Origin of the sequence: Pseudomonas sp. SAR267 (assembly GCF_052077595.1) — a bacterium.
Lineage (GTDB): Bacteria > Pseudomonadota > Gammaproteobacteria > Pseudomonadales > Pseudomonadaceae > Aquipseudomonas > Aquipseudomonas vlassakiae.
In genome coordinates this window covers 109,795-328,999 of the sequence record NZ_JBQIHU010000001.1, presented here as the reverse complement: position 1 = coordinate 328,999, position 219,205 = coordinate 109,795, and the positions used below count along the sequence as shown (strand labels likewise).

The 219,205-nt window shown below is 60.8% G+C and carries 231 protein-coding genes, 13 pseudogenes and 3 riboswitches (2 of these 247 running past the window's edge); of the genes and pseudogenes, 131 read left to right on the top strand and 113 right to left on the bottom strand.

What is annotated here, in order from left to right; genetic code table 11:
* A protein-coding gene (locus ACTORR_RS01845) for a putative bifunctional diguanylate cyclase/phosphodiesterase (RefSeq protein ID WP_054886586.1) crosses the window boundary here: on the top strand, positions 1-938 show its end. 1,150 nt of this gene lie to the left of the window's left edge; 938 of the gene's 2,088 nt are visible here — the last part of the coding sequence; the start codon falls outside the window, past its left edge; it ends in the stop codon at positions 936-938.
* On the opposite strand, the gene ACTORR_RS01840 is transcribed toward ACTORR_RS01845, so the two are convergent.
* Both ACTORR_RS01840 and ACTORR_RS01835 read right to left on the bottom strand, forming a co-directional pair.
* A complete protein-coding gene (locus ACTORR_RS01840) occupies positions 935-1,195 on the bottom strand; it encodes a DUF1652 domain-containing protein (RefSeq protein WP_054886585.1) in 261 nt (86 codons plus the stop codon). The genes ACTORR_RS01845 and ACTORR_RS01840 overlap by 4 nt on opposite strands.
* Before the next feature lie 278 nt (positions 1,196-1,473).
* Positions 1,474-2,121 (bottom strand): DUF1345 domain-containing protein, encoded by a 648-nt coding sequence (locus ACTORR_RS01835; RefSeq protein WP_441343519.1) that lies wholly within the window; start codon positions 2,119-2,121, stop codon positions 1,474-1,476.
* A gap of 132 nt (positions 2,122-2,253) precedes the next feature.
* Here ACTORR_RS01835 and ACTORR_RS01830 point away from each other — a divergent pair, with 132 nt between their 5' ends.
* Positions 2,254-3,168 (top strand): site-specific integrase, encoded by a 915-nt coding sequence (locus ACTORR_RS01830; protein ID WP_313364576.1) that lies wholly within the window; start codon positions 2,254-2,256, stop codon positions 3,166-3,168.
* Positions 3,169-3,223: 55 nt separating this feature from the next.
* Here ACTORR_RS01830 and ACTORR_RS01825 read toward each other — a convergent pair whose 3' ends face one another.
* Both ACTORR_RS01825 and gspG read right to left on the bottom strand, forming a co-directional pair.
* A complete protein-coding gene (locus tag ACTORR_RS01825; RefSeq protein WP_262110196.1) occupies positions 3,224-4,414 on the bottom strand; it encodes a type II secretion system F family protein in 1,191 nt (396 codons plus the stop codon).
* Between the two features lie 11 nt (positions 4,415-4,425).
* Entirely contained in the window at positions 4,426-4,851 is a 426-nt protein-coding gene (gene gspG / locus ACTORR_RS01820) for a type II secretion system major pseudopilin GspG (RefSeq protein ID WP_054886602.1), read from the bottom strand.
* A 186-nt stretch (positions 4,852-5,037) separates the two neighbouring features.
* On the opposite strand from gspG, the gene ACTORR_RS01815 reads away from it, so the two are divergent.
* The 4 genes from ACTORR_RS01815 to ACTORR_RS01800 all read left to right on the top strand — a co-directional run bounded on the left by ACTORR_RS01815 (position 5,038) and on the right by ACTORR_RS01800 (position 10,393).
* The gene (locus ACTORR_RS01815) at positions 5,038-5,631 is read left to right on the top strand and encodes a lytic transglycosylase domain-containing protein (protein WP_054886581.1); all 594 of its coding nucleotides are present in this window, start codon (positions 5,038-5,040) and stop codon (positions 5,629-5,631) included.
* A 105-nt stretch (positions 5,632-5,736) separates the two neighbouring features.
* Positions 5,737-7,194 (top strand): sensor histidine kinase, encoded by a 1,458-nt coding sequence (locus ACTORR_RS01810; protein ID WP_313364577.1) that lies wholly within the window; start codon positions 5,737-5,739, stop codon positions 7,192-7,194.
* A gap of 303 nt (positions 7,195-7,497) precedes the next feature.
* Positions 7,498-8,991, top strand: coding sequence for a sensor histidine kinase (locus ACTORR_RS01805; RefSeq protein ID WP_313364578.1), 1,494 nt, complete (start codon positions 7,498-7,500; stop codon positions 8,989-8,991).
* Complete coding sequence (locus ACTORR_RS01800) at positions 8,966-10,393, top strand: sigma-54-dependent transcriptional regulator (protein WP_441343518.1); 1,428 nt, start codon at positions 8,966-8,968, stop codon at positions 10,391-10,393. The genes ACTORR_RS01805 and ACTORR_RS01800 overlap by 26 nt, the downstream gene beginning before the upstream one ends.
* 134 nt (positions 10,394-10,527) lie before the next feature.
* Here ACTORR_RS01800 and ACTORR_RS01795 read toward each other — a convergent pair whose 3' ends face one another.
* From ACTORR_RS01795 to ACTORR_RS01785, 3 genes are all read right to left on the bottom strand, one after another.
* The gene (locus ACTORR_RS01795; protein ID WP_054886577.1) at positions 10,528-10,830 is read right to left on the bottom strand and encodes a hypothetical protein; all 303 of its coding nucleotides are present in this window, start codon (positions 10,828-10,830) and stop codon (positions 10,528-10,530) included.
* An 83-nt stretch (positions 10,831-10,913) separates the two neighbouring features.
* A complete protein-coding gene (locus ACTORR_RS01790) occupies positions 10,914-12,266 on the bottom strand; it encodes a GntP family permease (protein WP_054886576.1) in 1,353 nt (450 codons plus the stop codon).
* A 94-nt stretch (positions 12,267-12,360) separates the two neighbouring features.
* The gene (locus tag ACTORR_RS01785) at positions 12,361-12,900 is read right to left on the bottom strand and encodes a gluconokinase (RefSeq protein WP_313364581.1); all 540 of its coding nucleotides are present in this window, start codon (positions 12,898-12,900) and stop codon (positions 12,361-12,363) included.
* A gap of 206 nt (positions 12,901-13,106) precedes the next feature.
* On the opposite strand from ACTORR_RS01785, the gene ACTORR_RS01780 reads away from it, so the two are divergent.
* From ACTORR_RS01780 to ACTORR_RS01770, 3 genes and pseudogenes are all read left to right on the top strand, one after another.
* Positions 13,107-14,126 (top strand): LacI family DNA-binding transcriptional regulator, encoded by a 1,020-nt coding sequence (locus ACTORR_RS01780; RefSeq protein WP_054886574.1) that lies wholly within the window; start codon positions 13,107-13,109, stop codon positions 14,124-14,126.
* Positions 14,127-14,240: 114 nt separating this feature from the next.
* A pseudogene (locus tag ACTORR_RS01775) lies at positions 14,241-15,023 on the top strand (PAS domain-containing protein); the annotation flags it as partial.
* 42 nt (positions 15,024-15,065) lie between these two features.
* Positions 15,066-15,560, top strand: coding sequence for a methyl-accepting chemotaxis protein (locus tag ACTORR_RS01770; protein ID WP_371263259.1), 495 nt, complete (start codon positions 15,066-15,068; stop codon positions 15,558-15,560).
* Here the strand turns inward: ACTORR_RS01770 and ACTORR_RS01765 are convergent.
* The 8 genes from ACTORR_RS01765 to ACTORR_RS01730 form a co-directional block, all read right to left on the bottom strand.
* On the bottom strand, positions 15,535-18,798 hold the full coding sequence (locus tag ACTORR_RS01765; RefSeq protein WP_262110198.1) for a transporter substrate-binding domain-containing protein: 3,264 nt from the start codon (positions 18,796-18,798) through the stop codon (positions 15,535-15,537). The two genes, ACTORR_RS01770 and ACTORR_RS01765, sit on opposite strands and share 26 nt — an antisense overlap.
* A gap of 13 nt (positions 18,799-18,811) precedes the next feature.
* Complete coding sequence (locus tag ACTORR_RS01760) at positions 18,812-19,426, bottom strand: response regulator transcription factor (RefSeq protein ID WP_054886571.1); 615 nt, start codon at positions 19,424-19,426, stop codon at positions 18,812-18,814.
* Between the two features lie 217 nt (positions 19,427-19,643).
* Entirely contained in the window at positions 19,644-19,886 is a 243-nt protein-coding gene (locus tag ACTORR_RS01755) for a DUF1272 domain-containing protein (RefSeq protein ID WP_054886570.1), read from the bottom strand.
* Between the two features lie 59 nt (positions 19,887-19,945).
* Positions 19,946-20,698: a precorrin-4 C(11)-methyltransferase gene (gene cobM, locus ACTORR_RS01750; protein ID WP_054886569.1), complete on the bottom strand. Its 753-nt coding sequence runs from the start codon at positions 20,696-20,698 to the stop codon at positions 19,946-19,948.
* 25 nt (positions 20,699-20,723) lie between these two features.
* Positions 20,724-21,116, bottom strand: coding sequence for a cobalamin biosynthesis protein (locus tag ACTORR_RS01745; RefSeq protein WP_313365587.1), 393 nt, complete (start codon positions 21,114-21,116; stop codon positions 20,724-20,726).
* Between the two features lie 14 nt (positions 21,117-21,130).
* A complete protein-coding gene (locus ACTORR_RS01740) occupies positions 21,131-21,823 on the bottom strand; it encodes a CbtA family protein (RefSeq protein ID WP_099813676.1) in 693 nt (230 codons plus the stop codon).
* 7 nt (positions 21,824-21,830) lie between these two features.
* A complete protein-coding gene (locus tag ACTORR_RS01735; RefSeq protein WP_054886566.1) occupies positions 21,831-22,016 on the bottom strand; it encodes a CbtB domain-containing protein in 186 nt (61 codons plus the stop codon).
* 97 nt (positions 22,017-22,113) lie between these two features.
* Positions 22,114-22,336: riboswitch (cobalamin riboswitch) on the bottom strand.
* Positions 22,337-22,357: 21 nt separating this feature from the next.
* Complete coding sequence (locus tag ACTORR_RS01730; protein WP_441343517.1) at positions 22,358-22,858, bottom strand: hypothetical protein; 501 nt, start codon at positions 22,856-22,858, stop codon at positions 22,358-22,360.
* 412 nt (positions 22,859-23,270) lie between these two features.
* A riboswitch (cobalamin riboswitch) is annotated at positions 23,271-23,475 on the top strand.
* A 100-nt stretch (positions 23,476-23,575) separates the two neighbouring features.
* Between ACTORR_RS01730 and cobW the strand changes: the two genes are divergently transcribed.
* The 4 genes from cobW to ACTORR_RS01710 are packed head-to-tail and all read left to right on the top strand — an operon-like array spanning position 23,576 to position 30,079.
* Positions 23,576-24,643, top strand: coding sequence for a cobalamin biosynthesis protein CobW (gene cobW / locus ACTORR_RS01725; RefSeq protein WP_054886517.1), 1,068 nt, complete (start codon positions 23,576-23,578; stop codon positions 24,641-24,643).
* Between the two features lie 3 nt (positions 24,644-24,646).
* Complete coding sequence (cobN, locus tag ACTORR_RS01720; RefSeq protein WP_441343516.1) at positions 24,647-28,408, top strand: cobaltochelatase subunit CobN; 3,762 nt, start codon at positions 24,647-24,649, stop codon at positions 28,406-28,408.
* 1 nt (position 28,409) lies between these two features.
* On the top strand, positions 28,410-29,411 hold the full coding sequence (locus ACTORR_RS01715) for an ATP-binding protein (protein WP_054886515.1): 1,002 nt from the start codon (positions 28,410-28,412) through the stop codon (positions 29,409-29,411).
* 35 nt (positions 29,412-29,446) lie between these two features.
* Entirely contained in the window at positions 29,447-30,079 is a 633-nt protein-coding gene (locus ACTORR_RS01710) for a vWA domain-containing protein (RefSeq protein ID WP_054886514.1), read from the top strand.
* A 115-nt stretch (positions 30,080-30,194) separates the two neighbouring features.
* Here the strand turns inward: ACTORR_RS01710 and ACTORR_RS01705 are convergent, their stop codons facing one another.
* Positions 30,195-30,461, bottom strand: coding sequence for a hypothetical protein (locus tag ACTORR_RS01705; protein ID WP_054886513.1), 267 nt, complete (start codon positions 30,459-30,461; stop codon positions 30,195-30,197).
* 343 nt (positions 30,462-30,804) lie between these two features.
* Here ACTORR_RS01705 and ACTORR_RS01700 point away from each other — a divergent pair, with 343 nt between their 5' ends.
* Positions 30,805-32,130, top strand: a complete 1,326-nt coding sequence (locus ACTORR_RS01700; protein WP_054886512.1) for a sigma-54 dependent transcriptional regulator — start codon at positions 30,805-30,807, stop codon at positions 32,128-32,130.
* Here the strand turns inward: ACTORR_RS01700 and ACTORR_RS01695 are convergent, their stop codons facing one another.
* The 11 genes and pseudogenes from ACTORR_RS01695 to ACTORR_RS01645 form a co-directional block, all read right to left on the bottom strand.
* Positions 32,131-34,332, bottom strand: a complete 2,202-nt coding sequence (locus ACTORR_RS01695; RefSeq protein ID WP_441343515.1) for an LTA synthase family protein — start codon at positions 34,330-34,332, stop codon at positions 32,131-32,133.
* Positions 34,333-34,454: 122 nt separating this feature from the next.
* Complete coding sequence (locus ACTORR_RS01690; protein WP_054886510.1) at positions 34,455-35,735, bottom strand: hypothetical protein; 1,281 nt, start codon at positions 35,733-35,735, stop codon at positions 34,455-34,457.
* Positions 35,736-35,782: 47 nt separating this feature from the next.
* Complete coding sequence (locus tag ACTORR_RS01685) at positions 35,783-36,529, bottom strand: hypothetical protein (protein WP_262108534.1); 747 nt, start codon at positions 36,527-36,529, stop codon at positions 35,783-35,785.
* A gap of 46 nt (positions 36,530-36,575) precedes the next feature.
* A complete protein-coding gene (locus tag ACTORR_RS01680) occupies positions 36,576-37,256 on the bottom strand; it encodes a C39 family peptidase (RefSeq protein ID WP_054886508.1) in 681 nt (226 codons plus the stop codon).
* A gap of 68 nt (positions 37,257-37,324) precedes the next feature.
* Complete coding sequence (locus ACTORR_RS01675) at positions 37,325-38,815, bottom strand: heme utilization protein (RefSeq protein ID WP_313365338.1); 1,491 nt, start codon at positions 38,813-38,815, stop codon at positions 37,325-37,327.
* A 48-nt stretch (positions 38,816-38,863) separates the two neighbouring features.
* Complete coding sequence (locus ACTORR_RS01670) at positions 38,864-39,442, bottom strand: hypothetical protein (protein WP_054886506.1); 579 nt, start codon at positions 39,440-39,442, stop codon at positions 38,864-38,866.
* A 1-nt stretch (position 39,443) separates the two neighbouring features.
* Positions 39,444-39,875, bottom strand: a complete 432-nt coding sequence (locus tag ACTORR_RS01665) for a hypothetical protein (RefSeq protein WP_054886505.1) — start codon at positions 39,873-39,875, stop codon at positions 39,444-39,446.
* Positions 39,876-40,172: 297 nt separating this feature from the next.
* Positions 40,173-40,724 (bottom strand): AAA family ATPase, encoded by a 552-nt coding sequence (locus ACTORR_RS01660; RefSeq protein WP_054886504.1) that lies wholly within the window; start codon positions 40,722-40,724, stop codon positions 40,173-40,175.
* Positions 40,721-41,287, bottom strand: a complete 567-nt coding sequence (pnuC, locus tag ACTORR_RS01655; protein WP_313365337.1) for a nicotinamide riboside transporter PnuC — start codon at positions 41,285-41,287, stop codon at positions 40,721-40,723. Before pnuC ends, ACTORR_RS01660 begins: the two co-directional genes overlap by 4 nt.
* A gap of 107 nt (positions 41,288-41,394) precedes the next feature.
* A complete protein-coding gene (locus ACTORR_RS01650) occupies positions 41,395-42,129 on the bottom strand; it encodes a methyl-accepting chemotaxis protein (protein WP_409521032.1) in 735 nt (244 codons plus the stop codon).
* A 138-nt stretch (positions 42,130-42,267) separates the two neighbouring features.
* Positions 42,268-42,939, bottom strand: a pseudogene (locus ACTORR_RS01645) (cache domain-containing protein); the annotation flags it as partial.
* A gap of 389 nt (positions 42,940-43,328) precedes the next feature.
* On the opposite strand from ACTORR_RS01645, the gene ACTORR_RS01640 reads away from it, so the two are divergent.
* Positions 43,329-44,159 (top strand): undecaprenyl-diphosphate phosphatase, encoded by an 831-nt coding sequence (locus ACTORR_RS01640; protein ID WP_054886520.1) that lies wholly within the window; start codon positions 43,329-43,331, stop codon positions 44,157-44,159.
* Between the two features lies 1 nt (position 44,160).
* Complete coding sequence (locus ACTORR_RS01635) at positions 44,161-44,589, top strand: DUF1294 domain-containing protein (protein WP_054886501.1); 429 nt, start codon at positions 44,161-44,163, stop codon at positions 44,587-44,589.
* On the opposite strand, the gene ACTORR_RS01630 is transcribed toward ACTORR_RS01635, so the two are convergent.
* Positions 44,590-44,949 carry an MmcQ/YjbR family DNA-binding protein gene (locus tag ACTORR_RS01630; protein WP_054886500.1) on the bottom strand — a complete coding sequence of 120 codons (360 nt, stop codon included), beginning with the start codon at positions 44,947-44,949 and terminating at the stop codon, positions 44,590-44,592.
* Positions 44,942-45,844, bottom strand: a complete 903-nt coding sequence (locus ACTORR_RS01625; RefSeq protein ID WP_054886499.1) for a LysR substrate-binding domain-containing protein — start codon at positions 45,842-45,844, stop codon at positions 44,942-44,944. The genes ACTORR_RS01630 and ACTORR_RS01625 overlap by 8 nt, the downstream gene beginning before the upstream one ends.
* A gap of 133 nt (positions 45,845-45,977) precedes the next feature.
* Between ACTORR_RS01625 and ACTORR_RS01620 the strand changes: the two genes are divergently transcribed.
* Complete coding sequence (locus ACTORR_RS01620; protein ID WP_441343514.1) at positions 45,978-46,589, top strand: FMN-dependent NADH-azoreductase; 612 nt, start codon at positions 45,978-45,980, stop codon at positions 46,587-46,589.
* Between the two features lie 132 nt (positions 46,590-46,721).
* On the top strand, positions 46,722-47,756 hold the full coding sequence (locus ACTORR_RS01615; protein WP_441343513.1) for an alpha/beta hydrolase family protein: 1,035 nt from the start codon (positions 46,722-46,724) through the stop codon (positions 47,754-47,756).
* On the opposite strand, the gene ACTORR_RS01610 is transcribed toward ACTORR_RS01615, so the two are convergent.
* The 9 genes from ACTORR_RS01610 to ACTORR_RS01570 form a co-directional block, all read right to left on the bottom strand.
* The gene (locus ACTORR_RS01610) at positions 47,727-48,920 is read right to left on the bottom strand and encodes an MFS transporter (protein ID WP_054886496.1); all 1,194 of its coding nucleotides are present in this window, start codon (positions 48,918-48,920) and stop codon (positions 47,727-47,729) included. The genes ACTORR_RS01615 and ACTORR_RS01610 overlap by 30 nt on opposite strands.
* 251 nt (positions 48,921-49,171) lie before the next feature.
* A complete protein-coding gene (locus ACTORR_RS01605; RefSeq protein WP_054886495.1) occupies positions 49,172-50,758 on the bottom strand; it encodes an ABC-F family ATPase in 1,587 nt (528 codons plus the stop codon).
* Positions 50,759-50,790: 32 nt separating this feature from the next.
* Positions 50,791-51,945, bottom strand: coding sequence for a tyrosine-type recombinase/integrase (locus ACTORR_RS01600; RefSeq protein WP_441344115.1), 1,155 nt, complete (start codon positions 51,943-51,945; stop codon positions 50,791-50,793).
* Positions 51,846-52,289, bottom strand: a complete 444-nt coding sequence (locus tag ACTORR_RS01595) for a hypothetical protein (RefSeq protein WP_441344138.1) — start codon at positions 52,287-52,289, stop codon at positions 51,846-51,848. The genes ACTORR_RS01600 and ACTORR_RS01595 overlap by 100 nt, the downstream gene beginning before the upstream one ends.
* Positions 52,258-52,485: a hypothetical protein gene (locus ACTORR_RS01590; RefSeq protein ID WP_441343512.1), complete on the bottom strand. Its 228-nt coding sequence runs from the start codon at positions 52,483-52,485 to the stop codon at positions 52,258-52,260. Before ACTORR_RS01590 ends, ACTORR_RS01595 begins: the two co-directional genes overlap by 32 nt.
* 50 nt (positions 52,486-52,535) lie before the next feature.
* Positions 52,536-52,895: a hypothetical protein gene (locus ACTORR_RS01585; protein ID WP_441343511.1), complete on the bottom strand. Its 360-nt coding sequence runs from the start codon at positions 52,893-52,895 to the stop codon at positions 52,536-52,538.
* Positions 52,896-52,941: 46 nt separating this feature from the next.
* Positions 52,942-53,325, bottom strand: coding sequence for a phage protein NinX family protein (locus ACTORR_RS01580; protein WP_441343510.1), 384 nt, complete (start codon positions 53,323-53,325; stop codon positions 52,942-52,944).
* A gap of 250 nt (positions 53,326-53,575) precedes the next feature.
* The gene (locus ACTORR_RS01575) at positions 53,576-53,845 is read right to left on the bottom strand and encodes a hypothetical protein (protein ID WP_441343509.1); all 270 of its coding nucleotides are present in this window, start codon (positions 53,843-53,845) and stop codon (positions 53,576-53,578) included.
* Positions 53,842-54,351 carry a hypothetical protein gene (locus ACTORR_RS01570; protein WP_371044421.1) on the bottom strand — a complete coding sequence of 170 codons (510 nt, stop codon included), beginning with the start codon at positions 54,349-54,351 and terminating at the stop codon, positions 53,842-53,844. The genes ACTORR_RS01575 and ACTORR_RS01570 overlap by 4 nt, the downstream gene beginning before the upstream one ends.
* Positions 54,352-54,479: 128 nt before the next feature.
* Here ACTORR_RS01570 and ACTORR_RS01565 point away from each other — a divergent pair, with 128 nt between their 5' ends.
* On the top strand, positions 54,480-54,677 hold the full coding sequence (locus ACTORR_RS01565; protein ID WP_441343508.1) for a hypothetical protein: 198 nt from the start codon (positions 54,480-54,482) through the stop codon (positions 54,675-54,677).
* A 112-nt stretch (positions 54,678-54,789) separates the two neighbouring features.
* Positions 54,790-55,089, top strand: a complete 300-nt coding sequence (locus tag ACTORR_RS01560; protein WP_441343507.1) for a hypothetical protein — start codon at positions 54,790-54,792, stop codon at positions 55,087-55,089.
* 48 nt (positions 55,090-55,137) lie between these two features.
* On the opposite strand, the gene ACTORR_RS01555 is transcribed toward ACTORR_RS01560, so the two are convergent.
* Together ACTORR_RS01555 and ACTORR_RS01550 are read right to left on the bottom strand one after the other, a co-directional pair.
* Complete coding sequence (locus ACTORR_RS01555; RefSeq protein WP_441343506.1) at positions 55,138-55,362, bottom strand: hypothetical protein; 225 nt, start codon at positions 55,360-55,362, stop codon at positions 55,138-55,140.
* Complete coding sequence (locus ACTORR_RS01550) at positions 55,359-56,057, bottom strand: hypothetical protein (RefSeq protein ID WP_441343505.1); 699 nt, start codon at positions 56,055-56,057, stop codon at positions 55,359-55,361. Before ACTORR_RS01550 ends, ACTORR_RS01555 begins: the two co-directional genes overlap by 4 nt.
* A gap of 125 nt (positions 56,058-56,182) precedes the next feature.
* Here ACTORR_RS01550 and ACTORR_RS01545 point away from each other — a divergent pair, with 125 nt between their 5' ends.
* Positions 56,183-56,806, top strand: a complete 624-nt coding sequence (locus ACTORR_RS01545; protein WP_441343504.1) for a hypothetical protein — start codon at positions 56,183-56,185, stop codon at positions 56,804-56,806.
* 46 nt (positions 56,807-56,852) lie between these two features.
* Here the strand turns inward: ACTORR_RS01545 and ACTORR_RS01540 are convergent, their stop codons facing one another.
* The 6 genes from ACTORR_RS01540 to ACTORR_RS01515 form a co-directional block, all read right to left on the bottom strand.
* Positions 56,853-57,101 (bottom strand): hypothetical protein, encoded by a 249-nt coding sequence (locus ACTORR_RS01540; RefSeq protein ID WP_441343503.1) that lies wholly within the window; start codon positions 57,099-57,101, stop codon positions 56,853-56,855.
* Between the two features lie 81 nt (positions 57,102-57,182).
* Positions 57,183-57,725 (bottom strand): hypothetical protein, encoded by a 543-nt coding sequence (locus tag ACTORR_RS01535; RefSeq protein ID WP_441343502.1) that lies wholly within the window; start codon positions 57,723-57,725, stop codon positions 57,183-57,185.
* Entirely contained in the window at positions 57,722-57,991 is a 270-nt protein-coding gene (locus ACTORR_RS01530; RefSeq protein WP_441343501.1) for a hypothetical protein, read from the bottom strand. Before ACTORR_RS01530 ends, ACTORR_RS01535 begins: the two co-directional genes overlap by 4 nt.
* Positions 57,992-58,010: 19 nt before the next feature.
* Positions 58,011-58,394, bottom strand: coding sequence for a response regulator transcription factor (locus ACTORR_RS01525; RefSeq protein ID WP_441343500.1), 384 nt, complete (start codon positions 58,392-58,394; stop codon positions 58,011-58,013).
* Positions 58,395-58,882: 488 nt separating this feature from the next.
* Positions 58,883-59,092 (bottom strand): hypothetical protein, encoded by a 210-nt coding sequence (locus ACTORR_RS01520; protein ID WP_441343499.1) that lies wholly within the window; start codon positions 59,090-59,092, stop codon positions 58,883-58,885.
* Positions 59,093-59,463: 371 nt separating this feature from the next.
* Positions 59,464-60,111: an XRE family transcriptional regulator gene (locus ACTORR_RS01515; RefSeq protein WP_313300202.1), complete on the bottom strand. Its 648-nt coding sequence runs from the start codon at positions 60,109-60,111 to the stop codon at positions 59,464-59,466.
* Positions 60,112-60,198: 87 nt separating this feature from the next.
* On the opposite strand from ACTORR_RS01515, the gene ACTORR_RS01510 reads away from it, so the two are divergent.
* The 38 genes from ACTORR_RS01510 to ACTORR_RS01325 all read left to right on the top strand — a co-directional run bounded on the left by ACTORR_RS01510 (position 60,199) and on the right by ACTORR_RS01325 (position 88,930).
* Positions 60,199-60,411: a transcriptional regulator gene (locus ACTORR_RS01510; RefSeq protein ID WP_313300199.1), complete on the top strand. Its 213-nt coding sequence runs from the start codon at positions 60,199-60,201 to the stop codon at positions 60,409-60,411.
* A 242-nt stretch (positions 60,412-60,653) separates the two neighbouring features.
* Complete coding sequence (locus tag ACTORR_RS01505) at positions 60,654-61,382, top strand: DnaT-like ssDNA-binding domain-containing protein (RefSeq protein ID WP_441343498.1); 729 nt, start codon at positions 60,654-60,656, stop codon at positions 61,380-61,382.
* Positions 61,379-62,062, top strand: a complete 684-nt coding sequence (locus ACTORR_RS01500) for a replication protein P (protein ID WP_441343497.1) — start codon at positions 61,379-61,381, stop codon at positions 62,060-62,062. The genes ACTORR_RS01505 and ACTORR_RS01500 overlap by 4 nt, the downstream gene beginning before the upstream one ends.
* 27 nt (positions 62,063-62,089) lie before the next feature.
* Complete coding sequence (locus tag ACTORR_RS01495; protein ID WP_197896379.1) at positions 62,090-62,386, top strand: DUF1364 domain-containing protein; 297 nt, start codon at positions 62,090-62,092, stop codon at positions 62,384-62,386.
* Positions 62,383-62,811, top strand: coding sequence for a VRR-NUC domain-containing protein (locus ACTORR_RS01490; protein ID WP_441343496.1), 429 nt, complete (start codon positions 62,383-62,385; stop codon positions 62,809-62,811). Before ACTORR_RS01495 ends, ACTORR_RS01490 begins: the two co-directional genes overlap by 4 nt.
* A complete protein-coding gene (locus tag ACTORR_RS01485) occupies positions 62,808-64,106 on the top strand; it encodes a tyrosine-type recombinase/integrase (RefSeq protein ID WP_441343495.1) in 1,299 nt (432 codons plus the stop codon). Before ACTORR_RS01490 ends, ACTORR_RS01485 begins: the two co-directional genes overlap by 4 nt.
* Complete coding sequence (locus tag ACTORR_RS01480) at positions 64,103-64,423, top strand: hypothetical protein (RefSeq protein WP_053870456.1); 321 nt, start codon at positions 64,103-64,105, stop codon at positions 64,421-64,423. The genes ACTORR_RS01485 and ACTORR_RS01480 overlap by 4 nt, the downstream gene beginning before the upstream one ends.
* Before the next feature lie 12 nt (positions 64,424-64,435).
* Positions 64,436-65,122 carry a hypothetical protein gene (locus tag ACTORR_RS01475; RefSeq protein WP_441343494.1) on the top strand — a complete coding sequence of 229 codons (687 nt, stop codon included), beginning with the start codon at positions 64,436-64,438 and terminating at the stop codon, positions 65,120-65,122.
* A 250-nt stretch (positions 65,123-65,372) separates the two neighbouring features.
* Complete coding sequence (locus tag ACTORR_RS01470; RefSeq protein WP_441343493.1) at positions 65,373-65,795, top strand: hypothetical protein; 423 nt, start codon at positions 65,373-65,375, stop codon at positions 65,793-65,795.
* A gap of 71 nt (positions 65,796-65,866) precedes the next feature.
* Complete coding sequence (locus ACTORR_RS01465; RefSeq protein WP_441343492.1) at positions 65,867-66,190, top strand: phage holin, lambda family; 324 nt, start codon at positions 65,867-65,869, stop codon at positions 66,188-66,190.
* 3 nt (positions 66,191-66,193) lie between these two features.
* Complete coding sequence (locus ACTORR_RS01460; RefSeq protein WP_441343491.1) at positions 66,194-66,514, top strand: HNH endonuclease signature motif containing protein; 321 nt, start codon at positions 66,194-66,196, stop codon at positions 66,512-66,514.
* Between the two features lie 254 nt (positions 66,515-66,768).
* Positions 66,769-67,116: a phage terminase small subunit P27 family gene (locus ACTORR_RS01455; protein WP_441343490.1), complete on the top strand. Its 348-nt coding sequence runs from the start codon at positions 66,769-66,771 to the stop codon at positions 67,114-67,116.
* A complete protein-coding gene (locus tag ACTORR_RS01450) occupies positions 67,076-68,884 on the top strand; it encodes a terminase large subunit (protein ID WP_441343489.1) in 1,809 nt (602 codons plus the stop codon). The genes ACTORR_RS01455 and ACTORR_RS01450 overlap by 41 nt, the downstream gene beginning before the upstream one ends.
* Complete coding sequence (locus tag ACTORR_RS01445; protein WP_441343488.1) at positions 68,881-69,069, top strand: hypothetical protein; 189 nt, start codon at positions 68,881-68,883, stop codon at positions 69,067-69,069. Before ACTORR_RS01450 ends, ACTORR_RS01445 begins: the two co-directional genes overlap by 4 nt.
* A gap of 2 nt (positions 69,070-69,071) precedes the next feature.
* Complete coding sequence (locus tag ACTORR_RS01440; protein WP_441343487.1) at positions 69,072-70,343, top strand: phage portal protein; 1,272 nt, start codon at positions 69,072-69,074, stop codon at positions 70,341-70,343.
* The gene (locus tag ACTORR_RS01435) at positions 70,340-71,311 is read left to right on the top strand and encodes a S49 family peptidase (RefSeq protein WP_441343486.1); all 972 of its coding nucleotides are present in this window, start codon (positions 70,340-70,342) and stop codon (positions 71,309-71,311) included. Before ACTORR_RS01440 ends, ACTORR_RS01435 begins: the two co-directional genes overlap by 4 nt.
* A 61-nt stretch (positions 71,312-71,372) precedes the next feature.
* Positions 71,373-72,686 carry a phage major capsid protein gene (locus ACTORR_RS01430; RefSeq protein WP_441343485.1) on the top strand — a complete coding sequence of 438 codons (1,314 nt, stop codon included), beginning with the start codon at positions 71,373-71,375 and terminating at the stop codon, positions 72,684-72,686.
* A 51-nt stretch (positions 72,687-72,737) separates the two neighbouring features.
* A complete protein-coding gene (locus ACTORR_RS01425) occupies positions 72,738-72,989 on the top strand; it encodes a hypothetical protein (protein WP_441343484.1) in 252 nt (83 codons plus the stop codon).
* 2 nt (positions 72,990-72,991) lie between these two features.
* Positions 72,992-73,543, top strand: a complete 552-nt coding sequence (locus ACTORR_RS01420) for a hypothetical protein (protein WP_441343483.1) — start codon at positions 72,992-72,994, stop codon at positions 73,541-73,543.
* Positions 73,544-73,545: 2 nt separating this feature from the next.
* Positions 73,546-73,935 (top strand): head-tail adaptor protein, encoded by a 390-nt coding sequence (locus ACTORR_RS01415; RefSeq protein ID WP_441343482.1) that lies wholly within the window; start codon positions 73,546-73,548, stop codon positions 73,933-73,935.
* Positions 73,913-74,347 carry a hypothetical protein gene (locus tag ACTORR_RS01410; RefSeq protein WP_441343481.1) on the top strand — a complete coding sequence of 145 codons (435 nt, stop codon included), beginning with the start codon at positions 73,913-73,915 and terminating at the stop codon, positions 74,345-74,347. The genes ACTORR_RS01415 and ACTORR_RS01410 overlap by 23 nt, the downstream gene beginning before the upstream one ends.
* 8 nt (positions 74,348-74,355) lie before the next feature.
* Positions 74,356-74,955, top strand: coding sequence for a phage tail terminator protein (locus ACTORR_RS01405; RefSeq protein ID WP_441343480.1), 600 nt, complete (start codon positions 74,356-74,358; stop codon positions 74,953-74,955).
* A complete protein-coding gene (locus ACTORR_RS01400) occupies positions 74,952-75,137 on the top strand; it encodes a DUF2635 domain-containing protein (protein WP_441343479.1) in 186 nt (61 codons plus the stop codon). Before ACTORR_RS01405 ends, ACTORR_RS01400 begins: the two co-directional genes overlap by 4 nt.
* Positions 75,134-76,630, top strand: coding sequence for a phage tail sheath subtilisin-like domain-containing protein (locus ACTORR_RS01395; protein WP_441343478.1), 1,497 nt, complete (start codon positions 75,134-75,136; stop codon positions 76,628-76,630). Before ACTORR_RS01400 ends, ACTORR_RS01395 begins: the two co-directional genes overlap by 4 nt.
* A 57-nt stretch (positions 76,631-76,687) precedes the next feature.
* The gene (locus ACTORR_RS01390; RefSeq protein WP_441343477.1) at positions 76,688-77,035 is read left to right on the top strand and encodes a phage tail tube protein; all 348 of its coding nucleotides are present in this window, start codon (positions 76,688-76,690) and stop codon (positions 77,033-77,035) included.
* Complete coding sequence (locus tag ACTORR_RS01385) at positions 77,035-77,334, top strand: phage tail assembly protein (RefSeq protein WP_441343476.1); 300 nt, start codon at positions 77,035-77,037, stop codon at positions 77,332-77,334. Before ACTORR_RS01390 ends, ACTORR_RS01385 begins: the two co-directional genes overlap by 1 nt.
* 129 nt (positions 77,335-77,463) lie before the next feature.
* A complete protein-coding gene (locus tag ACTORR_RS01380; protein WP_441343475.1) occupies positions 77,464-79,818 on the top strand; it encodes a phage tail tape measure protein in 2,355 nt (784 codons plus the stop codon).
* Positions 79,815-81,218 (top strand): DNA circularization protein, encoded by a 1,404-nt coding sequence (locus ACTORR_RS01375; RefSeq protein WP_441343474.1) that lies wholly within the window; start codon positions 79,815-79,817, stop codon positions 81,216-81,218. Before ACTORR_RS01380 ends, ACTORR_RS01375 begins: the two co-directional genes overlap by 4 nt.
* A gap of 4 nt (positions 81,219-81,222) precedes the next feature.
* Positions 81,223-82,335 carry a phage baseplate assembly protein gene (locus ACTORR_RS01370; RefSeq protein WP_441343473.1) on the top strand — a complete coding sequence of 371 codons (1,113 nt, stop codon included), beginning with the start codon at positions 81,223-81,225 and terminating at the stop codon, positions 82,333-82,335.
* A complete protein-coding gene (locus ACTORR_RS01365; protein WP_441343472.1) occupies positions 82,332-82,823 on the top strand; it encodes a phage baseplate assembly protein V in 492 nt (163 codons plus the stop codon). Before ACTORR_RS01370 ends, ACTORR_RS01365 begins: the two co-directional genes overlap by 4 nt.
* 1 nt (position 82,824) lies before the next feature.
* Entirely contained in the window at positions 82,825-83,226 is a 402-nt protein-coding gene (locus tag ACTORR_RS01360; protein WP_274084623.1) for a phage GP46 family protein, read from the top strand.
* Entirely contained in the window at positions 83,216-84,256 is a 1,041-nt protein-coding gene (locus ACTORR_RS01355; protein ID WP_274084622.1) for a baseplate J/gp47 family protein, read from the top strand. Before ACTORR_RS01360 ends, ACTORR_RS01355 begins: the two co-directional genes overlap by 11 nt.
* The gene (locus ACTORR_RS01350; protein ID WP_441344114.1) at positions 84,253-84,843 is read left to right on the top strand and encodes a YmfQ family protein; all 591 of its coding nucleotides are present in this window, start codon (positions 84,253-84,255) and stop codon (positions 84,841-84,843) included. Before ACTORR_RS01355 ends, ACTORR_RS01350 begins: the two co-directional genes overlap by 4 nt.
* A gap of 3 nt (positions 84,844-84,846) precedes the next feature.
* Positions 84,847-86,718, top strand: a complete 1,872-nt coding sequence (locus ACTORR_RS01345) for a phage tail protein (protein ID WP_441343470.1) — start codon at positions 84,847-84,849, stop codon at positions 86,716-86,718.
* A 13-nt stretch (positions 86,719-86,731) separates the two neighbouring features.
* A complete protein-coding gene (locus tag ACTORR_RS01340) occupies positions 86,732-87,328 on the top strand; it encodes a hypothetical protein (protein ID WP_441343469.1) in 597 nt (198 codons plus the stop codon).
* A gap of 57 nt (positions 87,329-87,385) precedes the next feature.
* The gene (locus ACTORR_RS01335) at positions 87,386-87,937 is read left to right on the top strand and encodes a glycoside hydrolase family 19 protein (protein WP_441343468.1); all 552 of its coding nucleotides are present in this window, start codon (positions 87,386-87,388) and stop codon (positions 87,935-87,937) included.
* Complete coding sequence (locus tag ACTORR_RS01330) at positions 87,934-88,509, top strand: lysis protein (protein ID WP_441343467.1); 576 nt, start codon at positions 87,934-87,936, stop codon at positions 88,507-88,509. Before ACTORR_RS01335 ends, ACTORR_RS01330 begins: the two co-directional genes overlap by 4 nt.
* Before the next feature lie 127 nt (positions 88,510-88,636).
* Positions 88,637-88,930: a hypothetical protein gene (locus ACTORR_RS01325; RefSeq protein WP_441343466.1), complete on the top strand. Its 294-nt coding sequence runs from the start codon at positions 88,637-88,639 to the stop codon at positions 88,928-88,930.
* A 230-nt stretch (positions 88,931-89,160) separates the two neighbouring features.
* On the opposite strand, the gene ACTORR_RS01320 is transcribed toward ACTORR_RS01325, so the two are convergent.
* Complete coding sequence (locus tag ACTORR_RS01320; protein WP_441343465.1) at positions 89,161-90,387, bottom strand: hypothetical protein; 1,227 nt, start codon at positions 90,385-90,387, stop codon at positions 89,161-89,163.
* Positions 90,388-90,808: 421 nt separating this feature from the next.
* Between ACTORR_RS01320 and ACTORR_RS01315 the strand changes: the two genes are divergently transcribed.
* The gene (locus ACTORR_RS01315; protein ID WP_441343464.1) at positions 90,809-91,474 is read left to right on the top strand and encodes a hypothetical protein; all 666 of its coding nucleotides are present in this window, start codon (positions 90,809-90,811) and stop codon (positions 91,472-91,474) included.
* A 226-nt stretch (positions 91,475-91,700) separates the two neighbouring features.
* Here the strand turns inward: ACTORR_RS01315 and ACTORR_RS01310 are convergent, their stop codons facing one another.
* Positions 91,701-91,907 (bottom strand): hypothetical protein, encoded by a 207-nt coding sequence (locus ACTORR_RS01310; protein ID WP_441343463.1) that lies wholly within the window; start codon positions 91,905-91,907, stop codon positions 91,701-91,703.
* 1,033 nt (positions 91,908-92,940) lie between these two features.
* Here ACTORR_RS01310 and ACTORR_RS01305 point away from each other — a divergent pair.
* Positions 92,941-93,147 (top strand): annotated as a pseudogene (locus ACTORR_RS01305) (DUF2514 family protein); the annotation flags it as partial.
* Between the two features lie 12 nt (positions 93,148-93,159).
* On the top strand, positions 93,160-93,384 hold the full coding sequence (locus tag ACTORR_RS01300; RefSeq protein ID WP_441343462.1) for a hypothetical protein: 225 nt from the start codon (positions 93,160-93,162) through the stop codon (positions 93,382-93,384).
* On the opposite strand, the gene ACTORR_RS01295 is transcribed toward ACTORR_RS01300, so the two are convergent.
* The gene (locus tag ACTORR_RS01295) at positions 93,378-94,043 is read right to left on the bottom strand and encodes an SOS response-associated peptidase (protein WP_441344113.1); all 666 of its coding nucleotides are present in this window, start codon (positions 94,041-94,043) and stop codon (positions 93,378-93,380) included. The two genes, ACTORR_RS01300 and ACTORR_RS01295, sit on opposite strands and share 7 nt — an antisense overlap.
* Positions 94,044-94,152: 109 nt before the next feature.
* Between ACTORR_RS01295 and ACTORR_RS01290 the strand changes: the two genes are divergently transcribed.
* Both ACTORR_RS01290 and ACTORR_RS01285 read left to right on the top strand, forming a co-directional pair.
* Positions 94,153-94,446: a hypothetical protein gene (locus tag ACTORR_RS01290; RefSeq protein ID WP_441343461.1), complete on the top strand. Its 294-nt coding sequence runs from the start codon at positions 94,153-94,155 to the stop codon at positions 94,444-94,446.
* Positions 94,443-94,742 (top strand): annotated as a pseudogene (locus tag ACTORR_RS01285) (hypothetical protein); the annotation flags it as partial. The gene ACTORR_RS01290 and the pseudogene ACTORR_RS01285, both read left to right, overlap by 4 nt.
* 245 nt (positions 94,743-94,987) lie before the next feature.
* On the opposite strand, the gene ACTORR_RS01280 reads toward ACTORR_RS01285, so the two are convergent.
* Both ACTORR_RS01280 and ACTORR_RS01275 read right to left on the bottom strand, forming a co-directional pair.
* Positions 94,988-95,998, bottom strand: coding sequence for a GTP pyrophosphokinase (locus ACTORR_RS01280; protein WP_441343460.1), 1,011 nt, complete (start codon positions 95,996-95,998; stop codon positions 94,988-94,990).
* Between the two features lie 586 nt (positions 95,999-96,584).
* Positions 96,585-96,817 (bottom strand): annotated as a pseudogene (locus tag ACTORR_RS01275) (site-specific integrase); the annotation flags it as partial.
* Between the two features lie 25 nt (positions 96,818-96,842).
* Here ACTORR_RS01275 and ACTORR_RS01270 point away from each other — a divergent pair.
* Positions 96,843-96,938: pseudogene (locus tag ACTORR_RS01270) on the top strand (hypothetical protein); the annotation flags it as partial.
* Positions 96,939-97,086: 148 nt separating this feature from the next.
* Here the strand turns inward: ACTORR_RS01270 and ACTORR_RS01265 are convergent.
* The 4 genes from ACTORR_RS01265 to ACTORR_RS01250 all read right to left on the bottom strand — a co-directional run bounded on the left by ACTORR_RS01265 (position 97,087) and on the right by ACTORR_RS01250 (position 99,403).
* Positions 97,087-97,698: a YitT family protein gene (locus tag ACTORR_RS01265; protein WP_054886494.1), complete on the bottom strand. Its 612-nt coding sequence runs from the start codon at positions 97,696-97,698 to the stop codon at positions 97,087-97,089.
* Positions 97,688-97,870, bottom strand: coding sequence for a type II toxin-antitoxin system Phd/YefM family antitoxin (locus ACTORR_RS01260; RefSeq protein ID WP_054886493.1), 183 nt, complete (start codon positions 97,868-97,870; stop codon positions 97,688-97,690). Before ACTORR_RS01260 ends, ACTORR_RS01265 begins: the two co-directional genes overlap by 11 nt.
* A gap of 464 nt (positions 97,871-98,334) precedes the next feature.
* Positions 98,335-98,655: a hypothetical protein gene (locus tag ACTORR_RS01255; RefSeq protein WP_054886492.1), complete on the bottom strand. Its 321-nt coding sequence runs from the start codon at positions 98,653-98,655 to the stop codon at positions 98,335-98,337.
* Between the two features lie 28 nt (positions 98,656-98,683).
* Complete coding sequence (locus ACTORR_RS01250; RefSeq protein ID WP_262108541.1) at positions 98,684-99,403, bottom strand: SOS response-associated peptidase; 720 nt, start codon at positions 99,401-99,403, stop codon at positions 98,684-98,686.
* A gap of 101 nt (positions 99,404-99,504) precedes the next feature.
* Between ACTORR_RS01250 and ACTORR_RS01245 the strand changes: the two genes are divergently transcribed.
* From ACTORR_RS01245 to ACTORR_RS01220, 6 genes and pseudogenes are all read left to right on the top strand, one after another.
* On the top strand, positions 99,505-99,933 hold the full coding sequence (locus ACTORR_RS01245; RefSeq protein WP_054886490.1) for a LexA family protein: 429 nt from the start codon (positions 99,505-99,507) through the stop codon (positions 99,931-99,933).
* Positions 99,923-100,039: pseudogene (locus tag ACTORR_RS01240) on the top strand (Y-family DNA polymerase); the annotation flags it as partial. The gene ACTORR_RS01245 and the pseudogene ACTORR_RS01240, both read left to right, overlap by 11 nt.
* A gap of 115 nt (positions 100,040-100,154) precedes the next feature.
* Entirely contained in the window at positions 100,155-101,312 is a 1,158-nt protein-coding gene (locus ACTORR_RS01235; RefSeq protein ID WP_441343459.1) for a tyrosine-type recombinase/integrase, read from the top strand.
* Positions 101,313-101,322: 10 nt separating this feature from the next.
* The gene (locus ACTORR_RS01230; protein WP_441343458.1) at positions 101,323-102,933 is read left to right on the top strand and encodes a hypothetical protein; all 1,611 of its coding nucleotides are present in this window, start codon (positions 101,323-101,325) and stop codon (positions 102,931-102,933) included.
* On the top strand, positions 102,930-104,774 hold the full coding sequence (locus ACTORR_RS01225; protein ID WP_441343457.1) for a site-specific integrase: 1,845 nt from the start codon (positions 102,930-102,932) through the stop codon (positions 104,772-104,774). The genes ACTORR_RS01230 and ACTORR_RS01225 overlap by 4 nt, the downstream gene beginning before the upstream one ends.
* A complete protein-coding gene (locus tag ACTORR_RS01220; RefSeq protein ID WP_441343456.1) occupies positions 104,764-105,165 on the top strand; it encodes a TetR family transcriptional regulator in 402 nt (133 codons plus the stop codon). Before ACTORR_RS01225 ends, ACTORR_RS01220 begins: the two co-directional genes overlap by 11 nt.
* A gap of 139 nt (positions 105,166-105,304) precedes the next feature.
* Here the strand turns inward: ACTORR_RS01220 and ACTORR_RS01215 are convergent, their stop codons facing one another.
* From ACTORR_RS01215 to umuC, 4 genes are all read right to left on the bottom strand, one after another.
* Positions 105,305-106,285, bottom strand: coding sequence for an IS5-like element ISPa41 family transposase (locus tag ACTORR_RS01215; protein ID WP_014003920.1), 981 nt, complete (start codon positions 106,283-106,285; stop codon positions 105,305-105,307).
* A gap of 273 nt (positions 106,286-106,558) precedes the next feature.
* Positions 106,559-107,362 carry an IS21-like element ISPst3 family helper ATPase IstB gene (gene istB, locus ACTORR_RS01210; RefSeq protein WP_160468540.1) on the bottom strand — a complete coding sequence of 268 codons (804 nt, stop codon included), beginning with the start codon at positions 107,360-107,362 and terminating at the stop codon, positions 106,559-106,561.
* Entirely contained in the window at positions 107,355-108,854 is a 1,500-nt protein-coding gene (gene istA / locus ACTORR_RS01205; RefSeq protein ID WP_153575526.1) for an IS21-like element ISPst3 family transposase, read from the bottom strand. Before istA (ACTORR_RS01205) ends, istB (ACTORR_RS01210) begins: the two co-directional genes overlap by 8 nt.
* 92 nt (positions 108,855-108,946) lie before the next feature.
* Positions 108,947-110,248, bottom strand: a complete 1,302-nt coding sequence (gene umuC, locus ACTORR_RS01200; RefSeq protein WP_441343455.1) for a translesion error-prone DNA polymerase V subunit UmuC — start codon at positions 110,246-110,248, stop codon at positions 108,947-108,949.
* Positions 110,249-110,747: 499 nt separating this feature from the next.
* Here umuC and ACTORR_RS01195 point away from each other — a divergent pair, with 499 nt between their 5' ends.
* From ACTORR_RS01195 to ACTORR_RS01170, 6 genes are all read left to right on the top strand, one after another.
* The gene (locus ACTORR_RS01195) at positions 110,748-110,897 is read left to right on the top strand and encodes an aminotransferase class III-fold pyridoxal phosphate-dependent enzyme (protein WP_441343454.1); all 150 of its coding nucleotides are present in this window, start codon (positions 110,748-110,750) and stop codon (positions 110,895-110,897) included.
* Between the two features lie 99 nt (positions 110,898-110,996).
* Positions 110,997-111,473, top strand: coding sequence for a hypothetical protein (locus ACTORR_RS01190; protein ID WP_441343453.1), 477 nt, complete (start codon positions 110,997-110,999; stop codon positions 111,471-111,473).
* Positions 111,457-111,714: a hypothetical protein gene (locus ACTORR_RS01185; protein ID WP_441343452.1), complete on the top strand. Its 258-nt coding sequence runs from the start codon at positions 111,457-111,459 to the stop codon at positions 111,712-111,714. Before ACTORR_RS01190 ends, ACTORR_RS01185 begins: the two co-directional genes overlap by 17 nt.
* An 84-nt stretch (positions 111,715-111,798) precedes the next feature.
* A complete protein-coding gene (locus tag ACTORR_RS01180; protein ID WP_441343451.1) occupies positions 111,799-111,987 on the top strand; it encodes a YodC family protein in 189 nt (62 codons plus the stop codon).
* A complete protein-coding gene (locus ACTORR_RS01175; RefSeq protein WP_441343450.1) occupies positions 111,984-112,256 on the top strand; it encodes a DUF6953 family protein in 273 nt (90 codons plus the stop codon). The genes ACTORR_RS01180 and ACTORR_RS01175 overlap by 4 nt, the downstream gene beginning before the upstream one ends.
* Before the next feature lie 144 nt (positions 112,257-112,400).
* Positions 112,401-113,354, top strand: a complete 954-nt coding sequence (locus ACTORR_RS01170) for a hypothetical protein (RefSeq protein WP_441343449.1) — start codon at positions 112,401-112,403, stop codon at positions 113,352-113,354.
* Positions 113,355-113,512: 158 nt separating this feature from the next.
* On the opposite strand, the gene ACTORR_RS01165 is transcribed toward ACTORR_RS01170, so the two are convergent.
* Complete coding sequence (locus ACTORR_RS01165) at positions 113,513-113,818, bottom strand: hypothetical protein (protein WP_441343448.1); 306 nt, start codon at positions 113,816-113,818, stop codon at positions 113,513-113,515.
* Positions 113,819-113,908: 90 nt separating this feature from the next.
* Positions 113,909-114,226, bottom strand: a pseudogene (locus tag ACTORR_RS01160) (MFS transporter); the annotation flags it as partial.
* A gap of 12 nt (positions 114,227-114,238) precedes the next feature.
* Here ACTORR_RS01160 and ACTORR_RS01155 point away from each other — a divergent pair.
* Positions 114,239-114,463 (top strand): hypothetical protein, encoded by a 225-nt coding sequence (locus tag ACTORR_RS01155; RefSeq protein WP_441343447.1) that lies wholly within the window; start codon positions 114,239-114,241, stop codon positions 114,461-114,463.
* Positions 114,464-114,578: 115 nt separating this feature from the next.
* On the opposite strand, the gene ACTORR_RS01150 is transcribed toward ACTORR_RS01155, so the two are convergent.
* Positions 114,579-115,007 carry a hypothetical protein gene (locus ACTORR_RS01150; protein WP_441343446.1) on the bottom strand — a complete coding sequence of 143 codons (429 nt, stop codon included), beginning with the start codon at positions 115,005-115,007 and terminating at the stop codon, positions 114,579-114,581.
* Positions 115,008-115,090: 83 nt separating this feature from the next.
* Between ACTORR_RS01150 and ACTORR_RS01145 the strand changes: the two genes are divergently transcribed.
* Positions 115,091-115,372 (top strand): helix-turn-helix domain-containing protein, encoded by a 282-nt coding sequence (locus tag ACTORR_RS01145; RefSeq protein WP_441343445.1) that lies wholly within the window; start codon positions 115,091-115,093, stop codon positions 115,370-115,372.
* A 69-nt stretch (positions 115,373-115,441) separates the two neighbouring features.
* On the opposite strand, the gene ACTORR_RS01140 is transcribed toward ACTORR_RS01145, so the two are convergent.
* A protein-coding gene (locus ACTORR_RS01140; protein ID WP_441343407.1) for an IS3 family transposase occupies positions 115,442-116,610 on the bottom strand; the annotation gives its coding sequence in 2 pieces (ribosomal slippage) (positions 115,442-116,349 and positions 116,349-116,610; 1,170 coding nt in all).
* A gap of 311 nt (positions 116,611-116,921) precedes the next feature.
* On the opposite strand from ACTORR_RS01140, the gene ACTORR_RS01135 reads away from it, so the two are divergent.
* Complete coding sequence (locus ACTORR_RS01135; protein ID WP_441343444.1) at positions 116,922-117,944, top strand: AAA family ATPase; 1,023 nt, start codon at positions 116,922-116,924, stop codon at positions 117,942-117,944.
* Positions 117,945-117,988: 44 nt separating this feature from the next.
* On the top strand, positions 117,989-120,484 hold the full coding sequence (locus ACTORR_RS01130) for a S8 family peptidase (RefSeq protein ID WP_441343443.1): 2,496 nt from the start codon (positions 117,989-117,991) through the stop codon (positions 120,482-120,484).
* Positions 120,485-120,777: 293 nt separating this feature from the next.
* Here the strand turns inward: ACTORR_RS01130 and ACTORR_RS01125 are convergent, their stop codons facing one another.
* The 4 genes from ACTORR_RS01125 to ACTORR_RS01110 all read right to left on the bottom strand — a co-directional run bounded on the left by ACTORR_RS01125 (position 120,778) and on the right by ACTORR_RS01110 (position 123,894).
* Positions 120,778-121,200 (bottom strand): hypothetical protein, encoded by a 423-nt coding sequence (locus ACTORR_RS01125; protein WP_441343442.1) that lies wholly within the window; start codon positions 121,198-121,200, stop codon positions 120,778-120,780.
* 32 nt (positions 121,201-121,232) lie between these two features.
* Positions 121,233-122,813 (bottom strand): IS66 family transposase, encoded by a 1,581-nt coding sequence (gene tnpC / locus ACTORR_RS01120; RefSeq protein WP_060767565.1) that lies wholly within the window; start codon positions 122,811-122,813, stop codon positions 121,233-121,235.
* 18 nt (positions 122,814-122,831) lie between these two features.
* Positions 122,832-123,191 carry an IS66 family insertion sequence element accessory protein TnpB gene (gene tnpB / locus ACTORR_RS01115; RefSeq protein ID WP_060767566.1) on the bottom strand — a complete coding sequence of 120 codons (360 nt, stop codon included), beginning with the start codon at positions 123,189-123,191 and terminating at the stop codon, positions 122,832-122,834.
* 70 nt (positions 123,192-123,261) lie between these two features.
* Positions 123,262-123,894 (bottom strand): hypothetical protein, encoded by a 633-nt coding sequence (locus tag ACTORR_RS01110; RefSeq protein WP_441343441.1) that lies wholly within the window; start codon positions 123,892-123,894, stop codon positions 123,262-123,264.
* Positions 123,895-124,456: 562 nt separating this feature from the next.
* Between ACTORR_RS01110 and ACTORR_RS01105 the strand changes: the two genes are divergently transcribed.
* Complete coding sequence (locus ACTORR_RS01105; RefSeq protein WP_441343440.1) at positions 124,457-124,735, top strand: type II toxin-antitoxin system Phd/YefM family antitoxin; 279 nt, start codon at positions 124,457-124,459, stop codon at positions 124,733-124,735.
* Positions 124,707-125,009: a Txe/YoeB family addiction module toxin gene (locus ACTORR_RS01100; protein WP_441343439.1), complete on the top strand. Its 303-nt coding sequence runs from the start codon at positions 124,707-124,709 to the stop codon at positions 125,007-125,009. The genes ACTORR_RS01105 and ACTORR_RS01100 overlap by 29 nt, the downstream gene beginning before the upstream one ends.
* 295 nt (positions 125,010-125,304) lie before the next feature.
* On the opposite strand, the gene ACTORR_RS01095 is transcribed toward ACTORR_RS01100, so the two are convergent.
* Positions 125,305-126,561 (bottom strand): hypothetical protein, encoded by a 1,257-nt coding sequence (locus tag ACTORR_RS01095; RefSeq protein ID WP_441343438.1) that lies wholly within the window; start codon positions 126,559-126,561, stop codon positions 125,305-125,307.
* 359 nt (positions 126,562-126,920) lie between these two features.
* On the opposite strand from ACTORR_RS01095, the gene istA (ACTORR_RS01090) reads away from it, so the two are divergent.
* Together istA (ACTORR_RS01090) and istB (ACTORR_RS01085) are read left to right on the top strand one after the other, a co-directional pair.
* Positions 126,921-128,420 (top strand): IS21-like element ISPst3 family transposase, encoded by a 1,500-nt coding sequence (gene istA / locus ACTORR_RS01090; protein WP_024012635.1) that lies wholly within the window; start codon positions 126,921-126,923, stop codon positions 128,418-128,420.
* A complete protein-coding gene (gene istB / locus ACTORR_RS01085) occupies positions 128,413-129,216 on the top strand; it encodes an IS21-like element ISPst3 family helper ATPase IstB (RefSeq protein ID WP_010454871.1) in 804 nt (267 codons plus the stop codon). The genes istA (ACTORR_RS01090) and istB (ACTORR_RS01085) overlap by 8 nt, the downstream gene beginning before the upstream one ends.
* 253 nt (positions 129,217-129,469) lie before the next feature.
* On the opposite strand, the pseudogene ACTORR_RS01080 reads toward istB (ACTORR_RS01085), so the two are convergent.
* From ACTORR_RS01080 to ACTORR_RS01060, 5 genes and pseudogenes are all read right to left on the bottom strand, one after another.
* Positions 129,470-129,561, bottom strand: a pseudogene (locus ACTORR_RS01080) (hypothetical protein); the annotation flags it as partial.
* Positions 129,562-130,107: 546 nt separating this feature from the next.
* The gene (locus ACTORR_RS01075; RefSeq protein WP_441343437.1) at positions 130,108-131,451 is read right to left on the bottom strand and encodes a hypothetical protein; all 1,344 of its coding nucleotides are present in this window, start codon (positions 131,449-131,451) and stop codon (positions 130,108-130,110) included.
* The gene (locus ACTORR_RS01070) at positions 131,448-132,605 is read right to left on the bottom strand and encodes an ATP-binding domain-containing protein (RefSeq protein ID WP_441343436.1); all 1,158 of its coding nucleotides are present in this window, start codon (positions 132,603-132,605) and stop codon (positions 131,448-131,450) included. The genes ACTORR_RS01075 and ACTORR_RS01070 overlap by 4 nt, the downstream gene beginning before the upstream one ends.
* Positions 132,606-132,607: 2 nt before the next feature.
* On the bottom strand, positions 132,608-133,972 hold the full coding sequence (locus tag ACTORR_RS01065; protein WP_441343435.1) for a protein kinase domain-containing protein: 1,365 nt from the start codon (positions 133,970-133,972) through the stop codon (positions 132,608-132,610).
* A gap of 18 nt (positions 133,973-133,990) precedes the next feature.
* A complete protein-coding gene (locus ACTORR_RS01060; RefSeq protein ID WP_441343434.1) occupies positions 133,991-134,470 on the bottom strand; it encodes a hypothetical protein in 480 nt (159 codons plus the stop codon).
* Between the two features lie 601 nt (positions 134,471-135,071).
* Between ACTORR_RS01060 and ACTORR_RS01055 the strand changes: the two are divergent.
* Positions 135,072-136,235 (top strand): annotated as a pseudogene (locus tag ACTORR_RS01055) (Y-family DNA polymerase); the annotation flags it as partial.
* 341 nt (positions 136,236-136,576) lie between these two features.
* Here the strand turns inward: ACTORR_RS01055 and ACTORR_RS01050 are convergent.
* The 4 genes from ACTORR_RS01050 to ACTORR_RS01035 all read right to left on the bottom strand — a co-directional run bounded on the left by ACTORR_RS01050 (position 136,577) and on the right by ACTORR_RS01035 (position 140,809).
* The gene (locus ACTORR_RS01050; protein ID WP_054886487.1) at positions 136,577-137,404 is read right to left on the bottom strand and encodes an aldo/keto reductase; all 828 of its coding nucleotides are present in this window, start codon (positions 137,402-137,404) and stop codon (positions 136,577-136,579) included.
* Positions 137,405-137,468: 64 nt separating this feature from the next.
* Positions 137,469-138,698 (bottom strand): MFS transporter, encoded by a 1,230-nt coding sequence (locus ACTORR_RS01045; protein WP_313365220.1) that lies wholly within the window; start codon positions 138,696-138,698, stop codon positions 137,469-137,471.
* Between the two features lie 95 nt (positions 138,699-138,793).
* On the bottom strand, positions 138,794-139,657 hold the full coding sequence (locus tag ACTORR_RS01040) for an SDR family NAD(P)-dependent oxidoreductase (protein ID WP_313365221.1): 864 nt from the start codon (positions 139,655-139,657) through the stop codon (positions 138,794-138,796).
* A gap of 21 nt (positions 139,658-139,678) precedes the next feature.
* A complete protein-coding gene (locus ACTORR_RS01035) occupies positions 139,679-140,809 on the bottom strand; it encodes a metallophosphoesterase (protein ID WP_054886484.1) in 1,131 nt (376 codons plus the stop codon).
* A gap of 135 nt (positions 140,810-140,944) precedes the next feature.
* On the opposite strand from ACTORR_RS01035, the gene ACTORR_RS01030 reads away from it, so the two are divergent.
* From ACTORR_RS01030 to ACTORR_RS01015, 4 genes are all read left to right on the top strand, one after another.
* Positions 140,945-141,868, top strand: a complete 924-nt coding sequence (locus tag ACTORR_RS01030; protein WP_054886483.1) for a LysR family transcriptional regulator — start codon at positions 140,945-140,947, stop codon at positions 141,866-141,868.
* A 735-nt stretch (positions 141,869-142,603) separates the two neighbouring features.
* Positions 142,604-142,903, top strand: a complete 300-nt coding sequence (locus ACTORR_RS01025; RefSeq protein ID WP_262108551.1) for a hypothetical protein — start codon at positions 142,604-142,606, stop codon at positions 142,901-142,903.
* 187 nt (positions 142,904-143,090) lie between these two features.
* Positions 143,091-143,330 carry a hypothetical protein gene (locus tag ACTORR_RS01020; protein ID WP_054884587.1) on the top strand — a complete coding sequence of 80 codons (240 nt, stop codon included), beginning with the start codon at positions 143,091-143,093 and terminating at the stop codon, positions 143,328-143,330.
* A 151-nt stretch (positions 143,331-143,481) separates the two neighbouring features.
* Complete coding sequence (locus tag ACTORR_RS01015) at positions 143,482-144,174, top strand: lipopolysaccharide kinase InaA family protein (protein WP_313365222.1); 693 nt, start codon at positions 143,482-143,484, stop codon at positions 144,172-144,174.
* 56 nt (positions 144,175-144,230) lie between these two features.
* Here ACTORR_RS01015 and ACTORR_RS01010 read toward each other — a convergent pair whose 3' ends face one another.
* The gene (locus ACTORR_RS01010) at positions 144,231-144,467 is read right to left on the bottom strand and encodes a hypothetical protein (protein WP_054884576.1); all 237 of its coding nucleotides are present in this window, start codon (positions 144,465-144,467) and stop codon (positions 144,231-144,233) included.
* Between the two features lie 66 nt (positions 144,468-144,533).
* Positions 144,534-144,848 (bottom strand): hypothetical protein, encoded by a 315-nt coding sequence (locus tag ACTORR_RS01005; RefSeq protein WP_054884575.1) that lies wholly within the window; start codon positions 144,846-144,848, stop codon positions 144,534-144,536.
* A 246-nt stretch (positions 144,849-145,094) separates the two neighbouring features.
* Here ACTORR_RS01005 and ACTORR_RS01000 point away from each other — a divergent pair, with 246 nt between their 5' ends.
* Complete coding sequence (locus tag ACTORR_RS01000) at positions 145,095-145,463, top strand: hypothetical protein (protein ID WP_313365858.1); 369 nt, start codon at positions 145,095-145,097, stop codon at positions 145,461-145,463.
* 101 nt (positions 145,464-145,564) lie between these two features.
* On the top strand, positions 145,565-145,894 hold the full coding sequence (locus ACTORR_RS00995) for a hypothetical protein (RefSeq protein WP_313365857.1): 330 nt from the start codon (positions 145,565-145,567) through the stop codon (positions 145,892-145,894).
* Between the two features lie 57 nt (positions 145,895-145,951).
* On the opposite strand, the gene ACTORR_RS00990 is transcribed toward ACTORR_RS00995, so the two are convergent.
* The gene (locus tag ACTORR_RS00990; protein ID WP_099814896.1) at positions 145,952-147,187 is read right to left on the bottom strand and encodes an NADH:flavin oxidoreductase/NADH oxidase family protein; all 1,236 of its coding nucleotides are present in this window, start codon (positions 147,185-147,187) and stop codon (positions 145,952-145,954) included.
* A 101-nt stretch (positions 147,188-147,288) separates the two neighbouring features.
* Between ACTORR_RS00990 and ACTORR_RS00985 the strand changes: the two genes are divergently transcribed.
* Entirely contained in the window at positions 147,289-147,717 is a 429-nt protein-coding gene (locus ACTORR_RS00985; RefSeq protein ID WP_099814897.1) for a MerR family transcriptional regulator, read from the top strand.
* A gap of 44 nt (positions 147,718-147,761) precedes the next feature.
* On the opposite strand, the gene ACTORR_RS00980 is transcribed toward ACTORR_RS00985, so the two are convergent.
* On the bottom strand, positions 147,762-147,968 hold the full coding sequence (locus ACTORR_RS00980) for a hypothetical protein (protein WP_313365856.1): 207 nt from the start codon (positions 147,966-147,968) through the stop codon (positions 147,762-147,764).
* A 107-nt stretch (positions 147,969-148,075) separates the two neighbouring features.
* Between ACTORR_RS00980 and ACTORR_RS00975 the strand changes: the two are divergent.
* Positions 148,076-148,348: pseudogene (locus ACTORR_RS00975) on the top strand (AMP-binding enzyme); the annotation flags it as partial.
* A gap of 144 nt (positions 148,349-148,492) precedes the next feature.
* Positions 148,493-148,993 (top strand): methylated-DNA--[protein]-cysteine S-methyltransferase, encoded by a 501-nt coding sequence (locus tag ACTORR_RS00970; RefSeq protein ID WP_313365855.1) that lies wholly within the window; start codon positions 148,493-148,495, stop codon positions 148,991-148,993.
* Between the two features lie 29 nt (positions 148,994-149,022).
* Here the strand turns inward: ACTORR_RS00970 and ACTORR_RS00965 are convergent, their stop codons facing one another.
* Complete coding sequence (locus tag ACTORR_RS00965) at positions 149,023-149,760, bottom strand: carbon-nitrogen hydrolase family protein (protein WP_441343433.1); 738 nt, start codon at positions 149,758-149,760, stop codon at positions 149,023-149,025.
* A 158-nt stretch (positions 149,761-149,918) separates the two neighbouring features.
* Positions 149,919-150,041, bottom strand: a pseudogene (locus ACTORR_RS00960) (DUF3016 domain-containing protein); the annotation flags it as partial.
* Positions 150,042-150,084: 43 nt separating this feature from the next.
* Here ACTORR_RS00960 and ACTORR_RS00955 point away from each other — a divergent pair.
* Positions 150,085-150,810 carry a metallophosphoesterase gene (locus ACTORR_RS00955; RefSeq protein ID WP_262108556.1) on the top strand — a complete coding sequence of 242 codons (726 nt, stop codon included), beginning with the start codon at positions 150,085-150,087 and terminating at the stop codon, positions 150,808-150,810.
* Here ACTORR_RS00955 and ACTORR_RS00950 read toward each other — a convergent pair.
* Both ACTORR_RS00950 and ACTORR_RS00945 read right to left on the bottom strand, forming a co-directional pair.
* Positions 150,758-151,372, bottom strand: a complete 615-nt coding sequence (locus ACTORR_RS00950; protein WP_313365333.1) for a LysE family translocator — start codon at positions 151,370-151,372, stop codon at positions 150,758-150,760. The genes ACTORR_RS00955 and ACTORR_RS00950 overlap by 53 nt on opposite strands.
* Before the next feature lie 61 nt (positions 151,373-151,433).
* Positions 151,434-152,252: an AraC family transcriptional regulator gene (locus ACTORR_RS00945; RefSeq protein WP_054884563.1), complete on the bottom strand. Its 819-nt coding sequence runs from the start codon at positions 152,250-152,252 to the stop codon at positions 151,434-151,436.
* Positions 152,253-152,382: 130 nt separating this feature from the next.
* Here ACTORR_RS00945 and ACTORR_RS00940 point away from each other — a divergent pair, with 130 nt between their 5' ends.
* The gene (locus ACTORR_RS00940) at positions 152,383-153,006 is read left to right on the top strand and encodes a LysE family translocator (RefSeq protein WP_313365332.1); all 624 of its coding nucleotides are present in this window, start codon (positions 152,383-152,385) and stop codon (positions 153,004-153,006) included.
* Here the strand turns inward: ACTORR_RS00940 and ACTORR_RS00935 are convergent.
* From ACTORR_RS00935 to ACTORR_RS00880, 12 genes are all read right to left on the bottom strand, one after another.
* Entirely contained in the window at positions 153,003-155,330 is a 2,328-nt protein-coding gene (locus tag ACTORR_RS00935; RefSeq protein ID WP_313365331.1) for an autotransporter family protein, read from the bottom strand. The two genes, ACTORR_RS00940 and ACTORR_RS00935, sit on opposite strands and share 4 nt — an antisense overlap.
* 133 nt (positions 155,331-155,463) lie before the next feature.
* Entirely contained in the window at positions 155,464-155,739 is a 276-nt protein-coding gene (locus tag ACTORR_RS00930; protein ID WP_008095636.1) for a peptidylprolyl isomerase, read from the bottom strand.
* A gap of 36 nt (positions 155,740-155,775) precedes the next feature.
* Entirely contained in the window at positions 155,776-157,734 is a 1,959-nt protein-coding gene (locus ACTORR_RS00925) for an acetoacetate--CoA ligase (RefSeq protein WP_313365330.1), read from the bottom strand.
* 57 nt (positions 157,735-157,791) lie between these two features.
* On the bottom strand, positions 157,792-158,271 hold the full coding sequence (eco, locus tag ACTORR_RS00920) for a serine protease inhibitor ecotin (RefSeq protein WP_054884559.1): 480 nt from the start codon (positions 158,269-158,271) through the stop codon (positions 157,792-157,794).
* A 55-nt stretch (positions 158,272-158,326) separates the two neighbouring features.
* Positions 158,327-159,097 carry a 3-hydroxybutyrate dehydrogenase gene (hbdH, locus tag ACTORR_RS00915; protein WP_313365329.1) on the bottom strand — a complete coding sequence of 257 codons (771 nt, stop codon included), beginning with the start codon at positions 159,095-159,097 and terminating at the stop codon, positions 158,327-158,329.
* An 11-nt stretch (positions 159,098-159,108) separates the two neighbouring features.
* Positions 159,109-160,500 carry a GntP family permease gene (locus tag ACTORR_RS00910; RefSeq protein WP_313365328.1) on the bottom strand — a complete coding sequence of 464 codons (1,392 nt, stop codon included), beginning with the start codon at positions 160,498-160,500 and terminating at the stop codon, positions 159,109-159,111.
* Positions 160,501-160,771: 271 nt separating this feature from the next.
* Complete coding sequence (locus ACTORR_RS00905; protein ID WP_313365327.1) at positions 160,772-162,154, bottom strand: sigma-54 interaction domain-containing protein; 1,383 nt, start codon at positions 162,152-162,154, stop codon at positions 160,772-160,774.
* Positions 162,155-162,285: 131 nt separating this feature from the next.
* Complete coding sequence (locus tag ACTORR_RS00900; protein WP_054884555.1) at positions 162,286-163,302, bottom strand: ABC transporter permease; 1,017 nt, start codon at positions 163,300-163,302, stop codon at positions 162,286-162,288.
* A complete protein-coding gene (locus tag ACTORR_RS00895) occupies positions 163,302-164,360 on the bottom strand; it encodes a microcin C ABC transporter permease YejB (RefSeq protein WP_313365722.1) in 1,059 nt (352 codons plus the stop codon). The genes ACTORR_RS00900 and ACTORR_RS00895 overlap by 1 nt, the downstream gene beginning before the upstream one ends.
* Positions 164,357-166,282 carry an extracellular solute-binding protein gene (locus tag ACTORR_RS00890; RefSeq protein WP_099814914.1) on the bottom strand — a complete coding sequence of 642 codons (1,926 nt, stop codon included), beginning with the start codon at positions 166,280-166,282 and terminating at the stop codon, positions 164,357-164,359. Before ACTORR_RS00890 ends, ACTORR_RS00895 begins: the two co-directional genes overlap by 4 nt.
* A gap of 13 nt (positions 166,283-166,295) precedes the next feature.
* Positions 166,296-166,577, bottom strand: coding sequence for a peptidylprolyl isomerase (locus ACTORR_RS00885; RefSeq protein WP_054884552.1), 282 nt, complete (start codon positions 166,575-166,577; stop codon positions 166,296-166,298).
* Positions 166,578-166,660: 83 nt separating this feature from the next.
* Positions 166,661-167,722: a 3-deoxy-7-phosphoheptulonate synthase gene (locus ACTORR_RS00880; protein WP_313365723.1), complete on the bottom strand. Its 1,062-nt coding sequence runs from the start codon at positions 167,720-167,722 to the stop codon at positions 166,661-166,663.
* 632 nt (positions 167,723-168,354) lie between these two features.
* Here ACTORR_RS00880 and benA point away from each other — a divergent pair.
* The 14 genes from benA to ACTORR_RS00810 all read left to right on the top strand — a co-directional run bounded on the left by benA (position 168,355) and on the right by ACTORR_RS00810 (position 182,825).
* Positions 168,355-169,725, top strand: a complete 1,371-nt coding sequence (gene benA / locus ACTORR_RS00875) for a benzoate 1,2-dioxygenase large subunit (RefSeq protein WP_099814916.1) — start codon at positions 168,355-168,357, stop codon at positions 169,723-169,725.
* Positions 169,722-170,207, top strand: coding sequence for a benzoate 1,2-dioxygenase small subunit (gene benB, locus ACTORR_RS00870; RefSeq protein ID WP_099814917.1), 486 nt, complete (start codon positions 169,722-169,724; stop codon positions 170,205-170,207). The genes benA and benB overlap by 4 nt, the downstream gene beginning before the upstream one ends.
* 70 nt (positions 170,208-170,277) lie before the next feature.
* Complete coding sequence (gene benC / locus ACTORR_RS00865) at positions 170,278-171,291, top strand: benzoate 1,2-dioxygenase electron transfer component BenC (protein WP_099814918.1); 1,014 nt, start codon at positions 170,278-170,280, stop codon at positions 171,289-171,291.
* A 196-nt stretch (positions 171,292-171,487) separates the two neighbouring features.
* Positions 171,488-172,249, top strand: a complete 762-nt coding sequence (locus tag ACTORR_RS00860) for a 1,6-dihydroxycyclohexa-2,4-diene-1-carboxylate dehydrogenase (protein ID WP_262108568.1) — start codon at positions 171,488-171,490, stop codon at positions 172,247-172,249.
* Between the two features lie 49 nt (positions 172,250-172,298).
* Entirely contained in the window at positions 172,299-173,621 is a 1,323-nt protein-coding gene (locus ACTORR_RS00855; protein ID WP_313365790.1) for an MFS transporter, read from the top strand.
* A gap of 29 nt (positions 173,622-173,650) precedes the next feature.
* Positions 173,651-174,772, top strand: coding sequence for a muconate cycloisomerase family protein (locus ACTORR_RS00850; protein WP_313365791.1), 1,122 nt, complete (start codon positions 173,651-173,653; stop codon positions 174,770-174,772).
* A 211-nt stretch (positions 174,773-174,983) separates the two neighbouring features.
* Entirely contained in the window at positions 174,984-175,274 is a 291-nt protein-coding gene (catC, locus tag ACTORR_RS00845) for a muconolactone Delta-isomerase (RefSeq protein WP_003256111.1), read from the top strand.
* 38 nt (positions 175,275-175,312) lie between these two features.
* Positions 175,313-176,227: a catechol 1,2-dioxygenase gene (gene catA / locus ACTORR_RS00840; RefSeq protein ID WP_099814920.1), complete on the top strand. Its 915-nt coding sequence runs from the start codon at positions 175,313-175,315 to the stop codon at positions 176,225-176,227.
* 180 nt (positions 176,228-176,407) lie between these two features.
* Positions 176,408-177,607 carry a benzoate/H(+) symporter BenE family transporter gene (locus ACTORR_RS00835; RefSeq protein WP_313366056.1) on the top strand — a complete coding sequence of 400 codons (1,200 nt, stop codon included), beginning with the start codon at positions 176,408-176,410 and terminating at the stop codon, positions 177,605-177,607.
* 54 nt (positions 177,608-177,661) lie between these two features.
* The gene (locus tag ACTORR_RS00830; RefSeq protein WP_441343431.1) at positions 177,662-178,918 is read left to right on the top strand and encodes an OprD family porin; all 1,257 of its coding nucleotides are present in this window, start codon (positions 177,662-177,664) and stop codon (positions 178,916-178,918) included.
* Positions 178,919-179,012: 94 nt separating this feature from the next.
* Positions 179,013-180,092, top strand: a complete 1,080-nt coding sequence (locus tag ACTORR_RS00825) for a metal-dependent hydrolase (RefSeq protein WP_441343430.1) — start codon at positions 179,013-179,015, stop codon at positions 180,090-180,092.
* Positions 180,093-180,095: 3 nt separating this feature from the next.
* Positions 180,096-180,803 (top strand): TraX family protein, encoded by a 708-nt coding sequence (locus tag ACTORR_RS00820; RefSeq protein ID WP_099814923.1) that lies wholly within the window; start codon positions 180,096-180,098, stop codon positions 180,801-180,803.
* Positions 180,804-180,833: 30 nt separating this feature from the next.
* A complete protein-coding gene (locus tag ACTORR_RS00815) occupies positions 180,834-181,745 on the top strand; it encodes a LysR family transcriptional regulator (RefSeq protein ID WP_313365879.1) in 912 nt (303 codons plus the stop codon).
* Between the two features lie 99 nt (positions 181,746-181,844).
* Complete coding sequence (locus ACTORR_RS00810; RefSeq protein WP_054884538.1) at positions 181,845-182,825, top strand: LLM class flavin-dependent oxidoreductase; 981 nt, start codon at positions 181,845-181,847, stop codon at positions 182,823-182,825.
* Between the two features lie 147 nt (positions 182,826-182,972).
* On the opposite strand, the gene ACTORR_RS00805 is transcribed toward ACTORR_RS00810, so the two are convergent.
* From ACTORR_RS00805 to ACTORR_RS00790, 4 genes are all read right to left on the bottom strand, one after another.
* Complete coding sequence (locus tag ACTORR_RS00805) at positions 182,973-184,070, bottom strand: alkene reductase (RefSeq protein ID WP_054884537.1); 1,098 nt, start codon at positions 184,068-184,070, stop codon at positions 182,973-182,975.
* Between the two features lie 216 nt (positions 184,071-184,286).
* On the bottom strand, positions 184,287-185,297 hold the full coding sequence (locus tag ACTORR_RS00800; RefSeq protein ID WP_099814925.1) for an aldo/keto reductase: 1,011 nt from the start codon (positions 185,295-185,297) through the stop codon (positions 184,287-184,289).
* 80 nt (positions 185,298-185,377) lie between these two features.
* The gene (locus ACTORR_RS00795) at positions 185,378-186,898 is read right to left on the bottom strand and encodes an FAD-dependent oxidoreductase (protein ID WP_313364919.1); all 1,521 of its coding nucleotides are present in this window, start codon (positions 186,896-186,898) and stop codon (positions 185,378-185,380) included.
* A gap of 669 nt (positions 186,899-187,567) precedes the next feature.
* The gene (locus ACTORR_RS00790) at positions 187,568-188,896 is read right to left on the bottom strand and encodes an MFS transporter (RefSeq protein WP_313364918.1); all 1,329 of its coding nucleotides are present in this window, start codon (positions 188,894-188,896) and stop codon (positions 187,568-187,570) included.
* 163 nt (positions 188,897-189,059) lie between these two features.
* Between ACTORR_RS00790 and ACTORR_RS00785 the strand changes: the two genes are divergently transcribed.
* Both ACTORR_RS00785 and ACTORR_RS00780 read left to right on the top strand, forming a co-directional pair.
* Entirely contained in the window at positions 189,060-190,157 is a 1,098-nt protein-coding gene (locus tag ACTORR_RS00785) for a sugar diacid recognition domain-containing protein (protein ID WP_441343429.1), read from the top strand.
* A gap of 112 nt (positions 190,158-190,269) precedes the next feature.
* Positions 190,270-191,409 carry a glycerate kinase gene (locus tag ACTORR_RS00780; RefSeq protein WP_054884533.1) on the top strand — a complete coding sequence of 380 codons (1,140 nt, stop codon included), beginning with the start codon at positions 190,270-190,272 and terminating at the stop codon, positions 191,407-191,409.
* 144 nt (positions 191,410-191,553) lie between these two features.
* Here ACTORR_RS00780 and ACTORR_RS00775 read toward each other — a convergent pair whose 3' ends face one another.
* The 3 genes from ACTORR_RS00775 to ACTORR_RS00765 form a co-directional block, all read right to left on the bottom strand.
* Positions 191,554-193,896: a putative bifunctional diguanylate cyclase/phosphodiesterase gene (locus tag ACTORR_RS00775; protein WP_054884532.1), complete on the bottom strand. Its 2,343-nt coding sequence runs from the start codon at positions 193,894-193,896 to the stop codon at positions 191,554-191,556.
* 80 nt (positions 193,897-193,976) lie between these two features.
* A complete protein-coding gene (locus tag ACTORR_RS00770) occupies positions 193,977-194,972 on the bottom strand; it encodes an SCO family protein (RefSeq protein ID WP_054884531.1) in 996 nt (331 codons plus the stop codon).
* A gap of 62 nt (positions 194,973-195,034) precedes the next feature.
* On the bottom strand, positions 195,035-198,427 hold the full coding sequence (locus tag ACTORR_RS00765) for an Ig-like domain-containing protein (RefSeq protein WP_313364916.1): 3,393 nt from the start codon (positions 198,425-198,427) through the stop codon (positions 195,035-195,037).
* 250 nt (positions 198,428-198,677) lie between these two features.
* A riboswitch (TPP riboswitch) is annotated at positions 198,678-198,792 on the top strand.
* Positions 198,793-198,822: 30 nt separating this feature from the next.
* Between ACTORR_RS00765 and ACTORR_RS00760 the strand changes: the two genes are divergently transcribed.
* From ACTORR_RS00760 to ACTORR_RS00745, 4 genes are all read left to right on the top strand, one after another.
* Positions 198,823-199,470 carry a TenA family protein gene (locus ACTORR_RS00760; RefSeq protein ID WP_054884586.1) on the top strand — a complete coding sequence of 216 codons (648 nt, stop codon included), beginning with the start codon at positions 198,823-198,825 and terminating at the stop codon, positions 199,468-199,470.
* Positions 199,467-200,132, top strand: coding sequence for a thiaminase II (gene tenA, locus ACTORR_RS00755; protein WP_313364915.1), 666 nt, complete (start codon positions 199,467-199,469; stop codon positions 200,130-200,132). The genes ACTORR_RS00760 and tenA overlap by 4 nt, the downstream gene beginning before the upstream one ends.
* 352 nt (positions 200,133-200,484) lie before the next feature.
* Positions 200,485-201,465: a DNA-binding protein gene (locus ACTORR_RS00750; RefSeq protein WP_099814933.1), complete on the top strand. Its 981-nt coding sequence runs from the start codon at positions 200,485-200,487 to the stop codon at positions 201,463-201,465.
* A gap of 57 nt (positions 201,466-201,522) precedes the next feature.
* Positions 201,523-201,693 (top strand): DUF6021 family protein, encoded by a 171-nt coding sequence (locus tag ACTORR_RS00745; protein ID WP_313364914.1) that lies wholly within the window; start codon positions 201,523-201,525, stop codon positions 201,691-201,693.
* A gap of 47 nt (positions 201,694-201,740) precedes the next feature.
* Here the strand turns inward: ACTORR_RS00745 and ACTORR_RS00740 are convergent, their stop codons facing one another.
* Positions 201,741-201,992: a hypothetical protein gene (locus tag ACTORR_RS00740; protein ID WP_054884528.1), complete on the bottom strand. Its 252-nt coding sequence runs from the start codon at positions 201,990-201,992 to the stop codon at positions 201,741-201,743.
* Between the two features lie 24 nt (positions 201,993-202,016).
* Positions 202,017-202,517 (bottom strand): DUF4142 domain-containing protein, encoded by a 501-nt coding sequence (locus tag ACTORR_RS00735; RefSeq protein WP_054884527.1) that lies wholly within the window; start codon positions 202,515-202,517, stop codon positions 202,017-202,019.
* Positions 202,518-202,679: 162 nt separating this feature from the next.
* Here ACTORR_RS00735 and ACTORR_RS00730 point away from each other — a divergent pair, with 162 nt between their 5' ends.
* Positions 202,680-204,245 carry a sensor domain-containing diguanylate cyclase gene (locus ACTORR_RS00730; RefSeq protein WP_099814934.1) on the top strand — a complete coding sequence of 522 codons (1,566 nt, stop codon included), beginning with the start codon at positions 202,680-202,682 and terminating at the stop codon, positions 204,243-204,245.
* A 4-nt stretch (positions 204,246-204,249) separates the two neighbouring features.
* On the opposite strand, the gene ACTORR_RS00725 is transcribed toward ACTORR_RS00730, so the two are convergent.
* The gene (locus tag ACTORR_RS00725; RefSeq protein ID WP_441343428.1) at positions 204,250-204,756 is read right to left on the bottom strand and encodes a GNAT family N-acetyltransferase; all 507 of its coding nucleotides are present in this window, start codon (positions 204,754-204,756) and stop codon (positions 204,250-204,252) included.
* A gap of 108 nt (positions 204,757-204,864) precedes the next feature.
* Here ACTORR_RS00725 and dksA point away from each other — a divergent pair, with 108 nt between their 5' ends.
* A complete protein-coding gene (dksA, locus tag ACTORR_RS00720) occupies positions 204,865-205,272 on the top strand; it encodes an RNA polymerase-binding protein DksA (RefSeq protein ID WP_099814936.1) in 408 nt (135 codons plus the stop codon).
* Here dksA and ACTORR_RS00715 read toward each other — a convergent pair.
* Positions 205,269-205,982 carry an MgtC/SapB family protein gene (locus ACTORR_RS00715; protein ID WP_054884524.1) on the bottom strand — a complete coding sequence of 238 codons (714 nt, stop codon included), beginning with the start codon at positions 205,980-205,982 and terminating at the stop codon, positions 205,269-205,271. The genes dksA and ACTORR_RS00715 overlap by 4 nt on opposite strands.
* 382 nt (positions 205,983-206,364) lie before the next feature.
* On the opposite strand from ACTORR_RS00715, the gene ACTORR_RS00710 reads away from it, so the two are divergent.
* Positions 206,365-206,838 (top strand): beta-carotene hydroxylase, encoded by a 474-nt coding sequence (locus tag ACTORR_RS00710; RefSeq protein ID WP_441343427.1) that lies wholly within the window; start codon positions 206,365-206,367, stop codon positions 206,836-206,838.
* On the opposite strand, the gene ACTORR_RS00705 is transcribed toward ACTORR_RS00710, so the two are convergent.
* Entirely contained in the window at positions 206,795-207,682 is an 888-nt protein-coding gene (locus tag ACTORR_RS00705; protein WP_441343426.1) for a bile acid:sodium symporter family protein, read from the bottom strand. The genes ACTORR_RS00710 and ACTORR_RS00705 overlap by 44 nt on opposite strands.
* A 194-nt stretch (positions 207,683-207,876) precedes the next feature.
* On the opposite strand from ACTORR_RS00705, the gene ACTORR_RS00700 reads away from it, so the two are divergent.
* The 11 genes and pseudogenes from ACTORR_RS00700 to ku all read left to right on the top strand — a co-directional run bounded on the left by ACTORR_RS00700 (position 207,877) and on the right by ku (position 216,777).
* Complete coding sequence (locus ACTORR_RS00700) at positions 207,877-208,758, top strand: Dyp-type peroxidase (protein ID WP_197894317.1); 882 nt, start codon at positions 207,877-207,879, stop codon at positions 208,756-208,758.
* A gap of 89 nt (positions 208,759-208,847) precedes the next feature.
* Positions 208,848-209,756 (top strand): aldo/keto reductase, encoded by a 909-nt coding sequence (locus ACTORR_RS00695; protein WP_441343425.1) that lies wholly within the window; start codon positions 208,848-208,850, stop codon positions 209,754-209,756.
* A gap of 4 nt (positions 209,757-209,760) precedes the next feature.
* Positions 209,761-211,065, top strand: coding sequence for an NTP/NDP exchange transporter (locus tag ACTORR_RS00690; protein ID WP_313364460.1), 1,305 nt, complete (start codon positions 209,761-209,763; stop codon positions 211,063-211,065).
* 157 nt (positions 211,066-211,222) lie between these two features.
* Positions 211,223-211,348 (top strand): annotated as a pseudogene (locus ACTORR_RS00685) (KGG domain-containing protein); the annotation flags it as partial.
* Between the two features lie 59 nt (positions 211,349-211,407).
* Positions 211,408-211,605 (top strand): hypothetical protein, encoded by a 198-nt coding sequence (locus tag ACTORR_RS00680; RefSeq protein WP_054884517.1) that lies wholly within the window; start codon positions 211,408-211,410, stop codon positions 211,603-211,605.
* Between the two features lie 18 nt (positions 211,606-211,623).
* Positions 211,624-212,952, top strand: a complete 1,329-nt coding sequence (locus ACTORR_RS00675; RefSeq protein ID WP_313364459.1) for an iron-containing redox enzyme family protein — start codon at positions 211,624-211,626, stop codon at positions 212,950-212,952.
* The gene (locus ACTORR_RS00670) at positions 212,952-213,905 is read left to right on the top strand and encodes a class I SAM-dependent methyltransferase (protein ID WP_313364458.1); all 954 of its coding nucleotides are present in this window, start codon (positions 212,952-212,954) and stop codon (positions 213,903-213,905) included. The genes ACTORR_RS00675 and ACTORR_RS00670 overlap by 1 nt, the downstream gene beginning before the upstream one ends.
* Before the next feature lie 4 nt (positions 213,906-213,909).
* Positions 213,910-215,046 (top strand): carboxylate-amine ligase, encoded by a 1,137-nt coding sequence (locus ACTORR_RS00665; protein ID WP_313364457.1) that lies wholly within the window; start codon positions 213,910-213,912, stop codon positions 215,044-215,046.
* A 73-nt stretch (positions 215,047-215,119) separates the two neighbouring features.
* Positions 215,120-215,710: a phosphorylase family protein gene (locus tag ACTORR_RS00660; protein WP_054884513.1), complete on the top strand. Its 591-nt coding sequence runs from the start codon at positions 215,120-215,122 to the stop codon at positions 215,708-215,710.
* Positions 215,711-215,790: 80 nt separating this feature from the next.
* Positions 215,791-215,919 carry a PSPA7_2676 family Cys-rich small protein gene (locus tag ACTORR_RS00655; protein ID WP_262108595.1) on the top strand — a complete coding sequence of 43 codons (129 nt, stop codon included), beginning with the start codon at positions 215,791-215,793 and terminating at the stop codon, positions 215,917-215,919.
* Positions 215,920-215,928: 9 nt separating this feature from the next.
* Complete coding sequence (ku, locus tag ACTORR_RS00650; protein WP_313364456.1) at positions 215,929-216,777, top strand: non-homologous end joining protein Ku; 849 nt, start codon at positions 215,929-215,931, stop codon at positions 216,775-216,777.
* A gap of 53 nt (positions 216,778-216,830) precedes the next feature.
* Here ku and ACTORR_RS00645 read toward each other — a convergent pair whose 3' ends face one another.
* The 4 genes in view from ACTORR_RS00645 to ACTORR_RS00630 are tightly spaced (at most 11 nt apart) and all read right to left on the bottom strand, a layout consistent with a single transcriptional unit that may run on beyond the window.
* On the bottom strand, positions 216,831-217,478 hold the full coding sequence (locus ACTORR_RS00645) for a glycosyltransferase (RefSeq protein WP_054884511.1): 648 nt from the start codon (positions 217,476-217,478) through the stop codon (positions 216,831-216,833).
* Positions 217,475-218,074 (bottom strand): class I SAM-dependent methyltransferase, encoded by a 600-nt coding sequence (locus ACTORR_RS00640; protein ID WP_313364455.1) that lies wholly within the window; start codon positions 218,072-218,074, stop codon positions 217,475-217,477. The genes ACTORR_RS00645 and ACTORR_RS00640 overlap by 4 nt, the downstream gene beginning before the upstream one ends.
* An 11-nt stretch (positions 218,075-218,085) precedes the next feature.
* Complete coding sequence (locus tag ACTORR_RS00635; RefSeq protein WP_313364454.1) at positions 218,086-218,841, bottom strand: PIG-L deacetylase family protein; 756 nt, start codon at positions 218,839-218,841, stop codon at positions 218,086-218,088.
* Positions 218,838-219,205 carry the 3' end of an acyl-CoA dehydrogenase gene (locus tag ACTORR_RS00630; protein WP_441343424.1) on the bottom strand. 676 nt of this gene lie beyond the right edge of the window, so only the last 368 of its 1,044 coding nucleotides appear in the window; its start codon lies off the right edge, out of view — the gene reads right to left on this strand; the stop codon is at positions 218,838-218,840. Before ACTORR_RS00630 ends, ACTORR_RS00635 begins: the two co-directional genes overlap by 4 nt.

The following is a 219,205-nucleotide window of genomic DNA, read 5'->3' as shown; positions in this document are numbered from 1 at the left end:
CCAGCCTGGGTATCGTGTTGTACCCCGGCAATGGCCAGGACCAGCTTGAGCTGCTGCGCAATGCCGACGCCGCCATGTACCACGCCAAGAGCGCCGGCAAGAACGGCTACAGCTTCTTCGATGCCTCGATGAACAGCAATGCGCGCCAGCAGTTGCAGCTGTTGCAGGACTTGCGCACGGCCCTGGAGCAGGGGCAGTTCCGCCTGCACTACCAGCCCAAGTTCGCCGCCCAGGCCTGCCTGCCGATCGGCGCCGAAGCCTTGCTGCGTTGGGAACACCCACAGCACGGCCTGATGCTCCCGGACCGTTTCATTGGCCTGGCGGAAAAAACCGGCCTGATCATTCCCATCGGCGAGTGGGTACTGGGTGAAGCCTGCCGACAGATGCGCCAGTGGCTCGAGCAAGGCCACAGCCAATGGCGCATGGCGGTCAACCTGTCGGCTATCCAGTTCTGCCATGCCGGCCTGGTCGACAGTGTCGCCCGCGCCCTCCAGGAAAACGGCCTGCCGGCCAACCGCCTGACCCTGGAGATCACCGAAACCACTGCCATGCACGACGCCGATGCCAGCCTGGCCGTGTTGCAACGGCTTTCCGACATGGGCGTGGACCTGTCCATCGACGACTTCGGCACGGGTTATTCGAGCCTGATGTACCTCAAGCGCTTGCCGGCCAACGAGCTGAAGATCGACCGTGGCTTCGTGCGTGACCTGGAGCAGGACAGCGATGACGCCGCGATTGTCTCGGCGATCGTCGCCCTGGGCCAGGCGCTGGGCTTGCGTATCGTGGCTGAAGGCGTGGAAACCGACCGCCAGCAGGACTTCCTGACCCGCCTGGGCTGTGATTCGCTGCAGGGCTACCTGTTGGGCCAGCCGGTGCCGGCGGAGCAGTTCATGGCAAGGTTGCAAACATTGCGCGAAGAAAGCGTCGCGGCTGTCTAGCCTGCGTCACGCAAGGCAAAGGCCGGTGCAAAAGCATCCATCTCGGCTTCCACGGCTTCGATGATGCGTTCGACATCCGCTGCGGCCATGATCGCCGTGCAGGGGATACCTGCAATGGCCAGCAGGGTCTCGCCCGTGGCCCGGTCGAACAGCCGGGCAACCATACTGCGTGGGGCATCCATGGTGGCTTCGAAGCCCAGCGGATGGAAGTGCCAGCGCATCACCTGGCAGGCGTTGGGGAACGTCATCTTGTTCATGCCAGCCTCCTTGTCCTTGCCTGGTCAGGGTGATGGGCAACCTTGCGTGGCTGCCGGGAAGGTAACCATAGCACCTGCCACAGCGCATGTTCCGTGTAAATCATGACAAATGTGCTAATGCATGACGGTGATCACAAGGTGAGCAATGGCGCCGGCGGCAAGCAGAGCGCCGTGGCTGACGCTCTCTGACGGAGGGTGGGCGAAATTGCACCGGTTTTCGAGGATCCCCGGCCGCTTTTGTTTCGGACGAATGGCCTTGGACGCAGGCTACCGTTCATTCAGCCCAGCAGGCCGGCAGCGATGTTGATGGTGAAGCCGAGAATCGCCGTGTTGAACACGAAGCCCACCAACGAATGCGCCAGCACCACCCGGCGCATGCCGCGCCCGCCGACGCCGACGTCGGAGGTTTGCACGGCAACGCTGATGGTGAACGAGAAGTAGTGGAAGTCCCAGTAATCCGGGTTGCACTCGCCGTCGGGGAAGCGCAGCGCCGGCGCATCGCGCTCGCCGGTGTAGAACAGGCGGGCGTAGTGCAGGCTGAAGATGCAACCGATCAACAGCCATGAACCGGCCACGGTCAGCCCGGTGTACAGGTAGTGCAGCGCCTGCGCGCTGCCTTGCAGGCCGCGGCTGGAAACCAGTTGCAGCGTCACGGCGGCCAGGCTGGCGATGGCGGCGATGCACACGGTGAACAGCACCAGGCCGGCGTTTTCGTCTTCGACCCGGGCGACTTTGCGCACCTTGTCGGGGGTGGCGCGGCAGGTCAGCCACAGCACCAGCAACAGATACAGCCAGACGCCAAGGTTCCAGCCCGCAAGGATGCGCTGGACGATATCGTCGGCCGGGATCAGCCAGGCGCCGAGCAGGCCGACCAGTGCGGCGATGCTCAGGCGCGGGTGAGTATGGGTCAGGCGGTGGAATACCATGGGGGCTCGCAGGTGGGGGCTTGGGCTGAACTCTAGACCACAGATCACTTGGCAAGGCGAGGGTTCGATCAAGCCGCCTGGTTTACGGTACCATTGCGCGCCGTTGCTTCGATTCGCTTCAGGATTCACGTTTTGTCCGACCTTTCACAAAATCCACTGCTGCAATACCTGGCCCGGCTGGCACCGTCCAGCCAACAGACCATGCGTTACATCCTGCAGGATGCGGCCGACCGGCTTGGTTTCGTTGACTGCAACCTGGTCGATGTGCCGTGGCACCGGCTTGAGCCTGGCCATGTGATTGCGCTGGTGGCGGCATTGCGCGCCGATGGGTACGCGCCAAACAGTTCCTCGCTGTATGTCAACGCGGTACGCGGGGTGATGAACGAAGCGTGGCGCCAAGGTCTGATCGACCATGAACAGCTGTTGCGTATCCGTGAAGTCAAGCCGGCGTCCGGCAGCCGCCTGCCACCCGGGCGCAACCTGCGGCGCAGCCTGATCCGCGAACTGATGGACTTGTGCGAGGCCGACCCGCGGCACCAGGGTGTGCGCGATGCGGCGATCATCGCCTTGCTCTACGGTACCGGCATGCGCAAGTCGGAATCCGTGGATATCGATCTCAGTCAGGTCGACTTCGAGGCGCGCAGCCTGCAGGTGACCGGCAAAGGTAACCGGCAGCTGATCAAGTATGCCCCGGCCTGGGCTTTCGAGAAGTTGCAGGCCTGGCTGGATCTGCGCCGGGACGCGTTGCCCGAAGGGGCGTCCGACGACCCGTTCCTGTTCAACCGCATCCGCCGGGGCAACCACATCACCCGTGCACGCATCACCAAGCATGCGATCTACTACATCGCCCGCCAGCGCGGTGCCCAGGTCGGGGTGAAAATCATGCCCCATGATTTTCGCCGCGCGTTCATCACCCGGGTGATCGAGGAGCATGACCTGTCGATCGCGCAGAAGCTTGCGCACCATGCCAACATTCAGACCACGGCCGCATATGACCGGCGCGATGACAACGAGCGGCGGCGTGCGGTGGATCGCTTCGACTATTGATTCGCCTGCACCGGCCCTTTCGAGGCGTCGAACCGCCGCGAAGAGGCCCTGCAGGCTAGTGAATACTTGAAGCCAGGTCGAAGATCGGCATGTACATCAGGATCACGATCCCGCCGATCAGCAGGCCGATGAAGGTCATCAGCAGCGGCTCGAACAGTTTCACGAACCACTCCACCCAGCGGCCTATTTCCTGATCATGGAAATCCGCGCAGCGTTCGAGCATCTCCCCCAGGTTCCCCGATTGTTCCCCGGCCCGCAGCAAGCGCAGTGACACCGGAGTGACCAACTGCCCGGCCTCCAGCGCGTCCGACAACGGCAACCCTTCACCGACGCGTCGGCTGGCCTGCTCAAGGCCCTGCGCCGAAGCGCTGCCGAGCAGCCCGTGGGCCATGCCCATGGCGGTAAGGATCGGGATGCCGCCCTGCAGCAGAATGCCCAGCGAGCGGTAGAAGCGCGCCAGTTCATACATCAGCAGGCGTTGATGCAAGGCTGGCAAGCGCCGCAGTTGTCGGGAGGCACAGCGCCGCACCAGGGGGTTGCGCCGCAATATCAGTAAGGCCCCGATACCGCCGGCAACCGCCAGTGCCAGTGGCATCTGCTGGGCATGCAGGAACAGGCCGACATCCATCAGCACCCGGGACAACCAGGGCAGGTCGCTGCCCATGCCCTCGAACACCAAACTGAAGCGCGGCACCACATAGCCGAGCAGGAACAGCACCACACCACCGCCCACCAGCAACAGCAGCAACGGGTAGACCGAAGCCCCCACCAGCTTCTGCCGAACCAGGTCCAGGCGCTGGCGATAGCCGATGTAGCGGGCCAGGGCATCGCCCAACGCGCCGGTACGCTCGCTGGACTGCACCAGCGCCACGTACAACGTCGGGAATACCCGCGGTTGCTTGGCCAACGACTGCGACAGCGAATGGCCTTCATAGAGCTGGCGTACCAGCTCGGTCAGGACCTTGCGCGTAGCGCCGACGGGGGACTTTTCCGCCAGGCTTTCCAGCGCATCGATCAGCGGCAGGCCAGCGTGCAGCAGGGTGGTCAGTTCCTGGCTGAACAGCACCAGGTCGAACGCCGCCGCACGGCGCCAGGCCAGGCCGCCCAGGGCTTTGCCCTGGCCGCGCACGCTGACCACTCGCAGCCCCTGGTTTTCGGCCTGGCGACGCGCGTGCTCGGCATCCTCGGCGTCGATCTGCAACTGCACAATGCCCTGCCTGCCGAGGGCCTTGAGGCTATAGCGCATGGCGGTTCTCCTCATTGCCAGCTGGTGATTTCGGCGTTTTCACCATCGCCGCCGGGCTGGCCGTCCTTGCCCATCGACAGCAGGTCGTATTCGCCGCCGTTTTCCCCGGGTTGGCGGTAGATGTAAGCGCGGCCCCAAGGGTCCTGCGGCACGGCCTTCTGCAAGTAGGGCCCCGACCAGTGCGCCTCGCCACTGGGGGCGGTGACCAGCGCCTGCAGGCCTTGCTCACTGCTGGGGTAATGGCCCACCTCCAGGCGATACAGGTCCAGGGCCTTGCCCAGGCCTTCGATCTGCGCCTTCGCCACCTTGGCTTCCGAGCGACCGAGCTGGCTGAAGTACTTGGGCGCGACGATACCGGCCAACAAACCGAGCACCACCAGGACCACCAGGAGTTCAAGCAGGGTGAAACCACGTTGGGGGTTGGATTTGCGCTGCATGGTGAAGCCCTCCGCTGCATGGGGACACAGGTTGCCCAGCTCCATGCAACAGCCGTGCACGTCTGTCACGGGTCCTTGCGCCATGCGTCACGGCTGGCGGCACGGTGCTTGCGTCGTAGCAGAAAAGCCCGGGTTTTCCGGGGCATTTCCCCCACATCGGGGGAGCACGGCGGGGAGGTAGCCGACATGCGTGTGGTGATCCTGGTAGTGACCTGGCTGGTGGCGGCAAGCGCCCAGGCCGACATGTACATTTCCATCGATGCCAACGGTGGTTATGTACTGAGCAACGTGCACCGGCCAGGACGCCATTACGAAAGGGTGATCAGTGAATCGCTTGCCCAGGCGGGCCCGGTCGACGCGCAGATGATCACCGGGCGACCCTATGCCGAACTGGTGGCGGCGGCGGCCCGTGATTTCGATGTGCCGCTGGCGCTGCTGCATGCCCTGATCAAGGCCGAGTCAGGCTACAACCCGACGGCCCGGTCGGCGGCCGGAGCGGTGGGGCTGATGCAACTGATGCCGGACACGGCCAGGGAGATGGGAGTGGAAAACCTTCTGGACCCCGAAGACAATGTGCAGGGCGGGGCACGCTACCTCAAGCGCATGCTGACCCTGTTCGACAACGACATTACCCTGGCCGTGGCCGCCTACAACGCCGGCCCCGATGCCGTGCGGCGGCGCGGCGCGGTCCCCCCGTACGCCGAGACCCGCCGTTACGTGCCAACCGTGTTGCGCGAATACCGCAAGCTGCAGGGGCTGGCTGATGACTCGCCACTCTGAATGGGGCCAGCGTCGCGAAAGTGGCGCAACTCGTCCTCAAGCAATGCCATGGTTACCCAACTCTGGGCTATAACCTTTGAAAGGTGCCCGGCAGTGGAGTCCGTCATGGTCATCGCCCCCCGTTCCGAAGTACTCGAGGCGCCCGCGGGCACCGAAGCCGCTGCTGCGCACCGGTCATTCAACCTGTTGCGCTGGTACGCCTGGGTGAGTTTGGCGGTCATCCTGTCTGTGGCCGCTGGCCTGGGTCTGATCTCCAGTCGCTTCATCATCGATGAAAGCATCGAGCGCGACGCCTTGCTCACCGCGCAGTTCATCACCTCGATCGCCGACGCCGAAGTGCGCCATGTGGCGATCCCCAATGTGCGCACCATGGGCGAACTGCTTGACCCACGCACCGACCGTGCGGCAATGCCCGATGTCGACCCCGAAGCGCGGCGCAAGGCTCGCGGTGAGTTCCTGGATCATATCGCCCACCTGCCGGACATGCTGCTGGCCAACATCTATGCCCCGGACCGGACGGTGATCTGGTCGACCAACCCGGCGCTGGTGGGCAAGCTGATCGAAGGCGATGGCGACCTGGACCGTGCCTTCGAATACAAGATGCGGGTCTCGGCCAGTTACCACAATTTCGAGCAGGCCCGTGCCGAGCAGAAGTTCGTGACCCCGCCGCAACAGCTGTTGATTGAAAACTACATCCCGTTGTTCGATGCCGACGGCGATACCGTCACGGCGATGGTGGAGATCTACAAGGAACCCCGAGACCTGATCGTGCGCATCGAGCACGGGCTGATTCTAATCTGGCTGGCCATCACCGTCGGTGCCGGGCTGGTCTATATCGGCCTGTACGGCATCATGCGCCGCGCCGCGCGGGTGATGGCGGTGCAGCAGAAACGCTTGATCAACAGCGAGACCTTCGTGGCCCTCGGCGAGGTGTCCTCGGCGGTGGCCCACAGCCTGCGCAACCCACTGGCCAGCATCCGTTCCAGCGCCGAGTTGGCCCAGGCCTTCGATGAAGGCCCGGCGCAACGCAACATCAATGACATCATCAGCCAGGTCGATCGCATGTCGCAGTGGATTCGTCAGTTGCTGCAATCCTTGCGGCCGCTCAATGACGAAGCGGTGCCGGTCGATTTACCCCAGGTCCTGCAAGAAAGTCTGCAGAGCTTCGCCGTGCCGCTGGCCCGCAGCGGGGTAACCCTGGACCTGCGGCCATTACCGCCAGTGCAGGTGCTTGGCCAGCCGGCGTTGCTCGCCCAGATCTTCAACAGCCTGATCGCCAATGCCCTCGAGGCGATGGAGAACGGTGGGCGGTTGCGCATCGAGGTGGTCAAACGTGACCGGCGCAGCCTGACCCTGCGCCTTGCCGACACCGGCAAAGGCATGAGCGAGCAGCAGCAGCGTTTGGCGTTCCGGCCGTTTTTCAGCACCAAGCAAGGTGGGCTGGGTGTGGGGCTGGTACTGGTCAAACGCATCATGGAGCGCTTTGGCGGCTCGGTCCGCCTGAGCAGCAGCCAAGGCCATGGCACGCGGGTCTCGCTCAGCTTCCGGTTGGCACACTTGTGAAGACAAATATCAAGAAATACGTGTAAGTGTTTGATCCATAAGTATTTAAAAACTTATGGGTATACGGCACCCAAATGTGGGGGGTGAACCGCCAACCTAAATCAGTAATGCGGCTTAAGCTGTTGATTTATAAAGATTTGACGATTGGTTATAGGGCATGGCGAAGTTCTTGCAGTGTCCCGCAGCAGGTAATGCGCGACATTGGCGGCAATAGCTACCCGGGTGGGATGGCGTCAATTTGCTACTATCGGTAGCAATGCGGTGACCACCTTCTGAACGGACTCCCTGTACGGGAACGACGCGATGCAGATGCTCGATGAAGATGTTCCCGTGAAGCCCGCTGGACTGCCTGGCAGCACCGGCTTGGCCGTACCGCTTCGCGAGTTCAACCTGCTGCGCTGGTTTTCGCTGATCAGCCTGTTGATCATCGCTTCGGTGGCTGGCGGGCTGGGCTACGTGTCGACCCGCTTCGTGGTGCGCGACAGCGTCGAGCGGGATGCCATGCTTACCGCCCAGTTCATCCAGTCCCTGGCGGTGGCCGAAGTGCGTCATTCGCAGCTCCCTCCGGGCACCACCATGGGCGAACTGCTCAACCCGCAACTGGACCAGCAGCATCTGCAGATCAGCCCGGGCCTTGTCGCGGCGACCCGGGCGGAGTTCCTCGACCACATCGAGCACTTGCCGGATACCTTGCTGGCCAATGCCTATGCCCGAGACCGCACCATCGTCTGGTCCACCAACCCCGAGCTGATCGGCAAGCGTATCGAAGACGATGGTGGCCTGAACCGCGCATTCAGCTCGCGCAAGGCGGTATCTGCCAGCTATCACAAGGTTCTAGGCGGCCGTGAAGAGCAGAAATTCCTCCGTGAACCCAAGTACCTGTTCATCGAAAACTACATCCCCTTGTTCGATAGCCAGGGCGACCAGGTCCTGGCCATGGTCGAGATCTACAAGGAGCCGCAGGACCTGGTACGGCGAATCCAGCGCGGTTACGTGCTGATCTGGGCTTCGACGCTGGTGGGTGGCGCGCTGATCTATTTCGGCCTGTTCTGGATCGTGCGCCGCGCTGCATTCATGCTGAATCAGCAGCAGAACCGGCTGGTGGCCAGCGAAACTTACGTAGCCCTGGGCGAGATGTCCAGCGCAGTGGCCCATAGCTTGCGCAACCCGCTGGCCAATATCCGCTCCAGCGCCGAGCTGGCCGAGGGAATAGCCAGCCCGCTGGCGCAGAAGAACATCAATGACATCATCTGCCAGGTCGACCGCATGTCGCGCTGGGTGCGCGAGTTGCTGGTGTCGCTGCGCCCGGCCAGCGATACCGCCGAGGCAGTGGACCTGGTGGCAGCCATTGAAGATACCCACCAGGCCTTCGCCCAGCAGATCGACCGCAACGGCGTGCACTTCAGCTTCGAAGGGCCGCACATGCTATGGGTGGCCAGCCAGCCCCTGCAATTGACGCAGATTCTCAACAGCCTGTTTTCCAATGCCCTGGAAGCCATGCCCAAGGGCGGCGTCCTGCATGCGCAGGTCAGCGTGCAGGAGGGGCAGCGTGCGCAACTGGTGCTCAGCGACACCGGCAAGGGCATGAGCCAGCAGCAGGAAAGAATGGTGTTCAAGCCATTCTTCACGACCAAGCAGGGCGGCCTGGGTGTTGGCCTGGCCCTGGTCAAGCGGATCATGGAACGGTTTGGCGGCTCGGTCAGCCTGAGCAGCCGTGAAGAGGAAGGAACCCGCGTCAGCCTCACTTTCAATATCGCAGCGGGAGAGGACCATGGAGCACAGCATCCTGGTAGTTGAGGATGACGAAATCCTCGGCGACAACATTCGCACCTACCTGAGCCTCAAGGGCTTTGAGGTGACGCTCTGCAACAGTGCGGAGCTGGCGCTGGAACAGATCAAACGGGCCCAGCCCGATGCGGTATTGACCGACAACTCATTGCCGGGCATGAGCGGGCACGACCTGCTACGCACCCTGGTGGAGCGGGCGTCGGACCTGAAGGTGATCATGATGACCGGGTACGGCAATGTCGAAGACGCCGTGCAGGCCATGAAAGAGGGCGCATTCCACTACCTGACCAAACCGGTGGTGCTGGCCGAACTCAAGTTGACCCTGGAAAAGGCCCTGGCGGCCGAGCGCATGGAGCGCACCTTGTCGTTCTACCAGGAGCGCGAGGCACAGAAGTCCGGGTTTCAGGCGCTGATCGGCGAATCGCCGGCGATGCTCACCCTCAAGCACACCTTGCATCAGGTGCTGGACGCCGAGCGGCGCATGGCCAGTGACGACCTGCCGCCAGTGTTGATCGAAGGCGAGACCGGGACCGGCAAGGAGCTGGTCGCCCGCGCGCTGCATTTCGACGGTTCGCGCAGCAAGGGGCCGTTCATCGAATTCAACTGCGCGTCGATCCCGGCCAATCTGCTCGAGGCCGAGCTGTTCGGCCATGAGAAGGGTGCGTTCACCGACGCCAAGGAGCGTCGTGTCGGCCTGGTGGAAGCGGCCGATGGCGGTACGCTGTTCCTCGACGAGATCGGCGAGATGGACCTGGTGCTGCAGGCCAAGCTGCTCAAGCTGCTGGAGGATCGCAGCATCCGCCGCATCGGTGCGGTCAAGGAGCGCAAGGTCGACCTACGGGTGATCAGTGCCACCAACTGCAACCTTGAACAGATGGTGCAGCAAGGCAAGTTCCGCCGTGACCTGTTCTTCCGCCTGCGCATCATCGCCCTGAAAGTGCCACGGCTATACGCCCGCGGCCAGGATGTGCTGCTGCTGGCCCGGCATTTCCTGGCGCACCACGGGCGCCGCTATGGCAAGCCGAACTTGCGCTTCAGTGCCGAGGCGGAAGCCTTGATGTTGAGCTACAGCTGGCCGGGCAACGTGCGTGAATTGCGCAACATGCTGGAGCAGACCGTGTTGCTGGCGCCCAATGAAGTGATACAGGCGCATCAGCTGAACCTGTGCCTGACCTTGGTCGACGAGCCGCTGGTGGCTCTACCCACGGCGACCGTGTACGAATTGCCGCGCCATGAACCGGAGCCTGGCACCAGCCTGCCGGACATGGAGCGTGACCTGGTATGCAAGACCCTGGATCGCACTGACTGGAACGTCACCAAGTCGGCGCGGATGCTGGGGCTGTCGCGGGACATGCTGCGTTATCGCATCGAGAAGCTGGGGCTTACCCGGCCTGACAAGCGTCAGTGGTGAGGCTGGGGCCGCTTTGCGGCCCTTCGCGGGCTTGCCCGCTACCACAGGAGCCGCGCATTTTCTGAGCTCAGTGGGAGCGGGCAAGCCCGCGAAGGGCTGCAAAGCAGCCCCGATGAAAATGACTGCGCGGGACTTTATTGCTGACTACCGCCTGAATTATTTCCACCTTGCCGCCCAGTACCCTCGGAGCCACTGCCATCCATCCCCGGCAGGTCGCGGTTTTCATTCTGCCTGGCGGGCGGGCTTTCCGGGTCATTGCCCTGGATGCGCGGGTCGGTATCCCGAGGCATGGGCTTCTCGATCGGATTGAGGGTGCTGTCGACTCCCGGCTGCGGCGCCGGGTTGTGCGGGTCATCGGGGTAGGTTGGCCCGGTGCCGACCGCCAGGGCCAGCGGTGAAGTGAGCAGGGCAACCAGCAGCAAGGTTGAACGGGGCATGGCAAGCTCCTTTGCGTTGGGTAGGGCGCATACTTGCGTTGGGCCCCACCGTGCTGCTCAGGTGCCATCCCCCCGATCAGCGGTCACACCACCGTCGACAAGGCCATGATGAAGATGATGCCGACGATGGACAGGATCGTCTCCATCATGCTCCAGGTCTTGAAGGTTTCCGCCACGGTCATGTTGAAGTACTGCTTCACCAGCCAGAACCCGGCATCGTTGACGTGGGACAGGATCAGCGAGCCAGCCCCGGTAGCGAGCACCAGCAATTCGCGGTTGACCCCCGGCACCAGGTCGATCACCGGGGCGACGATGCCGGCGCCGGTGATGGTAGCCACGGTCGCAGAACCTGTGGCGATACGGATTACCGCTGCCACCAGCCATGCCAGCAGGATCGGCGAGATCTGCGCCTGCACGGCCATCTGCCCGATGACGTTGCCCACGCCGGTATCCACCAGCATCTGCTTGAAGCCGCCACCGGCGCCAACGATCAGCACGATGGCCGCTGTCGGTGCCAGGCTCTGGTCGAGCATTTTCATGATCTGCTGGCGGTTGAAGCCACGGGCCGAGCCAAAGGTGTAGAAGGCCAGCAACAGGGCGGCGAGCAGGGCGGTGATCGGGTGGCCGATCAGGTCCATCCACTGGCGCACGATGTGCTCGGCCGGCAGCACCACGTCAGCCAAGGTCTTGAGCAGCATCAGCACTACCGGCAGCAGCACGGTGATCAAGGTGACACTGAAGCTTGGCAGGTTGTTCTGGTCCGATTCCTTGGCGATCTGGTCCATCAGCTCCTGTGAGGGGCTGCCGGGAATGTAGCGGGCAATGAAGTTGCCGAACAGCGGGCCGGCGATGATCGCCGTGGGCAGCGCAACCAGCAGGCCATAGAAGATGGTCTTGCCGATGTCGGCATGGAAGATGCCGATCGCCAGCAGCGGCCCCGGGTGTGGCGGGACCAGGCCATGGACCACCGAAAGGCCGGCCAACAGCGGGATGCCGATCTTGATCAGCGACACCCCCGAGCGCCGGGCGACGATGAACACCAGGGGAATCAGCAGCACGAAGCCGATCTCGAAGAACAGCGGGATGCCCACCAGGAAGGCGGCGAACATCATCGCCCAGTGCACGTTCTTCTTGCCAAAGGCGCGGATCAGGGTCTGGGCGATCTGGTCGGCGCCACCGGAGTCGGCCATCAGCTTGCCGAGCATCGTCCCCAGGGCGAGGACGATGCCGACGAAGCCGAGCACGCCACCGAAGCCGTCCTGGAACGATTTCATGACCTTGGCCACCGGCATGCCGGAGGTCAGGCCGAGGAAGCCGGCCGCCAGGGTCAGGGCGACGAAGGGGTGGACCTTGAAATGGGTGATCAGCAGGATCAGCCCGACGATGGTGACCAGCGCGTCGAGCAGCAAGTAGGTATCTGTAGCCAGTCCGAACATGGTTTTGATGCCTCGGTCTTATCGTTGTTTTGGGCGTAGCTTCAAGTGAATTTCAGAGACAGCGCTGTCTTTGGTGGGCTGGACAACCGCCGGGTCAGGCAGTGCGCGCCAGATTCCGCTCACCGCAGGGCTTTAGCCAGGCGTCGACCGTTTCGGCGAGTACCGCAATCGGCTGAGTGGCATCCAGCGCCAGGGTCAGGGGCTCGCCACGGGGTGACTCGAGAGCGGCGAACTGGCTGTCGATCAGGCTCGCCGGCATGAAGTGGCCTGGGCGGGCGAGCACACGTTTTTCTGCCTCGGCGGGAGTGAGTTCGAGGAACACGAACACCAGTTCGGGCATCGCCGCGCGCAAGGTGTCGCGGTAACGACGCTTGAGGGCGGAGCAGGTGAGGATCGGCCGTTCGCCAGCTTTCACCGTCGCTTGCAGTTCCTGGCCCAGGCGCACCAGCCAACCGGCACGGTCATCATCGTCCAGGGGGATGCCTGCGCTCATCTTGCGGATGTTTTCGGCAGGGTGGAAAGCGTCGCCTTCGATCAGGCGACCGCCGCTTCGCCTGGCAATGGCATCGCCGACGCAGCTTTTGCCGCAGCCGGCCACACCCATCACCACGATGGCGGACAGGGGAGAATTCATCAGTACCTCCTGCGGGGTGAGACAGCGCTGTCCCGTTGCAAACGAAACGCCATCTCCCCGGTGTTATTGATCTTGTCCTTACGCAGTATGGACGCCTGGCAGCGTGCTGCAGTGGCCACCACCAAAGATTACATTGCCTGTGTCCTGAGACAGCGCTACCTTAGTGGCCGTTCCCCATTCCTGCAAGTAGTAAAATTACAACATCCATGTCCCGCACCGGCTCTCGCACCACAGGTCGTCCCACACTGGCTGAAGTCGCCAGGCTCTCAGGGGTTTCCCCGATCACTGCTTCGCGCGCACTGCGCGGGGTCAGCACGGTTGCACCTGAACTGGTGGAAAAGGTCATGGCTGCCGCCACGTCCCTGGGCTATGTCGCCAACCCGGCGGCGCGGGCGCTGGCGTCGGCGCGCAGCCAGTCGGTGGTGGTGCTGATTCCGTCATTGTCCAACCAGTTGTTCATCGACACCCTGGAGGCCATCCATGAGGTGATGCGCCCGCGTGGGCTAGAGGTGCTGATTGGTAACTACCACTACGATCTCGACGAAGAAGAAAACCTGATCCGCAATTACCTGGCCTATCAGCCGTGCGGCATGCTGCTGACCGGCTTCGATCGCAGCGATGCCGCGCGGCAGATGCTGGCAGCCAGCGGCGTGCCCTGCGTGCACATGATGGAGCTGGGTGGCGAGGCTGGCGCGTTGTCGGTGGGCTTTTCCCAGCAGCAGGCCGGGCGGGCTGCGGCAACGCACCTGATCGAGCGCGGCCGACGGCGCCTGGCGTTCATTGCCGCGCAGCTCGACCCACGGGTGATGCAGCGCGCTGAAGGCTTTCGCCAGGCCCTGGCCGAAGCCGGCATGCAGGCCACCGAGCTGGAGATTCTGGCGCCGCAACCCTCATCCATCGCACTGGGCAGCGAACTGTTCAGCCAGTTGCTGGCACAGGCCCCGGATGTGGATGGGATCTTCTTCTGCAACGACGACCTTGCCCAGGGCGCGGTATTACAGGCATTGCGGCAAGGGATCGAGGTGCCACGGCAGGTGGCCATGGTCGGTTTCAACGATTTGCCGGCTTCGGCGCACATGGTGCCGCGCCTGACCTCCATTCGCACCCCGCGGGCAGCCGTTGGTCGGGGCGCCGCACAGGCACTCCTGGCGTTGCTCGATGGAAAGCGTGTAGCGACTGAACAGCAGGACCTGGGCTTTGAACTGATGGTGCGCGAGAGTTCATGAAATACCTGAGGAAACATCGCTAACTGGCTAATCAGAACGTGATATCAAGTTGCTTGCACGCCATCAAAGCCGATCTATGCTCAGAAAACACTGGGCATCAAGGATCATGGCGCCATGTTCGACTTCCACCGCAAATCTGATTTGATCGAGATTCAGCGCACCCGCAAGGCCCTGGCCGACGCCCAGGCCAAGCTCGCGGCAATAAGCCGCTGCATGGCGATGATCGAGTTCACCCCCGACGGATCCATTGTTGATGCCAATGCCCAGTTCTGCCAGGCCATGGGCTACAGCGTGGACGAATTGCGCGGTAAGCACCATCGCCTGTTCTGCGACCCAACCTACGCCAAAAGCGCTGAATACCAGCAATTGTGGAGTGAACTGGGGCAAGGCAAGGCTATCAGCGGTACCTTCGAGCGTGTCGACAAGGCGGGGCGCGAAGTATGGCTGGAGGCCAGCTACATGCCGGTGCTCGACGAGCAACAGCAGGTGACCAGTGTGATCAAGGTGGCGGCCGATATCAGCCAGCGGGTGAAGGACGAGCACGAGAGTGAAAGCCTGCTCAAGGCAATCGGACGCTCCATGGCGGTGGTCGAGTTCACCCCGCAAGGCCGGGTGATCAAGGCCAACCCGAACTTCCTGGCGACCATGGGCTATCGCCTGGAGGAAGTCGTGGGGCGTCATCATGGACTGTTCTGCCTGCCCCATGAGCGCGAATCAGGCGCATACCGTGACTTCTGGGCTTCGCTCAATCGTGGCGAATATCACTCGCACCGCTTCGAACGCATCAACAAGCAGGGCCAGACGGTTTACCTGGAAGCTTCGTATAACCCGATCTTCGACAACAAAGGCCGCTTGTACAAAGTGGTCAAGTTCGCCAGCGATATCACGGCGCAGGTCAGTACCCAGCAGAGTGCCGCCGATGCGGCCCATGCCAGTTCGGTGCAGACCGATGCCTGCGCGCGCAAAGGCACCGAGGTCGTCCAGCAGACCGTAGCGGTCATCGAGCAGATCTCCCAGGAACTCAATGACGCTGCCCGCAGCATCGATGCGGTAAGCAAGCAGTCGGATGTGATCGGGCAGATCGTGCTGACCATCCGCGGTATTGCCGACCAGACCAACCTGCTGGCCCTGAACGCTGCCATCGAGGCGGCCCGGGCCGGTGAGCACGGTCGCGGCTTTGCCGTGGTGGCCGACGAGGTGCGCAGCCTGGCGGCGCGCACCAGCAAGGCGACACTGGAGATTGTCGATGTGGTGCGGCAGAACCATGACCTGTCGTTGACCGCCGTGGCCAGCATGCAGTCGAGCCTGTCACGCACGGGGCGTGGCGTTGCCCTGGCCAACGAGGCGGGGACGGTGATCATGGAGATCCAGCAAGGCTCGCGGCATGTGGTCGATGCCATCAGCCAGATCAACTCGACGCTGCAATTGCACTGAGCGTGTCGCCCAGTTCACGCAGCAAGGCCTGCAGGCTAGCCTCGAGCTGCAGGTGCAGAGCGTCTGTTGGCAGCCCCTGGGCATGGGCCTGTTCGATGGCTTCGCAATCTTTCACCACCTCGCGTACCCGCAGCATCCTGGCCCCCCCTTTGATGCGGTGGGCAAGGGTACGCAATGCCTCGCGGTCACTGGATTGATCAAGGGCTTGCAAGGCGTTGAGGTCTTCGCGGGCGCTTTGCGTCAGTTGCTCAAGCAGCTGCCTGGTCAACTGTGGGTCATCCTGGGTCAGGTTGCGCAGTTCGTCCAGGTTGAATCCGCTCGAGAGCGGTGCCGTGGCGCGTACCTGCGACAGGTAAGCCTTCAGGGTTCGCAGCCCAATGGGCTTGAACAGGCAATCGTCCATGCCGCTTTCCCGGCAACGTTGGCGCTCTTCGGCCTGGGCATTGGCGGTCACCCCGAGAATGCAGCAGGCGGTCTGCCCGCGCTGGCGCTCCAACTGGCGAATCCTGCGGGTCAGTTCATGGCCGTCCATGACCGGCATGCTGCAGTCCGTGATCACCAGGTCGAAAGCATGCGTTTGCCACAAGGCCAGCGCTGCTTCGCCATGCTCGGCCAGCGTCACCAGGTGGCCGAGGTTGTCGAGTTGTTTTTCCAGCAACAGCAGGTTGGCCGGATAGTCATCGACCACTAGCACATTCAGTGTCCTGACGTCGGCTTCGTCGTCGGCAGCGTTGTGCATCTCGGGTATTGGGGGCTCACTTAGCGGCAGCGTCAACTCGACCCGCACGCGCGTGCCGACACTTTCAACGCTTTGCAGGTCGAGCCTGCCCCCCATCAGTTCGGCCATGGTCCGGCTTATCACCAGACCCAGCCCCGCCCCTTGACTCGCCCTCGGGCCTGAAACCTGGGTGAAGCTGTTGAAGAGCCGAGCCTGGTCCTGCGCGGCTATGCCGATGCCGGTGTCGCTCACAGCCAGTTCGACCACTGCGCTATCGCCTGCCGTCGAAGCTTTGAACTTGACTTGGGCCAAGACCTCGCCACGGTCGGTGAACTTGATTGCGTTACTCAACAGGTTGGAGAGGATCTGCTTGATCCGCAGTGGGTCAGCCAGGACCCAGAGTGGCCCTTCAGGCAGTTCGCCTCGCAGGTGCAGGCCCTTGATTCGGGCATTGCCCTCGAACACACGCAAGGTACTGCGGACCAGGTCCAGCAGGTCGGTTGCCACCGGCTGCAGCGTCATCTGCCCGGATTCGATGCGCGAAATGTCCAGAATGTCGCCGATCAGCCCGAGCAGGCCGACCGCTGAGTCGTGAGCGGTCTGCAAGGTCTGGGTGTCGCAGCGACCGGTACGGTTGTCTTCCAGTGCCAGCTCCAGCAGGCCGATTACCGCGTTCATGGGCGTGCGGATTTCGTGGCTCATGGTTGCCAGGAACGCGCTTTTGGTCTTGCTGGCCTGTTCGGCTTCATCCTTGGCCTGGCGCAGTTGCTCCAGCAGCCCCCGGCTGAATGCCAGTTGTGTCTGCAGCGCCCGTTGAGCTTCGGTGCGCTGCTGGATCAGCTTGCGCAAGTAGCTGTTCCAGAACACTACGCCCGCCAGCAGCAGGGCAGAGAGCACCAGCACCTGCAGGGCCAGCGTACGGTAGTCGCGCCATGGGCTGTCGCTGACCAGGGTGCTGGTGTGCCAGCGGTTCAACAGCTGGTCCAGCTCATCGGGGGGGATGCTTATCAGTGCCTTGTCGAGGATAGCTTGCAGTTGCGGCTGGTCAGGGGCCACGGCAAATGCGGCGACGGCCGGTTCGTCGTCCATGACGCTGGCGATACGCAACCGCCCCTTGAACACTTGATTGATGTAGTAGGAAGCATTGATATAACTGCTGTAGGCAGCGTCAGCATCGCCATTGGCCACGGCCTCCATCAGGCCAAGGGGATTGTTGACCATCACCAGTGTCGCCTGCGGAAAGCGCCGCAGTACCTCGGCACGCAGGTGCGAACCATGGAGGAGCGCGATGCGCTGGCCGTCGAGATTCTTGGCTTGCAATGACGAGGGCCCTTGGTTACGGGTCACCCACACCCTGGGGCTGACCAGATAGGGGCGGGTGTAGCGCAGCCGCGTCGCGCGCTCTGTGCCATAGCCCAGCGCGCCGATCATTTGTGCCTTGCCGTGGGTGACTTTTTCAACCATCTCCTGCACGGTGTCCTGCTCGATGAACTTGAATTGCAAGCCGGTGCGCAGGGTGATCTGCTTGAGCAGGTCGACGGTGATACCGTTGACATGCTGCTGGGCGTCGTTGAACGTCAGCGGGGCGAGGGCCGTGTCGACCAGTACGGTCACGGTCGGATGCTGGGCGATCCAGTTTTTTTCTTCCTCGGTCAGCGCTGACAGGTGTCGCTCCAGCAACAAACTGGTGTTGCTGCTGCTCCAGCGGCGCAGGATGTTCAGGCGCTCGCTTTCGCTGATCCTGGCCAGGGCGCTATCGACCAGGCGGCGCAGCCGCAGGTTGTCATTGGCAAAGGCAAAAGCAAAGGTGCCAGACGCCATCTGGGAAAAGTGGTCGATCTTCACTGTGCCCTGGTAGCTTTTGCCAATCTGGTAGTCGGTGCTGATGGCATCGCCCAGATAAGCGTCGGCCTCACCCAGGTCGACTGCTGCCAGGCCTGCCAGCGTGGAGCGATACAGACTCAGTTGCACCTCTGGATAGAGCACCCGGACTGCCTCGCCCGGCAGGTAGTGATCGACCATTGCCAGGCGCAAGCCGGCCAGCGTCTTGTCTTGCCTCAGCGCGGCATCCTTGCGTGTCGCGATAACAGGCAGGTCTTCGGCATAGGGTAGGCTGAGGCTGAGCTTGGCATCGGCGGCCTCAAAGCTGTTGGAACTGCCCAGCAGGTCGATCTTGCCAGCGCGTAGAGCGGCGATCGCCTCGTGGCGACTGGCGTAGCGCCTGACTTCGACCGGTACCCCCAGTTGTTCGGCAATCAGCCCGGCATAGTCGGCACTGAGGCCTTCGTAATCATCCAGGCTGACGTTGATTTCGAAAGGGGGGTAATCCGGCCGTGAAGTACCCAATAACAATGCGCCGCGTCGCTGCAGCCACTGGCGGTCGGCATCATTCAATTGCAGCGGCTGTGCGGCGCTGGTGGCGCGTGCCAGCAAATGCCGCGGCTCACCGTCGGCGAGCGACATGAGCGGGCAGCCGAGCAGGGCGACGAACAGGATCAGGCCAGCCAGGACAGGTTTCATACGCGCCGCGCGCTCAGTTGACGTGGTTGCGTTTGGCCAGATCGACCATCTCCACCAATGACTCGGTCTTGAGCTTCTCCATGATGCGGCCACGGTAAGTGCTGATGGTCTTGGCACTGAGGTTCATGCTTGCGCCGATGTTCTTGTTGTTTTCACCACGGCTCAGGCGCCGCAGTACTTCCATCTCACGGTTGGACAGGCTGCCCAGGCGGGCGGGCTCGCTCTCCAGGGTATTGCTGTTGACCGCCATCTGGGGGAAGGTCGAGTAGCCCTTGATCAGTGCCTTGAGGGCGAAGACCACAGCCTCAAGGTCTTCGCCCTTGGTGACGAAGGCACCGATACCGGCATCCAGGCAGCGGCGCACGTAAAGATCGGTGGCTTGCCCGGTCAGCACCATGATTTTCGGTGCCGGCTCCTGTTGTTGCAGGCGCTTGATGACTTCCATGCCATCCAGCCCGGGAAGCCCTATGTCCAGTACCACTACATCCGGGCGTAATTCGCGCACCTTCTGTGCCACTTCGCTGCCATTGTCCAGTTCGCCGACGATACGAAAGCGCTCGCGCTCGAACAGTATGCGCAGGGAAAAACGAACGATGGCGTGATCATCAACGATCAGCACGGTTGTCATGTCATCAACTCCTGTCGGAATGTGGTCGGCTTCCTGAAGTAATCAGGGGGTACGTCTGCAAGCTTTTTCGGCAGTGCAGCACGATACGACCATTCCGGATCCGTAGTAATGGCGAGTATAGATGTGTTGAACAAGCGAGCCGGTATTGTGGAAATTTCCTACAAGAATGTTGTTACAGGCCTCGTCGCAAGTGGCGAGGCCTGTGAACGGCAGAGGGTCAGGCGCAGGCGGGGTGAGGCTTGAGCACGCGCTGGGTCGAGGCGGGGTTGTTGTTCAAGGCCTGGCCCACCCGCGCCGGGCGGGCCAGCAACTGGCCGCCGCAATTCGGGCAGCGGCCCTGCAAGCGATCGTCAGCGCAGTTGCGGCAGAAGGTACATTCGAACGAGCAGATCATGGCGTCAGGGCTGTCGCCCGGCAGGTCGGCATCGCAGCATTCACAATTAGGGCGCAGCTCCAGCATGGATAGTCCTCCGGTGGTGGAAAGCGCAGTCTGCGCCGTCCTTCGCAGGCTTGGCAATGCTAGTCGCCGGGGCGGAACAAGTGCGCGTGGCCGGCGCGGTACAACGCTGACTCGGTGAACGGGGCATCGCCGAGTACATGGCCGACGAGGATCAGGGCGGTGCGTCTGAAACCCTTGCTGGCGACCTGTTCGACGATATCGGCCAAGGTGCCGCGCACTGAGTCCTGGTCTGGCCAGGTGGCACGATGTACTACCGCGACCGGGCAGTCGGGGCCGTAGTGGGGAAGCAATTCTTCGACGATGCGCGGCAGGTGCTTGACCCCCAGGTGAATGGCCAAGGTACTGCCGTGCCGGGCCAGGTCGCCGAGCTGTTCGCCTGCAGGCATCGGAGAGCTGTCGCCGTAGCGGGTGAGTATGACGGTCTGCGCGACCTGTGGCAGGGTCAGTTCGCAGCCGAGCAGCGCCGCGCTGGCGGCAGTGGCGGTGACCCCTGGGACGATCTGGTAATCGATGCCCAGTTCGCGCAGGTAGCGGATCTGCTCGCCGATGGCACCATACAGGCTGGGGTCGCCACTGTGCACCCGGGCCACGTCCTGGCCGTTGGCGTGTGCGGCGCGAATGGCGTCGATGATTTGTTCGAGGTGCAGTCCGGCACTGTTGATGACCTTCTCGGCCTGGTGGCCTTCGAGTACCGCTGCGGGTACCAGCGAGCCGGCATAGATGATCACAGGGCACTGGCGGATCAGGCGTTGGCCCTTGACCGTGATCAGTTCCGGATCGCCGGGGCCGGCGCCGATGAAGTAGACCGTCATGGCAAATCCTTGAAAAAAGAAGCAATTATCCGGCGCAGGCCAGAGCCAGGGTAGCGGGGCCACGCACCTGGCGGGCGACCTTGAGTGTGACGCTGGGGTGACTGAGGCTGGCCAGGGCCAAGGCGCTGCTCTCGGCGACACCCCAGCAACCGCTGTGCGCGAAGGCCACGGCGGAGCGGTGGCTGAGCTGGGGTTCGAACCGCTGCAGTTGCTCGGCCGCGAAAACCACCAAGGGCAAGGCGTGACGTGCGGCGAGTTGCTGCAAGCCTGGCTCGTCGGCCTTGCCAGCGATGCTGGCAAAGCCACGAAGTGCTGTGATGTTCAGGCCGTGATGTTCCAGCACTGCTTGCAGCAGGGCTTCGAGCACGTCCAGCGGACAGCCCCGGCGGCAACCGAAGCCGGCGTACAGCACCGGCATTGACGGGGCGGTCATCAGGCGTGGCTGGAGCGGCGATACAGCCAGGCGCTGAGCAAGCCCAAGGCCACCCAGAATGCCGCGTTGGTCAGCCACGAAGCGATCATGAACTGGGTTTCCAGGGCGTGCGGTGCCAGGCTTTCGTGGACCTGCGGCTGCGGCGCGCCGATTACGTGCGGTACCACCAGCAACACGGCACCCAGGGCCTTGAGCAGGCCATGACGTGCGAACACCAGCATGGTCAAGCCCAGTGCCGTCGCGGCGGCAGTGCCGACCCACCAGCTCTGGCGCTGACCGAGATCGGCGGCGGCAGTGCCGGGCAGTTCGGGTGGCAAGCCCAGGGTAGGCGCGAGGCAGAACACGGCAAAACCGGCCAGCCCCCACAGTGCGCCCGTGCTGGTGCGGGCTGGCTCCCGCAGGCTGTACAGGGCGGCGAGGATCAGGGCGAAGCCGACGGCAACCACCAGGTTGCCGCCGGTGGTCGAGAGGGTGCGCTGCCAGCCATCTTCGGGCGACCAGGCTTCTTCGCCATGGGTGTGGCCAGTGCCAGCTTCTTCGCCGTGGCTGTGGTGCGCAGCTGCCGGGCTGGCCGATTCGTAGGTTTCCGCCTCAAGGATCAGCGGTGCGACCCAAAAGCTTTGCAGCAGGGTCAGCAACAGGGCAGCGAGCAGGCCGCTGAACCCGGCTGTGCGGGCAATACGCTTGATCATGGCAGCCTCAGTGGCAGGGGAAGGCGGCGCTATGGCGTGTGTCGTGCGCGGCGTTGTGCACGGCTTCGATGTGCGAGAACCCGGCGAAGTAGACCAGGCACAGGCCGAGCAGGCTGGCACCGACGGCGATGACCACCCGCTGGCTGAGGGTGATGGGGGTGGCGATGCTGTGTTTGGCGCTGGTGATGGGCATGACGCGATCCTCTGCTTTTTTGTAGGGGCAACGGACAGGCGCGGCAGTCCCGGGGGCAAGGCGCCCGAGGAGATGCGACAGCGCCCGCCCACCGCGGGGTGTTCATGGACGACAGGCCGGTCTCCGGGCTTGCGAGGAGGAGCAGGGCTCCTTGAAAAACATCACCTTCCCATGCCTGACTGCGTGGCACAGTGGTCTGGACGCTTCGCTCGCTTACCGTTGCGGGGGCAGCACCGGATTTGCCCGGCCCTGGAGGGCCTGCGACGCACCGATTTCCCGTTTCACCCCCGCTTGGGGGCACCTGACGCAAGGCGTAAGGAGAGCACGGGGCGAGGGAGACGTCAAATGTCATACAGATGCAATGCTTGCTCTTGCTCTTGCTCTTGCTCTTGCTCTTGCTCTTGCTCTTGCTCTTGCTCTGCTCTTGCTTTGGCTTTGGCTTCTAAGCGCGCAATAGTCCAGGCGACGCTGAGTGCGACTTCAGGAGGCCGAACGCAGGCGTCTGGAGGGCCAGGGTGCGCAGCACCCCTTCGGCGCAGCCGAAGGCGCGAGATGTAGACTTGCGCAGCAAGTCGTAGGCCGCGCGGGCCCGGAAGGCGCCGGAGTGAGGGGACCCCGGAGCGCAGCGCAGGGGCCGGATGATGGGAGCGGGGGTTTTTGCCTACTTTTTGCCCAGTCAAAAAGTAGGTCGCCGTAAAGGCGAAAAGGTGATTCAGCGCCACCATGGCGAATGAATGTTGACTTGATTTGAAAGCCCACTCCCAAAAGCCAAAAGCCAAAAGCCAAAAGCCAAAAGCCAAAAGCTCGACTGCGGTGGTTTTGATTGAGGCGAAAGCATTCATTGGCAGCGGCGACGCACAGTCACCTTTCCGCCCTTACGGCGGGTCACTTTTTGTCAAACGCGACAAAAAGTAACCAAAAAACGCTGGCTCCCATCATCCGGCCCCTGCGCTGCGCTCCGGGGTCCCCTCACTCCGGCGCCCTCCGGGCCCGCGCGGCCTACGACTTGCTGCGCAAGTCTACATCTCGCGCCTTCGGCTACGCCGAAGGGGTGCTGCGCACCCTGGCCCTCCAGACGCCTGCGTTCGGCCTCCTGAAGTCGCATTCGGCGTTTGCTGAACTACCGCGCGCTTAGAAGCAAAAGCAGAGCAAGAGCAACAGCAACAGCAAGAGCAACAGCAAGAGCAACAGCAAAAGCTGAACCTTGGGCTTCGTGGACAGGATGGCAACAGTTGACCACCCGCCACCCCCCGCGTAGCCTTGCGACTTCGAGGTTCTTCGGCACTGCCGAAGCTAAGACGGGAACGCGGTACAAGCCGCGGCTGCCCCCGCAACTGTAGGCACCGACAATGGGTCGACACAGCCACTGCGCCACCGCGCGGGAAGGCGTCACCCCGCCAGCTGCTTGATGCTCTGGAACGGTGCAAGCCAGGAGACCTGCCTCGAGACGATTTCGACTTTCAACCGGGCGGGGTGATCCGGTGGCGAACGAGCCCGGCCGGCCTGGCCTGCGGCTTTCGTCCCGTGTGCCCGCACCAACCTGCCAAGGGCAACGCGACATGAAAACACTGGCCAAGCTCCCCGTCACCATCGTTACCGGCTTTCTCGGCTCGGGCAAAACCACCTTGCTCCGCCACATGCTCGACAACGCCCAAGGCCGCCGCATCGCGGTCATCGTCAACGAATTCGGCGAGCTTGGCATCGACGGCGAAATCCTCAAGCAATGCAGCATCGGCTGCACCGAGGAAGAAGCCAGCGGCCGCGTCTATGAACTCGCCAACGGCTGCCTGTGCTGCACCGTGCAGGAAGAATTCTTCCCGGTGATGCGCGAACTGGTCGCACGCCGCGGCGACCTCGATCACATCCTCATCGAAACCAGCGGCCTGGCACTGCCCAAGCCCCTGGTGCAAGCCTTCCAGTGGCCGGAAATCCGCAACGCCTGCACCGTCGATGCGGTCATCACCGTGGTCGACAGCCCGGCCGTGGCTGCTGGCACCTTCGCCGCCTACCCGGACCAGGTCGACGCGCAACGCAAGCTTGATCCCAACCTCGATCACGAATCGCCACTGCACGAACTGTTCGCCGACCAGCTGGCCAGTGCCGACCTGGTGGTGCTGAACAAGGCTGACCTGATCGACGCCGAAGGCCTGGCCAAGGTGCGTGCCGAAGTGGCCGAGGAGCTGCCGCCAGCCGTCAAGGTAGTCGAAGCCAGCAGCGGCCGGCTGCCGCTGGAAGTGCTGTTGGGCGTAGGCGCCGAGTCCGAGGCGCACATCGATGGCCGTCGCACCCACCACGATTCCCACCATGACGGCGATGACCATGACGATCACGACCATGATGCCTTTGACTCGATCTCCATCGACCTGCCCGAAGCTGACGAAAGCCTGCTGCTCGATGCCCTGACCCAGCTGGTGGTGGAGTTCGGCATCCTGCGTGCCAAAGGCTTCGCGGCCATCCCCGGCAAGCCGATGCGCCTGCTGGTACAGGGCGTGGGCACCCGTTTCGACAAGCACTTCGACCGCGCATGGCGCGCTGACGAACCCCGCATCACCCGCCTGGTGCTGATTGGCCAGGACCTCGATGCGGTACAGCTGGAGGCGCGCCTGCGCCAGGCCCTGGGCGCCTGACCCATGCACCTGCTGCGGACCCAGCCCGGCGGCTTCGTGCCAGACGACAGCATTGCCGACCTCGGCCAGACGCCCGCCGACCTGGTGATCCTCTGCAGCGGCGACTCGCACCTGGCACTGCTAGCCGAAACCGCCGAGCAACTGCCAGACGATTTCCCCAGCGTGCGCCTGGCCAACCCGATGCAGGTGCAGAACCATGCCTCGGTCGACTTGTATGTCGACGAGGTCCTGCGCCACGCCAAGGTAATCCTGGTATCGCTGCACGGTGGCGTCGGCTATTGGCGCTACGGCGTCGAGCAGCTGGTCGAACTGGCAACGCGGGGCGTGCAGCTGATCCTGGTCCCCGGCGATGATCGCCCGGACCCGGAGCTGACCGGCCTCGGCACGGTCACCGGCGAGCCGGCCGAGCGCCTCTGGCACTACTTGCGCCAGGGCGGCAAGCGCAATGCCATCAACCTGTTCAACTGCCTGGCCAACCAGTGGCTGGGGCGTGACTACCCTTGGGACGAACCGCAGCCTTTGCCGCGCACTTCGGTGTATCACCCGCGCCTCCCCGGCGCACGGCTCGAAGACTGGTACAGCCACTGGAACAGTGAGTATCCGGTGGCACCGCTACTGTTCTATCGTTCTCACCTGCAGGCTGCCAACACCACATTCATTGACGTGTTCTGCGAGCGCTTGCAGGCCGCCGGCCTCAACCCGCTGCCCATCGCGGTGGCGAGCCTCAAGGAAAGTGCCTGCCTGGAGCAGGTCGAAGCCTGGCTGGACGAAGTGGGGGCCGAGGTGTTGATCAACACCACCGGTTTTGCCCTTTCCAGCCCGGAACGGCCCAACCTGCGCCCGTTCCGTCGTGATATCCCGGTGTTGCAGGCCATCTGTGCGCAGGACAACCAGCCCGGCTGGGAGGCCAGCGAGCAGGGCCTGGGTGCCCGCGACCTGGCCATGCACATCGCCTTGCCCGAACTGGACGGGCGCATCATCACCCGACCGGTCAGTTTCAAGGACATGGCCTGGCGCAGCGAACGCAGCCAGTCCGATGTGGTCTGTTACCGTGCCCACCCCGAGCGTATGGACTTTGTCGCCGAGCTGGCACGGCGTTGGGTAGAACTGGCGCGCCTGCCCAATGGGCAAAAGCGCGTGGCCCTGGTGCTGGCCAACTACCCGACCCGCGATGGCCGCATCGGCAATGGCGTCGGCCTGGATACCCCGGCTGCTGCCCTCAACATCCTCAAGGCACTGCAGGCCGAAGGTTATCCGCTTGCAGAGCTGCCAGGCAGCGGCACGCAACTGATTCATCAGCTGCTGGGCGGGGTGACTAACGACCTTGAACACCTCGACCAACGCCCGTGCGCCCAGAGCCTGAGCCTGGCGGACTACCACGCGGCCTTCGCACGCCTGCCAGAGGCCAATCGCCAGGCCGTGCTGGAGCGCTGGGGGCCGCCCGAGCAAGACCCGATGTACCGCGCTGGCCGCCTGATGGTCGCCGGCCTGCGCTTTGGCCTGACCTTCGTCGGTATCCAGCCAGCGCGCGGCTACCAGGTCGACCCCAGCGCGGTGTACCACGACCCGGACCTGGTGCCACCGCATGGTTACCTGGCGTTTCACTTCTGGTTGCGTCATGCCTTTGCTGCCGATGCCGTGATCCACGTCGGCAAGCACGGCAACCTGGAGTGGCTGCCCGGCAAGGGCGTCGGCCTGTCCGCACACTGCTGGCCGGACGCGCTGCTCGGCCCGCTGCCGAATATCTACCCGTTCATCGTCAACGACCCGGGCGAAGGCGCCCAGGCCAAGCGCCGGACCCAGGCGGTGATCATCGATCACCTGATGCCGCCGCTGACCCGCGCCGAAACCTACGGCCCGCTGCGTCATCTGGAGCAGCTGGCGGACGAATTCTACGAAGCCCAGCTGCTCGACCCACGGCGTGCACGAGAGCTGCAGCGCGACATACTCGAGCTGGTCAAGGCCAACCATATCGACCGTGAGTTGCAGCTGGAGGGCCAGCTGGACGATGCCGCGGTGTGGTTGCCGCGCCTGGATACCTACCTGTGCGACCTGAAGGAATCGCAGATCCGCGATGGCCTGCATGTATTCGGTCAGTCGCCGCAGGCGCGCCTGCGCCTCGATACCTTGCTGGCTTTGCTGCGCGTGGAGCGGGGCGATGGTCGCGGTGGCAATGCCAGCTTGCTGCGGACCCTGGCCAAGGCACTGACGCCGGGCTTCGATCCCCTCGACTGCGACCTTGGCGAGGCCTGGTCAGGGCCACGCCCGGCGATGCTGCAGGCCGTGCAAGCGGGCGCTTGGCGCACTGCTGGCGATACCCGCGAGCGCCTTGAGTTGCTTGCCTTGCGCATCATCGAACAGGCCCTGGAAGGGCCGGCGCAGCTGCCCGAACAACCGCAATGGCAGCCAGTGCACGACGTGCTGGACGCCCTGCGCGAGCAGGTCGCCCCTGACCTGGATGCGTGCGGCGCTGCGGAGATCAATGGGCTGCTGGCCGCGCTGTGCGGGCGTTTCGTACCGGCCGGTCCCAGCGGTGCACCCAGCCGCGGCCGCCTGGATGTACTGCCCACCGGGCGCAACTTCTACACCGTCGATGTGCGCAACCTGCCCACCACCACCGCCTGGCGCCTGGGGTTCGCCTCGGCCAACCTGATCCTCGAACGGCACCTGCAGGACCATGGCGACCATCTGCGCCAGCTGGGCTTGTCGGTGTGGGGCACGGCGACCATGCGCACCGGTGGCGACGACATCGCCCAGGCCATGGCATTGATGGGGGTGCGCCCGGTGTGGGCTACCGGCAGCCAGCGCGTCGACGACTTCGAGATCCTGCCACTGAGCCTGCTCGACCGCCCACGGGTGGACGTGACGCTGCGCGTCTCGGGCTTCTTCCGCGATGCCTTCGGCAACCTGATCCGCCTGTTCGATGCGGCGGTGCAGGCAGTGGCGGCACTGGACGAGCCGGACGACCTGAACCCCCTGGCCGCACGGGTGCGCAACGAACGCGCCAGCCTGCAGGCGCAGGGCGTGGATGCCGAACAGGCGGCGCGCCAGGCGGGATGGCGGGTGTTCGGGGCCAAACCAGGCGCCTACGGTGCCGGCGTGCAGAACGCCATCGACGGCCGCCTGTGGCACAGCCGCGAAGACCTCGCCGAGGTATACCTCAATCATGGTGGCTATGCCTACGGTGGCCGCGATGAAGGCACCCCGGCGCGCGCTCAGTTCGCCCGGCGCCTGGGCCAGGTGCAGGCGGTGTTGCAGAACCAGGACAACCACGAGCACGACCTGCTTGATTCCAACGATTACTACCAGTTCCAGGGCGGCATGCTGGCCGCGTCGGAGACCTTGTCCGGTGGGGCAGTGGCCAGTTATCACGGCGATCACAGCCAGGTCGACCGGCCGCGGATCCGTACCTTGAAGGAAGAGCTGAACCGCGTGATCCGTGCCCGCGCCCTGAACCCGAAGTGGATCGACGGGGCGAAACGCCATGGCTACAAGGGTGCGTTCGAGCTGGCCGCGACCGTCGACAACCTATTCGCCTTTGACGCCACCACGCACCTGATCGATGACCATCATTACCAGTCGCTGGCCGATGCCTACGTGCTCGACCCGGCGACCCGCGACTTCATGCGCGAGCACAACCCCGAGGCGCTGCGCGACCTCACCGAACGCTTGCTGGAAGCCCAGCAGCGCGGGCTTTGGGAAGCCCCCGGTGACTATCGCGAGGCACTTGAGGAACAGTTGCTCGACGGCGAGGAACAGCCTTGAAATGAGTGAACCCGTGCAATTCCCACTGGCGGCCGTGGTCGGCGCCGAGGACCTCAAACTGGCCCTGTGCCTCACCGCCATCGACCCGAAGATCGGCGGCGTGCTCATCGAAGGCCCGCGCGGCATGGCCAAGAGTACCTTGGCGCGTGGCCTGGCCGACCTGCTGGGCGAGGGCCCGTTCGTGACCTTGCCGTTGGGCGCAAGTGAAGAGCGTTTGATAGGGACGCTGGACCTGGATGCTGCACTTGGCCAGGGCAAGGCGCAGTTTAGCCCCGGTGTGCTGGCCCATGCCGATGGTGGCGTGTTGTATGTCGATGAAGTCAACCTGCTGCCCGATACCCTGGTCGACCTGCTGCTGGATGTGGCTGCCAGTGGTACCAACCGCATCGAACGCGATGGTATTTCCCATCGGCACAGTGCCCGTTTCGTGCTGATCGGCACCATGAACCCCGAGGAAGGCGAGTTGCGTCCGCAATTGCTCGACCGCTTCGGCCTCAATGTGGCGCTCGATGGCCTGCCGGCTCCAGAGGCACGCCAGCAGATCATCCGTCGGCGGCTGGCGTTCGACAGCGACCCGCAGGCATTCTGCGAGCAGTGGGCCAGTGCCCAGGCGCTACTGCGCGAGCGCTGCCAGGCGGCGCGCCAGGGGCTGGCGGCGATTGCCCTGGACGATCAGGCCCTGGCCTGGATCACCGAGCGTTGTTTCGCCGCTGGCGTAGATGGCCTGCGTGCCGATCTGGTCTGGCTGCGAGCTGCCCGTGCGCATTGTGCCTGGCGCGGTGGGCAGGCGATCGAGGAGGGGGATGTCGACGCCGTGGCCGAATTCGCCTTGCGCCATCGCCGGCGCACGCCAGCCGAGGTGCCAGCCTCTGCGCCGCCCGGTGCAGCGGATGGCCGCGACAGGCAAGGCGAGGGTGGCCAGGGCGATTGGGGCGCACTGCCGGCGCAACCGGTGAGCAGCGGCGCACGGCGAGAGGTGCCGAACTGGGCAAAAAAGCCCTGAGCATCCGCCAACCAGATTTGCAGCTGGCGGATGCCATGCCTCGTGCCGGAAAACTGCCAGGTGCCAGCCGAGGCCGCAGCCGTGCAGCCTCCTCTGGCCGGGTGGCCTGGCTGCCGACCTTGCTCAAGGGCCGCCCGCGGTTGCGCCAGGACCTTTGCTGGCAGCAGCGCCAGGCGCAGGCCAATGAACTGTGGCTGGTGATCGTCGATGCATCGGCTTCCACCCGGCGCCACCAGGCGCTGGCGCAGTGCAAAGGCCTGCTCGCCGAGTTGTTCGACCAGGCCTATCGGCAACGCGCCCGCCTTGCGCTGCTCACGGTCAGCGGTGGCGCTCCACAGTGGCAGCGTCATGGCCTGAAGGCGTCGGCAAGCCTGCAGCCTTGGCTGCAGGCCCTCGGGGCTGGCGGCGGCACGCCTTTGATCGCAGCGCTCGATCAGGCCAGGCGCTGGTTGCAGGCCCGGCACAAAGCCCATCCCCACGAGTTGCAGCGCTGCCTGGTATTCACCGATGGTCGCCTGCAGCGTTGCAATGGCGTGCAGCCCATGCCTTGCGCAACGGTGCTGGTTGACATGGAATTGGCGCCAGTTCGCCTTGGCCGGGCGCACCAGTTGGCCACGCAATTACAAGCCGTCTATCAGCATCTTGAGCAATTCAAGGTAAAGCAGTGAATAAGGTGGGGCGGGATGGGCGCGACACTATGTCGCAATAAGAAAGTTGCCTGGCAGGCTATCGCTAAGTTGCTCAAGTGCGTGCCGGGCACGCACTTGCAAAGGCGCAACGCGATTATTTCGGCATTGACCAAGGTTGCAGATCGTAACCTTTCTGGGACAGTTCGGCGCGGACTTCCTCGATCAGGCTGGCCCACTGTGCAGGGTCCGAATAGATACGCGACGATACTTGTTTGCTGCCGATACGGGTGCTGGTCCGGTCGATCACCGCAAGGCTCAGTTCGCCTGTACCGTTGGGCGCATCCCAGGCAACGCACTGGAAGGGTTCGAATGCGTGGTCGGCAATCAGCAGTGCCTCGTTGACACGGAGCGGTGCATTCATGGTTCGGTCTCTCTATGGTCCCAAACAGCGAAGTGAGGTCCGCGTAACTGCTACGTCGCTTCAGGTGTTATCGCGATCCGCAGCGCGGGGTTACTCGTACTGATGCTCCAAGTTAGGGGTGGAGTCACACAGCGCATGTAAAATTTTTGCCGGTTACAGATTTTTTGTTTCCCGGCGCCGCTGTGACGCCAATGAATATGAAAAATTCCCGAGCCGGTTTGCTTCGTCAGAATCCGGCAGACAAACGGTCGTGGGCAGCGTCAAGTTCGTTGCTACTGTTAATTCGGCGCCGCAACTTACTGTTTTAACGAAAAAAACCAACAATTGGCGCCAAGGAACGGTCATGCACGAGACTGCCGCCCTGCGTCGCTTGCTCATCGTCGACCCCTGCGACGATTGTCACCGTCTGCTACCCGGCTTGGAGAGTGCCGGCTGGGAGGTTCACAGTTGTGGCCTGGACCAGGCCCTTGAGCACCGTTGTGATATCGGGGTGTTGCGCCTGCAGGCCTCGCACTTGCGGCATCCGGACGCGGTCAAGGACATGATCAAGCGCAGCAACACCGAGTGGATTGCCGTGCTCAACGCCGAGCAGTTGCGTATGCAGAACGTCGGTGACTTTGTCTGCGAATGGTTCTTCGATTTTCACACCTTGCCGTTCGATTACTCCCGCGTGCTGGTGACATTGGGGCGAGCATTCGGCATGGCCCGCCTGCGCGGCAAGGGCACGGTGAGGGTGGATGGGCTGGAGCATGAACTGCTCGGCGACAGCCGGCCGATCCTTGAGTTGCGCAAATTGCTCGGCAAGTTGGCGCCTACCGAATCGCCTGTGCTGATCCGCGGCGAGAGCGGCACCGGCAAGGAGCTGGTGGCGCGGACACTGCATCGGCAATCCCAGCGCAGCGAAATGCCGTTCATCGCCATCAACTGCGGGGCGATCCCTGAAAACCTCATCCAGTCCGAGTTGTTCGGTCACGAGAAAGGGGCCTTTACCGGTGCCCATCAACGCAAGGTCGGGCGGATCGAGGCAGCCCATGGTGGCACCTTGTTCCTCGATGAAATCGGCGACCTGCCCCTGGAGCTGCAGGCCAACTTGCTGCGTTTTCTGCAGGAAAAACACATCGAGCGGGTAGGTGGAAGCCAGCCGATACCGGTCGACGTGCGGGTACTGGCGGCAACCCACGTTGACCTTGAAAAGGCCATCGAACAAGGGCGCTTTCGTGAAGACCTCTACTACCGGCTCAACGTGTTGCAAGTGGTGACAGCGCCGCTGCGTGACCGGCATGGCGATCTGTCGATGCTGGCCAATCATTTTTCCCACTTCTACAGCCTGGAAACAGGCCGCAGGCCCCGCTCATTCAGCGACCATGCGCTGGCAGCGATGGGGCGCCACAACTGGCCGGGCAATGTCCGTGAACTGGCCAACCGGGTCAGGCGCGGGCTGGTGCTCGCCGAAGGGCGCCAGATCGAGGCCCAGGACCTTGGCCTGCAGGGCCTGGAGCAGGAAGAGCAGCCGCTGGGCACGCTGGAAGACTACAAGCACCGGGCCGAGCGCCAGGCGCTGTGCGATGTGCTGGACCGGCACAGCAATAACATGAGCATTGCGGCGAAGGTGCTTGGTGTATCACGGCCGACGTTCTACCGGCTGCTGCACAAGCACCAGATTCGTTGATCAGCTGGATTGGGCGATATGCCCGTCAGACAAGTCTTCCAGCGGCTCTTCCTCGCCAGGTAGCGCGGTGATCACGCTGAAGTCACTGATCTCGACCTCGCCGCCGCCGTAGCCGAGCAGGTGGAAGGAAAACGCCTTGCGCATCGTCGGATTATCGAACCCGAACTCGATTTCCAGGGGTTCGTCGGCCGTCACCCGGATCTCTTCGGGCAACCCCAGCGGCACATCCTGTTCCAACTCCTTGGCCTTGAGCTGAATGTAGGCCGCGTGCTGCCGGTCCAGCGAACGCACCTTGACCCGCACCCGGGTGTGCGAGCCTTCGGGCATTTCCAGGTACTGCGCGCCGATCAGGTTGTCAGCCCAGTCGTCGCGTATGCGCGCCTGCAACTGAATGGCGGACGGGCCGCCGAACTGATAACGCAGGTTGAGCGGCGTCTGCAAAAGCGACTGGTCGAGCACACCGGCCAGCGCGCCAATCTGTAGACCCAGGGTGCTGTCGCCAGGGCCGAGGTAGCGGGCCTTGTCAGCTATGAAGCCTGGACTGTCATAGCGGCGGCAACGCTGCTGGAAATCGCACTCGGTGAAAACGCCCTTGCCATCGTGGTAGCGCAGCATGCCGTTGGTGTAGGAAATCATCTCCCGGCCACTGTCGTAATCGCGGTACAGCGAGCGCCCGCCAAGGGCGACCGGGATCGGCAGGGCAAAGTAGTCGAGCAGCGACGTGGCCAGGTCGATGTGGCCGTAGGTACCGGTCTTGATGTGCGGCAGTTGCGCCTGCTCCGGTGCCAGGGTCAGGTTGAAGCCCCAGGACGAGGCCAGACGCACGCCATCGATACCGTGGGATTCGTCAGAGGTCACCACTACCAATGTGTCCTTGAGCACGCCCTGACGTTCGAGGTTGTCGAGGAAGGCACCGATAGCATCGTCGAGGTAGGCAACCGCCGCTTGCTTGGCGGTGTCGTAGCGCTGCAGGTAATCGTCGGGAGCGGAGTAGGGCTGGTGGGTACCCACGGTGAGCAAGGTGAGCATCCATGGGCGGTCTTGCTGGCGCAACTGGCCGACATAATCCAGGGCCCCTTCGAAGAAGGCCCGATCGTCCTTGCCCCACGGGAATTCCAGGTAGTTCTTGTTGCTGAACCACTCCAGCCCGTGCACCGAGTCGAAGCCGATATGCGGCATGATCCGGTCCTTGGCCATGAAGCGCAGGCCCGCGCCTTGCAGGTAGTGGGTGGTGAAGCCTGCCTGGCGCAGCTGTGCTGGCAGGCAGGCCTGGTTGCGCTGCTGCTGGGTGAGCAGTTCGACCCCCTTCGGTGTGCCGTTGGCCAGCTTGTCATAGTCGCCACACAGCATCGCGTACAAGCCGCGAATGGTCTGGTGCGTATGCAATACGTAGTCCGGGGTGTTCATGCCTCGTTCCGCCCAGTGGCTGAGCTTGGGCATCAGGTCTTCATCGAAGCGGCTGTGCAAGGCCTGGCGGTTGGGGCGCACATAAGCGCCGGGGATGCCTTCGAGGGTGATCACCAAGAGGTTTCGGGCACGACCTGGTGCGGCCAGCAGCTTTTGCCCGCTCAGGTCATGCTGGGTCAGGCCGGCACTTGGCAACGGCGTGACGGCGGGAGCCCGACCGGCCCAGTGCTGGGCGTGACGCTCCAGGTCGCCGATGGCCGCAGACAGCAGCTGATGAGCAAGCGTGTACTGGCGCCACTGGTCAGCGTCACTGGGCGCCAGGTGCTGGCTGCCCCAGTGTGCAGCGAACAACAGCGCCGGGATGGCCCAGGCCTTGCGCGTGAACTTCGCACCCGGCTGCCTGCGGCTGCGCCAGGCGCTCCCCAGCCAGACCAGCAGGCCGCCCGCAAGCAACAGGGGCAGCCAGGCATGGGCCAGACCGCCGCCGGTGGAGTTTTCCATGAATTGCGGGTCGAACAGATAGCTCAGGTCGGCACTGGTGGGCAGCCTGCCCACGGCGCTGACCAGCTCGGCCGAAGCCACCCACAGCGCGGCCCAGGCCAGCAGAACCGGCAGCGCCAGCCACCATGCGCGGCGCTGCAACAGCAGCACCAGCAGACTACCTAGCGCCAGGTCCGACAGATAGCCATACGGGCTGGACCAGCCCAGCAGGGCGCGCACGACCAGGGGAATCACCAATACCAGTGTTGCCAGGGCAAGCAGCCGGGTGCGTGGTGGGCCTTGCAGGTTCTTCACGAAAACTTTCCTTTTTGCCATGAAATCGTCACAAATATGTGCGCGATGATAACAGGCCGATCCCCCGGAAAGCCGTTGCCTACAAGGTTGGTAACCAATTGGGGCGCGATGCGCCCCGACGGTCAGAAGTAGTACGGGAATTTCAGGCTGAAGGAAAAGTCGGGTGCATCATCTGTCAGGCCAATCGACAAGTTCGGTACGATCGTCAGGTTGTTAGTGGCGGCAAAGGTCAGGCCGACGTTGAAGTTGGCCGCGTTATAGTCACTGTTGGTGATCGACTGCCAATCACCCCCGTCGGGCTTGATCTTGCTCTTGCTGGAAAACTGGTCGGTCACCGAGAACGACATGCTCATCTTTTCGTTCAGGGCGAACGCGATACCGCCGCCGATCTGCCAGGAATCGCCCAGCTTCACGTCACCTGGCACCTTGGTGTTGACCTGCGGGCTGATGTCGCTGAACGAGTCCTGCATGTTGTAGGTGTATTGCAGGCTGCCGAATAGCACGGCCGGGTCGAACGTCTTGACCAGCGAGATACCTGGCGAGATCGACCAGACACCATTGCCCGTAGGCAGATCTTCCGGCACCGCCAGGTTGTCGTTGCCAGGGCTCTGGATCAGCTTGATGCCATACGGATCCTTGCCAGTGGGTGCTTTTACCCGCAGCGTGGCCACGGCGTCGGGCCAGGTTTCGTCCTCGTCGAGGAATTTGTAGGCGATACCCACGTTGACGTCGCCGATGGTCGGGTCGCGGGTCACCGATTCATCGTTGGTGGTGCCAGCAGCACCGCCTGCACCACCCGACGAATAGGTGGACTGGCGATACACGATGGGGACGTTAATATCGAACTGCCAGCGTTGATCCACGTTGTAACGGGCCGTCAGGTCCAGGGTCCAGTTGTCGGCCTTGATGCGGTCGATGTTGATGTTGCCCAGAAAGATCGAGTCCAGCGCCAGGAAACCGTTGAGGGTCAGCGCACGGGTATCGTAGTGGGTGTAGGTCAGGCCGGTTTCGACACTGAACTTGCCGCCACCGAAGAAGCCGCTCGCTTCGTCGTACAGGTTTGACACGCTCTGCGCCGGCTCCGAGTTGTCCTGCAAGGACTGCCCGTAGGAGCTGCCGCTGCTACCCGGCGTGCCGGTGGCTACGGTCTGGCCACCTTTCACCCCCTCCGCAGGGGACTTGGTCAGGCGCTTCGGTGCTGGCTGAGCGGGGGCCTCTTCGACCTGCTTGAGCCGTTGTTCAAGCACCATCAGTGCGTTCTGTTGGGCTTCGTAGCGCTGTTTCAGCGCAATCAGTTCCTGTTTGAGTGCTTCGACCTGAGGGTCGGTTGCCGCTTGCAGCAGAGTGGCCGGGGCCAGTGTTGAAATACAAACGATAGCTCTGAACGTCGACAAACGGTGCATGGATTAGCCGTCCCTTCTGACTACATACGATGAGACATGAGCGTAGTTCAGTATCCGAGATTGCGAAGGCCTTTGAGCTGCTCAAGATTGGCCCCCATGGCCCCGGCCATCGGCGCGCTGTCACGCAACACCACATTGAGCGAGGTCAGGTTGCTGACCCGGTTGCTGGAGCCGAGCAGGGTGGTGTTCTGCATCAGCCCACCTTCGCCCAGGCGCTGCAGGCTGCTACCCTGGTTGCCGTTGGCAATGATGTTCATCTGCACGCCAGCGCTGCTGGACGACACGCTCATCGAGCCCGCGCCGTTGGACCCCACCAGGGTGGAGCCGGCCGCCAGGGCCTGGCCCTGTGGTTGGCTGGCAGGCGCTTCGTTGCCCTTGGTGACGTTGATGTCGACATTGTTGTGGGCCGTGTTGAAATCACCGGCCGCGCGTACCACCTGGGTTACCCCCTCGGTGGTGTTGAGGCCGCTGCCGCCAGTGACGGTACCGGTACCGGCGCTGCTGGTTCGGGCGCTGCCAGTCCCTTTTTCATCGATCATCGAGACATAGAACTGCGGTTTGATGGTCGATTGCTGGATTTGCATCGTCGAGGTCGCACCGATCACTTCGCCATTGGCGTTCTGCCAGGTACTGCTCATGACGACACCGAAGCTGACGATTCGCCCGGGCATCACGTAGCGCCCGCGCAGGTTCGCCAGTTCCTGATCCTTCAATTCGACCGGTTTCAATGTTTCTGCCTGGCTCGGCAGGCTGGCGGCAAGGCAAATGACTGCCAGCCACAGGGAAGTCTTCATGGGGTTCTCCCGGAGCGTCTTGCCCTACTTCATGAAAAGAAGGTGGTTAGAAGAAGTCGCTTTGAATGAAACCGAAGTCCATCAACTCTGCGTCCTGCACCGGCTGGAAGTTGCTGATGCGGTTCTTGGCGCTCAGCGGCAGCGGTGGGTCGAGCAGGATGTTGTTCTTGTCATAGCCCTTGCCGATGACGGCGAAGATGATGCCGTTCCAGCCTTTGACGAAATCATCGAGCTTGAAGCGTTTATGGCCGAGAACCGGATCGCCGATATACACCCAGCCCCTGTCGACTTTCTGCATGACCACGAAGTGCTTGTAGCCGCGGATGTCCATCAGCACGACCACGGGAATGCGGATGCTGTTGAGTGTGTCTGGGGCTACCTTATAGCCGCGTGCACGCATGCCCAGGCTTTCCACGTACTTCTTCATGTCGAGCATGGAGAACCCTTGTGTGCGCACCAGGTCCTGGTTGGCGTGGGCCAGCATGCCCTCGATTACCTGGTGTTCATCCACGTCCAGCCAGTAAGCCTGGCGCAGGATGGTCGCCAGCGACGCTGCTCCGCAGCTGAAATCGGTCTTCTGTTGCACCAGGTCGGCGAACTTGCGTTCGCGAACGCTCTGGATCGGTTTGTAGATGACTGCACCACCTGGCAGTACGGACAACGGCATCTGCGAGGCTTCGCCGACGCTGGCGATGCACAGCAGAAATGCCAAGGCGAAAATGCGCATGTTCGACGCCCCCTGCCTTCTTCTTGTTGGAAAGAGGCTCCCCGAAGGGAGCCTCCAGACCGCAGTGCTTACATCGAGGTGTTGGAGATGGCCAGCGAGTTGCTCTGCTGGTTGCCTACACCCGCTGCCACGTTCACGCCCAGGTTGCCGCTGCCACCGTTCACCGAACCACTCAGGGTGGCGGTGTTGGTCACAGGGTTGGCCCAGCCGGTCGGGGTCAGCACTTGGAACGACACGGTGTTGCTCAGCGCGTACTCGCTAGACTCGCTGAAGCTCTTCGAGATGCTGTCCGACGACTGCGATGCTTTTTCGCCGGCTTTCTCGTAAGCCGAGGCACTGGCTTTTTCCCATGCCGAGGCGTTGGCTTTCTCGTAGGAAGTATCGCGAGACTTGTCGTAGGACGAGTCATGGCTACGGTCATACGAAGAGTCATAGGCTCTGTCGAAAGACGAGCTGAGCGACTTGTCGAACGACGAGTTGCTGGACGAGTCATGCGACTTGTCGATCGATGCATCCAGCGATGCACTGAGCGATGCGTCGAAGTCCGAGCTGCGCGAGCGAGTGAAGTTACCGAAGGTTTGCGACGACGATGCGCTGCCATTGGCGCTGGCATCGAGCGATGCGCTAACCGTGGTGTTGGAGGACGAGCTGTGGTCGCGGCTGGACGAGCCGTTCGCAGCCCAGTTGTTGGAGCCACTGGCGCTCATGCTGTTGCTGCCGCTGGAGCTGCTGCTGTTAGAGCCGCTGGCGGTCATGCTGCTAGAGCCGCTGGAGCTGCTGCTTTTGCTGCCGCTGGCACTGGCGCTCTGGCTGCCAGATGCGCTGTAACTCGAGCTGGAGCTCTTGTCGACGCTGGCATCTAACGAACCGCTACGCGAGGCCGAACCACTCGAAGAAGTGGTGAAGCTCAGCGTGTCGATGGTGTAGGTGCGGTCGGCACGGTTGTTCACCTCCAGACCAGGGCCGTTCTGATCGGCCGAGGCGGTGGCGGTCGAGTTACCGATAGCCGCAGCGTTGTTGGCGATGGCCATGGTATTTTTCTGCTGGTTCAGGTCGCCGCCAGCGATGTTGATACCAATGTTGCCGCTGCTGCCGTCAGCCGAGCCGCTCATGACCGCAGAGCTCTGCGTCGACCAGTTGTTGACGGTGTTGTTGTTGCTGCGCTGGGTAACTTCAGCGGTAGCAGTAGAGGTGCCGAACACGAAGCTGTTGTCGATGTCGGCATTATCGGACGAAGTGTTGGCGATGGCCGCAGCGTTGTCCTGCTGGTTGCCGTTACCGGCGGCCACGTTGACACCTACGTTGCCGCTGGCGCCGGTACCGGAGCTGCTCATTTCAGCTTCGTTGATGGTGCCTTCGTTACGAATGGTGTTGCCGGTGCTTCTTTGGGAGTCGGTCGCTTCAGCGGTGGCGCTGGTGTAGACCGCCCTGTCCATTTGCCGGTGGTGGTTGTTATGGTTGTCGTGACCACGACGATTGTTCTGATCCGCTTGTGCAGCAACAGCCATGACCGCAGCAATTGCGAAAACCAGAGGCTTGATTGCCATCGAGGGTTTCATGGTGTTTCTCCGTCTTTTAGGTTAAGTGTTGTTCTTTACCTGTCTGGGTCAGTTCGCGACCCTAACGCTCAGGGTGTTTGCCGTCTGGTTACCCACCCCGGCGCTCTGATTCAGCTGAATGACCCCGCGGCTACCGGTGAATGCCTGATCACCGGTGGTGACCTGGCGATAGCCGGGTGAGGTATCAGCTGGATCGGAGCTGTTGATCAGCGCCACGTTCTGTTGCAGCAGGACGCTGTCATCGATGCTTTGCGGTTGTGTACTGATGCTGATGCGAAGGGCATTGGCCTGCTGGGTTGCCGCGCCGGCACTCTGGTTGACGCCCAAGGCGCCGTTGCCATGACTGAAGGCGTTGCCCTGAATGCTGGCGCTGGCGCCCATGTTCGGGTCGACGATGGACAGCTGGCGCTGACGAATTTGCGTGCTGGCAGCGGCCTCGTGCCCCGTAGCGAGTGCCCTGGCGTTGGCTTGTTGCTGTTGATCGCCAGCGGCCTGGTTAACGCTGAAATTGCCTTGGTACTGTGCGCCGGAACTGTCGATGTTGGCGTCGTTGATAACCGGAACCGGAGATTGTGCCAGCGCCGAGGCACTGCTCAGCAGGGCCAGGATAAACAGCGTCTGCCTCATCTCATTTGCCTCCGGTCAGGATCTGCAGTGGGGCAAGACCGCGCTGAACGCTCGAGTTGACCATGTTGGAAATGCCGTTGCCCGAGCCGGTGCCGCGGCCGGCAGCCTGGTTTGCCAGCTGCGTCTGATTGCCGATCTGGCCGCCAAGGTTGTTGGTCTGCTGAGTGACCAGCGAGGAAATCCCCGTGCCGCTGGTGATGCTGGCAAAGTCGCCATCGCTCAGTTCGTTGGTCTGTTTGAGAACGTATGCGGAGGGATTGGCATTGGCGGTGGTAGGGTTGGGGTCGGGCGCCAGGGGCGCTCGGATGGCCATGCGCGGTTGAACATCGCGGGTGATGACGATGATGCCGTTATCGGCCATCGCGGGCAGCACCGAGAACCCAGCACAACCGACCAGCAGCAGGCGAACAATGCCTTTATCCAGTTTCCCCATGACGGCTACTCCTTCTTTTGGCGCTGGTCTTGTGCAGCGTTGCGATGGAGAAGAGCGAAAGCCGTGCCGTTTTTGGATAATGCTTTAAAATCAGATGGTTGCGCGCATTGCCTGAACTGGTCGTGAATTTGTTGTATCAGCGCTGAGACAAATTTTCAGTGAATTGGCGTTTGGCCCAGCATTTGCGTTACTCGAAGGGGCTTTTCGACGATTGTTTCACAACCTTGACACTGCCCCCACAAATGGCTGGGAGCCCACAGAAACGGGAGCTTGGCCTCAGCCAGGTGTGTCATGGGGTTAACACTCGGTGGGGCAGATCGGGGGTTTTCCCTGCAGCAGGCGCTGAACTGCAAGCAGGGCCGTCGCACTGCGTTGCGGCCAGTCTCCCTCAATGATCTGCAGCGCTTGCCCGTGGCGCTCCAGCCAGCGACGGCTGTCGTCGAAAAACACCTGGCGGTCGGCAAGGGCTGGCTGGCTGCGCTGGCCATCGTCGACCCAGCCTACGCCTTGCGGGCTGAGCAGCAGATGCAGGTCGTAGCGGCGGGCAAGCAAAGCCTGCTCCAGCCAGGGCGGGCACGCGGCGAACAGGGCCTGGCTCCACAGCATGTTGCTCAGCAGGTGGGTATCGAGGATCAGCAGTTCAGGCGCCTGCTGGCGGGCCTGGTCTTCCCAGGCCAGCTGGCCGCGGGCGATGGTGGGGATATCGGCATAGCAGGTGTCGCGGCATTCCTGGTCGATGAAGTGGCGAACGTATTCGGCCACCACGATGCCGCCGAAATGCGCCTGGATTTCACCGCTGAGCCAGCTTTTGCCGCTGGATTCGGGGCCGCACAGTACCAAGACCTTCATGCGTGCACCACAGCCGGGTCTCGGCGCCATTCCAGCCAGCCGCGTACCGCGATCAGGGTCAGTACGGCAAAGAAACCCGCCGTGAAGTACAGCTGCTGGTGCAGGTACTGGCCGACATAGACCACATCCACCACGATCCACAGTGGCCAGCATTGCACGCGTTTTTGCGCCATCCACAGTTGCGCGACCAGGCTGAAGCCGGTCAGCGTGGCATCCAGCCAGGGCAGGGCGGCATCGGTCCAGCTTGCCATCGCCGCACCGAGCGCCACGCTCAGCAGCAACCCTGCCAGCAACCCGCCGAACAACGCCTGGGTTGGCAGGCGCGAGACCTGGCGAGCGTCCTCGACCCGGTCCGGGCGCTTCCATTGCCACCAGCCATACAACTGCAGCACGGCGTAGGCCAGCTGCAGCAGCATGCCCGAGTACAGCTTCACTTCGTAGAACAGCCAGCCATAGATCAGCACCATGACCAGGCCGATCGGCCAGCACCAGGCATTCTGTTTGACGGTGAGCCACACGGCGGTGACGCCGAGCACGGCGGCGAGGAGTTCGAGGCCGGACATCGGCGATCCCAGGTTGGCAAAGGGCGCCGATTGTAGCGTGTGCAGGGCAGCAGGTGTAGCGAGCAATCCGCAGCGGCCCGCCTGGCGGGCCGGTGATCACGCCCGGTTCAGACGCGGAATTGGCGCAGTAGTTGTTCAAGCTCCTCGCTCAACTGCCCAAGCGCCGTGCCGGCGTCGCTGGACTGGCGCGCGGCATCGGCGGTCTGCTGGGACAAACTGGCGGTGTCCAGCACATTGCGGTTGATCTCCTCGACCACGTGGGACTGCTGCAAGGTGGCACTGGCGATCGACGCATTGAGCGCAGTGAGGTTATGCAGCGCCTGGCTGATGGCAACGAGGCTGGTGCCGGCCTCGCGGGCCTGGTGCACGGTCTGGCGCGAGGCCTCGCTGCTGGTATCGATGGCTTTGACCGCAGCATCGGACTGGCCTTGCAGGTGCTCGATCATGGTGTGGATTTCGGCCGTCGACTGCGCGGTACGTTGGGCCAGCAGGCGGACCTCGTCGGCAACCACGGCAAAGCCGCGGCCCTGTTCGCCAGCGCGAGCGGCTTCGATGGCAGCGTTGAGGGCCAGCAGGTTGGTCTGTTCGGCGATGGCGCGGATCACTTCCAGCACCCCGCCGATCTTCGTGCTGTGCCCGGCCAGCTCACGGATCACCTGGACGGCCTGGTCGATGGTCGCCGAAAGCTGATCGATCTGTTGCAGGCTGCCGTGAATGGCCTGCTGGCCGTGTTCCACCTGCTGTTGCGCGGCGCGCATCTCAGCGGCGGCCTGTTCGGCGGTCTTGGCCACGTCCTGCACGGCATAGGTGACTTCGTTGACCGCCGTCGCCACCTGGTCCATCTGCAAGGACTGCTGGGCGCTGTGCTGCTGAGCAGCGCCAGCGTTGTCGCCAACATTCCCGGCCGACTGCGCCAGGGCATGGGCGGCACCCTGAAGCTGGCCGATTACCCCTTGCAGTTTGCCGTTGAACTGGTTGAAGTGCTGGCCCAGGTGGGTGATCTCGTCATGCCCGTGGGTGTCCAGGCGGCGGGTCAGGTCGCTTTCGCCGCTGGCGATGTTGCCCATCGCCTGCACCGCTTCCTGCAGGGGGCGGGCAATGCTGCGGGCAATCAGCATGACCACCAGGGCCATCAGCACGGCGATGGCCAGGGCGACCAATGAGGCATCACGCAACTGGCGGGCGAATTCGGCTTGCACATCGTCGACGTAGACGCCGGAGCCAATGATCCAGCCCCAAGGCTCGAACAGCTGGATATAGGAGGTCTTGGCCACCGGCTCGCTGGCGCCCGGCTTGGGCCAGCGATAGTCGACCGGGCCGGCACCCTGGCTGCGGGCGAGGGCCACCATCTCGTTGAACACGGCGAAGCCGTCCGGGTCGCGAATGGCGGAAAGGTCCTGGCCATCGAGCTTGGGGTTGGCAGGATGCATGATCATCTTCGGCCCCAGGTCGTTGATCCAGAAATAGTCGTTCTGGTCGTAGCGCAGCGCCCGCACCACTTGCAGGGCCTGCTGCTGGGCCGCCTCGCGGCTGAGCGTACCGGCGGCTTCCAGGCCTTGGTAATAGGCCAGTACGCCAGCGGCGGTCTGCACCACGTGGCGGGTTTTTTCCGCCTTGGCCTGGTACAGATCGCCATGGATCTGGCGCAGCATCAGCAGGCCGAGCATCACCAGCATGCCCACCGCAACCACCAGAATCAGCCATAACCGACGGCTGATCGACATCGACCGCAATGCCTTCATCGAAAACTCTCCTGCATTGTTCTTCTTATTCAGGTGCATCCAAGCATGCTTTGCAGACGGCAGGCACTCGACTAATGGCTAAGTGCTAGTTATTGGCTACTCTGCCACAGGCTGAGCGCGCCTTTGCCTCGCCGCTTTGATAGGATCTCGGCCGGGCAAGATGAAACCTTTAGCCAAGGTGAACTTTTCCACTGGCGTAGGTCCCAGAAGTCGCTGTAAAAAGGCCGCGCCGCGTGCGGCAACCACAAGCAAATCAAGAATAAGGGGCCTGCAAGCAGCAGTGCTTCCTCGGGGGAATGATGGATTTTTGGACTGCCTTCCAGGCAATCATCTTAGGTGTGGTCGAGGGGCTCACGGAGTTCCTGCCGATTTCCAGTACCGGTCACCAGATCATCGTCGCCGATCTCGTCGGGTTTGGTGGCGAACGGGCCATGGCGTTCAACATCATTATTCAGTTGGCGGCGATCCTGGCGGTCGTGTGGGAGTTCCGCAGCAAGATTCTCGAAGTGGTGTTCGGCCTGGCCAACCAGCCTAAGGCCCGGCGCTTTACCGGTAACCTGCTGCTGGCGTTCATGCCGGCAGTGGTGTTGGGTGTACTGTTCGCCGACCTGATTCACGAATACCTGTTCAATCCGATCACCGTGGCGACGGCGCTGGTGATCGGCGGCGTGATCATGCTCTGGGCTGAGCGTCGCCAGCACACCGTAGCGGTCGACCATGTTGACGACATGCGCTGGACCCACGCCTTGAAGATTGGCTTCGTGCAGTGCCTGGCGATGATCCCGGGTACCTCGCGCTCGGGTTCCACCATCATCGGCGGCCTGTTGTTTGGCCTGTCGCGCAAGGCAGCCACCGAGTTCTCCTTCTTCCTGGCAATGCCGACCATGGTCGGCGCAGCGGTGTATTCGGGCTACAAGTACCGCCACCTGTTCGAACCAAGCGACCTGCCGGTTTTCGCCATCGGTTTCGTGACCTCGTTCATCTTCGCCATGATTGCTGTGCGGGCGCTGCTGAAGTTCATCGCCAACCACAGCTATGCGGCCTTTGCCTGGTACCGCATCGTCTTTGGTTTGCTGATCCTGGCGACCTGGCAGTTCGGCTGGGTCGACTGGGCGACGGCACACAGCTGACATGGCGCGGGCACAGCACACGGCGCCACGCGGCGCTGGACACACGCAGAGCGTGCGCAATGCGCGCATCAAGTTGCTGCTGCTGGCCGTGCTGTGTCTGTTGCCAGGGCTTGGCGCGGCGAAGATGGGCTGGAACGGGCAGAACTGGGTACCCCTGGCGATGTACCCGCTAGTCAGCCTGATCAGCCTGCTGCTGTACTGGCAGGACAAGCGCCAGGCCCAGGGCGATGCCTGGCGCACACCAGAAAAGGTCCTGCATGCCAGCGAATTGCTGGGGGGCTGGCCCGGCGCCCTGGTCGCTCAGCAACTGTTCCGCCACAAGACGCGCAAATGGTCCTACCAGCTGGTGTGCTGGGGCATCGTGCTGCTGCACCAGGTGTTCTGGCTCGACTACCTGTTCCTGGGCAGCCGTTTCCTGCCTTTCAACTGATCAGCCCAGCAGGCCTGCCTGCAAACGTCTTGGCAGCCGCCGCACCACCAGTTGGTGCGAACGCTGGAGCAAGTCGCACAGTTCTTCACGGCCCATCGGGTAGGGTGGCGCCATGCTGATCCATTTCGCCCGTGCCAGATAGGGAGCGGGCCGCACACCCGGCCGGTCGCAATAGCCCAGGAACAACTCATCGGCCACCTTGAACGACAACCCGGCGCCAGCCAGGTCGAGCACCGCGAACATCTTGTTGCCGGCTACGGAGAACACCCGGACACCGCCCCATTTGTAGTCTTCCCGCGCACCCGGCAGGCTCAGGCAGAACGCCGCCACCTGGTCCTCGCTGATCGTCTGCCTAGACATAACGTTCCCCACACGCCTCGAACGACACCGCCAGGTGGTCTATCCATGCCCGCACGGCCGGTAACAAGCCACGCCGATGAGGATAGACCGCCTGCAGGTAGCCGCCTGGCAATGACCAGTCCGGCAGCAGCTTCACCAACTCGCCACGTTCCAGCTCCTCCTCGCAGAACATGCTGGGCAAAGCGGTAAAGCCCAGCCCGGCGCGCACGGCAGCGTTACGCACGACGAAATCGTCAATCGCCAGGCGTGGCTCCAGGGCGATTTCCTGTTGTTGGCCATTGGGCCCGAACAAGCGAAAGTGCACCAGCCGATCGGCTTCGGCGGCTCCCAGCACGGGCAATGTGGCCAATTCGGCGGGCTCGCGCAGGTGCTCGGCAAAGCCCGGCGCTGCCACCAGCTGCATTTGCGCCTGGCGCAGCCGGCGAGTGACCAGGGCCGGGTCCTCGTCGCCCAGGTCGCGCACGCGCAGGGCCACGTCGATGCCTTCGGAAATCAGGTCGACTCGGCGGTTGAGCAAGACCATGTCCAGTTGCACCTGTGGATACTGCTCGAGAAAGCGGCTGATGATGTCCGGGAGAAAGGCATGGGCCAAGGCCACCGGGCACGACACACGCAGCCGCCCGCGCGGCTCGCTGCTCATGCTTGCTACCACCTCGTCGGCAGCCTCGGCCTCCAGCAGCATGGCCTGGCAGTGGTGCAAGTAGCGTTCACCCACGGCAGTCAGTTTGAGCTGGCGCGTGGTGCGCTGCAGCAAACGGGTGCCGAGGCGTTCCTCGAGTTCGGCGATGCGCCGCGACAGCCGCGACTTGGGGATGCCCAGCTGGCGACCGGCTGCAGCAAAACCGCCGGCTTCGACCACCTGGGCAAAATAGAAGAGGTCATTGAGGTCTTGCATGGTACCGGCTCACTGTTCTACCTGTGGGACAAACTAACGCATTTTTAGCGACTTCTCAGCAATTCGTCGTCCCGGTAGGATTCTTTCTATCGCGATCGCCCACCGCTGCGGTCTTCACTCACAGGAGAGTCCCATGAAACTGTTGCATATCGATTCGAGCATCCTGGGCGACAATTCCGCCTCTCGCCAACTGAGCCGCGAAGTTGTCGAGGCCTGGAAAGCTGCAGACCCAAGCATCGAAGTGGTCTACCGTGACCTGGCCGCCGACGCCATCGCCCACTTCTCGTCCGCCACCCTGGTGGCGGCCGGTACTCCGGAAGAAGCACGTGACGCCGCGCAGGCCTTCGAGGCCCAACTGAGCGCCGAAACCCTGGAAGAATTCCTTGCCGCCGACGCCGTGGTGATTGGCGCACCGATGTACAACTTCAGTGTGCCGACCCAGCTCAAGGCCTGGATCGATCGTGTGGCCGTAGCGGGCAAGACTTTCCGTTACACCGAAGCCGGCCCGGAAGGCCTGTGCGGCAACAAGAAAGTGGTGCTGGTCTCTACCGCCGGTGGCCTGCACGCTGGCCAGCCGACCGGCGTCGGCCATGAAGATTTCCTGAAGGTGTTCCTCGGCTTCATCGGCATCACCGACCTGGAAGTCGTCCGCGCCCACGGCCTGGCCTATGGCCCGGAGCACCGTACCCAGGCCATCGACGCCGCCCAGGCGCAGATTGCCAACGAGCTGTTCGCCGCAGCCTGATCCTCTGGCGACAGACAAGCCGGCTGGCGCTCCATGCGCCAGTCGGCTTTTTTCATCCAGTTTTCATGTGCCGGTGGCCAAGCCGGTTCTATGCTGACGCTATCCTGGTGCCTGTTGCGCGATAGCCGACCGATGAACACTCCCCGCTGTTTGCTGGCATTGCTGCTCGGTGGCCTGTTGAGCCAAGCCGAAGGCTCCCCTTGGGTTGCCGGTTTGCACCACATGACCCTGGATGACCCGGTCGATGCCCGGCCGATGCAGGCCTTGGCGTTCTATCCATCCCAGGGTACGCCGCGTAACATCCGCATCGACGGTTACCCCATCGACGTCGCTGAAGAGGCCCCGGTCGCCCTTGGGCAGTTTCCGTTGCTGGTGCTGTCCCACGGCAACACTGGCAGCCCGCTGGCGCTGCATTACCTGGCCACGTCCCTGGCCCGTCAGGGCTTCGTCGTGGTGGCGGTCGTACACCCGGGCGACAATGCCCGCGACCACAGCCGCCTCGGCACGCTGAGCAATCTTTATGGCCGGCCCCTGCAGATCAGCGAGGCCATTACCTCGGCCCGTGAAGACGCGTTGCTTGGCCCTTACCTCAATGATGGCAAGGTCGGTGTGATCGGCTACTCGGCTGGCGGTGAAACAGCGCTGATCCTGGCTGGCGCCCAGCCCGACCTGGATCGCCTGCGCCGCTATTGCCTGGAGCGCCCCGGTGATGCCGATGCCTGCAAGACCCACGGCGTGCTGATTGCCGACCGCAGCGAGCTGGCGCCCAAGGCTGACCCCCGGGTAGGTGCGGTGATGCTGATGGCACCGCTGAGCCTGATGTTTGGCCGCCATGCCCTGGCTGCTGTGAAAGTGCCTGCGCTGATCTACAGCGGCGACAGCGACCAGTTGGTGGCGGTGGACCGCAATGCGGAAGAACTGGCACGCAAACTACCGATCACCCCTGATTACCGTTTGCTGGAGGGGGCCGGGCACTTTGTGTTCATGGCCCGCTGCGACGAGGAGCAGCATGCGCGCATGCCGGTGCTGTGCAAGGACGCCGAGGGTGTCGACCGGCGCCACATCCACCATTCACTGCAACGCGACACGGCCGCGTTCTTCACCCAGGCCCTGGGCGCACCGGAGCCGGCCGAGCGTTCAGCCGCGGCGGCTGCGCCGCGCCAGTAGCAGTGTCAGGCCGACACCGGCCAAGGCCAGCAGGGCTGCGACGCAGAAGATCGAGGCATACCCCAGGTGCACGGCTACCGCGCCCATCAACGGGCCGGCGATGGCCAATGCCATGTCGAAGAACACAGCATAGGCCCCCAGCCCGGCGCCCCGGCTGCTGCTGGGCACTTGCTTGATGGCTTCGACGCCGAGTGCCGGATACACCAGCGACAGGCCGAAGCCGGTCAGGCCGGCACCGACCATTGCCCAGGGCGGCGAGGGGGCCAGCCACAGCAGGCTCAGGCCGATCACTTCGGTGGCCATGCAGGCCATGGCCACGTTGTAGCCGCCGAAGCGGTTGACTGCATTGACGAACAACAGCCGAGAAATGATGAAGCACAGGCCGAAGGCGCTCAGGCACCAGGCGGCGCCAACCCAGCCGCGTTCCAGGTAATAAAGGGTAACGAAGGTGGTCAGTGTGCCATAGCCGATCGACGCCAGGGTCAGCCCCAGGCCGCAGGGCGCGACGCGGCCAAAGGCCGACCAGAAGGGCAACCGTTCACCGCGCGTCACCACCACGTCGGGGCGTTTGCGCAGGACCAGCAACGCCAGCAGCGCCAGTACCAGCAGGGCAGGGCCGAGCAGGCTGAAACCCATGCCAGCGACTGCCAGCACACCGACCGGCGCGCCGATGGCGATAGCCCCGTACGAGGCGATGCCATTCCACGATATCACCCGCGCCGTGTGTTCCGGGCCGACGTGGCTGATACCCCAGCTCAAGGTAGCAACGCCGATCAGCCCTTGGGCCAGCCCTAGCAGCACCCGGCCACCGAGCAGCAGGGCCAGGCTCAGTAGCGGCGCGCTCAACGACCAGGCCGAAAGCAGCGTCAGCACCCCGCAACCGGCGATGCCCAGCAAGCCATAGCCAATGGCCTTCTTACCCCCCAGGGTATCGGCCACGCGACCGGCAAAAGGGCGGCTGAGCAGGGTCGAGAGGTACTGTAGGCCGATGGTCACCCCGGCAACCACCGCGCCGAACCCCAGCTGGTCGTGGACATAGCCGGGCAGCACCGCGATTGGCAGGCCGATGCAGAGGAAGGCAATGAAGGTATAAAAGACGATCGACAGGATCTGCAGGGTAATGCTGAAGGTACTGTTGGCGGGGGCGGGTTGTTGCGCGGTCATGGGCACGTTCGCGGGCGGGCGGTTGGGCGTGCCCTAATCATGGCCGCTGCGCGAAGTAAATGAAAGCATGCTAACGATATATTCGTCGGGAAGTGTCACCCTGTGACATAGACGGCGGCTTCTTCGCTCGTAAACCCGCCCCCACGGGGCCTCCACAGGGCCTGAAGGCAACGAAATCTCCTGTGGGAGCGGGTTTACCCGCGAAGAGGCCGGCCCAGCCACCACAAGGTGATCAGGCCAGCTCAGCTATTTCAGACCACGACACCCTGGCTACGCAGGTAGTCGTCATAAGTCCCGCTGAAGTCCACTACACCATCAGGGCTCAGCTCGATGATACGAGTCGCCAGCGACGACACGAACTCGCGGTCATGGCTGACGAACAGCAGGGTACCCGGGTAATTTTCCAGCGCCAGGTTCAGCGCTTCGATCGATTCCATGTCGAGGTGGTTGGTCGGTTCGTCCATCACCAGCACGTTCGGCTTCTGCAGGATCAGCTTGCCGAACAGCATGCGGCCTTGCTCACCACCTGAAATCACTTTCACCGACTTGAGGATCTCGTCGTTGGAGAACAGCATGCGCCCCAGGGTGCCGCGGATCACCTGCTCGCCGCTGGTCCACTGGCCCATCCAGTCGAACAGGGTCATGTCCTCTTCGAAATCGTGGGCATGGTCTTGGGCGTAGTAGCCCACCTCGGCGCTGTCGGTCCACTTTACCGAACCTGCATCCGGGGTCATCTCGCCGACCAGGGTGCGCAGCAGGGTGGTCTTGCCGATACCGTTGGGGCCAATGATCGCCACGCGCTCGCCCGCTTCGACGGTGATGTCGAAGTTCTTGAACAGCACCTTGTCATCGAAGGCTTTGGCCATCTTCTCGACGACCACCGCCTGGCGGTGCAATTTCTTGTTCTGTTCGAAACGAATGAACGGGCTGACACGGCTCGAAGGCTTGACCTCGGCCAACTGGATCTTGTCGATCTGCTTGGCACGCGAAGTGGCCTGCTTGGCCTTGGAGGCGTTGGCCGAGAAGCGGCTCACGAAGGTCTGCAGTTCAGCGATCTGGGCTTTCTTCTTGGCGTTGTCCGCAAGCAACTGCTCGCGCGACTGGGTGGCGGCCGTCATGTACTCGTCGTAGTTGCCCGGGAACAGGCGCAGCTCACCGTAGTCCAGGTCGGCCATGTGCGTGCACACGCTGTTGAGGAAGTGCCGGTCGTGGGAAATGATGATCATGGTGCTGTTACGCGCCGTGAGAATGTTTTCCAGCCAGCGGATGGTGTTGATATCCAGGTGGTTGGTCGGTTCGTCGAGCAGCAGCACGTCCGGGTCCGAGAACAGTGCCTGGGCCAGCAGTACCCGCAGCTTCCAGCCCGGTGCCACTTCGCTCATCGGGCCAAAGTGCTGTTCCAGCGGAATACCCAGGCCGAGCAGCAGTTCACCGGCGCGGGATTCGGCGGTGTAGCCGTCCATTTCGGCGAATTCGGTTTCCAGCTCGGCGACGGCCATGCCGTCCTCTTCGGTCATTTCCGGCAGCGAGTAGATGCGGTCGCGTTCTGCCTTGACCTTCCACAGCTGGCCGTGGCCCATGATCACGGTGTCGATCACGGTGAATTCTTCGTAGGCGAACTGGTCCTGGCGCAGTTTACCCAGGCGGGTGTTCGGCTCGAGCATGACCTGACCACCGGACGGCTCCAGGTCGCCGCCGAGTATCTTCATGAAGGTCGACTTGCCGCAACCGTTGGCACCAATCAGGCCATAGCGGTTGCCGTTGTTGAATTTGACCGAAACGTTTTCGAACAGCGGCTTGGAGCCGAACTGCATGGTGATGTTGGCGGTAGAGATCAAGTGCTTGTCCTGCGGGGGTTCCAGAGGTGTATTTAGGCCCTCTCGTCAGTTTTGGGCCAATTTTGGGCCAATTCGACTCGGGGCGGCAGCTTCTCCAGCTCCCTCCAATCCGAGGAGGAGCTGATCCATTTCGCGTAGGTAGAAAGCAACATCTCGACGCTGTGGCCTAGCTGGTTCGCGATGAACGCAGGGTTCATCCCAGACATGAGGCACATGGTTGCGTAGGTGTGGCGGGTGTCGTACTGACGGCGTTCACGGATGTCCAGCGCCTTGAGCGCCGATTTGAAGTGGCGGATTGTAACACTTGGCTCGTTGATCCACAGCCCACCTTTGCTCGGTTGGAACACAAAAGGGCTCACTGGATGGGCCGATTTGGACGCCATGCGTCGAAGAGTCGCCATCCGCTGGGCCTGGGCGATGGCGTTTAGAGCGCGTTCGTTGAGCAGCACCACCCGGTGATGCTTAGTCTTCGTGCGCTCTTCGGGGGCTCGGTTGACGATGATCCGGCGAATCGTTGCCGATCGCTGATCCAGGTCGACATCCTCCCACTTCAGGCCCATGGCTTCGCCAGGCCTGACCCCAGTGAAGAAGCAGAACTCGAAGAACGCCGCGTAGATTTGGGAGTACTTGGGAAGCGTTGCATAGAGGTGCGAGATGATTGTCTCGGCCTCCGTCCTGGTATAGGGGTCGACGACCTTCTTCACCGGCCTCGGCTTGTCGAGCGAGGCGGTGGGATTCTTGGTAATCAATCCGTCGAACACAGCAGTCTTGAATACGCTCGACAGCTTGATGATCGCATTGCGCTTCACCCCGGCGGATGTCCATTGGATCTGGGAGATCACCCCGCGCAGCATGGTTGGGGTGATCATATCCAGCCTGCGCAAGCCGAGGTATGGCATCCAGTAGATGTTGAAGATGCTCTTGTAGTTGTTCCGGGTGCCCTGAACGATGTCCCGGCTGTCCAGCCACATCTGGGTGTAGGCGCCCAGGCTGGGCATAGCGTCTGCGGCTTGCCGCGCTGCCTCCGAGCCCGGGAAGAGCTCGGCGTACTTTTCATCATCGAGTAGGTTGTGCCGGATCAGGTTGACTACTTGATCACGTAAACGGCTGGCAGCTTTGATCCCCTGCGCTGTCGGGGGATGTGCGACGGTTTCCCCGCGACGCTCACCGTTCCAAGTGAAACGGATTCGGAGCGAGTCTCCTCGGATTTCAATTCCAGGGGGCAAACCCACAGGCTTTCGAGCCATTCCTCATATCTCCATCTGCTGTACATGATGTTGCGACCGTTCTTGTTCCAGACGCCCTCGGGAATTTTCCCGCGCTGGCGCCTGGTTTGAAGGGCGCGCAGCGTAATACCCAGCAGGTCGGCCATCTTCTCTTCCGTCACCTTGTCCAACTCCTGGGCAACGGCCTGTTCTTGCCCGGCGTGTTCATCGCCTGGCTTTTTCCTTTTTGAATGCATCAGGGTCTCCACGCCGCCGGTGGCGGCAGGTTGGTGGTCAGGCAGCGCCTTCGACGATCGAATGCTCAACCGACTGCTTGATGGGGTCGTGCGCGCCCATGTACACCCGGCGCATGGCGCTGTCCTGGCGGCAAACCACGTCATCGGTGGCTTCCTCGTCCTCGCTCAGGAACGGAAGTGCTTGATGCCGTATCTGCTCGATGGTCAGACCCTCTGGTACTTCATGGACGGTCTTCACGGTGGTGGTGATCGTTATGATGGGCATGCAGAATCCTCGCCCGCGCATGTCGGCGGGCTTGAGTAGATGGGGGAGGGTTAGCAGTTGAAGGCGAACTGGAAGTAGCGACCGTCAGGAAGGGGAAGAGCTACGGTGCCGGAGAAGTCATCCCCGGACATGCCGCACTCTTGATCGACGTACACGTCGCCCAGGGCAAAGCCGTTGTCCTGAGGTGCGCCTGCCGGCTCGTCGACGATCTCGTAGTCGTAGGTGTTCTCAGCCGCTTCAATCTCTTCCTCGACCTGGGCGAACACCTCATCACCAACCAGCGCCTTTACCATTTCCAGCACGGGAGCGTTGCGCGCCTGCTGATCCAGAAGGTACTGGGTCTGGGCCTCGTCGGCTGCCCGCATGATCTCGAAGCACTCTTCATCGGTGATTCCGAAGATGTTGTTCATCGCGGTCCCTTCCATACCAGGTAGGCCATGTACATCAGGGGCAGGATCATGGCATCAGCTCCTTGGGCACCTGGACGGTATCGCCGAGCTTGTAGTAGACGAAGCCGCGGCAGAACGCGACCAGTGCGGTTGGACCGTAGAGCCAGACCCCAGCGCCTGCCGGGCCGCCGCTGTAGCTGCAGCTGCTGTCGCCCAGGTGTGGATTGTGGTGGGCGCTCCCCAGATGCTTATCGAACAGCGGGCCTCCTTGGCTCCAGTCAGTGGAAGGCTCGTATTGGTTCGTCCAGCACCAGCCCTCCGGAAGTTCGTAGCTGCAGCTGAACCCGTTGCCCTTAGCCTTCATCTCCTGCGCGCCGGAGGCCATGGCCACGGCCCAGTCCAGCGGCGCGCCGATCATCCTGGCTGTCTTCACTTCGATCAGGTCGGTCATGACTTCTCCTTGCGGGCCTGCTGGGAGCGGTACATTTCAGCACTGCTTGAGCAGCCTCCGCCCTGGCAGCCATGCTCGTGGCAGGCGGTCGAGTTGCATACAGACCGGTAGCCGGTACCACCACACATGCTGCAACCGGCTCCGGCATGGGACGGGCAGGGATAAACCTCCCATGGCGATCCCCATTTCTGCCGGCTGGGTCGTAGCATCCCGGTGCCAGCGTCCGGTACTTGCTGATCCTGTCGAGCGCTCACAGCTGATACCTCTCATCAATCCAGCGCCCAGGCGCCAGAGCGGGTGTAGGTTCGGGTTGGGTTTCGTGCGGGGAGAGCTGGCGCTCGTTTCCGGCCACTTGCGGCAGCCAGACCTTCACGCAGCTGATTGCGTCATTGCCAAGCGACCTCATGACGTAGCAGACGACGCCTCGCGGTTTGTCTTCGAAGGTCGAAACGCCTGCCGGCAGTTCGGTGGCGCTGGCGCCGGCGGCCAGCAGCAGTAGGCAGAGGGCGAGGCGGGTCATTTGCGCAGGCCCTCGTCTGGGTCCAGCCCGTAACGCCTGCACAGCGCTTGGGCTACGCCTGAGCCGCAGACAAAGGCGTCCATCATTAGTACCCAGCGCGGGGTCTTTTGCCTGCTGGTTCCGCTGACGCACCGGACAGCAGTGCCGATGAGGTCATCTTCCGTGTATTCGCACCCCGCCAGGGTGATAGTCCGGCTCTGGCCCTTGAGCCGTTCAATTTCCGCCTGCAGCTCGGCAACTTGGCCGTGCTCGCATTCGTCGCTTTGGTCGTCGATCAGCTTTAGCCCGACCATTTCATCGTCACGCCAACCACCGTAGTCGTGGTCGTACCGTTCGCAGCAGAAGCCCTCGTCGCCATCGCGGGTCGGGATCGTGTAGCTGTCGAAAGGACCGCCATAGGTCGGCACCATCCCACCATCGGGGTGCTCGATCCACATGAAGAACTTGCGGCCGGTGATCGGGCATTCGTCCGGGCACCACCGTGCCGCCGTTTGTGCGCTGGGCATACGGATTCCTTGGCCGCCATATCGCGGCAGTGAATAGAGGGGAGAGGAGGTTTACTGACTTATGTCGTGCGAGTGGGGTCCACCAGGTAGGCATGCTCTCCGGCTTGCCTCACAGATTGGTGACGACGATGGATAAATTGAACAGGGAGAAGCAGTTTCGGGCTTATGAGCTACTTCGTAAGCTAGACATGCAAACCGCGGCCACCATGAGTCAGGTTGCATATGGGCATATCTCCGGTGCCGAGTGGGACTATGTATGCGGCCAGCATCGCAAAGCGTTCGAAGATTGGATGGCCTTCGCTGCAACCATCGATAAGCCGGATTGATCTCGCCCCCGATTGTCCGATTCAGTTCTCAACCTTTGCGAGTTCTGTTGATTACCTCTTTCCCTTCGCTATGGTTGGTTAAGGCATACAACCAAAGTCGTAGGAGGGCGGCATGAGGATTCGTGGTGATGTTTATTGGTCTTGGGCAGACCCCAATTTGCACCATCGGACTCATGATGAGACCCTGAGTGATGGCACTTTCATAGATGTCCAGGTGCGACTGTCGCGAACTGGCACGACCCAAATGTTCATCGGCATATACGCCTCCGATGGCATGGCCATCCATGAGGAGGCCTTTGATTCTCGGCCAGGCGAGACAATGACCCGAGCGCTCGCATGGGGTGTTGGTCGCGCTCGTCGGATCGCTGCTGATGGTGTGGCTGCTGCTGATCGTCGCTCTGCCTCGAAATAGACAGGAGAGGTTACAGCTGGGCGGAGTACAAATGTGCTCCGTGGTGGTCTAGCCTTGTGCGCGCATGAATGCAGCCATGTCGCCCATCTGCTTTATGATGAAGCGCTCTTCATCAGCTGCGGCAGCGATGATCCTTTCTCGGCGCTTCTTGCAGAGCCGGCAATCGACCATGGCCCAGTCGCCTGATAGCTCACTGGCCTCACCTAGCCAAGTGCCGCACGGCGCTTGCTCAAGGTCTTCCAGGTCGGTGAATGGTGCGAAGTGCGTCTTCACGACTCCACCTGCGCCGCTGCGCTGGAGATGGCGGTGCAGACCTTACCGCGGAGCTTGTCGATAGCGTCCCACCACTTCTCGCCGTACTTATGGGCAAGGCGGCCATGGCTGTCGTGGCCGGTCATGATGTACATGAACTCGTCGGCCTGTTTTAGCAGCCCGCGCTGCTCGGCCAGCTGAGTGCGAAGTCTTCCAGCCTCGGCGCCAATCTCGTCACGCTCATCGTTAAGGTCGCGGATGATCTGGGAAAGACGCTCAACCTCGCCAGGATCGGCGTGGGCGTAGAGCTCGGTCCCGACTTTCAGGTCATGCGACAGAAACTCAATTACTGCCGTGTCGTTTGCGCCGATAGCTACTATGGCGGCCGGCTCGCCCTGGTACTGCTCGGCAGATACTGCGCTTATCATCGGCCCCAGGCCAACCACCGGCAGGCCCATCGCCGCCGCATCCCGCTCTGCCTCTTCTTTGGTCCACCAGAAGGCAGTACCAACCATCCAGGCTATGGGCTCGTGGTGGGGCTGCGGGGTTGGCTGTGACAGTAGGGCGCGCATATGGCGGATGCAGCCAGCTACCTCCTCGTAGTTGGATGCGGTGGTGTATCCGGACATGTGGTCCGCTTCCTTGAGGAGCGCTTCAATATCTGAGCGCGGCACGCTGACCATCTGGGTGTTGCTGGATCGGTTTTCTGTGGGCATGGTTAACCTCGCCGGGGAGGCGTTATCGTTGAATAGGGGAAGGCGCTGGCGGGCTGCTCGAAGAATAAATTGCACATCTCATGGGCAGTGCTTATCGTGCGGCTTTCGTGACGGAGATTCAGTTGATGGAATTAGCGGAAACAAAGTTGGCTACATTGTTTTATCACGAGATGTTCTGGTTATCGCATTCGATAGTCAGAAAGTGTGAAGAGGTTTTTTCAAAATCTAATATTCCCGAGCAGGGGTATATGATCCAGGTTGATCCTGAGGTGCACTCGAAAATTGCTTCAGTACTGTCAGATGCGGCTAACATCAAGAAGCTAGTTCAGACTCAGGGTGTTAAGTTAAAAGGCGAGAATGCGGTTAGATTCAAACTAAGAAAAGATAGGGCTCGCGAGCTAGCTCAAGCGCTTGCCCCGCTTGAGCTAACCGAGATTTTCAATCACAAGGTGAGAAATACGCTTGAGCATTTTGATGAGTATCTAGATGAGGCGAACTACGATATATCTAAGAGGCCTGATCTTGGAACCATGGCGGCTTACAATATGGTTATATCTCATTGGGAGGTCACCGAGCCTAGAGTTTACCCAATTAGATTGTATGTTGCCTCAGAGAAGAAGTTTTACAATATGAAGTGGGCTGTTGATATAGGTTTAATTCATAAAGAGGCGAATCTGATAATTGATCGGCTGAAAAAAATACCGGCATTTTCTAATCAAGAGCCAGGAGGGCTAATGATTCGGGTCTGAGATATATCTTTTGACCCACGCCGATAAGCGGATTTCATAGGAGTGGTCACGCTAGCTCTATCAGTTTACTCAATTGATCATCGCTGAGACGGTCAGCTCCGTGGATGAGGCGGGAAATAAGGTCCTGCTCCTCCTCGATCCGGGCGCGAGCCATCGAGCGCTTAAGCGCTTTGTCCGTGTTGTGATAGAGGTCCGTGACAATGCGGCGTGACAGCAAGAGGGCTTCGCGCTCCTCTTTCGTCAGCTTGTCTCGCTCGCGCTGTTCCTTCTTGCGCTGGGTTGGCGACTTCGCCATTGCTGATACCTCCCAGGCCGCTGGGCGGCAGATTGATGTGCTGCTGGCGCCGGCCGTGCCGGGCGCGTGCGGTGGTGCGTTTCATGTCCTGCGTTTCGCTCGTTTCTCGGCGGTGGTCGGAAAGTCGATTTCGAACTCCCGAATGATTCGGCCGAGCTGTTTGTAGGAAATTTCGAGAGCCCGAACTACGTCTGCCCTGGTCATCCCCACATTGCGATAGGCAATGATCCGTTCAGCCTTTTCCCTGTCTTCGACTGGGTCGCTGAGCTTCTTGCCGTAGTTGCTCATGCCGTAGTTCGGGTCGCGCTTGAACTTGAAGTTTCCTCGCGATGCCGCCCTGACGAGAGCCGATTGGGAAAGTCCGGTGTGGGCCATAGCCTCCTTGTAGGTCATGGTTTTTGCCAGTTCGCGGATCTCGTCCAGGCGTTGCTGTCGAGCAGATATTTGCTTGACGGCCGCCTCGCTCACTTCGACGGTTGTCTTTTCGCGCCGCGGCCTTGGCGGCACATAACCGGCGCCTGGTAACACCTGGACGGCACCGCCGCTGCTGAAGAAGCTGTCGATGCTCGCATTGAGCTGGGCCAGTACCGCCTCGCGCTCGCCTAATTGCGTTGCACTGTTCACTGCAATACGCCTCCCTTGCTTGCCGCGCCTGCCTCCATCGCGTCAACGAACCGGAGCGCCGCCCGGTAGCTAAAGGCGAAGCCCTGCACCGCGCCCGTGGCGATCTCAACCACATCCCACGTGCCAGCCTTTCCTGAAGCTTGGTAGCGCGGGGCTGGCTGGCCGACCTTGGCGTGGGCCTCGGTCCTGGCTGACTTGCTGCGCTCGAGCAGGGCTGCGAGCACGGCAATCTTCTGCTCGAAAGCAGGGTGCATTGCTGTCTGCATGGGGTGATCCTCGATAGGGTCAGGCGTGGAGCTCGAAGGCCTCGGCCTTGCGAACGATTCGAACTTGGGCGGTGCGGCGCTCAGGGGCGCGGCGGTCACGGCGCATCGGGTCGCCGTCGCCGATCACCGCATGCATGGCGATGAGGCTGGCGAGCATGATGCAGAGCGGGCTGATGATCTGTTGGCGCATGGCCTTGGTGACCGCCTCGATGCGGCGCCCGGCTTCGAGCTTGAAAAGCGCGGCCTCGATACGGTTGGCCACAGTGCCCGGGCTTACCGCCATCTGGCGGGCGATCTCTTTGGTGGTGAGGCCTTGGGCCACCCACAGCAGAGCTTCGAGCTCGCGGGGAGCCAGCGCCTTGCCGAGCTGGCCAATCCATGAGCCGCAAGTGATCGTTTCCATGAAGTGTCCTCGGTGGGCTGCATTGGTGTGTGATCTGGCCGGCTCGGCGCCGGTGGTCATTCTTTCGACTCAGCTTTACCTGGCCGCCGCTGGTGCTACCCCGGCCTACGCCAGACGGGCTGACCACTTCCAGTTGTGCGCATGCTTGCGCTTCCAGATCACACGCCGATGCAGCCTGGTGATGGGGAACCAGGTAGATCGGGCAGTTTTCGTCAGGCTGACGTGGCGCTGGTTGTTTGGTGGCCAGCGGCCAGCTCACCACTGCGCAGGTGACGCGCTCAGTGGTAGGCTTGGAGTTCAACCAACAAGCACCACTGAGGGAAGATATGGGTCAGGAAAGATCTGGGATTATTAAGTCGGTAGATGTGGCTCGAGTGGCAGCTAACAAGCTCTCGATGCATGGCGACTCAAGGGACGTCAAGGAAGCAGCTGGAGCGATTTTCGCTTTGTGTAACGTGGTGACGGAGCTGCTTGAAAGGGTCGAAAAGTTAGAGGCTGAAAAGTAAGTTTTCCAGTTCAACGGGGCTTGCTTGGCGAGCCTCGGCGAACGCTTTAACAAAGAGGTCTCGTGCCGCTTTGCACTCATCCCCCGCCTCTCGGTATTCCCCCGCCTTCTTGTGCAACTGCACCGACGCTTCCTTCCAACTGTCGAACAAGTCTTCGACGCTCGCTTCTGTGCTGTTCTTCTCTTGGGCCATGGGCTGATTCCTCCGGGTTGATTTCCCGTCTGGCCCTGTCGCCAAGGCCAGCCAGTGAAATCGGTGTTGCTCAGCAAACCTGCGGGCCGACATGTCGAGCGAGGAAGCTTGCTGCGTTGCGTAACGTCCACCAGAACTCAATTGCCGGATTCACTCGGCGCCTGGTGGCTCATCTGCTGGTTTTTAAAGAGCGGTGGCTGCCGTGGCGGCCTCTGTGTCTGGCCGGTGTTGATCCGGCTATGAGGTGAGTATGAGTTTGCTCATATTGGCTGTCAATGGGGATTCTCATAAAAATATGATTGAACCCATATTTGGTTTTTGTGGGGACGAAAAAAAGCCCGCTCTCGGCGGGCTCGGATACTTGGCTAGAGCTAAAGTCTGCTCAGCACCTTGCTGGGTGCAAGGATGTTCCCGACATAGTGGATTTTCTCAATGTCAGCCCAGGCGATAACTCTCCGCTCGCCGTAGGCCGAATTGACTGAGGCCAGGTTTACCCCTTCTTCGTTTTCAAACAGAAGCTCCTTGACCATGCTCTGCCCGTCAGTGGTGGTAACCATGACATATTCGCCGGGCACCAAGCGGTGATTTGGCTCGCACACTGCGATCCAGCCGCTTCGTATAGCCGGAGCCATCGAGTCACCTTTCAGCCTGAGGGCGTACGCGTCTTCGTCACGCGACCAGGACTCAACCCAGCCTTCGGCGTTATCCAGTCCTAGCCAATAACCGTCATTTCCTAGCTGGGCTGTGCCCACGATCTCAATCCTTCGAGTGGGTGAGGTGATTGGCGGGCCGGGCAGGACATTGCCGTCTGTGTTCAACATGCCCCCGCTCCCGTCAGCGAGCCATAGAGCGCTTACGCCGCAAGCGCTGGCGATCTGAGCAATGAAGCTCGTCCCCTGGGACTTGCCGCGCTCAAGATTGGATATGGACGTTTGGTCCATGCCGACCTTGAGCGCGAGCTGACCCTGGGTGAGGTTGGCATGGGCTCTAGCTGCTTTGATTCGGTCTTTAAGTTCCATTGCGGAAGTATCAGGGGCGCTCCCATATCCTTGCAAATGAGTATTCCCATGGAATATCTTATGAGAATTCCCATAAGGAGAGGCGCCATGAGCCCTATCTACAAAGAACTCGTCGCCCACTTCGGGACGCAAGAGGTTACCGCCGAGAAACTCGGAGTTGACCAAAGCACTGTCTCCGGATGGGTGCGAGGAAAGCACGGCATGTCTCCAGTAGTCGCAAAGCGCGCCGAGAGGCTGACCCACGGCAAATTCAAGAAGGAAGATTTGTGTCCGGCGTTCCCTTGGGAAGACGTCGCCTGATTGCCTGAATTATCACCACGCTGGCGTTGCGCCAGTAGATGACCGAAACACCTGCGAATCCATCCAGTAGCGGAATTGCAGACGAAAAAAAACCGCCTGGCAGGGCGGCTTTCTCTACAACAAACATCGAGGTCGATTATGCACCGCACAGACGATGCAGGCAACACCGCGCATTCCGCGTCAGTTTTTGGCATTTCGTCAAATCTGACGCATCAGGCTGTCAGTCATGGAGGGCGTTCGTAATGGCTCGTATCCGCACCATCAAGCCTGAGTTCTGGACCAGCGAGCAGGTCATGGAATGTTCGGCGATGGCTCGACTCCTCTTCATCGGGATCTGGAACTTCTGCGATGACGCAGGCAACCACCCGATGTCACCGAAGACAATCAAAGCTCTCGTTTTCCCCGGTGACGACATCACTGCGCTGGCCGTGGAAGGCCTGCTCACAGAGCTGGTAACGAACCGGCTGATCACCATCTACGAGGCGGCATCGAGGCAGTACCTGCACGTCAACGGATGGCATCACCAGAAAATCGACAGACCAACCGTCAAGCACCCTGAATTCGTCGAGCTCTCGCCGAGTGCTCGTCGAGAAGATGTCGAAGGCTCGACTAGCGGTGGGCGAGACCTCACCCCCGGAAAGGAAGGGAAGGGAAGTAATACACACTCACCGCGTGAGCCGTTCGCGATGTTCCTCGATTGGGTTCCTGACCAGGCGCAGCTTGAGGCGTACGCCAAGCGATCAGGCGTCCCTATCGCAGAGTTCTCGGAAAAGGCCATTTCCGGATTCGTCGTACACCACGACGCGAAGGGGCTGGCTAAGACCGAGAGTCAGTGGATCGCTGATCTGGTCGGCTGGAAAAAGCGCGACCTTGCGCATGCTGCGAAGGTCGTTCCTCTGCGGGCTGGTCCGGGTGGCCAGCAGCTCGATGATCACGATACGTCTTGGATCGAGCACGGGAGTGCCCAATGAACCCAGTCGCAGTTGTCACTCATGGCCTATGGGCCAAGGTCCAGTCTGGTCAGCACGTCACTGCTGGATACGAACTGCCCGACGACGTGAAGGCCGAGCTCAACCGGAAGACGGCAGAGGTTATCAACGATCTGTTCCGCGACCTGCGTTCGATCTGCACCGCCTGGAAGCAGGCTTGGCCCGACCAGGCCACCTACAACGCGTCGAAACAGCAATGGCTCACAGCGTTTCTGGAGGCGGGCATTTGCAAGCCCGAGCAGCTGCAGTTTGGACTGATGCGCTGCCGCCAGTCGGGAGTGCCGTTCATCCCGCCGCCCGGTGAGTTCATCCAGTGGTGCCAGCCGTCACCAGAAATGCTCGGTTTGCCGGCCTTGTCGACCGCTTTTCGCGAAGCAACCCGTAATGCCCACCCTGCGATGGCTGGTCGGGGTAAATGGACTCACGACGCGGTGTGGCATGCGGCCAAGGAGTGCGGTTTCGAGAACCTGAACAAGCTGCCAGCCGATGCCAGCTCGAAGCTGTTCGAGCGCAATTACACCATCGCAGTTCGTCGGCTTATGGCCGGTGAGCCGCTGCAGAAAATGCCGCTGGCACTTCCTGCAGAGGTTGCCGTACGCCGCACTCCGCAAGTCGGAAATTCTGCCCTGGCAGCCATGCGCGCCCGCTTGGCGGGACGCTGAACAATCAACCTGCAAGGAGGCGACCCTATGCGCCAAACAAAACTGACCAAGGCCGCGCGCGGCCGGGAGTGCCAGGTGCGCATCCCGGGTGTGTGCAACGGCAATCCCGAGACTACCGTCCTTGCACATTACCGCCTCGCGGGCACGTGCGGCGTGGGCAAGAAGCCACACGACCTGCAAGGCGCCTGGTCCTGCAGCGCCTGCCACGACGCCTGCGACGGGCGTAGCCAGGCTGTAGACCGAGACACCGCGCGCCGGTATCACGCCGAGGGCGTCATGCGCACCCAGGCGCTGCTGCTGAACGAGGGGGTTTTGGTCGCATGACTGCTCCCGCCCTTCGCCCGTTCAAGGCCAAGCCGGCCCGCGCCAAGCCCGTCGACCGGGAAGGGCAGGAGCAGGCCGCGCTGATGCAGGAGCTGCAGCTGCGCTACCCGCAGGCCTACAAGTTGATCTATCACGTGCCGAACGGTGGGCACCGGGTCAAGGCCGTGGCCGCCAAGCTGAAGGGGCAGGGCGTCAAGGCCGGCGTGCCCGACCTGGTGCTGCCGATGGCGCGCGGTGGCTATTTCGGCCTGTACATCGAGTTCAAGGCCATGCCGCCGTTCGATGCGCCGGTTTCGCCCAGTCAGGACGCTTACCTGCAGGCGCTCGCCGATCAGGGCTATCTGGCCATCGTGTGCCGGGGCAACATCGACGCTGTCGAAGCGATCCGCGCCTACCTGCTGTTGCCAGCCACGGTGGCCGCATGAGCGCGACCCGTGAAGTGAAGCTGAGCGAGGCCGAGGTGCGCCGGCAGGCCGCCGACAAGTCAGTGCGCGACCTGCGCGACCCGCGTCACCCTGGCCTGTACCTGCGCTTCTGGAGCAACCGCGAGCGCGGCACCTGGCACCTGGTGCGCGGCAAGAACTGGGTGCCGGTCGCCCGCTGGCCAGAGCTGAGCGTGGCGGCGGTCATTGCCGAGCTGCCCGCGCTGCGTCAGCGCCTGCTGCGCGATCCGGCCACAGCGCCGGTGGTGTCGGGCATGGCCACCGTGGGGCAGCTGCTGGACTGGTATGGCGACCGGATGGCGCGTGATCGCTCACTGTCGGCGAAGCGCAAGGCCGGCGCCCGCTCCGCCATCGCCCAACACCTGAAGCCGCGCCTGGATGACTTGGCCGTGGCCTGCGTGAATGCTGATGCGCTGGACAAGCACCTGATGTGGCCGTGCCAGGCCGAGGTGTCGCTGTCCTACCTGCGGCAGATGTTCGCGCTGCTGCTGACCGCTTTCCGCCAGGCCCTGCAGCTGGGGTTGATCGACCGCAACCCAATGGCCGGGATGCGCTTCAACGACTTCACCAAGGCCAGGATCCTGCCAAAGGCAGCCCGCCTGCGTGACGTGCAACTTCCGGAGCTGATGCAGCAGCTGGCCAAGGCCTTCGCCGATGAGCCGGGCGACGCCATGCTGGCCCTGATGATGCTGGCCCACGGCACCCGGATCGGTGAGACCCGCATGGCGCGCTGGAGCGAGATCAGCCTCGCCGCTGCCGAGTGGTTCATTCCCGCTGCCAACACCAAGACCCGTACCGAACACCGTTTGCCGCTTACCGCCCAGGTGAAGGCGCTGCTGGTCCGGTACCGGGCGATTCAGCAGGTCCAGGGCTACGAGGGCGTTTACCTGTTCCCGAACCGGCGCGGGCTGCCGCTGAGCGAAACCCAGGCGAGCATGGTGTTCACCCGCCTGGGGCAGGGCGAGTGGACCAGCCACGACCTGCGCAAGGTGTCCCGCACCACCTGGACCGACCTCGGTATCGACGGCCACATCGGCGAGATGCTTCTGAACCACACGCTGGGCAAGATCGCCAGCACCTACATCCACACCCAGGCCATGCAGCAGCGCCGGGCAGCCCTGGAGAAGTGGCACGCCTGGTTAGACGGCATCGGCTTTGGTGCCATTCACGGCCTTACCACGGCCTTATCCGAAATTTCACAGAATTCGGGCGAGCCAGCGGAACACAAGGCTTCCAGCGACCTTGCCGAATTTGTAATTAGCGAGGATTCAAAGTGACAAGGAAGAGCCATGGCCCTGCCTTTAAGAAGGCTGCGATCAAGTTGGCTCAGTGCCCTTTGTGCCGTGGGAGAGCGGTCACTCAGGGCGTGTTTCACGAACTGCCGTGCGGCCACTGCCATGCCTCGGGCTTTGTGGCGGCTGCAACCGGCGAGGCCCTGGCCCTGGATGAACTGGTGACCCAGCTCAGCATGAGGCTACGGGCAGCGCTCCGGCAGATCGAGCAGTTGAAGAACCCTCAGGCATCCGGGCCTGAGGCGACATATCAGGGAAGCAACCAGCGCGGCGCTGGCGGCACCAACTACACCGGGGATTGAGGGGGAAGGACCATGGTTTACAGCAGCGTTTCGGGTGCAGTAGTTGCCGCTCTGGCGGCGGGCGAGAAGGGTTCGGCGAAGGCCCAGGCCTGGCAGAAGCTGTACAAGTCGGCAGAAGAGGAGGGTGGCTGCTTGGCCTCATTGGGCGGCCGATCGGGCAGCATCGATCGTACCCAAATCGATTACTGGCTGTCGGCGCGCCTGCACCACATGCTCAAGGGGCGGCACTGGGATGCTTTGGTCGCCAAGTACAGCACGAACAAGGCGAAGAAGGTGCAGGCTATTACGCTGGTAAGGCCGCTCATCGCGAGCCCAGCGCCGACACTCTTTATCTACAAGGCCGTCACTGCCTGGGCCATCCCGAAGCTCAAGGGCGCCCGCCGTAAGGCCCCGCAATCTGTTTCGGTGAACGTCCCACTGGATGCGTCCCCATGGCGCCGCGAGGCTACCGTGAACGCCGCTGTTGCCGCTGGCCAGGCTGCGAAGAAGCGTATCGAGGCGCTCGAGGAGGATTTGATCATCCTGGCGGACAGCTTCTACGACATGAACACCTGGGACTTGGATGCGACGCCGGAGCCGACCCGACGACGCTGGAGGCAGGGCATCAACGAGAAACTTGATGGGATGATCGACGACGCGCTGGCGGAGGTACGGGTGATCCTAGAGGCCGAAGGGTTGCTGATGAAAGAGGCTGCGTGATTGCCTGTTGACATCAGTGAGCGACTGAGCGAAATTATTCCCATCCTGTCATTCCTGCGCGTGTTGAGGATTGACGACAAAAAGCCCGACTGTCACGTCGGGCTTTCGCATTTCTGAGGTGTTGAAAAGCCTGATAGCATTCTGGTGGTGTTCAACTACATAGAGAGCAAAAGGAATGTTTGCGCGAGCGACTGCCATCGGGTTGATGCTTGTTCCGCTTATGGCAGGTGCTGCCCAAGAGGAATCCACCTTGGACCTGACACCCAAGTCATTCCAGGCGGGTATGGGAAAGCACTTAAAGGAAATTCCTCAGTGTGCCGCTGCCAAGCTGAGCAAGGGCGATCCGATCAAGGATGGGAGGGTGGTCTACCACACGCTCACAATGAACGGGGCGTCGGTTGAAGTCCTTCTTGATCTGGGCAAGGCGGGGAAGATCGCTAAAGCCAAGTTCACTGGCGCAGCAGGCGCCAATAATGACGCTCAGCTTCGAGCTATGATGTGCTCCACCTACGCCGTCATGCGTACTCTGCAGCCAGATTATGAAACGCCCGATCAAGCACAGAGCAACATGAGACACCTGTGGAAGTCGGCTGCTTCGAAGCCATTCACTAAAGCGTTCTATTTCAACACCATCAAAGCTCAGTACGTCCCATTTGAGATGAATGTGTACTGATCTTTCAGGTCATCACAACCCCGCTTCGGCGGGGTTTTTCATTTGTGCTCCCTGAAACGGGAGGAATCGAGATGGCGAACATGCCCGAGAAGGATCCTGGCCTGTGGGCCGCCGCGCTTGCTTGGTTGGTAGCACATCAGCCTCAGCTCTATACAGGTGGCATTGCCGCTGCGGTTGCTATGTGCCGAGTGATCTACGGCGGTGGTCGAGGTCGCAAAGTGATTCTTGAGGGCGCTATTTGCGGCCTGATCGCAATCAGTTTGCTGCCCGTCCTGGAGTATTTCGCGCTGCCGCCGAACCTGTCCGTCTTCGCTGGTTGCATGGTTGGCTTCATGGGCGTCGAGAAGCTGCGCGAGTATTCGGACCGTTTCATGAGCAAGAAAGCGGAGGGCTGACACATGGCCCTCGCCGATCAAGGCAAGACCCCGAGCCCATATGGCTATCGCTGGCAGCAGGCTCGCGAGGGGTGGCTAAGCAAGCATCCGCTCTGCGTCCGGTGCCAGCAGTCAGGCCTGAACAAGCCAGCCAGCGTCGTCGACCACATCCAGCCGCACCGCGGTGACATGACCCTGTTCTGGGATCGGACCAACTGGCAGTCGCTGTGCACTAACTGCCACAGCTCCTACAAGCAGCGCCTTGAGAAGTCAGGGCGCGAGGCAGGCTGCGACGTGAGCGGGAGGCCGCTAGACCCCCGGCACCATTGGAATCGGCGCTCCTGAAAGCCGGTGGACGCGCGGGGCCCCATCCCTGAGGGTAGGGGGGGGAGAAAGTTTTATGCGAGGCTTTCCCTGACCGATCGCCCTCCTTTGTGTGCAAAGCCGCGAAATGAAATGATTTTTTTTGGAAGGAAATTATGGCCGGGAGACGACCCACACCGACGGAGCTGAAGCTTGTCAGAGGGAACCCCGGTAAGCGTCCGATCAACAAGAACGAACCCCAGCCAGCCAAGCGCATCCCAAGCGCCCCGGACCATTTGAGTACCGAAGGCCAGGTGGCTTGGGGGCGCCTCACAGTTCTGCTTGACCGGATGGGTGTTCTGACAGAAGCCGATGGCTTTGCACTCGAACGACTCTGCGATTGCTATGCCGAAATTCTTGCTCTCCGCGAATTGGTCGGCACGCAGGGGCGCACATACGAAACCACCAGCACACAGGGTGAGTTGGTCCTCAAGGCAAACCCAGCTGTCGCCATGCTTGCCGACGTTGACCGCCGCTTCAAAAGCTACCTGGTCGAATTCGGTCTCACACCGGCCGCCCGATCCAAGGTTCAAGTAAAAGACGATGAGCCAAAAGAAGACCAGTTCGCGGAGTTCTTCGGTTGAAGACCCAGCGACTCAGTACGCCAGAGAAGTGCATTCTGGTGAACGGTTAGCCGGGCCAGACATTCGAAATGCATGCGCTCGCCACCTCCGAGATTTGAAGGAAGGGCCAAAGCGCGGCCTGACTTGGGATTTGGCAGCCGCTAACAAGGCTATCCGCTTTTATCGCACCGTGCTCAAGCTCAATGGTGGTGAGTTTGAAGGGCTGCCGTTCGAACTCTTGCCATGGCAGAAATTTATCGTCGGTAGCATCTTCGGGTGGAAAGCCAGTGATGGGTATCGCCGTTTCCGTGTTGTCTACGTTGAAAGTGGCAAGGGCTCGGGTAAGTCGCCCTTGGCTGCGGGGGTGGGACTGACTGGACTGATCGCGGATAACGAGGCGCGCGCTGAGATCTATGCTGCTGCGACTAAAAAAGACCAGGCCATGATCCTGTTCCGGGATGCCGTCGCGATGGTGCAGCAATCGCCAGAGCTGACGAAGCGCTTGGTCTGTAGCGGCACCGGCCAGAACATCTGGAACTTGGCCTATCTCAAGTCGGGGTCATTTTTTCGACCGATTAGCTCGGACGATGGCCAGTCCGGCCCTAGGCCACACATGGCACTGATCGACGAGGTACACGAGCACAAGACCAACATGGTCGTTGAGATGATGCGCGCCGGCACCAAGAGTCGTAAGCAGGCGCTCATTTTCATGATCACCAACAGCGGCTCCAACAAGCGTGGGCCTTGCTGGGAATATCACGAGTACGGCTCTCGGGTGGCATCGGGAGCGCTCATTGATGACGGCTTTTTTGCCTATATCTGCTCGCTGGATGAAGGTGATGATCCGATCCAGGACGAGAGCTGCTGGTTCAAGTCGAATCCATCTCTACAGGACGCCGATCTGCCGGGTATGAAGTATCTGCGTGAGCAGGTCACAGAGGCCCGAGGCATGCCGAGCAAAGAGGCGATGGTACGCCGGCTCAACTTCTGCGAATGGACCGGAGCTGAATCGCCGTGGATTTCCTGGGATGTCTGGAGCCAGGCCGAGGAGCGCGTCCCGATGTCGCTGCTGCGCAATCGGCCCTGCGTCGGGGGACTGGACCTGTCCAGCACCACGGACCTTACATCGTTCGTCCTGCTGTTCTATCCGACTTACGAGGATCCGCACTGGCGGCTGTTGCCGTACTTCTGGATTCCCGACCACGAACTGGACAAGCGCGAGGCCCGCGACAAGGTGCCTTACGCAGCCTGGATCAAGTCGGGAGATCTTGAAACGACGCCTGGGCGGGCTATCAGCAAGCTGCATGTGCTGCGCCGGATGCAAAGCATTTGCGACTACTTCCAGGTGGACAAGATTGCCTACGACCGTTGGCGTATCGAGGACATGCGGCAGTTGATGAGCGAGTACGGCATCACGCTGCCGGAGTTGGTGGAGTTTGGGCAAGGCTTCAAAGACATGGGGCCCGCGGTTGATGAGTTCGAGCGGCGCCTACTTGGCATGCTTGAGTTGCCTTCGGAGGAAGAGGGCGGTTCGGCAGAGTTCTTCGACGATGGCCCGCCAACCACCGTGGTGGAGTCGTTGCGACATGATGGTAACCCGGTAATGACCTGGTGCGCCGGTAACGCGGTGATCGTTTCCGACCCCGCGAACAACCGCAAGGCCGACAAGGCAAAAGCGACGGGCCGTATCGACGGAATCATTGCCTCAATCATGGCCACCGGTATCAGTGGTGCAGTGTCCTCTGGAAGCAGCGGCAGCTCCATTTACGACGAAGGAGTAGGGGTTTGAATATCATTGCAATCGCTGCGTGGGTTGCCGGTCTGGTTGGCTTTGCACTGCTGGTCGCCGGCATCGCCATGATCCATATACCCGCCGCATTCATGGCTGCTGGCTTCGGTTTGATTGGCTGGGCATGGCTGGCCGACAAGGCGGCCGCCCGTATGCAGCTTAAACGTAGCCCAGAGGGAGGCTGATCATGTTCTTCAGCAATCTGCTCGGCGCAAGTGAAGGGCTCGTTTCGGACGCTGGCAGTGGCTTCTGGCGCGGCTTGATTGGCTCCGGGCGTTCGGCCGCAGGCGTAACGGTGACGCCGGATACCGCATTGGCCATCACCGTTTTGCAGACGTGTGTCACGCTGCTGGCAGAGAGCGTGGGCCAGTTGCCGCTTGAACTGTACCGCCGATTAGGCGACGGCAAGCGCGAGTCGGCAACGGCGCATCCGCTCTACGATGTGCTGCGCTACCAGCCGAACCCCTGGCAGACACCCTACGAGTACCGGGAATCTGGCCAGCTTGCCTTGGGACTGCGAGGGAACTGCTACAGCTTCATCGAGCGCAACGACGACGGCTCGGTGAGGGCCCTTTATCCGCTGCGCAACGATAAGGTCGTGGTGCTGAAGGGGGGCGATCTACGTCCCGTGTACCGCATTGGCGGGCACGATCCGCTGCCCATGCGCCTGATTCATCATGTGCGCTGGCACACCAAGAATCACTACACCGGCCTTTCTCCCGTTGAGCTGCATGCCGATGCCGTCGGCCTTGCGCATGCGGTGAGGCAATACGCGGGCAAGTCGTTTGCCAACGGTACTGCCGTCAGTGGCGTCATCGAGCGCCCGCGGGAAGCCCCGCCGATCAAAGAGCAGGGCAGTATCGACCGCATCCTAGATCAGTGGGGTCATAAGTTCTCGGGCATCGATAACGCGAAGAAGGTCGCGATGCTGCAGGAAGGTATGACCTTCAAACCGGTGTCGATGAACAACGTCGACGCCGAGCTGCTGGGGATCCTCAAGGCCACTGGGCTGGATATCGCCCGGATCTACAAGATCCCTCCGCACATGATCAACGAGCTGGAGAAAGCCAGCTACAACAGCCTTGAACAGCTGTTGATCCAGTACGTGATCTTCGCCCTGATGCCCTGGGTGAAGCGCCACGAGCAGGCCATGATGCGCGATTTCCTGCTGCCGTCTGAGCGGCGGGACTACTTCATCGAGTTCAACCTGTCCGGCCTGCTGCGCGGAGACCAGAAAAGCCGCTATGACGCCTATGCAATCGGCAGGCAGTGGGGGTGGCTGTCGATCAACGACATCCGTCGCCTGGAAAACATGCCGCCCGTTGCCAATGGCGATAGCTACTTGCAGCCGCTGAACATGACGGATGTGGCGCATGGCTTGCCCGACATGAACAACCCCAACGTCCGCGCTCAGCTGGAGCAGCAGCGCGACGACATCCAGAGGATGCTTGCCGCATGAAACGACATCTGCGTGCAGCCAGCTTGCTGTTCAACCAGCCGCTGCTGACAACACCCGACATGCTGGACCTGGCAGTGCGCTGGGCGAACCAGACCATGAGCCTGAACATCGTAAATCTGAATATGAGCAGCGCCGCTGCTAACCCTTCGATGTTCTACGACGATGAGGACTACCAGGCCGAGCAGGACCGTCGAGAAGAACAGCGCCGTGCCGCCATCGCTCAGACGGGTGTGGAGGTGATCCCAGTCCATGGTGTTCTTGTAAGTCGCGGCAGCCACTTGAACGCTTGCGAGACCATGACCAGCTATGAAGGGCTCCGAGCAGCCCTGAATAAGGCCATCACTGACCCCATGGTCGAACACATCGTGCTCGACATTGACAGCCCAGGCGGCAGCGCAGTCGGCGCTTTCGAACTAGCGGCAGACATCCGGGCTGCGACCAAGGTCAAGCCAATCACCGGCCTGGTTAACTTCATGGCCTACTCCGGGGGTTACCTAATTGCGTCTGCTTGCACTGAAGTCGTGGTCAGTCTGACCTCCGGCGTAGGGTCCATCGGCGTAGTGGCTAGCCACATGGACCGCTCGAAGATGATCGAAGGCATGGGCGTGAAGGTCACGACGGTCTTTGCCGGCGCACACAAAAATGATCTAAGCCCGAACGAGCCAATTACCGAGCAATCTCTCCAGGTGCTCAACGAAGTCGTGCAGGAAAGCTATCAACTCTTCACGACTCATGTTGCTGATTACCGCGGCCGCGATGTGGCCGAGATCATCGCCACCGAAGCCGCCTGCTACCGCGGCACTTCCGCCATCGCCATCGGCCTGGCTGACCGCCTGGAATCGCCGCAACTTGCGGTTGACAACCTCTCGCGTGCAATTGCCCTCAGCCGTGCGCAGCGTCAAGGCTCGCAGACACAGCAGCGCATCAGCGTGCGGGCCTCGGCCTTCGCCATTCAGTCCCAACTCTGACCGCGTTCGCGGCAGTGACCACAACCGCCTGATGGCGGTTTTTTTATGCCCAGGAGGCAGCATGTCCCTCGTAACTCAATTGCGTAGCGAACGCGCCACTATCAACAGCTCGATCCAGGCGCTTGCTCAGATCGAAGCGGCTGGCACCGCACTCAGTGCCGAGCAACTGGCCCAGTTCGAGCAACTCAGCACTCAGTTCAATGTGCTGACCGACAAGCTCGCGCGTGCCGAGGCCGCTGAACGCATGGCGACCACCAGTGCCGTCCCGGTTAATGAAAGCGCCCAGGGCATCAATGGCCCACCCATCAATATCAGCGGCCCTTTCACCGCCAAGCCGGTGCCGGGGGCCAACATGGCGCAGATGGTGCGCGTGCTGGCCGCTTCCCGCGGCGATCAGCACGCGGCTGCGAAGATGGCTTCCGAATCGGGTTACAACCCCGAAATCGCCATGGCACTCAGCACCGTGACGCCAGGAGCTGGTGGGGTGCTGGTACCGCAAAGTTTCTCCAGCGAAGTCATCGAGCTGCTGCGTCCGAAGTCAGTGGTGCGCAGCCTCGGCGCCGTCTCGCTGCCGCTGCAAAATGGCAACCTCACCGTACCGCGCATCAAAGGCGGTGCTGTCGTCGGTTATATCGGCACCGAGGAAGACATGCCGTCCACTGACATGCAGTTCGACGACCTGAAGCTGTCGTCGAAAAAGCTCGCTGCCCTGGTGCCGATCAGCAACGACCTGCTGGCTTACTCCGGCACCAATCCGAGCGTTGACCGCCTGGTCGTGAACGATCTGGTCGCCTCGGTGGCGACAGCGGAAGACCTGTCATTCTTGCGCGGTGCTGGTACCGGAAATCTGCCCAAGGGGCTGCGCTTCTGGGCGCCGTCCTTCAACGTGTTTGCCGCCCCAGCAGCTGTAACGCTGGAAGCGGTGGAGTTCGCGCTGACCGCGCTGATTCTCCGGCTGGAGAACGCGAACTCCAACATGACCACGCCAGGCTTTGCCATGGCGCCGCGCACCAAGCGCTGGTTGGCAGCCCTGCGTGATGGCAATGGCAACAAGGCGTACCCCGAGCTGGATCACAACATGCTCAAGGGTTTCCCAGTCGGCTCGACCACCCAGATTCCGATTAACCTGGGTGCCGATGGCGATGCTTCGGAGATCCATTTCGCCGACTTCGCGGACTGCTTCATCGGTGAAGACGACGCCATGGTCATCGATTTCAGTAAGGAGGCCACCTACAAGGACGGCAGCGGCAATGTCATCAGTGCATTCCAGCGCGACCAGACCCTCGTGCGAGTGATCGCCAAACACGATTTCGGCCCGCGTCACGTCGAGTCGGTGGCGGTGATGACCGATGTCAAATGGGGCAGCTCCCTGTAAATCCTCGTGCCCGGTACGCCGGGCATTCCATTCCAGTTCTGGGGAAATCTCATGACCAAGGTCATCGTAACGTTTGAAAAAAACTGGCGCGGTTATGCCGCTGGCGAAACGGCGGGCTTCGATTCGGCAGTCGCTGAAAGTTTGATCGAGTCGGGCTATGCAGTCGAAGCTGGCAAGTCGCCTTCGAAGAAAGGCAAACCTGGTGGCGGTACCGCCGTCTCCGGCAAGAAGCCCGATAGTGATGCGGCGGCTGATGACGCTGGCAATCCGGGGGATCAGGCTGACGCTGACGGCAAGCCTTAATCATGGCGCGCCGCATCGCTTACACGGGGGCACCCGTGCTGACGTTGGAGCAGGTGGCCTTTCAGTGCAGAGCTGAGCCTGAAGATCTGCAGCCCGAACTGATCGACCTGATCATCATCCCTGGCGTTACCGCGCAGGGCGAATCGAAAACGGGGGCGGCGATTCGTGAAGCGATCTACGAGGAGGAGTGGCCGGCGGCGTATCCGTCGGGCCATTCGCTGGACGTTGGCCAGGTGGTTGCCGTTGAGTCCGTGGTGGTGCTGGGAGAAACAGGTCAGGTGACTCCCTACACCGGCCAACTGGAACTTAGCCAGGGTGGCAAGGAGAGCTATCTACTTTTCCCTGGTGGCCGGCCTGCTGGCCGGCTGCGCATCCGGTACCGCGCCGGGGTGGACTTTGAGGTTTACCCCGGTGTGTTGAGCTGGTTGCTAATGGCGGCAGAAACGGCGTTCACGCATCGTGGACTGTTGGTGGTGGGGCAATCCCTTGCCGAAGTGCCGTCGAGCTTCGTTGATCATTTGCTGGCTGATATCACTGTTCCGCCGAGGTTCTAGCCATGGCATTGCGAGTGAATACACGGGCACCCGCCTCGGGTGAACTGAAACACCGCATGGAAGTGCGCAAAAGGGCCGACAAGCCATCGGGCCCAGGCCTTGAGCCTAAACTTACGCATGTTTGCTGGCGCTGGGTGAAGGTTGAGCCGTTGGGTACCGCAACGTACGCCGCGGCTCAGCAAACAAACACCGGGGTCACGCACCGCCTCTACTGCCGCTTCATTCCCGGCTTGGCTTCAGATTGCGAGTTCGTTAGTCGGGGGCGTGTTTATCGGGTGAAGCGTCCCACTGAGCTTGCGGGCGAGCAGATCTGGTCAGTGGTGGAAGTGGAAGAGCTGGGTGCTCAGCCAGGTCAGGCGGGAGGTGGCCGTGGCCAACTCCGTTTCGATTGACGGCTACCTGCACGTTGATGGCTTCGACAAGTTCGACCAAGAGGCCTTCAACAAGCGAAAGATCCGTGCCGGCATGCGCAAGGTTGGCCAGCTGATCACCGGCCGGGCGCAGATGAACCTGGCGCTTGGCGGTGGCCAGGATGGCTACCCGATCAACCGCACCGGCGCGACCACCGATTCGATCGGCTACAAGCTGTCGCGCTCGGGCTTCCTGGTGCGGATCGCACCGAACAAGACCGCGAGCATGCCGGCGTTCTATCCGGCGTACCTGCATTACGGCGTGCGCCGCAAGCAGGGCGGCGGATGGCGCATCAAACCTCGCGACAACTACATGACCGACGCGCTGACCGACAGCCGCGCCGAGGTGCAACGCATCCTGCAGCAGGCCTTCGCCGCCGCGCTGCTCAACTGAGAGCCGACATGAAAATCACGCCTGTGATCGCGCAGCTGCGCACCTATGCGCCTGGTTTGGAGGGGCGCGTGGCGGGTGGCCTGGATTGGGACCCGACCGCCGACAGCGGCAAGCTGGAAATCCCGGCGGCCTACGTGATCGCGGTAGGCGATTCGGCCGACGAGCCGACCGCGCAGAACGTGTACACCCAGGCCGTGCGCGACGCGATCGACGTGTGCGTGGTGCTGCCCACCGACGACGAGCGCGGGCAATCGGTGGCTGACCCGCTGCACGACCTGCGCGCCCAGCTGTGGCGCGCCCTGGTGGGCTTTGAGCCTGACCCGGAGTCGGGGCCGCTGCTCTACGACGGCGGCCAGCTGCTGCTGATCGACCGCGAACGGGTGGTTTACCGCTACCGCTTCTATGCCGACCTGCAGCTGGGTCGCTGGGAGCAGACCGGCGAGGGCAAGCCGCAGACCTGGCAGGAATGGCAGCTGGCTGGCCTGCCAGCGCTGGACGGGATCGACACCCGCTTCGACTTCATTAACCCCCTGAAAGACTCCAACGTCACGGCCCCAGGGCCTGACGGGCGAGTCGAGTTCACCACCCGGGAGAACCTGACCCCATGAAGACCATCACCCTAAAACCGGCACCCGGGCGCGACTGCCCGATGCCGCACAACCCCCGCGAGCTGCTGCCCGCCGGCGGCGCCCCGGTGCCACGTAATGCGTACTGGGAGCGCCGCATCAGCGACGGTGATGCCGTCGAGCAGAAAGCCAGCACCAAGCCGAAGGGGGGCACGGCGCAATGAGCGTAAGTTTCAGCAACATTCCCAGCGACATTCGCGTGCCGCTGTTCTATGCCGAGGTCGACAACTCCATGGCCAACAGCGGCGCATCGAGCTTGCGCCGGCTGATCATTGGCCAGGTTAACGACGATGCCGACGGCCCCGAGATTGGCCAGCTGACCCTGGTGTCGCGGACCAGCGAGGCCAAGGACATTGGCGGCGTCGGTTCGATGCTGGCCAGCATGCACGCCCGTTGGCGCGCCATCGACGTGGCCGGCGAGGTCTGGTGCTTGCCGCTCAAGGTCGCCACCGGCGTAGCGGCGACGGGCACCGTTACCGTAACGGGGTCGGTCGAATCGGCCGGCCTGGTTAATCTGTACGTGGCGGGCCAGCGTGTACGTGCCCTGGCCGTGGCCGGTGCTTCGGCCGAGGCGGTGGCCACGGCCCTGGCAGCGGCGATCAATGAGGCGATCGACCTGCCGGTGACTGCGACGGTGGCCGCCGGCGTGGTCACCCTGCAGGCCAAGTTCAAGGGCGAGCTGGGCAACGACATTCAGCTGCAGCTTAATCGCCTGGGCCGCGTGAACAGCGAGGTTACCCCCGCTGGCTTGACCATCGTCACCACCGGCATGACCGGCGGTGTCGGTAGCCCTGACGCCGCTGCCGCGCTGGCCGCGCTGGGCGACGAAGAGTTCGAATTCATTGCCCAGCCGTGGACCGACGCCGACACCCTGGACGCCTGGAAAGACACCATGGACGACAGCGCCGGTCGCTGGTCCTGGGCAAAGCAGCTGTACGGCCACGTCTACAGCGCCAAGCGCGGCACCCTCGGCGAGCTGGTCGCGGCAGGGCGTCTGCGCAATGACCCGCATGTGACCGTTCACGGCTTCGAACGTGGCGTGCCGCAGCCAGCATGGGAAGTGGCGGCCGCCTGGGCGGCGCGCACTGCCGTGTTCATCAGTGCCGACCCGGCGCGGCCGACGCAAACCGGCTCGCTGGCTGGCATCGACCCGGCGGCCGCGAGCGATCGTTTCACCCTGACTGAACGGCAGTCGCTGCTGACCAGTGGGGTGGCCACCGCCGCCTACAACGGTGGCAGCTACCGGATCGAGCGCGCCATTACCACGTATCAGCGCAACGCCTACGGGCAAGCCGATGATTCGTACCTGGACAGCGAAACGCTGCACCAGTCGGCGTATGTGATCCGCTACCTGCGCAGCATCATCACCAGCAAGTACGGCCGCCACAAGCTGGCCAACGACGGCACCCGCTTCGGCCCCGGCCAGGCGATCGTCACGCCGAAGGTGATTCGCGGTGAGCTGATCGCAGCCTACGGCGCGCTTGAGCGTGACGGCATTGTCGAGAATGCCGAGATGTTCAATCAGTACCTGATCGTGGAGCGCGACGCCAACAACCCCAACCGGCTCAGCGTGCTGTTCCCGCCGGACCTGGTGAATCAACTGCGCGTGTTCGCGCTGCTGTACCAGTTCCGCCTGCAGTACCCCGAAGCGACTTAATCCGCATCGTTCAACCCCGGCCCGCCCTGTGCGGGCTTTTTTCTGGGAGATCCCTTTATGGGTCAGAAAGTCGCAGGCACCTGTTTCATCAAGGTCGACGGCGATCAGTTGGTCATCACCGGCGGCGTCGAGTGCCCGCTGTCGGACGTGAAGCGTGAAACCGTCACGCGGGGCTACTTCAAGGAAGAAGACCTGGTGCCCTACGTCGTCGTTGACGCGGTGAAAAACCCCAACTTTCCCCGGGCCAAGCTGGCCGCCGGTATCGCCATGACCGTTACGGCCGAACTGGCTGATGGCTCCGTGTACGTGCTGAGCGGTGCGTATCTGGTCGATGAGGCCAAAGTGACCGGCGACGACGCCAAGGTCTCGCTCAAATTCGAAGGCATCCAAGGAGACTGGCAGTAATGAGCACCGTAACCCACACCCTCACCGCACCGATCCAGGCCCATGGCGAAGAAGTCAAAGAGCTGACCCTGCGCCGTCCCACCGTGCAGGAATGCCGGGCCATCAAGGCGCTGCCCTACAACATCGGTGAGAGCGGTTACCCGATCCTCGACGTGGAAGTGGCGGCCAAGTACATCGCCGTGTGCGCGACCATCCCCGCCAGTTCGGTGAACCAGTTGGCGCTGCCCGACTTGAACAACGTTGCCTGGCTCATCGTGGGTTTTTTCATGCCCCGCGATTCGGAACAGTCGGCAGCCTAACCGAGCTGGCCTATGACCTCGCTTGGTGGTGGAAAGCCACCCCGGGCGAGGTGCTGGGCTGGACCCTCGACACGCTGTTCGAGAGCGAGGAAAACGCGTGGCGCATCAACGCGCTGACTGGGGGTGGTGGTGGCGGATAAATTCCAGCTAAAGGCCCTGATCACCGGCGTCGACAAGCTGTCGCCGGTGCTCAGTGGTGTGCGCAAGAACGCGGCCATGCTGCGCAAGCAGTTGAACAGCTCGGGCCTGGGCAAGATCACCTTTGGCGAGGCCCTGCAGGGCGGTGCCATTGCGGCGCCGTTCGTGATGGGCGTCAAGGCTGCCATGGGCTTCGAGAGCGCCATGGCCGACGTGAAGAAGGTGGTCAACTTCGACACGCCGGCGCAGTTCAAGGCCATGAGTGACGACGTGCTGGGCCTGTCCGAGCGGCTACCGATGGCGGCCGAGGGTATCGCGCAGATCGTCGCGGCGGGTGGTCAGTCGGGCATCGCCCGGGAAGAGCTGAACCGCTTTGCCGAGGACGCGGTAAAAATGGGCGTGGCCTTCGACCAGACGGCCGAAGAGTCCGGTTCGATGATGGCCAAGTGGCGCACGGCCTTCAAAATGAACCAGACCGAGGTGGTGACCCTCGCTGACCAAATCAACTACCTGGGCAACACCGGCGCCGCGAGCACCGGGCAAATTTCCAACATCCTGACGGCCATCGGCCCGCTGGGTGAGGTGGCCGGTGTCAGTGCGGCCCAGCTGGCGGCCATGGGTTCGACCCTGGCCGGCGTGGGTATCGCCCAGGACGTGGCGGCCACCGGCATCAAGAACTTCATGCTGACCCTGACCGCCGGCACAGCGGCCACCAAGTCGCAAAAGGAGGCGTACAAGGCGCTGCGCCTAGACGCCAACGAGCTGGCTAAGGGCATGCAGAGCGACAGCGAGGGCACGATTAATCGCGTGCTGCAGACGCTGGCCAAGGTCGAGAAGAGCAAGCAGGCGGCTGTGCTGACCAACCTGTTCGGCAAGGAGTCGGTGGGGGCGATCGCGCCACTGCTGACCAGCCTGGGCACCCTGCAGAAAAACTTTAAGTCGATCGGTGATGAAACCCAGTACGCCGGATCGATGAACAGCGAGTATGCGGCCCGAGCAGCCACCACACAGAACGCCATGCAGCTGCTGCAGAACCGCGTGACCCGCCTGGGCATCACGGTCGGCAGTATGTTGTTGCCGCCGCTGAATGACTTCATGGCCACCGTGGGGCCGATTATCAGCAGTGTCGGCGCGCTGGCTGCCGCGCACCCCTGGTTGATCAAGGGCGTGCTGGGTGCGGCGGTGGGATTCACCGTGCTGCGCCTGGCCACGGCCGGCGCAACCGCAGCCCTGGCAATGATGAACGGTGTAGCGAGCATGAGCCCGATCGGGATCATCGTGCGCGGCATCGCCATTGCCGCCGGCGTGCTGATCGCCAACTGGTCGACCGTGGCGCCGTATTTTCAGGCGGTGTGGGACAAGATCAAAGAGCCAGCGATGGCCCTGTGGGGCTGGATGAAAACAGCCTTTGCTTGGTCACCGATCGGCCTGATCGTCGCCAATTGGCAGCCCCTGAGCCGCTTCTTTGCCAGCCTATGGGGTTTGGTCAAGGCGCTGTCGGTACCGTTCATGGGCTACCTGCGTACCATGTTCGACTACTCCCCGCTTGGGTTGATCATCAACCACTGGGGGCCGATCAGCGGCTTTTTCGGCGGGGTGTGGGAAGCGATCAAGGCGCTGTCGGTGCCGTTCCTCGACTTCCTCAAGACCCTGTTTGACTGGTCGCCGCTGGGCTTGCTGGTCAAGCACTGGGAGCCGATCACGGCCTATTTCAAAGGGCTGTGGGACAAGCTGCGGCCGATCGTTGAACCCATGATGAAATTCCTGGGCTTCAGTTCCGAAGGCGGGGTGATCGAGGCCGCGACCAACAAGGTCAACGCCTGGACGGAGCAGCAGAAGGCGCGCAACGGCGCCGGCCAGCCAGCGCCGGGCGCCCTGGTGCGGCCGATCGCCGAGCCGGTGCAGCTGATGCCCGAGGCCACCAGCGCGGCCAGCCTGCTGCGCGCTCCCGGGCAGACTCCGGAGCGGCCGCCGCTTCGCCTGGTGCCGTCGCCGGCGTCGATGCCGGCGGCGCTGTCAGCTGAGCAACTGGGCACGCAGGCCAAGGAAAGTTATGCCAAGGGGCTGACCCAGGCCGAGGCGCTGAAACAGGCTGAAACGGCCGTTGTGCAGCGCCCTGGCCTCACGTCGGTGCCCACTTCGGCGCCTGGCGGTTTGCCGGCGTCGCGGGGTTCTCTGGTCCAGCAGTCTGCGGCCACCAACAAGACCCAGCTGGAAGGGTCAATGGTGGTCCGCTTCGACAATGCCCCGCAGGGCATGCGCGTTGAACAAGGCGAGTCCAACCAGCCCGGCCTGCAGGTTACGCCGCAGGTCGGCTATCGCTCATTGGGTAGGGGGGCAGGATGACCACATGGCGGGATGAGCTGCACCCGGCCTCCTTTCGGGGGGTGCCGTTTCACGTCGACAGCGACAGCATGCCAGTCGGCCGACGTACCCAGATCCATGAATACCCCCAGCGGGACAAGCCGCTGGTGGAGGACCTGGGCCGCGTAACACGCGAAATCAAGATGGCGGCCTTCGTGATCGGCGAAGACTTCCTGATCAAGCGTGATGCCCTGCTGAACGCGCTGGACAAGCCCGGCGCCGGGGAGCTGATCCACCCTTGGTATGGGCGGCTGATGGTCACGGCGACGGGCTGTTCGGTGGGGCATGAGCGCCGCGAAGGCGGCATGGCGCGCTTCGACCTGGTGTTTGTGGAGGACGGCGAAAAGGGCTTTCCGGCCGGCGTGCCGAACACGGCGCGGCAGCTGGAAGAGTCGTCCGAAACCCTGCTGCAGTCGGCAATCCGGCGTTACAAGGCAGCCATGGCGGTGGTGAACCGGGCGCGCCTGGCGGTGGTTGTGCTGCAGAACGGTATTGCCGGCGTGCAGATGGCCATCGCTCAGGAGTTGCGCCAGTTGACGGGATTGGTCAGCTCAGTGGAGGCGCTGGCCGACATGCTGATCAACGCCCCAGGCAACTTCTCGGCGATGATCCGTGGGCAGTTCTCAAGCGTCGGTGGTAGCCGCTCGACCGGTTACCGTTGGGGGCCGTCGAGCAGCACAAGCAGCACCGCGTCGGCATCGTCCAGCGCCTCGAGTATCGAGGCTGACCCGGAGTTTGCCAGCACCGTGGCGGGCCTGCCCGAGGCTGACCCGGAGTTTGCCAGCTTCGCCGCGTCGAGTCGGGCCATTGCCACGCAGGTCGAGCAGTCCCGGGAGTTAGCGGCGCAGGTCGTAGCCGCGGCTGCAGCGATCGAGGCGGGCAGCACGGCCGCCGGCGGCGCTGCAACGGCGGCGGTGATCGAGGCCGCCCGGGAACTGGTGCGCGATGCGTTGATTGTCCTGGCCGTGCGCACGGCCGCTGTCATGCCGGTGGTGCAAGCGCCGGCGCCGCTGTCGGGCTATCCATCCCTGCAGCAGCAAGTGGTTTCGCCGATCACCCGGCCGGACGTGCCGGTGACCGCTGACGTGGTGGCCGTGCGCGACGCGATCGAGGCCGCGCTAGTGGCCGCCGAGCAGACCGCCCCGCATGAGCATTTCGAGGTGCTGGAGGTGGTGCGCAAGCAGGTGCGCGCCCACCTGACCGAGGTGGCCCGCGCCGGCGTGCGCCTGGCCGAGGTGACCACGCTGGAAAGCCTGCCGGCGGTGGTGCTGGCCTATCAGCGCTACGGCGACGCGACCCGCGCCGCTGAAATCGTTACGCGTAACAAGGTCGCACACCCAGGGTTCTTGCCTGTCGGGGTGCTGGCCGTCGCTCAAGAGTAAGCCTATGGATGACATGAACGCTGTCACGCTGAGCGTGAACGGCCTGGATTATCGCGGCTGGAAGAAAGTCAGCATCAGCGCGGGGATCGAGCGGCAGAGCCGTGATTTCCGCCTGGGAGTGACATGGCGCTGGCCTGGCCAGGCGGTGGAAATTCCAGTGCGGCAGGGCGACTTCTGCGAAGTACGCATCGGCGGCGACCTCGTGCTGACGGGGTGGGTGTTTGCCACCCCGATCAACTACGACAGCCGCAGCGTGGAACGGTCGGTTTCTGGCCGCTCGCTGACTGCCGACCTGGTGGACAGCTCGGCGGTCAACAAGCCCGGGCAGTGGCGCGGGCAGAGCGTGCAGAAGATCGTCCAGGCCCTGGCCGAGCCCTACGGGGTCAAGGTGCTGAGCGAGGTGGCGGAAACCACCAAGCTGGCCGACCACCAGATTGAGCCGGGCGAAACGGTGTTCGAATCGATCGACCGGCTGCTGACGCTTTCCCGTCTGCTGTCGACCGACGACGCCCGGGGCCGGGTGGTGATCATCCAGCCCGGCAGCGCCGGCCGTGCGGTCGATCGTCTGGAACTGGGGCAGAACATCTTGACCGGCCGCGCCGAGCTGGATTTCTCCGGGGTGTTCTCGGAATACCGCGTCACCGGACAGCGCTCGGGGTCAGACAGCGCCTACGGCGTGCAGGCCAGCGAGGTCAAGGCGGAACTGGCCGACCCTCGGGCGACGCGTCACCGCGTGCTGCTGATCCACGAAAGCGGCCAGATGACCCCGGAACTTGCCCAGGCCAGGGCCAACTGGGAGCGGGGTAGCCGCATGGGCAAGGCACTGACCCTGAACTATCAGGTGCAGGGCTGGCGGCAATCCAACGGTGCGCTGTGGCTACCCAACATGGTGGTACGGGTGGTCGACCCGCTGATTGGCATCGACCGCGACATGCTGATCAGTGAAATCGAGTACGTCATGGATGACGCCGGCACGGTGGCCAACATCGTGGTAGGCCCGCCGGATGGCTTCGACCCTGAACCGAAAGACCCGCACAAGTCGCGCAAGCTCAAGAAAGGCGGCAAGGCCGACAACTTCGAATACCTGATCCCCGCTGACTGGAAGCCTGGCCAATGAAACCCATGAGAAATTTCCTTGCCCGGGGCGTGGTCGCCCTGGTCGATGCCGGCCGCATGCTGCAGGGCCTGCAGATGCGCCTGACCGCCGACGAAGTGAAAGACGGCATGGAGTACTTCGAACCTTACGGCTTTACCTCCAACCCGAAACCCGGCGCCGAGGGGCTGTCAGCGTTCATAAACGGCGATCGCTCGCACGGGGTGGTGATTTGCGTGTCGGACCGGCGCTTTCGCCTGCAGGGCCTGCAAAGTGGCGAAGTGGCTCTGTACACCGACGAAGGCGACTTCCTGCACTTCAAGCGCGGGCGGGTGATCGAGGTGCAAACCGCGACATTTAGGGTCAAGGCTGACACGGCGGTCGAGTTCGACACGCCGCTAATCAGCACCACCGGCCGCATCGTGTCGGACGGTGATCAGATCGCCGCCGGCGTCAGTACTTCACTGCACGTTCACGAAGGCTCGGACAAGAAGCCGGTTAAGGGGGGCTGACATGGCGCTATTCAGCGATGACGGCGCGGAACAGGCCTGGCAGCGGGCGGTGGTGATCAGCCTGCTGACCTGGCGCCGCGCCGAGGACGGCGACCTGCTGGACGATGACCAGCGCTACGGGTGGTGGGGCGACACCTTTCCCACGGTCGAGCGCGATCGTATCGGTTCGCGCCTGTGGCAGCTGCGCCGGCGCACGCTGACCGATGACACGGTGCGCGACGCCGAGGCCTTCGCCCGCGAGTCGCTGGCCTGGCTGGGCGATGACGACCGAGTGGGCGCCGTTACCGTAACGGCGTCACGCGGGGTTAATCGGCTTGACCTGCAGGTGGTGCTGTCGATGCGCGACGGCTCGGTGATCGATGTTCAACTAGACACGCTATGGCAGGTGATCAATGCCGTTTGAAACCCCTACGTTGCCCGCGCTGATTGCCCGGGCACAATCCGACCTGTCGGGTGGTAGCGCCCTGGTGCGCTCCGACGCCGAGGTGCTGGCTCGGGTGCTGGGCGCTGCCAGCTATGGGCGCTACGGCCATCAGCAGTACATCGCCGACCAGATCCTGCCAGACACCGCCGACGAAGACACGCTGCTGCGCATGGCACGTGCGCGTCTCAAGCGCGGCCGTCTGGAAGCCGTCGCGGCTACCGGTCCGGCGGCTTTCACCGGCGCCGTGTCGGCACTGCTGGATGCCGGCACGCTGCTGCAGCGCGATGACCAGGTGCTGTTCCGGGTGCGCGCCACGGTCAAGCTGACCGCCACATCGGGCGTTGCCGAGATCGAGGCGCTGGACGCCGGTGAGCTGGGCAATACGCCGGCCGGCACCCAGCTTCGCCTGGTCTCGCCAGTGCTGGGCGTCAATGAGGTGTTCACTGTCGGCGCGCCAGGCCTGGCCGGCGGCACTGAGCAGGAGAGCATCGAGACGCTGCGCACCCGGGTAATCCGCTCGTACCAGGTCATTGCCCACGGCGGCAGCAAAAGCGACTACGAAACTTGGGCGCTAGAGGTCGCTGGCGTGACCCGTGTGTGGGTGCTGCGTCGCTGGCTTGGCCCGGGCACGGTGGCGGTGTTCTTCGTGCGCGACGGGGATATCGACATCATCCCCAACGACGAAGCGCTGGCCACGGTGGCCGCCTACATCGAGCAGGAGCGGCCGGTAACCGCCGAAGTGTACGTGCTGCCGCCGGTGGAGAAGCCAGTGCAGTACCAGCTATCGGTTACCCCGGACAGCAGCGCCGTGCGCCGTGCCGTTGAAGCCGCCCTGGTCGACCTGCACAACCGCGAGTCGGAATTAGGCGGCGGCCTGCTGGCCACGCACGTCAGCGAAGCCATCAGCGGCGCCACAGGCGAGCGTGACCATCAGGTGTTTGCCCCTGTGGGTGACGTGGCGGCAGCGGCTAATGAGCTGCTGACCTATGGGGGTGTGCTGTGGTTGTGAGGACAGTGGCGGACTACGCCGCCCAACTGCGCGCATTGCTGCCGCCGGGGCCTGCCTGGGACCGCGAATTTAACTCCGGCGTGGACGAGCTGTTGCAGGCGGCCGCCCAGGAACTGGCGCGGGAAGACCTGCGCGCTGCCGCGTTGCTGGCTGAGAGCGATCCCAGCACGGTGCGCGAACTGGTGCCAGATTGGGAGCGGGTCATGCAGCTGCCTGACCCCTGCATGGGCGAGTCGCCCACTTTCGCCGATCGGCAGTTGGCGGTGCGCCGGCGCTTGCTGGAGGTCGGCGGCCAGACACCGGCGTACTTCGTGGAGCTGGCTTTCAGCCTCGGTTACCGGCAAGCGCGGGTGGTCGAGCACCGCGCCCCGCGCTTCGGCCGTGCGCGCTTCGGCTCGGCCCACTTTGGCACCTGGGGCGCGCAATTCATGTGGACGCTGGAAACCGGCCAGCGGCTCGCCCAGGGCAGCCGCTTCGGATTCAGTCATTGGGGCCAGCACTTCGGCGGCGCGGCGAACGGTGCCCTTGAGTGCCTGGTGGGGCGCGCTGCCCCGGCCCACACTCTCGAAACAATCAACTACGGATGACTTATGGATTACCCAAAGAAAACGCCCAACGTGGGTTTGGTCGGTGGCAAATTTGTCGATGAGAACGCGTCCACTGGACAGCCTGGGTCGTTGATCCCGTCTGCCTGGGGCAACGCGGTGACGGACGAGCTGTTGGCCGTGATCACGGCGGCTGGCCTGGATCCCAGCGAAGACGAATCCACGCAGCTGCTGCAGGCCATTCAGGCGATTTCGGCCAGCGATATGAAGCGCTCGGTTCGCTGCGCGACTACCGGTGCAATCGCGCTGTCTGGCCTGCAAACCATTGATGGTGTGGCCCTGGCAGACGGTGACCGGGTGCTGGCAAAGGATCAGGCCAACCCGGCGCAGAACTGGATCTACATCGCGTCGCCGGCGGCCTGGGTACGTGCGCTGGACGCCAGCGAGAGCGAGCAGTGCACGCCGGGGCACATGATCGGGGTGCAGGCCGGCACGCTGGGTCGTGGCACGGTCTGGCAGCTGAGCAACGACACCCTGCCGCAGCTGGGCACCACGGCGCTGATCTTCACCCAGGCGCTGGGCCGCACCGGCGTAGCGGCCGGGAGCTATACCAAGGTTCAGGTCGGTGCTGATGGACGAGTGCTGGCGGGCAGCAACCCAAACACGCTCGCGGGCAGTGGCATCGTGGATGCCTACACCAAGACCGAGATGGCCCAGCAGCTGTCAGACGTGATTCTCGCCATCCGGGGAGGGGTGTCGGGCAGTCTGGATCAACTGAGCAAGGTGGCTGCGGCGCTCAACAACGACCCGCAGTTTGCCGCGAATATCCTTATCGCCCTCGCCGGCAAGGCGGGCAAAGGCACCACGCTGGCCGACTACGGGATCACAGATGCTGTGCCCATCCGCAATCCGTTGCCCAATGGTATCGATGTTTACGGTGGCGACCTGGTGTTCATGACGGCCAATGCTGAGGCGTCGATTGCGCTCAACTGCTACTACAACGGGCAGCAATGGCTGCGCCGTGATACGACCAAAACCGCTATTTGCCTGGGTGTTTCTCGGGCGACTGGGCTATTTGTTGCTCGAGCAGGTGCGGGAACGGGGCCGATCACCTGGGAGACCAGTGGGCTGCTCGATACCAGCTTGGCCTTCACCAAGGGTGAAGTCACCGCGCTGCTGGCTGATCGGCTCAAGCAAGGTGACTTCGGGCTTGGCGGGTATGCCCCGCTGTTCCCGGGCAATGATCTGAACACCCAGTACGACGGCACGTCGTGGTTCCGAACCACCACGGGTTGTCTAAACGTGCCGCCCGGTGCCAACCCTCAAGGCTCGCAGGTGCGCCACGAAGTGTGGGGGCTGGGCGTAGTTCAGCAGACCTTCCGCGAGCATCTGACGTCCCGCGAGTGGCACCGAGCCAGTGACTCTTATGTCTTCGGCCCCTGGATCGAGGTAGTCACCAACATGGTGGGTGCGGTCCAGGCCTTTGCGTCGACCGTGCCGCCGACGGGTTGGCTTGTGGCCGATGGCTCGCAAGTGCTGCGTGCCAATTATCCCGCGCTGCTGACCGCAACGAACGGTGCTTTCGGGTGGGGCAATGGCTCCACTACGTTCAATCTGCCAGACATGCGCGGCGAAGTGATCCGGGGTCTGGACTTGGGGCGCGGTATCAACCCGGGGCGTGCGCTTGGCTCCATCGAACTGGACGCCATGCAGGGCCATGGTCATGCCAACACCAACCAGATCAACGGCATGTCTGGCGGATCGGGAGAGTTCCTCTCTCACAACAACGGCGTGAGCGGTTCCACCAGCACCGCTCGCATTCTCGGCCCGGTGGATCTTGCGGGTTACGGGGCTGTGCGTGTCGCCAGTGAAACCCGTATGCGCAACGTGGCGATGCTTTGGTGCATCAAATACTGACAGTGAGGTAAACATGCAAGCTGATACACCAATTGATCGCACGATTTACCACGTCCACCCGGAAACGGGTGAGCTGCTGGGCGAGGGCGAAGCGCGGCTGGACCCGATCGACGACAGCTTTTTGCTGATCCCGGCGCATGCCACGCAGGCGAAGCCGCCAGTAGCCGGCGAACATCAGGCGGCGGTGCTGCAGGGGGATGATTGGCTGCTGACGCCAGACTATCGCGGCTTGGTCTACTCGACCGCCGACGGCGCTGCCACGCAGTATTTCGAGCTGGGGGAGCTGCCGGCGGGCTTCACTCACGTGGCGTGGCCTGGTGAAGACCACGTATGGTCCGAGAACGCATGGGTGCTTGACGAGGCTGCGCGCGCTGCGCGCCTGGCTGAGCAAGAAAGAGCCTGGCGTAATGGTGAAGTGGAGCGGGTCAAATGGCTGCGTGAACGTCACCGTGACGAGCAAGACCTTCAAAAGGAGCCCACCCTAACTGCCGAGCAATTTGCCCAGTTGCTGACCTACCTGCAGGAGCTGCGCGACTGGCCCCAGTCCACTGCCTTTCCCGATACGGCCCAGCGCCCTGTGGCGCCGCCCTGGATCGCCGATCAAACCTAATGAAGCCCCGCACTGACGGGGCTTTTTCATACTTGTTTGAATCTAGGAATCTTCGCAATGCCAATCACTGAGAAACAGTTGCTCCAGATCCTTCCAAGCGCCGGCCGAAAAGCCGGCGTTTTTGTTCCTGGCCTCAACGCCACCATGGGCAAATTCGCCATGGTCACCCGTCTGCGCATGGCAGCATTCATCTCCCAGGTGGGGCATGAGTCCGGCCAGCTTCAATACGTGCGCGAACTTGGTAGTGATAAGTACCTGTCGAAGTACGACACCGGTCGCCTGGCACAGCGCCTGGGTAATACGCCACAGGCTGACGGTGACGGCCAGCTGTACTGTGGCCGAGGGCTCATTCAGGTCACGGGCCGGTTCAACTATGAGGCTTGCAGCGAGGCCCTGTTCGGTGACAGCCGGTTGCTCAGTACCCCTGAGCTGCTCGAGCAACCGGTCTATGCCGCGATGTCGGCCGGCTGGTTCTGGCAGAAGGAGGGTCTGAACAACCTGGCAGACAAGGGCGATATGCTGGCCATCACGAAGCGGATCAACGGTGGTACCAACGGCCTGGATGACCGCTTGTCCCTCTACAAGCGAGCGCTTGAGGTGCTGCAGTGAGCGCCTTGGGCGGTCGCCTGATCGCCCTGGCGGCCCCTATGCTCGTGTGTGCCATCGGCGCCTGGGCAGCCTGGGTGTGGCAGGCGAATGTCTATGGCGCGCAGCTCGCCGGGCAGGCTGACGACTTTGGCAAGCAGATGGCGGAGAGGGACCGCGTGTACGGCCGTGAGCGTGAGGAGGCCGCTGCAGCTGCACTCAACCAACTGGAAGAGCAGCAGGAAGCGCGCCGCGCCCTGGAGGCCCGCCTGCAGGATCAGACCAAAACGCACTGGAAGGAAATGAACGATGCTCAACAAGCTCAAGCTCGCCTGCGTGACCGGCTTGCTACCGCTGATCTGCGGTTGTCAGTCCTTGTCGACGCGGGAGCCCTTGCCCCCCAGGGTTGTGACGGTGGGATGCGAGAAGCCACCGGCACCGGAGGCGTGGTACATGGAGCCGTACGCGCCCAACTTGACCGAGCGCATACTCAACGAGTTGTCGCCATCACCGACGAAGGCGACCGGGGGTTAATCGCGCTCGAAGCTTGTCAAGGTTATGTGCGAGAAATAAATCATAGACCGCAGAAGCACTAACGGGTTGAGCTTGCTTCTATGGTTTTTCCGATGTTGTAAGAATTTTTATTTCGAAATGTTGTTGAGGTTTTCCGTGCGAAAAATGCGTGGGCGCCTAAAATCAAATTGAGCTTATGTAGGAGGCGTTATGGAAGTAAAAAGTGTTGATGTTTCGACGCGTGGCATTCCGCCCCATGAAGATACGGATATTGTTATAGCTTTGGATAGCGCGGATGTTGGCACCTTGAAGAATGATGCTGTTCGTGCGGCCCTTGCTGCATTTTTAACCGCCAACATCCCAGTTGTGGGGATTGTAGTAGCGGCTTATGTAGAACAGCGAATTGATCAAATAATAGCAGGAAGTGGGCCAAATGGCTGTCTTGTTGGTGTGACGATACGTGATGGAGTGGATTTGCATGTGTTTACGGTCACCCCGCAGTGAGCATTTTACTATAAAACGAAGGCTGAAAGTTATCCTGATTGCTGCGAGCCCTTGACGATTCACGTTATGGACAGTGGTTAGTCATACACCGTTACTGGTTGCTCTTCATAAACTTTTACATTGCTCATTGATATAGAAGCGCCCGCCCCTATGTTTTGGAGTGGGCGCTTCTTTATGCTTACTATGATTGAGGGTGCAGACTTTATATTGCTCGCGAAATTTAGTCTTGCCTATAGAGGGTGCGGAGTCGGTTGCAATGAGTTGATCCAGTTCCTGATGGATATCATACCGATGGTTGTCATGAGCTCAATGTTTGGTAAGAGTTCGAATTTAGGCTTTATCTGTTTTACGGTTTTTATGAATTGCTCAATTGACTGGTTCGGTTTTCTTTCTGCGTGAGCTATGGTTGTTAGTTGTTGAAAGAATTTGTTGGTGGTGGCTGCGTCTGTGTGTGGAGGTTGTACGCCTTCATGAATGAATCCAGATCTATGAGCATACGTCTTTCCAATTATTCTGTGTAATTCGTCATGATCTAGGTCTTCTGGGTAGTACTCACCTTGATTTTTTCGGATCATGAATTCGAAATGGGGTTTTGCCTCTGCGGGAAGAATGTCGTATGCCTCTTGATTCGGATGCTCAATTTCTTTGTGCCACTCTTCTACGGATGAATAGTCAAATATGAACTTTGTGTACCGTGCCTTTAGATTACTTTTATTGCGATTTTGTTCGTATTCTCTGAATAATTCCCTGAAGTCTCCGTCTTCCCTTTCCGCTTTCTCTTTCCAGGCTTCATATTTGGGTGGTAACTCAGAAACTTCATCGGGTTTAATTGCCTGCTGAGCAGCTGACTCTATCGCTGCAGCCGTGAGGAGATACGCAAGCCCAAAATCGATTTCTTTTGTCAGTACTGATAGGCTAAACAGTCTTATGGTTTGTACTATTTGTGTGCGTTTTTTTTCAGGAAAGTCTCGGTTAGCAAGCTGATCAATGAGACCCTCCATATTCTTTTTTGCTCGATGCTCCCAGTCTTGAGATTTCTTCGTAACAGTTTTCCGTGGGCCCATTTCGGTTAATGGAAGGTGGAGTGCAATGCTGAGTTCTTCTTCAGGGGCAAGTTCGCGATTGTTAAAGGGGGCGATTTCATTGGGGGCTAAAGCCTTCTTGCCAGTGCTGAAAGTTAAAAGTGTCGCGATAAATGTTGCGAACGCCTGAAATACAGTATTTGCGAAGGGGGAGTTGCATTCTACTTTTGATATTAGCCCAAAATGCCTGTTTGGGAGATCTATCTTTCGTGAGGGATGTATCTTGAAATGGCCAAATTCCCAGATGTCGCTTATTTCGAAAGATGTGACAATGTATGAATTGTTTGCGCCGATTTTTAGGGCGTTGTGTGGCTGGTGCTTGTAGGTGTCTTGACACTGTTTAAATAAGATTTGTTTTCCGTTAGGTAGTATCATAAGTTGGACCTTTTAAGGTTAATAATGATGACCGGAAGGCTGGTTTGTAAGTATAAGCCTTATTCGGCGGCCTGTAGATGCTCGCGTTGTCCAGCGCTGGGATTTTTAAGGGTGGTTTTAGGCGCTGAACGAAAAGCAAATTCGTAGATACCACCGTCAGCAAGCCAGTGTGATCGTTGCAGCTTCCATGACAAGCGTCTAGGATGAGCGAGCAATTCGGCGGTGTATCATCCAAGAATGCTTATGGAGTCAAAATCTCTCTAACCGCTGGATGCTGCTCAGCTGACGGGGATGTCCGCGATGGGTAGGACGCTGAGCGGCTTTGAGATCATCGTTAATACAGCTTGTGCGCAATAGTGGTGGCGACGCGTGGGTCATAATGAAACTTTCGTCCGCTAGCGTTTAATTTTAGGGAAAAGGTATGGATACAGAGAGCTTCCTACAATGCCTGACTTATATTCAGAGCTCATCTGTGAGTAAATCAGAAAGCATTTTAGGGAAGGTGGTGCCAACTTTGGCCGGTGTCTTCGTCGGATTTGCTATTAACTATGCTTACTCGTCACTCAAAGACAGGAAGCTGAGGAAGAATAGGGTTCAGGTTTGCTTGGAAAACATCGAAAGTATTAGGGCGGATCTTAAGCAGGCACTTGGGCAGATTGCGGTTCTATTTAAGTGGCTGGAAGAAGGCGGGGTGACTCCGGGAACACGGTTCCCTAGCAGCGTCAATGTGCTGTTCATTGAAAAGCATTTCATCGAAGTTGCTGATCAGTTCACTAAGCAGCAGCGACGCTGGACTCAGCAAGTCTTGATGCATTTGGAATTCATAAACAAAAAGTTGATCGAAGTAAAGAAGCCTGATGAAGATTTATTTTTGTATTCAAAATCCCTTCTGAATCTGAATGTTTCATGCATGGTGGCTTGGAAATTGTGCGGTTATATTCAGAATAATAAAGAAAGTGAAATGCTAGATAGCGCTATTTTGACTAGTTGTGGTCTTGCGAGTGAAGATGTGAATAGGTACTTTCTCCTACATGAAAATGCCACAAAAAATAATGAAATCTTAGAGCTTAAGTGGCCGAAAGATTGAGCATTCAGGGTTCTGCGGGATTGCTGGTAAATTCTGCTGGCATTGAGCTAGAATTCAAGAAGCCGAAATGAATGGTACATAATTGTACGAAGGCTTGGGGGCTCTGGGCTCTCTGAATGTCTCGTAATTATAGGTGTTTAGAAAGAGTATGGTGGTGCCATCACACTGCCGGGTCTGGCTCGGCCGCTCGATGACGCATAGGAGGCTGTGGGGCAGCTTTGCTGATTCAAGCCCGTAGCCTTTCGATCCCGATTGAGATTGCTTCCGTGTGGGTGTCCAGTGTCACCAGGGCCGCCATGACGTTGTCGTGGTTGTGGATCGAGCCACGTTGACTAACCCAGAGGGATAACTCTTCCAGTGCTGTTCTGATGGCAGTTTGATTGAGTAGCAGCAGCTCTAGGGTATTTGCCGTGATCGCGGCTTTCTCGTCCATGATGGTCTCCTAGTACCGTGATATTTTTAGGGCAAATTTAGGGCAGATTCTGGGGCGCTTAAGGCCCGAATAGGGCATTTGCTTAGGCGAGGATAACCGCTTTTACTGGCCTATAGTGGCCTACCGAGCATATCGGGCGGGTTCAAATCCCTACACCCGTGTGGGTTGCCCGACAGGATTTAGTAGCCAGCTCGGACCCAGGCGTGGATTAGTCGATGTGAGGAGGATGTAGCTGCCGGTAAAAAAGCCCCATCCTAGGATGAGGCTTTATTGCTGAACTCTAAGTTACAGAGCGTCGATGCTGTCACGAATGAAATTCCAGGCGCGGTAAACGCTGTAAAACTTCATCGTCACACGCAGTAGGCGTTTGATAGTCCGCATACTGTATCGTCCCTTGAATGAGGACTGCCTCCCTGGTTTCTCTCAGCCCCTACCAGGTTAGGTGTCATGCGAATGATCCCTTGAGGCTTATCCTATTTGTGGCCCTCTGATGTAGCTGAGACGGGTTCCTAGGCCCGAGTCAAAGGGTCCGTCAACCGTAGATCCGGTTGAGGGTTTGGATGATAACAGCATTTTGCCAGCTGGTTGAGCGTTTGCGCTTTTCCTTGCTTGACTTACTTTAAATCTGTTAGGATAGTGAGTTTACTTGTGTTTAAGTTTTTACACTTAAAGTGGAAAAAACGTTGGTTCGGTTTACCGAAAACGGTAAACTCTGGCCGTGCGAATGATCCCTTGGGATTATGGCAGCGGTTCCTAGCCCGCTGCCGAAACAAATAAGCCGCTTCCTAGAGCGGCTTTTTTTTTGCCCGAAATTTGTCATTTGAAGATGGTTGATGAGTGCAAAATGCCAGAAGGGATGGGGCAAAAATGGGGCAAACCGTTCGCCAATCTACGCCATTCCATGCCAACCGCAGCGCCGTTTGATGGTGGCTGAGATGCGCTTGGCCAAGATCGTCAGATCGCCAGAGCCATTGGATTTTGCCGCCATCCGCCACGACGCAGGAGGAGCCGAGAGTCTATGACCATGAACAAAGGCGCCAAGCTCGCCGCCACCGTCAGTTGCCCCGGCACGGATACCACTGCTGTCGCCCGAGGCCAGGCAGCCACCCGCGCCGCCATGGTGCTCTCCGACCTGTTCGCACGGGCTGATGCGAGAGCGGGAGAGCTGGCGAAAGCTTATGACCAAGCCCGAATAGCAGGCCAGCTCTGCGAGAGGTCCTATAATCCTCTGATCAACTGATCGGAGCGGGTAATGGAGAAGCGCACCTTTATCGGGATGATTGAGGCAGGAGAACCTCTGCTGAAAGAGGCCCTGGATGCCATGCGTGCTTATCAACAGGCGCAGGATGAAGGGAAACCCGCTGAAGAGGTTGAGCGGTTGCACCTGCTGGCCGAGTCGCTATTTCAAATGGTCTGCGATTACCAGCTGCGGGTGGTGGCCAAAGCGCGCGGCCAGAAACTTCCACCTCTTCACTGACGCTGCTCGATCAGTTCGGCGCCTTGATTGCGCACATTGCCCACTGCAGTGCCCACGCGATACCACTCGAAAGCCTCAGACGGCTCTCCCAGGTTCAGCACCATCTGTTCGGCGTGCTCGTTGGGCATACCGGCTGCAATCCACTCTCGCGCCAGGTCCGGCTCAAACACAACTGGCCGGCGGTCGTGCACGTCCACAAGCCCGCCCTGAGCGTTGGCAGTGATGATGACGAAGCCGTCGTGCTCGCTGTTGGTGAACTGGCCGATACTGGCGCAAAGGGAAGGGCGCCTATCCCTTCGCCGGATGTAGTACGGCTGCTTCTTGGGTCCGCCTTCATCGACCCATTCGTACCATCCATCGATAGGCGTAATCGCCCTATGCGGCCAGATCGCACGGAAGAATGGACCGTGAGCGACTTTCTCGACCCTGGCGTTGATCGGCGCGGCGCGATCGGTCGCCCAGTGTGGCCGCCATCCCCACTTCACCAGGTCAGCCCGAGGCCCTGCTTCATCCACCCGCAGCACCGCCACTGACGTGGTCGGCGCGACGTTGTAACGGCCAAGCGCCTGATCGCCCACGTTGTTCCGCCACACCTCCGGCATGCCGAGGGTTTCAACGAAGTCGTGTATGCCGCGGTACTGGCTGAGCCTTCCGCACATTTCCCATACTTCCTGCCTGAGCACACAAGCATAGTCCGCCGAGCGGTACTGGCGCGCTTGCGTTTCCTGATGCTGAAATACTGTATCTATATACAGTATCTGGTGCAGCATGTACTTCCTTCTCGTCCGACGCCGCGTCAATGGCGTGGCCATCCCCACGAAGCAGCTCGGGAAGATCCAGCCTCTGCGCGCCGACATCCACATCGGTGACCACCACAGCGAACCGCTGGGCCGGGTGGCCACGCAGGCCTGGGTGTTCAACCCGACCCCTGGACCAGACATCATCCCCCGGCTGCACGATGCCAAGGTCAATGGCATGGCCCAGCTCGGGATGAACATCAACGGGGTTGAGGACATCGACGGCGTGCTGTACGCGCAGTCCTGGTGGTGTAGGAAGGAATGATGGTCGGGATACCGCAAGCATGGCTGGATGAGCTGAACGACCAATTCGCCCTAGTCACGGACCCCGAGGGGCGTTCCGCCGTTCTTGATGAGATGGCCTATGCCGCTCATCGTCGACGCGAGGTAAACGCCGAAACCCTGGTCGAAATGCTGGAGTTTGCAGAGGCGGCAAGGTATTGGGCGCTGACCGAGCATGAGGAGGCCTGGCACCTTGGCCTGTTTCACTATCATTCAGCGGACGAGTGGGGGAAGGACGACCCAGGACGGATCGTGGTTGGCGGGGCGCCAAGGGAGGGATTCTTGCAGTCTAAAACTAAGCGGGTGAACTCCGGTTTTGCTGGGATAAACCTGCCCAAAGTCGGCGATGTGGTTTAGACAGGGTCGATGCATAGGCCGCGAACTACGCGGCCTGAGGTCGATTTTCCACACTACTTCTGCATTATCAGAAGTTGCGGCAGTCCATTGATCGGCCCGCCGCTTATATCGATCGATGTCGTTGTTTCAGCCCGGTGTGTCTCTATTCACACAAGATCTTTGCCGGATTATTTCTTGTGAGCGGCAGAGTTCAGGATACGCCGATATTTTTCGCGAGAGTCTGTTACGTAATCCGGTAGAGTTTTCCTTCGGCCGTAATAGAATTTATCGCTATTAAGATCCAAGATGGTCCTAATGACTCCTGCGAAGCCCCACATTGGTAAGGCGCTATCAGAGTTCTCCGCTTCTTCTTGCTCCATATTCTTCAATATCGGCAGCGTGTGTTCGATATTTTCGACCAAGGTTTTCATTGTGAATCCCGTTTCTCGAATATCCTCTAGCAAACTGGGGATATGTTCGTCGTTGTAAGTGCGGTCGCTGAAATACTTATCTCGCAGAGCTAGCAGATCATCTGAGTTTAGCTCCGTTCGCTGCTTGAAAATTTCGTCGGATTTAGATGCGACATTTTTGTACTCAATCTTCATGTCTTTGATAGAGTCAAATTGTTCGTCCGCTAATTCGATTAGAGCACTCAGTCGATTAAGTTTTCGCCTCAGTTGCGCGGGGGCATCTGAAACTTTTTTGTAGAGAAGTTTGTGACTAATTGCAGACCAGGTATGCATGAGCATGGTGCGAACCTGAATTTCTGCTTTCAGACCGTCTAGCCCCCTAGCAGAAGGATGGGCCAGCCATTCATCCTTTATTTTTACCACGTAATGAAACGATCGGTAGCCAAATTTATCATCGTCTAGCTCGCTCTGCTTGTCTTCTTTTGACAGAACGTCGAACTCCCCGTCAATGATCTGACAAATAGTATCTATGTCTGACTGGTAATAGCAAATCACCCGTATCCCGCAAAGGTCATCGATATTGCCTAGGGTTGGCTCATACCCCTTTCGGGAAATCTTACCGAGAAGAGAGTCTTCGTCTTTAACTCGAGATTCAATCGCAAAGATCGGGACATTTTTCTGAGTGATCATGTCCTCCAAGGCTGTTAAGAGATTATGTTTTAATCGAACGAGCCTCGGTTTCAAATCTCTGTACTGTTGAATTAGCTCTGGTGCGGAGATAACTGTCATTTTCAGTTGCGATCCTTGCTGCTAACAAAGCTGCAATCAAAGGGCTTAAGTGTCTGAAACGCTGGGCCTCAACCGATCATCTACCATTCGATCCTCTCTGGACTATGCCGGAGGGGTGAGGGTAGTTTTCGCAGCTGTGGGCCTCCAAGGCGATACAAATTTTGTGCGGGAGAGGGGCTCACCGCCGCATGGCCACATTCAGATCCCCCGGCGTGTTAGTCCGATTATAATGGCTGTCCAAGCAGTTTTGCCATCAAAAATCGATTCCAAAACCGAAGCAGCGACCCTTGTAGTATGCGGCCCGCAGCCGTGCCGATTCGTCTTTGTTTTGGAATCGAATTTTCCCTTTAAGCCGCATGGATTGGGCGCTTATGCCACGGTCTTGAAAACCGCTGGGAAGCACCGGGCGGACAGGTAAGTTTCCACCATAAGGCTTGGGCCAATTCTTGGGCCAATGCATGCGTTTTGGTGCGTAGTTGAGAGGCTGAAACCCCCGGAAACACTGCACTCCACGCCGCTCAAAACCGCGAAAATAATCGCATGGTGATGTTGGCGGTGGAGATCAAAGGGCTTACCTATCAGTAACTTACGACGCTGGATTTTCAGCTGATACCGATTTGATACCAATCTTGAGTTTTTCCAGCTCGCTCCAGTCGGAGCTTGAGTTGAGCCAACGGGCATACGTCGACAGCAGCATCTGCACGCTGTGACCCAGCTGTGGGCGATAAATGCGGGGTTGAGGCCGGACATTAAGCATATTGTCGCATAGGTGTGACGGCAGTTGTATGGGGGGCGACGCCTGATCCCCAAATCGTTCAGCAGTACCAAACGGTCCCTCCCAGCCGACAGCCTCGAGGTAAAGGTGAGAGCGCTCCTGGCCGAGCGGCGACAGCGTATCGGATATGAGAAAGAGCTTGAGGCAGCAGCCAGCGCTTGCCGCTGCTTGCTCAGCAGCTTGAATGAAGTCGCATGGCAGGCCTGGCTTGCGAAGCGACGCCTGACCGGCGTGCACCGAAAATGCAACAAAGCCCGGCACAATCACCGGGCTTGAAGGTAGGGCTCTGGTCTATTCCTGGAGAGGTATCGGTTCAGCCGCGGTAGCGTCCCGGCTTGTGCCAGCGGATCAGCACCAGATTCATTGCGACGGTGCCCACCGCCGACCAGGCCATTTTGTCTGCTGGCAGGTAGAAGGCTGCGATCAGAAACAGCGCCGCATCGCAAACGAGCTGCGCCACGCCGGCGTTAATGCCGAATTTCCGCTGTAACCACAGAACCATAGAGCCGGTGCCGCCCATAGATGCGTTATGCCTGGCCAGGCAGAGAATGCCCATTCCCAGAAGCGTACCGCCGAGCGCCCAGCCAATCGCCGGGTCGATGCCGGCAACGTTCAACGCCGGGGTAACCAGCTTTACACCCAAACCCAGGGCGAAGCTGACCAGAACGCTTTTCAGGGTGAAGTTCCGGCCCATGGTGAACAATGCGAACAGCAGGAACGGCACGTTGATGGCCGGCACCAGGACCGAAGGCGGGTAGGGGGTGACGAACGACGCCAGCAGCGCCATGCCAGCAATGCCGCCAGTGATCAGCCCACTTTTGCCCAAGATGGCGATACCGGTCGCAGCCAGGGCGATGCCAGTAAACAGCCCATAAGCGTCATCCAGAGCGCTGTGGCGCGGGTAGGTCGCCGCCTCACAGCTCATACGGCGCCTCCAATAGGACGGTGCCGCGATGGCGCAGGCCGTCTACAGGGGTAATGCGAGCAACCTCTACACCGTGGCGGACAATAACCACCTCGGTTCCATAGATCACTTGTTCAAGGATGAACTCAAGGCTTGATTGAGCCTCGGGCAGGTCATATTTCACCTGATGCATGAAGGTTTTCCTTTTGGGATTGGTATTGCACGAGGAAGGCGGATACGCCTCTTGCTGCGCGGCCGGGTAGGCGCAACGCTCGGCAATATAATGATTCTCCTGACCAGAAATGTGCTTTCGAAATGTGCGTGGTTTTCGCCTATGTGCGAATAGAAATTACGATGATCACAGGGCTAGAGAATAATTTATGCTCTCGCATCCTGTAGTGATCCTGCCTGGGGTGGGGCTGGCACAGGTGTGCCTATACCGGCTGTATCAAACGGGGTGTAGATGGGTGATGATTTCCGCTGGTGCCCACTTGCATGAAGAGGGACAGGGTTTTGGACAAGCGGACCTTCATCGGGATGATTGAGGCGGGAGAGCCTCTGCTGAAGGAGGCTCTTGATGCCATGCGCGCAGGATGAAGGGAAACCTGCTGAGTTTGGTGTGAGGGTAGTCTGGCAACCAGGCTACCCTGCTGGCGCCTAGAGTTTGTACTGGATGGTGTAGGACGCATCAGTCCTTGGCTCTATCGTAATTGGAATGCCGAATAGCTTTCCGTGGCATTCACTTACGATACAACGATACACGGCGCCCTGGCGGAGCTGGTCCCACAAGCCTTCGTCATGTATCGAGATACGCAAAACGCGGTTGTTCGGATCCTCTCTGACCAGAGCAACGTGGTGGTCCAGGTCGCAGCCGAAATCCGTAGAAGTCAGCTCTGAATCGTAGCCGATCAGCACGCCGTGTCTTTTCAGATCGTCCCTGATACGCTCAATTACGTCATCTGCTTCTTGTTTTAGCATGATGGTTATCTCGCGGTGCTTTCACTCATCAAAACTCTAGCTGACCCTGCTGATCTTCGCTGTCTTTGGGCGTAATCAACGTTACACCCTCATTCCTGACATTACCTACCGCCTTGCCTACGGGATACCAGCGGAAGTCCGCTGCCGGCCTGCACCCCTGTTCCACGATTGCCGAAGCCCGCTGCGCTGATGTAGCCGGGTCGAGCCATTCCTGGGCAAGCTCAGGGCGCAACACCAAGGGTTTTCTGTCGTGGATATCGATCAGTCCTTGGTCTGCGGCTGCTGTGATGATCACAAACCCATCGCGCTCATCCGCCTCAATGTTCCCGTGCACTTCGGCGAGCGCTGCGAAGTAGAGCGGCCCTCCGTCAGCGCTGGTGATGTAATAAGGCTGCTTGCGCTTAGGGTCGGCCGGATCCGGTATCCATTCAAACCAGCCGTTGGCCGGCGCCAAAGCTCGCCCCTCTGGCCACAGCCCACTGAAAAACTTGCCCGTCACCACTGTCTCGGCCCGTGCATTGATCGGATCGGGGCGCTTCCCCTTCGCCCAGAATGGCGACCATCCCCACTTCACCCGGTCCACGATCAACCCATCCCCGACCTGGCGAATGATCTCGACTCGGGTCGACGGCGCTACGTTGTAGCGATTGATCGCCTCATGGTCATAGCCATTGATCACCACCAGGTCCAGCGATAGCTGGCGTAGGTAATGATCCATCGACTCGTAGATCGAATATCGTCCACACATGGCTGACCTCTCGCCTGTCAGAAATATCGCTGCCCAGATTGACCGGAGGAACGATGCCAGATTTACTGTATATGCATACAGCTTGCATTGGACCTTCCATCATGACCATCACTTTCTTGGGTACGCCAACCGGCGGCACCGAACCGTTACCGCTTTACTCGTTTCATGTCCCAGCCGGTTTTCCTTCGCCTGCGGCAGACCATCTGGAAGGCCATATTTCCCTGGATGAGCTATTCGACCTCCGCGCGCCCCATGTGTATCTGGTTAAAGTGGAGGGCGACAGCATGCAAGGGGCAGGGATCTACTCGGGTGACATCGTAATTGTCGACCGCGGTCGTGAGGCAGAGCATGGGGACATTGTCATCGCAGCGGTCAACAGCGAGCCTGTCTGCAAGCGTCTGCACCGCCGCGATGGCGTGGTAATCCTCAAATCGGAGAATCCAGCATACCCGCCGCGGTACATCATGGAGGGTGATGAGCTCGTCGTTTGGGGCGTTGTGCGCTACAGCGTTCGTGATCATGCGCAGTGACCAAGTGTTCGCGCTGATCGACTGCAACTCGTTCTATGCGAGCTGTGAGCGCGTGTTCCGGCCTGACTTGGCCAAGACGCCGATCGTCGTATTGAGCAACAACGATCAGAGGGGTGGTAAACGTTAGTAAACGATGTACAGTCCGCGCCTCCTTCTGAAGCGATCTGGATCAGCCATTCCAATCCTCAAAAGGATTCACTTCTGGATGGAAAAGGCGCGGCATGAGGCTTGTATTCGCAACAGAAGATCTGACCCTGGCTGGTCGATCCTTTAAGGGGTTTCCGCTGCTCATCGGGGCGGACGGGTGGCCTGTCGAACCGGCACAGACCTTTCTCTGGCATACGCTCGTCGAGTCTGGTGAGTCCCTGAGCGATCTGACTTGGGAAGCATATGGGCGGCGTCTATACGACTACTTCGCTTTCCTAGAGGCTAATCAGCTGTCCTGGAACGATGAAAGTCCAGCGCATGGCCTGAGTATCCTTTCACGTTATACGGATTGGTCACTGGGCGAACTGGAGCTCGATCCTGGAACTGTGAACAAGCGCCTAGCGTTAATTGTCCGGTTCTATCGGTGGGCTAAACAACGCAACCTCATATCGGTTCTCCCGTTTGGAGAGAAGAAAGTTAGGGTTGCTTCCCATTCCGGTTTGCTTACTCATGTTGTTAGGACTGGAGCCGAGAAGGTGAAGGTCTCAGTTATGGTTCGCGAGCGCAGGCGAATTACAAAATTCTTAACTAAGGATCAAGTCAAAGAGTGCCTGGGCGTGGACGCTGATCCAAGTCATCAGATCTTATTTCACCTAATGGTTCGAACTGGGTTGCGCTCTTGTGAAGCAAGATCATTCCCGCTTAAATATGTCTTCAATCCAAAGCTGAAGAAGGGATTGCGTGCGGGGCAAATGATAAGTGTGGCTCTAGATCCCGCAGATATGCTTATAAAATATGATCGTCCTAGGGTGATTGATGTCCCATGGTCACTGATGGACAAAATGTGGTCATATTCGCTTCATCAAAGGCAATTGCGTAAATCTCGTGACGCAGGTAATCCTACCGCCTTACTCCTGACTAATGAGGGGAGGCCTTACTCTAAAGACGCTGTCGTGGATGTGATGAAGTGCTATGAGCGAAAGTGCGGCTTTTACGTGCGCGCCCATATGCTGCGGCATACTTACGGGACTTATACATTATTGGCTCTTCGTAAAAATAAGGGCTTTAATGGTGAGCCGTTGTTGTATGTTCGTGATCGGCTCGGGCACTCTGATGTTCAGACAACAATGATTTACCTGCACTTGATAAATCAGCTTGAAGCTCAGTCCGTTCTTGCTCATGAGGACGAGATTGATACCATTTTTATGGCCGACTCTCTCAGATGTGTATGAGGTCAGGATTATGGCGCGAAAAAAAGATTACAAGGCTGTCCTGCCATCTGTTGTCAAAGGCTTTGATGCTGTTGAGGATAGCCTCATTGTTGATTTGCCTCTGAATCCGAGATATCACAGGCAGATTGATCACTCTCAGTACATGGGATTTGGCTTTGATGCTTGGGCTGCTCAAAGTATATTCGTCATCAGAGCGCTTTTGCATGGTGGTAATTTTTCAGTTTCCACGCTCATAGGGTATTCTGTCAATGGTCTAAGGTTATTTATAAGCTTCTTGCGCAGCAGTAATTTAGAGGCTTTTCCTGCCGCGCCGAACAATTTAACCAAGCGCCATCTGGAATGCTTCATTTCATGGTTGAAATTAAAGTACCCCCACGGGTCTACTGCTAAAAATTACTATACAAGCTTTAAGTCTTTGGTTATAGCGCTCGCAGATTATGGGTTTATCGAGGTCGATTTGGACGACCTCTTGCCGCCCGGAGCATTCCCGAATAATGCTGAAAGGACAAAGGATGCAAGTCCGCTGTCGATGGGGGAAATGCAGAGATTATTGAGCGCCCTAAAGGTTGATTTAATTGCCATTCATAAAGATCAGTTTCTAGGTAATGGGGCGGAGGCTATGACAGTGATGCTGCTGATAATTGCGGCAAGGTCTGGTATTAATACGACGCCCCTATTGGAGATGTCTAGGGATGCTATGATGCCTCATCCTTTTGTGCCGAACTTGAGGGTGATAAATACTGTGAAGCGCCGGGGTAATGGGGCGCAGATTAAAGTAATGCGTCAGAATAATTTGATTGACAAGTACAACGCTATCCCTCTCGATGGGGTGGCCGTACTCAATAAAGCGCTCGAAATTAGCAAGCCGCTTGTCGCTCTTGCGTCTGCTGAAATAAGTTCGTGTGTTTGGTTGTATCGCTCGGGGCAGCGTGGATGTGAAAACAAGGTTGTGACGTTGAGGGCAGGAGCCGTGTATATTTCAACTAAAAATATATGTGAGCGGCACGGGCTGAAAAGTGACAAAGGGGAGCGTCTTCACGTAACTCTCAGTCGGCTACGTAAGACTATGGAGAGCCGATTGTGGAAACTAAGCGGCGGCGACATTCTCGAAGTGTCTTCCGTAATGGGGCATAGTCCCGCTGTGGCTGATAACCATTATTTGAAAATGAATGATGAAATTAAGATGGAGGGAGCTGCTTTTGTTGGCGAATGTTTCACTGATAAGCTGCGTGGTATCAGTGTAACGCCAACTCCTCCAGGTGGTTGCAAGGATACGCTTTATGGCGCCAAGGCGCCGAAGGACGGGATAAGCCATTGTGAAGAATTCATCCATTGCCTAGGGTGTCCGAGTTATGCCATCGTAGGTGCTCTGGATGATTTGTACCGTCTTTTCAGTTATCAGTACTTTCTACAAATTGAACTTGGCTATTTCCTTGCAGATGAATGGGAAAGCTGGCGTAAACGCCAACGAGCCTACATTAAATTGGTAGATGAGTTTACCTCGCACAAATTCGATTCTGCCCTTGTTGGTCAGGCAAAGTCGAAAGCTCGGGTTTCTCCGCATCCGTTCTGGGCAACGAAGATCAAGTATTTGAGAAAGAAAGCCGGCGGTTTAATATGAACATTAGGAATAGCAATGCACTATTGAAAGCCTATGATGTTCTGGTTGCACAGCCTGTTAGTGCTCATGGCTTAAGTGAATCAGAGCGTCAACAAATTGTGATAAGTGCCATCATGAGTGACACCGGTGAGACGTTGATTTTGAGCAGGCTCGGCGATGCTCAGTGGGATCTACGTCCATTTTTCGATCAGGCTAACGTTTCCAAATGCTTCAAATTTATTGTTTGGGATACAGCTTTGCCGGAAACTCTTATTGATGATTGTAAGGCAGTAGTTTACGCATGGTTTAAAAGAGGGCTGCCTAGCTCTAAACCTCCGATTGCTCGGGGCATTACTACCCTCGCTGCGGCGAGCGTGATGCCATTTTTACGCTGGCTCAAAGACCTTGGGATTTCAAGATTCAATGATGTTCGCCCCCTTCATATCAGTAATTATGTCCATTATTGCAAAAATGAGCTCAAATTACGAGCGCTAACGTTGTACGGACGCTTGCGGATTATCGACTTTCTCTGGGTCTTTTCATCTGAAATGACTTATCCACTCCAGCAAGATCCGTGGGGTGGTTCTACGCTATGGCGTGTTAGCGGTATTGGTAAATCCACAGGGATTAAGTCTGCGGATAAAGGTGTTGGGCGGACGAGCATCATACCTCCGGATGATCAGGCCAAAATCTTCAATCATTGTGAGAGTGTTTTATCGGAGGCGGATGCGGAGCTTGCCGTAAACGGCATCGGTTACATACCCTGTAATGAGAAGGCTTTCATTCGTGTTAGAGATGCGGTGCTTTACATAGTTTCGATCACAAGTGGTATGCGCAATGATGAAGCCATTGGCATTGAGGTTTATAAGTGGCGGAGGGAGTACAAAAGTGGCGTGCTGTTTTGCTGGGTATCAACTATCGAGCATAAAACCGGTAAAGGACTAGTGGAGTATCTCGTTCCAGAGCTTACGCTGCACGCCTTGAATGTACTTGTGCGATATTCCGCTGGCATAAGAAAGGAACTTGAACAGGGGATTCGCGCGCTCGAACAAAATCTGAGCCCAAACGATCCTGCCGAACATTTATTACGACTGGAAAAAGCTCGGAGGGATTCTAAGAAGCTTTTTCTAGCCCGTTATACCCATGATGGTAGGACTGGATCTAGGAGTGTTGGTGCGCTTAGTGGGGGAGGCTCGAATCAGGCCTTTGATCGCACTGCAAAAGCCGCTGGCAGCGATTGGCCTCTTCGCACCCACCAGTGCCGGCGTACTTACGCAAGGTGCTTCGTCGAGTCGCGTATGGGGCGTACTTCTCTAATTTGGCTTAAGTGGCAGTTCAAGCACAGCAGTATGAGCATGACGCAGCTTTATGCTTCCAATCCGCAGCAGGATATGGCTCTTTTTGATGAGATCATGCAGCAAATGACCGAGTTTAAAATTGACTTAATTGAGTCATGGTTGGATGATCAGCCGCTAGCAGGTGGGGCAGCTGAAAAGATTGTCGAGTTGCGGGCGATACCTATCAAGGATAGAACAGCCCTGCTTGCTCAAACTGCTCCACATGCAAATATCCGTGCGACTGGCCACGGCTGGTGCATAGCGACGGAGCGGGGATGCGGAGGGGCTGGCCTTTACGAGGCAACCCGTTGTCCAGGATGCAAAAATTCGGTGATTGATGAGTTTTTTGCGAGTACCTGGCAAGACATCTACAGCCAGCAACTGGAACTGATAAAGATAGTCGATGCAGGCCCCGCCGTTAGGCAGCGAGCAGAACGGGATTTACAGGTAGCGCTAGGAGTCATTAACAGCCTTGGTCTTGCTCCGCTGAACGAGGACATCGAGGAGGCGGCCAATGAGCGCTAAGGACGTTCGAGCCCGTTCAAGATCTAAAACTCTCGAAACGCTCGAAAAGGTTATCGATGGCTTGGTCGCAAAGAACGAGAAAATTACCATCGCCTCCGTCGCCCGAGCAGCGAATGTTACCCCTGGCCTAGTCCATAATACCTATCCAGCGGTGGCAGAGAGGATTCGCACTCTCATGGGCAAGTCTGTGCGCGCCCAACGTGACTCCAAACACCAGGCACTCATGAATGAAAAGGAAAAAAACAGGGAGCTTCGTGCCGAAAATGAGCAGTTGATGACGGAGCTTGCTCGCCTGGCCTCGGTAAACCAGCGACTGATCTTTGAGGTTGCCGAGTTAAAAGCGTTGGCCAGTGGAAAGCTTACTGCGCTGAACTCGAAACCTAGAAAGTAGGGCCGACCTGCTAAGGATGCTCCGATCAACTTGTCGTGCAGCCGCGGCAAGTTGCAATTTTCCAGGCACCTACAGCGTCATTGGACGAAAAGTGACCGAAAAATCATGTACGGAGAGCTTTTTCGACCGGTTCTCCGTGTTAAACGCGAACCTCACCCATACCCATGAGCTGTTTTCGAACCCTCCACAGGTTTGCCAGGGCGAACAGCGTGGTCAACTGAGCCGTGTTTTTCATCAGCCCACGAAAACGTACTTTCACGTAACCAAACTGCCGCTTGATCACGCGAAACGGATGCTCGACCTTGGCCCGTGTCTGAGCCTTGCAGAACTCGATCTTGCGCTTGGCTTTGTACAGTACGCTGCGCTGGTTCAGCTTGGAATAGGTGCTGCGACGCGCTGCAATCTGCCAGATCACCCCCCGATTTTCATGCTCTTCGCGCCTTTCGACACCGGTGTAACCGGCATCTGCATACACGGCGTTTTCTTCGCCATGCAGCAGTTCAGCCACCTGCGTGACATCGGCCACATTGGCAGCGGTGCCATGGACGTGATGCACCAGGCCGGACTCGACATCGGCACCGATGTGCGCCTTCATCCCGAAGAAATACTGACCGCCTTTCTTGGTCTGGTGCATCTCGGGATCACGCTTGCCTTCTTTATTTTTGGTCGAGCTGGGGGCATGAATAATGGTGGCATCGACGATGGTGCCTTGGCGCAGCGACAGGCCTTTTTCCTGCAGATAACCATTGATGACCGCAAGGATTGCCGGTGCGAGCTGATGCTTCTCCAGCAAGTGCCGGAAGTTCATGATCGTGGTGTCTTCGGGGATTGGCGCGCTCAGCGTCAGGCGTGCGAACTGGCGCATGGGCGTGATTTCGTAGAGCGCTTCTTCCATGGCCGGGTCGCTCAGGGAGAACCAGTTCTGCAACAGATGGATGCGCAGCATGGTTTCCAGAGGATAGGGTTTTCTACCGCCGCCGGCCTTGGGGTAGAACGGTTCGATCAGCTCCAGCAGGCCTGCCCAGGGCACCACCTGATCCATTTCGGCGAGGAAGCGCTCTCGGCGGGTTTGCTTGCGCTTGCCGGCGTACTCAAAGTCGGAAAAGCTCATCTGGCTCATGGGCGGCTCGGATCAGGTGTTGCGGGGATTCTCGCATAACTGAAGGCTTGTTCGGAGATTCCCTAGGGTTTATCTGCATTGTTGGCGCTGATGGAAAATTGACCCACCCTGCCGATTGAAATTTGACCCAGGGCGGATTGCTGATTTTGTTACCAGCAACTGTGGATAAGTCTACCAGCGCAGCTGCTTTTGAACCCACTCCCTCGCTGTCCCAGTTCAGCTGTTGAAGACCTGCCACACGCAGCCATGTAGCAGGCCGTCGTCGCCATGAAATCAGAACGGCTCATCGTCCTCCGGTTCTTGGCCGCCCTTACGCTTTCGCTCCCGTGATTTGATCTTGGCCTGGGCCGCCAAGCTACTGTGTTGCAGGCGATAGGACTCGTTACCGGTTTCGACGATGTGGCAGTGGTGGGTCAGCCGATCCAGCAGGGCGGTGGTCATCTTGGCGTCGCCGAACACGCTCGACCATTCGGCGAAGCTCAGGTTGGTGGTGATCACCACGCTGGTGTGTTCGTACAGCTTGGACAGCAGGTGAAACAGCAACGCACCGCCAGCCTGGCTGAACGGCAGATAACCCAGTTCGTCGAGGATGACCAGATCCATGCGCAGCAGTGCCTGGGCGATCCGCCCGGCTTTGCCGTCGTGTTTTTCGCGCTCCAGCAGATTGACCAGATCGACCGTGGAGTAGAAGCGCACGCGCTTGCCATGCCGGGTGATGCCGGACACGGCCAGCGCGGTGGCTAGGTGGGTTTTACCGGTGCCTGGCCCACCGATCAGCACCACGTTCTGCGCGGTGTCGGTAAAGGCCAGGCTGGCCAGCTCGCTGATCAGGCGTGCGTCGGCGCTAGAGGTGTTGAAATCGAAGCTGGCCAGATCGCGGTGCATCGGCAGCTTGGCCATGTTCATCTGGTGGCTCACCGAGCGCATGGCGCGATCTGTGTGCTCTTGTTCCAGCAGGTGTTCGAGCAGCCACTTGGACGAGGCTGTGTTCGACTCACCCTGTGCAGTTAACTCCGCCCAGGCCGTGGCCATGCCGTGCAGGCGCAGCTCCTTGAGTTCCGCCATCAAATCACGCATGACCGACCTCCTCGGCCTGGCCACGCAGGCGGTCGTAGCGCGCCGTGTTAGCGACGGGGGCTTCCTTGAGCGACAAGTGGGTTTCGACGCTGGGTGGTGGTTCGGTCGCGGCCAGCCGTGCCACGACATTGAGGATGTGTTCGGCGCTCAGGCTGCCGCTCTCCAGTACCAGCTCAACGGCTACCAGCACGGCATCGAGTCCGGCGACCGGTACGGCAGCCAGGACTTGCGCCATGATCCGGTCACCGCCGGCATGACGCCCCAGACCGTGCTTAAGCTGACGCAGCGGCGCTGGCAGATCAGCAAAGGGCGCTCCGTTGCGCAGCGCACCGGGCTTGCGTTCGATCAGCGGGAGGTAGTGCTGCCAGTCATAGCTGACCTGGTCGCGATCCAGCAAGCGGACATGGCTGGCAATCAGCGCATCATCGGCCACCACCTCGATTCGCGTCGGATACAAACGGCTGCTGACCCACTTACCCGCGTACTCACATGGCACCGAGTAGCGGTTGCGCCCGACGCTGACCAGGCAGGTGCTGGAGACCCGCGCAGGCCGCTCGACGTAACCGTCGAATGGCGCTGGCACAGGCATCAGTTCAGCGCGCTCCAACTCCAGCACTTCGGCTACACTCAGCCCGCTGTATTGAGGGTGCGTCAGCTCGTTCCAAAGCGCGCGGCAGCGCTGGCCCAGCCAGGCATTGAGTTCCTCGAAGGAGTGAAAATGACAGTCCTGGGCGTCTAGCCAGATGCGCCTACGGCTGTCTTGCACGTTCTTTTCAACGATGCCCTTTTCCCAACCAGCGGCGACGTTGCAGAAGTCCGGATCGAACAGGTAATGCGCGCACATCACCGCAAAGCGCGCATTCACCGCCCGGCCTTTGCCCTTATTGACCTTGTCGACGGCGGTCTTCATGTTGTCGTAGATGCCCCGGCGCGGCACGCCGCCCAAGGCGCCGAACGAGCGTGTATGGGCGTCAAATAACATCTCATGGCCCTGGCTCGGATACGCCACAAGCCAGAACGCACGGCTGGCACACAGCTTCAGATGTGCCACCTGCATACGCCGGTAAATGCCGCCGACCAGCAAGCCTTCCTCGCTCCAGTCAAACTGAAACGCCTCGCCAAGAGCAAAGGTCAGCGGCACAAAGGCCTGCGACGCCTTGCCCTGTCCCCCTCGCCAGGCACGGATAAACGCGGTGAGCTGGCTGTAGCCACCGTCATAGCCTTCGGCTTTGATTTGCGCCAACAGCGCCTTGGCACTGCGCCGCTGTTGCTTGGGCCGCAGCGAATCGGCTTTTAGCGCCTGCTCCAGCGTGGCGTGAAAAGGGCTGAGTTTGTTGAAGATCGCGCGGCGTTGGTACACCGGCTGCTTGGCCTCAGGTGCTCTGACCCACTTGCGAATCGTGTTGCGCGCCAACCCGGTGCGCTTGGCTATCTCATGCAGCGACAGCTTGTCGCGGAAATACATCCGGCGGATTTTGCCCATCATTTCCATACTGATCACCCTGTGTTCTCCTGCTCAAAAATTGAGCAGGAGCAGTTGAACACCTGGGTCAGTTTTCAGTCGGCAGAACAGCCTCTACTGGGTCAGTTTTCGGTCAGCGGCAACAATCTGCATTGTACCTTCCAAAGCTGGTCAATTCGGGTTGTGTAGCTTGGACTCAAAAAATCTCGTTTCACGGCCCATTCGGGAGTGGGGGGCACACGGGCCGTACGCATTGTGCCTCGGCCCCACCTTGCGTTGATCTGATCCATCACCTCCATAATCTTCAGCGAGGCAGCAGGCGGTGCGCTGGCAAAGAGGTCAGCGGTGTATTCGCCAGGCTGGCAAATATCTAACAGAAGAACCTCTGCTTTCATGAAGGCAAAACCAGGTTGGTAAATTAGCTCCAATCCGTGGAGCGCGGCCTTGGTGATCTCTCGAGTGTCGTTGGATGGCGACAACAATTCGCAGCCAATACCCTTTGCGAATTTTGGCTCGGTCGGGTTGAACATGCCTGTCCGAATGCTCACCTGCACCCGCCGACAGACCGACCCCTGCTCGCGCAATTTTTCCGCCGCACGAGCGGCATACGTGGCCACGGCTTCGCGTATTGGCGGCAATTCACGTAAGCGTGTCCCGAAAGTCCTGCTACAGCAGATCTCTTGTTTCTGCGCAGTTGCTTCCTCCAGTTCTAGGCAGGCCAAACCACGTAACTCTCTGGCTGTTTTCTCCACGACTACATTGAATTTTTTCCGAAGCATCCAGTGATCAGCTTGGGCTAAGTCCCAGGCCGTGCGAATCTTCATGGCCTGCAGATGGTCATTCATGCGCCGTCCAATGCCCCATACATCCCCCACTTCGCAAGCCTTCAGCAACCGATCACGCCTTTCCGGATCTCGAATGTCCAGCACGCCGCAGGTGTGCTTCATCCACTTTTTGGCTCCATGGTTAGCAAGCTTGGCCAAGGTCTTCGAACTGGCAATTCCGATGCCCACCGGGATGCCGGTGCAGCGCATAATTCGATCTTTGATCTGGTGAGCATAGGTGGGTAGATCATCCTGCAGGCCAGTCAGGTCGGCAAATGCCTCATCAATGCTGTATACCTCTGTCGTGGGCGCCATCTGCTCAATGATGGCCATGACCCGGCTGCTGATGTCGCCGTACAGCGCGTAATTACTGGAGAACGCGACGATGCCATGCTTATGTAAAAGGTTTTTCACCATGAAATATGGATCGCCCATTTTCACGAAGGCCTTAGCCTCAGCACTGCGGGCGATCACATTTCCATCGTTGCTGGAAAGGACGACGATGGGGGTTCTGGCCAGGTCGGGTCTGAAGACTCTCTCGCAGCTGGCATAAAAGGAGTTGCAGTCGATCAGACTGATGGCTCGGTCAGTGCTTTCCATCGGCTGACCATTTGTGTGTTTGGATGGAGGCGGAGGCACGCATAGATGGATGGCAACCCTTAATCTGTGTATTTATACAGTATTCTAGTCATGCCCTTGCACAGCCGCTAGGGGGGCGCGATGTCTGGTCGGTTCTTACGATTGACCTAGATTGGCCGTTGACTGACACGGGCTGACAGTTACTAAAAATTTTGTTCTCGCTCCGAGTGCGATCCTCTGCATTAGACCAGGTCCGGGGAAGCTTCAGCATTCACCGCTAATTCCTGCTTCAACACGAGCTAATAGCGCGCCGAGACTGCCCCCGATTGCAGCAAGAAGCCTTCGGCCAAGATACTTAATGGGTGCATGCCCATGATGTCTACGATTGAGGTCAGCTTGCTGACGGTTGATCGAATCCAGCTCTGCCGGCATTCGTGTGCTTGGCTGCGAACCTGTTTTCACCAGCTTCCCTTTGAAAGGTTGATACGTATGTCCCCTTCCTCTCAACTGATGCAAAGCCATGCCCGGCAACCGGTCGTCTTTTATTCGCGGATCAGGCGCTCGCCTTTGGGACGCAGAAGGTAACGAATACCTGGATGCGATTTCCGGTGTGGCCGCTACCGACCTCGGCCACTCGCATCCGGTAATCACGGCACACAACCGCAGTTAGTACGGGTTGCTTCGGGATCAGAAGCGTCTTGGTGGCATAGGCCAGCGAAAACGTTGTCACCGTGCAGCCATTCACTGTGCTTGATGGAGGGCGCGAACAATGAGCACCAGTACCGCAACGTCTGTAATGGCACCACTTATGCTGCGGCCTTCATTACCACCGCCGTTCGGTGATCCAACGAAGCATTTGGCTGGTGAGCACCGCACCAAGGTTCGCAAGATCCGGCACGCAACCGAGTTGGAGGCAGCCGAGTATGCGGGGGTCATGCTGCGAAAGCTCATCGACCGGGCGTTGGATCCGGCGACTGACCCTGTGTTGGCAACGAAAATTCCGTTCCAGTTGCTGGAGCGTGGCATCGGCCGTGTGCGTGACGCCGAGTCGGACGAACCGAAGAAGCAAGGCCCCGAAAGTGATCTGCTCAACTTTTTGACAGCCATTTCGAGCTTTAGCAAGGCAGGGCTGGGGCACACGCCACCACCGGCTATCGAACGCGATGTGACAGACCTGGCTCAGGGACGATACTTGGACGTGGACTTGGAACAGTTCAAGGAGAGTGACGATGACGACCGAGACTGATGCCAGCAAACTTTTGAACACCATGTGCGATGAAAGCAAAGATAGGGTGATTCGCCTGCATGCGGCCCGGCAACTGGTCGCAATGAACGACCCACGCATGGTTTACGACTACCTCGGCGTAGACGACAGGCTACTGACCGGGTTCAAGAAAGACGCAGGCGGTGTAGTCGATTCAGATGTACGTCGCCAGTTGGCGTCAGCCATCGAGTCTGGCAACTCAGTGCGGCAGGGTGGGTCATAGCTAGCTGCAGGCATCCGATTGTGTCTTGCTCCGCCACAGGGCTACTATCGGCGTGCCAATTTGATACTACTCAAGGAAAATGCAATGCCGAAGGAAGCGCTGTTTAAGGTAGGGGACCTGGTGCGAATCAAGTCTGGTGGGCCGGTGATGACTGTCAAGACTGTCTTTGATCAGAGCAACTCATTCGACTGCCAGTGGTTCGCTGGCAAAAAACTGGAGGTCGGTCGCTTCCCTAGTGAGTCACTGGTACCGGTCGAGGAAGAACAGAAGTGACCACTGATGCCAAGTCGGTCTCCGACTGGATGTTGGCACAGGTTGAGAAGGACGGGTGTCTTTACCAAGACGATGTAGTAGATCACATCGTCAGGGCCAAGGTCGAAGAGCTACTTCGCGAGAACAGCGAGGGCAATCTTGTCCTGGGCACCACTGTGCTGAACGCCTTCAAGAAGCTGACCCCTGACTCTGTAGTTTGGGTCGGGCCGGACAAGTACTGGAGGTGGCGGGTTGCTGAGGACGAGCCAGGGCGCAACGCACGCGGCTGACATCAGATAATCCACAATGCGGGCGCCTTTTCTGGCGCCCATTTCGCTTACGCCGGGCGCAGCATTCGGGACGGCGATTGTCCCTGACCTGCACCACCGCTATCATAGCTGGCCATGTGCCACGGATAGAGCGAAGGGGTTGCAATGGCGGGTTTGTGGGAGCCGGTTGGTGGGGTGTATTGGAGCGTACCCCCGCCCTTAGTGGTGCCGGAGGAAAGTTGGCCGATTCCGGCCATAGTCGCTTGTGCCTTGGTCGCAGCCGTCTTGGCCATCATGTCACTACATATCTACAGGAAACGCAAAGAACCGGAATGGCAGCTGCGCCAGCACATGCTGCAACTTGGTGGAGTTGCGACTCTGGTCTACCTTTTCAGCTTCCTTGCTCTCGTATGGGATCGTCTCGGCTCCCTGCTCTCCATGCCGCTGAATGAGCTGGGTGACTTCTACGCTGGTGCTTTCGGCCCTGTTGGGTTCCTTTGGCTGGTCTTGGGGTATCTGCAACAGGCTGAAGGGTTGAGGCTGAGCACAAAAGCACTGAGTATTCAGGCGACCGAATTGCAGCAGAGCACCCAGGCGTTGAAGCTTCAGGCACAGGAACTGAAAAACTCTGTCGAACAGCAGACGATCATGGCTGCGGCAGCTACCAAGCAAATCGAAGCACAACAGCAAGCGCTACAGTTGCAGATTGAAGATCGCGAACAATTGTTAGTAGCCGACTTTTCGATGGAGGTAGCAAATTCAGTTCAATCGGAGTCGGATGATGAGATAATGCCGTATGCCCTCACGCTTTCAAATCAAGGTCAGGATGCGTGGAACGTCAGAATAAACTTCGACGACACAGTAAAGGGAGGGAAAAACGTCTCCCTCGGCTCTATTAAGGCCGGTGGCTCCAAGAACTTTTCAGTAAGGTTTCCGATAGTTGGCGATGGAATAAAAGGCACTTGCCAAGTCTACTATGGGGATAAATACGGAAATGGGAGAACCCAGTCGTTTACCTATCTGTACTCCCCTCTCGATTATGGTTTAATTATCGATAGGGTCAGGGTCGTGCCGCTTATTCCGCCAATGTTTGTGACAGCATCAATCGTTGAAGACTAGGTATGGCGCTCGGAGAGGCATCCCTGCCCACCTGTGCCCGAAGCCCGCATTTCCCTCGACCGCCGCGCTTGCCGCTGGGTTTGCGCGGCATTGCCTGGTGAATCTGCTGCGAGAACCACGTCTGGTCCTTGACCGGTTTCTTGCTGGAGTCCGGTCTTTTATCGCTCATTGCCTTCTACCCCAGTTGTTGTGCCGGATTGGCACAATTCGTCATCGTCGTTGGTCGGTAGCATGGTGAGTGGCCAGCCGAAAAACTCAGCCCTCAGCCCCTGTACCACTTCGTCAATCGTCAGTCCATGATCGTCAGCCCATAGACCGGCCCGAATGCCGCGCAGGACAGCACGACGCTGGAGTTTCAGCTTCTCGTTCCGGCCTAACTCGACATCACGCTGCAGGCCTGCAAGGCCCTGCATGATCCGGTCGCCGCACGTGGCTCGCCGCGTGGGGATGATTGAACTATCCATGGTCACCCTTCAGAACCCGAACCGTGGTGCGTCAGCTGCGCGCATCTGCTCAAACATTTCGTCGAACTCGGCATTACTCATCTGCGAGATTTAAAACCAGCTCACCTCCGCAAGACGAGCTCCCGCTACAGCCAGCAGCTCCTTTGGATGGTCACGAAATACGGCTTTCAGCGGTGGGGTGGACTTGGGCTTATGCTGCACAGTGACAAAGTCTGGGGACTCGGCAACCTTCTCGCGGATGTACCAGCCGATTAGCAGCAGGACAGCACTGGCCACAAATGGAATCCGCCAGCCCCAGGTGAGCATGTCCTGCTCTGGGAGCTGAGCCACTGCACCCATGGCCAGCGACGACAAGATGAGCCCAGGCGCAACACCGGTTTGAGGCAGGCTGCCGAACAACCCTTTTTTGCCTTCAGGTGCATGCTAAACCGTAAACAGCACCGCACCGCCCTATTCACTGCCAACTGCTACGCTGGCAATGCCAGCATACGCCGCGTTGCCAAAAACATCGTGAAGAAGGTGCCTCGTGGTCGTAGAGACGTGCTTTACAAGCTCATCGACGCCAAGTCGCTGCTCGGGCAAACCCGCTACATCAAAATGAATCTTGATGAACAGACACGACGGCGACTCGCTGCTCATGACTGACAGCTTCGGCTTCACGACGGTGCGCTACGCAATGGTCACCAAAATTAATTCGAGAAATCTGGATTAAAGAGCGTCAGCAAAGAACGATGTAGCTGTCTCCTGCTAACAACTCCGTTCATTGACGCGACGCCAACCGGTAAATCAGCTTCGCATAGTCCCCCTCAAGCTGAGGAGCGGGATCCGGGTAATAGAGAAATGTCCCATCCGTTAGGGTGAAGCGTATGGCCCCCCATTTCAGGCATTGTGCTATCTCTGAAAGGTCGTCCATCTGCCAGTTTTGGCTCCCATTCAACCAAGCAGGGGATACCAGTTGGAGGGACTCCATCCGATTTTCGCCCTGCTCTATCTCCATCCAGCTGATGAGCGAATGCACGGAGTCGATGAACACCATCGTACGGGTTTCAAACCCATTCTCGAAGACAATCAGCGAGGCGTGAAACCAGGGTGATACCTGAGGCTTCAGCATGACGTGCCACCCACGCTGGCCAGGTTCAAGAAGCGCAGCCAGGCCTTTGACTTCAGCCCTGCTGTCAGACACGAACATAAGAATGCCTCAAAATGAACAGTATACTGTGTAGCGATATACTATTCAAAACGGCTTCATCGTTCCTTTTGCGGATTGAGCAAATGGAACTGAAAAAGGCATTTGGGAAGGTGTTCCGCTGGTACCGGACCAAGAAGGGACTTAGCCAGGAGGATTTTTCTGACGTGAGCGGTCGCACCTATATCAGCACCTTGGAACGCGGGATTCATTCCCCAACCATCGAGAGGCTGGAAACCCTAGCGCCCATTTTAGACATCCACCCCATCACCTTACTGGTGTGCACGTACGCGGAGCGAGACGGTGTGTCAGCAGAGGCTTTGCTACAGAGAGTTCGCGAAGAGATCAACCTCATGGGTTCTCCATGAAGACGAATAGCTGCATCGCATGCTCATGGTCGGTGAATTCTGCTATCGATGGGTGCTACAGTGTAGTGGTCAACAATTCCCGGACACAGAATTGAGTTTTTCTTCCGCCACCGCCGGCGGTACGAAGCCGTTGTGCTGATGCGGCCTTATCCAGTTGTACCGCTGCATGAGGTAACGGCCGATGTCCTGCTCGGCCAACGCTGTCGTCATGTAACCCACTGTCGGCACCCACTCCGTTTTCAGGCTACGAAACAGCCGCTCCATGGGCGAATTGTCGTAACAATTTCCCCTTCGGCTCATGCTCTGGGTCATCCGATAGCGCCAGAGCCGCTGGCGGAAGCTACGGCTGCCATATTGGCTGCCCTGGTCGCTGTGAAACAGCACGCCTTGTGGTCTGCCACGCATCTCGTAAGCCCTGTCGAGCGCTTTGACGACCAGTTCCGCATCAGGCTTGGCGGACATCGCCCAACCCACCACTCTGCGGCTGCACAAGTCCAAGACCACCGCCAGATAGCTCCATCGACCCTCTGCCCAGATATACGTGATGTCGCCACACCAGACCTTGTTTGGCGCAGCCACGGTGAACTTGCGATCAAGCACATTGGGAATGTCGGGGCGCTCGACCGTGGCCTTCTTGTACGCATGAGAGCCGGGCTGTTTGCTGATCAGTCCTTGTTCCTTCATCAATCTTCTGACTCTGAAACGCCCGACGTTAACGCCTTCATCCCGCAGCATGGCAACCAGACTGCGACTGCCCGCTGAGCCACGACTTTGGTTGAACAGCTCGTTGACACGACTGCGTAGGTTCACTCGGCGGACATCGATATGACGCCGCCGGGCCAAGTGGGCGTAATAACAAGACCGGGGTAGCTCGAAGACTGAACACAACAGTTGAACAGGGTAGTGCTTTGCCAACTGCCGAATCGACTTCAACGTCTGCGCCCGTGTTCCTCGGCCATCAAGAGCGCAGTGGCCTCCTTTAATATTTTCTTCTCAAGCTCCAGCCGGTTGATACGGGCCTGAAGCTCCTGAATGGTCTGCTGCTCCGGCGTGAGCGCCTTGGCAGTGGGCGTAACGCCCCCGCGCTCCAGCTGCAACTGGGTAACCCAGCGGCGCAATAAGCTCTCACCTACATCGAGAGATCTGGCGGCCTCGGGACAACTGTAGCCCTGGTCGAGCACCAGGCTGGCAGCCTCACGCTTGAAAGTCGGGGTGAAAGTACGTCGTTGTCTGCTCATCGAACACCTCTGTATGGCGAGCATTCTCGCCTAAAAAGGTGTCCGGGGTTAGTAGACCACTACAACAGATTTTTAGCCGTGGGCCAGTGTGCCTAAAATTGCGCGGCCATTAGCGACCATCAGCGGCTTGAGGCACATCGACTGAGGCATCTGGAGATGCTTGACCGGACTGGCCATGGAGTGGACCACTGACTATGTGGTGCCTCCATTTCATGGTGGAATCAGATGGCCGTAGGTAGGCCTGACAAGGCGAATAGACTAGAATGCCATCAAACGCAGTAGCCCGCTGACAGGACAGGGAAATCGCTCAAATGGCTACGGCCCAACAAATCATTGCTCTGCTGAGCAGCCATAATCAGGGGGATGAGGAGCAATTCCTCTCAATCGCCTTGCAGGTTGCGGCCGCTGAAGCGAGACGCGGTCGGAGTGATGTTGCGGCTGAGCTGAAAACGCTGGTTGATACTGCTCGTAAACGTGGGCAGAGCAAATCGCGTCAGGTGCCTAGCCATGAGCAGGTTGCCATTCCAATCTCTAAACCTCGTGGCGAGCTGGAAAACCTTCTCTCTGTAGCCTACCCCAAATCTCAGCTCCAAGATTTGATCCTGGATGACTCAAAGAGTACCCGGCTGAAGAGGCTAATCCACCAACAGCGCCAGCGAGATAAGCTGAGAGCTCATGGCATGCCCCCAAGTTCGCGGCTACTTCTGGTGGGACCTCCTGGCGCCGGCAAGACGTTGACTGCCTCCGTTTTAGCCGGGGAGCTCCAGCTGCCTTTATTCACCATTCGCCTCGAAACACTGATCACCCGTTACATGGGCGAAACAGCATCCAAGTTACGTTTGATTTTTGACCATCTCAATACAGTTCGTGCGGTATACCTCTTCGATGAGTTTGATGCAATTGGGGGACGGCGTAACGCTGATAACGATGTAGGCGAAATGCGCCGTGTCTTAAACTCCTTCCTTCAGTTTTTGGAAGAGCCTAATAGCACTGACAGCCTAGTGGTAGCGACCACAAATCATCCCGAGCTGCTTGATAAAGCTCTTTTCCGACGATTTGATGAAGTAATCGAGTACGCTCTACCGGATGCTAAGGGCGTAAAAGCGGTTATCGAAATGTGTATGAGCGCTTATCTTCCCAAAAGAATGTCATGGGCCAAGATCGGCACTGTTGCTTCAGGCCTCAGTCAAGCTGAGATCAGCCGTGCAGCGTCTGAAGTGATAAAAGACTTGATTCTCCACGATGCTAAGCAGGCATCTGCAGAGCAGATTGTAACCGCGCTTCAGCAAAGGCACGCACTCAAAGATACTCTTTCAGGATTAAGCCCTAGCTAATAGCTTAAGCGTCTTGGGCTTTGGATTTATGGAAAAATTCCAACATGGCGTCGTACGAGCTCCCGCACTGCAGATTTGAAAAATTTAAATCCGGTCAGCCTTATAAAAAACGGCAGATGGATATGAGTTCTGCCTCAAACGAGCGAGAGGCTGGTCATGGGAGTCGACTCCGAGAGAGATTTGATCTTTCCATTACAGCTCACGCAGGGCAAAATGGTTACTTCAGCAATGAGATCAGCGAAACCCCACCCGCTCTTTACATTGATGTAGAAATTGAAGCAGGCGCGCCCCCACCCGATCTTAATTGGAAAACACAAAACATTCGGTTATCGGCTCTGAGGGTGCAAGAGGACGGAGTAACTGTCGGTGCATTGTACTTACCTGAAAGCTCGGTATCTTTTTTTGATCAAAAACTAGCTGAGTATGCCGAGCAGAGAACTCCAAAAGGCAAACCGAAGAATGACTCAAAATTTTCTTCTCTAAACCATTTCTCACTTGGATCCATCCAGAGCCTCTGGACGGACTCTCGCCCCTTCCCAACGAGCACGAGTAATCTTTGGTGGGAGTGCTGGTGCGGATCAGCGCAAGTCAATCTCATCAGGCGAATAGCGGAAAAGCTCAATCTCCGAATTAATGAAAATTCGCTAATTTTTCCCGACACCGAGGTTCTGCTAGTTCATGCGAATGCGGTAGAAATATCAATGCTGGTAGATAATTCCTGTGGTATCCAGGAACTGCGAAAAGCATCCGACAATCCATACTTCTTTACTAGATTAGCACCTCGCGAGCAACAAGATTGGGGTAATAATTTACTAGGGCGAATCCGAGTTACCGGAAATGACCGCCCCGCAGTTTGTATCTTGGACAACGGCGTGAGCTCGGCACATCCATTATTGCAGCCAGCGTTAGATCCAGAAGATTGCCAAGCAATAAATAGCGACTGGGGAAGCGATGACCATAATGGGCATGGCACCAACATGGCGGGAGCCGCATTGTTTGGTGATATGACCTATGCGTTGGCTGACCAGAGAGATTTGGAGCTGACCTACAAGCTAGAGTCGGTAAAGTTCTTACCACCCTCCGGTTGGGCACGTAACGCTCCGGAAAGTTATGGAATTATTACTCAGACAGCCGTTAGCTTAGCGGAGACGAGGGCTCCAACAAGGAGCCGAGTATTCTGCATGGCCGTGTCGAATGAGCATGTCTCCGGAGAGCGGCCAACAACGTGGAGCTCAGCGATCGATCAGTTGTGTTCCGGCACCATGATTGGTGACTTTGACGATGAAGGTAATTCTGGTCCACGACGTTTATTTATACTTTCGGCAGGTAATATTCCGGATTCAACAAACCCAGAAGATGTAGCCGATCTTTACGACTACCCGATCGAAGACCCTGCTCAATCTTGGAATGCAATAGCCGTAGGCGGATTCACCAATAAAACTGATTTGGATGGGCAGCCTGGCTATGAAGGCTGGGGGACATTCGCCGAGGCAGGAGACCACAGTCCCTACAGTAGGTCATCGGTTGATTGGGAGCATAGTCGATGCCCGATCAAACCTGAGGTTGTCTTCGAAGCAGGTAACAAGGCCTTAAGCCCTGACGGCCAGCAATTTTATTCAGGTGTTCCGGCGCTATCGATTTTGACAACTGGTAGAAACTTTACACTAAATCCAATTGAAGAGTTTTGGGCTACTAGCTCCGCAACAGCCCAAGCTGCGGGTATGGCTGCCGCAATCATGGCTGAGCACCCAGATTTTTGGCCAGAAACAGTTCGAGCGCTGATGGTCCATAGTGCCCAATGGACACCTGCCATGCTCGAAAAATTACGAGGAAAGAGCAAGAGGGAGCGCATCCTGCTCGCTCGGCATTTTGGATATGGAGTGCCGCAGTTAGCACGCGCCCTCGCATCCGCTGAGCACGACTTAGCGTTGATATCTGAAACCCATATTCAGCCGTTTAAGAAAGAGCTTGATTCCCGAGGAAGAGAAAGTGGTGAGCCTCATTTCAATGAAGTCCACTACTATGATCTTCCCTGGCCAAAAGCGGAGCTTGAGCGGCTTGAGAACCGTATTGTTCAGTTGAAAATAACTTTGTCGTACTTCATAGAGCCGAGCCCTAGCGAGTTAGCACAGGTTATCCCCGCAAGATATCAGTCATTTGGGCTTCGATTCGACTTGAAGAGAAAATCAGAAACTGAACCGGCATTCCGTCACCGGATAAATAAGCTAGAGTCACTTGAGCAAAAACCGCCAAAGACAGAGAGTGACAATAACTGGACGTTTGGCTCAAAGCACATTTCCGCCGGTTCAATACATAGTGATGTCTGGGTAGGTCCAGCAATCGACTTGGCAGCAAGAGATAAAATTGCAATATCACCGGTTTCCGGGTGGTGGAGATATCGCCACCATCTGGGAAAATACAATAGTCAAGCTCGATATAGCCTTATAGTATCCATTTCATCTGAGGGTGAGGATGTTAGGCTCTATACGGAAATTTCAAACTTGATTGCAGCTTCGGTTAAACCAGATATTCTTGTATAACTCAATTAGTCTGCATTTTGTGCCTTGAAAACACTTGTCAAGGCAGAGGCTGTAATATCTAGTTGGGGCTGGCTTACTCATTATGAGCATGACGCTTTAGTCTTTCTGGTATTGCGACTTCCCATCCAAAGCTTGGTCGTCGCTTACTTGGCCGTCTTAGCCGTCGTAGACGCGTCACACAGAAATGGTAGGCTAAGCGCGCTCACCTCAGCGCGGTAAAGCCGCCCCCGAGATCTGATTCAAAGGCCTATAATATGGTGCTACCCGATTGGGGATTGGTGCCATTTAGCCTTTCACGCTAACCAATTGACTTGCTCCTTGAGTTCATCCAGCGCAATCTGAATGCGTTCGTCAGGGTTTTCTTCAAGGCTCAAATACAGCGATGCCGCATCTGCTATGTAGTGTCTTTCGGTGAGCGAAGGATAGGCCCAAATCTCTACCCATTCCTCGATCCCGTCCAACGAATCTATGACTTCGAACGCATCAAGCGCCAGCATGTCGTTGAACACTTTCTTGGTCATGCCCCACACGGCCTGCTTAGGCTCAGCCAGCATCGTGTATTTGGCCAGGGCAGTTTCGCCTGCGAGACACACACCGGTCGCCATGGCGAGAGTGTTGCGGGTTATGCCAATTCTCTTTCTGACGGGGGACCGTAGGTATTGCTTGGCCTTTCGGAACACCTCGGCTGGTGTCCCGTTGAAGGGAGTGCGATCCATGAACCCCACCTATCACATGATGGGGCAGCAGGTTACCGTGGCATCTCTGGCGAGCAGTTCCACGGCAGAAGAGCTTCGTAGTCGGCCACCGAGGATGCATACGGCAGGCGCTCAAGTACGTGGCGCAGCCACGTATAGGGCTCCTGGCCGTTGACCTTGGCGGTCTCAACCAAGCTGTAGATCTTTGCGCTGGCACTGGCGCCGTTCACGGTGTCGCTGAACAGCCAAGCCTTGCGCCCGATGACAAATGGCTTGATCGCACGCTCCGCAAGGTTGTTGTCGATCGGCAAATGGCCGGCCTCGACATAGCGTTCCAACCGACTCCAGTTGTTGGCCAGATAGTGCACGGCCTTGCCCAGCACACTTTGCGGTGTGACCTGGGAGTACGTCTTGTCCAGCCAGCTTTTCAATTGGCCGAGGATCGGTAGGCTTCTTTCTTGGCGACCGATGAACCGCTGTTCGTCGCTGACTTCCTTGAGGTCGCGCTCGATGCCGTACAGCTTGTTGATCATCGCCAGCGCTACATCGGCGCGGCCCGTCTTACCCTTGGGCTGCACTTTCTGCGCATCGACGAACTTGCGTCGAGCATGAACCATGCACGCCAGCCGCTCGATATCGGGCTGCAACGCCAACGCGTTGTAACCGGCGTAATCATCGGTCATCACATAGCCGCGATACCCTTCCAGCAGGCGTAACGGTACTTCCTGCGCACGGCTGGTGGTGTAGTCAAATAGCACAACTTGTCGATCAGGCGGGCCGCTGGCCTGCACCCACATCCAAGATTGGCTGGTCGGGTCGCGGTCTGGCTCTTTCAAGACCTGTACGCGCGTTTCGTCGCAGTGAATCACCGGACTTTCCAGCAGCCGGTCACGCATCAGGTTTAACAGTGGCTGGAAGTGTTCGCTGCACTGGATCACCCAACGCGCCAGAGTTTGTCGTGGAATGTGGATGCCGTGTCGGGACAGTACGCTTTCAAAACGGTGCAGCGGCAAGCCATCGACGTACTTGGTCGTCAGCAGCATGGCCAGCACGCTGGGGCTGGCCATGCTCTTTTCGATCAATTGGGCTGGCTTGTCAGCGGTAACCGGCGCGGTTTCGCAGCCCCGGCACCCGTAAATCTTGCGCACGTGTTTGAGTACGCGGATCTGCATCGGCACGATGTCGAGCTGCTCGCTGGTTTCCTCGCCAATGACATGCTTGCGGCAACCACAGGCGCAGGTCAGTTCGTGCTCGGGCAGGTCGTGGATGACTTCGACCCGAGGCAGATCGGCCGACAGTGGTTTGCGTTTGCCGCGACGTTTGGCAGGCGCAACGACTTCTTCGTCGGCATCGTCAACCACCGCCAGTAGCGGGTCGCTTTCGGGTTCGTTGAACATCGCCAGTTGCGGCGTGTTGGGATCGACAGTTTGCTCGGACTTACGGCCAAAGAAACGGTCACGCCATAACTTGATCTGCTCTTTCAGGTCGTCGATGTGTGTCGTATAAGCCTCCTTGACCTCCTGCTCGCGCACACGGGCAGCCGATTGCTCACACGCACGAGCAGCGTAACTCTCAAGCAGCATTTGCTTAAGCAGAACAGGGTCATCCGGGAGGTTGTCGGGCACTGAAATCATGGCCCGGATTATACCGGGTCAGGCGACGAAACGGGGCGTCAGAACCTGATGCGGACGGTTGCGCCAGAGGTCTAAGCCGTCGAGTAACCAGTTAAGTTCCTGGACGGTCAGGACGATGGCTTCGTCGGTGGCGTCGGGGGAAGTTTTGAAACGTTCGGCTTCGAGGCGCTTGAGCCAAAGGCAGAAGCCGTTGCGCTCCCAGTACAACACCTTGATGCGGTTACGGGCTTTATTGAGGAAGACGAAAAGTACGGGGTCGAACACGGCGACTTTGATGTCCAGCTCGACCAGGGCGGTGAGGCCGTCGATGGATTTTCGAAAATCCACAGGCTTGGGATAGAGGTACACCTTTTCGACTTTGCTGTCGGGACGCATCATGGCGGACTGGCTCCAGAAAGAAATCGGGAGCGCAGCATCGGGCTTCAGGTAGTCGCTTGGAATGTGGGCTTCATGGAGCGGATACGTTGAAGGCATAGGTCCTCCAGTGAAGCTCGCTCTTTGCAGGAGTAATCACCTCAAGGGAGGTCAGCTGTTCCACAGCCTTCGAGAGAGTTACCCGGCTGTAATTGAGGTCGCCCAGGAGGGCGTTCGTCGTGAAATAGGCTTCGTCGGTTTTGCCGGCATACAGGCATGAGAGCAGCATGGCTTGGGCGGCGGGGAAGAGGGCGGCCACCTCGCTTTGCTCTCGACGCAGGCGGAAGCTTTCGCGCAGGTCCAGAGCCATTTCCGGTATGAACATCTGGAAGCTGGGCTGGATGAAGTTGACTTGATGCGTGATGAGGCTACGGCGGTCTTGAATCGACAATGATCTGCAGACGTAGACGACTACCTGGTTGGTGGCCTTGTGCACGAGCTCGATGTGCTTCTGCAGCTTCACGATGCCCGGATAAGCAACTTCATCACGCGAGACCAGCAGCATTATATTGAACGCCGAGTTTTTCCCCATCGGCACTCTCAGTTCGTAGGTCTTGTAGCTATCCCGGATGATGTAGGGGACCCGAAGTGGCACCGGCGTTAGGTGCGCAGTTACACCTAGAACGGACTCGATGTAGGCCTTAGCTTCGTCTTGTAAATTCGGCATGTCCTGGCTTCGTGTTAACCACTTTTTTTACTGTAAACCACAGTGGTTTACAAGTCAAAAAAGTAGTTTACAGACCAGTGTTTATGGGGGTGAAAAGGGTGTCTACCCGTCTATGCTGCAATCGATGCAGCGCGCGTCTGAGTATGCGCTGCGCACCGCACAATGTGAAGCGCATACAGGGCATTCCCTACAGCCGTGACGAAACCTTCTGATCGACACCCTCGACTCAGCAAGGGAAGGTCAGGTTTTCACGGACCAATGGCCAGGTGGGCAACAATACCGAGCCACAGATGCGAAAATGCCAGCCTGTCTCTCTGAGGGTAAGGGCAGGTCATAGCCTGGGGATTAGAGGACTGCGGTGACCGGCTAGCCATTGAGTCTTGACGATTGTACAAAATATTGTACAATGTTGGCATGACAGGGGTCTTTCGTGAGGGCCTAGCATAACCTGTCTGGATGCTTTGAAATCTGACCATTTTCAAAGCCAATAAGCATCCGCAGCTCCCAGCCCACAGGGATGAGGGAGCTGCCATCCACTGAATAAGTGGGAGGAATCAAGACCATGCAGGTACTTACTTTTAGCGAAGCCAGGGCCGGATTAAAGCAAGCAATGGACGACGTGTGCAGGGATCATGAGCCCACCGTCATTACCCGCCAGCGCGGTGAGCACGTAGTGCTGATGTCGCTGGAGGATTTCAACTCGATGAACGAGACCATTTACCTTTTGGGTAGTGCCTCAAATGCTTCGAGACTTCGGGAATCCATTGCTCAGCACAAAGCCGGAGTGGCCATTTCGAAGGATGTCCCCGTCAATGTCCCAGAAGACGAAACAGCAGAATAAGAAAGCCGCAGCCGAAAACGCACAGGTCTCGTTTACCCCTATAGGTTGGGATGACTTCGAGCACTGGCGCACCAATGATCAAAAGATCCACGCTGAAATTTGCCGCTTGATAGTTGAATGCATGCGTACACCTTTTGATGGCCTGGGTAAGCCTGAGCCACTCAAAGGGGATCTCTCTGGTTACTGGTCGCGAAGGATTACCAAAGAACACCGGCTTGTGTACTACTACGGCGCAGGTACGCTCACAGTGATCGCCTGCCGGTATCACTACTGATGCATCGTTGCCCAGTGTGGCGACTAGCGAGAATGTACTTGAGGCGTAGTCAGTCGACAGGCATCCTGGTGCATATCGCGACCAGGACTGTGCCAGAGAGTTTAGGGCGGGCACGAAAGGCTAGGGATTAGCAGCGCAGAATTGTTTCTGCTACTCCAGCGAGCCAAGTCCAAACTGGCCACGGCGGATTACAGGCTTGTGGCCGTACATTTCAGCATCTCGACTGTCGAGGCGTCTAGTGCACCGTACTGACCTGCTCGTGAGATGGCATGGGGGGCGTGGAGGCCTATCCAGCTCAGTATGGAGAGTAACCCACTGAGATCCACAGCTCATTCACCAAGATATTTTTCTTGGTAATGTCATGGCCAAAGACTCTGTTTTCTTTGAGGGCGGGTCGGTTGCTGAATTCCGCGAAACGATCGTTGCTGATGATGAACGCGTTGGGGGAATAGGCCAGTTCGATGATCATCTCATCGGCGCTGCGGCCTTTGTCGACACGGTACGTCTCTACAGACGCTGGGAAGGCGCCTTGAATGTCCTCCCACGAAACCTGGAGTTTTCTTGTGATGCCTGGATCAAAGACGAGGATGATCTCACTGCCAGGCCAGTTTGACAGTAGTGCTGGAACGAGCGCACTCAATGCGGTCAAACCGATGAACTGTCGATTCTTGCCACGGCCACGATTGCATAGGTTGTTCCCGTCAATGATCAGCCGCTCGATGACTCGACTATCGCGCTGCCGCAGTGACGCCAATCTCTGCTCACATTTGGCGAGCTCACGTTCAAGGTCCGCAACATCGCTGGTTTTGTGCCTGACTACTTGGGCAATGTCATCTGTTCCGAAGTAGTTACTGCAAGCTCCCTTAACTTTCGCAGCCTCCGCTGAGCGTGATTGTGCGTTTCGGTGGAGGTCTTGGAAATTGACTGCTTGGGCCAGCTTCTCCTTGGCCAAATCGAGACGCTGGCGATACCTGAGGCATTGTGCCTGCGGCTCACGAATATGCTCTTCGAACTTAGCAATTTTGGCTGACAGGCTTTCAATGGCTGGCTGCAGCCTCGCGATTTGCGAACTGTAGGTTGCGTAGTCGGAGTCGGTTTCGAGCCAGTTCAGGGTAGAGTGGAACTGAATATCGTATCGAAGCCTCTGTACCAAATGCTGGTGGGTAGCTATCTCTCCATCTTCGCCAAGCAATGCCCCCAACCGAGCAGCTTTCTCGGCTAGCTTGGCTTCCTCTGCCTCGGACATTTCGGGTGGTTCTGGAACCCGTCCCGTCACTGCATCGAATGCTTGCCCGAAGAACGAGCGGTTAGCGCGATAGACGGCCTTGTAGATAGAGGCACGATCAATCATGGGCGCCAGACCCAATTCGATACGTTCCCGTTCGAGCTCCTCTAGTTTCACCTCGGCGTTTCTGAGTGCCAACGTGGCTTGGCCTTCATTAAAGCGATGCAGATGGCCGTAGAGTTCGTACTGCTCCTGCAAGCCAGCTTCAGCCGCTGCAAGGGCGGCGACTGCAGTTTCGTACTGCGCACTGTATGGGTTCTGATCCATTGCGTTCCCAAATAATGGAGATCTGCGAGCAACTGATGCGCACCAGGGCACCTGTTTCATAGCGCAACTGAGCGCCCACTTTAAGAGGAAGCGCCCGGAGAGTGAAGGGCTAGGGTGGCACGACGATGGACCTTTGGCGATCTGAGAGACTCAACCGAGGTCGCCACGGATAGGTACACCACTGGCGCATTTGCTGCTGGGGCGCGTACGCGAGGCGGATCATTGGGGTATCGCTTCCACGCCGTGTTGCCGCTGACCGAAAACTGACCCAGTAGAGGCTGTTCTGCCGACTGAAAACTGACCCAGGTGTTCAACTGCTTCTGCTCAATTTTTGAGCAGGAGAACACAGGGTGATCAGTATGGAAATGATGGGCAAAATTCGCCGGATGTATTTCCGCGACAAGCTGTCGCTGCATGAGATAGCCAAGCGCACCGGGTTGGCGCGCAACACGATTCGCAAGTGGGTCAGAGCACCTGAGGCCAAGCCGCCGGTCTACCAACGCCGCGCGATCTTCAACAAACTCAGCCCTTTTCACGCCACGCTGGAGCAGGCGCTAAAAGCCGATTCGCTGCGGCCCAAGCAACAGCGGCGCAGTGCCAAGGCGCTGTTGGCGCAAATCAAAGCCGAAGGTTATGACGGTGGCTACAGCCAGCTCACCGCGTTTATCCGTGCCTGGCGAGGGGGACAGGGCAAGGCGTCGCAGGCCTTTGTGCCGCTGACCTTTGCTCTTGGCGAGGCGTTTCAGTTTGACTGGAGCGAGGAAGGCTTGCTGGTCGGCGGCATTTACCGGCGTATGCAGGTGGCACATCTGAAGCTGTGTGCCAGCCGTGCGTTCTGGCTTGTGGCGTATCCGAGCCAGGGCCATGAGATGTTATTTGACGCCCATACACGCTCGTTCGGCTCCTTGGGCGGCGTGCCGCGCCGGGGCATCTACGACAACATGAAGACCGCCGTCGACAAGGTCAATAAGGGCAAAGGCCGGGCGGTGAATGCGCGCTTTGCGGTGATGTGCGCGCATTACCTGTTCGATCCGGACTTCTGCAACGTCGCCGCTGGTTGGGAAAAGGGCATCGTTGAAAAGAACGTGCAAGACAGCCGCAGGCGTATCTGGCTAGACGCCCAGGACTGCCAGTTTCACTCCTTCGAGGAACTCAATGCCTGGCTGGGCCAGCGCTGCCGCGCGCTTTGGAACGAGCTGACGCACCCTCAATACAGCGGGCTGAGTGTGGCCGAAGTGCTGGAGTTGGAGCGCGCTGAACTGATGCCTGTGCCAGCGCCATTCGACGGTTACGTCGAGCGGCCTGCGCGGGTCTCCAGCACCTGCCTGGTCAGCGTCGGGCGCAACCGCTACTCGGTGCCGTGTGAGTATGCGGGTAAGTGGGTCAGCAGCCGTTTGTATCCGACGCGAATCGAGGTGGTGGCTGACGACGCGCTGATCGCCAGCCATGTCCGCTTGCTGGATCGCGACCAGGTCAGCTATGACTGGCAGCACTACCTCCCGCTGATCGAACGCAAGCCCGGTGCGCTGCGCAACGGCGCGCCCTTTGCTGATCTGCCGGCGCCGCTGCGTCAGCTTAAGCACGGTCTGGGGCGTCATGCCGGCGGTGACCGGATCATGGCGCAAGTTCTGGCTGCCGTACCGGTCGCCGGGCTCGATGCGGTGCTGGTGGCTGTTGAGCTGGTACTGGAAAGCGGCAGCCTGAGCGCCGAACACATCCTCAATGTCGTGGCGCGCCTGGCCGCGACCGAACCACCACCCAGCGTCGAAACCCACTTGTCGCTCAAGGAAGCCCCCGTCGCTAACACGGCGCGCTACGACCGCCTGCGTGGCCAGACCGAGGAGATCGGTCATGCGTGATTTGATGGCGGAACTCAAGGAGCTGCGCCTGCACGGCATGGCCACGGCCTGGGCGGAGTTGACTGCGCAGGGTGAGTCGAACACAGCCTCGTCCAAGTGGCTGCTCGAACACCTGCTGGAACAAGAGCACACAGATCGCGCCATGCGCTCGGTGAGCCACCAGATGAACATGGCCAAGCTGCCGATGCACCGCGACCTGGCCGGCTTCGACTTCAGCGCCTCCAGCGCAGACGCTCGTTTGATCAGCGAACTGGCCAGTCTGGCCTTTACCGACACCGCGCAGAACGTGGTGCTGATCGGTGGGCCTGGCACCGGTAAAACCCACCTGGCCACTGCGCTGGCCGTGTCCGGCATCACCCGGCACGGCAAGCGCGTGCGCTTCTACTCCACGGTCGATCTGGTCAATCTGCTGGAGCGCGAAAAGCACGACGGCAAAGCCGGGCGGATCGCCCAAGCTCTGCTGCGCATGGATCTGGTCATCCTCGACGAACTGGGTTATCTGCCCTTCAGCCAGGCCGGCGGTGCGTTGCTGTTTCACCTGCTATCCAAGCTGTACGAACACACCAGCGTGGTGATCACCACCAACCTGAGCTTCGCCGAATGGTCGAGCGTGTTCGGCGACGCCAAGATGACCACCGCCCTGCTGGATCGGCTGACCCACCACTGCCACATCGTCGAAACCGGTAACGAGTCCTATCGCCTGCAACACAGTAGCTTGGCGGCCCAGGCCAAGATCAAATCACGGGAGCGAAAGCGTAAGGGCGGCCAGGAACCGGAGGACGATGAGCCGTTCTGATTTCATGGCGACGACGGCCTGCTACATGGCTGCGTGTGGCAGGTCTTAAACAACTGAACTGGGCTAGCGAAGGAGTGGGGGCAACAGCAGCTGCGCTGGTAGACTTATCCACAGTTGCTGGTAACAAAATCAGCAATCCGCCCTGGGTCAAATTTCAATCGGCAGGGTGGGTCAATTTTCCATCAGCGCCAACAACGCCGAGATCCTTGCCCGCCTCTCATCCCCGGCAAGCACTGGTTTTTGCGATCACGCGCACGTGAAGGCTCATTTCAGTACTGACCCTTGGCAGGGTTTTGGCCAGGAAGTGGCTCTCCTTCATCCGTACTTGAGCGTTCCAAATGGGTGAACATCTGATCGAATGTGTCCTGATTTCGCCAACCCTAAAACCTTTGATGCACCATTTACGGCAGGCCGAAGCACTCTGCATATCGTGCCACGCAGCACCCGAAAAGAGCACCCATCTAGCATCAGTCGGTCGCTCAGGCGCGGGCGCCATCGGCCATGGGTTTCGATGAAGATATCGGTGACCAACTCCAAGCCTCGTCCGAGAGTTCGTAACGCTTTGTCATCACAAAATTCCTTTCCGTCGATGGCGGGGGCTCTACAAAATCTCAGCGTTCAAGGAGCGGCCATTGAGTTTCTCGGGGACTTCGTACAGAGCCTAGCAACGCTTTGGTCATCATGGTTTTCCTGGTAAGGCTAAGTCCGCAAATTCAACGTTAGCGAGCAACCATGATGACCATCTTTTTTCGCCTTAAGGTGCCCTCGGCGAGATAGTTACACCACTTCCGAGGATACCACCTCAGCTATTTAAAGTTTCACAAATCCTCGATGGAACTTATAGCACTGCCTGGGCTTAAATTCCTTAATCTTGAGAATTCTTAAAAATTCCTACCTCTTCCTTCCGCGGGGTTTACTTACAGTGCCATCAGGGCGCAGCCGCTCCCCTTCAACAAAACCGTAAACATCCTCTAGAGCACGCATTGCTGTGATAAGCTTGCCGCGTAGCAACTCTTGACGCTCAACCGCTTCAGAAGCTTCTTGAGCCCTCTGTGAGGAAGCCTTTCGTTTGGCAACATTGGCAAAGCAGCCCACGACCATAGGTGCAATCTCTACGTCAATCATCCATGGTGAGCGGGTGCGAAAAGGAAGAGGCGTGCTCCGTCGCTTATTAAAAAGAATTCTAAGTTCCTCCATTGAAATATCGGAGGTCATATCAGGCTTTTGGTGAAAAGCTTGTCTCAATACAGTCCATCCAAACCCATTAAAATTTTTTAGCGCGGATTCTTTCCCTAACATCACTACGAATGCGCTGTAAGCTGTCATCACTAAACCGACGGGGTCCATACTTCGCGCAAGATTTACGAATTCAAATGAGCCTGGTTCGATCAAGCTTATAAGGAAGCCTTGCTCGAGAGGGCTGCGTTCTCCATTGGCAGAACTATTGAGGGCGTCCATTATAAGGTCGTATCTCTTCTCGCGGCTACCAACGGATTTTAATTCGCGAGTGATCTGAGGAATTGAGCGCTTAAGAAAATCACGTTGATTCCAATTCTTCTGAGCCTCTAGCCACAACTGAATGCGCTCACCCAATATCTCAGGTGAGATGCTTTCGAAAGTTGCATCATCAGTAAGCGTGCATAAGAATTCTGACACGGTCACAATATTATTAATTGCTGCTGGATTGGATTCATTTTCAGTTAGAAGGCTTGCTTCCAACCAACGATCAGCAATGTCACCCAGCGATTTTCCTGTCCAGCCTCTAATGATCGATTGAGCACAGACGAATGATAAGGTACGACGAACTGAGTCCATTCCCATAGTTCTAAGCTCATCTTCCGAGTTGATCAGCGATGTGAGCTCACCTATGATTAGACCCACAAAGCCCAAGGCAGCGGTCTTTTCAAGTGTCTTGAAATGGTAAGGGTTGCCGTGTCTGAAATCTTCTATGTTCCAGAATTTTACAGCGGAAGTAACAGGCATGACTGCATTTGGGAGTGCTAGCAATCGTGGGAGCACACTGTTTATTTCAAAATTATTTCCGATAACTATGGGTGGGGCGTCAGATTGTAAGTCGTTGTCATCTTCCCATAGAACGCGAAACTTGCTCGGGGGTAAGTATTCCCCGAGCTCAAAATTTGTTAATGGATGCAGCTTGGTTTTTAGCTCTAGAGGGCGAGAAAGAATGCGTAAGAGCTCACTGGATTCGACGTCCACACTTCGAAAGGTTTTCATGATTTCTTACCGAATAAATTTTTAATGGAAACTTTATCCGCGTTAGGCTTTGCAAGTGCGGAGGCGAAAAATGCATGGAGGGGTTTTAGGTGATAGATATCTAAAGTTGTTTTGGCCCTTGTTATCGCCATGAAAACAACTCGCCTCTCGTGCGCATTGAAGGTTGAAAGCTCATCGGCGGAAACTATATGGGCGCAGCGATATTCGAGTCCTTTGGATGAGTGGACTGTGCTCACCCATACAGGAAGTTTAGGATCAAATTCGCGACTCATAGCATTTGTAACCGAGCCAGACAAATCGGAATCCTTTGCTAGCTTATCGAATATTTCTTTAACTCTTGCTCGATGCGGGACCAGTACGCCTATCGTTTGGTTTGGATATATCGCTAATTGCTTAACTAGTTTTTTTATAAGCGCCTTGATTTGGTCATCTAAGCTTGCTCCAGCGACAACATCAACATTCCCCGGATCACCTTTGTATTCATGGGTGTCGAGCATGGGAGTATGGTCAAATTTTCCGGCCATTACCTTGTCGGCTATTTTCAGAATGGCGGGAGCTACTCGATAGTGATACTTCAGGGTGATCGATGCCCCCCAAGTGTAATTTTTAAGCCAGTCTGATCCGGATAAGCCGGAGCCATAGATACCTTGACGAAGGTCGGCAGCACAGCATAAATTCTTGGCCAAGTACTTGAAAATATTAAGGTCTTCGACTGAGTAATCTTGCGCCTCATCTATAAAAATAACAGGATATGAATTCTGCCCCATGCCACGACTTATCATCTCAGTCATGGCAAATTTTAAGGCTTCGTCCCGTTCCTCAAAGGTTTCTCCTGCTTTTCGTGGCGGCAAGAAGTCATGATCTCCAAGGACCTGCTCCAATAACTTGCGTTGAGTGATGATGCGATTCTCAGGGAACGAATATAGACCAGCGCCTGTACGAATAAAATTTGTCAACAAGCTGGTATAACAAACTATGTAAAATTCTGTATCGGGCGATGCAATAACTAAGTGATTTGCGCGGAGCAGGAGTAAGTTTGTCTTTCCGCTTCCAGGCGGCCCCATCAGGATGAGGTCTTTATAGAGGTCCTCCTCAAGGACTTTGATTTGTTCGTCAAGCAAATCATTCTCGTCAATCCACCACGTGCTAGACACTACTAAACCTCCATTGTTTGTTCGGCGATCAACTCTTCGAGTATCTTAACCAACCACTCTTGAAATTTCTCTGAGAAATTCTCAAAATTTTTAAAAGCAGGACCCAGCTTAGTCCATCCTATCTCGGTGTCGCCTAAACCCTTAGATGCCCTAACATGAACATCTACAGTTTGTCGATCGGTGAAATTCTCTATCGCAATTTGAAAACGAAATTTAGTATCAAGGCCAAGCTTGGGTGCTGGATTAAAAGAGTAGGTGAGAGCAGGATTGGGATAGACATGCCCGTCAACGGTAGTCTCTCTGGACGGCATGATTCCTTGTAGAGCTGCAAGCGCGATATCGAAAGTTTCCCTGGCGGCGCCGACTATCTCTTTTAATCTAATTTCATCCAGTCGACGATTTTCCTGCTTTTCGAGGGCATCTGATAGGCTCAAAACGCTGTTAAGCTTCAGCCTGCGCTGAAGGGCTTCCTTCCTTGCGTCAAGTGATAGCTTAGTTGACTCATTAGCGGAAATCTTGAATTGCTCCCAAGTGACTAAATCAAGTCTTTCGATGGGATTTTTTACTAGGCATCGCGTCGCAAGGCCACACAGATTTTCATCAACTTCATTGGAGGTCACTACGACAGGTTCATTATTTATAGCCAATACAAGATCAGCGTGTCTCACTGTCGCATGGTGAAAAAGGGGTTTTCGGACAATGAGATCATGTAGTACAGCACCGATTTGATAGAAGGTAATAGCTCGCCAGCCCTCTATTGACTTATCTTCACGGCCATGAATCATCTCGGGTGGGCTGTACTGATGTGTCCCAATAAAAGCTTTTGATACTTGTAAAAGAGTAGCGGAGTCGTCGCCATGCGGCTTCATAACCCCAAAGTCCAGCAGTTTCAGAGATGAAAAGTCTTCACTCACATGTATGTTGCTTGGTTTTATGTCTCGATGTGTGACTCCCCATAGCTCCAACTGCATAGCAGCACTAGCTAGCTGCTCAATTAACAAAGAAATTTTATCAGAGGGTATCAAGCCCAGAACATCACACAGCGGCTTCCCATCAGCAATTTCCATTGCGACGAAGAAATTTCCAGTTTCTTTGCACAGGCCTGCGTCAATAATCTTTATTATATTGTCATGGTGTTTTCCTATTAGGCTGCGCTCACGATCAACTCTTATCTGCTGCGCTTCTCGACCATATTGTTCAACTAAGGTTGGGTGAAATACTTTTATTACTGCCGTCTTCTGACCATGCTGAGCATTTAATACTACGGCAGATTTCCCATGTGAAATATAACCTGTTAGCTTCCATCCAGATATATTTGGGCCTGCTAAGAGGGTGTCCGAAAACAATTTGGCTTCTGCAGAGTCCATATCGTATCACTCGCGCAATTAGCAGATTCGGTAGCGGAAGCTTTCGGCGAACAGCATAACCTCGCATCCAGTAGCGGCTGCCTCCTCTAGCCCAGTATTATGATGTTGTACAAAATCAAGTCCATCCATATGCGTACGTATTTCTAAAGCGCTTGGGTTTGATGTGCTCCAGTTGAATTGATAAATACTATATAGGTCTTTACATCTGGAGCTGTAACAAACCGAGTAATCGCCAACTGGCTCAATTAGTATAAGTGAAGAGGCTTCTGAAACATAGCCTGCAGCGATCAGCGCATCACCCGTACAAAATAGCGATTTTTCTCGATAGGCAACACTGAATCTATCAATAAACCATTCGTTCAAAATATTATGCGTGGCGAGCGGCATATCCCGGGGTTTTCTCGCCCTTTGCAGATTTGGATTGGAGAATTCCCCAGTAGCGCCTGTCAGATGCTTGGTGGAATGCGCACGAAAAAGCTTCCGGCTGACTGGTACCATTATTGCTTCCTTTTGAATGACGTGTCCTAACAACGCACGGGGTTGGTCAGTAGAGGGAGTTTCACTTGCCCCCTTAGGTACAGCGAGGATGACCTTACGCTTCCGCCCATCATAGATACATTCATCCAGTCGAGAAACAGGTCTTAGGAACCAGCTACTGCCGGGCTATCCCCTCAGCCTGGTCGATCCTGCCAACTAGGCGACTCACGCATGTGGTAACGCCAGGGCTTTTACGACGGCGTGCTCGACCTCAAGGCGGGCCGTATCGAGATCAGCGAGGACTTCGGCGACTTCCCCTGCGTTTTACAGAACCTTGCCTGTGCGGCTCACAGTTCGGCGCCTGGGCCACTGATAGCGTCTACAACTGGCCAGTGAGCCAGCGGGGGTATGAGATGAAGGTTGATTCGCCCCAGCTTTGGTAGGCACTCGATGACTGCTATTGGCCGATTGCGGTCAATTATGGGTGTTCGCTTATGACCTTGAACGGATACTCACTGGGATTTGAGCAAACACTGGGAAAATTGCACAAAAATGTTAGCTGCATAAAATCATTTAAAATCAATAAGTTATCGATAAATAACACTTAGTATCATTCAGATACTCGGACGGCTGCGTGATCGCCAGGTCATACGACGCGAAGCCCTTCGTGAAGATGGGGGAGCCGTATTTTCAGGCGAAGGAGAAGCTCCGCCGCCACGGGATCATAGCCTTCAGCAGTAATTACGCGTTGTATGGTGACATGAGTGAACGCGTGATGAGCTTGATCGAGTCGATGGTACCGGCGACACAGGTCTACAGCATCGACGAGTGTTTCGCTGACCTCTCTGGCATTCAGGAAAACCTGACGCAGTTCGGGCGGAAGCTGCGCTCGAGGATTTTTCAATGCACGGGCATCCCAGTGGGGGTGGGCATCGCTGGCACCAAGACGCTCGCGAAGTTGGCCAACCATACGGCCAAGCGTTTGCAAGCGCAGACTGGCGGTGTGGTCGACATCACTGATCCGTTCAAGCGCGATTGGGTGCTGCGCAACAGCCAGGTGAAAGAGGTATGGGGCGTAGGCCGACGTATGGCTGCCCACCTTGAGGCGATGGGGATTCACACGGCGATGGACCTGGCCAAGGCTGATGCCTGGACGCTGCGCCAGAAATTCAGTGTGGTGGTCGAGAAGACTGCTCGCGAATTGGCTGGCACAGCGTGCCTGGACCTGGACGAGGCGCAACCCCCGAAACAGGAGATCTGCTGCAGCCGGATGTTCGGCAAGCGCCTCACTGAGCTGGCGCCCATCAAGCAGGCGGTGGCTACCTATGTTGGTCGGGCCGCAGAAAAGCTTCGGGCCCAGGGCTCAGTGTGTAAACGCATGCGCGTGAGCATCCGCACCGGCATGTTCAATCCAGGTGAAGCGCATCACGCTCAGGGGGCTCTGGTTGAGCTTCCATATCCCACTTGCGACACGCTGATGATGACGCGACTGGCCACCGAGGCGGTCGGGCAGATCTTTAGGCCAGGATTTCGCTACAGCAAGGCCGAGGTACTGCTGATGGACCTGCGGCAACCAGGTGAGTTTTCAGAGGATTTGTTCGCGCTCAAGCAATCGGTGGCATGTGACCGGCTGATGCAAGTGATGGATGGCATCAACGAGCGCTGGGGGAGGGGGACAATGCGAGCCGCCAGCGTGCCTGCGACACCGGACTGGGGGATGAGACGGGAAATGATGAGCCAATCCTATACGACACGGATCGATCAGCTGTGGACCGTCAAGTGCTGAATCTTCCTGGCGCGTGGCTAGACGAGTTGAATGACCAGACGGCACTTCAAGCAGACCCGGATGGTCGTGCGCTTGTCCTGAGTGAAATGGCACACGCGGCACATCGCCGACGGGATGTCGGTGATGAGGACCTTGTAGAGATGCTCGAATTCGCTGAGGCCGCCAGATTGTGGGCGTTGACCGAGACAGAGTTCGCCTGATATTGGTCGATGACGATCACTCGCGAAAGGCTGCTTTCGACCCAGAGCCGCCATTCACGAAGGGCCGCAATCGGCCAAAAGCAGACGGTCACAACCGCTAGAAGCTAATCGCCTGCTTGTTTCAAGACGAAAGAAAAAAGCTCAGCCAAGTACGACTGGATCTGGCCCCAGTCGCTGCTCTCTGTCGAGAGCGGCAATTGCCCCTATCTCATCGTCAGACAATTCGAAGTCGAACACGCGGTAGTTTTCTCGGATGCGAGCTTCCGTGACCGACTTAGGAATGACCACTAGGCCGAGCTGCAGATGCCAGCGGATGATTACCTGAGAGCACGTGCGGTCATGCTTCGCAGCAATTTCGCGTACTAGCGGATCATCGATTGCTTTCCCCTGCGCCAAGGGGCTCCAGGACTCGGTGCGAATTCCGAGTTCGGCGTTGCTCCGGCGTAGGTCAGCCTGCTGGAAGTATGGGTGCAGCTCGATTTGGTTCAGGACTGGGGCGACTCCTGTGTCCTCAATTAGTTGCTTCAGATGATCTGGGTTGAAGTTCGAGACGCCAATGGAGCGAGCCTTGCCTTGCATCTTGGCCTCGATCATCGCCTTCCAGGTATCAAGGAATAGCCCTTTCGCCGGCGCCGGCCAGTGAATGAGCAGCAAGTCTACGTATTCCAGCTTGAGCCGAGCCAGGCTCTCGTCCAGAGCTTTGCCAGAGGCTTCAAACCCCTGGTCAGCGTTCCAGATTTTTGTGGTTACGAAGACCCTCTCACGGTCGACACCGGAGTCACGCAGGCCTGCTCCGACACCTTCCTCGTTCTCATAGATCGAGGCGGTATCAATGTGGCGGTATCCGATCTGTAGCGCTTGGCTGACAGCTGTACGGGCTTGCTCTTGGCTCGCTTGCCAGACGCCCAGTCCCAATTGAGGAATCAGGTTCCCGTCGGACAGCTCGATCATAGGTTGGTGGTTCGTCATGGTTACCTCACCAGGGATTAACAAAACAGATTGGAAGCAGCGGAGTGCCCTTTGATCTATGGGATCAGCTTGGCTGCGATGTGGTTCTTGCCGCACTTTCCACCATCACGGAAATGGCCATCGCCACGATGCCCAGGAGCGCAAGCAGGGCTCCAACCCAGCCCGTTGATGCCCAGCCCAGGCCCATGGCGATAGACATCCCGCCGAGGCTCGCCCCCATTGCGTTGGAAATATTGAAGGCGCTGTGGTTGAGGGCGGCCGCAAGTGTTTGTGCGGGCCCGGCGACATTCATCAAGCGCACCTGTAGAGCAGGTACCAGAGCGAAGCCACAGCCCACCAGGAACAGGACCGCGAGCGTCCCAACCTTCGACGGAGCGAACAGGGAGAAGAGTGTGAGGAAAATCACGTTCCACACCATGATGGCGAAGATGGCTCGGATCAGGCCTCGGTCCGCTAACCAGCCGCCAACCAGGTTGCCGGCGATCATGCCGATACCCCAGAAGGCCAGCACCATCGGCACCTGGTTGATCGAGAAGCCAGTCATCTCGGTCAGCGTTGGCGTGATGTAGCTGTACACCGCGAACATGCCACCGAACCCGATCGAGGCAGTCGCTAGCGTCAGCCATATCAATGGGCGCATGAGCCCACTCAGCTCGGCCCTAGGACTGGCGTTCGGATCACGCGGTACCGACGGGACGTACAGCCAGAACAAGAGCATTGTGGCGATACCAGCTACAGCGAGTGATCCAAACGCTGCTCTCCAGCCGAAGGTCTGACCTATCCAGGTCGCCGCGGGCACACCTATCACGTTGGCGGCCGCAAGACCGGCCATTACATATCCAGCCGCTTGCGCCTTTCGCCCTTCACCCACCATGGCGGCAGCAACCAGGCAGGCAACGCCGTAGTAAGCGCCATGAGGTAGGCCTGCCAGAAAGCGTGCGCCCAGCAGACTGAAGTGGTCCCATGCAACAGCACTGGCGGCGTAGCCAATGGCGAATAGTGCTATGAGGGCAATCAAAAGGGCTTTTCGAGACGAGCGTGCTGCCAGGATCGCGATCAGCGGAGCGCCAATCACAACCCCCAGCGCATACGCGCTGATGTAGCTGCCTGCCGTTGGTATAGACACCCCGGTGCTTTCGGCCAGGCCGGGCAAAAGGCTCATCGAAACGAACTCACCGGTACCGATGAAAAGGCCTCCAAGCCCGAGGGTGACTATCGCAGTTGCTACGCCATGCGGGGCGTGAATTTCTGAACTGTCTGAGGTGCGCGGTGAAGCGCTGGATATCGAGGCCATGGAAATTCTCGGAAAAAAGATGCCCACACCTGCAGAGGGTGGGCAGTGCAAAGGAGCAGTAAGAGGTTGCTGCGCTGCAGCGCACTTCGATGGGGTTACTGCGGCGGGGCCTCATCAGCGATGTACGCGTTGAACTGCTCGCGGTACGCGGGATGCCAACGAGATAAGGCAGGCCGGTTTTGGATAAGGTCGTCTGCGCTCCACTGCATGCGTCGCTGATCCACCTCGCGACTGACTTCGTTGTCCTCGCAGAAGATATAGAAGTCGCTACGAGCCAGGCCCTCTAACAAGCGATCAACGACCTGATCGGCTGTCCATGGCGCGTTGGGTTTTGCGGAGCCGGCCGCCATGCCCGGAAAATTCATCGGTGTGAACGTGTAGCCGGGAATCAGTAAATGGGCCGATACGCGGCCATCGGTACGCTCGCGCAGCTCATGTTCAAGGTGCTCGGTCAGCACCTTCACTGCGACCTTCGAAACGGAGTAGGCGGTGTTTCCTGGAGGGGTGGTAATTCCCTCCTTGGAGCCAACATTCACAATTGCGGCAGGGTAGTCTTGGGTGAGCAGGTAATCGACGAACAGCTGCTGGACTGCCAGGACCGCCCAGAAGTTGACCTCCATCGTCTTACGCCACTGTTCCTGGTCGTTCCAGGGACCAGCCCCTTTGAGGATGGCGGCATTGTTGACCACGAAAGACACTTCGCCGAACTCTCGGGCCACAGTAAACAGTTCCTGCAATGCGCTTGGAGACGTTACATCCCCAGTGACGGTGGCCACCTGAGCATTTGCATTCTTGCCATACAGCGACAGTACTGCAGTGTCGAGTGCGGTCTGGTCCTTATCGAATAGGACAACCTTCATCCCCAACTGGGACAGGCGACTAGCAATTGCATAGCCGATCCCGACTGCAGCCCCGGTGATGACCGCAACTCTGTTCTGGCGGATAGCTTGATGATCCATGTGGAATCTCCTGGATTGGAATTAGGTGGACGAATCCACACGAAGAATGAGTTCGGTGATCTCAGCTGGCACGCCGAGACGTATGGGGAATCCACTCCAGAGACCCGCTCCATTGCTCGTGTAGAGAGTCATCGCACCCACCTGGTAGGCGCCGGAGATGAAACCTTCGTTGGCGTAGCGGCCTACCTGATCCAGTCCTTTGATCATTCCACCGTGGGTGTGACCGGAGAGCTGCAGTGCTACGCCTGCTTGGGCGGAGCGATCTGCACCGGATGGTCGATGCTTGAGGAGGATGATGGGTGCACTTTGTGGCACTCCCCTAAGCGAGGCATTCAGGTTCGGCCCAGCCATCCCGAATTGAGCGGCGGCTTCGTCAGTGACACCGGCTATGACCAGCGACTCGGTGCTTGCTCCAATCACTATGTGCTCGTTCAGCAGCATCTGCATTCCGAGGCGCTCGAACTCGGCGCGCCACTGTGGCTCGTTGAAGTAGTACTCGTGATTGCCAGGAATGCCGATGATGCCGAGGCGAGCCTTCAGTCTTGCCAGGGGAGCTACATCGAGCTGTCGATCAATGGTTGTCCCATCAATTAGATCGCCGGTGATCAGAATCAGGTCGGGGTTGAGTGCATTGGTACGGGAAACTACCGCATCTACCCAAGGCAGCTGGAAAAGTTTGCTGATGTGCAGATCTGTCAACTGCACCACACGCAAGCCATCCATCGCCTGTGGCAGACTCTTGATCCTGACTTCCACAGTGCGAACACCTGGCACCTGCGCCGCTTGGTACACGCCAAATGCCGACAGAAGAAGGGCAAATGCTGCGGTCAGGTATCGACTGCTCGGCCCTACCAGTTTTTTGGCTGCACGTATCCGCAGGACTGACAGAGCGCCGTTGACCAGATCTGCCAGTACCACGAAGACGAACAGCAAAACGAACGAGCAGAACGCCCAGCCGGCTACCAACACTGCCCACCGTGGCATCTCGGGCGAGAACATGGTCCCGAATACCCAGATCTGAATCAGGTGGTACTTCGATACCACGAGCAGGACGGTAGCCAGGGCAGTGCGTCCGCCCTTCGAGATTGGAAGCGGGAGAATGAATCGCCACAGGACGTATAGGTACGCAAGGCCAAGATAGACGTGAAACACGGGAAAGCTCTTCTAGGAATGGCGGACTAAGATCAACTATCGTTGAATTTCTTTAATGTTAAACTGTAAGGGAAGTCGCTTTGTTTAGGCGTTATCCATGAATCATTGAGAATTTCTCAACACTAGGTTGCCCCGATGCCAGTACTCCCGACCACAAAGCTGTCACGAGCTGACTTAGCCGATCTGAATTCCTTTCTTGCGGTGGAGAGTCATCGCAGCTTCTCCAAGGCTGCCGTTGAACTGGGTATCACCACGTCCGCGCTCAGTCATTCCATTCGAAATCTGGAGACCCGTCTGGGAGTAAGGCTGCTCAACAGAACCAGCCGAACAGTTTCTCCGACAGACGCTGGCGCAAGCTTGGCGAAGCGTCTGGCTGTCGGTTTTCAGGAGATTGGAGGGGCGCTGGCGGAAGTAGATCGGCATCGCGACCGTCCTGCAGGTCGCCTGCGTATCAACGTCCTCAGTGACGGCGCTCGGCTGCTCTTCAATCGGTGGCTGCCGAAGTACCTGGAGGCCTATCCGGATGTATCAGTCGAGGTCGCAGTAGAGGACCGGATGGTGGACATCCTGGCCGCCGGATTTGATGCGGGCATCAGGTATGGTGGGACGATCGCTGAAGACTTTATTGCTGTGCCCATCAGTGACCGGCTGCGCTGGGTTGCCGCGGCATCGCCTCGCTACCTCAACAGGACAGCGAGGATCGTGGTGCCGGAGGATCTGAAGAACCATAACTGCATTCAGATTCGGACCGGCCAAGGCGTCATCTATCGCTGGGACTTCGAGAAGGAAGGCGACCACCGAGTGATTGAGGTGCCTGGCCAGCTTTGTGTGAACGAAACCGAGTTTGGCATTCAGATGGCGCTATCGGACCGAGGCATTACATACTGCCCGGAGGAGCGCATCGCAGATTACATCTCGCGGGGAGAGCTCCAGGTCGTACTGCCTGACTGGGCGCCCATTGAACCAGCATTCCACATCTACTACCCAGGCCGCCGGCAAATGCCTCCAGGCCTGCGGGAGTTAATAGACCTGCTTCGCACCGACTCAGCTACCTGGTAGCTAGTAGCTCGGTGCTCGCCAACAGGCGGGGGGTCATCAATACTTGAGAGACCCCAAGGACTTTGCCTACGTCCGCTTTTGCCCGATCGCTGTCTTCCCCAAAGGGCAGCTTTGGGTCGAAAGCGGACAGTTAACGAAGGCTACTAGGTGATACCAATTTTGAATGGGTCCGTAGCTGCGACGAAGCCACGTAAGCTCCTGAACGAGCGCTGCATGGAAATACTTGAGTCATAGCTTCGCCTCGCCGCCATTCGGCGAAACGGTTAGCATTGATGGAAACAAGGCAGGCCATGAAGGTCTACCAGGCAGAAGCCTCGGACAGGCTCAAACCTTGCTGTGCATTGTGGGGGCAGGAACATGCCGGAACGTGAAAGAAGGTACCGCGCATACACGTTGCTTCGCGAACTCGATTCGCTTATTTCATCAACGATGAACCAGGTGGCATATGGCCGTCTCGGTGGGCCGGACTGGCAAGCCATGTGCGAGGCGCACCGGTGTGCATTTAAACAGTGGATTGAATTTGCCGAGTCGCTACCGAGCGCAAGCGAAGCTGGCGAGGGCCGCGAACTCCCACAAATGCCCTTGATAACTTATACAAAATTATAGTTTTGTATAAGTTATCGAAGCCGCCTGTCGTTCAAGTGTTGTTTCCGGTAAAGGGCACTTGAAAGTTATTTGATGCGCGTTACTTTGATCTCCCTATGGATCTTAAATACAAGATTAATGGAGGATTACATGCGAGTTCGTGGAAATGTGTTCTGGGATTGGGCAGACCCGACGCTGCACCACCGGAGCCATGACGAAACGCTCGACGACGGCACGCACATTGATGTTCAGGTAAGGCTTTCAAGGACCGGTCAAACGCAGATGTTCATAGGCGTTTACGCACCTCAAGGCATGGCGGTTCACGAGGAGTCGTTCGCTGCCCGTCCAGGCGAATCGATGACGCGTGCGATGGCATGGGGTGTAGGAAGGGCACGAAAAATCGCAGTCGAGGGCGTGCATGCAGTGATACCGACGGTGGCTGCGGGCTAAATAGCCTCAAGGGTTGGTCCGGGCCACGGACCAACCCACCTCGTCCTCCAGCGCTTTCAATATACGTACCGCCGCTGCGCTTCCTTCGGGTAGCTCATCCATGTGGGCGGGAAAGGGAACGCTTCTGAAAAGGCACCTGTCGTATCTCCATCAGAGGCGCATTCGAGGCGCCCAGTTGGAGAACGTGATGAGCCTTCAGTCCACCAGTCATGACCTTTACGTCCATTCCTACCTGGGTTACCAGGCATCCATATACGTACTGTGGGAGTCCAGTATTGAATTCCCCACCGGAATGTTGGTTGAAGTAGGAAAACCAGGTGCAACGGCACGAACGCTACGGGTGAGCCGGCCTTTTTCCTCCTCGACTGAAGCCATTCTGGAGGGGAAGGTCATGGCTGAACAGTACGTTCAAAGCCAAAACGGCTGAACTCCCTCTGGCGCGCCTTCTTGGCTGAAGCAGGTCCAAGCATTGCAGCTGAGGGCGTGCCGGTGGTGATATCTGCGGTAGCCGCCGGCGAGATCAGGGGTTTATATTTCGAGTCTCGCCGCGCCAAGGCTGGCAAATGAGTGAGTGCTCAATGACTAATAATTCAACAAACATGAGACCCTCCCTTCCACCTGTAGAGGACATCCTCGGCGCCCCCGGGAAATGGGTGGAGCCCCCCAATATCCGCAGAGGCGGGGAGAGTGGTGTACTTCGCGTCGAGCTGGAGGGCGTTACTTTCTATAAGAAACAGCAAGTCGGGCATGTCTATCGAAGCTTGTTGCACCCGTTGGGGTATCCGACGGTTGCGCGTGAGGCGAAGGCCCTGCGTGCGGCTGCATCATTAGGTGTATCAACCCCATCGCTTGTCTACGCCCATGTCCGTAAACAGGACGGAGAGTGGCATGCAGTGATGGTGACGGCAGCGCTGGACGGTTACCTGTCGCTGGAGGACTTCTACGCCAACCAGCTCGACCAATCACTCGGGTCCAGGCGCCACCACGAAATCCTGGAGGCATATGGCCGAGTACTCGCCAGGTTGAACGTTGGCCGTTGGCAGCACGGTTGCCTGTATCTGAAGCATGTCTTTGTCGATTTCAGCGAGCCGAGCATCAAGGTGGCCTTGCTGGATCTCGAGAAGGCCAGGCAACGTCTTACCGCGAAGCGGGCCGCCCGGCACGACTTGAGGCAGGTCAAGCGCAGGTCCGGTTGGTCGGGCGATGAATGGGATGCGTTCTGTAGAGGCTATCGGTATTCGTTCGGCCATAACGTTGAGCGGCTTCTTTGACGGTTGAAAGTCAGCCGTCTCCCGTCCGAGCGTTAGCCGTGGGCATGATGTAACTGTCACCCTTCAGGCGGGTTTATACCGCAGACGAATTCATCCGAACCGAGCCGGTGCGAGCCAAATTCGACGACATAGCCATCGCCGCGGCGCTGCGCCTCGGCCCTGGCGGTTTTCTGGTCGGCATAGACGTCGACGAAGTGCCAGGGGTGCAAGGCTCGCAGCACGCCCCAGCCAAGCACCCAGCCTTCTTTATCAGGGTCTGCAGGAAGATGTTTGGCAAGGCTGCGAATGCTCATGTTTATCTCCTCGACACGGGTCAGCAGGATATCGTCGCGACTGAAACAAGATAGCCTGCATGCCAGTCACGCTTCGTCCAACAACCGTCCCGGGTTGAAGAAGAACGACGCAATGATAACGGCACTGATCACGCCCATCGCGTCCGCCACCAGCAACAGGAAATCGCTGCCATCCCCCAGCAGCGTTTGCTGGTTTACAGCGAAGCTCGCACCATGCGGAAAGGCTGCAATGCTCAGCAATGCCACCGCCAGCAGGGCTGACATCAGTTTGCTGTAAGTTCGGCCAGACAGCAGCGTACAGGCCCAGAAAACAAAAATGCTGAATACGGCAAGGCCTGCGGAAGCCATGAACTGAGCGAGTATCTCCAGCCACCACAGCATGGGTTTCTCCTGAACGATGCGCCGGGTCGATACGTATGAGAATCAGGGCTTTTTGAATCGTTCCGTTGGCCTAAAGAAATAACTCGAAAGACGAAAATCCTAAGGGTAATTGGCCATTACCTCTATAGCCAACAAGCATATCGTGCTGTCCGTGTTGCGCAGTACCATTGGGCAATGAAAACCAAAAAAAGGGCGGTGTGCTTGGCCACTTTTCAAGTTCTAGAAGGGGCAGCAGGAGCGTGTCGCGTGAAGAGTTCCAGATCGGTTGCAGGCGCAGTACTGTTATCCACATCCGCTACGCTGTTCATGGCCGGGTGCGCACAGAACCCGGATGTGCGAAGTGGCCATGATTACACGTCTGGCACCACCGAGAGAAGCACGCCAGCCTATCTGGGGTGCGTCAAAGGCGAACTTCCGGTAAATGTCAAAACGTACGAAGTCGACACCGACAACTCGGTCAAGCTGTACGTTGAAAGTACCGACCCCAACAAGGCCGATGGCCTGGTGGAGCTGCACGGTAGGGGAACCGACCGCCAGTTCACTGCTTACCAGCGCGACGCCTGGTACGACCATGGCAGGCTGCTCGATGCGGCGTTGATGTGCAAAAAAGTTTGAAGTGATGATCTGCAGCAGAACAAAGCCCGCACACAAGCGGGCTTTTTGCATTGGGTCGATCCCGGATAGAATGGCGCACGTTTCCGCCTGGTTAATTGCAAATGCCAACCCTTCGTATTCTGTTCAGTTTCGCAGTCATTGTCAGCCTTGCCGCTTGCGCAAACCCGGGGAAGCCTACCGCCAGTAAGCTGACCTCGAAATCCCCGGAAGATTATGCCGCCTGCGTCCTGTCAAAGTGGCAGGCACTGTCCCCTCATACCACGCAAAAGTCGATCAATCACGGTTATCGGCTGACCGCGCCCAGCGCCGTGACGTCAGACGAAGTGCTGGAAGTCGTTGAGTACCGGGAAGGTAGCCGCGCAACGTTCTACAAAGGCAGTTTCCTGTCGAGTGACAAGTTGCGCCTGGCCGCACGAGAATGTCTGGATTGACCGGCTGCCATTGGCCTCAATAGTCTGAATGGCCCACCCGGCCATTATCGAACAGCATCAATCCAGCCGGTTGGCCATCATACGCTTGTATTGCTTCACCCGGCGCAGGGTGCACCATTGTTCCAGCAGCAGGGCTCCCAGGGGAGAAGCCTTGGCCTTGGGTCTGCTGCCTTTGGCCAGCCGGCGCATCTGCAGCTTGACCAGCGCCATGTAGGCCAGGGCGGCGAATGCCTTACGCTTCCAGCGGATCGGCGGCAGTTCGGCCGAGGCCTTGGTCTCGCCGGCTTGCCAGCGTCGGGGCAGGTTGGGGTCGACCGCCAGTGCGGTGGCGATACCGGCCATGGCCACGCCACTGGCGAGCACCTGTTCGACCACGGGCAGGCGGCGGATGCCACCGGTAACCATCACCGGCATCCGGGCGATCGCGGCGATTTCGCGGGCGAACTCGAGGAAGTAGGCCTCCCGTGCCAGGGTACGCCCGTCGCGGGCGTCGCCTTGCATGGCCGGTGCTTCGTAGCTGCCACCGGACAGCTCTACCAGGTCCACCGGCAGCTCGTTCAGCCACAGCACGACCTGGCGCGCATCGGCAGGCTCGAAGCCGCCGCGCTGGAAATCGGCGGAGTTGAGTTTGACCGCCACGCTGAAGCCGGGAGACACCACCTCGCGCACCGCCTTGACCACCTCCAGCAGCAGCCGCGCGCGGTTTTCCAGGCTGCCGCCCCAGCGGTCCTGGCGGCGGTTGGTCAGTGGCGAAAGAAACTGGCTGAGCAGGTAGCCGTGGGCGGCGTGGATCTGCACCCCGCTGAAGCCGGCTTGTTCGGCCAGTGCCGCAGTGCGGGCGAAGCGCTGAATCAACGCGGCAATTTCGCCTTCGTCCAAGGCCTTGGGCTGCGGGAACAGCTTCGACAAACCGCCCATGTCCAGCGCCACCGCCGAGGGGGCCACGGTGGGTTGGCCGAGATTGGCCTGCATCTGCCGCCCGGGGTGGTTGATCTGCATCCAGAACTGCGCGCCCTTGGCGCGACCGGCCTCGGCCCATTGGCGAAAACGTTGCAATGGTTGGCTGTCATCGAGCATCACGCCGCCCGGGCCGGTCATGGCGCTGGGGTCAACCATGACGTTACCGGTCAGCAGCAAGCCTGCGCCCCCTTCAGCCCAGGCCTGATACAGGCGCAGCAAGCGATCGGAAGGGGTCTGGTCGTGATTGGCGAGGTTTTCTTCCATGGCCGCCTTGGCCAAGCGGTTGGGGATGACACTGCCATTGGGCAGTTGCAGGGGCTGGAAGGGGGACATGCGGTGTTCTCCAAGGTAGCGCCGGGCGTCGGGCGGGTTGGGTTTTGGAGAAGGCTAAGGTTAAAGTAAACCTTAAGGTCAACAGAGAATTTCACACCCTCATGAAAATTGGCGAACTGGCCCGACGCACGGGCCTCAGCGCATCACGCATCCGGTTCTATGAGGCCAGCGGCCTGATCGAGGCTCGACGCCTGGGCAACGGTTATCGGGACTACCCGGAGCAGGCGGTGAGGTCGCTGGAGATCATCACCTGCGGGCAGCAGGCAGGCTTCAGCCTGGAAGAAATGCGCAAACTGACCAGCGCAGCGGGTGACGGCACAGCCCGGCATGATCTGCTGCTGGCAAGCCTCAAGCGCAAGGTGGCTGAAATCGAAGCCATGCAGTTACGCCTGGCGCAGAATCGCGCGCAATTGCTGGCGGTGATTGCCGGCATGCAGAGCAAGCCACAGGGCATGGATTGCGATGCCAATGCCCAGCGCCTGATTGCCGGGTGGCAGGACGGCAAGGCTGATGATGGTGCAGTTCGCTGAGAGCCGGCTTGCCGGCTCTCACCTATGACGGTCAGGGTAACTGACTACCTGGTTTGTTTGGCCATGTTCAGGTTCCGGCACTGTACCTCGGCATCAGTCCTGCTCGGGTAACTGGGTTTGAGCCGCTCCTTTTCCTGATTGTCATAGATATCGAAACCGCCGCATTCGGTCGCCGCGTAGTAACGGGTGCCGATGCGGAACGACTGCTTTTCGATGGGCACCGCCGGAACGATAACGAATCTTGGTTGCATGTTTCGTGCCTCCCCAGGCAGAGTTTTAAGTATTAGTCGGGCCTTTGCTAGCCATCAAGGTGGCTCATGAAGAAAAGATTGCAGCCCCGGCCCCGGCGCTCTGTCATCGTGATCGCATCAAGGATGTGATCAAGACCGGTGGTGAGTGGGTCAGCTCGGTCGAACTGGAAAGCCTGATCAGCCAGCACCCGGCCGTCGAGGCGGTGGCGGTGGTCGGCGTGCCGGACCCGCAGTGGGGCGAGCAGCCGCTGGCCTTGCTGGTGTGCATTGAAGGCCGGCAAGTGGATGCGGCGGCACTGGCTGAACACCTGCAGCCCTTTGTCGCCAGCGGCCAGCTGAACAAGTGGGCGATTCCACGGCAGATACGCTGTGTCGGGTAAATTCCGAAAACCAGCGTAGGCAAGGTCGACAAGAAGCTGATCCGGCAGTCGCTGCTCACCGAATAACCTGCGCAAGAAAGCGAGTGCGGGAGGCGGAGCGCGACGTTAAAGTGCGCTGAAACTGGTTTGCCGTAGGGAACTCAGATGTCCAGCGCCTTTACCTTGATGCCGTCTCCGGTCGGCACCCTGACCCTGGTGGCACGCGGCGAGTGCCTCGCCGCTGTGCTGTGGGCGCAGGAGCGCCAGAACCGCGTGCGGCTTGGCCATCTGCACCGCGATGACCGCCACCCGACGCTGCGCGAAACGGCCCGTCAGCTGGGCGAGTACTTCGCTGGCACGCGCCAGCGCTTCGAACTGGCGCTGGACTTTGCCGGTACCGAATTCCAGCGCCAGGTGTGGGCGGCCTTGCTGACCATTCCCTTTGGCCAAACCCGCAGCTACCGCGACATCGCCTGCCAGATCGGCAACCCCGGTGCCGTGCGGGCAGTGGGTGCAGCCAATGGGCGCAATCCGATCTCGATCATTGCGCCGTGTCATCGGGTGATCGGCGCATCCGGGAGCCTGACCGGGTTTGCCGGGGGCTTGCCGGCCAAGCAGTATCTACTGGCACTGGAAGGGCGGCAAAGCCTGGCTTTGGACCTTTGAACGACCTGCACCGGCCGCTGCGCTGGTGATCAATTCAGGCCCAGAGGTACCCCGAGCGCAATGTTGCTGGCGGTATCCAGCAGGATCAGGCCTTCGGCCTTGTCATCCAACGCCGCCAACAGATTGCCCTGGTTGTCCCAGGCTGCCGAGCCGCCGGCCCCGATGAAGTTGTCAGCCGGCCCGACGCAGTTGGCCAGTAGCACTGGTATGCCCAAGGTGCGCGCCACCTCCGGGTAATGTTCGTTGCCTTCGCGCATGCCTTTGGCGGTCTTGGCCACGCTGACCAGGTACAGCTCGGCACCCAGCCCATGGGCCTGCGCGGCATGTTCGATGAACATCGATTCATAGCAGATGGCCGGGGCGATGTGCAGCGCCCCGGAGTCGAACACCAGTGGTTGATCGCCAGGCGTGAAGAACGGCCGTTCATCGTCATGCAGGCGCTGCTTGGCATACGTCAGGGGCGGCAGGCCTGGGCGCAGGATGGGCATGCCGATGCGAATGCCCTCTGCGGTCGGCAGTGGCAGCCCCACGGCCACGCTGATTGCCAGCTGATCGCAAAGCGCCTGCAACGGTTGGAGGCGGGCCGAGGTCACCGGCTGGGCCACCTGGCGCGCCAAGGTTGGTTCGTAACCGGTCAACGACAGTTCCGGGAACACCACCAGTTCCGCGCCCAGTGCCGCGGCTTGCTCGATACAGCGCAGATGGCGGGCGAGGTTGCCGGCCAGGTCGCCTTTGCGCGACGCCAGTTGTACGGCACAGAGTTTCATGGTGGATCCCTTCCCTGGTACAGGCCGAAGGGCCGAGCATACTCCCGTCACACTCGCCTGTACCAGCAAAGGGTCGTTTCAGGACGACGAATGCGGGCCGAACCGCTGGCGGAACCAGTCATCGAGCATGGCTTTTTCCGCATACAGGCGGTCGCTGGGCTGGCGTCGCGGAATTTTTCCGGGTGGTCGAAACGCACCTCGACCTGCGCAGGCGGGGTACCTTGTGCCATGCTGTTTAATGACAGCGCCATGAGCACGGCACAGACAAGAGCGTTACGCATGATGCACCTCCGGGCCGCAGCGCGCCAGCAGAGGAATATTGTAATGAGCCGGTTTCGGCGGGTAGCCGCCAACAGTAAGGGTCGTGACTTGGCGGTGGGCGATATCCACGGGCATTTTCGGCGGCTTGAGCAGTGCCTGGACGCGGCAGGCTTCGACCCGGCAGTGGACCGGGTGTTCAGCGTCGGTGACCTGGTTGACCGCGGGCCGCACAGCGGAGAATGCCTGTGGTGGCTGGATCAGCCTTGGTTTCACGCCGTGCAGGGGAATCACGAGTCGCTGGCGATCACCTGCCTGCATGGCGGGCGCCTGGATCTGGAGATGTACCGTGCCGCCGGTGGTGGCTGGTTCATCGATATGCCCAGGGACAGGCAGGCGATCTTCGTCGAACGGTTCCTGCAGCTGCCGATTGCCCTGGAAGTGCAGACCGACACCGGCCTGATCGGTTTACTGCATGCCGATAGTCCGTTCAACGACTGGAGCGCATTGCGCGACAGCCTGCTGTTCGATGACGACGCCGGCGTCCGCGAGGTGTGCCAGTGGTCGCGCCAGCGCCTGAAAGAAGGCAACACCGAGCGCGTGGCAGGCTTGCGCGCCTTGCTGGTAGGGCATACGCCGGTATTGCGGGCCAGGCAGCTGGGCAACGTCTGGCATCTGGACACCGGTGGCTGGGCCAGCGGCCATTTCAGCCTGATGGACCTCGCCAGCCTGCGCCTGGTCAGCCCGGCAGCAGATGAATCAGCAGCGCCACGGCCAGCCCCATCAGCATGACCCCGCAGGCCCGTTCCAGCCACGGCAGGGCTCGAGCGAAGCGCCGCAGCAGGCGTTGATTGCCGATGGCCGCAGCCACCAGCAGGTCCCACAGCAGCACGATGCTGAACATCCAGGCGCTGTAGAGCCATTTCCAGCCCGCGCTGCTGCTGGCCACCATGCCGGCGAGGCTGGCGTAGAACAGCGCGTTCTTCGGGTTCAGCGTCCCAGACAGAAAACCCACGCCCAGGCCATGCCACCAACCGACTACCGCACCCTTTCCGGCAACGGCGGTCAGTTCACTGTCACCGGCATGGCGCAGGAACAGCAGGCCGATGTACAGCAGGTAGCCGGCACCAGCCAATTGCAAGGCAATGAACTGTCCGCTGCCTTCGCGCAGGATGGCCAGGCCGGCAAAGGCCATGGCGATGAACACGCCATTGGCCAAGGCGATCCCCAGGCAGGCGCCGCTGGCCATGCGCCAGCCGGCCGCTACCGAGGTGCGGGCGACCAGGAAAAAGTCCGGGCCGGGTGAAAGCAGGGCGAGGAAGTGGGCGAAGGCGACGATCAGGAACTGCTCCATGGTGGGCTGTCTCGGTAGAAAAACCGCAGTCTGGAGGCTGCCCTGGCCCGGGTATTGAAGATTATTGCACGCGCCGATATTGCCCCGGCGTTACCCCGACATGGGCTTTGAATACCCGCTGGAAATGGCTCTGGTCGGCAAACCCCAGCTGGTAGGCAACCTCGGCCAAGGCCAACCCGCCACGTAGCAGCCGTCGGCCCCGGTTGATCCGTGCGTTGAGCAGGTAGGCATGGGGTGTCAGCCCGGTCGCGGCGCGAAACGCGCGGATCAGCTGATAGCGGCCAAGGCCTGCTTGCCTGGCCAGGCGTTCGAGGCTCAGTTGCGCCAGGTCTTGCGCTTCGATGTGTTCGATCAACCCCCGCAAGGTCGGCATCCCGAGCACGGGGGCCGGGGCCGCGAGCGCTGCCGGTTGCGCCGAAAAGTCGTGATCGCCGAGGAACGTCAGCAGCGCCGCTTCCTTCTCGCCGATGCCCGCCGCCGAGAAGAGCAGGTCGTTCAGCGCGCAGAATTCACGGTACAGCGCCGGTTCCCGGCTGATCCGCGCCGGGGCACCGGGCCTGGCGGCGGCAAGCCCTGACTCCAGCCGCCACTGTGCCAGCCAGGCGGCGTCGACATGCAGCATCTGGTAGCTCCAGGCCTGGCCGGGTGCAGGGTTGCAGGCATGCACCCGTTGCGCCGGCACCAGCACCAGGGTGCCCGGTTCCAGGCGCTCCTGGCCGTCGCCAGCGCCGGTGAAGCAGCTGCTGCCGGCATCCACCGCGCCGATGGAGAAGGTCGGGTGACTGTGCGCCTTGTAGCAGGCGCGGCTATGGCAGGCGCGGCGGCTTTCCACCCAGGGCAGTGCCGGGTCGTGCCAAAGCTGGTAGCGGGCAGTGGGCATGACAGGGTCCTCGATCAGCTGGGCAGCTTAGCAGCGGCGGGCGCCTGGCCATACAATTTTTGCCGCTGACTGTACCTTGACCAGGCGATGCCCGGCATCGACATTAACGGCTGATTGCCTGGAGAACAAAATGGATCTGTCGAGCCTGCTGCTATTCATTCCTGCCTGCTTTGCCCTGAACATGGCGCCGGGGCCGAACAACCTGCTGTCGCTGCACAATGCCAGCCGCTACGGCCTGCGTACCGCCTGCGTCGCCGGCGCCGGGCGGATTCTGGCCTTCAGCGGCATGATCGCCCTGGCCGCCATGGGCCTGGCGGTGGTGCTGCACACCAGCGAGTACCTGTTCCTGGCCATCAAGGTGCTGGGCGCGGCGTACCTGTTCTATATCGCCTGGCAGCTGTGGCGCGCCCCGGTCGGCGAGGCCGTGGTGGCCAGCGATCACCCGCGTGGCACGTGGCGCTTGGCGCTTCAGGAGTTCTGGGTGGCGGCGGGCAATCCGAAGGCCATCCTGATTTTCACCGCCTTTCTGCCGCAGTTCGTAACGGTGGGCAGCGCCACCCCGGTGAGCGAGCAGTTCCTCTGGCTGGGCGTGCTGTTCCTGCTCCTGGAGTGGGCGGCAATTGCCATCTACTCGGGCCTGGGCGCCTACATGCAACGCTGGTTCAGCCAGCCCGGGCCGCGCCGGCTGTTCAACCGGGTCAGCGCTTCGCTGCTCGGTTGCGCCGGCCTCGGCCTGCTGGCGGCGCGCCGCTAGAACTGCCAGCGCACGCCCAGGTTGACGCCGCTGGCTTCCTGCTGGCGGCTGTCGAGGTTGCTTGAGTACTGCACGCCGCCGTGCAGGCTCAGCGCCTCGCTGACCTGGGCGACCAGGCCGGTTTCCAGCTGCAGCGAGGTGTAGCGGTAGTCGGTCTTGATCTGGTCCACATCATCGAAGGTCAAGGTATCGCGGCCGCCGTCGCCGTGCCACAGTTTCAGTTGCGCGTAGGGCTGCAGCAATCGCACGTTGCTTGTGTTGTAGGCGCCTTCGAGGCGCACGCCAAGCCGGCCGGTCAGCTCGACCTGGGCATCGTAGTTGACATGGGAGACGCTGTCGTTGGCGCTGTCCAGCGAGACCTTCTGGGCAATCAGTTGGGCTTGTGGCTCCAGGGTCCAGCGTTCAGAAACACTGATCGGGTAGCCGGACTCCAGCGAGGCGGTCCAGGCGTGGCCATCGATGTTCAGCTTGTCGCCGCGGTCGGAGCGGGCGCGGCCATCGAGCCTGGTGTATTGCAGCACGCTGTCAAGGTACCAGCCTTGCGGGCCTACCAGCGTCCAGTAGCCACCGACACTGTCGCCGTCGAGCTTGAGGTCACCCACACTGCGGTCCTCCACAGCCAGGGCAAAGCCTTTGACGTCGGCGTCCAGGCGGCTGTGGCTGACGTACAGGCCCAGGTGCTGGCGGTAGCCGTCATCGCTGACCTTGGCATACAGGTCCTGGCCCACCTTGAAGCCATACAGGTCACCGTCCAGGCTCGGGCTGACGGTGCCACTCCATTGCTGGCGCAACGCGCCGCCGTAGGCCTGGCCCCAGCTGGCCGACAGGCCGCCCTGGTTGGTCAGCAGTTGCTGATCGCCCTGGCGTTGATGGAAGGTGCCCAGCGCCTGGCGGGCAATGATTGCCGCACCCCGGGGTGCAGCCGCGTAAACCGGCACTTCCGGGCGATACAGGGGCAGGCTGACACCGGCCACCGGGGCGGGCAGCTCGGCTTGGCCGGGGGCAGGTGCCGCCACGGGCGGGGTTGCTGCGGGCTCGAGCGGAGGCTGGCTGGGTTCGCCTGGTTGTTCGGGTTCTGGTGGGGTGGGGGCGGGGGTTGCCACCAGCGTCGAGCGCAGGTACCAGCTGTTTTCGCTGCCGGCGGTTACACCGCCTTTGAACAGCCGGTAGTCGTAGGCACCGACCTTCAGCGTCTGTGTCTGCACAAAGGCATTGGCGCTGCTGATGGCGCCATCACGGGCTTCGACGACCTGAATGCCGTTCTGGTTGGTGGCGGCACCAGCGCCTTCGAGATTGTTCACTACCAGGCCCGTGCTGCCACTGATGGTGCCCTGGCTGACCACCAGCCGGTCGGAGGCCGCGTCGTCGCTGGCGAGCACGCTGTTAACCCGCAGCAGGCCATTGTGACCCTCGTAGTTGCCATTGATGGTCAGGCGGCCCTGGGCGTCGTTGCCGGTGCTCAGGTCGATCGTGCCCGCATTGCGCACGCTGGCAAGCTGCCCTGAAGTAAAGGGCGCAACCGTGCCCTGGCGAGCAATGAGCGAGCTGCTGGCATCAATGCCCAAGGTGCCGGTGCCGGTACCTGCATCGCCGAGGGTAAGCGTATCGTTCAGGGTCAGGCGACTGCCCTGGTTCAGGTCGACAGTCTCGAAATTCAGGTAGTGGGCGCCGCCGTCAACCTCGCTGTTGATGAACTGCAGCTGGTCGTTGCCGGCACCGCCATCGATGTCGATGGTCAGGGTTTGCGGGTTGAGGTTGCTGATGGTGACCTTATCGTCGTCGACGCCCATGTCGACCCGGCCACCGATGGTGCCCCCCGACCAGTTCAGGACATCATTGCCGGCGCTGGCCAGCACGTCGCCTTTCAAGGTGCCGCCGTTGAGGGTGATGATATCCACGCCGCCACTGGTGCTGATGTTTGCGCCAATGGTGCCGCCATTGAGGGTTATGGTGTCATTGCCGAAGCCGCTGACCAGGTTGCCATCGATGAGGGTTTCGACACCGAGGTCCTGGGACATGACGAACACGTTGTCGGCGAGCTTGAGGTCTACCCGGCCAATCCGGCCACCTTTGAACACGGCGCTATCACCATCCTCGAAGGCGCCGACGATCTGCCCTCCCGTCATCTCGAAGGTGTCATAGCCTTGCCCCTGGTTCAGCGACTGGATGGTCCCCCCGGTCATCTTGAAATCGTCGATGTCCTGGGTCTGAACGACGGCACCCATGTTGTCGCCGGGCGAAACCACCAGGTCTTGTGCGTGAACGATCAGTGGCAGGGTAAGGAGGGGAAAGGCGGCTGGCAGCAGCAGGTAAGTGCAACGCATTGGCAGGTCTCCGTGTCCATTAGAGGGACCACTACCTGAAGCGGCATCTTAGGCGTCGCTTCGGCCCTGCCTGCGTTGTATGTAAAGCGCGAACACGGGACAACTGGCAATAATGCTAGGTGGCCCGTGGCTATCAGTCGCGGTAGAAGGTCTGCACCAGGTGGTAGCCGAACTTGCTCTTGATCGGCCCGTGCACCACGCGCAAGGGTTTCTTGAAGATCACCTGGTCGATCGCGCCGACCAGCTGGCCAGGGCGTACCTCGCCCAGGTCACCACCGCGCTTGCCCGAAGGGCAGGTGGAGAACTTCTTCGCCAGCACGTCGAAGGCCTCGCCGTTGGCGATGCGCTGCTTGAGCTTTTCAGCTTCGTCAGCGGTCTTGACCAGGATGTGGCGGGCTTGAGCTTTCATGGGTACACCTGTGCTTCGGGGCAAAAAAGGGCGCCATTATGCCTGATCGCGCAGCTCCGTGCGGTCACGAAACTGCTCAAGCGCCTGCGGGTTGGCCAGAGCATCGGTATTTTTCACCGGCAACCCGTGCACCACGTTGCGGATGGCCAGTTCTACCAGCTTGCCACTGATGGTACGTGGGATGTCGCTGACCTGGGCGATCACCGCCGGCACATGGCGCGGCGTGGTGTACTGGCGGATCACTTGGCGAATGCGCTGGCGCAGGGCGTCGTCCAGTTGCAGGCCATCGCGCAGGCGCACGAACAGCACCACGCGCACATCGCCGTGCCAGTCCTGGCCGATGGCCACGCTTTCCAGCACCTCTTCAACCTTTTCCACCTGGCGGTAGATCTCTGCCGTGCCGATGCGCACACCGCCCGGGTTGAGCACGGCGTCGGAGCGGCCATGGATCAGCCAGCCGCCGCTGCTGCGCTGCTCGGCGTAGTCGCCCTGCGCCCAGACCCCGGGGAACTGGCTGAAATAGGCGTCGTGGTAACGGCTACCGTCGTCGTCGTTCCAGAAACCCAGGGGCATTGACGGGAAATGGCGGGTACAGACCAGCTCACCTTTTTCATCAAGCACCGGCTGGCCCTGCTCATTCCATACCTCCACGGCCATGCCCAGGCCCTTGCACGCCATCTCGCCACGGCGCACCGGCAGGGTCGGGTTACCGAGCACGAAGCACGAGACGATATCGGTGCCACCGGACATCGAAGCCAGGCATAGGTCGGCCTTGATCTTGCCGTATACGTAGTCGTAACTGTGTGGTGACAAGGGCGAACCGGTGGACAGGATCAGCCGCAGGCTGTCCAGCCGATGGCTGCAGGCCGGTTCCAGGCCTTCCTGTTCGAGCGCAGCCAGGTACTTGGCACTGGTACCGAAGGCGTGGATGCGTTCGGCGTCGATCAGGTCGAGCAGACGCTCCGGGCCGGGGTGGAATGGTGAACCATCGTACAGCACCAGGGTGGCACCGACGGCCAGGCCGCTGGCCAGCCAGTTCCACATCATCCAGCCACAGGTGGTGTAGTAGAACAACACGTCGTCGGCCTTCAGGTCGTTGTGCAGGCCGTGTTCCTTGAGGTGTTGCAGCAGCAGGCCACCGGCACGGTGAACGATGCACTTGGGCACGCCCGTGGTGCCGCTGGAATAGAGAATGTACAGCGGGTGGTCGAACGGCAGCGAGGCAAACTCAGGTTCGCCGCCGGGCTGGTAGACGTCATCCCACAGGCTGACCTTGGCGGCGGTGAATTCACACGCCTGTGTGTGGGGACGGGTATAGGGCACCACGATCAACTGCTGCAGCCCTGGCAACTGGGCGCAGACCTCATTGATCTTGTCGACCTGGTCGATCGACTTGCCGGCGTATTGATAACCGGCGCAGACCAGCAGCAGCTTCGGTTCGACCTGGCCGAACCGGTCGATGATGCCGTGCAGGCCGAACTCCGGCGAAGACATCGACCAAACCGCACCCAGGCTGGTGCAGGCAAGCATTGCCACCAAGGTTTGCCAGGTATTGGGCATGACCGCCGCGATGCGGTCACCGGGTTCGATGCCGGCTGCCTTGAACGCTTTCTGCAGGCCCGCGACTTCGGCGGCCAGTTGGGCATGGGTGAAGACCGTGCGCTGGCCATCTTCGCGCACGGAAACCACCGCAGGCCGGTCGTCACGACGGCGCAACAGGTGTTCGGCGAAATTCAGGGTAGCCCCGTTGAACCAGCGGGCGTCAGGCATCTGTGCGCCTTCGAGCAGGACCTGGTTGGCAGGGGTATGCCAGGCCACATGAAAATAGTCGGCAAGGGTTTGCCAGAAGGCCGGGCGCTGCTCGATGCTCCAGCGGTGCAATGCCGCGTAGTCATGGAGCTGCAGGTTGTAACGCAGGTTCACCCGACGGCGGAAGGCATCCATCCGGCTGGCTTCGATCTGCGCCGTGGAGGGGCGCCAGAGCACATCGTTCATGCCGATCCTCCAGAGGCTGCTTGGGGTTGAGGGCCCGTGAGGGGCCCTCGGGGTGACTTACTCCACTTTAGCCTTTTGCACCTCTTCCGATGCCGACCACACGCGATAACGCACTTCGACACCTTTGGGCACGTACACCACCACTGGCAGCTTGCTGTTGTAACGCAGCATGAAGCCTTCACCGACCACCGGCACGAAGGCCTGGGTCTTCTTGCCATCCGGGCAGGCCATCAGGGTGCTGGCTGGCCCACCGACCTTGTCCAGGCGGTAGTAGCTGTAGCCCCAGCCTTCGAGGGTGTGTTCTTCCAGGCTGCCGGCCAGGCGCTGGCGGTTGCAGTCCACTTCCAGCGTCTTGCCGGCCAGGATTTCCAGCTTGTGGGCCGATTCATCGGTTTGCGCTGGCAGGTGGATGACCTGCCGGGTGAAGCCTTTTTCCGCCTCGGGATAGGGCGCGACGTCCTTGAGGCTGGCTGCCATCGCCGGAGCGGCGGCGGCCAGGGTCAGGGCAAAGATCGCGGTCATTGGGGTTGGGCGCATAGGGCCTCCTTGCAGATAAACGAGTGCAAGACCGTGGCCAGGCCCAGGCCGCCCTTCACTGGGCCAACCAGCCACCATCGACGTTCCAGGCGGCACCGCGAACCTGGCTACCGGCCTCGCTGCACAGGAAGAGTACCAGTTCACCCAGGTGTTGGGGGGTGACGAAAGCCAGTGAAGGTTGCTTCTCGGCCAGTAGCTCGTGTTGTGCTTGCTGCGGATCAACGCCGTTGGCAGCACGATCGTCGATCTGCTTCTGCACCAGCGGGGTCAGCACCCAGCCGGGGCAGATGGCGTTGCAGGTAATGTTGCTGGTGGCGGTCTCCAGCCCCACCACCTTGGTCAGCCCGACCACGCCATGCTTGGCCGCCACATAGGCCGCCTTGCCGGTGGAACCGACCAGCCCGTGCACCGAGGCAATATTGATGATCCGGCCCCAGTTGCGCGCGCGCATGCCAGGCAGGGCCAGGCGGGTGCCATGGAACACCGCCGAGAGGTTGAGGGCGATGATCTTGTCCCAGCTTTCCAGCGGGAACTGCTCCACCGGCGCTACGTGCTGGATGCCGGCGTTGCTGACCAGAATGTCAACGCCGCCGAACTCGCGTTCGGTCATCGCGAACAGCGCCTCGATTTGCGCCACATCGCAGAGGTCCGCCGGGTGGTGGGCAACCTTCACGCCATGGCGGGCGATCTCTGCCAAGGCCGGCGACGGGTCGCCGAAACCGTTGAGCACAATGTTCGCTCCGGCGCGGGCCAGCAGCTGGGCGATACCCAGGCCGATGCCGCTGGTGGAACCGGTGACGAGTGCCGTCTTGCCTTTCAAAGTCATGCAAAAGCTCCTTAGACGATGCCGGTGGCGTAGAAGGTGGCAATGACCACGAATACCGCCAGGGTCTTGATCAGGGTAATACCGAAAATGTCTTTGTAGGCTTCGCGGTGGGTCAGCCCGGTTACCGCCAGCAAGGTGATCACCGCGCCGTTGTGCGGCAGGGTGTCCATGCCGCCACTGGCCATCGCGGCCACCCGGTGCAGCACCTCGAGGGGGATGTTGGCGGCATGGGCCGCCGCGATGAAGCTGTCGCTCATGGCCGCCAGGGCGATGCTCATGCCGCCCGAGGCGGAGCCGGTAATGCCTGCCAGCAGGGTCACGGTGATCGCTTCATTGACCAGCGGGTTGGGAATCCCGCGCAAGGCATCAGCCAGCACCAGAAAGCCCGGCAGCGAAGCGATGACTGCGCCAAAGCCATACTCGGATGCGGTGTTCATGGCGGCCAGCAGGGCGCCACCGACGGCACTCTTGGTGCCTTCGGCCAGGCGTTCGCGGATCACCCCGAAGGCACAGGCCAGCACCATCAGGATGCCCACCAGCAGCGCCGCCTGCACCGCCCAGATCGCCGTGAGCTTGGCCACGTCGCTGTTGACCGGCGCGCTCATGCCTGGCAACTGCAGGGTGTGACTGGCGCCGTACCACTGCGGGATCCAGTGGGTGAAGAGCAGGTTCATCACGCCTACCAGCACCAGCGGGGACAGCGCCAGCCAGGGGCTGGGCAGGGCCAGGTCGGCTGCCGTCTCCGGTTCGTTGCGCAGGTTGTTGCCATAGCCTTCCCCCGCACGCTGGGCCTTGTTGCGCTGGCGCTGCAGGTACAGCATGCCGCTGCAGAACACGAACAGCGTACCGATCAGCCCCAGCCATGGCGCGGCCCAGGCAGTGGTGTTGAAGAAGGTGCTGGGGATGATGTTCTGGATCTGCGGCGTGCCGGGCAAGGCGTCCATGGTGAACGAGAACGCGCCCAAGGCAATGGTTGCCGGAATCAGGCGCTTGGGAATATCGCTCTGGCGGAACATTTCTGCGGCGAACGGATACACCGCGAACACCACCACGAACAGCGACACGCCGCCGTAGGTGAGCAGGGCACAGACCAGCACGATCACCAGCATCGCCTGGCGAGTGCCGAGCAAGCGAATGGCGGCGGCGACGATCGAGCGCGAGAAGCCGGACAGTTCGATGAGCTTGCCGAACACGGCGCCGAGCAGGAACACCGGGAAGTACAGCTTGATGAAGCCGACCATCTTTTCCATGAATACCCCAGTGAACGCCGGGGCCACGGCGGCAGGGTCGGTGAGCAGGACGGCGCCGAGGGCGGCAATGGGGGCGAAGAGGATCACGCTGTAGCCGCGGTAGGCGGCCAGCATCAGCAGGGCCAGAGCGGCGAGGGCGATGAGCACGGTCATCGGAATGGATCTCCTGGGTGAGTCTTGTTGTTATGGGTGACCGGGAGATAGCGGGAATCGTGCCAAAATCATAAGTGACTGATTTTAAATATAATTTTGCATTTGTTTTGCGGTCCTGTCTCGACTTTGAGATTGCAGGGGCCGCTTTGCGGCCCATCGCGACACAAGGCCGCTCCTACAGGGAACCGCGAGTCCTTGTAGGAGCGGCCTTGTGTCGCGAACGAGGGCGAAGCCCTCGCGGCATTCTCAAAATAGAAACACAAGTCTCCAATCAGAGACCGAGTGCCGCCATCTTCTTGTACAAGGTCGATCGCCCCAACCCCAGCGCCTTTGCAGCCTCGGGCACATTCCCCGCATGTTCGGCCAACGCCCCGGCAAACAGCCTGCGCTCGAACTGTTCGCACGCCTCACGATAGCTCATCCGCTGTTCCTGACCCGCGACCGGGCTCAGCGGCCCTAGCGCCGCCGCCAGGTCGGCGACACCAAGCCGCGGTTGGTCGGCCAGCAACGTCGCCCGCTCCAGCACGTTGCGCAGCTCACGAATATTCCCCGGCCACCCGTGCCGAGCCAGCAATGCCTGCGCATCCTGCTCCAGCTCGTACTGGCTGCCCAGCTCGGCCAGGATCGCCTCGCACAACGCCGGCAAGTCTTCGACCCGCTCGCGCAGCGGCGGCACTTCGATTGGCAGCACGTTCAGCCGGTAGTAGAGATCGGCACGAAACGCCCCGCGGGCCATGGCCGCCTGCAGGTCGATGGAAGTAGCGGCGATAATGCGCACGTCGCTGCGCAGCATCTGGTTGGAGCCGACCGGTTCGTATTCCTTTTCCTGCAGTACGCGCAGCAGCTTGCTCTGAAGTGCCAGGGGCATGTCGCCAATTTCGTCGAGGAACAGCGTGCCGCCTTCGGCCAGTTGCAGCTTGCCGCTGCGGCCCTTGCGATCGGCGCCGGTAAAGGCGCCGGGTGCGGTGCCGAAGAACTCGGCCTCCAGCAGGGTTTCGGGGATTGCCGCGCTGTTGATACTGACAAAGGCCTTGTGCGCCCGTGCCGAAGCCGCATGGATGGCATGGGCCAGCAACTCTTTGCCGGTGCCGGTCTCGCCCAGCAACAGCACGGGCGAATCGCTGCCAGCACCGCGCCGTGCCCGGCGCTTGGCTTCGAGGCTGGCCTGGCTGCTACCGACGAACTGGGCGAAGCTGTACTTGGCCTGGCGTGCACGCAATTGCGAGCGGGTGCTGGCCAGCTCCTGCTGCATGCTCGCATAGCGCTTGAGCAGGGGCGACAGGCTGCGCAGCTCTTCGAACAGGGCAAAGCCGATGGCGCCGATCAGGGCGCCCTGGGCATCGTGGATCGGCAGGCGCATCACCACCAACGGCTCGTTGGGCGTATCGAGCATGTCCAGCAGGATCGGCCGGCCATCACTCACCACCTGGCGCATCAGGCTGCCCGGGATCACCACCTCGCACGGCTGGCCGATCGCGCTGGCTGCGTCGGCCAGACCGAAGCGCCGGGCGTAGCGCTCGTTCATCCAGACGATGCGGGCGTCGCGGTCGACGATCACCGTGCCTTCGCTGGACTGCTCGATGATCTCGAACAGCGAGCGAATCGCCATTTGCCGCACCTGGGGGTAGTCCTTGAGGCTGTCGCTATCGTGCATCTTGCTGAGTCCTGTACTTGCTTTGCCGGCCTCTTCGCGGGCACGCCCGCTCCCACAGGATCTACACAAACCTGGGGCCATGCAGTCCCTGTGGGAGCGGGCGTGCCCGCGAAGAGGCCGGGCCTGAAAACCTATCCTCTCGGATCGAACGCCTCGCGCAAGGCATCCCCGATAAATACCAGAAGCGACAAGATCAGCGCCAAAGCAAAGAACGCGGTAAAACCCAACCATGGCGCTTCCAGGTGCTGCTTGCCCTGGGTCACCAGTTCGCCCAGCGAAGCGCTGCCGGCGGGCATGCCGAAGCCAAGGAAGTCCAGCGCTGTCAGCGTGGTGATCGCCCCGGTAAGCATGAAGGGTACATAGGTGAACGTCGCGTTCATCGCATTGGGCAGTACATGGCGCAGCATCACCAGGGTATCTGGCAGGCCCAGGGCACGCGCCGCTTTCACGTATTCAAGGTTGCGCCCGCGCAAAAACTCGGCGCGCACCACATCGACCAGGGCCAGCCACGAAAATAGCGCCATGATCCCCAGCAACCACCAGAAATCCGGCTCGACGAAACCACTGAGAATGATCAGCAGGTAGAGCACCGGCAGCCCCGACCACACCTCCAGCAAGCGCTGCCCGAACAGGTCCACCCAGCCACCGTAATAACCTTGCAGCGCGCCGGCAGCGACCCCGATGAGCACGCTGATCGCGGTCAAGGCAAAGGCGAACAGCAGCGAGGTACGCGTGCCATACAGCACCCGCGCCAGCACGTCGCGGCCCTGGTCGTCGGTGCCCAGCCAGTTGCTTGCGCTCGGCGGGCTGGGGGTGGGTACCAGCAGGTCGTAGTTGGGGGTGTCGGCGCTGAACGGGACGGGCGCGAAAAGCATCCAGCCGCCTTGTGCCTCGATCAGCTGGCGCACGTAGGCACTGCGGTAGTCTGGCTGGAACGGCAACTGGCCGCCAAACTGCTGCTCGCTATAGCGCTTGAGCGCCGGCACGTAAAGATCGCCTTTGTAGCTCAGCAGCAGCGGCTTGTCGTTGGCCACAAGCTCCGCGCACAGGCTCAGCACCAGCAGGCCGGCAAACAGCCACAGCGACACCCAGCCCAGGCGGTTGCGGCGAAAACGCTGCAGGCGACGACGCGAAACCGGCGACAGCATCAATGCGCCCTCGTGTCGAAGTCGATGCGCGGGTCGAGCACGGTAAAGGCCAGGTCACCGATCAGGCGGAACAGCAGGCCGGCCAGGGTGAAGATGAACAGTGTGCCGAACACCACCGGGTAGTCGCGTGACACGGCCGCTTCGTAACTCATGCGGCCGAGGCCATCGAGGGAGAAGATCACCTCGATCAGCAGCGAACCGGCAAAGAACACGGTGATCAGCGCCTGGGGCAGCCCGGCCAGCACCAGCAGCATGGCGTTGCGCAATACGTGCCCGTACAGCACGCGGCGTTCGCTGAGGCCCTTGGCGCGGGCGGTGACCACGTACTGGCGGGAGATTTCATCGAGGAAGGCATTCTTGGTCAGCAGCGTGAGGGTGGCAAAGCCACCGATCACCAGCGCGCCGACCGGCAGCACCAGGTGCCAGAAATAATCAGCGAGCTTGCCCAGCAAGCTGAGCTGATCGAAGTCGTCCGAGACCAGGCCGCGTACCGGGAACCAGTTCAGTGAGGTGCCGCCGGCGAACAGCACGATCAGCAGCAGTGCGAACAGGAACGAGGGCAGGGCATAGCCGATCACGATCAGCGCGCTGCTCCAGGCATCGAAGCGGCTGCCGTGGCGTACCGCCTTGCGGATGCCCAGCGGGATCGACACCAGGTAGGTGATCAGCGTGGCCCAGAAGCCCAGCGACAGGGTCACCGGCAGCTTGTCGAGGATCAGGTCGGTGACCTTGGCGCCGCGGAAGAAGCTCTGGCCGAAGTCCAGCCGGGCGTACTGGCCCAGCATCAGCCACAAGCGCTCCGGAGCGGATTTGTCGAAACCGTACTGGCGTTTGATTTCCTCGATCAGCTTCGGGTCCAGGCCACGGGTGGCGCGGGACTCGCCGTGTACCACCTCTGCCCGCGAGCCGGGCGCAGCGCCGCCCAGGCCTTGCAGCCGCGCCACCGCCTGCTCGACCGGGCCGCCGGGCGCGGCCTGGACGATGGCGAAGTTGACCAGCAGGATCGCCAGCAAGGTCGGGATGATCAGCAGCAGGCGCCGCAGGATGTAGCTGGTCATGGCTGGGCCTTCTGCCGTTCGGCCATCTGCGCGTTGGTCAGCGCCGTCGGGCTGATTTCCCACCAGCTGTCCAGGCCTTCGTCATAGGCGGGCTGGACGTTCGGCAGGCCGAAGCGGTTCCACCACACCGTCGAGCTGCCAGGCGGGTAATAGTTGGGGATCCAGTAGTAGTTCCATTGCAGCACCCGGTCCAGGGCATGGGCGTGGTGCAGCATGTCGGCCTGGGTGTCGGCGCGTACCAGGCCGTCGATCAGCCGGTCGACCGCCGGGTCCTTGAGCACCATCAGGTTGTTCGAGCCTGGGTCGTTGGCGGCGGCCGAGCCAAAATAGTTGTACAGCTCGGCGCCAGGCGACAGGGTCACCGCATAGCCGGTGACGATCATGTCGTAGTCGCGGGCCATCAACCGGTTCACGTACTGCGCCGAATCGACGTTGCGGATGTTCAGGGTGATGCCGATCTGCGCCAGGTTGCGCTTCCACGGCAGCAGCAGGCGCTCCATGCCGGACTGGCCGTTGAGGAAGGTGAACTCCAGCGGCTCGCCCTGGGCGTTGACCAGCCGATCGCCATCGGGGCGCCATCCGGCCTGTTGCAGCAAGGCCAGCGCCTGAAGTTGTTGCGGCCGAATGATCCCCGAGCCGTCGGTGACCGGCGCCGTGAACACCTGGTTGAAGACTTCGTCCGGCACCCGGCCACGTAGCGGTTCGAGCAGCTTGAGCTCGCCTGCATCCGGCAGTTCGCGGGCCGCCAGCGGGGTATTGGAGAACACGCTCTGCTGGCGGATGTACATGTTGCGCATCATCTGCCGGTTGCTCCACTCGAAGTCCCAGAGCATGGCCAGTGCCTGGCGCACGCGGCGGTCCTTGAACTGTGGCTTGTCGAGGTTGAACACGAAGCCCTGGGCCGCCTGCGGCTTGGCCGGGCCCAGGTGTGCCCGTTGCAGGCGGCCATCGTCCAGCTGCGCGCCGTTGTAGCCCAGGGTGTAGGCGGTGGCGGAGAATTCGCGGTTGTAGTCATAGCCACCGCCCTTGAGTACCTGGCGTGCCACTTCGGTGTCGCCGAAGTACTCGATGCGGATGTGTTCGAAGTTATAGCGCCCACGATTGACCGGCAGGTCCTTGGCCCACCAGTTCGGGTCGCGTTCGAAAGTGATGCTGCGGCCGTTGTCGATGCGCCCGATCCGGTATGGGCCACTGCCGACCGGCTTGTCGAAACCGGCGCCGTTGGCGAAGTCGCGCTTGGCCCAGTCGTGCTCGGGCAGTACCGGCAGGCTGGCCAGGTCCAGGGCCAGGGTGCGGCCGTGGGGCTGCTTGAAGTCGAAGCGCACCTGCAGCGGGCCTTCGACCGTGACCCCGGCGACTTCGTTGAACTGAGTGCGGTACTTGAGGCTGCCTTCGTCCATGAGTTTATTGAAGCTGAAACGCACATCCTCGGCGCGCACCGGCTTGCCATCGGCGAAGGTTGCCTTGGGGTCGATCTCGAAGCGCAGCCAGGCGTCGTCCGGGCCACGTTCCATGCGCCGGGCGATCAGGCCGTACACGGTGTAGGGCTCGTCGAACGAGCGTTGCGCCAGGGGCGCATACAGCCAGCCATCGACCTCGCTGACGCCGATGCCTTTGTCGATGTAGGGCAGGATATGGTCGAACTGGCCGATCTCGATGGCCGAGCGGCGCATCAGGCCACCCTTGGGGGCGTCGGGATTGGCGTAGTCGAAGTGACGGAATGTTTCGCTGTAGCGGGGGGCTTCGCCGTAGACGGTCAGCGCGTGGGTGGGCGCGGCTTGGGCCATCCAGCCCGTACACAACAATGCGACCCCCAGAATAACCTGTGGGAGCGGGCGTGCCCGCGAATGCGCCAGTTCAGGCAACCTCGTTGTCCGCTCAGGCCTCTTCGCGGGCACGCCCGCTCCCACAGGGATAATCATCGTCTGCGATGACTTAGTCCTGGCGGCTGGTCACTTCCAGCAGGTGGTAGCCGAACTGGGTCTTCACCGGGCCTTGGACAGTGTTGACCGGGGCGCTGAACACCACGGTGTCGAATTCCTTGACCATCTGGCCTGGGCCGAACGAACCCAGGTCACCGCCCTGGCGGCTGGACGGGCAGGTGGAGTTGGCCTTGGCGATTTCAGCGAAGTCGGCACCGGCTTCGATCTGGGCTTTCAGTTCGTTGCACTTGTCTTCGGTGGCAACGAGGATGTGACGGGCGGTGGCGCGTGCCATGGTTACTGCTCCTTGGAGGGGTGAAAACGGCAAGCCTAGCGCACTTGCTCGGGTCATGTCTCGCCAGGCTTGCTGCAGCCGCTTCACAGACGGGCTGCGGCCTCGCGCAGCAGGGTTTCGGTCGCGCTCCAGCCCAGGCAGCCATCGGTGATCGACACGCCGTAATTGAGCGCACCCTTGCCCAGCGCCTGGCAGCCGTCGAACAGGTGGCCTTCGAGCATCATGCCGACAATCGAGCGGTCACCGGCCAGGCGCTGGGCCAGCACGTCCTCGAACACGGCGGGCTGGCGGGCAGGGTCCTTGCCGCTGTTGGCATGGCTGCAATCGACCACGATGCGCGCCTGCAAACCGGCCTTGGCCAGCCCTTGGCGGGCCTGGGCGATGCTGGCGGCATCGTAGTTCGGGCCCTTGTGGCCGCCGCGCAGTACCAGGTGGGTGTCCGGGTTGCCCAGGGTTTCGATGATCGCCGGGTAGCCCTGTGCATCCATGCCGAAGTGGCGGTGCGGGGCCGCCGCGCTGCGCATGGCGTCACAGGCGATACCGACGCCGCCGTCGGTGCCGTTCTTGAACCCGACCGGCAGCTCCAGGCCGCTGACCATTTCCCGGTGAATCTGCGATTCGGTGGTGCGTGCGCCAATCGCCGCCCAGCCCAGCAGGTCATCGAAGTAGCCGGCGGCCATCGGTTGCAGCAGCTCGGTGGCAATCGGCAGGCCGCGTTCGATCATGCTCAGCATCAAGCCGCGGGACAGGGCGATGCCGGCGTGCATGTCGTCACTGCCATCCAGGTGCGGGTCGTAGGCCAGGCCTTTCCAGCCCACCGTGGTACGGGGTTTTTCCACGTAGGCGCGCATCACCAGCAGCAGCTTGTCATCGACTTCACGGCCCAGCGCCGCCAGGCGGTCGGCGTATTCCAGGGCCGAACGGGGGTCGTGGATCGAGCAGGGGCCGACGATCACCAGCAGGCGCTCATCGCGGCCTTCGAGGATGGCACGGATGGCTTGGCGCTGGCGGTGGACTTGCTGGGCGAGTTCGGTAGACAGCGGCATCTGCTGCTTGAGCAGGTGCGGGCTGGGCAGGCGCTGGCTGACGGTGGTGTTGGCAGCGTGCGGCTGGGTCAGGGGCAGAGCGAGGTTCGAGGCTTGCATGGCGTATGTTCCCTGGGCGGACGGCGGGTTCTGGCCCGCGCGGTCGGCCCTATCGAGGTGTTCGACTATTCGTTGATTGATTGTCTGCAGCATTGCCACCGGTGATGGACCGATCGGAGGCGGCAGGCTGGCCCGAACGGGATTGGCTAAATCGCCAGGCATAGGTGCTTGCGAAGTAATAAGTGGCGTAGTTCATGAATCTGTCCTCGGTTCGAATCGGTAAAAGTGCAATGGCCTGAAAAGCAAAACCCCCGGTCGGGGAGCCGACCGGGGGTTTGAGTATTCTCATGTTCGGCGGCCCCTCGAAGGTGGGCGCCGGGTGGGTATCGGCGCCTAGTGGCTAAACCAATACCCAAAGTAATAGCTGGCAGCAGCCTGGCAGCCGGCAACGGCCAGCACAGGGCGCAGGCTGCGACCGGTGTGGTTGGCGTGGTTGCGGGTGTGTTTCGGCATGTTGCTCTCCAGTGAATGAGCCCGAGCTTACTTCAGGCGATGCGCACTGTTCAATGGATAAATGCTATCGCGCCGATAACTGCACAAAACGGATAGCACTCTGCACACGATGGATATTGCCGCCCCAGGGCAAACCCTAACCTGACCCGGTCTGAACAATAACAATGGAGACCCTGGCCATGTCCCTGGGATTCGACTACCTCAATGCCATGCTTGAGGACGACCGTGAAACCGGCGTCTATCGCTGCAAACGCGAGATGTTCACCGATCCGCGCCTGTTCGACCTGGAAATGAAGCACATCTTCGAGGGCAACTGGATCTACCTGGCCCATGAAAGCCAGATCCCCGAGAAAAACGACTTCCTCACCCTGACCATGGGGCGCCAGCCGATCTTCATCGCGCGCAACAAGGACGGGGAGCTGAATGCCTTCCTCAACGCCTGCAGCCATCGTGGCGCCATGCTCTGCCGGCACAAGCGCGGCAACCGCTCCAGCTACACCTGCCCGTTCCATGGCTGGACCTTCAACAACAGCGGCAAGCTGCTCAAGGTCAAAGACCCGAGCAATGCCGGCTACCCCGACAGCTTCAACTGCGACGGCTCGCATGACCTGACCAAGGTCGCCCGCTTCGAGTCGTACCGTGGCTTCCTGTTCGGCAGCCTGAAGGCCGACGTCAAGCCGCTGGTCGAGCACCTGGGCGAGTCCGCCAAGATCATCGACATGATCGTCGACCAGTCCCCGGAAGGCCTGGAAGTGCTGCGCGGTGCCAGCTCGTACATCTACGAGGGCAACTGGAAGCTCACTGCCGAGAACGGCGCCGACGGCTACCACGTCAGCTCCGTGCACTGGAACTACGCCGCCACCCAGAACCAGCGCAAGCAGCGCGAAGCGGGCGACGAGATCAAGACCATGAGTGCCGGCGCCTGGGCCAAGCAGGGCGGCGGCTTCTATTCCTTCGACCACGGCCACCTGCTGCTGTGGACCCGCTGGGCCAACCCCGAAGACCGCCCGGCCTTCGAGCGTCGCGATCAGCTGGCCGCCGATTTCGGCCAGGCCCGCGCCGACTGGATGATCGAGAATTCGCGCAACCTGTGCCTCTACCCGAACGTGTACCTGATGGACCAGTTCAGCTCGCAGATCCGCATTGCCCGGCCGATTTCGGTGAACAAGACCGAAATCACCATCTATTGCATCGCGCCGAAAGGCGAGAGCGCCGATGCCCGCGCCAAGCGCATCCGCCAGTACGAAGACTTCTTCAACGTCAGCGGCATGGCCACCCCGGACGACCTGGAGGAGTTCCGCTCCTGCCAGACCGGCTACGGCGGCGGTACCGGCTGGAACGACATGTCCCGTGGTGCACAGCACTGGGTCGAAGGTGCCGATGAGGCGGCGAAGGAAATCGAACTCAAGCCGCTGCTGTCGGGCGTGCGCACCGAGGACGAAGGCCTGTTCGTGCTGCAGCACAAGTACTGGCAGGACACCATGATCAAAGCGCTGAAACAGGAGCTTCGACAGGAAACCCAGCTGATCCCCGTGGAGGCCGTGCAATGAGCCTGCATGACACCGTGCGCGACTTCCTCTACCGCGAAGCGCGCTACCTGGATGATGCCCAGTGGGACCAGTGGCTGGAGTTGTATGCCAGCGATGCGACCTTCTGGATGCCGTCCTGGGACGATGACGACAGCCTCACCGAAGACCCGCAGAGCGAAATCTCGCTGATCTGGTACGGCAACCGTGGCGGCCTGGAAGACCGGGTGTTCCGCATCAAGACTGAGCGCTCCAGCGCGACCGTGCCGGACACCCGTACTTCGCACAACATCAGCAACATCGAGATCGTCTCGCTGTGCGAAGGCAGCTGCCAGGTGCGTTTCAACTGGCACACCCTGAGCTTTCGCTACAAGACCACCGACAGCTATTTCGGCACCAGCTTCTACACCCTCGACCTGCGCGGCGAGCAGCCGCAGATCAAGGCCAAGAAAGTGGTGCTGAAAAACGACTACGTGCGTCAGGTCATCGACATCTACCACATCTGATCCGAGGTAACGCGAGCCGCTCGGTGTGCCATCTGGCGCGCCGCGGCCAGGCTCGCCCGCGAGGTGCAACATGAGCTTCCAGATCGCGCTTAATTTCGAAGACGGGGTGACCCGCTTCATCGAGGCCAGCGGCCATGAGACCGTGGCCGATGCCGCCTACCGCCAGGGCATCAACATCCCGCTGGACTGCCGCGACGGCGCCTGCGGTACCTGCAAGTGCAAGGCCGAGTCCGGGCGTTACGACCTGGGCGACAATTTCATCGAAGACGCCTTGAGCGAGGACGAAATTGCCGAAGGCTACGTGCTGACCTGTCAGATGCGCGCCGAAAGCGACTGCGTGGTACGTATTCCGGCGTCGTCGCAACTGTGCAAAACCGAGCAGGCCAGCTTCGAGGCGGCCATCAGCGATGTGCGGCAGCTGTCGGCCAGCACCATTGCCTTGTCGATCAAGGGCGAGGCGCTGAGCCGCCTGGCGTTCCTGCCGGGGCAGTACGTCAACCTCAAGGTGCCGGGCAGCGACCAGAGCCGCGCCTATTCCTTCAGCTCGCTGCAGAAGGACGGCGAGGTCAGCTTCCTGATTCGCAATGTGCCGGGCGGCCTGATGAGCCGTTTCCTCACCGGCCTGGCCAAGGCCGGTGACAGCATGAGCCTGGCTGGCCCACTGGGCAGCTTTTACCTGCGGCCGATCCAGCGCCCGCTGTTGCTGCTGGCCGGCGGTACGGGCCTGGCGCCGTTCACGGCGATGCTGGAGAAAATCGCCGAGCAGGGCAGCGAGCACCCCGTGCACCTGATCTATGGGGTGACCAACGACGTCGACCTGGTCGAACTGGACCGTCTGCAGGGCCTGGCGGCGTGCATCCCCAACTTCACTTTCAGCGCCTGCGTCGCCAACCCCGACAGCCAGTACCCGCAGAAGGGCTACGTGACCCAGCACATTGCGCCGCAGCACCTCAACGACGGCGACGTCGATGTGTACCTGTGCGGGCCGCCGCCGATGGTCGAGGCGGTGAGCCAGTACCTGCGCGAACAGGCCATCACCCCGGCGAACTTCTACTACGAGAAGTTCGCGGCGGCGGCTGCCTGAGTTTCCTTGGGGCTACGGGCGTCGTGCGGGTGCCGGTGGCCTCCTTTTATTACCTGCGGGATTGCTGGGGCCGCGTTGCGGCCCTTTCGCGACACAAGGCCGCTCCTACAGGAGATCGCGGTGCTTGTAGGAGCGGCCTTGTGTCGCGATGGAGGGCGCAGCCCTCCCGGCAATTTCGGATTGAAAGGAGATCGACATGAATAACCGATTCCACAACAAAGTCGCGTTGGTCACTGGCGCCGCCCAGGGGATCGGCCGCGGCGTGTGCTGGCGGCTCAAGGCCGAAGGCGCGCAGGTGGTGGCGGTGGACCGTTCCGAGCTGGTCCACGAGCTGGCCGGGGAGGGCATGCTGACCCTCACCGCCGACCTCGAGCTGCATGCCGATTGTGCCCGGGTCATGGCCATCGCGGTGGAAACCTTCGGCCGCCTCGACATCCTGGTCAACAACGTCGGCGGCACGATCTGGGCCAAGCCTTTCGAATACTACGAAGTGGAGCAGATCGAGGCCGAAGTGCGTCGCTCGCTGTTCCCGACCTTGTGGTGCTGCCATGCGGCGCTGCCGTACATGCTCGAACGTGGCAGCGGCGCCATCGTCAACGTCTCGTCGATCGCCACCCGCGGGATCAACCGCGTGCCGTACGGTGCGGCCAAAGGCGGCGTCAATGCACTCACCGCCTGCCTGGCCTTCGAAACCGCTGGCCGCGGCATCCGGGTCAACGCCACTGCGCCCGGCGGTACCGAGGCGCCCCCGCGCCGGGTGCCGCGCAACAGCAGCGAGCAGAGCGAGCAGGACAAAGCCTGGTACCAGCAGATCGTCGACCAGACCCTCGACAGCAGCCTGATGCACCGCTACGGCAGCATCGACGAGCAAGTCGGCGCGATCCTCTTCCTGGCCTCCGACGAGGCTTCCTACATCACCGGCGTGACCCTGCCGGTGGGGGGCGGTGACCTCGGCTGATCCCCCGGCAACGCGTTGCTCCAAAACAACAACAAGAGAGACAGATGCCATGCGAACCCTTGACGTACACCCGATCATCGATAACGCCCGCTTCACACCGTTCCACTGGAGGGTCATGGCCCTGTGCGGCCTGCTGCTGATCTTCGACGGCTACGACCTGTTCATCTACGGCGTGGTACTGCCGGTGATCATGAAAGCGTGGGGCCTGACGCCATTGCAGGCCGGTGCACTGGGCAGCTACGCGCTGTTCGGCATGATGTTCGGCGCCCTGGCGTTCGGCAGCCTGGCCGACCGCATCGGGCGCAAGAAAGGGATCGCCATCTGTTTTGCCTGGTTTTCCGGGGCGACCATCCTCAACGGCTTTGCCAGCAGCCCCAGCGAGTTCGGTATCTATCGCTTCATCGCCGGCCTTGGCTGCGGCGGCCTGATGCCCAATGCCGTGGCGCTGATGAACGAATACGCGCCCAAGCGCGTGCGCAGCACCCTGGTGGCGATCATGTTCAGCGGCTACTCGCTGGGCGGCATGCTCTCGGCAGGTGTCGGCATCTTCATGCTGCCGCGCTTTGGCTGGGAGTCGATGTTCTTCGCCGCTGCCGTACCGCTGCTGCTGTTGCCGGTGATTCTCTATTACTTGCCTGAGTCCATCGGCTTCCTGGTGCGCCAGGGGCGTACCGAGGAAGCGCGCACGTTGCTCAAACGCCTGGACCCGGATTGCGATGTGCAGGCGGATGACGCGCTGCAGGCGGCGGATCGCAAAGGGGGTGGCCGCTCGGTGCTGGAACTGTTCCGCAACGGCCTGGCCATCCGCACCCTGGCCCTGTGGCTGGCATTCTTCTGCTGCCTGCTGATGGTCTACGCGCTCAGCTCGTGGCTGCCGAAACTGATGGCCAACGCTGGCTACAGCCTGGGGTCGAGCCTGTCGTTCCTGCTGGCCCTGAACTTCGGCGGCATGGCCGGGGCGATTCTCGGCGGCTGGCTGGGTGACCGCTACAACCTGGTCAAGGTCAAGGTGGCCTTCTTCATCGCGGCGGCGCTGTCGATCAGCCTGCTTGGCGTCAACAGCCCGATGCCGGTGCTGTACCTGCTGATCTTCATCGCCGGGGCCACCACCATCGGCACGCAGATCCTGCTGTATGCCGGTGCTGCCCAGCTCTACGGCCTGTCGGTGCGCTCCACCGGCCTTGGCTGGGCATCGGGCATCGGCCGCAACGGTGCCATCGTCGGCCCGCTGCTCGGCGGTGCGCTGATGGGCATCAACCTGCCGCTGCAACTCAATTTCATCGCCTTCGCCATTCCTGGCGCAATCGCTGCGCTGGCCATGGCCGTGCACCTGGCCAGCGGCCGGCGGCAGGCCCCTCTGGCGACGGCCTGATCATTCACTGACTGAACTGGAGCTTTTGCATGACAAGCCCGACCATAGAACGCATCGACGCGATCATCGTCGACCTGCCGACCATCCGCCCGCACAAGCTGGCGATGCACACGATGCAGCAGCAGACCCTGGCAATACTGCGCCTGCGCTGCAGCGACGGCGTCGAAGGCATCGGCGAGGCCACCACCATTGGCGGCCTGGCCTACGGCTACGAGAGCCCCGAGGGCATCAAGGCCAACATCGACGCCCACCTGGCACCCGCTTTGATCGGCCTGCCAGCGGACAACATCAACGCCGCCATGCTCAAGCTCGACAAGCTGGCCAAGGGCAACACCTTCGCCAAGTCCGGCCTCGAAAGCGCCTTGCTCGACGCCCAGGGCAAGCGCCTTGGGCTGCCGGTCAGCGAGCTGCTGGGCGGGCGCGTGCGCGACAGCCTGGAGGTGGCCTGGACCCTGGCCAGCGGCGACACCGCCCGCGACATCGCCGAGGCCGAGCACATGCTGGAGATCCGCCGGCACCGCGTGTTCAAGCTGAAGATCGGCGCCAACCCGCTGGAGCAGGACTTGAAGCATGTGGTGGCGATCAAGCGCGAGTTGGGCGAACGCGCCAGCGTGCGCGTCGACGTCAATCAGTACTGGGACGAGTCGCAAGCCATCCGTGCCTGCCAGGTGCTCGGCGACAACGGCATCGACCTGATCGAACAGCCGATCTCGCGCATCAACCGCGGCGGCCAGGTGCGCCTGAACCAGCGCAGCCCGGCGCCGATCATGGCCGACGAATCCATCGAGAGCGTCGAGGACGCCTTCAGCCTGGCCGCCGATGGCGCCGCCAGCATCTTCGCCCTGAAGATCGCCAAGAACGGCGGCCCACGCGCCGTGCTGCGCACCGCGCAGATCGCCGAAGCGGCCGGCATCGCCCTGTACGGCGGGACCATGCTCGAAGGTTCGATCGGCACATTGGCCTCGGCCCATGCCTTCCTCACCCTGCGCCAGCTGACCTGGGGCACCGAGCTGTTCGGGCCGCTGCTGCTGACTGAAGAGATCGTCAACGAGCCACCGCAATACCACGACTTCCAGCTGCACGTGCCACGCACGCCGGGCCTGGGCCTGACCCTGGACGAAACCCGCCTGGCGCGCTTCGCCCGCCGCTGAGACCACGGACTGAATGAAGACATAGAACCCCTGTGGGAGCGGCTTTAGCCGCGAAGCAGGCAACGCGGAGGATGGCACCGGCTGTGCCGGTGTTCGCGGGTAAACCCGCTCTCACTGGGATGGCACGGGCTTCGCCCGTGTTCGCGGGCATGCCCGCTCCCACAGGGACCGCACCCGCTTTTAGAGATCAGGCAAGACAGGAGATAACAACATGCTGTTCCACGTGAAGATGACCGTGAAGCTGCCGGTCGACATGGACCCGGCCAAGGCCGCGCAACTGAAGGCCGACGAGAAGGAACTGGCCCAGCGCCTGCAGCGCGAAGGCACCTGGCGCCACTTGTGGCGCATCGCCGGGCACTACGCCAACTACAGCGTGTTCGACGTGCCCAGCGTCGAGGCGCTGCACGACACGCTGATGCAGCTGCCGCTGTTCCCGTACATGGACATCGAGGTCGACGGCCTGTGCCGCCACCCGTCGTCGATCCACAGTGACGACCGCTGATTCAACCCTTTGCACAAGAACAAAATGAGGTATCCATCATGACCGTGAAGATTTCCCACACTGCCGATATCCAGGCGTTCTTCGAAGAGGCCGCAGGCTTTGGCAATGACCAAGGCAGCCCGCGCCTGAAGCGCATCATCCAGCGTGTGCTGCAGGACACCGCACGCCTGATCGAAGACTTGGAGATCACCGACGACGAGTTCTGGCACGCCGTTGACTACCTCAACCGCCTGGGTGGGCGCGGTGAGGCCGGGCTGCTGGTGGCGGGCCTTGGCATCGAGCACTTCCTCGACCTGCTGCAGGACGCCAAGGACGCCGCAGTCGGCTTGAGCGGAGGCACCCCGCGCACCATCGAAGGCCCGTTGTACGTGGCCGGCGCGCCGCTGGCCGAGGGTGAAGTGCGCATGGACGACGGCAGCGAGGAGGGCGTGGCGACCGTCATGCTGCTCGAGGGCCAGGTGCTCGACCCGCAAGGCCAGCCACTGGCCGGCGCCATCGTTGACCTGTGGCATGCCAATACCCGTGGCACCTATTCGTTCTTCGACCAGAGCCAGTCCGAGTACAACCTGCGCCGGCGCATCGTCACCGATGCCGAGGGCCGTTATCGCGCGCGCTCCATCGTGCCGTCGGGCTATGGCTGCGACCCACAGGGCCCGACCCAGGAATGCCTGGACCTGCTCGGCCGCCACGGCCAGCGTCCGGCGCATGTGCACTTCTTCATCTCGGCACCGGGGCACCGCCACCTGACCACCCAGATCAACCTGGCCGGGGACAAGTACCTCTGGGATGACTTTGCCTACGCCACCCGTGACGGGCTGGTGGGTGAGGTGGTGTTCCATGAAGGGGCAGAGGGGCGCCATGCCGAGTTGAAATTTGATTTCCAGTTGCAGAAGGCGCACGGGACCGAGGACGAACAGCGCAGCGGGCGGCCGCGGGCGTTGCAGGAGGCCTGATACACCGCGCTGGCTTCTTCGCGGGCAAGTCGGACCGCCGCACCGCCGCTCCCACACAAACCTTGAGACCTGTGGTGAATCTGTGGGAGCGGCGGTGCGGCGATCCGACTTGCCCGCGAAGAAGCCAACACAAAACAAGAGCCAGCCACCAAGGCCGGCCGTAGCCTTGCGAGACGTCTCATGAAAACCCTGATCAAGGACTGCTCCCTGTCAGCCCTGGTCGCCGGCTGCATCGCGACCCTGATTTCCTACGCAGGCCCGCTGGTGATCATCTTCCATGCCGCCGAAGCCGCCGGCCTGTCCCACGCCATGCTGTCGTCCTGGGTCTGGGCCGTGTCCTTGGGCAGCGCCGTGCTCGGCGCGGTGCTCAGCCTGCATTACCGGGTACCGCTGGTGATCGCCTGGTCGATCCCGGGTTCGGCGCTGCTGGTCACCGCCTTGCCCCAACTCGGCCTGGAGCAGGCCGTAGGTGCGTACCTGATCGCCAACCTGGTCCTGCTGCTGATTGGCATCAGCGGGGCCTTCGACCGCATCATCGCGCACCTGCCTGGCTCCATCGCGGCGGGCATGCAGGCCGGCATCCTGTTCAGCTTCGGCACCGAAGTGTTCCGGGCATTGCCGGTGCAGCCGCTGCTGGTGCTGGCGATGTTCGCGACCTACGTGCTGATGCGCAGGCTGCAACCACGCTATGCCGTGGCGGCAGTGCTGGGTGTCGGCGCCATGGTGACCGTGGCCAGCGGTGCCTTTCGCAGCGAGGCGCTGGTGCTGGAACTGGCCTCACCGCAATGGATCGCCCCGCAGTTCAGCCTGGCGGCAACCTTCAGCCTGGCGCTGCCCCTGGTGCTGGTCGCACTGACCGGGCAGTTCATGCCGGGCATGGCAGTGTTGCGCAACGCAGGCTACACCACGCCGGCCAGCCCGCTGATCAGTGCCAGCGCACTGGCCGGCGCGCTGCTCGCACCGTTCGGTTGCCATGGCCTGAACCTCGCAGCCGTCACCGCCAGCCTGTGCACCGGGCATGAAGCCCACGAGAACCCACGTCGGCGTTATATCGCGGCGCTCGCCGGCAGTGCCCTCTATCTGCTGCTGGGGATTGCCGGGGCGACGCTGATGTCGCTGTTCGCCGCGTTCCCTGCCGCGTTGATCGCCGCGCTGGCCGGGCTTGCCCTGTACGGCGCCATCAGCGAGGCCCTGGCGCGTAGCCTGGCCGAACCCAGCGAACGCGATGCCGGGCTGTTCACCTTCCTGGTCACCGCCTCGGGGGTGTCCTTCCTGGGCCTGTCGGCGGCGTTCTGGGGGCTGCTGTTCGGCCTGCTGGCCCACGGGCTGCTGCGCCTGCGCCGCACGCAACCTCGCGAGGTGCTGCGCCGCACCCCCTGAAAACCCGTGTTCCCCGCGCTTTATCCATAACAACAAGATCAAGAGAGCTTCGGAATGAACCACACCCCTTGCGTCGCCATCGGGCTGACGTTGCTCAGCCCCTCCTTGCTCGCAGCCGAAGGCGGCTTCTTCGAGGATGCCAAAGCCAGCCTCAGTGCTCGCAATTACTACTTCAGCCGTGATTTCTCCGACATCGTTGGGGCCAAGGCCAACCAGCAATCCAAAGCCGAGGAATGGGCCCAGGGCTTCATCCTCGATTTCAAATCCGGCTACACGCCAGGCCCGGTCGGCTTTGGCGTCGACGCGCTGGGCCTGCTCGGCATCAAGCTCGACAGCAGCCCGGACCGGGTCAACACCGGCCTGCTGCCGGTGCATGGCGATGGTCGCGCCGCCGACGAGTACAGCCGCATTGCGCCCACCTTCAAGGCCCGGCTGTCGAAGACCGAGCTGCGCGTGGGCGAATTGCAGCCCAACCTGCCAGTGCTGACGTTCAGTGATATCCGCCTGTTGCCGCCGACCTACCAGGGCACCAGCATCAGCTCGGCAGAAATCGACGGGCTGACCGTGCAGGCCGGGCACCTGACCAGCACCCACCTGCGCAACGAGGGGGGTGACGGCAAGATGAACGCCATGCTTGGCCATGTGCCGCAGCGCCAGGCCGAGAGTGATGCGTTCAACTATGTGGGCGGTGACTATGCGTTCAACGCCAACCAGAGCAGTGTCAGCCTCTGGTACGGGCAGCTTGAAGATATCTACCACCAGGGTTTCCTTGGCCTGAAGCACAGCAAGCCGGTGGGGGACTGGGTGCTGAGCGCCAACCTTGGCTATTTCACCGCCCACGAAGACGGTGACGCGCTGCTGGGCAAGATCGACAACCAGGCGTTCTTCTCGATGTTCACTGCCCGGCATGGCGGCCACAGCTTCGGCGCCGGCTACCAGGGCATCTATGGCGACAGTCCGTTCCCGCGGGTATTCGCCAACATCTCGCCGTTGGGTAACGAAGTGCCGACCTATGAGTTCGCCTATACCGAGGAGCGTTCGTATCAGCTGCGTTATGACTACAACTTTGCGGCCATGGGCGTGCCAGGGTTGACCGCGACGGTTCGCTATATCACCGGCAACAATGTCGACACGGGCAAGGGATACGAGGGCAAGGACCGCGAGCGTGACCTGGACATTGGCTATGCGGTGCAGAGCGGGGTGTTCAAAGGGCTGGGAATTCGAGTGAGGAATGCCATGGCGCGGTCCAACTACCGGAGTGACATCGATGAGAACCGGCTGACCCTGGTGTACACCTGGCAGCTGTTCTAAGGCATCACCGGCCATTTGTTGTCACACAGCAGCGATTGCGCCACCCGGGTGCCGGGGGTTAGGTTTCCTCAATTGCCATTGAGGAAGCCTGACTTTGGACTCCATCACCCAAGCCGTGCTCGGTGCTGCGCTGCAAGGTACGGTCCTGGGCCGCATCCAGGGCCGGCGCTCGCTGATCTACGGCGCTGCGCTGGCCACCGTGCCGGACCTCGACGTGATCATCCGCTATGCCGACCCGGTGTCGCAGATGACCTATCACCGCGGTTTTTCCCATTCGCTCTTCGTCCTCACCGGGCTCGCCTTGCTGCTGGCCTGGCTGGTCAACTGGCTCGCCCGAACGCGCTGGCCCGACAAGGGCTACACCTTTTCCCGGCTGTTCCTGGCGTTCTGGCTGGTGCTGGTGACCCACCCGATCCTCGATGCGTTCACGGTCTACGGCACCCAGCTGTTCTGGCCACTGGCATTCACCCCGCTGAGCTGGGCGGCGGTGTTCATCATTGATCCGGCCTATACCGTGCCGCTGTTGGCGGCCGTGATCCATGCGGCATTCAAGGGCCTGCAGGGCAGGGCGATACGGTGGTTGGGCCTGGCACTGCTGTTCAGCACGGCCTACCTGGGCTTCGGCCTGGCCGGGCGCATGGCCGCCGAACAGCGCTTGCAGACCGCGCTCGATGCACAGGGCATTGTCGTGAGCGAGGTGCGCGCAGTGCCGATGGCCTTCAACAGCCTGGTCTGGCGGGTGCTGGCGAAGACCCCGGACGGTCATTACTACGAAGGCATCAGCAGTGCATTCGACCGCGATCCACCGGAGATGCAGCGCCTGCCGCTGAACCTTGACGCGGCGAAGGCGCTCAGCGGGTCTGCATTGCTCCAGCGCTTGCGCTGGTTCACAGGCGACTGGCTGCGCTATGACGAGGTCGGTGACGCGTTGGTGGTCACCGACCTGCGCATGGGCATCCCGGGCAACTATACCTTCCGTTTCAACATGGCCCACCGCGACAGCCAGGGCCACTGGATCGTCGACCGGCCAAGCCTGTGGCAGGGCAGCAGCGCGATGTTCAACCGTGACGACCTGGCGCTGATCTGGCGGCGCATCCTCGACCAGCAACCGCCGTTGCCACTGGCAGCCTGGACCAGCAGGTACCTGGGGCAGGCCGGCGAGCCAGGGCACTGAGGCGTGCGGTCGGCGGGGCTGGACCTGGTCAAGTGGGTGGCGATCGTGACCATGGTCGCCGACCATGTGCGGTTCATCTGGCCAGCGGCTGAAGGCTTGTTCATCGTTGGCCGGTTCGCATTTCCCTTGTTCTGCCTGGCCATGGCGGTCAACGTGGCGCGTGCCGGCGACATCAACCTGCGCTACCTCGGCTGGTTGCTGGCGTTCGCCGTATTGTCCGAAGCGCCGTATCGTTGGCTGGATCCTGACTCGCAGACCTTCAGCATCATTCCCACGCTGACCCTGGGGCTGCTGGTCGCATGGGGTGTGCATCATCAGCAGGTTTGGGTCCGGCTGGGCGGGCTTGCTGCCGTTCTGCTCGCCGCGCTCTGCAGCGAGCGTCTGATGTATGGCCTGCCCGGTGTGTTGCTTCCCGCTGGCTGGCTGCTGGCGCGTCGGCAGGGTGGGCTGGCGTGGCTGCTGCCTTGCCTGCTGGCCGTGGCGGGCAACCTGACCAACAGCTGGCTGCGCGGGCACCTCGGGGCCCCGGTGACCTTGATCACCATGGCCGCCGCGGCGCTGGCGATTCCCGTCGGCTGCCTGCTGCTGCGGGCCGAGCATTGGCCGGTGCCAGCGGTGCGGCGCTGGGGCTATCTGTTCTACCCTGTGCACCTGTTGCTCATCAAAGCGCTTGTATCAGCCCTTGCAATGGCGCAAATCGCACCCATCTAAGCGGGTCTTTCGTATCCGCAGGAGCCCGCCATGGAACCCAACCGCTTCGGCGATATCGCCGCCTTCGTGAGCGCAGTGAAGGCTGGCAGCTTCACCGCAGCGGCAGCCAGTCTTGGCCTGACCCGCTCGGCGGTGGGCAAGAGCATCGCCCGGCTGGAAGCGCGCATGGCGGTGCGCCTGCTCAACCGCACCACACGCAAGCTGAGCCTGACCGACGAGGGCCAGGTGGCCTTCGAGCGTTGGCGGCAGATTCTCGATGATCTGGACGAGGTCGAGAGCACCATGGCCCTGCGCCGGGGCAAGCCAACGGGTACCTTGCGCCTGACCGCGCCGTTATCGTTCGGCCAGCGTCATGTGCTGCCGATCCTGGATGCCTACCTCAAGCAGTGGCCAGAGCTGCGCGCCGATATTCGATTCACCGACCGTTTTATCGACCTGGTGGAAGAGGGCGTCGACGTTGCCGTGCGTATCGGTGCGCCCAAGGAAGATTCGCAGCTGTTGACCCGCACGGTCGCCTGGCAGCAGTTCGTCACCTGTGCCTCTCCCGCGTACCTGCACCAGCACGGTGTGCCGCAGGTGCCGGCAGACCTTTACGGGCATGACAAGATCGCCTTCCTCAGTGGCGAGAAGTCGATGCCGTGGCGCTTTCACACCGACGAAGGGCTGCACCTGTGCGAGGAGCCCGGGCGGTTGAACATCGACAGTTCCGAGGCGATGCTCGATGGTGCCCGGGCCGGTTTCGGCCTGATTCACCTGCCGACCTACATCACTGGCGATGACCTGCGGGCCGGTACGCTGGTGGAGGTGCTGCACGACTATCGCCCACCGGCTGACCCGATCCGTGTGGTTTATCCGAGCAAGCGGCACCTGTCGCCACGGGTACGCGGGTTCATCGACCTATTGGTGGCGACCTGGGAACGAGGAGTGCCTTGGGAAGACTGATTAGGGACTTCCAGGCCCCTATGTGGGGCCTGAGGCCGGGTTTATCCCTGGCGCCGCAGCGCGGAAACTGGCGTCACTGATAATCCCTCTGGAGACCCCATGACTGCCCTGTCCGTACTGGATCTGGTCATGATCGGCGAAGGCAAGACCTTCGCCGACGCGATCGAAGAATCCCGCCAGCTGGCTCGCCACGTCGAGCAGCATGACTACCGCCGCTACTGGATCGCCGAGCACCACGACATGCCCGGCATCGGTTCGGCTGCCACTTCGCTGGTGATCAACGAAATCGCCAATGCCACCCAGCACATTCGCGTCGGCGCTGGCGGCATCATGCTGCCCAACCATGCGCCGCTGGTGGTCGCCGAGCAGTTCGGCACCCTCGACACGTTGCATCCGGGCCGTATCGACCTGGGCCTGGGGCGTGCGCCCGGTACCTCGGGGCCCACCGTTCGCGCCTTGCGTGGCGCTGCGCCGGAGCGTGATTTCAGCCAGGACATCGCCGAACTGCGCGACTACCTGGCCGACAACGGCAAGCGCCAGGTCCGCGGTGTGCCGGGCGCACACGAAGTGCCGGTGTGGATCCTCGGCTCCAGCCTGTTCGGTGCCGACCTGGCGGCGAAGCTGGGGCTGCCCTATGCCTTTGCCTCGCATTTCGCACCGCGTTACCTGCTGCAGGCGATTGCCCACTACCGGGCCAACTTCCAGCCTTCTGCACAATTGGCCAAGCCGTATGTGATGGTGGGCGTGAACCTGTTCGCCGCCGACAGCGATGCCGAGGCCGATTACCAGGCCAGCTCGCACCGCAAGTGGATGCTGGACCTGCATGTCGGGCGCTTCGGCTTGCTGCCCAAGCCGCAGGAAGGCTATGTGCAGAACTTGCCGGGCCATGAGCGGGCAGTGCTGGAGCAGGTGATGGCCTGCAGCATTGCCGGTGGGCCGGAGCGGGTGCGGGAAGGGCTGCGTTCGCTGATCGAGCAGACCGGAGCGGATGAATTGATGATCGATTGCCGGATCCATGATCCGTTGGCGCGTTTGCGCTCGCATGCCTATGCGGCGCGCGCTTTGGCCGAATTGCGTTAAACCTCATTGGCCTTTTCGCGGGCACGCCCGCTCCCACAGGTTCTGCACAGTGCTTGAAGTCCGTGCAATACCTGTGGGAGCGGGCGTGCCCGCGAAGAGGCCATTACAGGCAATAAAAAAGGGAGCTTTCGGGCTCCCTTTTCAGTATCAGGCCTGCTTGAGGAACGGATAGTCCGTATACCCCTCAGGCCCGTTGGCATAGTCGAACTGCGCCCGATGCTCGTTCAACGGCGCCTGCAGCCGCAGCCGCTCAACCAGGTCCGGGTTGGCAATGTAGCTGCGGCCGAAAGCCACGGCATCGATCAGGCCACGGCCGATCAAGTCTTCGCCTTTCTCGGCGGTATAGGCACCTGCCGCGATGATGACGCCTGGGTACGCGGCACGGATCTGCTCGCGGAACTCATCACGCAGCGGCTTGCCGCCTGCCCAGTCCGGCTCGGAGAGGTGCAGGTAGGCGAGGTTGCGCTTGGCCAGTTCCTTGATCAGGTACAAGCCGGCGGCTTCCTGGTCCTCGCCGTTGTCCACGCCATTGAAACCACCCAGCGGGAATACACGGATGCCGACGCGCTCGGCGCTCCAGTTGGCGATTGCAGCGTCCACGGCTTCCAGAACGATACGCGCACGGTTTTCCACGCTGCCGCCATAACGGTCTTCGCGCTGGTTCGCGCTCGGGGTGAGGAACTGGTGCAGCAGGTAGCCGTGGGCGGCGTGCAGCTCGATGAAATCGAAGCCGGCCTCACGGGCGTTGACGGCGGCCTGGCCGAAGTCGGCAACGATGGCGGCAATCTCGACTTCGCTCAGGGCACGGGGCGTGGAGGTTTCCACCCGCATCAGGTTGCCTTGTTCATCGCGCAGGGTGGTGCGGGCGTTGGCCGGCAGGGCCGATGGTGCGACCGGTGCTTCACCGTCGGGTTGCAGCGAGGTGTGCGAAACCCGGCCGGTGTGCCAGACCTGCACGGCACTGTGACCGCCATCGGCGTGGATGCCTTGGTTGACGACCTTCCAGGCAGCGATTTGCTCGGCGCTGTGGATGCCTGGCGAACCGGAGTAACCCTTGGCCTGGAAAGAGATCTGCGTGGCTTCGGTGATGATAAGCCCGGCGCTGGCGCGCTGACGGTAATACTCGGCCATCATCGGCGTCGGGACGTCGCCAGGCTCCAGGCTGCGCAGGCGGGTGAGCGGGGCCATGAACACGCGGTTGGGCAGGGTCAGGGGGCCGATCTGCAGGGGTTGCAAGAGTTTCATTGTTGCTCCAGAGGTGGGAAACCAATGGCGCGAACGATACCGGGATGATTGGGGAAAGGGGGGACCGGGACCCCGGCGTAGAGCTCCCCAATGCCATTTTCCTGTGCCGACCTCTTCGCGGGCTTGCCCGCTCCCACAGGTTCATCACCCTCCTCAAGGAAATGATCCCCCTGTGGGAGCGGGCAAGCCCGCGAAGAGGCCGGGACAGGAGAACACTCAGCGCCGAGCCAACCGCCCACTGACAAAATGCGCCACATCATTGAACCCTGGCGTAGACGCATGCCCCGGCGTCACCAGCGAATCGATGAATGCCTCGTCTTGCGCCGTGATCTTCACCTCCAGCGCCCCGCCATAGGTATCCCACTGAGCCTCAGTGCGCGGTCCGACGATGGCCGAGCTGACCAGCTGGCTGTTGAGCACCCAGGCAATCGCGAACTCGACCAGGCCCACGCCCTTGGCCTGGGCGTAATCCTGCAGCTGCCGGGCAATGGTCAGTGACTCCTGGCGCCATTCCACCTCCATGATGCGCTTGTCCTGGCGCGCAGCACGGCTGCCGGCCTCGGGCTCGGCCCCCGGCGCATACTTGCCGCTGAGCACGCCACGGGCCAGCGGGCTGAAGGGCACCACACCCAGGCCGTGATACGCGGCGGCGGTCATTTGCTCAGGCTCCGCCTGGCGGTTGACGATGTTGTACAGCGGCTGGCTTACCACGGGCTTGGCCACACCCAGGCGCTCGGCGAGGTTGCAGATCTCGGCGATGCGCCAGCCACGGTAGTTGGACACCCCCCAGTAACGGATCTTGCCCTGCTGCAGCAGGTCGCCGATGGCCCGCACGGTTTCTTCCAGCGGCACCTTGTGGTCTTCGCGGTGTAGGTAATAGATGTCCAGGTAGTCCAGGTGCATGCGCGTCAGCGTGGCATCGATGCCATTGAAGATGTGCTTGCGCGACAACCCGCTGCGGTTGGGCAGGCCATCGGTGGGCCCCATGCCGACCTTGGAGGCAACGATCCAGTCCTGGCGGTGGCGCGCCACCGCTTCGCCGACGATCTCTTCGGAGCGGCCGGCGTTGTACACGTCGGCGGTGTCGATGAAGTTGATGCCCTGGTCCCAGGCCTTGTCGATGATCCGCAGCGCATCCTCGGTGCCGGTCTGCTCGCCGAACATCATGCTGCCCAGGGTCAGGGCGGAGACTTGCAGGCCGGATTGGCCCAGGGGACGGTAGATCATGCCGAGGATCCTTTGCGGGGAATGATCCGGTTGTTTTACACAGAACCGACGGGGTTTGAAAGGCCGCCAGGGCGGTGATTTCAGCCAATCAGCTCGAGGGCCTCAATCAGGCTCAAGGGCCGCTTCATCCGTTGCGACAGCGTCGCCATGGCATCCGAATAGCCCTTGGCTACCACCGCCTGAACCTGGTCTGCGAAACACTGCAGGGCAATGAAATCGCCTTTCTCCGGCTCACCGACGAACTCGATGCGGTCCCAATTCCGGGCATGCCCCAGCACCTCGTAGGTACGCCCGTGCTGGTAGGTCCAGAAGAACGGCACATCGTTGTAGCGGCGTTGCTCACCCAGCATGTTGGCTGCTGCAATCACGCCGTGCTGCTGGGCCAGCCGCCAGTGCTCGATGCGCACCGGCTGCCCTGCATGGGGGAAGGTGGCGATATCGCCAGCGGCCCACAACCCATCGGCTGCATGCAGTTCGGCATCGACCGACACTGACTGGTCCTTGGCCAACTGCACGCCTTGCACGAACGCCGTGGCCGGCTTTACTCCCGTTCCCAGTAGCACCAGCGAGGTGCTCAGCTGCTCGCCATTGGCCAGTTGCACGGCTTCGACCTTGTCTTCGCCCAAGAAGCGCTCGACGTCGGTCGGGCCGTGGAACACCACGCCCTTGCGCTCATGCAGCTCGCGAATGCAGCGCCCGATACGCTCGCCCAGCTGTTTGGCCAACGGTACTTCGTGACGCGTGACCACATGCACCTGCGCGCCATATTTGCGTAGCGCAGCGGCGGCTTCGAGGCCAATGAAGCCGTCACCGACGATCACCACCGGCTGCCCGGGTTCGGCGGCATCGAGCAGGCGCGCGGCATCCTCGCGCGAGCGCAAGGTCATGATGCCGGGGAGGTCGACACCTGGCAGCTGCGGACGCACCGGCTTGCCGCCGGTAGCCAGCAGGGCTGCGTCATAGTCGATGTGCTGGCCGTCAGCGAGGGTGATCTGGCGCTTTTTCGCATCCAGCGCACGGACCTTGCCGAAGCGTCGGTCCAGATGGCCTCTGCGCAGCTGGTCGGGTTCGATCAGGCTTGACACCTCGTCCGGCGCCATCTCGCCGGCAATGACGAATTTACTCAAGGCGGTGCGGTCGTAGGCGGGGTGGCGCTCCTGGTCGAGCCAGATCAGGTGCCCGCCAAAGCCGTGGTCGAGCAGTGTGGCAACGGCCGCCGAGCCGGCGGCACCGGCACCGATCACCACGAAGGTGCGGGCATCGCTGTGACGCGGTGGCTCGCTCTGTGGCAAGGGTTGGTCATCGACCCACACTTCACCGTCTTTGACCCACGCCCGGTAGCGGCGCAGGCCGGTCAAGGCCGGAGGTTCACAGACCGCACCCTCGTCGACGGCAAACGCTGCCTTGTGCCAGGGGCAGATCAGCAGGCCGCCACAGACCACGCCTTCCTCCAGTGGCGCGCCTGCGTGCGGGCAGTTGCCCTGGTAGGCATGGACCTGGTCGCCCTGGCGGACGAGGATCATTTCTTCGTTGCCTGCCTGGACGCGCAATGGGCGCTTGGCATCGAGCTGTTCGAGGCGGGCCACGGCGTGCTGGGTCATGGGGCTTCTCCAAAGGGGGGCTTTTGGAGACATTTGACGCCTGAGGGGCGAAGGGGATGCGTTGAACTGACGATCGGCGTCGTGGTGTTCGCCTTGGGATTTGCAGCGCCTGTGAGATCGAGCGCCGCCCGCGCGGCGCATCGCGGGCAAGCCCGCTCCCACATTTGTTTCGGGCCAGTCTCTCCTGTACCGCCAACAGGGACCGCCTTGGTGTATGGCTAGAGACAGGTGGAGCAGCCGCTGTGCCCATCGCGATGCATCGCGGGCAATCCCCACATTTGTTTCGGGCCAGTCTCTCCTGTACCGCCAACAGGGACCGCCTTGGTGTATGGCTAGAGACAGGTGGAGCAGCCGCTGTGCCCATCGCGATGCATCGCGGGCAATCCCCACATTTGTTTCGGGCCAGTCTCTCCTGTGAAGCCAACAAGAATCGCCTTGGTGCATGGCTAGAGACAGGTGGAGCAGCTGCTGTGCCCATCGCGATGCATCGCCTTGCCCCTGCTGGCTTCCACCGAGATCCATCGCCATACGAACAAGGCGGTCCCTGTTGGCGGTACAGGAGTAACTGGCCCGAAACAAATGTGGGAGCGGGCTTGCCCGCGATGCGCCGCGCGGGCGGCGCTCGATCTCACAGGCGCTGCAAATCCCAAGGCGAACGCATCAAAAAGCTCAATTGGCCGCTGCAGTCTTCAATGCACCGGCCCGGGTAACCCGCAGGGCCACCAGGCTACCCAGCACGATCAACGCGGCCAGCGAATACAGCGCAGCATCGGTCGAACCAGTCTGATCCTTGATGAAACCGACCAGATACGGGCTGAGGAACCCGGCCATCTGGCCCACCGAGTTGATGATCGCCAGGCCTGCCACTGCGGCACTGGCGCTGAGCAGTGCGGTCGGCATCGGCCAGAACATCGGCAAGCCGGTGAGGGCCCCCATGGTGGCGATCGACAGTCCGAGGATGGCAAGGGTCGGGTTGCCGGCGAAGTTGACCGCGATCAGCAGGCCGACGGCGCCCATCAGCATCGGTATCACAAGATGCCAGCGCCGCTCGTTGCGCAGGTCAGCCGAGCGCCCGCAAAGGATCATGAACACGCCGGCCAGCAGGTACGGAATGGCGCTCAGCCAGCCGATCAGCAGCGGGTTGTCGAAGCCCATGCTCTTGATGATCGACGGCAGCCAGAAGTTGATCGCGTACACACCGCTCTGGATACAGAAGTAGACGAAGCCGAAGGTCCAGATCAGCGGGTTGGTCAGCACGGCGATCACGCTGTCGCCACGGGTGGCGGGCTTGCTGGCAGCGTCGGCCTTAAGGTCGGCGGCGATCAACTGGCGCTCGGCAGTGCTCAGCCAGGCGGCTTTCTGATAGCCGTCGCTCAGCAGCTTGATGGCCAGCACGCCGAGGAGCACGGTAGGCACCCCCTGGATGAGAAACATCCACTGCCAGCCGGCCAGGCCATGCTGGCCGGCGGCGAAGTGGTCGAGGATCCAGCCCGAGAACGGCCCACCGAGCAGGCCCGACACCGGGATCGCCGACATGAACAGGGCCATGATGCGGCCACGGCGATCGGCCGGGAACCAGCGCGAGAGGTACAGCACCACGCCGGGGAAGAAGCCCGCTTCGGCGGCGCCGGTCAGCAGGCGCAGGGTGTAGAACTCGGTCGGGGTGGTGACGAACAGCAGGCAGGTCGACAGGCTGCCCCAGGCGATCATCATCGCGGCAATCCAGCGCCGCGGGCCGAAGCGGTTGAGCGCCAGGTTGCTCGGCAGGCCGCAGAGCACGTAGCCGATGAAGAAGATGCCGGCGCCCAGGCCGTACACGGTCTCGCTGAACTTCAATGCGTCGAGCATCTGCAGCTTGGCGAAGCCGACGTTGACGCGGTCCAGGTAGTTGAACAGGTAGCAGATGAAAATGAACGGGATCAGCCGCAAAGTGATGCGCCGGTACAGCGCGTTGCGGGTGATGTCTGTGCCTTGGTCAGGGGCAGGGCTGTGTGCCATGATCGTGGTCTCTGTTGTTATGGTTGTCGCCGCGTCGCCTGTGCCGGCGCTCGCCCTGACGAGTCTCGGGGAGTGCGACGCGCCTGTCTTTGTGCGTTTGCACAGCGTATCGTGCATGGCGCTGTGCTGCCGTACAAAAGCTGACACGTTTAAGGATCGCTGAATGTTCGAACTGGACCATGACCTGGCGCAGGATATCGTCGATCGGGCGATGGCCATTCTGCCGTACAACGTCAACGTCATGGACAGCCAGGGGCTGATCCTCGGCAGTGGCGAGCCGGAACGCATCAACACCCGCCACGAGGGGGCGCAGCTGGTATTGGCCAATGGCCGGGTGGTCGAGCTGGACGTCGACGCGGCCAAGTGCCTGAAGGGCGTGCAGCCGGGGGTCAACCTGCCGTTGATGCTTGACGGGCGGCTGATCGGCGTGCTCGGCCTGACCGGTGAGCCGCAGCAACTGCGCACCTACGGCGAGCTGGTGCGCATGACCGCCGAGATGCTCCTGGCGCAACGCCATCTGCAGGTCGAGCAGCAGTGGCGGCGCCAGCGTTGCGACGACTTGCTGGCGTTGCTGCTCGGGGGCAGTGGCGATTCGCCGCGGCTACTGGATGAGGCGCAGCAGCTGGGCCTGAAACCTCAGTTGCCACGGGTGCCATGCCTGTTCGAGCTGCGCGCCGGCCCACCCGCCGAAACGCTCTCGGCCTGGTTGATGAGCCGTTACCCGGAAAGCTGGTGCGTGAGCCCTTCGCGCGAGTCATTGCTGTGGTGCCGGCCGGCAGGCCTGATGCTGGATGAAGCACGCCTGATCGAACGCCTGCAGCGCCACGGCTGGGAGGTCGAACGCCTGGCCCTGGGCGGCGCGGCGCACAGCCTGGAGCAGCTGCGCCGCGGTTATCGACGCGTGCGTGACTTGCTGGCCTATGGCCGCGAGGTGCTGCCGCAAGAGCAAGTGCTGAGCCTCAACCGCTACCGCTTGCCGGCGTTGCTCTGGCGCCACCGCAACGAAGACGCGCTGGATGAGCTGCTGCAGCCGCTGCAGCGCCTTCGCGCCCGCGATGCCAGCGGCCAGCTGCTGAACACGCTGCGCGCCTGGTGCGCGCACGATGGCCAAAGCCAGGCTTGTGCCGATGCCCTGGGGATTCACCGCAACAGCCTGCGTTACCGGCTGGAGCGCATCGCCGAACTCGGCGAAGTCGACCCGTTGCGCCTGGAAGGCATGCTGAGCTTGTACCTGGGGCTGCAACTGCTGCCGGTCGACTGAACGCAGGCAAAGGCATTTGCCCAAACAACGCCGCCGGGATTTTGTGCATCCGACCGAGGCCGGCGCGCCAGACAGCTGTCAGCATGCCCGTCATCAGGACAGGAGAATCCCCATGAAAATCGTCATCGCCCCCGACTCGTTCAAGGACAGCCTCGACGCTGCCGGTGTCGCCCGTGCCATCGCCCTGGGCCTGGGCGAGGCGTTGCCCGCCGCCGAACTGGTCGAATGCCCGATGGCCGATGGCGGCGAAGGCACCATGGAGGCGATCGTCGCTGCCAGCCATGGCGAACTGCGCCGCCTGACCGTGCGCGGGCCGCTGGGGCAGCACGTCGACGCCGGCTGGGGCTGGCTGGCAGATAGCCGCACCGCAGTGATCGAGATGGCCCAGGCCAGCGGTATCCAACTGGTGCCCAATGGCCAGCGCGATGCCTGCCGCAGCAGCACCTGGGGCACCGGCGAGCTGATCGCCGCGGCGCTGGCGGCCGGGGCGCAACGTATCGTCCTGGCCATCGGCGGCAGTGCCACCAACGATGGCGGCAGCGGCATGCTGCGCGCCCTGGGCCTGCGCCTGCTGGATGCCGACGGGCAGGCGCTGGAGGAAGGTGGGCTGGCCCTCGCGCGGCTGGCCCGAATCGATGCCAGTGGCCTGGACCCACGCCTGGCCCAGGTGCAGGTTGAAGTGGCAGCCGATGTCGACAACCCGCTGTGTGGCGTCAATGGTGCCTCGGCGATCTTCGGCCCGCAGAAGGGCGCCAGCCCCGAGCAAGTGCAGGCCCTGGACCGGGCCCTTGGCCATTTCGCCGACCACTGTGCGCAGTTGCTGGGCGAAGACGTGCGCGACTTCCCGGGTTGCGGCGCGGCAGGCGGAATGGGCTTTGCCGCCAAGGCTTTCATGGGCGCACGCTTTCGTCCCGGCGTGGAAGTGGTCGCCGAACTGGCCGGCCTGGACGCGCTGGTGCAAGGTGCCGACCTGGTGATCACCGGGGAAGGGCGCTTCGACGCCCAGACCCTGCGCGGCAAGACCCCCATGGGTGTGGCGCGGGTGGCCAAGCGTCACGGGGTGCCGGTGGTGGTGCTGGCGGGGACCTTGGGCGAAGGCTATCAACAACTCTATGCCCACGGGATCGACGCCGCGTTCGCCCTGGCCAGTGGGCCCATGACCTTGGAGCAGGCTTGCGCTGACGCCGCACAATTGTTGCAGGCGCGGGCCGGTGACATTGCGCGTGTCTGGCGCTGCGCCACGAACCGCTGAACGCTTCGGTAAAAGCCGTCGGCATGGAGGCATAGGCTGGATGGCGGCCAGGTTTTTGGCAGGGAGGATCCGACCCCTCGCCGACATCCGGGCAGTCAGCCTGATCATGGAAAACAGCCAACGGATGGACGCGCTTGTTAACGCTCATGCCATTGCGCCAGGGGTTGTAAAGCTCAGCGTCTGCAGTTCATTGAAAGGCGGGTAGTCACGCAACTGCGCCAGCGACATCGGCCGGCTGAAGTGATAACCCTGGGCGATATCGCAGCCGGCGAGCTTCAGGCATACCACCTGCTCGCGGGTTTCGACGCCTTCGGCCACCACTTCCAGCCCCAGGCGCTTGGCCAGGATGATAGTCGAGGACACGATCGGGCTGTCGTCGTAGCTGTTGGACAGCGGTGCGATCAGCGAGCGGTCGATCTTGAGTTTGCTCAGCGGTAGCGCCTGCAGGTGCGCGAAGCCGGCGTAGCCGCGGCCGAAGTCGTCCAGGCTGATGCCCAGGCCAGCGGCACGCAGGCGATGCAGGTGGTCGACGGCAGTCCCTTCCGGGTCGAGGATGGTGGTTTCAGTGATCTCCAGTTCCAGGCGCTGCGGGTTGATACCGTGCCGCTGCAGCGTGGCCAGCAGGCGGGTGCTGAAGTCGGCCTGGCGCAACTGCATGGCCGAAACGTTCACGGCCAGGCACGTTTCACGGCCTTGTGTGCCCCAGCAGGCCAGCGCTTCGCAGGCCAGGCGCAGCACTTCCCATCCCAGTTCGATAATGAAACCACTGCGTTCGGCCAGGCTGATGAAGCGGTCTGGATAAAGCAGCCCGAAATCGGGGTGATCCCACCGCACCAGGGCCTCATAGCCTAGGACCCGGTGGCTATCCAGGCGGATCTGCGGCTGGTAGTGCAACACGAACTGGCGTTCGGTCAGGGCCGTGCCAAAGGCTTGCTCAAGCGTGAACGCCTGGATGTCGGCAAGGTTGAGCGAGGGGTCGAAGAAGCGGTACTGGGCGCGCCCGGCCTGCTTTGCCGAGTACATGGCGGCATCGGCGCTGCGGATCAGGCTGTCGATGTCCTGGCCGTCACGCGGGCAGATGCTGACCCCGACGCTGGGGCTGGTGTTGACCTCCTGACCGTCCAGGGCATAGGTGGCCGAAAGCTTCTGCACCAGCGTACGTACCCAGCTGTTGATCTGCTCCTCGCTACGTTCGCCCGCCAGCAGCACGACGAACTCGTCACCACCAAAGCGCGAGGCCTCGTCGCCGGGTTCGAGCAGGCGCTGGATGCGCCCGGCCACTGCCTGCAGCAGCAGGTCGCCGATCTTGTGCCCGAGCGAGTCGTTGATCGACTTGAAACGGTCCATATCGATGAACAGGATGGCCATCAAGCGGCGCTTGCCACGCTGCCGGGTAAGTGCCTGCCCGGCGATTTCGACGAACTGGCGGCGGTTGTGCAGCCCGCTGAGGTGGTCGGTGGCGGCGGCATGGCTGCTACGCCGGTGTTCGTCTTCCAGGCGGCCGATCAACTGCTGGTTGACTTGCTGCGCATGCTCCAGGGCGGTGAACGCCTCCTGGCGCTTGCGCAGCAGGCGCAAGGTCCAGGCCAGGCTGGCGAGGATCATCAGGGTCATGCTCAGGTTCAGCCAGAACTGCCGCGAATAGGCCAGCGCGGACGGGGCCAGAATCTCGTCATGACGCTGGCTGACCATCACACTGAAACCACGCTCGGGCACCCGCCGGTAGAGGCTCTGGTAAGGGACCCCGGATGTGTATTGGGTCAACTGCCCAGTGACTTCGCCGGCATCGGGCATGTCCGGTTCGAAGCGGTCGCCTGCCACCACCACGCCGCTGTTGTCGATGCGCAGGCGTTCAGCGCCGTTGTCCTGGATAAGGCGCATCGAGCCACCCTTGCCAAGGTCGATGTGCTGGAACAGGACCGCCAGGTAGCCGATGTCGAGTTGCACCACGAGAATGTTGTCGATCTCCCGCCCCGGCAGGTCGGTCAAAGGCAACAGGAAGGGCAGGCGCCAGTTGGTCAGCGACCCTGGTGAGGCAGCTGGGGCAACACGGGGCAGGAAAGGCTTGAAGCCATAGTGGGCGACATGCACCTTCAACTGCTGCAGCCAGTCTGCTGGCAGCTGTACGGGTTCGTCGCTGTGGCTGGCGGACAGCAACCGACCCTGGCGGTCGTACAGGCTCATGCGCTTGAACACCGGGTCTTCTGCCAGCAGCCTGGCCAGGCTGAGGCTACCTTCGCGCAGCGTCTTCATGTCCTCCTGGGTTACCCGGCCCACGGCCTGGGCGCGGTCGACCAGCTGGCGCAGGGTCTCGGCAACGATACTGGCCAGGTTAAGATGCTCGGCCGCCTTGGCTGCCAGTGCATCCTGGCGCGAGGCGGCCTTCTGGGTGACGTGCAGCCCCCAGAGGAAGGTCAGGGTGGCGGCACAGAGCATCAGGATCAGCAAGCGCAGCAGGCTTGCCGATGAGTGAGAGCGACGAATCACTGCTGGTTTTCCCGACCCTGGGTGATAGTCGAAAAATACGACAGGCAGATGACAGGCTCATGACGGATGGCTAATTGCCTTCAAGGTTTTCCCCGATCCGCCAGGGGCGCCTGTATGCGCGACGTTTCTTCCTGCAGGTAAGTGATCAGCGCGGTGATCTCGGTATCGCCCAGCCGCATGTTGGGCATGGCCAGGCGGTTGTACTGTTCATAGAGCAGGGTGGCCAGCGGTTCCTTCTCGGCCAGCATCTGGTCCGGTTCCTTCAGCCAGCGTATCAGCCAGCTTGGGTCGCGTTGCTGGGTCACACCGAGCAGGTCAGGGCCGATGCCGGGTTGGCCGGGTTCGGTATTGCCCACGGTGTGGCACGAAGAGCAGCGGGTGCGGAAGATCTGTTCGCCACTGCTGGGCGGGCGGATCTGTGGTGCGCTGGCGTAGTCGTTGGTCGTGGCGCTGGCCTGTTTCCAGTTGTGCAAGCTGTTGCCCAGGCGGTCGGCGAGGATGTAGGGGCTTTCGAAGGGTGAAGCCTTCATCCAGCGGCCAGTTGCCTGGTTGCCGATGATCAGGCTCAGGTTGTGGTCCCTGGAACGCCCGTTCTCAAGGCCTTCGATGTACAGGCCCAGGCGCCGGCGCAGCTGTTCGATAGCTTCGGGTTCGCCAGTGAGCAGAGTCCAACCGGGGCCGATGCCGAATTTCTCGGCATAGCGCTTGAGGGTGGCGGGGGTGTCGTTGTAGGGGTCGATACTGATGGAGTAGAGAAAGATGTCCTTGCCCACCCGGTCACCGAGGATCTTCTGTACCTGGCGCAGGCGTGCGGTTTCCACAGGGCATGAATCGGAACAGCCAGTGAAGATGAAGTTGATCGCCACCACCTTGTCCTTGATCAGGTCGTCGAAGAAACGCACCGTCTTGCCGTCCTGGGTGATCAGCGGGGTATTGGGAAAGTAGCTGGAGCCCCACGGTGTCGCAGCCCCGGCCGATGCTGGAGACTGCGCCGATTCAGCTGGCTTGATCGGCCAGTAGTGAGTACCGGCAGCGAACAGGGTGAGGGCAAGCAGAACACGCCATGACAGGGCCATGATGTCATTCCTCCAGTGATGAGGCAGCCGGGGCCGCAAGGCGGCCCCTTTCAATGGAACAGTCACTTGATGCTGATTGGCGCCGTCACGCTTTGCCCCAGTGCCGACTTCACGGTGATCGTCGCCGGTGTCGCCGGGCCGCTGCCGGTAGTGGTCACCGACAACCGCCAGCGGGCTCCGCTGCCTGCCGCCGTCAGCGTCGCCGTGCCCAGGTTCAGCGGGCCACTGGTGGTGGCTGCGGTCACGCTGATGCTGTTGCCGCTGGCCACCGAGGTGGTGCCAGAGATGTCCCAGGTGTAGCGGTTGTTGCTGCGTACCTGCACCACGGCGCTGCTGACCTGGACCTGGTCCGCTGCTACGGCAGGGCTCACCGCGACACTGACCGTGGCCTGGGTCAGCGAATCGGCACCTTTGGCATCACGCGCCGTATAGGCAAAGCTGGCGGTGAATGGCGTGTCGACCGTGGCCGGCGGAGTGTAGGTCACGGTGGTGCCATCGGTGCTGGCCGTACCCTTGCCGGAGTCTGGCTGGTTGAGGTCCCTGATGGTCAGCGGCAGGTTGCCTTCGGGGTCGGTGTCATTGGCCAGCACATTGATAACGATCGGCTTGCCGGCCGTGGTTGCGGCGCTGTCGTTGTTGGCCACTGGTGGCTTGTTGGCGGTGTCGGTGTTGGTATTGCTGGCTGTGCGGAAGGTTGGCAGGCCCACCGACGCCATGTATTGCACGCCATCCCAACCAGGCAGCGGGGTCGGCATCACCTGGAACTGGCCCGGGTGCTCGATGTCCCAGCGCAACAGCATCGAGTTGTCTTCGTGCTGGGTGTTGTGGCAGTGCTCCATGTAGGTGCCGGCGAATTCGCGGAAGCGAATGGCCATTTCCACTTCACCCGAGGAGTCGGCGTCCGGGCCGATGCGGTAGACGTCCTTGCGTGCCCATTTTTCCCACTCTGGCGGTGCCTTGCCTTCACGGCTGAGGATCACGCCTTCCTCGAAGTGCACATGCACCGGGTGGCTCCAGCCGTTGCCGCCGTTCTTGATCTTCCACACTTCCAGGGTACCGTCGCCGCTGAAGCCGCCTTGGGTCGCTTCGCTGGCCAGCTGTGGCGCCGCAGAGATGCGCCGCGGGTCCATGCTGTAGCCGAAACCGCCGTCGGTCTTGATGGTCCAGGGGCTAGTATCGGTGCCGTCGGAGCGCCCAAAGATGAACTCGCGGTGGCGGGCCGCCTTGAGCTTGGCCTGATCGGCGGCAGCAGTGCGGTCGATGGTCAGCGGGATCATCTTCAGGCCTTCGGCCTTGCCCGGCTTGGCCGGTTCGTAGGCGCTCGGGTCCATGCTGACGTCCTGGCCGCTGTAGGGCTGCACGACCAGTTGCATGACCTTGCCCACCACCGGGTCACCGTTTTCCCACTGAGGGCCGCTACTGGTCTGCTTGATCACGGCCTTGTACTTCTCGGACAGCACGTCGGCCAGCGGGATGGCCTGTTTCGGACCCTTGCCGGTTTCATGCTCCATGATGTTGACGATGTACAGCTTGTCGCCGGCCTTGATCCCGTTCTTGGCGAAGTTGATGATGATGTCGTAGCGCTCGGCGATGCCTTGCAGCGGCAGGATGGCGTTGTTGTCGTCGGTCTTGCCGTCGCCGTTGAGGTCCATGGTGCCGTCGAACGGCACGGCGTGTTCCATGATGTTGCCGTCGTTGGCGATCATGTGGAACGGCACCCGGGCGTACGACACGTTGGAGCCGGAAGGGCCCTTGAACTCGCCACTGTTGCCGGCGATTTCACGCACCACGGCGAACTTGAAGTAGCGCGACACCGAACCGTTGAGGATACGGAAGCGGTAGCTGCGGGCGCGGACCTTGAGCTTGGGCTGGTACTGCCAGTTGACCAGCACCTGGTCACCGAGGAAGCCATCGGTGTTGAACGGGTTGAACCACAGCTGGCCGTTCTGATCCCAGGCCTTGTCGGCGATCACCAGGTTGACGTCGTAGTCGCGGTTGCCCCAGGGCATCCCCGAACCGCTGGGGAAGCGCAGGTTGACCCCGTCCTGCAGCGCTTCGTTGCCGCGGTCGATGGCGCTGTAGTAGTTCATCATCACAGCGTTGCCTTTGTAGACGTTCTGCGCCGTGAAATCCATCATGTGGTCGTGGAACCAGTGGGTACTCATGGTCTCATGCCAGTCGCCACGAATCTTGATGCTGCCGTTCTCGCAGGTCTTGAGCCCCGGGTTGGCGTCGTTGACGAACAGGGTTTCACCCGGCGAGCAGGGGAACGCGGCGCGCGGGTCTTCGGCACGGGTGTTGATGGTGTCGTAACCGGCCAGCTGGATCGGCCAGCGGTAGTCATAGTACTGGCCAGGGAAGAAGTACGCGTTGGCAAAGCCATCGCTCTCGGCCGGCGAGTGACCGTTGTGCTCGTGGGTGGAAATGGTGTGCAGGCCAAAGCCTGCGTTGGCTGCCGGGTCGATCGGCAGCGCGTTGTAGTGGCGCATCAGCACCGGCTGGCCATAACGAACCATCAGCAGTTTCGGCGGGAAGGTGCCGTCGAAGGTCCACAGCGACTTGTGGTTCTGCAGCGGGAAGTTCGGGTGGAAGCGGGTGTCGATGCCCTTGGTGGTGCCAAGTGTAGTGGGGATGTCCGAGGTCTGGTAATACAGCCCGCCCGGCGCAAATTCCCCCACGGCATAGTTGTGCAATTGCTTGCGGTCGCGCAGCCCCTGGTTGATGCGTGCGCCTGCCTGTGCGGTCTTGAACGCAGCCTGGGGGTAGAACTCGTTCCAGCGCTGGTGCGACCAGCCTTTTCCTGGTGGCCGGCCTTCTGCCGGCGAGCCGACCGAATTACGGTTAAGGAACATCTCGATCTGCGCTTTCCACGGGTTGCGGTCCAGGGTGTTGGCGTACTGGGTCGGGTATGGGTACAGGCCCGGTTGCTTGAGGAAGGCTTCCAGGGCATTGCCGTTGGGGCTGCTGCGAGCGACCACGTTCGGGTCTTGCGCAGGTTCCGGGCCGAGTGTGGGAACCGGGAAGGTCAGCGTTGGTGGCGGCAGGTTGGGGTCGAGTTTTTCCGGACCGAATTCTTCGAACAGCAGCAATTGCTGGGTGAAAGGCTGCGCACCGAACAACGGGCTCGGCTTGCCGTTGGTTGGGTAATTGCGCGACGTCTGCAGGGCAGGCGGCAGCACGTTGTCGACGCGATTGCTGGTCCGGTCACCGTAAACCCCATTTTGCAGTTCCAGCGAACCTTGGTTGGCTTCCGGCAGGTTGGACAGGTTCAGCAGCGCGGGCGCGGGGTCAGCCGGCTGGTCATCGTAGTGCGACGGGTCTGTCGGAGGCGGCTGGCTGACATCGTCCAGCGAAGAGGCCATGGCTGAGATCAGCCCGAAGCTGAGCATCAGCGCGGTCACGGCAGACAGTTTGAAGGCGTGGCTGTTGGGGTGGATCACGGCAGGTGTTTTCATTGCCTGGTGCCTCGCTCACGGCTAAATGGCTATGGGCCATCAATGGCGTATTGCCGGTTTTATGGCCTGAGCAACCGCTGTGCCAACAGATGTTTCGGTAATACTTTGTCAAACAACTCCTTGCGGCGCCCGAGGTGCGCTAAATAATGGGGTGTCAAGGAGCGGGTGTAGGCCCCCGAAATTGGGCATGTTTGGGGCCCAACTCCGGTGACGGAGTGGGTGACAATGGGTGATGGGGCCTGTATACATGTTGCCCACCAAGGGGAGCCCGGCAACGGGCTGAGAAACCGCTGGCAGCTGCAGCGCGGTGACCCTTCGAACCTGATCCGGATAATGCCGGCGAAGGGATGGGACTGCCGACCTGCCTTTTGCCGGCCTCACTGCGAGGCCTCACCATGACCGAACGCTTCAGCGAAACCCTGCAACGCCAGAACCAGCCGACCTGGTCGGCGGCCGTCAGCCATCGCTTCGTCACCGAACTCTGCGCCGGCAGCGTGGCTGATCCGATCATGGTCCGCTACCTGGTCCAGGATCACCGCTTTCTCGACAGCTTCCTGACCTTGCTCGGCGCCGCCATAGCCACCGCCGACACCTATGAAGCCCGCCTGCGTTTCGGCCGCTTCGCGGGGATGATCTCCAGCGACGAGAACACCTATTTCCTGCGAGCGTTCGAAGCCTTGGACGTCAGCCCGGCGCAGCGTACCGAGCCCGCAGACACTGCACCTACCGCTGGTTTCAAGGCCATCATGCGCGAGGCCGCGGCCACCCGTTCCTACGCCGCCGCGCTGGCCGTGCTGAACGTTGCCGAAGGCCTGTATCTGGACTGGGCCCTCAAGGCACCCAAGCCGTTGCCGGCCAACTTCGTCTACGCCGAATGGATCACCCTGCACGACAACCCGGCGTTCTGCGATTTCGTTGCGTTCCTGAAGTCCGAACTGGACCGTGTCGGCCCTCAGGAGGCCGCATTGGCCAGTGATTTCTACGCACGTACCGTTGAACTGGAGCTTGCCTTCTTCGACGCCGTCTACCGCGAGGAGGCATGAGCATGGATATTTTCGAGCGTTTGAAGGCTGCTACGGCCGGGCAGTGGAACAGCTATGTCGACCACGACTTCGTGCGCCAGATGGGCGAGGGCACCTTGTCGGAAGAGGCCTTCCGCACCTACCTGATTCAGGACTACCTGTTCCTCATCCAGTTTGCCCGCGCCTGGGCCCTGGCTGCCTACAAGAGCCGCCTGCCGGCGGATATCCGCGCTGCCCAGGCGGGCCTGGCGGCCATTCTCGACGAGACCGAACTGCACGTGCGGCTGTGCGCGCGTTGGGGGTTGTCGCAGGCTGATATCCAGGCTGCGCCTGAGCACCAGGCGACCGTGGCTTACACCCGTTATGTGCTCGACTGCGGCGCGGCCGGTGACCTGCTCGAGCTGCACGTGGCGTTGGCGCCGTGCGTGATTGGTTACGCCGAGATCGGTCGCACGCTGGCGGAGCGCATTGGCGACCTTAGTGAACACCCGTACCGGGAGTGGATTGGCGAATATGCCGGCGAGGCTTACCAGGGGGTGGCAGCGGCGGCGCGCAAGTATCTGGATGAACTGGCGGCGCGGAGCATGACCGAGCAGCGGTTTGTCGAGCTGGCACAGATCTTTGGCCAGGCTTCGCGGCTCGAAGCTGACTTCTGGCAAATGGGGCTGGATGGCGTGGGCTGAGGCCGGGCTAAGCCTTCAATCGCGCGTTTTGGGCGAGGTTTTGTAAATCGCCGTGCATATGAACCGCACGGCGCTCCGGTCGCATACCGTATGTCAGGCTCGGCAGGTTCGTTGCTGTAGACCCAGAGGCAGTCTTGCTGGTGGAGAGTGCCATCCCCAGCAGCCGGGCGCCGCCGATCGAATACGTACCCCAGGCAGTTCCGCGCCGCAAGAGCGTTCCGCTTGAGCCCGGCAATGCGGTAACTCTCGATTATCGAACCGTAGATTTCACTTGAAATCCTGCCTGGCAAAGAAGAACATTCACGCCTTATTACGTGGTACGTACCATGTTACTTAAATTCGAGGAGTACACATGGCCCGGGGCGGTATCAACAAGGCGGTAGTGCAGCAGGCGCGGCAAGTGCTGATCGCCCGGGGGGAGTACCCCAGCATCGATGCAGTACGTATCGAGCTGGGCAATACCGGATCGAAGACCACCATTCACCGCTACCTGAAAGAGCTCGAAGGGCCAAAACCTGTGGCGTTGCAGGGGCAGGCAGCCCTGAGCGACTCGTTGACCAGGCTGGTTTCGCAGTTGGCCGCGCAGGTGCAGGAGGAAGGCGACGCCCGTATCGAGCAGGCCGAAGCCGCGTTCAACGAGCAGCGTGATCAGCTCGTGGCGCAGTTGCAGCTGGCGCAGCAGGCACTCGCCGCAGCGCATCAGCAACAGCAAATCCAGGCCGCCGCGCTGGCTGCCGAGTCGGAGCGCCTGGTGACCGCGCAACATTCGCTGCAGGCTGAGCAGTTGCGCAGCGCCAGCCTCGGTCAATCCGTGGGTGAATTGCAATTGCGCCTGGCCGACAAGGAAGAGCAGGTGCGTTCGCTGGAGGACAAGCACCGCCATGCCCGTGAAGCGCTGGAGCATTACCGCAGCGCCAGTCGCGAACAACGCGAACAGGAACAACGCCGCCACGAAGCGCAGACCCAGCAATTGCAGCTGGAGTTGCGCCAGTTGCAACAAGGCATGAACGCCAAACAGGAGGAACTGACCCGCCTGCACCGCGACAACGAACGGATGCTCGGCGAACATCGCCAGGCGGCCAGTGCATGCGAGGCCAAAGACGTCTTGCTCGAGCAGCGCGATGCGCAGATCCAGGGGTTGCGGACCATTCTTGCCCAGGCGCAGGGTGCTAGCGATGAAATGCGGCGGCAATTGCAGGCGCAAACGCAAAGCCTGGAAGACAACCGTGCGCGATGCTCGGAGCAGGGCATGCAGTTGCAGCAGATGCAGGACGAACTGCGCAAACGCGATGAGGCGCTTGATGCACTCAAGGCGCAGCAAGCCGGCAATTGAATCAAACTTCCTGCTGCGACTGCGTTCTTCCGTAGACATTCCCCGGGAGCGCGCAACATGAAAAAGCCAGAGCAGCATCAGCATGGCCCGCATTCTTCAGGCCATGCGCAGAAACAGGACGATTTGGGGTTTGACCCGGATTCTCCGGACTTGAGCGATCCGCAAGTGGACCCGCAAGGGCCGGCAAAACCGCCACAGGACGTGGAAAAAAACCACAAGGGCCGGTGATTCGGCACGCCCCATCGCCGCGCTGCGAGCGATGGGGCGGATGAGCCTCAACCCTCCACTTGCTTGGCCGCTTCGACACCCGCCGCCGACAGCTTGATGGGATAGTGCACGCTGATCTGGTGGTCATCGTCGACCGCCACTGCGCCATCCTGGATCAGGCCGTGCTCCTGCAGGGTCTTGAGCATGCCGGCCACGGCCTTCTCACCGCGATAGTTATCCAGCAACTCCTTGCCCAGCCCTTGCGGGTGGGCGTGCAGCAGGCGGGTGAGAATTTCGCTTCGCAATGCATCGTTAGTCATGTGTGGCCTCGTGTCGTCGGGCGGTCACTTGCCGTGAGTGGCCTGAAGTGCCTTGGCCTGCTCCAGATGGTGTTCAAGCTTTGGCAGGGTTTCGCTGGCGAAGGCTTTCAGCTCGGGCTTGTCGGAAGACGCCGCTTCCTTCTTGAACAGCTCCACGGCTTTTTCGTGGGCGTCGACCTGGTTGTTGACATAGGACTTGTCGAACGACTCGTCGCGCCATTCGAGGATCATCTTCTTCACTTTGTCGGTCAGCGCCGCTTCGTCCGGCACGCTGATGTCCAGCTTGCGGGCGATGTCGCCGAGCTTCTGGTTAGCCGCGGTGTGGTCGGTGACCATCTGCTGGGCAAATGTCTTGATTTCGGCGTTCTGGCTCTTTTCCAGGGCCAGCTTCCCGGTGACCACCTCGGCGATGCCGGATTCGGTGGCGGCCTCGACAAAATCGTCGGAAGTGGCGGCCAGTGCCTGCAGCGATGCCATGCCCAGTACCAGCGACAGCCCAGCGCGTTTGATGAACAAATTGCTCATGCCTGACTCCTCATAACCGTTGGCGCGACCTCAGTGTCGCGTACGGTTGAGCAGCGATGACGAGCAAAGGTTTCGTTTTTCTCGGCGCCGGTCGACCATCGAAAGGCACCTGGGCGCTGAACTATAGTCATAACGGGCATACGCTTGAGGACAAGGACTTCCATGGGTGCGGCCAGAAAGCAGGACGAGGACGGGCTGATCACAGCCAGCGGCGAGGGCCGTGCCGTGGCGTTGTTCCGCTTGGTGCTGTCGTTCATGGCGGTGATGATGCTGGCATTCGTGCTGGTCGAGGGCTGGCGTACCTGGCGCGACTATCGTCACGCATTCAGCAATGCCGAGAACATGGTCACCAACCTCGCCAGGGCCACCAGTCAGCATGCCGAGGATGCCATTCGCCAGGTGGATGCGATCACCGCTGTACTGGCCGAGCGCATCGAAGGCGACGGTTTCGCCCACCTGGACCGCCCTCGGCTGCATGCGTTATTGGCTCAGCAAATGGCGATCATGCCGCAGCTGCATGGCTTGTTCGTCTTTGCTCCGGACGGTAGCTGGGTGGTGACAGACCGCGCCGCGATACCGCCCAAGGCGAACAATGGCGACCGCGACTACTTCATCTATCACCGCCTGCATACCGACCGCAGCGTGCAGATCGGCTCGGTTGTGCGCAGCCGTACCACTGGCGACCTGATCATTCCCATCTCGCGCCGGTTGGATAACCCTGACGGCAGCTTCGCCGGGGTATTGCTCGGTACCATCAAGGTGGACTGGTTTGTGCGCTACTACGGAGATTTCAAGATCGATGAACGAGGCGCGCTGGTACTGGCCAAGCGCGATGGCACCATCCTGGTTCGCCGGCCGTTCGTGGAGCAGGTGGTGGGGCGCAGCCTGGCCAACAGTGAAGTGTTCCGCAATTACCTGCCCTATGCCAATGAAGGCCTGGCCGAGGCGGTGGCTGTAATTGACGGCACCCCGCGGCTCTATGCCTACCGGGCATTGTCGAGTTACCCGCTGGTGGTCGAGGCCGGCTTGTCACGGGAGTCGATCATCGCGCCCTGGCGGTACGATGTCATCAAGTCGGTTGCGGTACTGCTGCTATTGCTGGTCGGCCTGGCGGCGTTCGGCTGGGTCGTGCTGCGCCAACTGCGCGAGCGCATTGCCATCGAACGGGCGCTGCACCAGGCGCACCAGACCCTCAAGTCACTGGCACTGACCGACAGCCTGACTGGGCTCGGCAACCGCCGGCGGCTGGATGCGGTGTTCGAGGCCGAGCTCAAGCGGGCTCACCGCCAGGGTTACCCGGTAGCGCTGGTGATGCTCGATCTGGATTACTTCAAATTGTACAACGACCGCTATGGTCACCCCGCTGGCGATCAATGCCTGCGGCGCTTTGCCGAGTTGTTGCAGCAAGCCTTGAAGCGGCCGGCGGACTTGGCGGTGCGCTATGGCGGTGAGGAATTCACCATGTTGCTGCCTGACACCGATGCAGCAGGCGCCGAGCTGGTCGTCGATGAGGTCATGCAGTTGCTGCGCCGCCAGGCAATCCCCCATGCCGGCAGCCCCTTGGGAGTGGTATCGGCCAGTGCCGGGATCGCGGTTGGCCATCCGGCACAAGACGGGTGTACGCCGGAAAGCCTGATGGCGGCGGCCGATGCAGCCTTGTACCAGGCCAAGCGGCAGGGGCGCGATGGTTATACGGTGGCAGCTGCTTTGGCAGAAAGCGGCGGATGACCGCTCAGGCCAGTGCCAGGCGCATTGCACATCGCCCTGACAAGCCATGCGCACGCTCGGTTGCCAGAATGCCCTGGAGCCTTGGTTCCAAGTGCTTTTCGTCGAGCACCTCGAACCCGTATCGCGCATAGAAAGGGCCATTCCAGGCGACTTGCGCAAACGTGGACAAGGTCAGCTCGCGGGCTCCCCGATGCCGCGCCACGGCACAGGCCTGGTCGAGCAACTGCCTGCCAATACCTTGCCCTTGCGCCTGTAAACGTACCGAAAGTTCATGTATGTGCAGCGCGTTGCCCTCCAGGCTCAGGCATGCAAAACCCAGGGCGGTGCCCTGATCATCCTCGGCCAACCAAGTGCCCTGGTGGTCAATGAAGGCCTTGTGCGTTTCTTCGTCCAGCCCCTCGGCACAGGCCAGCCAGGCCAGCTCGGGCAGCCGCAAGAACGCTTGTGCGGCTGATTGTTCGATGGCGATCAACTGGCGGATGTCTGAGTGCAGGGCAGGGCGTATGTGCATGAAATGTTCTCTGTGGGCTGACACTAGTCTGCGATGAGTGACCATGGCTTGCAATGGTGGTGTTATAACGTAACATTCACGTTTTCCCAGCGACCCGAGACTGCCGTGATGACCGAAGAGGAACTGTTGCGCCAGGCGCCCGCAGCCTATATGAACGAAGTCCAACAGCAATTTTTCCGCAACATGCTGCTTGGCCAGCGCGCCGACCTGCAAGCGCGTATCGACGTGGAATTCCAAGCCTTGCGTGAGCAGGAAGTGCTCAGTGACCCGGCCGATATCGGCAGTGCCGAGGAGGAACGGCAATGGCGGCTGCGCTCGCTGGAGCGGGAAAAGAAGCTGCTGGATAAAATCGACCAGGCCCTGGAGCGGCTGGCGCGAGGTGAATATGGCTGGTGCGAGGAAACCGGTGAGCCGATCGGCCTGCGTCGCTTGCTGCTGCGCCCCACGGCAACGCTGTGCATCGAAGCCAAGGAGCGCCAGGAACAGAAGGAACGTCACCTGCGCGATGAGCGTTAGTCTGTCGCCAGTGCCTGTGGCTGCAATTGCCAGCGCACCGAGCTGACGCCCTTTTCCAGGCTCACCCGACCCACCAGCCGCTCCAGTTGTGCCGGGGCCTGCGGGTTGCCGAGCAGTTCGGCTCGCACTTCAAGGCGGGCTGGGTTGGCCAAGTCTTCACTGTGCAGCGATTGCAGGCGCAACTGTGGGTCGCCCAGGCTGTGCAGCATCAGGCTACGCACCTGGATCTCGTCTTCGGCGCGGCAGACGATGCGCACCTCGAAACGTTGATCGACCTCGTTGGCCGGCAGCACCTCCTGGCGGTCCAGCCGCTGGGCGATATCGCGCAGCAGGATGTTGGCACACAGCACCATCAGGCTGCCAAGCGTTGCTTCAAGCAACAGCCCGAGGCTGCACAACACACCGATCGCGGCGGTGCACCAGAGCGTGGCGGCGGTGTTCAGGCCACGCACATTGAAGCCGTCGCGCATGATGACGCCGCCACCGAGAAACCCGATGCCCGACACCACGTAGGCGGCCACCCGCGAGGCATCGTTGGGGGCCATGCCTGGCACCGCCTGGGTCATCAGCACGAACAGGCAGGCACCGGTGCTGACCAGCGCGTTGGTACGCAGCCCGGTCAGGCGTTGGCGCAGTTGCCGTTCGGCACCGATCAGGGCGCCGAGCAGCAGGGCAATGCTGACACGCAGCAGAAAGACTTTCCAATCCATAGCAAACCTCTTCCACGGGCACACGCCCGCACGGTTGAATAACCAGAAAATGCGCAGGACCACGAAAGGGAAGAGGGGAAAGCCGTCGAAGGCTGGAGATTTCCACCGCCTGGCCAATGGCGAGACAGTGGCAGGAGGCTGCCGGACTAGCTCGCCGTGTGGGCCTGTCGCAAGCGACTGGGGCTACTGTCCAAAGCTGGGCTCCTGTTCAGGGATGCGAAATTGCGTCGCGGACCTTACGCCGCCGCCAGCACTGGGTCAAGGGTAAAAACATGACAAGAAATCCATTCGGAAATGCCCTACAGCCGGTCACGCCTGCGTGGAAATAAACCTGGGTAATCGGTACCCTAGCGCCATTTTCCGCCATACCCCGGACCGTTACATGCTGTTCAATCTCACCGTGCTGCTCGGCACCCTGGTGGCCATGGAAGGTGTCGGCACGCTGGCTCACAAGTACATCATGCATGGCTGGGGCTGGTGGCTGCACCGTTCGCACCATGAGCCGCAGCTGGGCATGCTGGAAACCAACGACCTGTACCTGGTGGCGCTGGGCCTGATCGCCACGGCGCTGATCGCCCTGGGCAAGGCCGGCCACGCGCCATTGCAGTGGGTGGGCGCTGGCGTGGCCGGGTATGGGGTGCTGTACGTACTGGCCCATGATGGCTTCTTTCACCGCCACTGGCCGCGCAAGCCACGGCCAGTCAACCGCTACCTCAAGCGGCTGCACTGCGCCCATCAGTTGCACCATGCCGTCAAGGGGCGCACGGGCAGCGTTTCGTTCGGTTTTTTCTATGCGCCGCCATTGAAGGTGCTCAAGCGCCAGTTGCAGGCGCGGCTGCCACGCGACCGCGGCTGACCCACCAGCCAAACCCGGCTGCGGTAAAGAACATGATCAGGCTGTAGAGCGCGGCTGGCACGGCCATGGTGGCGTTGTTCAGCAACGATGGGCTCAGTGCCAGGGCGATGGCCAGGGTGCCGTTGTGGATGCCGATTTCCATGCCGATGGCAATGGCCTGGCGCTTGGGGATGCTCACCAGCCGTGGTACCCAGTAGCCGAGCGTCAGGCTGATCAGGTTGAACAGCAGGGCCGCCAGGCCCACCACCGGAGCGTAGGCGACGACGGTCTGCCAATCCTTGGCCAACGCCAGCACGATGGTGAATGCCAGGAACAGCGCGGCCACCAGTTTCATCGGTTTTTCCATGGCTGCAGCAAAGCGCGGCGCCCAATGGCGGATCAGCATGCCCAGGGCCACCGGCAGCAGGACAATGGCAAACACCTGCATGACCTTGGCAAATTGCAGCGGGATCGCTTGGTCCGATGCCATGAACCACCCCAGCGACAGGTTCACCAGCAGCGGCATGGTCAGGATCGCGATCAGCGAATTGACCGCTGTCAGAGTGATATTCAGCGCTACGTCGCCGTGGGCCAGGTGGCTGAACAGGTTGGCAGTGGTGCCACCCGGGGAGGCTGCCAGCAGCATCAGGCCGACCGCCAGCGCCGGCTCCAGGGCAAAGCCATTGGCGATCAGGAAGCACACCAGCGGCAACAGCAGGATCTGGCAACACAGGCCGACCACCACCGGTTTCGGGTATTTCACCACGCGGGCGAAATCGGCCAGCCTCAGCGATAAGCCCAGGCCGAGCATGATGATGCCCAGCGCCAGAGGAAGGAATGCAGTCAGCAAGGGAGAGGCGGTCATCGGCGGGCACTCGGGCAAAGGATGCAGGCAGTCTAGGCCGGCCTTGCGGGCTGGCTAATCGCAATGCGCCAGTACTTGGTAACCGTTTGTTACCGGGTTGCCTGTGAACCCTGCCGCACAGCGTCTGCATGCCGCGTTGCGATGGGCGCTCCGGCGCAGTAGCATTCCGCTTTTTTGCCGAGGATTAGCCTGTCATGCCGTTCCAGCAAGGTCTGCTTGCCACCCCTGTGCCGGCCCACGCCCGCCACCTGTTCTTTGCCCTGCAGTCGCCCGAGGCGTTGCCTGCCGTACTGGATGCATTGCTGCCGCAGGTGGATGGCCAGAACCTGATCCTCGGTATCGGTGCGCCATTGGTGAAAGCCTTGGGGCGTGACGTACCCGGCCTGCGCGCCTTCCCGCAGCTGGATGCCGCGGTGGAAAACCCCAGCACCCAACACGCCTTGTGGCTGTGGCTGCGCGGCAACGAGCGCGGTGATTTGCTGCTCCAGGCCCAGGCGCTGGAACAGGCGCTGGCCCCGGCACTGCGCCTGGCGGACAGCGTCGACGGCTTTTTGCACCGCGGTGGCCACGACCTTACCGGCTACCAGGACGGCACCGAGAACCCGGTGGACCTGGATGCCGTGGACGCCGCCATTCTGGCCGGCGAGCAGCCGGGGCTGGCCGGTTCCAGCTTTGCCGCCTTCCAGCTGTGGAAACATGACCTGGACTATTTCAAGTCACTGCCCCAGGCCGACCAGGACAACATCATCGGCCGCCGCCTGAGCGACAACGAAGAACTCGACGATGCGCCGGAGTCGGCCCACGTCAAGCGCACTGCCCAGGAAAGCTTCGCGCCCGAGGCCTTCATGGTGCGCCGCTCGGTCGCTTGGGCCGACAGCCGCGGCGCAGGCCTGGCGTTCGTCGCCCTGGGCCGTAGCTTCGATGCCTTCGAAGTGCAACTGCGGCGCATGAGCGGCCTGGAAGACGGCATCATCGACGGCCTGTACCGCTTCAGCCGGCCGCTGACCGGCGGCTACTACTGGTGCCCACCCATGGCTGCGGCGGGTCTGGACCTGAGCGCGCTGCTGCAGGCCTGATTACAAAACATCCAGATACAGAATCAACTGCCGGCGTAGGATAGAGCGGCTAGCCTTGGAAGTTTCCGACTTATGACGGGAGCTTTGCCATGTACAAGCGCCGCGATGTCCTACGCGCCAGTGCGGCTTTGGCGCTGGTTGCCGCCAGCCCATGGCTGCAGGCCGCCGGCCCTGGCGGATTGCTGACGCGCAAGGTCCCGAGCACAGGCGAGGCCTTGCCGGTGATTGGTGCCGGTACCTCTGGCAGCTTTGAAGTCGAGGCCGGCTCTGCCGCGTACCAGCAGCTCAAGGTGGTGCTCAAGGCGTTCTTCGACGGTGGCGGCAAGGTCATCGACACCTCGCCCAATTATGGCGGCGCCGACCGCATCCTCGGCCAGTTGCTGGAGGAGGGTGGCTGGCACAAGCAGTGCTTCATCGCCACCAAGATCGCCGCCGACAGCCAGGCCGAAGCCCAGGCGCAATGGGCCGGCACGCTCAAGAGCCTGCGTACCGACACGGTCGACCTGTTGCAGATTCACAACCTGCGCGACTGGCAAACCCAATTGCCCTACGCACGCGAGCTCAAGCAGCAGGGCAAGACCCGTTACGTCGGTATCACTCATTACCTGAACAGTGGCCACGAAGACGTGGCGCGCATCGTCCGCAGCGAGCCGCTGGACTTCATCCAGATCAACTATTCGGTGAATGCCCCGCACGCCGCACGCGAACTGTTGCCGCTGTGTCAGGACAAGGGCGTCGCCGTGCTGGTCAACCGAGCCTTCGACGACGGTCGGCTGTTCGCCAGGGTCAAGGACCAGGCCTTGCCGGCATGGGCTGCCGAGGCCGGAATCGGCAGCTGGGCGCAGCTGTTTCTCAAGTTCGCCATCAGCCATCCGGCCGTGACGACGGTCATCCCCGCGACCGGGCGTCCTGAGCGCCAGCTTGACCAGCTCAAGGCAGGGCATGAGCCTTTGCTCAGCCAGGCGCAACAGCAAGCGCTGATCAAGCAGTTCGCCTGAAGCCATGGGCAACTGGCGCAAGCGCCTGGACGAGGGGCTGAGTATCGAGCCAGGCGAGGGCCCGGCAGTCATCGCTGGGTTGTCTTTGTTCTACCTGCTGTTCACCGGCTATTTCATGCTGCGCCCGGTGCGCGAAACCATGGGTGTGGCGGGCGGTGTCGACAACCTGCAATGGCTGTTCACCGGTACGTTTGTTGCCACCCTGGCCTGCCTGCCGTTGTTCGGCTGGCTGGCCTCGAAGGTACGTCGCCGGCACATCCTGCCCTGGACCTATGGTTTCTTCGCCAGCAACCTGTTGCTGTTCGCTGTGCTGTTTGCAGTGGATCCAGAGGACGTGTGGAATGCCCGGGCGTTCTACATATGGCTGTCCGTGTTCAACCTGCTGAGCATTTCGCTGGCCTGGAGCGTGCTCACCGACCTGTTTTCCACCGAGCAAGGCAAGCGCTTGTTCGGCCTGCTGGCCGCCGGGGCCAGCCTGGGAGGCCTGAGCGGGCCGATCCTGGGCACCCTGCTGGTGGCGCCGCTGGGGCACGCCGGGTTAGTGCTTCTGGCCGGAGTGTTGCTGTTGGGTAGCGTATTCGCCTGCCTCGTATTGCAGCGCTGGCGCGATCGCAACCCGTTTCCCGTAGCGAATGAACAGCCCTCGTCGCGCCCGTTGGGTGGCAATCCCTTCGCTGGCGCGCTGGCCGTGCTGCGTTCGCCGTATTTGTTGACAATTGCCTTGTTCGTGACGCTGCTCGCCAGCGTCAGCACGTTCTTGTACTTCGAACAGGCTCGCATCGTCAGCGAAACCTTCACCGATCGTACCCGCCAGACCCAGGTGTTCGGCCTGATCGACTCCCTGGTGCAAGCGCTGGCGGTCCTCACTCAGGTGTTTCTCACCGGCCGCCTGGCCAGGCGCTTGGGGGTAGGGGTGTTGCTGGTGGCGGTACCCCTGGTGATGGCTGCCGGCTTCGTGTGGCTGGCCCTGGCGCCCGTATTCGCCGTCTTCGTGGTGGTCATGGTGGTGCGCCGGGCAGGTGAATACGCGCTGGTGCGGCCGGGCCGCGAGATGTTGTTCACGGTGTTGCCGGCCGAAGACAAATACAAGGCGAAGAATTTTCTCGACACCGTGGTCTATCGCGGTGGCGATGCCCTGAGTGGCTGGTTCAAACGTGGCCTGGACCTGCTGGCTGATCACCCGCAGCTGGCGATGCTGATCGGCTCTGTGCTGGCGGTAGGCTGGGCGTTCACCGGCGCCTGGCTGGGAAGGCGGCAGCGCCAGGCAGAATCGGCTGGCGCGCCAAATAATCTATCGCCGCTTATTTAACGCCGCCGGTCCGAACCCTTCGCAATAAAACGAATCCCCCGTTATGGCCGAACTCCCACCTTATGTACGGCGCAGCGCCGTGCACCTTCGAAGCCACAAGAGGTGAGAGACCATGGCCAGCAAAGAGAACAGCCGCACCGGCAGCCAGGGTGGCAACAAGAACCCAGGCAACTTCGCCAACGACCGCGAAAAAGCATCCGAAGCAGGGCGCAAAGGCGGCCAGAGCTCTGGCGGCGGGCGCAGCAGCAGTAGCGAGTCGAGCCGCAAGGGCGGCCGTTCGTAACGCAGGGTACGCGGTGCCAGGGCAACCTGGCATCGCGATTGACCGCAATGGGAGGTCCTATGCACCTGAAGCCCCTGATCGTCTTGCTTGGCAGCCTTACGCTGCTCGGCGGCTGTTTCGACCGCGACAACAACCATCCTGGCAAGGACAACGACTCGAGCAAGGCGTCGGTGCAGATGCAGCAGCATGACGAAAAACCCGCGCCGCAACCTGCTCCGGATCCAGAGCCGATGCCGCGAGATGACAAAAGCCAATGATTGCATGAGGAGCATGGCATGACGGTAATGACCCGCAACCTTGCCGCCGCCGCCGCAGCCCCGACGACGGACTGCCTGCTTAAGCGTTACCAGACCATGCTGGAAGGGTTTGATGCGTGCGCCGCCCCTTGGCTTGAAAAACAGCTCGCACGCGCCGAGCAATTGCAAGACGACCTGCCGGACTCACCGGGCAAGCTGGCTGAGTGGAGTACGCAGCATGCCGCCCAGGTGGCCAGCGATTACGCCGCCTATCTTGCCGAACGGCAGCGTGGCGCGCCGCGGCGCTATTTCAGCAATCGCTCACAGGCAATGTGGTTTCTGCAGCAGGTGGCGCCGACCAAGGCCGTGGACGGCGCCTGGCTGCAGGGCACCTTGCAGCACTGGGCAGACCCGCGCTACCACGGCTTGATCCGCACCTATCTGGAAGAGCTGGGCAACGGCGACCCGCGCTGCAATCACGTGCTGATCTATCAGCGTCTGTTGAGCCGCCTCGGGTCGCATCCGCTGTTGCTGCCTGATGACCGTTATCTGCAAGGTGCGTTGCAGCTTGCCTTGGGCCAACACAGTGAGCGCTTCCTGCCCGAGGTGATCGGCTACAACCTCGGTTATGAACAGCCGCCGCTGCACCTGCTGATCACCACCTATGAACTGGCGGAACTGGGCATCGATGGCCATTATTTCCAGCTGCATGTGACCATCGACAACGCTGCCAGCGGTCATGCGCAGAAGTCGATCCAAGCTGTGCAGCAACTATGCCCCGCGGGTGAAGAAGCAGACTTCTATGCGCGTGTGCGTCGAGGCTATCGCCTCAATGACCTGGGCATCGACACTCCCAGCCTGATTGCCAGTTTCGACCTGCACGCGCAGCTCATCGCTGCGCTGGAGCAAAAAAGCCTGTACGGGCGCTTCATGCATGCCGACCGCTGCCGCTTGCAAAAGCGCACGATCAACCAGTGGCTGGCCGAGCCGGGCGCGATGCCTGCCTTTGTTGACGCCATGTGCGAGCAAGGATGGATCAGGCGCGGCGAAGACCCCAGCCAAAGCCGTTGGTGGAAGGTGATCGAAGGGCCGGCGGCACCGATGTACGGGGTGTTCACGGTTTACGAAAAGCAGCTCTGGCATGACTGGATAGCGGCTGACTGGCAAGCCCCGCTGCGCCGTGTGCAACCCGGAAGTTGGGAGCCGAGCCTGGACATCGACGCAGCGCCAGGCCCGTTACCCGCCAATCAGGACATCCCTGCCCTGATCGAACGCATGCTTGGCAATCGCCATGCGTCCCCGGACGGGCTGCTGGCCACCCGGGCCTATCTGCAAGCCACCGGTCTCGCTCAGGAGGAGCCCCACTGATGATGCTGGAACCTCAACAAGCTCGCGCCGATGAGGCGCTGCTGCAACTGGGCAAACGCTTGCGTGCCGACGGTTACCGCTTTAGCTGTGTGACGCCTGCCACCCATGGGCGCAACAACGCGCGCGCAGGTGCCGAGCGCGCGACGACCTTGCGTGATGTGTTTGGCTGGAGCCGCCCCTTTGCGCCGTCTCTGCTGTCAGCTGATGAATTGCAGCAACTGCAGCAAGCGCAGCTACTCACCGAGGCAGAGGGTTTGCTGCGCAGCAAGGTCCGCTTCGCCAGCCTCGACGAGTTGTTGCTGGTGCATTCCGCGTACCCGACAGAGGCCAGTGATGCGGTGTTCCTTGGCCCCGACAGCTACCGCTTCGCCCACGTCATTCATGACCATCTGCAACGCCGCCATACGCGCGTACAGCACGCCGTGGACATCGGCTGTGGCAGCGGTGTAGGCGCCTTGCTCATTGCCCGGGCGGCGCAGCATGCCCAGGTCAGCGCGGTCGACATCAACCCCCTGGCCCTGCGCTACACCGCGATCAACGCTGCCTTGGCCGGGGTGAGCAACTTGTCGGTGGAACCGAGTGACGTGCTCGATGGGATTACCGGCACCTTCGACCTGATCGTGGCAAACCCTCCCTACATGCTCGATGCCGGGCAACGGACGTATCGCCACGGTGGTGGCTCGCTGGGCGCAGAACTGTCGCTGCGCATCGTCGAGCAGGCGTGTGAACGCCTCAGCGCCCACGGCTCGTTGTTGCTGTACACCGGGGTTGCCATCATCGACGGTCGAGATGCACTGCTGGAGGCCGTGCGCTTGCGCCTGGCCGGCCCGCAATGGTCGTGGAGCTATCGGGAAATCGACCCCGACGTGTTCGGCGAACAATTGGATGAAGCGGGGTATGAGCGGGTCGAGCGCATCGCCGCAGTCGCCCTGACCGTTACTCGCAATGGGTAACGCCATGACGCCGCCTTGTACGTTCGGCATAGAAGAAGAATACCTGCTGGTGGATCTTTCCAGCGGCCGGGTGCCGGTGACGCCGTCATTGACCGTCACCCGGCGTTGCCGTGAGGTGTTGGGCAAGCACTTCACCGAAGAGATGTTTCGTAGCCAGGTGGAGGTGGTTTCACCGGTGCTCGCCTCAACAGGGGAGGCCCGCGAGTTCTTTACCCTGAGCCGTCATAGTCTGCAGCAAGCCCTGGCCGCAGAGGGCATTGGCCTGTATGGCGCTGCCAGTCATCCCAATGCGCCGTGGCTGAAGCACAAGCCCAGGTCCTCGGCGCACTACCGGCAGGTGTTCGACGATTACCGCCACGTCGCACGCAGGTCGCTGGTCAATGGCCTGCATGTCCACGTAGGCGTGCCCGGGGGCTGCGACCGGATGCAATTGATCAATCGCCTGGTGGGCTGGCTGCCACTGTTCCTCGCATTGAGCGCATCGTCACCGCTGTGGCAGGGGCAGGAAACCGGCTACATGAGTTATCGGCGGGTGATTTGCGGCGAGTGGCCGCACATGGGGCTGCCAGAGCCGCTGGCCGACTGGGCGGCCTACGAGCGCTATCGGGCGTTGTTGCAACGCACGGGGTCGATGGCTGACGACGGTGACTTCTGGTGGGCTATCAGGCCCTCGCGACGCTTTCCGACCGTGGAGCTGCGCATTTGCGATGCCTGCCCCAACATCGAAGATGCGTTGTGCATCGCCGCGTTGTTCCGCCACCTTGTGGAACATGCCTTGGCGTATCGTCACCCGTGTGGCCCGCTGGTCCGGGAGCTTCGTTGGGTTACTCAGGAAAACTACTGGCGAGCCCTGCGTCACGGCAGGCATGCCGAATTCATTGGTATCGACGCGCAACAGCCGGTCACGGCCGAGGGCTGGCTGGCTCAGCTCGAGAGCCAGTTTCCGGTCGACACCGTGGACGCCGAACGGGGTTTCATGCGCGCCCGGCAGATCCTGCGCGATGGCAACAGTGCCGACAGGCAGTTGGCCTGCCTGCGCCAGGCCCGTGACAACGGCTTGAACCCTGCCCAGGCGCAGCGCCAGGTGATCGACCTGGTGCTGCAGCAAGGGTCATGCACAGCGGCCAGCAGCGCTGCCTGAGTTCATCGGCTTGCAATCCTTCGGGTTTGGCTGACAATGGCTGCGCATTTCGCCAGCCACCCGGACCCACTCCATGACCACACCCCTCATGCTGCATGACATCCCACTGGACGACATCCTGTTTGTCTTCGCCCTGGAAGACGAGGCGGGCAGCGCTTTCGCCGGCTGCAATGTGCTGTTCACCGGTATCGGCAAGGTTAACGCAGCGATCGCGCTGACCCAGGCACTGCAGCGCCAGCGCCCGCGTCTGATCGTCAACCTTGGGTCGGCGGGCAGCCAACGTTACGGCAAGGGCCAAGTGGTGTGTTGCAACCGCTTCGTACAGCGCGACATGGACGCGACACCCCTCGGCTTCGCCCGCTATGAAACGCCGCTTTCGCAGCTGCCAATCGTGCTCGAGCATGGTCTGGTACAGCCTGGTGTGCCATTGGGCGTGTGCGGCAGCGGTGACAGCTTTGAAACCGGCCATGGCGAAGCGCCCTACGACGTGGTCGACATGGAGGCCTATGTGCTGGCCCGGATCGCCCGCGACGAGGGTATCGGGCTGCTCTGCCTGAAATACATATCCGACGACGCGGGCAGCGATGCTGCCGGCGATTGGGCGGTGCAGGTTCATCTGGCGGCCGAAGCCTTGAAACGTGTGCTGTTCAGCCAGTCGCACTGAGGCGCAACTGGAATAAACCTTCCGCACCTCCGGCAGTCAGTTGATGAAAGGGCCCGGCATTTTGGGCAGGGAGGTGACGGATGAGCATTATCTGCTTGCTGCGTGGTTGCCATTGGCGCGCCATGCCTGAGGTCAAAATTTCCGGGTTGCAGTGCCATTGCTGCGAGCGCTGCGGCACGCTGCGCTACTGCCAGCCCGGCCAACCGTAGGAGGCGCTCATGGCCAGGGCTATCTGGAAAGGCGCAATCAGCTTCGGCTTGGTGCATATTCCCGTTTCGCTCAACACCGCCGTGCGCACCGAGCGAGTCGATTTCGACTGGCTCGACAAGCGCAGCATGGAGCCGGTGGGCTATAAGCGGGTGAACAAGGTGACCGGCAAGGACATCGACAAGGAAAACATCGTCAAAGGCGTGGAATACGAAAAAGGCCGTTATGTGGTCATCAGCGAAGACGAGATTCGCAAGGCGCGCCCCGAAGCCACCCAGACCATCGACATCTTCTCGTTCGTCGAAGCCAGCGAGATTCCGCTCCAGCACTTCGATACCCCTTACTACCTCAGCCCGGACAAACGCGGCGGCAAGGTATATGCGCTGTTGCGCGAGACATTGGAAAGTACCGGCAAGGTCGCCTTGGCCACGGTCGTGCTGCACACGCGTCAGCATCTGGCACTGCTGCGCCCGCTTGACCAGGCGCTGGTGATGATCACCCTGCGCTGGCCCGAGGAAGTGCGGGGGCTGGAAACGCTGGAGCTGGACAAGAGCGTGACCGACAGCAAGCTGGACAAGCGTGAGCTGGACATGGCCAAGCGGCTGGTGGAGGACATGAGCGGCCCCTGGACGCCCGACGAGTATCACGACGCTTTTCGCCAGACCATCATGGATCTGGTTGAAGAGAAGGCCAGCAAGGGCAAGATCGCCGTAGTCGAGAAGGGCGAAGGTGGGGCCGCCGAGAAGGGTGCCGACATCATCGACCTCACCGAGCTGCTCAAACGCAGCCTGGGTGGCAAGGCAACGAAGAAGGCAACCCCTGAGAAGAAACCCGCCAAGCGCCCGCGCAAAGCCTCCTGAATGCTGTCCCGGCCTGTTGACGGGCTCTCCCGTGAACAGGTCGGGACAGGCAGCTACAGACTCGCCAGATAGTCCCCGAAACCTTCCCGTGCCCGGCTGTCGATGCGGCTACTGGTGGCCACGCTGTGCCTGGCAGTCCAGACGATCTGTGCGCCCTCAGCCTCAAGATCGCGCACCAGCTGCACATCTTCATGTGCCGCCAGCGGCTGAAAGCCGCCAACCCGCTCATAGGCGCGCGCGCACACACCCAGATTGGCGCCATGGATGTGCCGATGGCCTTCCCGTGCCTCATAGCGGCTGAGGTACAGCTTACGCAGTGCCGCCCGTTGCCAAGGCTGCCAGCGGGCGATATGCACCGTGCCGCACACCACTTCGGCCGCACACGCCAACTGCGACAGCAGCCAGTGCGCCGGCACCTGGCTATCGGCATCGGTACAGGCCAGCCAGCTGGCACCGCGTTCGAGCATCCAACGGGCCCCCAAGCGGCGCGCCATGCCGACACTTCCCGCCTCGACCTCCAGCGCATCCACACCATAGCGGGCGGTCACCCGGGCACTAGCATCGACACAGCGGTCCAGCACCACCAGCACACGTACCGTATGGCCAGCCTGTTCGGCCAAGGCAACGGCGGCCGCCATTGCGGTCAGGCAACGCCCCAGGCGCCGCGCTTCGTTATGCGCGGGGATCACCACGCCGATCATGGGCAGGTCTCATCCAGGTCGACCACGCTGGGCTGGCATGACCAGTACTCAAGCATGAAGTCGACCTCTTCATGGCGGTAAACCGAAAACAGCGGCAGGTGCTTGGCCAGCAACTGGTGCACTTCCCGACCATCCTGCGGGCAACCGGCGATTGGATGCTTCCAGTGACAGGCCAGCAGTCCGCCGTCATAGCTCAGGCTGGCGACCGATTGCTCGATCACCTGCAGCCAATCGGTGGGGTCCAGGTAGTACCCGACCTCGCTCAGCACGATCAGGTCGAAGCGCCCTCCAGGCCAGTCACCCGGTAGCCTGGCTTGTTCTACCGAGGCATTGCGCACCTCGGCCAGGCGTTGGCGGGCCAGCTGCACAGCGGTGGGATCGAGGTCCTGGCACAGCAGCTCCGCACAGCGCTCAGCCAGCAGCGCACTCAGTTCGCCATTGGCGCAGGCAGGCTCGAACACCCGTTGATAGCATTGGCGCGGCAGGCTGGCCATCACCAGCTCGCGTTTGCGTTTTTCATACCACCGGGTGCGAAATGCCCAGGGATCTTCGGTAGCGGCATACAAATCGGCGAAATACTGCGCATCGAGGCTCATGACTACTCCGTTTACAGGAACACCAGTTCGAAAGGTTGCAGCAGGCACTCCTGCAAGTGCGCAGGCAGCACCGCAGGCTGCGCGCCGTCTGGTACCAGCTGGCTGACATGGGCGGCGAGCGCCTTGCGTTTGCGTGCCAGGCTGGCTTCGCCGAGTTGCACCCGGTGGGCGCGCGGCCAGGGCAGGCGCGGGTCATCCGGTTGCGCCCAATGCCAGGCCCAGACCGGCACTTCTATCAGCTGCGCGTCGCGCGCCAGAGCGGCCTGGGCTGCTGCTCGGCCAACCGCTTCGTGGTCGCAGTGGCCATCGCCTCGCCAGGTCGCCATCAACAGGTCGTCGGGGCGCAGGCACTGGGACAGGTGGTTGGTGAGAAACGCTTCTTCACGGGGCAGGCCGCCATCTTTGAGGTTGAGCCTGCGCCATTCCAGGCGGTTGGGGTCCAGGTCAAGCTGAACCAAGGCCTGCCGGCTCTCCAGTGGCCGTTGACGGCGCAGGCGATGCTCGCTCCACTGCGCCGAGCCCGGGTGGCTGCCTTCGCCATCGGTTGCGGAAATGATCAGCAGATCAGCCTCACGGCCGCGAAAGTGGGTAAGCAGGCCGCCCGCCATCAGGATCTCATCATCTGGGTGCGGTGCGACCAGTACCAGCCGGCGCCCAGGTGGGCAGAGCTGCTGCGGGGACATCCAGGTGGCACGGGCCAGGTGGGCCGCGTGTTGCCAGGCAGACCACGGCGTACCGCTGCTGGCCTGGATCAGGTCTTCATTCATAGTTGCCAAGCTCCTGCCGGCACCTGTGCTACCTGTTGGCCCAGCGCGGCGAGGTCCCGTTCGGCATGGCTCTGACGCAGGTAGACCGGCAGGTCGGCACTGAGGCGGGCGAAATGACTGTTGCGGCAAAATGGGCTCGCGCCCAGCGCCCGGCCGACGTGGTTGATGACGTGTTCGACCGCCTGCTCCATTTGGGCGCGGGTGCGGCGCACTTCGAAACTGGCATCCGCGTCGGGGTGCTGATCGATCCATTGCGCACATTCGCGCAACGCGGCGCGGGCGCCATACAAGGCAGCATCGACCGCGCCGAGGTGGGCCTGGGCATGGACGTCGGGGTGCGGGTTGCGACAGTAGGCGCGCAGAT

Bases quoted from the DNA above. Each gene is read 5' to 3' on its own strand.
- ACTORR_RS01840 (WP_054886585.1), bottom strand. From the start codon at position 1,195: ATGAACAAGATGACGTTCCCCAACGCCTGCCAGGTGATGCGCTGGCAC.
- ACTORR_RS01835 (WP_441343519.1), bottom strand. From the start codon at position 2,121: ATGGTATTCCACCGCCTGACCCATACTCACCCGCGCCTGAGCATCGCC.
- ACTORR_RS01825 (WP_262110196.1), bottom strand. From the start codon at position 4,414: ATGCGCTATAGCCTCAAGGCCCTCGGCAGGCAGGGCATTGTGCAGTTG.
- gspG (WP_054886602.1), bottom strand. From the start codon at position 4,851: ATGCAGCGCAAATCCAACCCCCAACGTGGTTTCACCCTGCTTGAACTC.
- ACTORR_RS01815 (WP_054886581.1), top strand. From the start codon at position 5,038: ATGCGTGTGGTGATCCTGGTAGTGACCTGGCTGGTGGCGGCAAGCGCC.
- ACTORR_RS01810 (WP_313364577.1), top strand. From the start codon at position 5,737: ATGGTCATCGCCCCCCGTTCCGAAGTACTCGAGGCGCCCGCGGGCACC.
- ACTORR_RS01805 (WP_313364578.1), top strand. From the start codon at position 7,498: ATGCAGATGCTCGATGAAGATGTTCCCGTGAAGCCCGCTGGACTGCCT.
- ACTORR_RS01800 (WP_441343518.1), top strand. From the start codon at position 8,966: ATGGAGCACAGCATCCTGGTAGTTGAGGATGACGAAATCCTCGGCGAC.
- ACTORR_RS01795 (WP_054886577.1), bottom strand. From the start codon at position 10,830: ATGCCCCGTTCAACCTTGCTGCTGGTTGCCCTGCTCACTTCACCGCTG.
- ACTORR_RS01790 (WP_054886576.1), bottom strand. From the start codon at position 12,266: ATGTTCGGACTGGCTACAGATACCTACTTGCTGCTCGACGCGCTGGTC.
- ACTORR_RS01785 (WP_313364581.1), bottom strand. From the start codon at position 12,900: ATGAATTCTCCCCTGTCCGCCATCGTGGTGATGGGTGTGGCCGGCTGC.
- ACTORR_RS01780 (WP_054886574.1), top strand. From the start codon at position 13,107: ATGTCCCGCACCGGCTCTCGCACCACAGGTCGTCCCACACTGGCTGAA.
- ACTORR_RS01765 (WP_262110198.1), bottom strand. From the start codon at position 18,798: ATGAAACCTGTCCTGGCTGGCCTGATCCTGTTCGTCGCCCTGCTCGGC.
- ACTORR_RS01760 (WP_054886571.1), bottom strand. From the start codon at position 19,426: ATGACAACCGTGCTGATCGTTGATGATCACGCCATCGTTCGTTTTTCC.
- ACTORR_RS01755 (WP_054886570.1), bottom strand. From the start codon at position 19,886: ATGCTGGAGCTGCGCCCTAATTGTGAATGCTGCGATGCCGACCTGCCG.
- cobM (WP_054886569.1), bottom strand. From the start codon at position 20,698: ATGACGGTCTACTTCATCGGCGCCGGCCCCGGCGATCCGGAACTGATC.
- ACTORR_RS01745 (WP_313365587.1), bottom strand. From the start codon at position 21,116: ATGCCGGTGCTGTACGCCGGCTTCGGTTGCCGCCGGGGCTGTCCGCTG.
- ACTORR_RS01740 (WP_099813676.1), bottom strand. From the start codon at position 21,823: ATGATCAAGCGTATTGCCCGCACAGCCGGGTTCAGCGGCCTGCTCGCT.
- ACTORR_RS01735 (WP_054886566.1), bottom strand. From the start codon at position 22,016: ATGCCCATCACCAGCGCCAAACACAGCATCGCCACCCCCATCACCCTC.
- ACTORR_RS01730 (WP_441343517.1), bottom strand. From the start codon at position 22,858: ATGAATGCTTTCGCCTCAATCAAAACCACCGCAGTCGAGCTTTTGGCT.
- cobW (WP_054886517.1), top strand. From the start codon at position 23,576: ATGAAAACACTGGCCAAGCTCCCCGTCACCATCGTTACCGGCTTTCTC.
- cobN (WP_441343516.1), top strand. From the start codon at position 24,647: ATGCACCTGCTGCGGACCCAGCCCGGCGGCTTCGTGCCAGACGACAGC.
- ACTORR_RS01715 (WP_054886515.1), top strand. From the start codon at position 28,410: ATGAGTGAACCCGTGCAATTCCCACTGGCGGCCGTGGTCGGCGCCGAG.
- ACTORR_RS01710 (WP_054886514.1), top strand. From the start codon at position 29,447: ATGCCTCGTGCCGGAAAACTGCCAGGTGCCAGCCGAGGCCGCAGCCGT.
- ACTORR_RS01705 (WP_054886513.1), bottom strand. From the start codon at position 30,461: ATGAATGCACCGCTCCGTGTCAACGAGGCACTGCTGATTGCCGACCAC.
- ACTORR_RS01700 (WP_054886512.1), top strand. From the start codon at position 30,805: ATGCACGAGACTGCCGCCCTGCGTCGCTTGCTCATCGTCGACCCCTGC.
- ACTORR_RS01690 (WP_054886510.1), bottom strand. From the start codon at position 35,735: ATGCACCGTTTGTCGACGTTCAGAGCTATCGTTTGTATTTCAACACTG.
- ACTORR_RS01685 (WP_262108534.1), bottom strand. From the start codon at position 36,529: ATGAAGACTTCCCTGTGGCTGGCAGTCATTTGCCTTGCCGCCAGCCTG.
- ACTORR_RS01680 (WP_054886508.1), bottom strand. From the start codon at position 37,256: ATGCGCATTTTCGCCTTGGCATTTCTGCTGTGCATCGCCAGCGTCGGC.
- ACTORR_RS01675 (WP_313365338.1), bottom strand. From the start codon at position 38,815: ATGAAACCCTCGATGGCAATCAAGCCTCTGGTTTTCGCAATTGCTGCG.
- ACTORR_RS01670 (WP_054886506.1), bottom strand. From the start codon at position 39,442: ATGAGGCAGACGCTGTTTATCCTGGCCCTGCTGAGCAGTGCCTCGGCG.
- ACTORR_RS01665 (WP_054886505.1), bottom strand. From the start codon at position 39,875: ATGGGGAAACTGGATAAAGGCATTGTTCGCCTGCTGCTGGTCGGTTGT.
- ACTORR_RS01660 (WP_054886504.1), bottom strand. From the start codon at position 40,724: ATGAAGGTCTTGGTACTGTGCGGCCCCGAATCCAGCGGCAAAAGCTGG.
- pnuC (WP_313365337.1), bottom strand. From the start codon at position 41,287: ATGTCCGGCCTCGAACTCCTCGCCGCCGTGCTCGGCGTCACCGCCGTG.
- ACTORR_RS01650 (WP_409521032.1), bottom strand. From the start codon at position 42,129: ATGGACCAGGTGGCGACGGCGGTCAACGAAGTCACCTATGCCGTGCAG.
- ACTORR_RS01640 (WP_054886520.1), top strand. From the start codon at position 43,329: ATGGATTTTTGGACTGCCTTCCAGGCAATCATCTTAGGTGTGGTCGAG.
- ACTORR_RS01635 (WP_054886501.1), top strand. From the start codon at position 44,161: ATGGCGCGGGCACAGCACACGGCGCCACGCGGCGCTGGACACACGCAG.
- ACTORR_RS01630 (WP_054886500.1), bottom strand. From the start codon at position 44,949: ATGTCTAGGCAGACGATCAGCGAGGACCAGGTGGCGGCGTTCTGCCTG.
- ACTORR_RS01625 (WP_054886499.1), bottom strand. From the start codon at position 45,844: ATGCAAGACCTCAATGACCTCTTCTATTTTGCCCAGGTGGTCGAAGCC.
- ACTORR_RS01620 (WP_441343514.1), top strand. From the start codon at position 45,978: ATGAAACTGTTGCATATCGATTCGAGCATCCTGGGCGACAATTCCGCC.
- ACTORR_RS01615 (WP_441343513.1), top strand. From the start codon at position 46,722: ATGAACACTCCCCGCTGTTTGCTGGCATTGCTGCTCGGTGGCCTGTTG.
- ACTORR_RS01610 (WP_054886496.1), bottom strand. From the start codon at position 48,920: ATGACCGCGCAACAACCCGCCCCCGCCAACAGTACCTTCAGCATTACC.
- ACTORR_RS01590 (WP_441343512.1), bottom strand. From the start codon at position 52,485: ATGCCCATCATAACGATCACCACCACCGTGAAGACCGTCCATGAAGTA.
- ACTORR_RS01585 (WP_441343511.1), bottom strand. From the start codon at position 52,895: ATGAACAACATCTTCGGAATCACCGATGAAGAGTGCTTCGAGATCATG.
- ACTORR_RS01580 (WP_441343510.1), bottom strand. From the start codon at position 53,325: ATGACCGACCTGATCGAAGTGAAGACAGCCAGGATGATCGGCGCGCCG.
- ACTORR_RS01575 (WP_441343509.1), bottom strand. From the start codon at position 53,845: ATGACCCGCCTCGCCCTCTGCCTACTGCTGCTGGCCGCCGGCGCCAGC.
- ACTORR_RS01570 (WP_371044421.1), bottom strand. From the start codon at position 54,351: ATGCCCAGCGCACAAACGGCGGCACGGTGGTGCCCGGACGAATGCCCG.
- ACTORR_RS01565 (WP_441343508.1), top strand. From the start codon at position 54,480: ATGGATAAATTGAACAGGGAGAAGCAGTTTCGGGCTTATGAGCTACTT.
- ACTORR_RS01560 (WP_441343507.1), top strand. From the start codon at position 54,790: ATGAGGATTCGTGGTGATGTTTATTGGTCTTGGGCAGACCCCAATTTG.
- ACTORR_RS01550 (WP_441343505.1), bottom strand. From the start codon at position 56,057: ATGCCCACAGAAAACCGATCCAGCAACACCCAGATGGTCAGCGTGCCG.
- ACTORR_RS01545 (WP_441343504.1), top strand. From the start codon at position 56,183: ATGGAATTAGCGGAAACAAAGTTGGCTACATTGTTTTATCACGAGATG.
- ACTORR_RS01540 (WP_441343503.1), bottom strand. From the start codon at position 57,101: ATGGCGAAGTCGCCAACCCAGCGCAAGAAGGAACAGCGCGAGCGAGAC.
- ACTORR_RS01530 (WP_441343501.1), bottom strand. From the start codon at position 57,991: ATGCAGACAGCAATGCACCCTGCTTTCGAGCAGAAGATTGCCGTGCTC.
- ACTORR_RS01525 (WP_441343500.1), bottom strand. From the start codon at position 58,394: ATGGAAACGATCACTTGCGGCTCATGGATTGGCCAGCTCGGCAAGGCG.
- ACTORR_RS01520 (WP_441343499.1), bottom strand. From the start codon at position 59,092: ATGGCCCAAGAGAAGAACAGCACAGAAGCGAGCGTCGAAGACTTGTTC.
- ACTORR_RS01515 (WP_313300202.1), bottom strand. From the start codon at position 60,111: ATGGAACTTAAAGACCGAATCAAAGCAGCTAGAGCCCATGCCAACCTC.
- ACTORR_RS01510 (WP_313300199.1), top strand. From the start codon at position 60,199: ATGAGCCCTATCTACAAAGAACTCGTCGCCCACTTCGGGACGCAAGAG.
- ACTORR_RS01505 (WP_441343498.1), top strand. From the start codon at position 60,654: ATGGCTCGTATCCGCACCATCAAGCCTGAGTTCTGGACCAGCGAGCAG.
- ACTORR_RS01500 (WP_441343497.1), top strand. From the start codon at position 61,379: ATGAACCCAGTCGCAGTTGTCACTCATGGCCTATGGGCCAAGGTCCAG.
- ACTORR_RS01495 (WP_197896379.1), top strand. From the start codon at position 62,090: ATGCGCCAAACAAAACTGACCAAGGCCGCGCGCGGCCGGGAGTGCCAG.
- ACTORR_RS01490 (WP_441343496.1), top strand. From the start codon at position 62,383: ATGACTGCTCCCGCCCTTCGCCCGTTCAAGGCCAAGCCGGCCCGCGCC.
- ACTORR_RS01485 (WP_441343495.1), top strand. From the start codon at position 62,808: ATGAGCGCGACCCGTGAAGTGAAGCTGAGCGAGGCCGAGGTGCGCCGG.
- ACTORR_RS01475 (WP_441343494.1), top strand. From the start codon at position 64,436: ATGGTTTACAGCAGCGTTTCGGGTGCAGTAGTTGCCGCTCTGGCGGCG.
- ACTORR_RS01465 (WP_441343492.1), top strand. From the start codon at position 65,867: ATGGCGAACATGCCCGAGAAGGATCCTGGCCTGTGGGCCGCCGCGCTT.
- ACTORR_RS01460 (WP_441343491.1), top strand. From the start codon at position 66,194: ATGGCCCTCGCCGATCAAGGCAAGACCCCGAGCCCATATGGCTATCGC.
- ACTORR_RS01450 (WP_441343489.1), top strand. From the start codon at position 67,076: ATGAGCCAAAAGAAGACCAGTTCGCGGAGTTCTTCGGTTGAAGACCCA.
- ACTORR_RS01440 (WP_441343487.1), top strand. From the start codon at position 69,072: ATGTTCTTCAGCAATCTGCTCGGCGCAAGTGAAGGGCTCGTTTCGGAC.
- ACTORR_RS01435 (WP_441343486.1), top strand. From the start codon at position 70,340: ATGAAACGACATCTGCGTGCAGCCAGCTTGCTGTTCAACCAGCCGCTG.
- ACTORR_RS01430 (WP_441343485.1), top strand. From the start codon at position 71,373: ATGTCCCTCGTAACTCAATTGCGTAGCGAACGCGCCACTATCAACAGC.
- ACTORR_RS01425 (WP_441343484.1), top strand. From the start codon at position 72,738: ATGACCAAGGTCATCGTAACGTTTGAAAAAAACTGGCGCGGTTATGCC.
- ACTORR_RS01420 (WP_441343483.1), top strand. From the start codon at position 72,992: ATGGCGCGCCGCATCGCTTACACGGGGGCACCCGTGCTGACGTTGGAG.
- ACTORR_RS01415 (WP_441343482.1), top strand. From the start codon at position 73,546: ATGGCATTGCGAGTGAATACACGGGCACCCGCCTCGGGTGAACTGAAA.
- ACTORR_RS01405 (WP_441343480.1), top strand. From the start codon at position 74,356: ATGAAAATCACGCCTGTGATCGCGCAGCTGCGCACCTATGCGCCTGGT.
- ACTORR_RS01400 (WP_441343479.1), top strand. From the start codon at position 74,952: ATGAAGACCATCACCCTAAAACCGGCACCCGGGCGCGACTGCCCGATG.
- ACTORR_RS01395 (WP_441343478.1), top strand. From the start codon at position 75,134: ATGAGCGTAAGTTTCAGCAACATTCCCAGCGACATTCGCGTGCCGCTG.
- ACTORR_RS01390 (WP_441343477.1), top strand. From the start codon at position 76,688: ATGGGTCAGAAAGTCGCAGGCACCTGTTTCATCAAGGTCGACGGCGAT.
- ACTORR_RS01385 (WP_441343476.1), top strand. From the start codon at position 77,035: ATGAGCACCGTAACCCACACCCTCACCGCACCGATCCAGGCCCATGGC.
- ACTORR_RS01375 (WP_441343474.1), top strand. From the start codon at position 79,815: ATGACCACATGGCGGGATGAGCTGCACCCGGCCTCCTTTCGGGGGGTG.
- ACTORR_RS01370 (WP_441343473.1), top strand. From the start codon at position 81,223: ATGGATGACATGAACGCTGTCACGCTGAGCGTGAACGGCCTGGATTAT.
- ACTORR_RS01365 (WP_441343472.1), top strand. From the start codon at position 82,332: ATGAAACCCATGAGAAATTTCCTTGCCCGGGGCGTGGTCGCCCTGGTC.
- ACTORR_RS01360 (WP_274084623.1), top strand. From the start codon at position 82,825: ATGGCGCTATTCAGCGATGACGGCGCGGAACAGGCCTGGCAGCGGGCG.
- ACTORR_RS01355 (WP_274084622.1), top strand. From the start codon at position 83,216: ATGCCGTTTGAAACCCCTACGTTGCCCGCGCTGATTGCCCGGGCACAA.
- ACTORR_RS01345 (WP_441343470.1), top strand. From the start codon at position 84,847: ATGGATTACCCAAAGAAAACGCCCAACGTGGGTTTGGTCGGTGGCAAA.
- ACTORR_RS01340 (WP_441343469.1), top strand. From the start codon at position 86,732: ATGCAAGCTGATACACCAATTGATCGCACGATTTACCACGTCCACCCG.
- ACTORR_RS01335 (WP_441343468.1), top strand. From the start codon at position 87,386: ATGCCAATCACTGAGAAACAGTTGCTCCAGATCCTTCCAAGCGCCGGC.
- ACTORR_RS01325 (WP_441343466.1), top strand. From the start codon at position 88,637: ATGGAAGTAAAAAGTGTTGATGTTTCGACGCGTGGCATTCCGCCCCAT.
- ACTORR_RS01320 (WP_441343465.1), bottom strand. From the start codon at position 90,387: ATGATACTACCTAACGGAAAACAAATCTTATTTAAACAGTGTCAAGAC.
- ACTORR_RS01315 (WP_441343464.1), top strand. From the start codon at position 90,809: ATGGATACAGAGAGCTTCCTACAATGCCTGACTTATATTCAGAGCTCA.
- ACTORR_RS01310 (WP_441343463.1), bottom strand. From the start codon at position 91,907: ATGGACGAGAAAGCCGCGATCACGGCAAATACCCTAGAGCTGCTGCTA.
- ACTORR_RS01300 (WP_441343462.1), top strand. From the start codon at position 93,160: ATGGAGAAGCGCACCTTTATCGGGATGATTGAGGCAGGAGAACCTCTG.
- ACTORR_RS01295 (WP_441344113.1), bottom strand. From the start codon at position 94,043: ATGTGCGGAAGGCTCAGCCAGTACCGCGGCATACACGACTTCGTTGAA.
- ACTORR_RS01290 (WP_441343461.1), top strand. From the start codon at position 94,153: ATGTACTTCCTTCTCGTCCGACGCCGCGTCAATGGCGTGGCCATCCCC.
- ACTORR_RS01280 (WP_441343460.1), bottom strand. From the start codon at position 95,998: ATGACAGTTATCTCCGCACCAGAGCTAATTCAACAGTACAGAGATTTG.
- ACTORR_RS01265 (WP_054886494.1), bottom strand. From the start codon at position 97,698: ATGAGCTGTGAGGCGGCGACCTACCCGCGCCACAGCGCTCTGGATGAC.
- ACTORR_RS01260 (WP_054886493.1), bottom strand. From the start codon at position 97,870: ATGCATCAGGTGAAATATGACCTGCCCGAGGCTCAATCAAGCCTTGAG.
- ACTORR_RS01255 (WP_054886492.1), bottom strand. From the start codon at position 98,655: ATGCTAAAACAAGAAGCAGATGACGTAATTGAGCGTATCAGGGACGAT.
- ACTORR_RS01250 (WP_262108541.1), bottom strand. From the start codon at position 99,403: ATGTGTGGACGATATTCGATCTACGAGTCGATGGATCATTACCTACGC.
- ACTORR_RS01245 (WP_054886490.1), top strand. From the start codon at position 99,505: ATGACCATCACTTTCTTGGGTACGCCAACCGGCGGCACCGAACCGTTA.
- ACTORR_RS01235 (WP_441343459.1), top strand. From the start codon at position 100,155: ATGAGGCTTGTATTCGCAACAGAAGATCTGACCCTGGCTGGTCGATCC.
- ACTORR_RS01230 (WP_441343458.1), top strand. From the start codon at position 101,323: ATGGCGCGAAAAAAAGATTACAAGGCTGTCCTGCCATCTGTTGTCAAA.
- ACTORR_RS01225 (WP_441343457.1), top strand. From the start codon at position 102,930: ATGAACATTAGGAATAGCAATGCACTATTGAAAGCCTATGATGTTCTG.
- ACTORR_RS01220 (WP_441343456.1), top strand. From the start codon at position 104,764: ATGAGCGCTAAGGACGTTCGAGCCCGTTCAAGATCTAAAACTCTCGAA.
- ACTORR_RS01215 (WP_014003920.1), bottom strand. From the start codon at position 106,285: ATGAGCCAGATGAGCTTTTCCGACTTTGAGTACGCCGGCAAGCGCAAG.
- istB (WP_160468540.1), bottom strand. From the start codon at position 107,362: ATGCGTGATTTGATGGCGGAACTCAAGGAGCTGCGCCTGCACGGCATG.
- istA (WP_153575526.1), bottom strand. From the start codon at position 108,854: ATGGAAATGATGGGCAAAATCCGCCGGATGTATTTCCGCGACAAGCTG.
- umuC (WP_441343455.1), bottom strand. From the start codon at position 110,248: ATGGAAAGCACTGACCGAGCCATCAGTCTGATCGACTGCAACTCCTTT.
- ACTORR_RS01195 (WP_441343454.1), top strand. From the start codon at position 110,748: ATGCCCGGCAACCGGTCGTCTTTTATTCGCGGATCAGGCGCTCGCCTT.
- ACTORR_RS01190 (WP_441343453.1), top strand. From the start codon at position 110,997: ATGAGCACCAGTACCGCAACGTCTGTAATGGCACCACTTATGCTGCGG.
- ACTORR_RS01185 (WP_441343452.1), top strand. From the start codon at position 111,457: ATGACGACCGAGACTGATGCCAGCAAACTTTTGAACACCATGTGCGAT.
- ACTORR_RS01180 (WP_441343451.1), top strand. From the start codon at position 111,799: ATGCCGAAGGAAGCGCTGTTTAAGGTAGGGGACCTGGTGCGAATCAAG.
- ACTORR_RS01170 (WP_441343449.1), top strand. From the start codon at position 112,401: ATGGCGGGTTTGTGGGAGCCGGTTGGTGGGGTGTATTGGAGCGTACCC.
- ACTORR_RS01165 (WP_441343448.1), bottom strand. From the start codon at position 113,818: ATGGATAGTTCAATCATCCCCACGCGGCGAGCCACGTGCGGCGACCGG.
- ACTORR_RS01155 (WP_441343447.1), top strand. From the start codon at position 114,239: ATGCTAAACCGTAAACAGCACCGCACCGCCCTATTCACTGCCAACTGC.
- ACTORR_RS01150 (WP_441343446.1), bottom strand. From the start codon at position 115,007: ATGTTCGTGTCTGACAGCAGGGCTGAAGTCAAAGGCCTGGCTGCGCTT.
- ACTORR_RS01145 (WP_441343445.1), top strand. From the start codon at position 115,091: ATGGAACTGAAAAAGGCATTTGGGAAGGTGTTCCGCTGGTACCGGACC.
- ACTORR_RS01135 (WP_441343444.1), top strand. From the start codon at position 116,922: ATGGCTACGGCCCAACAAATCATTGCTCTGCTGAGCAGCCATAATCAG.
- ACTORR_RS01130 (WP_441343443.1), top strand. From the start codon at position 117,989: ATGGCGTCGTACGAGCTCCCGCACTGCAGATTTGAAAAATTTAAATCC.
- ACTORR_RS01125 (WP_441343442.1), bottom strand. From the start codon at position 121,200: ATGGATCGCACTCCCTTCAACGGGACACCAGCCGAGGTGTTCCGAAAG.
- tnpC (WP_060767565.1), bottom strand. From the start codon at position 122,813: ATGATTTCAGTGCCCGACAACCTCCCGGATGACCCTGTTCTGCTTAAG.
- tnpB (WP_060767566.1), bottom strand. From the start codon at position 123,191: ATGATGCGTCCCGACAGCAAAGTCGAAAAGGTGTACCTCTATCCCAAG.
- ACTORR_RS01110 (WP_441343441.1), bottom strand. From the start codon at position 123,894: ATGCCGAATTTACAAGACGAAGCTAAGGCCTACATCGAGTCCGTTCTA.
- ACTORR_RS01105 (WP_441343440.1), top strand. From the start codon at position 124,457: ATGCAGGTACTTACTTTTAGCGAAGCCAGGGCCGGATTAAAGCAAGCA.
- ACTORR_RS01100 (WP_441343439.1), top strand. From the start codon at position 124,707: ATGTCCCAGAAGACGAAACAGCAGAATAAGAAAGCCGCAGCCGAAAAC.
- ACTORR_RS01095 (WP_441343438.1), bottom strand. From the start codon at position 126,561: ATGGATCAGAACCCATACAGTGCGCAGTACGAAACTGCAGTCGCCGCC.
- istA (WP_024012635.1), top strand. From the start codon at position 126,921: ATGGAAATGATGGGCAAAATTCGCCGGATGTATTTCCGCGACAAGCTG.
- istB (WP_010454871.1), top strand. From the start codon at position 128,413: ATGCGTGATTTGATGGCGGAACTCAAGGAGCTGCGCCTGCACGGCATG.
- ACTORR_RS01075 (WP_441343437.1), bottom strand. From the start codon at position 131,451: ATGAAAACCTTTCGAAGTGTGGACGTCGAATCCAGTGAGCTCTTACGC.
- ACTORR_RS01065 (WP_441343435.1), bottom strand. From the start codon at position 133,972: ATGGACTCTGCAGAAGCCAAATTGTTTTCGGACACCCTCTTAGCAGGC.
- ACTORR_RS01060 (WP_441343434.1), bottom strand. From the start codon at position 134,470: ATGGTACCAGTCAGCCGGAAGCTTTTTCGTGCGCATTCCACCAAGCAT.
- ACTORR_RS01050 (WP_054886487.1), bottom strand. From the start codon at position 137,404: ATGACGAACCACCAACCTATGATCGAGCTGTCCGACGGGAACCTGATT.
- ACTORR_RS01045 (WP_313365220.1), bottom strand. From the start codon at position 138,698: ATGGCCTCGATATCCAGCGCTTCACCGCGCACCTCAGACAGTTCAGAA.
- ACTORR_RS01040 (WP_313365221.1), bottom strand. From the start codon at position 139,657: ATGGATCATCAAGCTATCCGCCAGAACAGAGTTGCGGTCATCACCGGG.
- ACTORR_RS01030 (WP_054886483.1), top strand. From the start codon at position 140,945: ATGCCAGTACTCCCGACCACAAAGCTGTCACGAGCTGACTTAGCCGAT.
- ACTORR_RS01025 (WP_262108551.1), top strand. From the start codon at position 142,604: ATGCGAGTTCGTGGAAATGTGTTCTGGGATTGGGCAGACCCGACGCTG.
- ACTORR_RS01020 (WP_054884587.1), top strand. From the start codon at position 143,091: ATGAGCCTTCAGTCCACCAGTCATGACCTTTACGTCCATTCCTACCTG.
- ACTORR_RS01015 (WP_313365222.1), top strand. From the start codon at position 143,482: ATGACTAATAATTCAACAAACATGAGACCCTCCCTTCCACCTGTAGAG.
- ACTORR_RS01010 (WP_054884576.1), bottom strand. From the start codon at position 144,467: ATGAGCATTCGCAGCCTTGCCAAACATCTTCCTGCAGACCCTGATAAA.
- ACTORR_RS01005 (WP_054884575.1), bottom strand. From the start codon at position 144,848: ATGCTGTGGTGGCTGGAGATACTCGCTCAGTTCATGGCTTCCGCAGGC.
- ACTORR_RS00995 (WP_313365857.1), top strand. From the start codon at position 145,565: ATGCCAACCCTTCGTATTCTGTTCAGTTTCGCAGTCATTGTCAGCCTT.
- ACTORR_RS00990 (WP_099814896.1), bottom strand. From the start codon at position 147,187: ATGTCCCCCTTCCAGCCCCTGCAACTGCCCAATGGCAGTGTCATCCCC.
- ACTORR_RS00985 (WP_099814897.1), top strand. From the start codon at position 147,289: ATGAAAATTGGCGAACTGGCCCGACGCACGGGCCTCAGCGCATCACGC.
- ACTORR_RS00980 (WP_313365856.1), bottom strand. From the start codon at position 147,968: ATGCAACCAAGATTCGTTATCGTTCCGGCGGTGCCCATCGAAAAGCAG.
- ACTORR_RS00970 (WP_313365855.1), top strand. From the start codon at position 148,493: ATGTCCAGCGCCTTTACCTTGATGCCGTCTCCGGTCGGCACCCTGACC.
- ACTORR_RS00965 (WP_441343433.1), bottom strand. From the start codon at position 149,760: ATGAAACTCTGTGCCGTACAACTGGCGTCGCGCAAAGGCGACCTGGCC.
- ACTORR_RS00955 (WP_262108556.1), top strand. From the start codon at position 150,085: ATGAGCCGGTTTCGGCGGGTAGCCGCCAACAGTAAGGGTCGTGACTTG.
- ACTORR_RS00950 (WP_313365333.1), bottom strand. From the start codon at position 151,372: ATGGAGCAGTTCCTGATCGTCGCCTTCGCCCACTTCCTCGCCCTGCTT.
- ACTORR_RS00945 (WP_054884563.1), bottom strand. From the start codon at position 152,252: ATGCCCACTGCCCGCTACCAGCTTTGGCACGACCCGGCACTGCCCTGG.
- ACTORR_RS00940 (WP_313365332.1), top strand. From the start codon at position 152,383: ATGGATCTGTCGAGCCTGCTGCTATTCATTCCTGCCTGCTTTGCCCTG.
- ACTORR_RS00935 (WP_313365331.1), bottom strand. From the start codon at position 155,330: ATGCGTTGCACTTACCTGCTGCTGCCAGCCGCCTTTCCCCTCCTTACC.
- ACTORR_RS00930 (WP_008095636.1), bottom strand. From the start codon at position 155,739: ATGAAAGCTCAAGCCCGCCACATCCTGGTCAAGACCGCTGACGAAGCT.
- ACTORR_RS00925 (WP_313365330.1), bottom strand. From the start codon at position 157,734: ATGAACGATGTGCTCTGGCGCCCCTCCACGGCGCAGATCGAAGCCAGC.
- eco (WP_054884559.1), bottom strand. From the start codon at position 158,271: ATGCGCCCAACCCCAATGACCGCGATCTTTGCCCTGACCCTGGCCGCC.
- hbdH (WP_313365329.1), bottom strand. From the start codon at position 159,097: ATGACTTTGAAAGGCAAGACGGCACTCGTCACCGGTTCCACCAGCGGC.
- ACTORR_RS00910 (WP_313365328.1), bottom strand. From the start codon at position 160,500: ATGACCGTGCTCATCGCCCTCGCCGCTCTGGCCCTGCTGATGCTGGCC.
- ACTORR_RS00905 (WP_313365327.1), bottom strand. From the start codon at position 162,154: ATGCACGATAGCGACAGCCTCAAGGACTACCCCCAGGTGCGGCAAATG.
- ACTORR_RS00900 (WP_054884555.1), bottom strand. From the start codon at position 163,302: ATGCTGTCGCCGGTTTCGCGTCGTCGCCTGCAGCGTTTTCGCCGCAAC.
- ACTORR_RS00895 (WP_313365722.1), bottom strand. From the start codon at position 164,360: ATGACCAGCTACATCCTGCGGCGCCTGCTGCTGATCATCCCGACCTTG.
- ACTORR_RS00890 (WP_099814914.1), bottom strand. From the start codon at position 166,282: ATGATTATCCCTGTGGGAGCGGGCGTGCCCGCGAAGAGGCCTGAGCGG.
- ACTORR_RS00885 (WP_054884552.1), bottom strand. From the start codon at position 166,577: ATGGCACGCGCCACCGCCCGTCACATCCTCGTTGCCACCGAAGACAAG.
- ACTORR_RS00880 (WP_313365723.1), bottom strand. From the start codon at position 167,722: ATGCAAGCCTCGAACCTCGCTCTGCCCCTGACCCAGCCGCACGCTGCC.
- benA (WP_099814916.1), top strand. From the start codon at position 168,355: ATGTCCCTGGGATTCGACTACCTCAATGCCATGCTTGAGGACGACCGT.
- benB (WP_099814917.1), top strand. From the start codon at position 169,722: ATGAGCCTGCATGACACCGTGCGCGACTTCCTCTACCGCGAAGCGCGC.
- benC (WP_099814918.1), top strand. From the start codon at position 170,278: ATGAGCTTCCAGATCGCGCTTAATTTCGAAGACGGGGTGACCCGCTTC.
- ACTORR_RS00860 (WP_262108568.1), top strand. From the start codon at position 171,488: ATGAATAACCGATTCCACAACAAAGTCGCGTTGGTCACTGGCGCCGCC.
- ACTORR_RS00855 (WP_313365790.1), top strand. From the start codon at position 172,299: ATGCGAACCCTTGACGTACACCCGATCATCGATAACGCCCGCTTCACA.
- ACTORR_RS00850 (WP_313365791.1), top strand. From the start codon at position 173,651: ATGACAAGCCCGACCATAGAACGCATCGACGCGATCATCGTCGACCTG.
- catC (WP_003256111.1), top strand. From the start codon at position 174,984: ATGCTGTTCCACGTGAAGATGACCGTGAAGCTGCCGGTCGACATGGAC.
- catA (WP_099814920.1), top strand. From the start codon at position 175,313: ATGACCGTGAAGATTTCCCACACTGCCGATATCCAGGCGTTCTTCGAA.
- ACTORR_RS00835 (WP_313366056.1), top strand. From the start codon at position 176,408: ATGAAAACCCTGATCAAGGACTGCTCCCTGTCAGCCCTGGTCGCCGGC.
- ACTORR_RS00830 (WP_441343431.1), top strand. From the start codon at position 177,662: ATGAACCACACCCCTTGCGTCGCCATCGGGCTGACGTTGCTCAGCCCC.
- ACTORR_RS00815 (WP_313365879.1), top strand. From the start codon at position 180,834: ATGGAACCCAACCGCTTCGGCGATATCGCCGCCTTCGTGAGCGCAGTG.
- ACTORR_RS00810 (WP_054884538.1), top strand. From the start codon at position 181,845: ATGACTGCCCTGTCCGTACTGGATCTGGTCATGATCGGCGAAGGCAAG.
- ACTORR_RS00805 (WP_054884537.1), bottom strand. From the start codon at position 184,070: ATGAAACTCTTGCAACCCCTGCAGATCGGCCCCCTGACCCTGCCCAAC.
- ACTORR_RS00800 (WP_099814925.1), bottom strand. From the start codon at position 185,297: ATGATCTACCGTCCCCTGGGCCAATCCGGCCTGCAAGTCTCCGCCCTG.
- ACTORR_RS00795 (WP_313364919.1), bottom strand. From the start codon at position 186,898: ATGACCCAGCACGCCGTGGCCCGCCTCGAACAGCTCGATGCCAAGCGC.
- ACTORR_RS00790 (WP_313364918.1), bottom strand. From the start codon at position 188,896: ATGGCACACAGCCCTGCCCCTGACCAAGGCACAGACATCACCCGCAAC.
- ACTORR_RS00785 (WP_441343429.1), top strand. From the start codon at position 189,060: ATGTTCGAACTGGACCATGACCTGGCGCAGGATATCGTCGATCGGGCG.
- ACTORR_RS00780 (WP_054884533.1), top strand. From the start codon at position 190,270: ATGAAAATCGTCATCGCCCCCGACTCGTTCAAGGACAGCCTCGACGCT.
- ACTORR_RS00770 (WP_054884531.1), bottom strand. From the start codon at position 194,972: ATGGCCCTGTCATGGCGTGTTCTGCTTGCCCTCACCCTGTTCGCTGCC.
- ACTORR_RS00765 (WP_313364916.1), bottom strand. From the start codon at position 198,427: ATGAAAACACCTGCCGTGATCCACCCCAACAGCCACGCCTTCAAACTG.
- ACTORR_RS00760 (WP_054884586.1), top strand. From the start codon at position 198,823: ATGACCGAACGCTTCAGCGAAACCCTGCAACGCCAGAACCAGCCGACC.
- tenA (WP_313364915.1), top strand. From the start codon at position 199,467: ATGAGCATGGATATTTTCGAGCGTTTGAAGGCTGCTACGGCCGGGCAG.
- ACTORR_RS00750 (WP_099814933.1), top strand. From the start codon at position 200,485: ATGGCCCGGGGCGGTATCAACAAGGCGGTAGTGCAGCAGGCGCGGCAA.
- ACTORR_RS00745 (WP_313364914.1), top strand. From the start codon at position 201,523: ATGAAAAAGCCAGAGCAGCATCAGCATGGCCCGCATTCTTCAGGCCAT.
- ACTORR_RS00740 (WP_054884528.1), bottom strand. From the start codon at position 201,992: ATGACTAACGATGCATTGCGAAGCGAAATTCTCACCCGCCTGCTGCAC.
- ACTORR_RS00735 (WP_054884527.1), bottom strand. From the start codon at position 202,517: ATGAGCAATTTGTTCATCAAACGCGCTGGGCTGTCGCTGGTACTGGGC.
- ACTORR_RS00730 (WP_099814934.1), top strand. From the start codon at position 202,680: ATGGGTGCGGCCAGAAAGCAGGACGAGGACGGGCTGATCACAGCCAGC.
- ACTORR_RS00725 (WP_441343428.1), bottom strand. From the start codon at position 204,756: ATGCACATACGCCCTGCCCTGCACTCAGACATCCGCCAGTTGATCGCC.
- dksA (WP_099814936.1), top strand. From the start codon at position 204,865: ATGACCGAAGAGGAACTGTTGCGCCAGGCGCCCGCAGCCTATATGAAC.
- ACTORR_RS00715 (WP_054884524.1), bottom strand. From the start codon at position 205,982: ATGGATTGGAAAGTCTTTCTGCTGCGTGTCAGCATTGCCCTGCTGCTC.
- ACTORR_RS00710 (WP_441343427.1), top strand. From the start codon at position 206,365: ATGCTGTTCAATCTCACCGTGCTGCTCGGCACCCTGGTGGCCATGGAA.
- ACTORR_RS00705 (WP_441343426.1), bottom strand. From the start codon at position 207,682: ATGACCGCCTCTCCCTTGCTGACTGCATTCCTTCCTCTGGCGCTGGGC.
- ACTORR_RS00700 (WP_197894317.1), top strand. From the start codon at position 207,877: ATGCCGTTCCAGCAAGGTCTGCTTGCCACCCCTGTGCCGGCCCACGCC.
- ACTORR_RS00695 (WP_441343425.1), top strand. From the start codon at position 208,848: ATGTACAAGCGCCGCGATGTCCTACGCGCCAGTGCGGCTTTGGCGCTG.
- ACTORR_RS00690 (WP_313364460.1), top strand. From the start codon at position 209,761: ATGGGCAACTGGCGCAAGCGCCTGGACGAGGGGCTGAGTATCGAGCCA.
- ACTORR_RS00680 (WP_054884517.1), top strand. From the start codon at position 211,408: ATGCACCTGAAGCCCCTGATCGTCTTGCTTGGCAGCCTTACGCTGCTC.
- ACTORR_RS00675 (WP_313364459.1), top strand. From the start codon at position 211,624: ATGACGGTAATGACCCGCAACCTTGCCGCCGCCGCCGCAGCCCCGACG.
- ACTORR_RS00670 (WP_313364458.1), top strand. From the start codon at position 212,952: ATGATGCTGGAACCTCAACAAGCTCGCGCCGATGAGGCGCTGCTGCAA.
- ACTORR_RS00665 (WP_313364457.1), top strand. From the start codon at position 213,910: ATGACGCCGCCTTGTACGTTCGGCATAGAAGAAGAATACCTGCTGGTG.
- ACTORR_RS00660 (WP_054884513.1), top strand. From the start codon at position 215,120: ATGACCACACCCCTCATGCTGCATGACATCCCACTGGACGACATCCTG.
- ACTORR_RS00655 (WP_262108595.1), top strand. From the start codon at position 215,791: ATGAGCATTATCTGCTTGCTGCGTGGTTGCCATTGGCGCGCCATGCCT.
- ku (WP_313364456.1), top strand. From the start codon at position 215,929: ATGGCCAGGGCTATCTGGAAAGGCGCAATCAGCTTCGGCTTGGTGCAT.
- ACTORR_RS00645 (WP_054884511.1), bottom strand. From the start codon at position 217,478: ATGATCGGCGTGGTGATCCCCGCGCATAACGAAGCGCGGCGCCTGGGG.
- ACTORR_RS00640 (WP_313364455.1), bottom strand. From the start codon at position 218,074: ATGAGCCTCGATGCGCAGTATTTCGCCGATTTGTATGCCGCTACCGAA.
- ACTORR_RS00635 (WP_313364454.1), bottom strand. From the start codon at position 218,841: ATGAATGAAGACCTGATCCAGGCCAGCAGCGGTACGCCGTGGTCTGCC.